This is a genomic window from Demequina phytophila (assembly GCF_000971135.1).
In the GTDB taxonomy this organism is placed as follows: domain Bacteria; phylum Actinomycetota; class Actinomycetes; order Actinomycetales; family Demequinaceae; genus Demequina; species Demequina phytophila.
Genome location: NZ_BBLW01000002.1, coordinates 337,358 through 501,236 on the forward strand (window position 1 = coordinate 337,358; position 163,879 = coordinate 501,236).

149 protein-coding genes (1 of these 149 only partly in view) are annotated in these 163,879 nt (G+C 71.2%); 79 read left to right on the forward strand and 70 right to left on the reverse strand.

All coding sequences use genetic code 11. The annotated features are described in order from the left end of the window. The 3 genes from AOM01_RS04310 to AOM01_RS04320 form a co-directional block, all read left to right on the forward strand. On the forward strand, window positions 1-89 hold the 3' end of the coding sequence (locus tag AOM01_RS04310) for a S1C family serine protease (protein WP_062289453.1). It extends 1,156 nt beyond the left edge of the window; 89 of the gene's 1,245 nt are visible here — the last part of the coding sequence; its start codon lies off the left edge, out of view; the stop codon is at window positions 87-89. 91 nt (window positions 90-180) lie between these two features. After that, complete coding sequence (locus AOM01_RS04315; protein ID WP_062289456.1) at window positions 181-642, forward strand: hypothetical protein; 462 nt, start codon at window positions 181-183, stop codon at window positions 640-642. 116 nt (window positions 643-758) lie between these two features. After that, window positions 759-1,208 carry a hypothetical protein gene (locus tag AOM01_RS04320; protein ID WP_062289459.1) on the forward strand — a complete coding sequence of 150 codons (450 nt, stop codon included), beginning with the start codon at window positions 759-761 and terminating at the stop codon, window positions 1,206-1,208. A gap of 18 nt (window positions 1,209-1,226) precedes the next feature. Here AOM01_RS04320 and AOM01_RS04325 read toward each other — a convergent pair whose 3' ends face one another. After that, window positions 1,227-2,252, reverse strand: a complete 1,026-nt coding sequence (locus AOM01_RS04325; protein WP_062289465.1) for a zinc-dependent alcohol dehydrogenase family protein — start codon at window positions 2,250-2,252, stop codon at window positions 1,227-1,229. 33 nt (window positions 2,253-2,285) lie between these two features. Next, a complete protein-coding gene (locus AOM01_RS04330) occupies window positions 2,286-3,155 on the reverse strand; it encodes a helix-turn-helix transcriptional regulator (RefSeq protein ID WP_062289468.1) in 870 nt (289 codons plus the stop codon). 100 nt (window positions 3,156-3,255) lie between these two features. Between AOM01_RS04330 and AOM01_RS14770 the strand changes: the two genes are divergently transcribed. Beyond that, a complete protein-coding gene (locus AOM01_RS14770) occupies window positions 3,256-3,384 on the forward strand; it encodes a hypothetical protein (RefSeq protein WP_267127723.1) in 129 nt (42 codons plus the stop codon). Then, window positions 3,381-4,619, forward strand: coding sequence for a multidrug effflux MFS transporter (locus tag AOM01_RS04335; RefSeq protein WP_228374208.1), 1,239 nt, complete (start codon window positions 3,381-3,383; stop codon window positions 4,617-4,619). The genes AOM01_RS14770 and AOM01_RS04335 overlap by 4 nt, the downstream gene beginning before the upstream one ends. On the opposite strand, the gene AOM01_RS04340 is transcribed toward AOM01_RS04335, so the two are convergent. Beyond that, a complete protein-coding gene (locus tag AOM01_RS04340; RefSeq protein WP_062289472.1) occupies window positions 4,616-6,865 on the reverse strand; it encodes an alpha-L-rhamnosidase in 2,250 nt (749 codons plus the stop codon). The two genes, AOM01_RS04335 and AOM01_RS04340, sit on opposite strands and share 4 nt — an antisense overlap. Window positions 6,866-7,083: 218 nt before the next feature. Here AOM01_RS04340 and AOM01_RS04345 point away from each other — a divergent pair, with 218 nt between their 5' ends. Both AOM01_RS04345 and AOM01_RS04350 read left to right on the forward strand, forming a co-directional pair. Further along, window positions 7,084-7,836, forward strand: coding sequence for an IclR family transcriptional regulator (locus AOM01_RS04345; protein ID WP_062289475.1), 753 nt, complete (start codon window positions 7,084-7,086; stop codon window positions 7,834-7,836). 91 nt (window positions 7,837-7,927) lie between these two features. After that, complete coding sequence (locus AOM01_RS04350) at window positions 7,928-9,094, forward strand: 4-hydroxybenzoate 3-monooxygenase (RefSeq protein WP_062289479.1); 1,167 nt, start codon at window positions 7,928-7,930, stop codon at window positions 9,092-9,094. Window positions 9,095-9,223: 129 nt separating this feature from the next. Here AOM01_RS04350 and AOM01_RS04355 read toward each other — a convergent pair whose 3' ends face one another. Beyond that, window positions 9,224-9,988, reverse strand: coding sequence for an IclR family transcriptional regulator (locus tag AOM01_RS04355; RefSeq protein ID WP_062289482.1), 765 nt, complete (start codon window positions 9,986-9,988; stop codon window positions 9,224-9,226). A 145-nt stretch (window positions 9,989-10,133) separates the two neighbouring features. Here AOM01_RS04355 and AOM01_RS04360 point away from each other — a divergent pair, with 145 nt between their 5' ends. Genes AOM01_RS04360 through AOM01_RS04375 form a run of 4 tightly spaced genes read left to right on the forward strand, consistent with a single transcriptional unit; the run spans window position 10,134 to window position 15,028 of the window. Next, a complete protein-coding gene (locus tag AOM01_RS04360) occupies window positions 10,134-10,829 on the forward strand; it encodes a CoA transferase subunit A (protein WP_062289485.1) in 696 nt (231 codons plus the stop codon). Window position 10,830: 1 nt separating this feature from the next. Next, window positions 10,831-11,487: a 3-oxoacid CoA-transferase subunit B gene (locus AOM01_RS04365; RefSeq protein WP_062289488.1), complete on the forward strand. Its 657-nt coding sequence runs from the start codon at window positions 10,831-10,833 to the stop codon at window positions 11,485-11,487. Further along, window positions 11,484-12,641 carry an acetyl-CoA C-acyltransferase gene (locus tag AOM01_RS04370; RefSeq protein WP_062289491.1) on the forward strand — a complete coding sequence of 386 codons (1,158 nt, stop codon included), beginning with the start codon at window positions 11,484-11,486 and terminating at the stop codon, window positions 12,639-12,641. The genes AOM01_RS04365 and AOM01_RS04370 overlap by 4 nt, the downstream gene beginning before the upstream one ends. After that, entirely contained in the window at window positions 12,638-15,028 is a 2,391-nt protein-coding gene (locus tag AOM01_RS04375; RefSeq protein ID WP_062289494.1) for an alpha-L-rhamnosidase, read from the forward strand. Before AOM01_RS04370 ends, AOM01_RS04375 begins: the two co-directional genes overlap by 4 nt. 52 nt (window positions 15,029-15,080) lie before the next feature. Here the strand turns inward: AOM01_RS04375 and AOM01_RS04380 are convergent, their stop codons facing one another. The 4 genes from AOM01_RS04380 to AOM01_RS04395 are packed head-to-tail and all read right to left on the reverse strand — an operon-like array spanning window position 15,081 to window position 18,572. Then, window positions 15,081-15,932, reverse strand: coding sequence for a fumarylacetoacetate hydrolase family protein (locus tag AOM01_RS04380; protein WP_062289497.1), 852 nt, complete (start codon window positions 15,930-15,932; stop codon window positions 15,081-15,083). Beyond that, a complete protein-coding gene (locus AOM01_RS04385) occupies window positions 15,929-16,804 on the reverse strand; it encodes a fumarylacetoacetate hydrolase family protein (RefSeq protein ID WP_062289499.1) in 876 nt (291 codons plus the stop codon). The genes AOM01_RS04380 and AOM01_RS04385 overlap by 4 nt, the downstream gene beginning before the upstream one ends. Window positions 16,805-16,850: 46 nt before the next feature. Further along, window positions 16,851-17,630 (reverse strand): SDR family NAD(P)-dependent oxidoreductase, encoded by a 780-nt coding sequence (locus tag AOM01_RS04390; RefSeq protein ID WP_062289501.1) that lies wholly within the window; start codon window positions 17,628-17,630, stop codon window positions 16,851-16,853. Window positions 17,631-17,660: 30 nt separating this feature from the next. Continuing rightward, on the reverse strand, window positions 17,661-18,572 hold the full coding sequence (locus tag AOM01_RS04395) for an alpha/beta hydrolase fold domain-containing protein (RefSeq protein ID WP_062289503.1): 912 nt from the start codon (window positions 18,570-18,572) through the stop codon (window positions 17,661-17,663). Between the two features lie 127 nt (window positions 18,573-18,699). On the opposite strand from AOM01_RS04395, the gene AOM01_RS04400 reads away from it, so the two are divergent. Next, entirely contained in the window at window positions 18,700-19,254 is a 555-nt protein-coding gene (locus AOM01_RS04400) for a carboxymuconolactone decarboxylase family protein (RefSeq protein ID WP_062289917.1), read from the forward strand. Between the two features lie 39 nt (window positions 19,255-19,293). Further along, window positions 19,294-20,085, forward strand: a complete 792-nt coding sequence (locus AOM01_RS04405; RefSeq protein ID WP_062289505.1) for an IclR family transcriptional regulator — start codon at window positions 19,294-19,296, stop codon at window positions 20,083-20,085. Window positions 20,086-20,106: 21 nt separating this feature from the next. On the opposite strand, the gene AOM01_RS04410 is transcribed toward AOM01_RS04405, so the two are convergent. The 4 genes from AOM01_RS04410 to AOM01_RS04425 all read right to left on the reverse strand — a co-directional run bounded on the left by AOM01_RS04410 (window position 20,107) and on the right by AOM01_RS04425 (window position 23,317). Then, on the reverse strand, window positions 20,107-20,919 hold the full coding sequence (locus tag AOM01_RS04410) for an alpha/beta hydrolase (protein ID WP_228374209.1): 813 nt from the start codon (window positions 20,917-20,919) through the stop codon (window positions 20,107-20,109). Beyond that, on the reverse strand, window positions 20,909-21,463 hold the full coding sequence (locus tag AOM01_RS04415; protein WP_062289509.1) for a quercetin 2,3-dioxygenase: 555 nt from the start codon (window positions 21,461-21,463) through the stop codon (window positions 20,909-20,911). Before AOM01_RS04415 ends, AOM01_RS04410 begins: the two co-directional genes overlap by 11 nt. A gap of 118 nt (window positions 21,464-21,581) precedes the next feature. Next, a complete protein-coding gene (locus AOM01_RS04420) occupies window positions 21,582-22,514 on the reverse strand; it encodes a LysR family transcriptional regulator (RefSeq protein ID WP_062289511.1) in 933 nt (310 codons plus the stop codon). Between the two features lie 182 nt (window positions 22,515-22,696). Then, entirely contained in the window at window positions 22,697-23,317 is a 621-nt protein-coding gene (locus AOM01_RS04425) for a TetR/AcrR family transcriptional regulator (protein ID WP_062289514.1), read from the reverse strand. A gap of 109 nt (window positions 23,318-23,426) precedes the next feature. Here AOM01_RS04425 and AOM01_RS04430 point away from each other — a divergent pair, with 109 nt between their 5' ends. The 11 genes from AOM01_RS04430 (at window position 23,427) to AOM01_RS04480 (ending at window position 37,400) form a co-directional block, all read left to right on the forward strand. After that, a complete protein-coding gene (locus AOM01_RS04430; protein WP_062289517.1) occupies window positions 23,427-24,986 on the forward strand; it encodes an ABC transporter substrate-binding protein in 1,560 nt (519 codons plus the stop codon). Window positions 24,987-25,040: 54 nt separating this feature from the next. After that, the gene (locus AOM01_RS04435) at window positions 25,041-25,982 is read left to right on the forward strand and encodes an ABC transporter permease (RefSeq protein WP_062289520.1); all 942 of its coding nucleotides are present in this window, start codon (window positions 25,041-25,043) and stop codon (window positions 25,980-25,982) included. Then, window positions 25,979-27,769 (forward strand): dipeptide/oligopeptide/nickel ABC transporter permease/ATP-binding protein, encoded by a 1,791-nt coding sequence (locus tag AOM01_RS04440; protein WP_062289523.1) that lies wholly within the window; start codon window positions 25,979-25,981, stop codon window positions 27,767-27,769. The genes AOM01_RS04435 and AOM01_RS04440 overlap by 4 nt, the downstream gene beginning before the upstream one ends. A gap of 11 nt (window positions 27,770-27,780) precedes the next feature. Continuing rightward, the gene (locus AOM01_RS04445) at window positions 27,781-28,641 is read left to right on the forward strand and encodes an ATP-binding cassette domain-containing protein (RefSeq protein ID WP_156155821.1); all 861 of its coding nucleotides are present in this window, start codon (window positions 27,781-27,783) and stop codon (window positions 28,639-28,641) included. Window positions 28,642-28,697: 56 nt separating this feature from the next. Further along, complete coding sequence (locus tag AOM01_RS04450) at window positions 28,698-29,930, forward strand: family 1 glycosylhydrolase (RefSeq protein ID WP_062289530.1); 1,233 nt, start codon at window positions 28,698-28,700, stop codon at window positions 29,928-29,930. After that, the gene (pgmB, locus tag AOM01_RS04455) at window positions 29,927-30,622 is read left to right on the forward strand and encodes a beta-phosphoglucomutase (RefSeq protein ID WP_062289532.1); all 696 of its coding nucleotides are present in this window, start codon (window positions 29,927-29,929) and stop codon (window positions 30,620-30,622) included. The genes AOM01_RS04450 and pgmB overlap by 4 nt, the downstream gene beginning before the upstream one ends. Then, complete coding sequence (locus AOM01_RS04460) at window positions 30,619-32,343, forward strand: glycoside hydrolase family 3 protein (RefSeq protein ID WP_062289534.1); 1,725 nt, start codon at window positions 30,619-30,621, stop codon at window positions 32,341-32,343. The genes pgmB and AOM01_RS04460 overlap by 4 nt, the downstream gene beginning before the upstream one ends. A gap of 10 nt (window positions 32,344-32,353) precedes the next feature. Then, window positions 32,354-33,811, forward strand: a complete 1,458-nt coding sequence (locus AOM01_RS04465) for a glycoside hydrolase family 43 protein (protein WP_062289538.1) — start codon at window positions 32,354-32,356, stop codon at window positions 33,809-33,811. A gap of 138 nt (window positions 33,812-33,949) precedes the next feature. Continuing rightward, window positions 33,950-35,233, forward strand: coding sequence for an MFS transporter (locus tag AOM01_RS04470; protein WP_062289540.1), 1,284 nt, complete (start codon window positions 33,950-33,952; stop codon window positions 35,231-35,233). Window positions 35,234-35,308: 75 nt separating this feature from the next. After that, complete coding sequence (locus AOM01_RS04475; protein WP_062289542.1) at window positions 35,309-36,553, forward strand: family 1 glycosylhydrolase; 1,245 nt, start codon at window positions 35,309-35,311, stop codon at window positions 36,551-36,553. Between the two features lie 7 nt (window positions 36,554-36,560). Then, the gene (locus tag AOM01_RS04480; RefSeq protein WP_062289544.1) at window positions 36,561-37,400 is read left to right on the forward strand and encodes a nucleoside hydrolase; all 840 of its coding nucleotides are present in this window, start codon (window positions 36,561-36,563) and stop codon (window positions 37,398-37,400) included. Between the two features lie 20 nt (window positions 37,401-37,420). Here the strand turns inward: AOM01_RS04480 and AOM01_RS04485 are convergent, their stop codons facing one another. From AOM01_RS04485 to AOM01_RS04505, 5 genes are read right to left on the reverse strand one after another with little or no spacing between them, the layout of a single operon-like run. Next, a complete protein-coding gene (locus AOM01_RS04485; RefSeq protein ID WP_062289547.1) occupies window positions 37,421-38,602 on the reverse strand; it encodes a Bcr/CflA family efflux MFS transporter in 1,182 nt (393 codons plus the stop codon). Between the two features lie 35 nt (window positions 38,603-38,637). Further along, complete coding sequence (locus tag AOM01_RS04490) at window positions 38,638-39,060, reverse strand: VOC family protein (protein ID WP_062289550.1); 423 nt, start codon at window positions 39,058-39,060, stop codon at window positions 38,638-38,640. Beyond that, window positions 39,053-40,456: an FAD-binding oxidoreductase gene (locus AOM01_RS04495; RefSeq protein ID WP_082109973.1), complete on the reverse strand. Its 1,404-nt coding sequence runs from the start codon at window positions 40,454-40,456 to the stop codon at window positions 39,053-39,055. Before AOM01_RS04495 ends, AOM01_RS04490 begins: the two co-directional genes overlap by 8 nt. Continuing rightward, complete coding sequence (locus AOM01_RS04500; RefSeq protein WP_062289553.1) at window positions 40,453-41,223, reverse strand: SDR family NAD(P)-dependent oxidoreductase; 771 nt, start codon at window positions 41,221-41,223, stop codon at window positions 40,453-40,455. Before AOM01_RS04500 ends, AOM01_RS04495 begins: the two co-directional genes overlap by 4 nt. Continuing rightward, a complete protein-coding gene (locus AOM01_RS04505) occupies window positions 41,220-42,458 on the reverse strand; it encodes an FAD-dependent oxidoreductase (RefSeq protein ID WP_062289555.1) in 1,239 nt (412 codons plus the stop codon). The genes AOM01_RS04500 and AOM01_RS04505 overlap by 4 nt, the downstream gene beginning before the upstream one ends. Window positions 42,459-42,666: 208 nt before the next feature. Here AOM01_RS04505 and AOM01_RS04510 point away from each other — a divergent pair, with 208 nt between their 5' ends. The 7 genes from AOM01_RS04510 (at window position 42,667) to AOM01_RS04540 (ending at window position 49,354) form a co-directional block, all read left to right on the forward strand. Further along, a complete protein-coding gene (locus tag AOM01_RS04510; protein WP_062289557.1) occupies window positions 42,667-43,425 on the forward strand; it encodes an SDR family NAD(P)-dependent oxidoreductase in 759 nt (252 codons plus the stop codon). After that, entirely contained in the window at window positions 43,422-44,405 is a 984-nt protein-coding gene (locus AOM01_RS04515; protein ID WP_082109974.1) for a GlcG/HbpS family heme-binding protein, read from the forward strand. The genes AOM01_RS04510 and AOM01_RS04515 overlap by 4 nt, the downstream gene beginning before the upstream one ends. Further along, window positions 44,402-45,346 carry a ketopantoate reductase family protein gene (locus tag AOM01_RS04520; RefSeq protein ID WP_062289563.1) on the forward strand — a complete coding sequence of 315 codons (945 nt, stop codon included), beginning with the start codon at window positions 44,402-44,404 and terminating at the stop codon, window positions 45,344-45,346. Before AOM01_RS04515 ends, AOM01_RS04520 begins: the two co-directional genes overlap by 4 nt. 12 nt (window positions 45,347-45,358) lie before the next feature. Further along, window positions 45,359-46,267 (forward strand): NAD(P)H-dependent oxidoreductase, encoded by a 909-nt coding sequence (locus AOM01_RS04525; RefSeq protein WP_062289566.1) that lies wholly within the window; start codon window positions 45,359-45,361, stop codon window positions 46,265-46,267. Window positions 46,268-46,408: 141 nt separating this feature from the next. After that, window positions 46,409-47,431 (forward strand): sugar ABC transporter substrate-binding protein, encoded by a 1,023-nt coding sequence (locus tag AOM01_RS04530; RefSeq protein WP_156155822.1) that lies wholly within the window; start codon window positions 46,409-46,411, stop codon window positions 47,429-47,431. Window positions 47,432-47,456: 25 nt separating this feature from the next. Next, on the forward strand, window positions 47,457-48,557 hold the full coding sequence (locus tag AOM01_RS04535; RefSeq protein WP_169746514.1) for an ABC transporter permease: 1,101 nt from the start codon (window positions 47,457-47,459) through the stop codon (window positions 48,555-48,557). 5 nt (window positions 48,558-48,562) lie between these two features. Further along, window positions 48,563-49,354, forward strand: coding sequence for an ATP-binding cassette domain-containing protein (locus AOM01_RS04540; protein WP_062289576.1), 792 nt, complete (start codon window positions 48,563-48,565; stop codon window positions 49,352-49,354). A 57-nt stretch (window positions 49,355-49,411) separates the two neighbouring features. Here the strand turns inward: AOM01_RS04540 and AOM01_RS04545 are convergent, their stop codons facing one another. After that, window positions 49,412-50,035: an MBL fold metallo-hydrolase gene (locus AOM01_RS04545; protein ID WP_062289580.1), complete on the reverse strand. Its 624-nt coding sequence runs from the start codon at window positions 50,033-50,035 to the stop codon at window positions 49,412-49,414. A 225-nt stretch (window positions 50,036-50,260) separates the two neighbouring features. Here AOM01_RS04545 and fucO point away from each other — a divergent pair, with 225 nt between their 5' ends. Then, entirely contained in the window at window positions 50,261-51,427 is a 1,167-nt protein-coding gene (gene fucO, locus AOM01_RS04550; RefSeq protein ID WP_062289583.1) for a lactaldehyde reductase, read from the forward strand. A 404-nt stretch (window positions 51,428-51,831) separates the two neighbouring features. Here the strand turns inward: fucO and AOM01_RS04555 are convergent, their stop codons facing one another. The 7 genes from AOM01_RS04555 to rhaI form a co-directional block, all read right to left on the reverse strand. Continuing rightward, window positions 51,832-52,662 (reverse strand): class II aldolase/adducin family protein, encoded by an 831-nt coding sequence (locus tag AOM01_RS04555; RefSeq protein ID WP_228374210.1) that lies wholly within the window; start codon window positions 52,660-52,662, stop codon window positions 51,832-51,834. 175 nt (window positions 52,663-52,837) lie between these two features. Next, complete coding sequence (locus tag AOM01_RS04560) at window positions 52,838-53,566, reverse strand: patatin-like phospholipase family protein (protein WP_062289586.1); 729 nt, start codon at window positions 53,564-53,566, stop codon at window positions 52,838-52,840. Window positions 53,567-53,644: 78 nt separating this feature from the next. Beyond that, entirely contained in the window at window positions 53,645-54,979 is a 1,335-nt protein-coding gene (locus AOM01_RS04565; RefSeq protein WP_082110004.1) for an alpha-hydroxy acid oxidase, read from the reverse strand. 7 nt (window positions 54,980-54,986) lie between these two features. Further along, entirely contained in the window at window positions 54,987-56,408 is a 1,422-nt protein-coding gene (locus AOM01_RS04570) for a rhamnulokinase (protein ID WP_062289589.1), read from the reverse strand. Next, entirely contained in the window at window positions 56,405-58,438 is a 2,034-nt protein-coding gene (locus AOM01_RS04575) for a bifunctional rhamnulose-1-phosphate aldolase/short-chain dehydrogenase (protein ID WP_062289592.1), read from the reverse strand. Before AOM01_RS04575 ends, AOM01_RS04570 begins: the two co-directional genes overlap by 4 nt. Window positions 58,439-58,469: 31 nt before the next feature. Then, window positions 58,470-58,820, reverse strand: coding sequence for an L-rhamnose mutarotase (locus AOM01_RS04580; protein WP_062289595.1), 351 nt, complete (start codon window positions 58,818-58,820; stop codon window positions 58,470-58,472). Window positions 58,821-58,825: 5 nt separating this feature from the next. Then, window positions 58,826-59,992 (reverse strand): L-rhamnose isomerase, encoded by a 1,167-nt coding sequence (gene rhaI, locus AOM01_RS04585; RefSeq protein WP_062289598.1) that lies wholly within the window; start codon window positions 59,990-59,992, stop codon window positions 58,826-58,828. A 160-nt stretch (window positions 59,993-60,152) separates the two neighbouring features. Here rhaI and AOM01_RS04590 point away from each other — a divergent pair, with 160 nt between their 5' ends. Further along, window positions 60,153-61,154 (forward strand): LacI family DNA-binding transcriptional regulator, encoded by a 1,002-nt coding sequence (locus tag AOM01_RS04590; protein WP_062289600.1) that lies wholly within the window; start codon window positions 60,153-60,155, stop codon window positions 61,152-61,154. Between the two features lie 3 nt (window positions 61,155-61,157). Here the strand turns inward: AOM01_RS04590 and AOM01_RS04595 are convergent, their stop codons facing one another. Then, complete coding sequence (locus tag AOM01_RS04595) at window positions 61,158-61,829, reverse strand: GTP pyrophosphokinase (protein WP_062289927.1); 672 nt, start codon at window positions 61,827-61,829, stop codon at window positions 61,158-61,160. A 129-nt stretch (window positions 61,830-61,958) separates the two neighbouring features. On the opposite strand from AOM01_RS04595, the gene AOM01_RS04600 reads away from it, so the two are divergent. The 5 genes from AOM01_RS04600 (at window position 61,959) to AOM01_RS04620 (ending at window position 67,179) form a co-directional block, all read left to right on the forward strand. Further along, entirely contained in the window at window positions 61,959-63,116 is a 1,158-nt protein-coding gene (locus tag AOM01_RS04600) for a sensor histidine kinase (protein ID WP_062289603.1), read from the forward strand. After that, entirely contained in the window at window positions 63,113-63,772 is a 660-nt protein-coding gene (locus AOM01_RS04605; RefSeq protein ID WP_062289606.1) for a response regulator transcription factor, read from the forward strand. Before AOM01_RS04600 ends, AOM01_RS04605 begins: the two co-directional genes overlap by 4 nt. 112 nt (window positions 63,773-63,884) lie before the next feature. After that, complete coding sequence (locus AOM01_RS04610; protein ID WP_062289609.1) at window positions 63,885-64,649, forward strand: CPBP family intramembrane glutamic endopeptidase; 765 nt, start codon at window positions 63,885-63,887, stop codon at window positions 64,647-64,649. 79 nt (window positions 64,650-64,728) lie between these two features. Continuing rightward, on the forward strand, window positions 64,729-65,835 hold the full coding sequence (locus tag AOM01_RS04615) for a hypothetical protein (RefSeq protein ID WP_062289613.1): 1,107 nt from the start codon (window positions 64,729-64,731) through the stop codon (window positions 65,833-65,835). Window positions 65,836-65,961: 126 nt separating this feature from the next. Continuing rightward, a complete protein-coding gene (locus AOM01_RS04620; RefSeq protein WP_228374211.1) occupies window positions 65,962-67,179 on the forward strand; it encodes an LCP family protein in 1,218 nt (405 codons plus the stop codon). Window positions 67,180-67,185: 6 nt separating this feature from the next. Here the strand turns inward: AOM01_RS04620 and AOM01_RS04625 are convergent, their stop codons facing one another. Next, window positions 67,186-68,079 (reverse strand): oxygenase MpaB family protein, encoded by an 894-nt coding sequence (locus AOM01_RS04625; RefSeq protein WP_228374212.1) that lies wholly within the window; start codon window positions 68,077-68,079, stop codon window positions 67,186-67,188. Between the two features lie 156 nt (window positions 68,080-68,235). On the opposite strand from AOM01_RS04625, the gene AOM01_RS04630 reads away from it, so the two are divergent. The 3 genes from AOM01_RS04630 to AOM01_RS04640 are packed head-to-tail and all read left to right on the forward strand — an operon-like array spanning window position 68,236 to window position 71,718. Next, window positions 68,236-69,627 carry an O-antigen ligase family protein gene (locus AOM01_RS04630; protein ID WP_062289619.1) on the forward strand — a complete coding sequence of 464 codons (1,392 nt, stop codon included), beginning with the start codon at window positions 68,236-68,238 and terminating at the stop codon, window positions 69,625-69,627. A 46-nt stretch (window positions 69,628-69,673) separates the two neighbouring features. Beyond that, complete coding sequence (locus AOM01_RS04635) at window positions 69,674-70,726, forward strand: zinc-dependent alcohol dehydrogenase family protein (protein WP_062289622.1); 1,053 nt, start codon at window positions 69,674-69,676, stop codon at window positions 70,724-70,726. Further along, a complete protein-coding gene (locus tag AOM01_RS04640; RefSeq protein ID WP_228374213.1) occupies window positions 70,723-71,718 on the forward strand; it encodes a GmrSD restriction endonuclease domain-containing protein in 996 nt (331 codons plus the stop codon). The genes AOM01_RS04635 and AOM01_RS04640 overlap by 4 nt, the downstream gene beginning before the upstream one ends. Here the strand turns inward: AOM01_RS04640 and AOM01_RS04645 are convergent, their stop codons facing one another. Continuing rightward, the gene (locus AOM01_RS04645) at window positions 71,719-73,533 is read right to left on the reverse strand and encodes an AMP-dependent synthetase/ligase (RefSeq protein ID WP_062289625.1); all 1,815 of its coding nucleotides are present in this window, start codon (window positions 73,531-73,533) and stop codon (window positions 71,719-71,721) included. 263 nt (window positions 73,534-73,796) lie between these two features. On the opposite strand from AOM01_RS04645, the gene AOM01_RS04655 reads away from it, so the two are divergent. Beyond that, window positions 73,797-74,492 carry a PadR family transcriptional regulator gene (locus tag AOM01_RS04655; protein ID WP_156155824.1) on the forward strand — a complete coding sequence of 232 codons (696 nt, stop codon included), beginning with the start codon at window positions 73,797-73,799 and terminating at the stop codon, window positions 74,490-74,492. A gap of 22 nt (window positions 74,493-74,514) precedes the next feature. Here the strand turns inward: AOM01_RS04655 and AOM01_RS04660 are convergent, their stop codons facing one another. Genes AOM01_RS04660 through map form a run of 3 tightly spaced genes read right to left on the reverse strand, consistent with a single transcriptional unit; the run spans window position 74,515 to window position 76,840 of the window. Further along, window positions 74,515-75,138 carry a GNAT family N-acetyltransferase gene (locus AOM01_RS04660; protein WP_228374214.1) on the reverse strand — a complete coding sequence of 208 codons (624 nt, stop codon included), beginning with the start codon at window positions 75,136-75,138 and terminating at the stop codon, window positions 74,515-74,517. Beyond that, window positions 75,135-75,962 (reverse strand): polyphosphate--glucose phosphotransferase, encoded by an 828-nt coding sequence (gene ppgK, locus AOM01_RS04665; protein WP_062289633.1) that lies wholly within the window; start codon window positions 75,960-75,962, stop codon window positions 75,135-75,137. Before ppgK ends, AOM01_RS04660 begins: the two co-directional genes overlap by 4 nt. Beyond that, window positions 75,959-76,840, reverse strand: a complete 882-nt coding sequence (gene map, locus AOM01_RS04670) for a type I methionyl aminopeptidase (RefSeq protein WP_062289636.1) — start codon at window positions 76,838-76,840, stop codon at window positions 75,959-75,961. The genes ppgK and map overlap by 4 nt, the downstream gene beginning before the upstream one ends. 31 nt (window positions 76,841-76,871) lie before the next feature. Here map and AOM01_RS04675 point away from each other — a divergent pair, with 31 nt between their 5' ends. Beyond that, window positions 76,872-77,072: an SPOR domain-containing protein gene (locus AOM01_RS04675; RefSeq protein WP_156155825.1), complete on the forward strand. Its 201-nt coding sequence runs from the start codon at window positions 76,872-76,874 to the stop codon at window positions 77,070-77,072. Here AOM01_RS04675 and AOM01_RS04680 read toward each other — a convergent pair. From AOM01_RS04680 to AOM01_RS04695, 4 genes are read right to left on the reverse strand one after another with little or no spacing between them, the layout of a single operon-like run. After that, entirely contained in the window at window positions 77,069-77,530 is a 462-nt protein-coding gene (locus AOM01_RS04680; RefSeq protein WP_062289642.1) for a hypothetical protein, read from the reverse strand. The genes AOM01_RS04675 and AOM01_RS04680 overlap by 4 nt on opposite strands. Window positions 77,531-77,540: 10 nt before the next feature. Continuing rightward, window positions 77,541-78,392, reverse strand: a complete 852-nt coding sequence (locus AOM01_RS04685; RefSeq protein ID WP_062289645.1) for an NAD-dependent epimerase/dehydratase family protein — start codon at window positions 78,390-78,392, stop codon at window positions 77,541-77,543. Between the two features lie 2 nt (window positions 78,393-78,394). Beyond that, window positions 78,395-79,201: a 3-methyl-2-oxobutanoate hydroxymethyltransferase gene (panB, locus tag AOM01_RS04690; RefSeq protein ID WP_062289648.1), complete on the reverse strand. Its 807-nt coding sequence runs from the start codon at window positions 79,199-79,201 to the stop codon at window positions 78,395-78,397. Between the two features lie 27 nt (window positions 79,202-79,228). Then, complete coding sequence (locus AOM01_RS04695; RefSeq protein ID WP_062289651.1) at window positions 79,229-80,869, reverse strand: NAD+ synthase; 1,641 nt, start codon at window positions 80,867-80,869, stop codon at window positions 79,229-79,231. A gap of 74 nt (window positions 80,870-80,943) precedes the next feature. Between AOM01_RS04695 and AOM01_RS04700 the strand changes: the two genes are divergently transcribed. The 6 genes from AOM01_RS04700 (at window position 80,944) to AOM01_RS04725 (ending at window position 89,455) form a co-directional block, all read left to right on the forward strand. Then, entirely contained in the window at window positions 80,944-82,278 is a 1,335-nt protein-coding gene (locus AOM01_RS04700; protein WP_062289943.1) for a glutamine synthetase family protein, read from the forward strand. Between the two features lie 10 nt (window positions 82,279-82,288). Continuing rightward, on the forward strand, window positions 82,289-85,288 hold the full coding sequence (locus tag AOM01_RS04705; protein WP_082109980.1) for a bifunctional [glutamine synthetase] adenylyltransferase/[glutamine synthetase]-adenylyl-L-tyrosine phosphorylase: 3,000 nt from the start codon (window positions 82,289-82,291) through the stop codon (window positions 85,286-85,288). Further along, a complete protein-coding gene (locus AOM01_RS04710; protein ID WP_156155826.1) occupies window positions 85,285-86,163 on the forward strand; it encodes a hypothetical protein in 879 nt (292 codons plus the stop codon). The genes AOM01_RS04705 and AOM01_RS04710 overlap by 4 nt, the downstream gene beginning before the upstream one ends. Before the next feature lie 76 nt (window positions 86,164-86,239). Then, window positions 86,240-86,836: a TetR/AcrR family transcriptional regulator gene (locus AOM01_RS04715; RefSeq protein ID WP_062289656.1), complete on the forward strand. Its 597-nt coding sequence runs from the start codon at window positions 86,240-86,242 to the stop codon at window positions 86,834-86,836. Window positions 86,837-86,940: 104 nt separating this feature from the next. Then, on the forward strand, window positions 86,941-87,858 hold the full coding sequence (locus tag AOM01_RS04720; RefSeq protein ID WP_062289659.1) for an NAD-dependent epimerase/dehydratase family protein: 918 nt from the start codon (window positions 86,941-86,943) through the stop codon (window positions 87,856-87,858). 169 nt (window positions 87,859-88,027) lie between these two features. After that, complete coding sequence (locus AOM01_RS04725; protein WP_156155827.1) at window positions 88,028-89,455, forward strand: HNH endonuclease; 1,428 nt, start codon at window positions 88,028-88,030, stop codon at window positions 89,453-89,455. A gap of 138 nt (window positions 89,456-89,593) precedes the next feature. On the opposite strand, the gene AOM01_RS04730 is transcribed toward AOM01_RS04725, so the two are convergent. The 3 genes from AOM01_RS04730 to AOM01_RS04740 form a co-directional block, all read right to left on the reverse strand. Then, window positions 89,594-90,502 carry a carbohydrate kinase family protein gene (locus AOM01_RS04730; protein WP_062289665.1) on the reverse strand — a complete coding sequence of 303 codons (909 nt, stop codon included), beginning with the start codon at window positions 90,500-90,502 and terminating at the stop codon, window positions 89,594-89,596. Then, on the reverse strand, window positions 90,495-91,526 hold the full coding sequence (locus AOM01_RS04735; protein WP_062289668.1) for a LacI family DNA-binding transcriptional regulator: 1,032 nt from the start codon (window positions 91,524-91,526) through the stop codon (window positions 90,495-90,497). The genes AOM01_RS04730 and AOM01_RS04735 overlap by 8 nt, the downstream gene beginning before the upstream one ends. Before the next feature lie 70 nt (window positions 91,527-91,596). Continuing rightward, window positions 91,597-93,327 carry a glycoside hydrolase family 13 protein gene (locus AOM01_RS04740; protein ID WP_082109982.1) on the reverse strand — a complete coding sequence of 577 codons (1,731 nt, stop codon included), beginning with the start codon at window positions 93,325-93,327 and terminating at the stop codon, window positions 91,597-91,599. A gap of 179 nt (window positions 93,328-93,506) precedes the next feature. Here AOM01_RS04740 and AOM01_RS04745 point away from each other — a divergent pair, with 179 nt between their 5' ends. From AOM01_RS04745 to AOM01_RS04755, 3 genes are all read left to right on the forward strand, one after another. Further along, window positions 93,507-94,241, forward strand: coding sequence for a GTP cyclohydrolase II (locus tag AOM01_RS04745; protein WP_439645096.1), 735 nt, complete (start codon window positions 93,507-93,509; stop codon window positions 94,239-94,241). A gap of 80 nt (window positions 94,242-94,321) precedes the next feature. After that, window positions 94,322-95,392 (forward strand): T6SS phospholipase effector Tle1-like catalytic domain-containing protein, encoded by a 1,071-nt coding sequence (locus AOM01_RS04750; protein ID WP_062289674.1) that lies wholly within the window; start codon window positions 94,322-94,324, stop codon window positions 95,390-95,392. Window positions 95,393-95,441: 49 nt separating this feature from the next. Beyond that, a complete protein-coding gene (locus AOM01_RS04755) occupies window positions 95,442-95,858 on the forward strand; it encodes a hypothetical protein (protein WP_062289677.1) in 417 nt (138 codons plus the stop codon). 21 nt (window positions 95,859-95,879) lie between these two features. Here AOM01_RS04755 and AOM01_RS04760 read toward each other — a convergent pair whose 3' ends face one another. The 4 genes from AOM01_RS04760 to AOM01_RS04775 all read right to left on the reverse strand — a co-directional run bounded on the left by AOM01_RS04760 (window position 95,880) and on the right by AOM01_RS04775 (window position 100,217). Then, a complete protein-coding gene (locus tag AOM01_RS04760) occupies window positions 95,880-97,319 on the reverse strand; it encodes a basic amino acid/polyamine antiporter (RefSeq protein WP_062289680.1) in 1,440 nt (479 codons plus the stop codon). Between the two features lie 94 nt (window positions 97,320-97,413). Beyond that, entirely contained in the window at window positions 97,414-98,097 is a 684-nt protein-coding gene (locus AOM01_RS04765; RefSeq protein WP_228374215.1) for a ZIP family metal transporter, read from the reverse strand. Between the two features lie 49 nt (window positions 98,098-98,146). Then, window positions 98,147-98,620 (reverse strand): acyl-CoA thioesterase, encoded by a 474-nt coding sequence (locus AOM01_RS04770; protein ID WP_062289686.1) that lies wholly within the window; start codon window positions 98,618-98,620, stop codon window positions 98,147-98,149. Window positions 98,621-98,642: 22 nt separating this feature from the next. Then, window positions 98,643-100,217: a long-chain-fatty-acid--CoA ligase gene (locus AOM01_RS04775; RefSeq protein ID WP_062289689.1), complete on the reverse strand. Its 1,575-nt coding sequence runs from the start codon at window positions 100,215-100,217 to the stop codon at window positions 98,643-98,645. A gap of 171 nt (window positions 100,218-100,388) precedes the next feature. Between AOM01_RS04775 and AOM01_RS04780 the strand changes: the two genes are divergently transcribed. After that, window positions 100,389-101,588, forward strand: a complete 1,200-nt coding sequence (locus tag AOM01_RS04780) for a TetR/AcrR family transcriptional regulator (RefSeq protein ID WP_062289692.1) — start codon at window positions 100,389-100,391, stop codon at window positions 101,586-101,588. 10 nt (window positions 101,589-101,598) lie between these two features. Here AOM01_RS04780 and AOM01_RS04785 read toward each other — a convergent pair whose 3' ends face one another. Then, window positions 101,599-103,101, reverse strand: coding sequence for an aldehyde dehydrogenase family protein (locus tag AOM01_RS04785; protein WP_082109985.1), 1,503 nt, complete (start codon window positions 103,099-103,101; stop codon window positions 101,599-101,601). 105 nt (window positions 103,102-103,206) lie between these two features. On the opposite strand from AOM01_RS04785, the gene AOM01_RS04790 reads away from it, so the two are divergent. Further along, window positions 103,207-103,833 carry a TetR/AcrR family transcriptional regulator gene (locus tag AOM01_RS04790; RefSeq protein WP_228374216.1) on the forward strand — a complete coding sequence of 209 codons (627 nt, stop codon included), beginning with the start codon at window positions 103,207-103,209 and terminating at the stop codon, window positions 103,831-103,833. Here AOM01_RS04790 and AOM01_RS04795 read toward each other — a convergent pair. From AOM01_RS04795 to AOM01_RS04810, 4 genes are read right to left on the reverse strand one after another with little or no spacing between them, the layout of a single operon-like run. Further along, window positions 103,808-104,794, reverse strand: coding sequence for an NAD(P)H-dependent flavin oxidoreductase (locus AOM01_RS04795; RefSeq protein ID WP_062289700.1), 987 nt, complete (start codon window positions 104,792-104,794; stop codon window positions 103,808-103,810). The genes AOM01_RS04790 and AOM01_RS04795 overlap by 26 nt on opposite strands. A gap of 9 nt (window positions 104,795-104,803) precedes the next feature. Next, the gene (locus AOM01_RS04800) at window positions 104,804-106,993 is read right to left on the reverse strand and encodes a 3-hydroxyacyl-CoA dehydrogenase NAD-binding domain-containing protein (RefSeq protein WP_062289702.1); all 2,190 of its coding nucleotides are present in this window, start codon (window positions 106,991-106,993) and stop codon (window positions 104,804-104,806) included. A gap of 12 nt (window positions 106,994-107,005) precedes the next feature. Further along, complete coding sequence (locus AOM01_RS04805; RefSeq protein WP_062289704.1) at window positions 107,006-108,214, reverse strand: acetyl-CoA C-acetyltransferase; 1,209 nt, start codon at window positions 108,212-108,214, stop codon at window positions 107,006-107,008. 11 nt (window positions 108,215-108,225) lie between these two features. After that, on the reverse strand, window positions 108,226-109,422 hold the full coding sequence (locus AOM01_RS04810; protein WP_082109986.1) for an acyl-CoA dehydrogenase family protein: 1,197 nt from the start codon (window positions 109,420-109,422) through the stop codon (window positions 108,226-108,228). A gap of 162 nt (window positions 109,423-109,584) precedes the next feature. Here AOM01_RS04810 and AOM01_RS04815 point away from each other — a divergent pair, with 162 nt between their 5' ends. From AOM01_RS04815 to AOM01_RS04860, 10 genes are all read left to right on the forward strand, one after another. Next, complete coding sequence (locus AOM01_RS04815; protein WP_062289707.1) at window positions 109,585-110,361, forward strand: SDR family oxidoreductase; 777 nt, start codon at window positions 109,585-109,587, stop codon at window positions 110,359-110,361. After that, window positions 110,358-111,566 (forward strand): acyl-CoA dehydrogenase family protein, encoded by a 1,209-nt coding sequence (locus tag AOM01_RS04820; protein WP_062289710.1) that lies wholly within the window; start codon window positions 110,358-110,360, stop codon window positions 111,564-111,566. The genes AOM01_RS04815 and AOM01_RS04820 overlap by 4 nt, the downstream gene beginning before the upstream one ends. Then, window positions 111,563-112,585 (forward strand): phosphotransferase family protein, encoded by a 1,023-nt coding sequence (locus AOM01_RS04825; RefSeq protein WP_062289713.1) that lies wholly within the window; start codon window positions 111,563-111,565, stop codon window positions 112,583-112,585. Before AOM01_RS04820 ends, AOM01_RS04825 begins: the two co-directional genes overlap by 4 nt. Next, entirely contained in the window at window positions 112,582-113,358 is a 777-nt protein-coding gene (locus AOM01_RS04830; protein WP_062289716.1) for an electron transfer flavoprotein subunit beta/FixA family protein, read from the forward strand. Before AOM01_RS04825 ends, AOM01_RS04830 begins: the two co-directional genes overlap by 4 nt. A 10-nt stretch (window positions 113,359-113,368) precedes the next feature. Then, window positions 113,369-114,337 carry an electron transfer flavoprotein subunit alpha/FixB family protein gene (locus AOM01_RS04835; RefSeq protein WP_062289958.1) on the forward strand — a complete coding sequence of 323 codons (969 nt, stop codon included), beginning with the start codon at window positions 113,369-113,371 and terminating at the stop codon, window positions 114,335-114,337. Next, the gene (locus tag AOM01_RS04840; protein ID WP_062289719.1) at window positions 114,334-115,764 is read left to right on the forward strand and encodes a cytochrome b/b6 domain-containing protein; all 1,431 of its coding nucleotides are present in this window, start codon (window positions 114,334-114,336) and stop codon (window positions 115,762-115,764) included. Before AOM01_RS04835 ends, AOM01_RS04840 begins: the two co-directional genes overlap by 4 nt. 109 nt (window positions 115,765-115,873) lie before the next feature. Next, a complete protein-coding gene (locus tag AOM01_RS04845; RefSeq protein WP_062289722.1) occupies window positions 115,874-116,536 on the forward strand; it encodes a GntR family transcriptional regulator in 663 nt (220 codons plus the stop codon). Next, a complete protein-coding gene (locus AOM01_RS04850) occupies window positions 116,533-118,065 on the forward strand; it encodes an MmgE/PrpD family protein (protein ID WP_062289725.1) in 1,533 nt (510 codons plus the stop codon). Before AOM01_RS04845 ends, AOM01_RS04850 begins: the two co-directional genes overlap by 4 nt. A gap of 8 nt (window positions 118,066-118,073) precedes the next feature. After that, complete coding sequence (prpB, locus tag AOM01_RS04855) at window positions 118,074-118,976, forward strand: methylisocitrate lyase (RefSeq protein ID WP_062289729.1); 903 nt, start codon at window positions 118,074-118,076, stop codon at window positions 118,974-118,976. Between the two features lie 39 nt (window positions 118,977-119,015). Continuing rightward, window positions 119,016-120,191: a bifunctional 2-methylcitrate synthase/citrate synthase gene (locus AOM01_RS04860; RefSeq protein WP_062289732.1), complete on the forward strand. Its 1,176-nt coding sequence runs from the start codon at window positions 119,016-119,018 to the stop codon at window positions 120,189-120,191. A gap of 13 nt (window positions 120,192-120,204) precedes the next feature. Here the strand turns inward: AOM01_RS04860 and AOM01_RS04865 are convergent, their stop codons facing one another. Continuing rightward, complete coding sequence (locus tag AOM01_RS04865; RefSeq protein WP_062289735.1) at window positions 120,205-121,086, reverse strand: NAD-dependent epimerase/dehydratase family protein; 882 nt, start codon at window positions 121,084-121,086, stop codon at window positions 120,205-120,207. Window positions 121,087-121,173: 87 nt separating this feature from the next. Here AOM01_RS04865 and AOM01_RS04870 point away from each other — a divergent pair, with 87 nt between their 5' ends. Then, on the forward strand, window positions 121,174-121,755 hold the full coding sequence (locus AOM01_RS04870) for a TetR/AcrR family transcriptional regulator (protein WP_062289738.1): 582 nt from the start codon (window positions 121,174-121,176) through the stop codon (window positions 121,753-121,755). Here AOM01_RS04870 and AOM01_RS04875 read toward each other — a convergent pair. Beyond that, entirely contained in the window at window positions 121,752-122,312 is a 561-nt protein-coding gene (locus tag AOM01_RS04875) for a TetR/AcrR family transcriptional regulator (protein ID WP_062289741.1), read from the reverse strand. The genes AOM01_RS04870 and AOM01_RS04875 overlap by 4 nt on opposite strands. 222 nt (window positions 122,313-122,534) lie before the next feature. On the opposite strand from AOM01_RS04875, the gene AOM01_RS04880 reads away from it, so the two are divergent. Beyond that, the gene (locus AOM01_RS04880) at window positions 122,535-124,040 is read left to right on the forward strand and encodes an MFS transporter (RefSeq protein WP_062289744.1); all 1,506 of its coding nucleotides are present in this window, start codon (window positions 122,535-122,537) and stop codon (window positions 124,038-124,040) included. Between the two features lie 23 nt (window positions 124,041-124,063). Here AOM01_RS04880 and AOM01_RS04885 read toward each other — a convergent pair whose 3' ends face one another. Further along, window positions 124,064-126,157, reverse strand: coding sequence for a UvrD-helicase domain-containing protein (locus AOM01_RS04885; RefSeq protein WP_062289747.1), 2,094 nt, complete (start codon window positions 126,155-126,157; stop codon window positions 124,064-124,066). 184 nt (window positions 126,158-126,341) lie between these two features. On the opposite strand from AOM01_RS04885, the gene AOM01_RS04890 reads away from it, so the two are divergent. Then, window positions 126,342-127,670: a serine hydrolase domain-containing protein gene (locus tag AOM01_RS04890; protein WP_062289761.1), complete on the forward strand. Its 1,329-nt coding sequence runs from the start codon at window positions 126,342-126,344 to the stop codon at window positions 127,668-127,670. A gap of 58 nt (window positions 127,671-127,728) precedes the next feature. Then, the gene (locus AOM01_RS04895; RefSeq protein WP_062289764.1) at window positions 127,729-128,280 is read left to right on the forward strand and encodes a hypothetical protein; all 552 of its coding nucleotides are present in this window, start codon (window positions 127,729-127,731) and stop codon (window positions 128,278-128,280) included. 440 nt (window positions 128,281-128,720) lie between these two features. Here AOM01_RS04895 and AOM01_RS04900 read toward each other — a convergent pair whose 3' ends face one another. Then, window positions 128,721-130,946 (reverse strand): hypothetical protein, encoded by a 2,226-nt coding sequence (locus AOM01_RS04900; protein ID WP_062289767.1) that lies wholly within the window; start codon window positions 130,944-130,946, stop codon window positions 128,721-128,723. A gap of 14 nt (window positions 130,947-130,960) precedes the next feature. Between AOM01_RS04900 and AOM01_RS04905 the strand changes: the two genes are divergently transcribed. Then, complete coding sequence (locus AOM01_RS04905) at window positions 130,961-131,707, forward strand: YbjQ family protein (RefSeq protein ID WP_062289770.1); 747 nt, start codon at window positions 130,961-130,963, stop codon at window positions 131,705-131,707. Between the two features lie 184 nt (window positions 131,708-131,891). Here AOM01_RS04905 and AOM01_RS04910 read toward each other — a convergent pair whose 3' ends face one another. From AOM01_RS04910 to AOM01_RS04935, 6 genes are all read right to left on the reverse strand, one after another. Further along, window positions 131,892-132,809, reverse strand: a complete 918-nt coding sequence (locus tag AOM01_RS04910) for a tyrosine-type recombinase/integrase (protein ID WP_156155828.1) — start codon at window positions 132,807-132,809, stop codon at window positions 131,892-131,894. A 31-nt stretch (window positions 132,810-132,840) separates the two neighbouring features. Beyond that, window positions 132,841-133,743 carry a DUF4192 family protein gene (locus AOM01_RS04915; RefSeq protein WP_062289777.1) on the reverse strand — a complete coding sequence of 301 codons (903 nt, stop codon included), beginning with the start codon at window positions 133,741-133,743 and terminating at the stop codon, window positions 132,841-132,843. An 82-nt stretch (window positions 133,744-133,825) separates the two neighbouring features. Further along, complete coding sequence (locus AOM01_RS04920) at window positions 133,826-134,896, reverse strand: DUF932 domain-containing protein (RefSeq protein WP_062289780.1); 1,071 nt, start codon at window positions 134,894-134,896, stop codon at window positions 133,826-133,828. 78 nt (window positions 134,897-134,974) lie between these two features. Then, the gene (locus tag AOM01_RS04925; protein ID WP_156155829.1) at window positions 134,975-135,274 is read right to left on the reverse strand and encodes a hypothetical protein; all 300 of its coding nucleotides are present in this window, start codon (window positions 135,272-135,274) and stop codon (window positions 134,975-134,977) included. 618 nt (window positions 135,275-135,892) lie between these two features. Next, window positions 135,893-136,606, reverse strand: a complete 714-nt coding sequence (locus AOM01_RS04930) for a hypothetical protein (protein WP_156155830.1) — start codon at window positions 136,604-136,606, stop codon at window positions 135,893-135,895. Between the two features lie 162 nt (window positions 136,607-136,768). Then, window positions 136,769-137,317: a hypothetical protein gene (locus AOM01_RS04935; protein ID WP_062289789.1), complete on the reverse strand. Its 549-nt coding sequence runs from the start codon at window positions 137,315-137,317 to the stop codon at window positions 136,769-136,771. A gap of 326 nt (window positions 137,318-137,643) precedes the next feature. Between AOM01_RS04935 and AOM01_RS04940 the strand changes: the two genes are divergently transcribed. From AOM01_RS04940 to AOM01_RS04950, 3 genes are all read left to right on the forward strand, one after another. Continuing rightward, window positions 137,644-138,045 carry a hypothetical protein gene (locus AOM01_RS04940; RefSeq protein ID WP_156155831.1) on the forward strand — a complete coding sequence of 134 codons (402 nt, stop codon included), beginning with the start codon at window positions 137,644-137,646 and terminating at the stop codon, window positions 138,043-138,045. 164 nt (window positions 138,046-138,209) lie between these two features. Further along, a complete protein-coding gene (locus tag AOM01_RS04945) occupies window positions 138,210-138,455 on the forward strand; it encodes a hypothetical protein (RefSeq protein ID WP_062289795.1) in 246 nt (81 codons plus the stop codon). Window positions 138,456-138,613: 158 nt separating this feature from the next. Continuing rightward, on the forward strand, window positions 138,614-139,825 hold the full coding sequence (locus AOM01_RS04950; protein WP_169746515.1) for a phospholipase D family protein: 1,212 nt from the start codon (window positions 138,614-138,616) through the stop codon (window positions 139,823-139,825). Between the two features lie 36 nt (window positions 139,826-139,861). On the opposite strand, the gene AOM01_RS04955 is transcribed toward AOM01_RS04950, so the two are convergent. The 4 genes from AOM01_RS04955 to AOM01_RS04970 form a co-directional block, all read right to left on the reverse strand. Next, window positions 139,862-141,013, reverse strand: coding sequence for a hypothetical protein (locus AOM01_RS04955; RefSeq protein WP_062289800.1), 1,152 nt, complete (start codon window positions 141,011-141,013; stop codon window positions 139,862-139,864). 74 nt (window positions 141,014-141,087) lie between these two features. Further along, on the reverse strand, window positions 141,088-144,132 hold the full coding sequence (locus AOM01_RS04960) for a type I restriction endonuclease subunit R (RefSeq protein WP_062289801.1): 3,045 nt from the start codon (window positions 144,130-144,132) through the stop codon (window positions 141,088-141,090). After that, entirely contained in the window at window positions 144,129-145,385 is a 1,257-nt protein-coding gene (locus tag AOM01_RS14140; RefSeq protein WP_082109990.1) for a restriction endonuclease subunit S, read from the reverse strand. Before AOM01_RS14140 ends, AOM01_RS04960 begins: the two co-directional genes overlap by 4 nt. Continuing rightward, window positions 145,382-146,950 (reverse strand): type I restriction-modification system subunit M, encoded by a 1,569-nt coding sequence (locus tag AOM01_RS04970; protein ID WP_062289805.1) that lies wholly within the window; start codon window positions 146,948-146,950, stop codon window positions 145,382-145,384. The genes AOM01_RS14140 and AOM01_RS04970 overlap by 4 nt, the downstream gene beginning before the upstream one ends. Window positions 146,951-147,108: 158 nt before the next feature. Here AOM01_RS04970 and AOM01_RS04975 point away from each other — a divergent pair, with 158 nt between their 5' ends. Beyond that, window positions 147,109-147,993: a hypothetical protein gene (locus AOM01_RS04975; protein WP_156155833.1), complete on the forward strand. Its 885-nt coding sequence runs from the start codon at window positions 147,109-147,111 to the stop codon at window positions 147,991-147,993. A gap of 518 nt (window positions 147,994-148,511) precedes the next feature. On the opposite strand, the gene AOM01_RS04980 is transcribed toward AOM01_RS04975, so the two are convergent. The 3 genes from AOM01_RS04980 to AOM01_RS14585 all read right to left on the reverse strand — a co-directional run bounded on the left by AOM01_RS04980 (window position 148,512) and on the right by AOM01_RS14585 (window position 151,246). Next, window positions 148,512-149,921, reverse strand: a complete 1,410-nt coding sequence (locus AOM01_RS04980; RefSeq protein ID WP_062289811.1) for a DNA primase family protein — start codon at window positions 149,919-149,921, stop codon at window positions 148,512-148,514. Continuing rightward, the gene (locus AOM01_RS04985) at window positions 149,914-150,771 is read right to left on the reverse strand and encodes a bifunctional DNA primase/polymerase (protein ID WP_062289813.1); all 858 of its coding nucleotides are present in this window, start codon (window positions 150,769-150,771) and stop codon (window positions 149,914-149,916) included. Before AOM01_RS04985 ends, AOM01_RS04980 begins: the two co-directional genes overlap by 8 nt. A gap of 205 nt (window positions 150,772-150,976) precedes the next feature. Next, on the reverse strand, window positions 150,977-151,246 hold the full coding sequence (locus AOM01_RS14585) for a helix-turn-helix transcriptional regulator (RefSeq protein ID WP_228374217.1): 270 nt from the start codon (window positions 151,244-151,246) through the stop codon (window positions 150,977-150,979). 100 nt (window positions 151,247-151,346) lie between these two features. Here AOM01_RS14585 and AOM01_RS04995 point away from each other — a divergent pair, with 100 nt between their 5' ends. Together AOM01_RS04995 and AOM01_RS05000 are read left to right on the forward strand one after the other, a co-directional pair. Next, on the forward strand, window positions 151,347-151,865 hold the full coding sequence (locus AOM01_RS04995) for a helix-turn-helix domain-containing protein (RefSeq protein WP_082109991.1): 519 nt from the start codon (window positions 151,347-151,349) through the stop codon (window positions 151,863-151,865). Then, window positions 151,862-153,007 (forward strand): tyrosine-type recombinase/integrase, encoded by a 1,146-nt coding sequence (locus tag AOM01_RS05000; RefSeq protein ID WP_062289819.1) that lies wholly within the window; start codon window positions 151,862-151,864, stop codon window positions 153,005-153,007. The genes AOM01_RS04995 and AOM01_RS05000 overlap by 4 nt, the downstream gene beginning before the upstream one ends. Before the next feature lie 75 nt (window positions 153,008-153,082). Here the strand turns inward: AOM01_RS05000 and glnA are convergent, their stop codons facing one another. Continuing rightward, window positions 153,083-154,516: a type I glutamate--ammonia ligase gene (glnA, locus tag AOM01_RS05005; RefSeq protein ID WP_062289822.1), complete on the reverse strand. Its 1,434-nt coding sequence runs from the start codon at window positions 154,514-154,516 to the stop codon at window positions 153,083-153,085. 225 nt (window positions 154,517-154,741) lie between these two features. On the opposite strand from glnA, the gene AOM01_RS05010 reads away from it, so the two are divergent. Together AOM01_RS05010 and AOM01_RS05015 are read left to right on the forward strand one after the other, a co-directional pair. After that, window positions 154,742-155,170, forward strand: a complete 429-nt coding sequence (locus AOM01_RS05010; protein WP_062289825.1) for an RDD family protein — start codon at window positions 154,742-154,744, stop codon at window positions 155,168-155,170. Next, window positions 155,167-155,811, forward strand: coding sequence for an HAD-IA family hydrolase (locus AOM01_RS05015; RefSeq protein WP_156155835.1), 645 nt, complete (start codon window positions 155,167-155,169; stop codon window positions 155,809-155,811). The genes AOM01_RS05010 and AOM01_RS05015 overlap by 4 nt, the downstream gene beginning before the upstream one ends. Before the next feature lie 93 nt (window positions 155,812-155,904). Here AOM01_RS05015 and AOM01_RS05020 read toward each other — a convergent pair whose 3' ends face one another. From AOM01_RS05020 to lipB, 3 genes are all read right to left on the reverse strand, one after another. Further along, the gene (locus tag AOM01_RS05020) at window positions 155,905-156,615 is read right to left on the reverse strand and encodes a DUF4191 domain-containing protein (RefSeq protein ID WP_156155836.1); all 711 of its coding nucleotides are present in this window, start codon (window positions 156,613-156,615) and stop codon (window positions 155,905-155,907) included. Window positions 156,616-156,709: 94 nt separating this feature from the next. Beyond that, window positions 156,710-157,726 (reverse strand): lipoyl synthase, encoded by a 1,017-nt coding sequence (lipA, locus tag AOM01_RS05025; protein ID WP_062289830.1) that lies wholly within the window; start codon window positions 157,724-157,726, stop codon window positions 156,710-156,712. Continuing rightward, entirely contained in the window at window positions 157,723-158,415 is a 693-nt protein-coding gene (lipB, locus tag AOM01_RS05030) for a lipoyl(octanoyl) transferase LipB (RefSeq protein ID WP_062289833.1), read from the reverse strand. Before lipB ends, lipA begins: the two co-directional genes overlap by 4 nt. Before the next feature lie 64 nt (window positions 158,416-158,479). Here lipB and AOM01_RS05035 point away from each other — a divergent pair, with 64 nt between their 5' ends. Next, window positions 158,480-160,666 carry an MMPL family transporter gene (locus AOM01_RS05035; protein WP_062289836.1) on the forward strand — a complete coding sequence of 729 codons (2,187 nt, stop codon included), beginning with the start codon at window positions 158,480-158,482 and terminating at the stop codon, window positions 160,664-160,666. Window positions 160,667-160,719: 53 nt separating this feature from the next. Next, on the forward strand, window positions 160,720-161,943 hold the full coding sequence (locus AOM01_RS05040; RefSeq protein ID WP_062289839.1) for a protein kinase family protein: 1,224 nt from the start codon (window positions 160,720-160,722) through the stop codon (window positions 161,941-161,943). Here AOM01_RS05040 and AOM01_RS05045 read toward each other — a convergent pair. Together AOM01_RS05045 and sucB are read right to left on the reverse strand one after the other, a co-directional pair. Continuing rightward, entirely contained in the window at window positions 161,927-162,820 is an 894-nt protein-coding gene (locus tag AOM01_RS05045; protein WP_169746516.1) for a TIGR01777 family oxidoreductase, read from the reverse strand. The two genes, AOM01_RS05040 and AOM01_RS05045, sit on opposite strands and share 17 nt — an antisense overlap. A 28-nt stretch (window positions 162,821-162,848) precedes the next feature. Further along, the coding region (gene sucB / locus AOM01_RS05050; RefSeq protein ID WP_082110008.1) for a 2-oxoglutarate dehydrogenase, E2 component, dihydrolipoamide succinyltransferase at window positions 162,849-163,879 on the reverse strand (1,031 nt) is incomplete at its 5' end.

A 163,879-nucleotide genomic window follows, 5' to 3' on the forward strand; every position in this document is an offset into this window, starting at 1 on the left:
CGGGCGACTCGGTAGCGATCACCTGGACCGACACCGCGGGCCAGACCTGGGAGTCGACGGTCACCCTGGCAGAGGGTCCGGCCGCGTAGCCGGGACGATGCGCGGGCATGGGGTGACATAAAACGCACTAGGATTCTTTGGTCCCCACCACGGACGTCCCCCTTGAGAGAAGGAAGATCCATGCGTTTCTCCACCGGTGCGAAGGCGACCATCCTCGCCGCGACCGCCGCGCTCGCGCTGTCCGCCTGCGCCACCGACTCGGAGGCCGGCGCCAGCGCCAGCGCCTCCGCGACGGCCGAGTCCGCACCCCAGGTCGGCACCATCGTCGCCGACGTCAACACCCTCACCGGCTGCGAGACCTTCGGCGGCGTCTGGTCCGGCGGCAAGGTCGCCGGCGCCGACGTCATCGCGGGCTGGGAGTTCACGTGCGACGTGGACGGTGACGGCGTGGCCGAGACCACCCTGTCGATCTACAACGCGACCGACGACCTCGAGGCGGACCTCGCCAACGTCGAGGCCGCCCACGCCGACGCGGCCGTGCTGCGTGGCGACCACTACCTGGTCGCCACCACCGACACCTCGCACATCGCGAGCCTCGAGAACGAGGGCGTGGAGGTCCTGCGCGAGCTCGCCGCCTCCTGACGCGCGACGCCGGCGGCCGCCTGACCGCCGCATCGTCCCCCTGGGGGCACATACTGGTCGAATCGGGGCGAAAGCGGCCCCGATTCGACCAGTTTCGTCTCAGGCGGGGAGTGCTCATGCGTATCGGCGACGCGGTGACGGTGGCGATGGTGGCGGCGAGCGCGGGGCTGGTGCTCGCCGGATGTACGTCGAGCTCGGACGACGAGGCGAGCCCCAGCCCATCCACGGAGTCGATCTCCGCGGCGGCGGTCGACGTCGCGGGCATCATCGCCAGCTTCAAGGAGGTCGCGACCTGCGAATCCTGGACGGGCGGCAAGGCCGCGGGCGAGGGGGTGCTTGCCGGGTGGCAGTACGTGTGCGACCAGGACGGCGACCTGGTCCCCGAGGCGACTCTCTCGATCTACCTCACCGAGGACTCGCTCGAGCGTGACATCACCGAGATCGAGGCGACGTCCGCGGACACCGGGATCGTCAAGGGCGATCACTTCATCTTCGCGACCACGGACGCCGATCAGTTCGACGCCGCGGTGGAGCTGGGAGGCGAGGTCGTGCGCGAGATGCCGTAGCGCGGGACGCGAACCGGTTCACATGGTGAGCATCGCCTTGATGGCTCGGCGTTCGTCCATGGCACGGTAGGCCTCGGCGGTGTCGTCGAGCGGAAGGACGAGGTCGAAGACCTTGCCGGGGTCGATCTCGCGGCGCATGATCCGGCCGATGAGGTCGGGGAGGTAGTGGCGCACGGGCGCGGGGCCGCCGTGGAGGTGGACCCCGGAGAAGAAGAGTCCGAGGCCGTCGAGGGTGACGTCGTGTGAGACGCCGACGTATCCGACGTGGCCGCCGGCGCGGGTGGCCTTGATCGCCTGGTCCATCGCCTCCTGGGTGCCGACGGCCTCGATGGTCGAGTGTGCGCCGAGCCCGTCGGTGAGCTCCTTGATGCGGGCGACGCCCGCGTCGCCCCGTTCCTCGACGATGTCGGTGGCTCCGAACTCGCGTGCGAGGGACTGGCGGTCGGCGTGCCGGCTCATCGCGATGATGCGCGTCGCGCCGAGCTCGCGTGCAGCGAGGATCGCCAGCAGGCCGACGGCGCCGTCGCCGACGACAGCGACGGTCTTGCCTGGTCCCGCCTGCGCGGCGACGGCGCCGAACCAGCCGGTGCCGAGCACGTCCGATGCGGCGAGCAGCGAGGGGATGAGGTCCGGCTCGGGCGTGGTGGGGGTGGCGACGAGGGTGCCGTCCGCGAGCGGGACCCGAAGCAGTTCTGACTGCGCACCACCTGGCGCGGCGGCTTCACGATGCGGGCAGTGAGTCTGGTAGCCGGAGCGGCAGATCTCGCATGTGTTGTCGGAGGCGAAGAACGAGCCGATGACGAAGTCGCCGACCTTCACGGTGGCGACGGCGTCACCGACGGCGACGACGGTGCCGGCGTACTCGTGGCCCATGGGCGTCGGCACCCGGGGGAGGGGTTCGAGGCCGCGGTAGGCCCACAGGTCCGAGCCGCACACGCATGAGGCGGCCAGCCGGACGATCGCGTCAGTGGGCTTCTCGATGACCGGGTCGTCTCGGTCCTCGACGCGGACGTCGCCGGAACCGTACATGAGCGCGCCACGCATGGCTCTCTCCTCTGTTCGGGGTGGTGGCTCGCGTCAGCGAGCGTGGTCGTGGGTCGAGGCGAGGGTGCCGAGCAGGGCGAGAGACTCGTGGGATGCGGATCCCGGTGCGGCGGTGAATACCGTCATCTGGATGGCGTCCTGGCCCACCAGGTCGAGGCCGTTGAACGCGAGCTCGAGGTCGCCCACCTCGGCGTGGTGGAAGCGCTTCACGCCTGCGTCGTGCCGCCACACGTCGTGGCGGCCCCAGAGCTCGCGGAAGTGGTCGTTCCGGGTCGACAGCTCGCCGACCAGGTCATGCAACGGCTTGCTGTGGGGGTCGCGGCCGGCCTCGGTGCGGAGCTGCGCGACGTTGACGGCGGCGATCGTGTCCCAGTCGGGATAGAAGTAGCGTGCGCTGGGCTCGAGGAAGATGTAGCGCGCGAAGTTCGGCGGTTGGGTCGTGGCCGTGGCGATCATGTCCGACATCAGAGCCCCGCCAAGGGTGTTCCATGCGAGCAGGTCGGTGCGGCCGTTGCCGATGAGCGCGGCCGCGCCGGTCATGGAGTCCAGCAGCCACCGCATGCTCGGCTCGGGGGTCCACGGTCGCTCGCCCGTGCGCCGGGTTCGCGTGCGGCCTGCGGTCTGTGCGCCCTGATGGGCGAGACGGTAGAGGTGCTCGCGTTCGGCAGGCTCGAGCAGGAGCGCCTTCGCGAGTCCGTCGAGGACGGCCTCGGATGCACCCCCGATCGCTCCGCGTTCGAGCCGGGAGTAGTACTCGACGCTGACGCCGGCGAGGGCGGCGACCTCGCCACGGCGTAGCCCGGGCACGCGGCGGTCGCCGCCGCGCGGCAGGCCCACGTCCTCGGGCTCGATGCGTGCGCGGCGCGACATCAGGAACTCGCGCACCTCGCTGTGGTTGTCCATGCCGTCAGGATAGGGAGCCGCATCCGAGCGTGGGATGCCCTGCGAGGGCACGTCAGCAGCGGGACTCCCGCCCACTTCGCGTCCGCGTTTCGATGAGGTCATGAACAGGTACTCGATCGCGGTGCTCGCCTTGATCGCCGTCTGGCCCTTCGGCTCCACGGCATCCCTCGAGCGCATGCCTCTCGCTGTCGACGACAGCACCGGCGAGCCGCTCTGGTGGACCTGGTGAGCGCCGTGCCTCGCATGGCGCGCGCGGAACGGGAGGCCTCGCGTCGGCGCGAGGCGGGCTTGTGGATCGCTGTCATCCTCGGCACGCTGACAGTGTTCGGTCCGCTGTCGATGGACCTGTACCTGCCCGTCCTGCCGTCGCTCGCGCTCGACCTCGATGGAACCGCCTCGTCCGCACAGCTGACGATGACCGCATGCCTGATCGGTCTCGCCGCCGGTCAGGTGATCGCCGGGCCCCTCTCGGACCGGTACGGCCGGCGCGCGCCGCTGCTGGCCGGGCTGGTGGTCTACACGCTCGCCTCGGCCCTGTGTGCCATCAGTCCCACCATCGAGGTGCTCGTCGGCGCCCGAGTCCTCCAGGGCCTCGCCGGCGGCACGGGGCTTGTGATCGCGCAGACCGTCGGCCGCGACATCTACGACGGTGCACGCCTCACCCGTTACTACGCGCGCATCGTCGTGATCTCGGGCCTCGCCGCCATCGTCGCACCTGTGCTTGGCGGCTTCCTCGCCGAGCACCTGTCGTGGCGCGGCTTCTTCGTGATCCTGACCGCCGTCGGCGTGCTCGTGACAGGCGCGGTCGCCGTGGCGTTCCCCGACACGCTGCCGCGCGACCGTCGGACCAGCGGAGGCCTGAGCCGCCTTCGCGAACAGCTCGGCGTGCTCGCGCGCGATCGCCTCTACGTCGGCGCGACGGTGTCGAGCTCCCTCACCGCGGCCGCGTACTTTGCTTACCTCGCCGGCGCACCCTTCATCCTCCAGGGCATCTACGGTCTCGCTCCGTCCACCTTCGCGCTGGTATTCGGACTGAACGCCGCGGCCTTCGCCGTCGCAGGCTTCTCCGCGGGCCGCCTCGCGGAACCCATCGGCGACCGCGCGATCTTCGCGGCGGGCCTGGCGATCATGATCGCCGGCGGAGCGGCACTGCTCGTCGCCGCGCTGTGGCTGCCATCGCTGCCGCTGACCATCACCGCGTTCGTCCTCATCGCCGCCGGGGCAGCGGTGGTGTCGCCCCCGGCGACCACCCTCGCCCTGGTCGACTACCCGCATTTCGCGGGCACCGCATCGTCCATCCTCGGCATGACCCGCTTCGCCGCAGGCGCCGCCGCGGCACCCCTGGCTGGCGTCCTCGGTCCCGAGACTGCGACATCGACCGCCGTCGTCGCCCTCGCCGCCACGGTGGCGGGGACGGCGGTGTACGGCGCGCTGGTGCGCCGTACACCGCTCCCGGGAACCTAGGCGGTGAGCCGCCTCGCGCCACCCTCGTAGGCGACCACGGTGCCGTCGGGCAGCACCGCCTCGACGGGCACCCCGGCGGGCGAGTCGATGTCGAGCACGAAGCCGTCCTCGGACACCGACCATTCGACCGCGACGCGGCCCACGGGGGACTCGTGCGCCACCTTGACCCAGTCGATCCCGGGGCCCGGCTGCGGCTGGACTCGGATCGCCGCGTAGCCGGGCGCCGCGGCGCGGATGCCGCCCACCACCTGGTAGATCCAGTCCGCCACGGCGCCGAGCGCGTAGTGGTTGAAGCTGGTCATCTCGCCGGGGTTGATGGTGCCGTCCGGAAGCATCGAGTCCCAGCGCTCCCAGATGGTGGTCGCGCCCATGGTGACCGCATAGAGCCACGACGGGCACTCGGTCTGCAGCAGCAGGGCGTACGCGTCCTCGAGGTAGCCGTTCTCGGACAGCGCCCAGGTGACGAACGGCGTGCCGGCGAAGCCGGTGGTGATGACGTGGCCGCGCTCGCGGACCAGCTCGGCGAGCCGTGCCGCGCCGACGGTCTGCATCTCCTCGTCCAGCAGCCCGAAGCAGATCGCCAGGGCGTACACGGTGGTGCAGTCCGACAGGATCACGCCGTCGGCCGCGACGTAGTGCTCGTTGAACGCCGCGCGGGTGCGCGCGGCGAGCGCGTCCCAGCGCTGCGCATCGTCCTCGAGCCCGAGCTCGCGCGCGGTGGCCGCCGTGAATGCCGCCGACCGGTACAGGCATGCGGTCGCGACCACGGAGTTGTCCGCCTTCGCCTTGAAGGGCGCCTCCGGCGGGGCGTCGGGGTCGAGCCAGTCGCCGAACTGGAACTGCTCCTCCCACAGCCCGGTGGGGGACAGGCGCTTCTCGACGCCCTCGAGGTGCAGCACCATCCCCGGGTAGTACTGAGCGAGACGCTCGCGGTCGCCGTAGGCGTGCCACAGGGCCTCGGGGACCCACACGGCGGCGTCGCCCCAGATGGCGCTCGGGAACTTGGGGAAGATGTCGAACACGCCGCCCGTCGCGTACTTGAGCGGGTCGGGCACCACGTTGGGCACCGCGCCCTCCTGGGCGTGACGGGTCTCCTCGGCGAGGTCGAGCAGCCACTTGTGGAGCATGTCGGCGGTGTCGAACTGGAACGACGCGGTCGCCGCGAAGGCGGAAAGGTCGCCGGTCCAGCCCAGGCGCTCGTCGCGCTGGGGGCAGTCGGTGGGGACGTCGAGGAAGTTGCCCTTCTGGCCCCAGATCGAGTTGTGGATCAACTGGTTGACCAGGGGGCTCGAGCATTCGAAGCTCGACGTGGGGCGCATGTCGGAGTGCACCACCACGGCCTCGATCGCGTCGGGGTCGATGTCGCCGGGCCAGCCGGTGACCTCGGCGTAGCGGAAGCCGTGGAACGTGAAGGTGGGCTCGAACACGTCGGTGTCGCCGGAGAGGATGAACCGGTCGGTGGCCTCCGCCGCGCGGAGCGGGCGCGTGCCCAGCTCGTCGTGCTCGAGCACCTCGGCGTGGCGCACCGTGATCTCGGTGCCGGCCTCGCCGGCGACGGTGAGGCGCAGCCAGCCCACCAGGTTCTGGCCGAAGTCGATGAGCGTCCGGCCGGCCGGCGAGGTCCAGATCTTCACGGGCGCGAGCACCTCGTGGCGCACGATCAGCGGACCCACCTGGGGCAGCAGGCGCGAGCGGTCGAGCTCCGCCTCGCGCACCGCGAGAGCCTCGCCGGTCTCGATGCGTCCGTCGATGGTCTGCCCGTTGTACAGAGAATTGGTGGTGGTGGACGATGCGCGGGCCGCCCAGGCGGGGGAGGTGGCGATGGTCTGGGTGGTGCCGTCCGCGAAGGTGACCTCGAGCGCGGCGAGCAGCGCGATCTCGTGGCCGTAGTCGATCTTGGCGCCGTCGAAGCCGAGCGCACCGCGGTACCAGCCGTTGCCCAGGAGGATGTCGAGCTCCACCGCGTCGTCACCGGCCGCGACCTGCTCCGTGACGTCGAACTCCTGGTACTGGAGGCGCCACTCGTACGAGGTCCAGCCCGGGTTGAGCACCGACTCCGTCGCGGGGATGCCGTTCACGGTGGCCTCGTAGACGCCGTGCGCCGTCGCGATGAGGCGCGCCGCCGCGACCGCCTCCGCGGGCTGGTCGAGCGCGACGCTCGCAGAGAACAGCGGTGCGATGCCACGGTCGGCGACCGCGGTGATGGCGGCGGCGTGGGCGAGCAGGTCGGCAGCGGTGACGGTCATGAGAGCTCCGGCGGTTGGGCGCGCTCCGAAGCTCGGGGTGCCACGGCGCATCGCGAATCTGTGATGGATTGAATCGTATCAAAACCTGACCGTCGCCCGATTCCCGCGATCCGTGCGGCCATGCCTCGACGCAGGGACCGTGCGATCCGCGCGCGACCCGTCACGAGCATCGTCCCGATGAACGGGAATCCCGCCGGACGTTGTGCCACCCTGGGCCCGTGGCGAACTCGACCTCGGGCGACTCGGTGACCTCGCGGCTCGTGCGCGTGCTCGAGACCTTCACGCCGACGCGCACCGCCCAGACCGCCGCGGAGATCGGGCGCCGCGCCGGACTCCCGTCGTCCACCGCGCATCGGATCGTGGGAGAGCTGGTCGACGCGGGGTTGCTCGAGCGCGACGATGACAGGCGCGTGCGTGTCGGCATGCGCCTGTGGGAGCTCGCGACACGCTCGTCGCACGCGCTCCGGCTGCGGCAGGCGGCACTGCCGGCCATGGAGCGGGTGCAGGCGCGAGTGCGCGAGCACACGCAGCTCGCGATCCTCGAGCAGGGCGAGGCGCTCTTCCTCGAGCGGCTCAGCGACCCCGAAGCGGGGGCGAACATCACCCGCGTCGCGGGCCGGCTGCCGCTCCACGCGTGCTCGTCGGGCCTGGTGCTGCTCGCCTTCGGCGACCGCGCGCTCCAGGAGAGCGTGCTCGCAGGCCCGCTGCGCCCGCTCAGCCGGCGCACCCCCACCGACCCGGCCGTGCTGAGGCGCAAGCTCGACGAGGTGCGCACGCTCGGCCACGCGCTCGCACGGGGCTACGTCGAGGAGGTCTCGACGGGTCTCGCCGTGCCCGTCCGCGACGAGGGCGGCCGAGCGGTCGCGGCGCTCTCCGTGGTGCTCCCGCACGACTCCCCGACGGAGCTCGCGCTCGCGGAGCTCCGCCGTGCGGCTCGATCGACGGAACGCGCCCTGGCGCACGTGCGCTAGCGAGTCGCTTCCTTTCCCGTTCATCGGGAATGTGCGCCCGCGTGGTGTCGGGCGTGGCCAGGATGACGGCATCGACATCAAGGGAGATGCCATGACCACCGTCCGCACGCGCGTCGCGATCGTCGGAGCCGGCCCGGCCGGCCTGGTGCTGTCCCACCTGCTCGCGGGCGCGGGGATCGACTCCGTGATCCTCGACTCCCGCTCGCGGGAGGAGATCGAGAGCACCATCCGAGCGGGGATCCTCGAGCAGGGGACCGTCGAGCTGCTCGACGGCGTGCCGGGGAGCAGGGCGCGCACGGTCGGGAGCCGACACGACGGCATCGAGCTGCGCTTCTCCGGCGAGGGGCACCGCATCGACTTCGCCGCGCTCGTGGGCCGCGCGGTCTGGCTCTACCCTCAGCACGAGGCGCTCCGAGACCTCATCGCGGCCCGGCTCGAAGGGGGCCAGGACATCCGGTTCGGCGCCCGGGTCCACGAGGCCGTCGGCGCGGACTCCGACACGCCGGCCGTGGTCGCCACCACCGCCGATGGCGGGGAGCTCCACGTCGAGGCGGACTTCGTGGTCGGAGCGGACGGGTCCCACAGCGTGGTGAGGCGTGCGGTCTGCGGGTCCCACGGCGGCTACTTCCGCGAGTATCCGTTCGCGTGGTTCGGCATCCTGTGCGAGGCCCCGCCCAGCGCGCACGAGCTCATCTACTCCAACTCGCCCGACGGCTTCGCCCTCATCAGCCAGCGCACCCCGACCGTCCAGCGCATGTACTTCCAGTGCGACCCGGAGGCAGACGCCACCGCGCCCTCCGACGCGGAGATCTGGGACACGCTGCAGCGCCGCGTGCCGGGCCACGCCCTCGCCGAGGGGCCCATCTTCCAGCGCGACGTGCTGCGCTTCCGCAGCTTCGTCGCGAGCAGGCTCACACGCGGGCGCATGGCGATCGTCGGCGACGCCGCCCACACCGTCCCGCCCACGGGCGCCAAGGGAATGAACCTCGCCGTCGCCGACGTGGTGCTGTTGGCCGACGCGCTCGAGTCCCTGCTGCTGCGCGGCGACGCGACGGGGGTCGAGGGATTCGATGTGCGCGCGCTGACCCGCATCTGGAAGGCTCAGCACTTCTCGTGGTGGATGACGAGCATGCTGCACGTCGCGCCCGACGCCTCCGCATTCGATCGCCTGCGCCAGCTCGGCGAGCTCGAGTCCGTGGTCGGCTCGACCGCCGGGTCGACCTACCTCGCTGAGGCGTACACCGGCTGGCCGCTCTGACGAGACTTCACCTCCGACCGCTCCCCACACGCGACGCTCGATGTGAGCGTTCGCGTCATGCAACTCCCGGTGCAAACACGGAGTGGAGCGGTCACAGGTTCAGATTCCGTGTGGAGCGCGGTTGCGGGGTCACGCGCGCTCGCGCATCCGCATCGTCACCGCGTGCGCCTGATCGAGCAGCACCCGTCCGATCACGGGCTGCCGGTCGGGGGAGAAGCGCGCCTCGACGCCGGTCGCGGACAGCGCCCACGCTGGGCGTCCGGCGGCGTCGAAGATGGCGGCGGCCATGCCCCAGCTGCCCTCCACGATGAGCCCGGGATTGACCACATAGCCTGTCGCGCGCGCCGCCGCCAGCCGTGCCCGCAGCGGCGCCTCGGCGTGCGCGGGGCCCCAGGCCGGAGCGAGGTCCGCGCGCGCGAGGTACGCCTCGCGCTCGCCGTCGGGGAGCATGGCGAGGATCGCCAGTCCCGCCGACGCGACGCCGAGCGGGAAGCGGATCCCCTCGTAGAGCACGTGGGACCGGAGCGGGAAGGAGCCCTCCTCGCGCAGCAGGCACACCGACTCGTCGCCGCGCCGCGCGGAGAGGAAGGCGCTCTCGCCGGTGACGCGCGCGACCTCGCGCACCGCGTCGCGGGCCAGGGCGGTGATGTCGTAACGGTCCGCGGCGACCGCCCCGAGGATGTACGCCTCCGGGCCGAGGGTCCAGCCGCCGGCGCCGGCGCGATCGACCAACCCCTCGGCGGCGAGCGCGGACAGGAGACGATGCGCGGTGGGCCGGGTGAGGGACGTCGCCTCCGCGATGGCCGCAGTAGCCGCGGGCTCGCCCGCGAGCGCGCTCAGCGCGCGCAGCACCGCGCCCACTCGCGCCACCACCTGGGCTCCCTGCTCCGCCATCGCAACCCCCGCATCGTCCACTTTGTGGACACCCTACGGTGCGTTGGCCACATTCTGCGAGCACGTTGACCGTGATCTCGCGGGCGGTCTAGCGTCCATGGCATCCACAATGTGGTCATGAACGCTGAGACAAGGGAGTCGACGCATGGGGAAGCTGTATCCGAGCGCCGCGGACGCGGTGCGGGACGTGGTGCGGGACGGGCAGATCATCGCGGTGGGAGGGTTCGGCCTCAGCGGTAATCCGACCGACCTCATCGAGGCGGTGCGGGACAGCGGGGCGCGCGGCCTGACGATCGTCAGCAACAACATGGGCGTCGACGGCAAGGGCCTCGGCATCCTGCTCGAAGCCGGCCAGGTCCGCAAGGTGGTCGCGAGCTACGTCGGGGAGAACCGGCTGTTCGCGGAGCAGTACCTCGCGGGCGCGCTCGAGGTCGAGTTCGCGCCGCAGGGCACGCTCGCCGAGCGCATGCGCGCCGGCGGCGCGGGCATCGCCGGCTTCTACACCCGCACGGGAGTCGGCACGCCGGTCGCGGAGGGGAAGCCGGTTCAGACGTTCGACGGCGTCGACTACGTGCTCGAGCGGGGGATCGTCGCGGACGTCGCCCTCGTGAAGGCGCACCGCGCCGACACGGCGGGCAACCTGCGCTACCGCTTCACCGCGCGGAACTTCAACCCGCTCGCGGCCATGTCGGGCCGCATCACGCTGGTCGAGGCCGAGCATGTCGATCCGCACCCGCTCGACCCGGACACGGTCGAGACGCCCGGCATCTTCGTGCAGCGGCTGGTGCGGTCGGCGCCGCGGGTCAAGGACATCGAGCAGCGCACCACCAGGGAGGCCTGACATGGGATGGGACCGTGAGGAGATGGCCGCGATCGCGGCCGAGGAGCTGCGCGACGGCCAGTACGTGAACCTGGGGATCGGCATCCCCACGCTGGTGGCGAACCACCTGCCGCCCGGCGTGACCGTGACGCTGCAGAGCGAGAACGGGATGCTCGGGATGGGGCCGTTCCCGGTGACGGGCGACGAGGACGCGGACCTCATCAACGCCGGCAAGCAGACCGTCACGGTGCTGCCCGGGGGTAGCTTCTTCGACTCCGCCACCAGCTTCGCGATGATCCGGGGCGGCCACGTGGACGCCGCGATCCTGGGCGCCCTGCAGGTGTCCGCGACGGGCGACCTCGCCAACTGGACCATCCCGGGCAAGCTCGTGAAGGGCATGGGCGGCGCGATGGACCTGGTCGCCGGCACCAAGCGCGTGGTGGTCATCACCGATCACGTCGCCAAGGACGGCACGCCCAAGATCGTCGCGGAGTGCACGCTGCCGCTCACGGGGGTGGGCGTGGTGAACCGGATCGTCACCGACCTCTGCGTGCTCGACATCGAGGAGGGCAGTCTGGTGCTCAGGCGGCTGGCGCCCGGGGTGACGTTCGAGCAGGTCGCGGAGGCCACCGGCGCGCCGGTGCGGGTCGAGGAGCCGGTCGGGGAGGGTGCCGCGTGAGCGTGGTCATCGCGGGCTACGCCCGCACGCCTTTCGTGAAGTACTGCGGCGCGTTCGCCCGCGTCCCCGCGACGGCCCTCGGCGCGCACGCCGCGGCGGCCGCGCTGGAGCGTGCGGCGATCGCGCCGGACCGGGTGGACGCGGTGGTCGCAGGCCAGGTTCTCCAGGGAGGCGCCGGCCAGAACCCCGCCCGCCAGTCCGCCGTGGGCGCCGGCATCCCCATGACCGTGCCCGCGTCGACCCTCAACGTGGTGTGCCTGTCCGGCACGGAGGCCGTCGCCCAGGGCGCCCGGCTCATCGCCGCCGGCGAGGCCGAGGTGGTGCTCGCGATCGGCCAGGAGTCCATGACGCTCGCGCCCCACGCGTACGTCGGGTCGCGGATGGGCGCGCGTTACGGCGCGATCGAGATGCTCGACACGCTCGCGCACGACGGACTCACCGACGCGTTCGAGCACCGCGCCATGGGCGCCTCCACCGAGGAGCACTCCGAGCGGTACAGCCTCACCCGCGAGGAGCAGGACGCGTGGGCGGCCGAGTCCCACCGCCGCCTCGCCGCGTCCCTCGAGTTCCAGGCCGAGGAGATCGCGCCGCTCACCTCGCCGCGAGCGGACGATGCGGTGGTCGCCGACGACGGCCTGCGCGCCGGCACCACGGTCGAGTCGCTCGCGCGGCTGCGTCCCGCGTTCGGCGGCCGGGGCACCATCACCGCGGGCAACGCCTCGCAGATCTCCGACGGCGCGGCCGCGATCGTGCTCGCGCGCGAGGGGCTGGTGGAGAACCCGCTGGCGCGCGTGCTGTCGTGGGCGCTCGTCGCCGGGCCGGACGTCTCGCTCCACACGCAGCCGGCCAATGCGGCGCGCGCCGCGCTCGCGCGGGCCGGACGCGCCGTCGAGGACGTCGCCGCGTTCGAGATCTCCGAGGCGTTCGCCGCGGTATCGCTCGCGTCCACGCGTGCGCTCGCCGTGGACCCGGCGATCGTCAACGTGCATGGCGGCGCGATCGCGCTCGGCCACCCGATCGGCGCGTCGGGGACGCGCATCGTCGGGACGGTGGCACGCACCGCGGCGCTGTCCGGACCCGGCGCGCTCGGCGTGGCCGCGATCTGCGGCGGCGGCGGACAGGGCTCGGCGGTGGTGGTCGAGGCGCTCCGATGACCGCCACCGCACCCGCACCAGTGGAGGCCGGCCCCGTTCGGGAGCTCGCCGCCGCCGCTTGGATCGCCCCGCACGAACCCGTGGTCGCGCCGGCGGGCGAGCGTCCCGCCCACCTGCTGCGCGCATCGTTCACCGTCGCCCCCGGTCGCAGCCCGCTGTCCCTGGTCGCGACCGCGCACGGCGTCTACGAGGCGTTCCTCAACGGCGCACGAGTCGGCGACGACGAGCTCGAACCGGGCTTCACCGCCTACCGCAAGCGCCTCGAGGTGCAGACCTACGACGTCACCCCGCTGGTCCGCGAGGGCGAGAACACCCTGGTGTTCCTGCTGTCCGACGGCTGGTTCCGCGGCCGTCACGGCTTCCAGAGGCGCCCGGATGGCTTCGGCGAGAGGACGGCGATGCTCGCCGCGATCGTGGGGGACGATGCGGTGGTCGCCGCGACCGGCGCCGGCTGGGAGTCGCGCCCGAGCCACGTCACCCGCGCCGACCTCATGGATGGCCAGGCCGTCGACCTGCGCCTGCTCGATGACGCGTGGTTCACGGGTGGCGGCGACGGATGGGCCTTTGTGGACGCGCCGTACGATGCGCTGCTCGCCGACCGCGCGCGCCTGACGCCGGCCGCGGGTCCCCGCGTGCGCCGCAGCGACGAGCTCGCGCCCGTCGCGATCACGCACCCGCGTCCCGGCACGGCGGTGATCGACCTGGGACAGAACATCAACGGCTGGATGCGCCTGACGGAGCTCGGCCCCGCCGGCACCCACCTCACCCTCACGCACGGCGAGGTGCTCGACGCGGACGGGCTCGTCACCCTCGAGCACCTCCGGGCCTTCAACTTCGCGACGCGCGCGCTGCTGCCTGCCGGGCAGGTCGACGAGGTGATCTCCGCGGGGCGGCCGGGCGACGTGTTCGAGCCGCGCCACACCACGCACGGCTTCCGCTACGTCCAGGTCGACGGCGTACCCGACGGGCTGTCCCTCGGCGGCGCGTGCGGCGTGATGGTCGAGAGCGACCTGGCCCGCACCGGAGAGTTCGCGTGTTCCGACCCGAGCCTCGAGCGCCTCCACGAGGTGGTGCGGTGGAGCCTGCGCGGCAACGCCTGCTCCGTCCCGACGGACTGCCCGCAGCGCGAGCGGTCGGGCTTCACCGGCGACTGGCAGATCTTCGTCGCCGCCGGCGCGCTGCTCGCCGACGTCGACGACTTCTCGCGCCGCTGGCTGCGCGACCTCGCCGCGGACCAGTGGGCCGACGGCCGCATCCCCACAGTGGTGCCCAACCCGCCTGGAGACCGGCCCTCGGGCGACGCCTTCGAGGACATGTCCGCGGGCTCGGCCGGCTGGGGCGACGCTGCAGCGATCGTGCCGTGGGAGCTCTGGCGCGCCTACGGCGCCGTCGACGGGCTGCGCGAGTCGCTGCCCGCCGCGCTCGCGTGGGTGAGGTACGCCGCCGGGCGCGCCGCCGCGGGCCGCCACCCCGACCGCGCCGCCGCCCGGCCCGGGGCCGCGCCGCACGAGCGCTACCTGTGGGACATCGGCTTCCACTTCGGCGAATGGCTCGAGCCCGGTGTGCCGCCGAACCCGGACCCGACCGTCGACCACGGCATCGTCGCCACGGCCTTCCTGCACCGCTCCGCTCATCTCACCGCCCTCATCGCGGGGATCGTGGGGGAGGACGATGCGGCGGCCGAGTGCCGCGCCATCGCGGAGGGAGCGCTTGAGGCTTGGCGCGCCGAGTACCTGCGCGCCGACGGGACACTGACCGAGGAGCGTCAGGCGCACTACGTCCGCGCGCTCGTATTCGGGCTGGTGCCCGCGGAGCTGCGCGCGGCGACCGCGGAGCGGCTCGCCGCGCTGATCGAGCAGTCCGGCGGACACCTCGGCACAGGCTTCCTCGCCACGGGTCAGCTGCTGCCCGCGCTCGCCGACCATGGTCAGGCCGCTCTCGCTCATCGGCTGCTCGTGTCGACCGGCCACCCGTCGTGGCTCGGCATGCTCGACGCCGGCGCCACCACGATGTGGGAACGGTGGGACGCGGTGATTCCGGACGGGAGCGTGCAGGGCTCGCTCAACCACTACTCCAAGGGCGCGGTGATCGCGTTCCTCCACACCCACGTGGCGGGCCTGCGCCTGCCCGCGGAGCCGGCGCCGGGGGAGGAGGCGTACCGCCGCGTCGTCATCGAGCCCGTGCCCGGGGCGCTCACGTGGGCGCGCACCCGGCAGGTCACGCGCCGCGGGCCCGTCGAGGTCGCGTGGCGGATCGAGGACGGGACCTTCACGCTCGACGTCGTGCTGCCCGAGCGCACGGTGGCGGAAGTGCGGCTCCCGGGCGGTGCCGTCCACGAGGCGGTCGGCGGGGCGCACCGGTACGTCGCGGAGGACATCCACGGCTGAGGGGTGCGCCCGCCGCGCGCGGTCTCATGCGCGCGCGGCGGGCGCTGCCTGGTCAGGCGAAGCGCGTCACCAGCTCGCCCACCCCCTCCACGCGGCTCGTCAGCACCTCGCCCGCGCGGAGGAAGCGCGGAGGGGTGCGGCGGTTCCCGATGCCCGCTGGCGTGCCGGTGAAGATGAGGTCCCCCGGCAGCAGCGTCACCACCGCCGAGAGCCGCGCGATCAGCTCGGGGATGTCGTAGATCATCCGCGACGTCCGGGAGTCCTGCATGGTCTCCCCGTCGATCGCGCAGGAGATCGCCAGGTCGTCGCGGTCCGGCAGCGCGTCCGGCGTCACGAGCCACGGCCCCGTGGGCGAGAAGCCCGGGTGCGACTTCGCGAGGCTGAACTGCGGCATCGTCCCCGCGAGCTGGGCGATCCGCTCCGAGAGGTCCTGGCCCACGGTCACGCCCGCCACGTGCGCCCAGGCGTCGGAACGCGCGATCCCGTGACCGCCGACACCTATCGCGACGACCAGCTCGACCTCCCAGTCGACGTTCCCGTCGGGCAGGGCCACGGTCGCCTCGTTCCCCGTGAGGCTCGAGGCGAACTTGGTGAAGGTCACTGGCAGGCTGTCGGGCGGGTAGCCCGCCTCGTCCGCGTGCTCGCGGTAGTTCACGCCGATCGCGAAGATCTGCGCGGGGCGCGGCACGGGGGCGCCGAGCCGCGCGGGGTCCAGGGGCAGCGCCCGGGCACCCGGCGCATCGTCCCTCAGGCGCTCGGCTGCCCACGACGCGAAGCCGCGCCAGTCCGCGAACGCTGCCATGGGGTCGGGGCCGAAGCGCCCGCCCGAGGCCTCCGCCACATCGACGGCCCGCCCCTCCTCGGTGACGAGGACGAGGCGGCCGTCGAGGTTGGCGACCCTCACCAGTCGACCCGCACGGGAGCGGGCTCGCCGTACGCGTCCTGCCAGGAGATGATCGGGTTGCGCAGAGTGCCGATGCCTTCGATCTCAGCCTCGACCACGTCGCCGGGCTTGAGGTAGAAGTCGAACGGGTTCTTCTGGACCGCGGCGACGCCCGAGATGGTGCCCGTGGTGATGAGGTCGCCGGGGGAGTAGACCTGCGGCGAGTGGTACGCGACCAGGTGGGGCCATGTGATGCGGGTCTTGCTGGTGTTGCCGCTCTGGCGCACCTCGCCGTTGACGCGCAGCTCCATCGCGAGGTTGTGCATGTCCGGGACCTCGTCCTTGGTGACGATCCACGGGCCGATGGGGCAGAACGTGTCGATGCCCTTGGAGAACGAGAACACGCCGGACTCCATCTCCTTGCGCTGGATGTCGCGCGCGGTGATGTCGTTGAAGACGGTGAAGCCGGCGATGTAGTCCTCGGCCTCGTCGGGGCCGAAGAACTTGCCTCCCTTGCCGATGACGATCGCCAGCTCGAGCTCGTAGTCCAGCTCGCGGGTGAGGCCCTCCGGGTACACGATCGGGTCCTCGGGGCCGATGATCGCGTCGAGGTTCTGGAAGAACACGATGCCCTTGTGGACCGGGTGCGACCAGTCGACGGCGGTGAGCTCGTTGTGGTGGTCGATGAAGTTGCCCGCCGTGTGGAAGAACTTCTTGGGGCGGATCGGGGCGCGCAGCGTGACGTCCTCGTAGCGCAGGCGCTCGCCGGTCTCGCCGACCTTGCCGCCGCGTTCGAAGTACTCGCGCGTCGACGGGACGTCGAGCTCGATGACCACGCCCTCCTCGAGCTCGAGGCGGCCGACGCGGCCCTCGTCGAAGGTGATGAGCTTCATTGCTTCTCCTCTTTGTCTGTCGTGGTGTCCGGGGGGGTCGGCGCGCCTACGCGCCGACCATGTTGAAGCCGCCGTCGGCGAGCATGTAGCCGCCGGTGAGGTGAGCCGACTCGTCGGTCGCGAGCCACAGGCAGGCGCCGGCGACGAACTCGGGCGGCGGGATGTGGCCCATGGGTGTCTGCGAGATCAGCACCTCGCGGCGGCCGCTCTTCCAGTCCTCGCGCTGCAGCAGCCGCTCGGTCTCCATGAAGCCCGGCGCGAAGGTGTTGACACGCACCGCGGGGGCGAAGGCCTTCGCGTAGGACTTGGTGATGCCGAGGATCGCGTACTTGGCGGCGGCGTACTGCGGCGCGCGGGGCGAGCCCTTGACCACCACGGTGGAGCCGACGTTGACGATCGCGCCGTGCCCCTGCTCGAGCATGCGGGCGCCGAACTCGTGGGTCATGAGCAGCGTGCCCTTGACGTCGACATCGACCACGGCGTCGAGCGCCTCCTGAGTGAGCTCCTTCCACGACATCTGCTCGCTCGAGACGTCGCCCACGTTGTTGACGAGCACGTCGAGGCCGCCGAACGCCTCCCACACCTCGTCGGCCATGCGCTTGATCTGGTCCCAGCTGATGATGTCCGCCTGGACCAGGATGCCGTCCGAGCCGGCCTCGCGGATCCGCGCGAGAGTGGCCTCCGCGCCCGCCTTGGACGAACGGTAGTGGACGGCCACGCGCGCGCCCTCCTGGGCGGCGCGCACGGCGATCTCGGCGCCGAATCCGGTGCCGGCTCCTGTCACAAGAACGGTCTTGCCGGCGAAGCGGGGGAAGATCTGGGACATCGCGTCTCTCCTTCGAGGCGTGGGGGTGGGTCAGGCGCGCGCCGTGGCGGCGCGCTCGTGGATGAAGCGGGACATGCGGGCGAGGACGGCGAGCCGATGCGGGTCCTCGAGGCCGTTGAGGAACCCGTGCTCGGAGCCCGCGGCGCGCACCGCCTCGACCTCCACGCCGGCCGCGGCCAGCTCCGCGGCGTAAGCCTGGCCGGAGGCGCGCAGGCGGTCGCTGTCGGCGTTGACGATGAGCGTGGGTGCCACTCCGCGCGGGTCGTGCCCGCCGGGGAAGGCGTACGGGTCCGTCGCGGGCGCCCCGCCGAGATAGTTGGCGTTGATCCCGGCGGTGGCTTCGGGCGACATGTCGAAGCCCGACGTGAGGCGCGCGATCTTGGCCGCGAGCTCCTCGTCCGGCTCGGGGAGCGTGGAGTGGAGCACGGGATAGATGAGGCACGATGCGCTCGGCACGTTCGCGCCGCGGTCCCGCAGGCGCAGGGCCGCGCCCGCGGCGAGGTTGCCTCCCGCGCTCGCGCCGCCGATCGCGACGGCGTGAGCGACCCCGCCGAGGTCCGTCGCGTGCTCCGCGGCCCAGTCGAAGGCGGCGACGGCCTGGAGCGACGCGACCGGGAACGGCGCGCGCGAGCGACCCGAGCCGAGCGACTTGACCAGGTCCTCGGGCGACGGCATGCCGTCCTGCGGCGGGGGAAGCGGGATGGATGCGAGCGCGTCGATGGGCGCGAGCGTGTAGTCCACCGAGACCACGGACGTGCCGTGCTCCGCGAGGTATCGCGAGGTGGCATCCGCCTCGGGCACGTCGAGGTCGCCGAAGATGAACGCGCCACCGTGCAGCCACACCGCGATGGTGCCGTCGGGACGGGCGGCCGGGTACACCCGGATGCCGAAGTCGTGGCCCGCCGCGCGGAGCGCGAGGTCCTCGGTGGCGATCGTGATCATCGTCGATCTCGCTTTCATTGACCAAAAAGCACTTTCAATGGTTGAATTTACGGCGGGACCGATGTGGCGTCAACCGCGACCCGCCGGTCCCGCCGATCGACCCATGGACTCGCACACGGAGGTGCCGATGACGCGGCTCCCAGGGCTTCGCCCCGAGACGCTCGACCCCGATCAGGCCGCGCTGTACGGCACCATCACCGGCGGCCCGCGCGCCGCGGGTCCGCAGCACTTCGCGCTGACGCGCGACGACGGCTCCCTCCGCGGACCCTTCAACGCGATGCTCCTCGCGCCCGGTCTCGGTGCCGCGCTCCAGGACCTGGGCGCCGCGATCCGCTACCGCGGCGCGCTCACCGATCGCTGTCGCGAGATCGCGATCCTGCTGGTCGCGGCGCGCTGGGACAGCGACTTCGAGCGCGAGGCCCACGAGGCGGTGGGGCGCGCGGCCGGGCTCACGGATGGCGAGCTCGAGGGGTTGCGCCGCGAGGACGCCGGAGCGTTCGCGGGCGACGAGGCCGCGGTCGCCCGCGCCACCGTCGCCCTCCTCGACGGCGACCTCGACGACGAGGCGTGGGGCGCATCGTCCACCGCGCTTGGCGCGCCTGCCATCTTCGAGCTCACCACCCTCGTGGGCTACTACGCGACCCTCGCGCTGCAGCTCCGAGTCTTCCGCGTCGGCGCGTGATCGCGACGAACCGCCAGGAAAGGGACTAGGTTTCACACCATGAAAGTCGATGCCGACGCCAAGGCGGGCAACCGCTACCGGATCGAGGCCCTCGCCAAGGGCCTCGACGTGCTCCGCTTGTTCGACGAGACAGTCACCGAGCTCAAGCTGCGCGACATCAGCGATCGCACGGGCATCCCGATGCCCACGGCGTTCCGCGTGGTGGCCACCCTCGAGGAGGGCGGCTTCCTCGAGCGTTCCGATGACGGCGTGATCCGCCCCGGCGTGGCGGTGCTGACGCTCGGATCGGCGGCGCTGCGCGGCTCCAGCCTGGTCCAGGTGAGCGAGCAGCCGCTCCGTCGGCTCGCCGAGACCACCGGCGAGACCGTCAACATGGGCGTCCTCATCGGCGACGAGGTGCTCTACCTGGTGCGCCTGCGCAACTCCGACCTGGTCACCGCGAACGTGCAGGTGGGGTCCACGCTGCCGGCGCCGGTCACCTCGATGGGCAAGCTGCTGCTCGCGTACCTGCCCGAGGACGAGCTCGCCGAGGTCCTGGCCGGCTACGACTTCACGCGTGCCGTGGGCCCGAACGCCGCCCGGTCCGCCGCGGACCTGGCGCCCGCGCTCGAGGGCATCCGGAGCGACGGCTTCGCTCTGCAGGACCAGGAGGTGGCCGCCGGGCTGCGTTCGGTCTCCGTGCCGGTGTTCGGCCGCGGTGGTCTCCCGGCGGCGGCGATCAACATCGCGGTGGCCGCGAACCGGCACACGGTCGAGGAGCTCCGCGGGCCGCTCCTCGACGCGCTCCGGGCCACGGCCGACGACATCTCGGTGCGCCTGCGAGCGCTCTGAAACGGTCGCCGCGCGCATCGCTCAGGCCGTCACGCGCCGCGCGAAGGCGATCGCGGCGTCGAGGATCGCGTCACGGTCGACGTCGCCCTGCCACAGGTGGCCCGCGCCGGGAACGAGCGTGAGCTCGGCGTCCGCTCCCGCCGCGAGGAGAGCCTGGGCGAGCGCGACGCTCTGCGACGGCGGGACCGCGGTGTCCGAGGTGCCGTGCGCGATGTGGAACGGCGGTGCGCACGGCCTCACCTGCCAGACCGGGCTTGCGAGGTGGGCGCGGTCCACATCCGCGCCCACCGCGTGGCCCAGCCATCCGGCCTCGCGCAGGCCCGGGTCGTCGAGACCGTGCTGCTCCTCGGCCAGGGCCACCAGGTCCGCGGGCCCGTACCAGTCCACGACGCCGCGCACCCCGGCCCGCGCCTCGTCCGGCCCGAGCGCCACGAGCGCCGCGAGCGTCGCGCCCGCCGACTCGCCCCAGAGCACCACGCGCGACGCATCCACCCCCAGCCCCGCACCATGGGCACGCAGCCAGTCCAGGGCGATCGCCGCATCGTCCACCTGCGCGGGGAAGCACGCCTCGCCGGATAGCCGGTAGTCGATCGAGGCGACCGCGAGGCCGGCGTCGGTGATGCGCGCGAAGGGCGCGTCGCCGGGCATGGTGGGCGCCATGGTGCGGCGGCTGCCCACGCGCCAGCCGCCGCCATGGAGGAACACCACGACGGGGGCACCCGTGGCTGCGGGCAGGTGCAGGTCCAGGCTGAGCGGCCGGAACCCGACCGGCTCCGCGAACACGAGGTCACGGAGCACGGCCGGGCGCGCGGGCGCTGCGGTCTCAGTCCTCAAGGAAGTTGTAGTCGGGGCGGAACACGGTGCCGTAGAGGTCGCCGGCGGCCTTCATCTGCTCGAACTTCGGGATGTAGAACTCGCTGGGGGCGGGGATGCCCGGCTTGTCCGTGGGCGTGCCCATCGCGTGGAAGAAGCGCGCGAAGCCGGCGGAGCTCACGCCCATGATCTTGGACTGCGCCTCCATGCGGAAGGCGTGGATGGTGCCCTGGGGCACGAACCCGAAGCCGCCCTGCGTGAGGACGCGGTCGTCCTTGAAGCCGTCCTCGTCGTCCATCCACAGGTGCACCGCGCCGTCGACGATGAAGAAGATCTCGTGCGTGAACGGGTGGATGTGGGCCGGGATGATGTCGCCGGCGTTGCCCTCGCAGCTGAAGACGTCGTACTGGCCGTCGGTCTCGTCGCCCGTGAGCAGGATGGTGAACAGCGTGTCGAACACGACGGACTTCTCGCCCTCGCCGTTGTCCAGGTAGAACGGCTTGGGGGAGCCGGGAAGGATCCCTGCGTGCTGGGCCGCGAGAGCGGGTGCCTCATTCGGGGACATCGAGCCAACCTCCTTGTTGGTGCGCGGCCGACCTCGTCGTCGGGCCGCTGGGCACCAGCATTCGGGACCAAGGTCCCGCAGGGGAAGTTCGAGATGCCTACAGTTCGGTAGGTGCCGCCTATGGACGATGCGCGGGCTGGGCGAGCAGGCCGGCCTCGCCCTTCGCGCGGCGCGCCTCGGCCTGCGCGATCTCCTCGAAAGCCGCGACCACGCCCTCGCGGCGCCTGCGCGTGCACAGCAGGATGGTGGCCGGCTCGATGTCGCGGATGGGCACGAATGCGAGGTCGGCGCGGGGGTAGTGGGCGGCGGCAGACGCGGCGGCGATGTTGACGCCCATGCCTGCGGAGACCAGTTCGAGCAGGCCCTCGATGTCGTCCGCGCGCGGGCCCAGGCGCGGGTGCGAGCCGTCGGGCCGCGGGTCGACGGTCCACCACGCGATCGCGTCCGCGTGCTCGCCCGACACGGCGACGAAGGTCTCGTCGCGCACCTCGTCGATGGAGATCGACTCGCGTGTCGCGAGCGGGTGGGTGGCGCGCATGACGAGCACGCGGGGCTCGGTCCACAGCGGCGCCGTGGAAAGAATCGCCTGGTCGTGGGGGAGCGGGGCGGGCGCGAGCACCGCGTCGACCCGGCGCGCGGTCAGCTCCCGCTCGACCTCGAAGAAGCCGACGCGGCGCATCTCGAGGCGAAGGTTCGGGATCTGCGAGACCGCGGTCATGATCGCCGCGGTGAGGGGCCCCGCGCCCGCCGCGACCACTCCGAGGCGCAGGGTGCTCTCCTCGGGCGCGCGTCGTTCCGCGAGCCACGCGGTGAGGTCGTCGTGGGCGTCGACCACCTGACGCGCGCGCGGCAGCAGCGCGCGGCCCAGCTCGGTCAGCGCTACGGAGCGGGACGTGCGCTCGAACAGCTGGCCTCCGACGGTCCTTTCGAGGCCTGCGATCTGCTGGCTCAGCGAGGGGGAGGTGATGGTGAGGCGTGCGGCGGCGCGAGCGAAGTGAAGCTCCTCGGCCAGCACGCAGAAATAGCGCAGCGTGGGCACCGAGACGTCCATGTCTTCCCTTCGCGCCGAGGCGCCGGTGCCTCGGATCGTGTGGGACAGCCTATCCGTGAGGGGCGTCGAGGGCCAGAAGGTGCGATCGCGTCGCGTCGGGGCCGAGCGCCCGCGGGCGCCAGGCGGCTAGGGGGCGGTCCTTGGGAGCCGTGAAAGTCTTACGGTTGAAAGATTGGTGACTTTCAGGCGCCCGCGCTGAGGCTTCCCGCGGATGCGTCGAGCGGCGCGGTCAGGTAGCTGTCGAAGTGGCTGCGGATGATCTGCTCCATGTCGACGTCGAGGCCCTGCAGCCACAGCAGCTGCAGGCCCTCCGCCATCGCGGTGGTCTCGAGGGCCGCGGTCCGGGGGTCGACGCCGTCCCGGAGGAACCCGCGCGCCTGCATCTCCTCGAACGCGCGCGTGGTGCCGCCGACCACGAATCCGAAGCGCCGGGCGATGAACGGGTGCGCGGGGTGGTCCGGGGTCGAGGACTCGGCCGCGAGAATCGAGTAGAGCCGCAAAAGCCCTGGTACAGCCTTATTGCGTCGCGCGATCTCAAGCAGGCCGTGCAGGAACTCGATGTCGTGGCGACCCGAGAGGATGTCGAGGGCGAGCTGGTCGCGGCGCTCCAGCACCGCCTCGAGGAGCGCGAGCTTGCTCCCGAAGTGGTGGAGCAGGCCCGGCTGCGTCATGCCGACGGTCCGGGCGATCTCGTTGACGGATGCCGCCGTGTAGCCCTGGCGCGAGAACACGTCGAAGGCCGCGTCGAGGATCTCCTCGCGCCGCTTCGCCGACTTCTTGTAGGCGCCCCGTTGCGTTGCCATGGCGAGAGGTTACCAGGTCGTGATTTTTAAAATCTTGCACCCTTAAGAATTTGCGTGCTAGCGTCACCGGCACGTCACCGATGACGTGACCCCAAGGAGGAAAGCAACGATGCTTCGACACACCAAGCTCGCCGCCGTGGCGGGCATGGCCACGCTCGCGTTGGCCGCATGCTCGTCGTCCGGTTCCGACGACGCCACCTCGCCCGCCGCCGGCGGGTCGGAGGGCACCGCGATCGAGGGCCGCGCGCCCGAGCTCCGGATCGGCGCCGTCGTCGACATCTCGACCTGGGTGGCCGCCGACGCCGCCTGGGGCAACGAGGCCACCTACTACATGGCGGTCTACGACAGCCTGCTCCGCACGTCGGCCACCAACGAGGTCCAGCCGGGCCTTGCCGAGGCGTGGGAGTACAACGAGGACCTCACCGAGCTCACGCTCGACATCCGCGACGGCGTGACGTTCAGCGATGGCACGGCGCTCGACGCGCAGGTGGTCGTCGACAACCTCAACCGCTTCCGCGAGGGCGCGTCGCCCGACCGCGCCCTGCTCGACGCCGTGACCGACGTGACCGCCGCGGATGACGACACCGTCGTGATCACCCTCTCGGCTCCCGACCCGGCGCTCGAGATCAACCTCAGCATGCAGGCGGGCCTCGTGGCGTCGCCGTCGACCTTCGACGCGCCCGACGCGCAGACCACGCCCGTCGGCACCGGCCCGTATGTGCTCGATGCCGCGTCGTCCACGATCGGCGCCACCTACACGTTCACCGCGAACGAGGACTACTGGGCCCCCGAGGACCAGCACTTCGACTCGATCACCATCAACTACTACGCCGATGCATCGGCACTGCTGAACGCGCTGCGCGACGGTCAGGTCGACATCTCCAACCTCAACTCGCTCACGCAGATCCCCGACGCGGAGGCGGCGGGTTACACCACCAACTCGATCCCGGTGAACTGGAAGGGCCTCATCCTCGCCGACCGCTGGGGTGTCAACAACGAGGCGCTCGCCGATGTCAAGGTGCGGCAGGCGATCAACTACGCGATCGACCGCGAGGGCCTGCTGCAGGGTCTCGAGTCGGGCTACGGCGAGCCGACCACGCAGATCTTCAACGTCGAGGGCGACGCCTACGAGGCCGAGCTCGAGGACGCCTACCCCTACGACCCCGAGAAGGCCAAGTCGCTGCTCGCCGAGGCGGGCTACCCCGACGGCATCCACATCACCATGCCGCAGACCTCGTTCGTGCCGGCCTCCGAGCCCGAGCTGATCAAGGGCGTGCTCGCGGAGTCCAACATCTTCATCGACTACGAGCAGGCGGGCGAGTCGTTCTTCGGCGACCTTCTCGGCGGCAAGTGGTCGGCGTTCGCGTTCGGTCTCAACCAGGAGCCCCTCGCGTGGCAGACCTACAACCAGGCGATCGCGCCCGGGGCGGCCTGGAACGTGTACCACCAGGCCGACGAGACCGTCGAGGCCCTCGCGGCCCGCATCCGCCTCGGCGGAGAGGACGGCGCCGCCGCGGCCAAGGAGCTGAACGAGTACGTGGTCGACCAGGCGTGGTTCGCGCCGTTCTACCGCGTCATCGGCGCCATCGTGACCGCCGACGGCTTCGCGGTCACCATGAAGTCCGGCCAGGCCGTGTCCAACCTCTGGGACATCACCGCCACCGCTTGACCCTCACCGGTGGGGGCGGCGCTGCCGCCCCCACCGGCTGGACCTGGAGACATCATGCTCAGCTTCGTCAGCCGGCGCCTCGCGACCGGCGTCGGCCTCATCGCCACCCTGGCGGTGCTCACGTTCTTCTTCCTTCAATTCGGGGTGAGCGATGTCGCACAGCGGATCGCCGGCCAGCAGGCCGGCCCCGACGCCGTCGCGGTCGTCGAGGAGAGGATCGGCGTCGACCGTCCGGTCCTCGTGCAGTTCGCGGATTGGGCGAGCTCCGCGCTCACGGGCGACCTCGGGCGCTCGTGGTTCTCAGGCCAGGAGGTCACCGAGGCGGTGATGAGCCGCATGGCGGTCACCGTGAGCCTCGCGGTCGGCTCGGTGGTCCTCACCGCGATCATCGGCATCACGCTGGGCGCCCTCGCCGCCACCCGCCGCGGATGGGCCGATCGCGCGGTGCAGTTCCTCGCAGTGCTCGGGCAGGCGATCCCGGGCTTCCTGCTTGCGATGGCGCTCGTGCTCGTGTTCGCGATCAACCTCGACTGGTTCCCGGCCACCGGCTACACGCGGCCGTCCGACGATCTCGGCGCGTGGGCGCTGTCGATCACCCTGCCTGTCGTCGCTCTCACCGTCGGCTCGATCGGCGGCGTCGCGCAGCAGGTGCGCGGCTCGATGATCGACGCGTTCGAGCGTGACTACGTGCGCACGCTCCGCAGCCGCGGCCTCCCGCGCCGTTCGATCGTCTTCCAGCACGTGCTCCGCAACGCCGCCGGGCCGGCGCTGACCGTGCTCGGCCTGCAGTTCGTCATCCTCCTCGGCGGTGCGGTCATCGTCGAGACCCTCTTCTCCATCCCTGGCCTCGGCCCGCTCGCACTCAACGCCACCTCTCAGGGCGACATCCCCGTCGTCATGGGCATCGTGGTGGTGACGGGCGTGATCGTCGTCCTGGTCAACACCCTGGTCGACGTCGTGCAGGCCTGGGTCAATCCGAAGGTGCGTCTGTCATGAGCTCCGTATCGCCCGCGGCCGCACCGGCGCGCCGCTCCGGTCCCGGCCTGTTCCGCCGTCTGGTGCGGCACCCGCTCGGCGGCGTGTCCATGCTGATCCTCGCGGTCGTGGTCCTCATCGGAGCGCTCGCGCCGTGGCTCGCGCCGTTCGACCCGAGCGCCACCGACCTGCGCATGATCCTCGCCGAGCCCGGCCCCGAGTACCTGTTGGGCGGCGACGCCGCGGGACGGGACATCCTGTCACGGCTGCTGGTCGCGACCGCGTTCTCGCTCGCGGGCGGCCTGCTGGTGATGGCGGTCGCCGTCACGGTCGGCCTCACCTCCGGCCTCATCGCGGGCTACTACGGCGGATTCATCGACGCGGCGGGTGCCTGGTTCACCGCGCTCACGATGTCGCTGCCGTCGATCATCGTGCTGATCGCCGCTCGCTCCGTGATGGGCCCGTCGATGTGGTGGACCATGGCGATCTTCGGTCTCTTCATCTCGCCCGTCTACTACCGCGTCGTCTACACCTCCGTGCGGTCGGTCCGGAACGAGCTGTACGTCGACGCGGCCCGCACCTCCGGTCTGGGCGATGCGCGCATCATCGGCCGCCACGTGCTCCTCGCGGTGCGTGCCCCGGTGATCCTGCTGATGTCGGGCGTGATCGCGGCGGGTATCGGGATGCAGGCGGGCTTCGACTTCCTCGGCCTGGGCGATCCCACCACCCCGACGTGGGGTCAGATGCTCAACGAGGGCTTCTACAACATCAACCGTTCCTCGAACCTGGTGCTGTGGCCCGCACTCGTGCTCGGACTCACCACCATCGCGCTCACGCTGCTGGGCACCGCCCTGCGCGATGAGCTCGAGGGCACCGGCGACAAGCGTCACAAGGCCGCGAGCCCGTGGGCGCTCGACGGCGAGGTGGCTCCGCTGCTCGACCACGGCGACGCGCCCGCGGGCGAGGCGCTGCTCACCGTCCGCGACCTCGCCGTCGCCTACCCGGCCGCCGACGGCTATGCGACAGTGGTGAAGGGCGCGCGCCTCACCGTCCGCCGCGGTGAGACCCACGGCCTCATCGGCGAGTCGGGTTCGGGCAAGACTCAGACGGCGTTCGCGATCCTCGGCCTGCTTCCCCAGGGCGGCAAGGTGATGGCCGGCTCGGTCGAGTTCGACGGCGAGGAGCTCGTCGGGCGCAGCGACGCGCAGATGAACCGGCTGCGCGGCTCGCGCATCGCGTACGTGCCGCAGGAGCCCATGTCCAACCTCGACCCGTCCTTCACGGTGGGTCACCAGCTCACCGAGCCGCTCGTCAAGGTGCTCGGCATGAAGAAGGGCGCGGCGAAGGAACGGGCGCTGTCGCTGCTCGCCAAGGTCGGCATCCCGGACCCGCAGCGCGCGTTCGACTCGTATCCGCACCAGCTCTCCGGCGGCATGGCGCAGCGCGTGCTGATCGCGGGCGCCGTCTCCTCCCACCCCGACCTGCTGATCGCCGACGAGCCGACCACCGCGCTCGACGTCACGGTTCAGGCCGAGGTGCTGGACCTGCTGCGCGACCTTCAGGAGGAGCTGGGCATGGCGATCCTCATCGTCACCCACAACTTCGGCGTGGTCGCGGACATCTGCGACCGGGTGACCGTCATGCAGAAGGGCGTGATGGTCGAGACGGGCGCCACACGCGCGGTGTTCGAGGGCCCGCGCCACGAGTACACCCGCGCCCTGTTCGCCGCGATCCCGCAGGGCGCGCCGCGCGCACCGCTGCCGGGCGTGGCGAGCGCCGGCTCCCTCGGGGCGGGCGCGTTGCGATGAAGGAGAACACCGTGAACCAGCCGCTGCTCACCGTCGACGCCCTCGAGGTCGCGTACCCGGGACGTGGGCTCCGTGCCCTGCCGTTCCGCGCCGTCAAGGGAGTGAGCTTCGACATCCGGCCCGGCGAGACCGTCGGCCTGGTGGGGGAGTCCGGCTCGGGCAAGACCACCATCGGGCGCGCCCTGCTGGGTCTCGCGCCGGTCTCGGGCGGGACGCTCACCTTCAAGGGTGAGGACATCTCCCACCCGACCAAGCAGCGTCGCCGCGAGCTCACCCGCGACATCCAGGTGGTCTACCAGGACCCCTACTCGTCGCTCAACCCGGCGCTCACCATCGGCGCCTCGCTCACCGAGCCGATGATCGTACGCAAGACGTCCAAGAAGGAGGCGGGCGCCCGGGTGCGGGAGCTGCTCGACATGGTGGCGCTCCCTGCGGACGCCGCCGACCGCTACCCGCGCGAGTTCTCCGGCGGGCAGCGCCAGCGCGTCGCGATCGCCCGCGCGCTCGCGCTCGACCCGACCCTCATCGTGTGCGACGAGCCCGTCTCCGCCCTCGACCTGTCGACGCAGGCCCGCGTGCTCGAGCTGTTCCTGGAGATCCAGGAGCGCACGGGCGTCGCGTACCTCTTCATCTCGCACGACCTCGCGGTCGTGCGCGAGATGTCGCATCGCGTCGCTGTGCTCTACCACGGCGAGATCGTGGAGTGGGGCGACGGGGACGCGGTCACGTCCGCGCCCGAGCACCCGTACACCCAGCGGCTCCTCCTCGCGTCGCCCGTGCCGGACCCCGCCGCGCAGGAGCAGCGCCGCGCCGACCGGCTCCGGCTCAAGGACATCCAGGCCCAGCAGGACCTCCAGGCCGGCGCCGCCTGAACCCGCCCCACCCGCCAGACCCACCCGCCGCACCGTCGCGGCCCGAAGGAGACCTCATGACTATCCCGACCCCCGCATCGTTCCTCTGGGGCGTCGCCACCGCCGGCCACCAGTCCGACGGCGACGACACCACGTCGGACACCTCGTTCCTCGAGCTCACCGCGCCGAGCGTGTTCGCCGAACCGTCGGGGACCGCCTGCAACAGCTGGGAGCTGTGGGAGCGTGACCTGGACCTCGCGGTCGACATGGGGCTCAACGCGTTCCGCTTCTCCGTGGAGTGGTGCCGCGTCGAGCCCGAGGTGGGTGCGATCGACGAGGCGGCGCTCGCGCACTACGAGGACGTCATCGACGGCTGCGTGGCGCGCGGTCTCGCGCCGATCGTCACGTTCAGCCACTTCACCGCGCCGCACTGGTTCGCGCGGCGGGGATCCTGGCTCGCGCCCGAGGCGGCCGAGGACTTCGCCCGCTTCTGCGGCGTGGTCATGGACCGCATCGGCGACCGCATCGCCGTCGCGGTCACGCTCAACGAGCCCAACCTGCAGCGTCAGCTCGCCGGCGGGTTCCTCCCGCCCGAGGTGTGGGAGGCGCACCGCGCCAACCTTGACGCGGCCTCGGCGGCGGCAGGGGTCGAGCGCTACCGCGCCGGCAACGTCCAGATCCCGGAGGAGTTCGACGCCTTCGAGGAGGGGTTCGAGCGGGCGCACGTCGCCGCGAAGGCCGCGCTCAAGGCGCGACGCCCCGACCTGCCGGTCGGCCTGTCGCTCGCCGTCGCGGACGACGTCGCCGCCCCGGGGGGCGAGGCCGAGCGGGACCGGGTGCGCGAGGAGTGCTACGGCCGCTGGGTCCGGCTGTGCGCGGGCGACGACTTCATCGGTGTGCAGAACTACGAGCGGATCGTCCACGGGCCCGACGGTCGGGTCGCGGCGGGCGGCGGCCACACCCCGCCCGAGCCCGACTCGCTCGGCGGCGCCGTCCGCTACATCCACGAGGCCTCCGGCGTGCCCGTCCTGGTGAGCGAGCACGGCATCAACACGCAGGACGATGCGGAACGGTGCGCCTTCCTGCCCGCCGCGCTGGCGAGCCTCGACGCGGCGATCGCGGACGGCGTGCCGGTGCTCGGCTACTGCCACTGGACGCTGCTCGACAACTTCGAGTGGATCTTCGCGTACGGGCCCAGGTTCGGGCTCCACGCGGTGGACCGGGAGACGTTCGTCCGCACGGCGAAGGAGTCCGCCCGCGTCTACGCGGCCGAGGTCGCCCGCCGCGCCGCCGCGCCGGTGGCGCGATGACCGACGCCCGGGCGGCCCTGTTCGATCTCGACGGCGTGATCGTCGACACCGCCGTCCACCACTTCGCGGCATGGCGTCGCACCGCCGAGGAGCTGGGCTTCACACTGGCGGACGAGGACGACGAACGCCTCAAGGGGGTGGGCCGCATGGATGCGCTGCGGATCGTCCTCGAGATCGGCGGCGTCGAGGTCGACGACGCGACGGCCGCGCGTCTCGCGGAGCAGAAGAACGCCCGCTACGTCGACGCCATCGGCGGGATCTCGCCGGCGGACATGCTCCCCGGCGCACAGGCGCTCCTCGAGGACCTGCGGTCCCGCGGCGTCCCCACCGGTCTCGGATCGGCGAGCCGCAACGCGCCCCTCATCCTCGACCGGCTCGGCATCGCCGACCTGTTCGACGCGGTGATCGACGGCTCGACCGTGACGGAGGCCAAGCCTCACCCGCGGGTGTTCCTCGCGGGCGCCGAGGCGCTCGGCGTGGCGCCCGCCGCCTGCGTCGTCTTCGAGGACGCCATCGCGGGAGTGCAGGCCGCCAACGCGGCCGGCATGACCGCCGTCGGCATCGGCGATCCCGCTGTACTGACCGCGGCTGCCGCCGTCATCCCCGGACTCCACGCCGTCGACGCCCTCGCGGCGCACGGCATCACCTTCGCGGGCGCCGCCCGCACGCGTCTCGAGGAGGAGCACGCATGACCACCAACACCGATGTCGCGGGCGTGCGGCTCGACTCCGCGCCCTTCCACCTCGACGCCGAGGCACAGGCGTGGGTGCGTGCCACCCTCGCGGGCCTCACCCTCGAGCGCAAGGTCGGCCAGCTCTTCTTCCTCATGGCGAACGCCCCCGCACAGGTCGACGCGGAGATCGCCGTCGCGGAGCCCGGCGGCTGGATGCGCCGCCCCGACTCGCCCGAGGGCGCGGTGACGCTCAACCGCCACCTGCACGCCGCATCGTCCCTCCCGCCGCTCATCGCCGGCAACCTCGAGAACGGCGCCGACGGCGCCAGCTTCGCCGCCACCCAGCTCGGCACGCCACTCCAGGCCGCGGCGGCCGGGGACGATGCGTGGGCCTACCGGATGGGCCAGGTCGCCGCGGTCGAGGGTCGGGCCCTGGGGGTCACCTGGGACTTCGCGCCGATCATCGACATCCAGTCCAACGCGCGCAATCCGATCGTCCTCAACCGCGGCTTCGGATCGGACCCCGCCCGCGTGCGCCGCATGGGCGTCGAGTTCGTGCGGGGCCTGCAGGACCACGGAGTCGCCGCATCGGTGAAGCACTGGCCGGGCGACGGCGTCGACGATCGCGACCAGCACCTGCTCACCTCGGTCAACACGCTGAGCGTGGAGGAGTGGGAGGCGACGTTCGGCGAGGCGTACCGCGCGTCGATCGACGCCGGCGCGCTGTCGATCATGGCGGCCCACATCGCGCTGCCCGCGTACTCCCGGGAGCTCCGCCCCGGCATCGCGAACGAGGACATCCTGCCCGCCTCGCTCGCCCCCGAGCTCACCACGGACCTGCTGCGCGAGCGGATGGGCTTCAACGGCGTGGTCATCACCGACGCCTCGCTCATGGGCGGGCTGCTCATGCGCATGCCGAGGCGCGACCTCGTGCCCGCGACCATCGCCGCGGGCTGCGACATGTTCCTGTTCTCGCCCGACTATGCGACCGACGTCGCCCACATGCTCGCGGGCGTGCGCTCCGGGGTCATCAGCGAGGCCCGCCTCGACGAGGCGGTGACCCGCGTGCTCGCCCTCAAGGCCGCGCTCGGGCTGCACCGCGCATCGTCCCCGGAGGCGCTGGTGCCCGGCCTCGACGGCGTGGACACCGCGACCCACCGGGCGTGGGCGCGCGAGCAGGCCGCGGCCGCCATCACCCTGGTCAAGGACAAGGAGGAGGGGCTGCTGCCGCTGTCGCCCGCGCGTCATCGCCGGGTGCTCGTGTACTCGTTGCGCGGCTTCCTCTCGGGCACGGGACCCGCGGAGGGGTTCTGCGCGGCGCTGAACGCCCGCGGGTTCGAGGCGACGCTGTTCGAGGACGGCCCGCCCGGGTCGACCATGTTCAAGCGCGTGGGCGTCGACGGGGGAGTGAACGGCGCGGACCTGCTCGAGGGTTACGACGCCGTGGTCTACCTGGTCGACATCCAGCCGCGCTCGAACGTCACCAGCGCTCGGATCGACTGGGCGCCGTTCACGGCGGGGAACCTGCCGCGCCACATCACCGAGATCCCCACCCTGGTGGCGTCGCTCGGCAGCCCCTTCCACCTGCAGGACGTGCCGTTCATCCGCACGTACGTCAACGCGTACGCGAACAACGCGGAGACGGTCGAGTCGGTCGCGGCCGCCCTCGCCGGCGAGATCCCGTTCCGCGGGGCGAGCCCGGTGGACCCCTTCGCCGGCTACGAGGACGCGCGCTGGTAGGAAGGTGCCCATGACGACGACGCCGATCCTGCCGGGCTTCTACCCGGATCCCTCCGTCTGCCGGGTGGGAGACGCCTACTTCCTGGCGACATCCACCTTCGAGTACGTGCCCGGGGTGCCGATCCACCGGTCGACGGACCTGGTGACGTGGGACCTGGTGGGGCACGCGCTGCCTGACGCCGACGTGATCCGCGCGCCGCGCGGCATGGCCGGGGCGAGCGCGGGCATCTTCGCGCCCACGCTGCGCCATCACGACGGGCTGTTCTGGGTCGCCACCACGTCGATCGGGCGCCTCGGGGAGGGGCAGCTCATCACCCACGCGGAGGGTCCCGCAGGGCCGTGGTCCGAGCCCGTGTTCGTGCCGGGCACACCCGGCATCGATCCCGACCTCGCGTGGCTCGACGACGGCACGTGCCTGCTCACCTGGCGCGGCTTCGGGCCGCCCGGCATCCACCAGGTCGCCATCGACCCGCGGACCGGGGCGAGGGTGGGGGAGGAGACGCTGCTATGGGAGGGCACCGGGCTCGCCGACACCGAGGGCCCGCACCTCATCCGCCGCGGTGACTGGTGGTACCTCATGGTCGCCGAGGGCGGCACCCATACCGGCCATGGCGTGTCGATCGCGCGGTCCCGCGACCCCCGCGGCCCGTTCGAGCCGCACCCGCACAACCCGATCTTCAGCCACCGCAGCACCGACCACCCGGTCCAGGCGGTCGGCCATCCGGACCTGGTGGAGCTCGCGGATGGGAGCTGGGCCATGGTCCACCTGGGCATCCGCCAGCAGGGCTCGTTCCCGCGCTTCCACGTGCTCGGCCGCGAGACCTTCCTCCAGGGGGTCGACTGGGTGGACGGCTGGCCCGCCGTGATCGAGGGCCGATTCGAGGCGCCCGCGCGCGACCGGTCCTGGACGGACCGGTTCACCGACCCGACCCTCGACCCCCGGTGGCTCGCGCCATCGGTGAGCCCCGCATCGTTCGCCCGCGCCGGCGCGGGCCTGGTGCTCGAGACCGGCCGCGACCCCGACGGGAGCGAGCAGGACCGAGCGCTGTGCGCGCGCATCGTCGACCTCGACTGGGATGCCTCCGCCGAGGTCGCGTACGGCGACGCGTGCCTGTCGGTGCGGCTCGATGCGACGCACTGGTACGGCGTCGAGCTGGTCGACGGGGTGGCCCGGGCGCGCGCCGTGAGCGCGCCGTTCGATCAGGTGTTCGGCGCAGAGGGAGTGCGCCCGGGTGATGCGCTCGCGATCCGGGCGCGGCGCATCGAGCCCGCGCTCGGGGAGAGCGCGGGACCCGACGCGATCGCGCTCGGGATCGAGCGCGGCGAGGCCTTCATCGAGCTCGCTTCGCTCGACGGCCGCTACCTGTCGACCGAGCTCGCGGGCGGTTTCACCGGTCGGATGCTGGGCCTCGAGGCGCTCGGTGGTGAGGCGCGCGTCGGTCGGGTGTCCTACCTGCCCCGGGTGTGACGAGGTCGCCCGTGGGGCCCCGGAACGCGAAAACCTTGACACCTTAAGATTTTCGCGGTTATAGTCGTCGCACCCCCGGGACCATCGCGTAGAACACCACGACGGCCGCCCCTCGCGGCCTTCAGGCAAGGAAGCCTCATGACCCTCTCAGATGAAGCGGTTCGCGCGCCGGAGTCGATGGACGACTCCTCGCGCATCGCCGCCGAGTTCGGTTCCCCCCGCAAGACCATCGGACTCGTCCTCGTCGCCGCCCTCGGCATGTACGTGATGGCGATGAGCATGTCGACCGCGCTGTCGCTGCGCATCGCCGCCGTCGCCCCGGAGACCAAGGACATCGTCTACAGCCGGACCGTCGCCATCGGCGCCCTGCTCATGCTCGTCGTCATCCCGCTGGCCGGCGCCCTCTCCGACCGCACCACCAGCCGCTTCGGTCGCCGTCGCCCGTGGATCGTGGGCGGCCTCGCCGTCGCCCTCGTCGCCGGCGTGATCGCGGGCGCGACCAGCAACGTCGCGATCATCGGCGCGGCCTACGTGATCCTCGTGGTCGCGATGCAGTCCGCCTTCAACGCGTACGCGGTCATCCCCGTCGAGGCCGTTCCCGACGCCATGCGCGCCCGCGTCATGGGCATCATGGGCCTGTTCGGAGCCCTCGCGTTCTCCGGCGGTTCGTACCTCGCCGGCGCGCTCGTCGGGCAGCCGCTGCTCATCCTCTCCGTGCCGGTCGCGCTCGCCATCGCCACCACGCTGCCGCTGCTGATGCTGTACCGCGATCCGGTCAAGTCCCGCGCCGAGGTGCCCCCGCTCGACGTCAAGGGCCTGGTCGGCGGGCTGATCGTCAATCCGCGCAAGCACCCGAACTTCGGGTGGACCTGGCTGGCGCGCCTGCTCGCCGGCATGGCGATGGCCGCGCTGTTCACCTACTTCGTCTACTTCATGATCGACGTCCTCGAGGTGCCGCTTCCCGAGGTCGGCGCGAAGGCGGGCCTGCTCACGCTGATCTCCGCGCCCATCTCCGTCATCTTCTTCACCGGCTCCGGCTGGCTGTCGGACAAGATCGGACGCCGCAAGCCCTTCGTCGCCGGGGCTGCCGTGCTCATGGCCTTGGCCCTCGTGATCGCCGCCACGTCGCACACCTTCTCCGGGTTCGTGGTCGCCTGGTGCGTGTTCGCCGTCGGCCAGTCGATGTACCTCACCGTCGACCTGGCGCTGTGCGCCGCGGTGCTGCCCGACGCCAAGGACGCCGGCAAGGACATGGCGGTGTTCGGCCTCGCGCTCAACATCCCGAACATCCTGGTGCCGGCCGTCGGCCCGGCCGTGCTCGCGCTCGGCGGCGGCCACAACTACGCGCTGCTCTGGATCGGGTCCGCCGTCCTGTGCCTCGCGGGTGCCGCGATCATGCCGCTCATCAAGGGCGTCCGCTAGCCCACGTGACCGGCCGGGCCCCAGGCGGGCCCGGCCGTTCGCTCACCACTCCCCGCAGATTCCGAGGTATCCCGCATGACCAGCCCGTTCCCGTCCGACTTCCTCTGGGGCGTCGCCACCGCCGGCCACCAGGGCGAGGGAGACAACGTCCACAGCGACATGTGGACGCTCGAGCACACTGTGCCGACGCTGTTCGCCGAGGTCAGCGGCCCCGCGTGCCGCACGTGGGAGCGGTGGGAGGAGGATCTCGACATCGCGGCGGAGCTGGGCCTCAACGCCTACCGTTTCTCCGTCGAGTGGGCGCGCGTCGAGCCCCAGCGCGGCGTGATCGACGAGGCCGCGCTCGATCACTACGAGCAGCTGGTGGACGGGTGTCTCGCCCGTGGCCTCGCGCCCGTGGTCACCTTCAACCACTTCGCGTCCCCGCACTGGTTCTCCGCCGCGGGCTCGTGGCTCGCGGACGATGCGGCGGACCTGTTCGCGGCACAGTGCGACCGGGTGATGGCCCGGTTCGGCGACCGGATCGCCGTCGCGGTCACGATCAACGAGCCGAACCTCGAGCAACTCCTCCACGCGAGCGGGAAACTCCCCGCGGTCGCCGAGCAGATCAAGCTCGAGATGCTCGAGGCCGCCGCGCGCGACGCGGGCACCGCGCGCTACTACGCCTCGAACGTCATCCCGGCCGCGCTCGAAGCCGAGTTCACTGAGGCCCTCACTGGGGCGCATCGCGCCGCGGTCGCCGCGATCAAGGCGCGCCGCCCCGACCTGCCGACCGGCGTGTCGATCGCGATCATCGACGAGGTCGCGCTCGAGGGCGGCGAGGACCGCCGCGACGCCAAGCGCGCCGCGGTCTACGACCACTGGCTGCGGGTCGCGCGCGACGATGATTTCATCGGAGTCCAGAACTACGAGTCGATCTTCCATGGGCCCGCCGGAGAGGTGGTGCCCGACGGTCCGCGCAACGGCATGGGCACGCTCATCGAGCCCGCGTCGCTCGCCCGCGCGGCGCGCTACGCGCACCAGGTATCCGGGGTCCCGGTGATGGTGACGGAGCACGGCATGCAGACCGCCGATGATGCGGAGCGCGCGGCGTTCATCCCCGCCGCCCTCGCGCTGCTCGGCGAGGAGATCGCCGCCGGCACGCCCGTGCTGGGGTACTGCCACTGGACGCTGCTCGACAACTTCGAGTGGATCTTCGGCTACGGGCCCAAGCTCGGGCTCGTCGCCGTCGACCGCGAGACGTTCGACCGGACCGTCAAGCCATCCGCCCACGTGTACGCGGGCGCTGTGCGCGCCCACCGCGCCGTGAGCGCGAGCTGAGGCCGCCGTGGCGCTCACCATCGCGACGCGCTGCCGCGTGATCATCGACAACGACTTCGCGGGGGACCCGGACGGTCTCGTGGCCCTCGCGCACCACCTGCTGTCGCCCGGGCACCGTGTCGACGCCGTCACGAGCTCGCGGCTGTCACCCGTGTTCGGCCCGCCGGACGGTGGGGCGGCCGCGGGCGCCGTGTACGCCGCCGAGCTCGCCGCGTTGATCGACGGCCCCGTGCCCGAGATCGCAGCCGGACGGGATGTGCCCGTCGACCTCGCCGCCGTGGCGACCGGGTCGGAGGTGTCCGCCGCGGCTCGCACCATCATCGATCAGGCGCGCAGGGAGGACGATCTCCCTCTCACGCTCGTGTGCGGCGGCCCGCTCACCAACGTCGCCGAGGCGTTGGCGGCGGCCCCCGATATCGCCGAGCGCCTGAGCCTCGCGTGGGTCGGAGGCTCGCTGGCCGACGCGGAGGAGTACAACCGCGACACCGATGCGGAGGCGGCGGCGTTCGTGCTGGGTCTCCCCGCGCTCGAGGTGCGACAGTTCCCCCTCGAGACGTACCGGCGCTTCGCGTGGAGCGTCGCGCAGATCCAGGACCTGCTGGAAGAGTGCGGCGAGCTCGGCGCGTGGCTGTGGCGGCGCTTCGACGAGCTGCCGCTGCCTCCCGGATTCGCGGTCGACGCCGTGTGGCCGCTCGGGGACAGCGCGCCCCTGCTCGGCACCGCCCTGTCGGGAGAGTCCAGCGCGTGGGAGGCGGGGGAGCGGACGCTCGTCTGCACCGCGCCCGACGCCGCGCTCGTCCTGGGCGACATGGCCGCCCTCTTCCGCCGCCACGCGGCACGCGGCTGAGCGACTCGTCGCAGGAGGTCTCACTCGGGCTCGGGCGCGGCGCCCGCGAACCGCGCCGCGCCCGGCCGGCGCGCCACGAACGCGACCGCGAGAGGCCCGGCCAGCGCACCCGCGCCCACGACGGCGACGAGCGCCCACGGCGACCCGCCCGCTCCCGCCAGCGGTGACGCGAGCGCGCCCGCGGTGAACTGCACGATCCCGAGAAGCCCCGACGCGGCGCCCGCCCGCGTCCGGGCGGCCCCCATCGCGAGCGTCGTCACGGACGGGATGATGAAGCCGATGCACGCGATCGCGAGGAACAGCCCCGCCATCACGACCGCGAGCGAGTGGAGGCCGACGCCGAGCGCGAGCACGGCCGCGCCCGCCGCGGAGCCCGCGTGGCCGGCGGCGAGGATCCGCGTCGACCCCAGACGCGCCACCAGCTGCCGAGTGGTCATCGAGGCGGTCACGATCCCTATCGCGTTGAGTGCGAACACGTAGCTGTACTGCTGGGGCGTCAGCCCGAACCCGTCCTGCAGGACGAACGACGAGGCGCCGATGTACCCGAACAGCACCACGCCGATCGCGCCGGTCGCCGCGAGGTAGGCGAGGAACGGCCGCACGGCGATCACCGCACCGAGCTCGCGCGCGATCGCGCCGGCCCGCGCGGCGATCCTCCGGTCGGGCGGAAGCGTCTCCGGGAGCGCGCGCGCCGCCACCGCCGTCAGGACCACCGCGGCGCCCGCGAGCACGAGGAACATCCCGCGCCAGCCGGTGACGCGCGCGAGCGCGCCCCCGAGCAGGGGTGCGATCACCGGAGCGAGCGACGCGACCGCGCCGAGCGTCGCGAACGCGCGACCCGCGGCCGCGCCCGGATACGTGTCCGCGACGATCGCGCGGGTCACCACGAGGCACGCGGCCGCGGCGAGGCCCGTCGCGAACCGCAGCGCGAGCAGCGTCCCGATCGACGGTGCGAGGGCGCTGAGGACATGCAGCACGGCGTACGCGGCCCCACCGGCGAGCAACGGCAGCCGCCTGCCGACCGCGTCGCTCACCGGCCCGACCACCAGCTGGCCGCCCGCGATCCCCACGAGCACCGCCGACAGCGTCGCGGCCGCGCCGGCCGCGCTGGTGGCGAAGTCGTCCTGCAGTCGGGGAAGCACCGGCATGTAGACGTCGGTGGTGAAGACCACGAGCGCGGTGAACAGGGCGAGCAGCGGCACCAGGCGTCGTGGCGCCGCGCGGTCCGCTGCGGGGTTCACTCGGCGGCCGGGCGCTCGAGCAGCTCGACCAGGTTGCCCTCGGGATCGGCGACGAAGGCCATCCGGATCCCCGGCTCGGGGGACGGCCGCGCGGACATCACCTCGCGTGCGCCCATCCCGAGCAGTCGCGCGAAGGCGTCGTCGAGCCCGCTCACGTCGAAGGCCATGTGGCCGAAGCCCTCTCGCAACGCCGCCTCGGCCGGGTCCGCGGCCCGCGGGCGGGACGTCGAGCCCTCGCGGTGAAGCAGCTCCAGGCGCCTCCCGTCGGCGTCGATCAGCATGACGAAGTCGAGCGCGATCGGGTCGACACGTCCGGCGAAGTCCACCCGCATGGTGAAGGCGGCCTGGTACCAGGACGATGCGGCGGCCAGGTCGGCGACGTTGAGGCCCACGTGGTCGAGGCGTGCGTGTTCAGGCATGGACGTTCAGCTCCGCGGGGTCGGACGTGAGGTACGAGGCGATGCGCCCGTGCGGGTCGCGGCGCGCCCGGATCTCCTCGAGACGGGCGTGGTGCGCGGGGCTGAGGAAGCGGTCGTTGCGCTGCGTGAAGTCGGTGTCGCCGAGGTAGACGCCCACCCCGCCTTCCCGGGCGATCGCCGCGGTCTGTGCATGCACGCGCGACCGGTACCGCGCATCGTCCCCCTTGTCCTTGTAGATGAGGTACGTCGCGACGTACACGTTGCCCTCGACCGAGAAGGCCATGTCGGGCAGCTCACGGGAGGGTGCCCAGCCGTACCAGATCGAGAACGAGTGCTCCGTGTCGAGCCCGCGCCAGACGTCGAGCAGCAGCGGGGCGAGCGTCGCCGCGTCCGCGTCCGTCCACGCGCAGTCGACCGCGTAACGGTAGCCCTCGGGATTCTGCCCCGCCTGGGCCGCGTTCTCCTCCGCGATCGAGGTGGGCGCGGTGACGTGGCCGAGCTCGCGCCCCGCGACGGGGCACTCGCCCAGTCCCGCGAGCAGGGCGCGCGCCTCCTCGTCGGAGTCCGCCATGCAGGTCGCGTGGAGCAGTAGCACGGTCCCGCCGGGGTGTGCGACGCCCTCGTGGAGCGGGACGTCGGGAAGGCGCGTGGCGGCCATGACGGGCTCGACGCGGCGGTCGAGCGTCGGCAGCACGGCGTGCAGCCAGCGGATCACCTCCTCGGCGTCGTCGAGGTGGAACGTCCACGTGTCGTGCCACATCGACGCCGGCTTGGAATAGGTCTGCAGGTGGAAGCGGGTGACGATGCCGGGGAAGCCCGGACCCGCGCCGCGCGCCGCCCAGTACAGGTCCGGGTTCTGGGTGGCGTCGGCGCGCACGAGCTCGCCGTCCGCGGTGACGACGTCGACCGCGACGATGCTCTCGCACGCCCAGCCCATGAGGCGACCGTTCCATCCCTGGCCTCCTTGGAGCAGGAAGCCGCCGATCCCGACGCTCGGGCAGTGGCCGCCGGGGAACGCGCGGCCGCGCTCGGCGAGGTACGGGGCGAGCTCCTCGCCGCCCTTCGTGGCGGGTCCGGCGGAGACGATCCCGTTCACCTCGTCGTACTCGAGCGTGCGCAGCGCGCCGAGGTCGATGAGCAGCGCGTCGTCGCGCACGCTCCACGCCGCCCACGAGTGGCCCCCGGAGCGCACGCTGATCGCCCAGCCGCGCTCGACCGCGAGGCGCACGCCCGCGACCACGTCCTCGGCATCAGCGGCCTCGAGCACGGCGGCGGGATAGCGGTCGGGCCGGCGGGCGTTGAAGACCCGGCCCACGCGGGCCTCCTCGTACCCGGGCTCGCCGCGCATCGTGAGCCGGCCCCGCACCGCGGGTCGCCCGTTCGTCGCCGCGCTCATCCCACCACCGCCGCGCCGCCGTCGACAGGGATGTTCGCGCCGGACACGTGCCGGGACTCGTCGCTCGCGAGGAACAGGATCGCGTTGGCGACGTCCTCCGGCTGCCCCCAGCGTCCCAGCGGCACCCGCGAGAGAATCTGCTCGGCGGGGCCGTCGGGGTCCTCGAGCATGGGCGTCGTATGCGGCGTCTGCGTCATCGCGGGGGAGACGGCGTTCACGCGGATGCCGTGTGGGCCGCCCTCGACCACCAGCTGGGAGGTGAGCGCGAGCACCCCGCCCTTCGCGGCGCCGTGCGCGTTCTGCGGCATGAACCAGGCCCCACGGGTGGCCGTGATCGACGCGATGTTCACTACCGAGCCGCCGCCGCGGGCGACCAGGTGGGGCCAGGCGGCGCGCGTCACGAGGAACACGATGTCGAGCTCGTTGCGCATGGTGAAGGACCAGTCCTCGTACGAGAGCACGTCGATCGCGCCGAACCGGATCGCGGAGGCGTTGTTGACGAGGATGTCGACGCCGCCGCCTAGCCGTGCCGCCTCATCCACCCAGGCCGCGGCTCCGTCGGGTGTCGCGAGGTCGACCGGGGCGATCGCGTCCATGCGGCCGCCCTCTGCGCGCACGAGCGCCACGGTCTCCTCGGACGGACCGGGATTGAGGTCGCAGCCGACCACGTGTGCGCCCTCGCGGGCGCAGGCGAGGGCCGTCGCGCGGCCGATGCCGCCGCCGGTCCCGGTCACCAGGACCGCCTTGCCGGCGAGCCGGCCGGTCACGCGGGCGACCCGTCGCTCGCGAGGTCGACGAGCGCGCCGCCGCCGAAGTTCTCGTCGTGGTGCGACGCGGCGCGCAGGATCGGATAAGCGGTGGCGCGCATCTGCGCCTCGTACTCGCCGATCGCCGCGGTGAGCTCGACCTCGCCGCGGCCGACGGCCTCGAGCCGGTCCACCAGCAGCGCCGCGTCGTTGAGCGACGTGTTCGCGCCCATGCCGAGCGTGGGAAGCATCGCGTGCGCCGAGTCGCCGATGATCGTGACGCGTGACGGGGTCCAGCTCTCCGCCGGGTCGAGGAAGCCGAACGGCACCGCGAACATCGAGTCGAGGTCCATGCCCGCCACGATCGCGCGTGCGGCCGGGTGCCAGCCCTCGAGGGCGTCGAGCATCGCGTCGCGGATGCGCGCCGCGTCCTCGAGCGTCCACTCGCTGGCGGGCGGCACCGCGGTGCCCGCGGGCACGGTGCAGCTCGCCATCACGTAGGGCGGCACGTCCTCGAGCGCGACGTCGGGGGCGATCTCCGCCGCCGCCTCGGCCGCCGAGCGGCGCGGACGGTACGTCGCGACGAGAAGCCGCGAACCGTGCCGGTCGACGATCATCTGGACGCCCTCGTCGATCAGCTCGGGCAGTTGCGCCTGGAGCTCCTCGGTGATGTCGGCGCGCCCGAAGATCCCGATGCCTGCGATGCCCGTGCGGACCACCTGGACGTCCGGCAGCAGCTGCCGGCGGACCGCGGAGTTGATGCCGTCGGCGCCGACGAGGACGTCGCCGCGCACCGAGGTGCCGTCCGACAGCGTCACGGTGACCCCGGCATCGTCCTGCTCGAACGAGACCACCGCCGTGCCGGCGTGGTAGACGTCGTCGAGCCGCGCGCGGAGGATCTGACGCAGCTGGCGGCGGTGCACGCCCGTGTCGGGGAAGGCGCCGTCCTTGGGAGGGATGAGCGGGGGCTGGGAGCTGAGCTCGTTGAGCTGGGAGTCGCGCACGATGGAGCCCGTGCGGACGTAGTTCACCCGAGACGTCGCCTGGTAGAGCCGGTACAGGTCCTCGGGCAGGCAGCGCCCGAGCGCGTCCCCTCCCATGGGGTTGACGTGCAGGTAGTAGCCCTGCCGGTGCTCGACCGTGTCGTGGCGTTCGAACACGTCGACCGTGTGGCCCGCGCGCAGCAGGCCGTGGGCCGCGGTGAGGCCGGCGAGACCGCCGCCGGCGATGACGACGTGGAGGGGCTGAAAGGCCATCGTGCACTCCCTTGTGCGTGGCGGTGACCGGCGAACCGGACGACTTTCGAGACATGAAAGTCGCTTTCAGTCGGATGCTAGCGCCTTGCGCGTCGCGATTCCAGGGGGCGACACGCGCGGATCGGCCGTCTGGACACCCGGCCGATGCGTGCCCTACTGTGATTGAAAGTGACTTTCACGATGTGAGAACTCAAGGAAGAGTGGACACATGGCGGGTTGGTTGGACCTCGAGGGCAAGGGCGCCCTCGTCATCGGCGCGGGGGGACTTGGCGGCGCGACCGCGCTGAGCCTGGCCGCCGCGGGCATGCGGACGGCGGTCGTCGACCGCGACGCCGCGGCGCTCGACGCGCTGCTCGCCGCCGCGAGCGCGGCCGGTGGGGAGGTGGTCGCCCTCGCGGCCGACATCTCGACCCCCGACGCGTGTCGCGAGGTGGTCGCGCGGGCCGTCGAGGCGGTCGGCACGCCCCGCGCGTTCGTGCACGCGGTGGGCCGCAACGACCGCCGTCCCGTGCTCGAGCTCGGCGACGCCGACTGGGAGGCGATCCTCACCCTCAACCTGTCGACCGCGTGGTGGCTGGGCCAGGAGGTCGGCCGGCGCATGGTCGAGGCGGGGGAGGGGCGCATGGTGTTCGTGTCCTCGGTGTCCGCGTTGCTCGCGCACGCTCACCACGCTCCCTACGCCGCGACCAAGGGCGGCATCAACCAGATGATGCGCGTGATGGCGCGCGAGTGGGCTCCGCATGGTGTCACCGTGAACGCGGTCGGGCCCGGCTACGTCGAGACCGACCTCACGCGTGCCTACCTCGACCGCGACGGCCACCGTGAGGAGCTCGAGTCGCTGGTCCCTGCGCGCCGCCTCGGCGTGCCCGCGGAGGTCGCCGATGCCGTGACCTTCCTGCTCTCCGACCGGGCGCGGTTCATTACCGGTCAGTGCGTGTACGTCGACGGCGGGCGCACCCTCGTATGAGCGTGCACCCTCGCGACCTCCCGCTCGCCGACGCGCGCGCGCTGGTGCAGCGCGCGGTCGACAAGGCCGAGCAGCTCGGTCTGCGTGGGGGTATCGCGGTGGTGGGCGCCAGCGGCGCGCTCGTCACGGCCTCCCGCCTCGACCGCGGCGGCGCGGGGGGCATGGCGCGCGCACGGTCGAAGGCGTGGATCTCCGCGACCCAGCAGATCCCAAGCACCGAGCACCTGCACCGCATGACCACCCTGCCCGCGCCCATCGCCTCCGGCTTCGTCACGGTCTCTCCCGAGGCCGTGTTCCCGGGCGCGGGCGGCATGCCGATCGTCGTCGACGGGGTGGTGGTCGCGGGGATCGCGGCCTCCGGCGCCACGGTGAGCCCGTTCCTGCCCGCCGACGTGGCCCCGGAGGTGGTCAGCGCCGACGGTGAGCCCGCGAACCCGGAGGACCTGCTCATCGCGTACGCGCTCGGCGTGCCCTACGCGGGACAGCACGGCGACGACCGTGCGCGCTGGCGCGAGCGCTTCGGCGATCTGGTCCTGTCACCCGCGGACAGCCTCGGCATGCGAGCCGCGCCTGCTGCCGTCGTGCAGCACGAGCTCGCCTGGGCCACCGGTCTATGCGACGCGGCCATCGCCGCGGCGGCCGCGCGAGGCGTGCGCGTCTCGGTCGCGGTCGCCGATCCCGGCGGCGACACGATCCGCGAGGACCGGATGGACGATGCGGTGGCTGGGGGCGTCGACGTCGCGCGGGCGACCGCGGCGGCTGCGGCGCGGTTCGGGATGCCCTCCGCGGACCTGGTGCCGGCATTCGGGGTTGCCGCCCCGTTACTCGATTCGCTCGCGCCCCCGACCATCCTCGCGGCTCCCGGCGCCGTCCCGCTGGTCGTGGACGGACGCGTGATCGGCGGCCTCGGGGTGGGCGGAGCCGATCCCGGTCTCTGCGCGGAGATCGCCGCGCAGGCTGCCGGAGAGGCCGCGCGATGAGCGGCGAGGTGCGCGTCGCCGTGCTCGGCTGCGGTGCGATCGGCAGCCTGTACGCGGCCCATCTCGCGCGCGTGCCGGGAGTCGAGGTGTGGGCCGTCGACCCGTGGGCGGAGCACGTGGCGGCGATCGAGCGCGGCGGGCTGCGCGTCACGGGGCACGCCGACTTCCTTGCGCCGGTGCGCGCGATCACCGACGCCGCCGCGCTGCCCGACTGCGAGCTCGCGATCGTCGCGACCAAGGCGGGTCATACGCGCGCCGCCGTCGCGGCCGCCGCGCACGCGCTCCGAGGAGCCGCGGTTGCGAGCCTGCAGAACGGCCTCGGCAACGAGGAGGAGATCGCGGCGGTGGTCCCGCGGGTCATCCGCGGCAGCATCGTCACCGCCGGCGCCGTCACCGCGCCGGGCACCGTCCGCTACGACGCTCCCGGCGACTCCTGGCTGGGGCCGTTCGAGCCGAGCCCCGCATCGTCCCCCGACATCGCCCGCCTGGCGAGCCTGCTGACCGCAGGCGGCCTCCCCACGTTCGCGATGGACGATGCCCGCGGCCCCCAGTGGACCAAGGTGGTGTTCAACGCCGCGACCAGCGCGATCGCGGCCCTCACCGGGCTGACGATCGGCCAGGTCTGCACGCACCCGGAGCTGCGTCGACAGGTCGACGCGCTGATCGCCGAGGCGCTCGCCGTCTGCGCGGCATCGGGGATCTCGCTGCTCCGCGCGCCGGACGAGGCGGTCGAGGAGGCGGTCGCCGAGGCCTACTGGCACCGCCCGTCGATGCTGCAGGACGTCGCGGCGCGCCGGCCCACCGAGGTCGATGCGCTCAACGGCGGGATCGCGGCCGAGGGCGAGCGGCTCGGCGTGGCGACGCCGCTGCACGATGCGATGGTCGCGCTGGTGCACGGCCTGGAGTCCGGTTGGACGACCCCCGCGGATGCGGGTCACTGACGGAGGCGAGAGATGGGCAAGAAGGTGCTGGGGCTGTCCTGTGGGAACCCGGGCGGCAGCGTCGAGATCCTGACGGTCGAGGCCCTGCGCGCCGCCGAGGCGGCGGGGGCCGAGGTCGAGCTCGTGCGCCTCGACGACCTGCGGCTGGACCCGGGCGACGGCGGCGACGCGTGGTGGTTCTGGGAGCGGCTCATCGACTGCGACGCGTGGATCATCGCCGCGCCGATCATCAGCAGGACGGTGCCTGGGCGCCTCAAGGTGCTCGGCGACCGGCTGCTCGGGCCGAACGCCGACGCCGCGATCATCGAGGGCCTGCTCGAGGCACGGCGCAGCGGCGAGGACCCCGCGGTGCCGTTCCGCGTCGACGAGCGCGTGCTCCGTCCCCGGGTCGCGGGCTTCATCGCGTGCGGCGGCGCGCTCACGACGCAGTGGAAGACGCTGGCATTGCCGGTCATGCACACGCTCACGTTCTCGATGAGCACCGCCGTGGTCGACCAGATGGTGGTGGAGGGCGCGGGCACACCGCGTTCGGTGCTGCTCGATCCCGACGCGATCGCGCGCGCGGAAGCGCTCGGGGCGAACGTCGCGAGCCAGCTGGGCCGCGGTCTCGACGACGCGGAGTACCTGGGACCTCCCGGGGCGTGCCCGATGTGCCATCTGGACGTGGTGGTGCTGCGCGGCGCGGACGTCGAGTGTGCGACGTGCGGCGCGCGCGGCCGGCTCGCAGGTGAGGGCGGCACGCTCGAGTGGACCGACCTCTCCGTGTCCGTGATCTCGATGGAGGAGCGCCACGCGCACTACCGCGAGATCGTCGACACGGCGCGTGCGCACGCGGATCAGGCGGCTGCCCTCGCGCAGCGCGCCGCGGCCTATGAAGACTTCCCCCTCACGAGGCCGGGGGAGGCGGCGCAGGCACCGTAAGGTCACATCTTCGTCACGGCGGCGCGGATTGTAGACAATCCGCAGGCGCGCCTCTAGCATGATGATCACCGGCGAAAGTCGTTTTCATGATGTGAAAACCAGTAGGACACACCCCGATCGCGGACATCAAAGGAGATCCCCGTGAGCACCATTCGCCTTCACCCCATGCGCACCTCGCTGGCCGTCGGAGCCGCCACCGCGCTGCTCGCGCTCAGCGCGTGCTCGTCGACCGGTGGCGAGACCACCACGTCGGAGTCGCCCGCCTCGAGCGCAACGGCCTCCGCCTCCGCGGCTCCCGCCTCGGACCTGCCCAAGACCCTGGTGTTCGCGCCGCTCGCGCTGTCCATCCCTGCGATGCAGGGACTGTCCGAGGGCGTGACGGGCTACGGCGGAAGCCAGGGCTGGGAGGTGATCGTCCAAGACCCGAAGCTCGACCCCGCCACTCAGGTGCAGCAGGTCACCGAGGTCCTCGAGTCGGGCCGTGCGGGCGCGCTGTGGATCATCGCGATCGCCCCGGCGTCGATGACCGACGTGCTCCACGCCGCGCAGGAGAAGGGCGTCCCGGTGCTGATCAACGGCGTGCCTGCGGACTACGGCTTCGACGGGCCGCAGGCCGGCATCACCTTCGACACGATCGACTACGAGGCGGGCGGCACCGCGCTCGGGGAGCAGACCGGCATGTGCATCAACGAGAAGCTCGGCGGCGAGGGCACGGTCATCTACGGAGCGTCTCCCGCGGGCACCGCGGGCAAGGAGGAGTCCGACGCCGCGTTCCTGGCGGCCCTCGAGGCGACCGCGCCCGGCGTCGAGGTGGTCCAGACCTGGGACATCACGGACCGTGCGGCCTCGCAGACCGATGTCGGCTCGATCCTCCAGGCGCACCCTGACGTCGACGTGGTCGCGGCCGCCAACGACGAGGGCGTGCTCGGCGCCATCGGCGCGTTCAAGGCGGCGGGCAAGGAGCTCACGTGCGCCACGGACTTCGGTGGCAACGACGAGGTGCTCGCGCTGGTCGAGGACGGCACCATGTTCGCGACCGTCGCTCTGCAGTTCGAGCAGGACATGATCCAGTCCTTCGACACGCTCGCGGAGATGCAGATGGACCCGACCGCGGTCGGTCCCGAGCTCACCGTGCCGCTCGAGGTCACCAGCTCGGCCTCCTGATCGGCACCTGGCGAAAGAAATGACGATGACCAGTCCCGCTCAGGCGGGCGGCGCGGCGACTCCCGGGACCCCGGGAGCCGCCGCATCGTCCACCCCGCCCACCACTCCCGGCCCGGCCGTCGCGCCCGCGAAGGACAGCGCCGGCGTGCGCGGGCTCATCTTCCTGCGCGACCGCGGCATCTTCGTGCTGTGGGTCCTCCTCATCGCGGTGTTCGCGGTGTGGGCCAACCCCTACTTCGCGACGCTCAACAACGCGATCCTCATCGCCAACGCCGCGGCGATCAGCGCGATCTTCGCGGCGGGCGTCGCCGTCGGGATCATCTGCGGAGCGCTCGACCTGTCGATCCCCGGCGTCGCCGCGCTGTCGAGCTGCGTCGCCGGCTGGATGATCACCAACGGCCTGCCGGTGTGGCTGGCCCTGGTGGTGGGCATCGTGCTCGGCGCCCTCGTCGGGCTCGTGAACGGGCTGATCTCGCTGCGCGGCTTCAACCCCATCATCGTGACCATCGCGATGCTGTCGATCACGTCGGCCGCGGCGGCGATCGTCGCCGGCGGGTACACCTTCCCGGGGCTCACCCAGCTCGACTTCATGGGCACGCAGCGCTACCTCGGGATCCCCGCGCCCGTGTGGATCACCGCCGGGGTGTTCCTGGTGGGAACCGTGTTCCTCACCAAGACCCGCGACGGCATCCGGCTCATGGCGGTCGGCGGCAGCGCCGAGGCCGTGCGCCGTTCGGGGATCCACAGCGACCGCTACAAGGTGTTCGCGTTCGTGATCTCGAGCACCTGCGCGGGGCTCGGCGGCCTCGTGACCACCGCGACCGTCACCGAGGCCAATCCCAGCGCCAGCCCGGGCCTCATCTTCACCGCGCTCACGGCCGTCGCGCTGGCGGGCGTGTCCCTGGTGGGAGGCCGCGGAAGCCTCCCACGCGTGCTCGTCGGAGCGCTGGTCCTAGCGACCATCTCCAACGGCCTCACCATCGTCGGCGTGCAGCCGTACTGGGCGACCGGCGTGACCGGTGCGCTGCTCATCGGGTCGCTCACGCTCGAGCGATGGGTGACCACGTCGGTGTCCAGGCGACTGATGGCGACCGCGCAGGCGTCCGTCCACACGGGAACGAGGTGACCCCCATGAACGCCACCACCACCACCACCACGCCCGCGCTCGAGCTCACGGGCATCGACATGCACTACGGCTACGTACGCGCGCTCGACTCGATCGACTTCCACGTGGGACAGGGCGAGGTGGTCGGCCTGCTCGGCGACAACGGCGCCGGCAAGTCGACGCTGCTCAAGATCATGTCGGGCGCGCACCGACCGTCCGCGGGCACCGTCAGGGTCCACGGCGACGAGGTCGAGCTGCACTCGCCCAGCGCCGCCACGCATGCGGGCATCCAGATGGTCTACCAGGACCTGGCTCTGGTCGACGCGCTGGACATCGCCACGAACCTCAACATCGGGCGCGAGATCCTGCGTCCAGGCATCTTCGGGCTGCTGGGATTCGTGGATCACAAGGCGCAGCGCAAGCGCTCGGAGGCGGAGCTCGACAAGCTCGGGGTGCGCACCGCCGCGATGACCCGGCCCGTCGAGATGCTGTCCGGCGGTCAACGCCAGGTGGTGGCGCTTGCGCGCAGCGCGACGCGAGTCTCCGGGGAGCAGAACGGCATCCTGCTGCTCGACGAGCCGACCGCCGCGCTCGGCTACGAGCAGACCCAGGTGGTCCAGGCGCTGGTGCGACGGATGGCGGACCAGGGCATCGCGATCGTGCTGGTGACGCACAACCTGGCGCTCGCGAACGCGGTCTGCGACCGCATGGTGGTGCTCAACCGCGGTCGCAAGGTCGCGGACGTCGTCACCGCCGAGACCGACAACGACCACCTGGTGGGGTGGATCACGGGCGCGCGGGCCTCGATGTTCGAGTAGCGCACCGGGTGGTGCGGCGTCGGCGATCGAGGGGTCGCCGACGCCGCGGCGCGTCCATCAGAGGTCGGTCGCCTCGCCGAGCGCGAGGCGACGCACCACGCCCGCGGGGCTGAATGCGGCGAGCATGCCCGCGTACTTCTCGGGGTCCGCGGTCTCACCCTCATGCATCGGCACGGCGACGCGCGGCGCGACCGCGTGCACGTAGTCGACCGCCTCGGCGAGCTTGAGCCAAGGGCCGTCGATGGGTACCGCGAGCACCTCCACCGGACGCCCCGGCATCGTGAACGTGTCCCCAGGGTGAAGGAAACCGTCGATCAGGTATGCGTTGGACGTGCACCCGGGGACGTCGCCGTAGACCGCCGCGTGGATGCCGCCGAGCACCTCGACCTCGACCCCTGCCACGGCGATCCGGTCTCCGGGGCGCGCGACCGTGACCTCGCCTACCCGGGCCGCCACCGACGGCTCGGAATCGGCGTCCACCACGACCGCGGCGTCCGGATGGTGCGCGAGGAGGGCCGCGAGGCCGTCGACGTCCACGTGGTCCGCGTGCTGGTGGGTGACCAGGACCGCGTCGAGGCCGCGGAGGTCCGCGTACGTCGAGAGCACGCCCGGGTCGATGAGCAGGCGAGCGCCCTGGCTCTCGACGAGGAAGCATGCGTGGCCGAGATGCGTGAGCTTCACGGGACTCCTTCGTCACTGCGCCTCACTGAATGAAAGCGACTTCCATCAGTTGATGCTACTCAACCCCGTCCGCGGGGGCGAGGCCTGACGCGCGCCCGACCGCCGCATCGTCCCGTGGGACCAAAGCCCCTCGCACTGCCGTCCCGCGCCTGAAACGATTCAAGGCGTGGGCGCGTGTCACCAGCGGCGAGACGTCGCGCGCGGGCCCGGACTGGGAGGTGCAACGTGGCACATCGGATGATCTGGAACCAGACGGCGTACTTCGGCGCCGGCTCCATCGAGGTGATCCCCGGCGAGCTCGAGGCGCGCGGCTTCACCAGGGCCTTCGTGGTCTCGGACCGCGTGCTGATCGAGACCGGGGTGACGGCGAAGGTGACCGCGCTGCTCGACGCGGCGGGATTCCCGTACGAGGTCTACAGCGACGTGCTGCCCAACCCGCCGATCGCCAACGTCCAGGCGGGCGTCGAGGCGTTCAGGGCCGCGGGGGCCGACGTGCTCATCGCCGTGGGCGGCGGTTCGCCGCAGGACACCTGCAAGGCGATCGGCATCATCGTCGCGAACCCGGAGTTCGCGGACGTGCGCTCGCTCGAGGGCGTGGCGCCCACGAAGAACCCGTCGGTCCCGATCATCGCGGTGCCCACCACCGCGGGCACGGCGTCGGAGACCACCATCAACTACGTCATCACCGACGTCGAGCGGAACCGCAAGTTCGTCTGCGTGGATCCGCATGACATCCCGATCCTCGCCGTCGTGGACGCGGACATGATGGCGACCGCGCCGCGCGCGCTCAAGGTCGCGACCGGTCTCGATGCGCTCACCCACGCGATCGAGGGCTACACCACCAAGGGCGCGTGGGAGCTGTCCGACCTGTTCCACCTCAAGGCCATCCAGGTGATCGCGGCGTCGCTGCGCGCGGCCGCCGACGGCGACGGCGAGGCGATGGAGCGCATGGCTCTCGCGCAGTACATCGCCGGTATGGGCTACTCGAACGTGGGCCTGGGCATCGTGCATGCGATGGCGCACCCGCTGGGCGCGTTCTACTCGGCTCCCCACGGCGTGGCGAACGGCATCCTGCTCGCGCCCGTGATGGCGTTCAACGCTCCGCAGACGGGGGAGAAGTACCGCGACATCGCCTCCGCGTTCGGCGTCGAGGACGCCTACGCGATTCCGCTCGACGAGGCGCGCGAGGCCGCGGTGGCGGCGGTGGCGGCGCTCACCCGCGACCTCGGCAACCCGCTCAGCATCGATGAGATCGGCGCGAAGGCTGAGGACATCCCGGCGCTCGCGCAGGCCGCCTTCGACGACGTCTGCGCCGGCGGCAACCCGCGCGACACTACCGTCGCGCAGTTCGAGACTCTGTACCGCTCGCTGCTGGGCGTGACGGTCGGGTAGCGCGCCTCGCGTCGCGCGTGGAGCGCGGCGTCGCGGGATGATGCGCGGGAGCCCCGGGTCTGGACGGCCCGGGGCTCCTGTGCGTCCGGAGTGGGCGGGGGAGTGCCACGGTGTTGCGGGGGCGATGCGCCCCCGTGACGCGCTGGTGTGCGCACACCGAGCTGTGCGGGCACCCATGTGTCACCAGCGCGCAGCGGGCACCTATGTGTCATCGCGACACGACGAATTGATCGGATGGTGCAGATCCGCCTCCGGAAATCTGCTGGATCCGATCAACGGAGCCGCGCCGCCCACCGCGCCGCCCACCGCGCATCGGAGTCGCCCCCGCTCCGCGCCCGCCCACGCGAAAGGCCCGCGACCCCCTTCACGGGGATCGCGGGCCGTCGGCGCGGTTCAGTCCAGCGTCACGAGAGCCAGGGCGAGTCGATGTTGAACGTCTCGGCCACGTTCCGGATCTCCTCCTTGGTGAGGCCCTCGGCGCGGCCGCCGGCGACCAGGTCCATGTACTCGTACTTGGCGCCGGTCTCCGCGTACTCGACGCGGTCGACGGCGCGGTAGACCGAGATGTCCGAGCGGGACATGGTGCCGTGCTTGGACCACAGCGTGATCTCGAAGTCGCGCAGGCCCTCGACGTTGGCCTTGCCCATCTCCTCGGAGCCGGGGATGAAGAACGGCAGCACCGCGATGCCCTGCGACAGCGACACGATGCTCTCCGGCTCCCATCGCAGGATCGCCGCGTTCATGCGGGCGGTGTCGCGGTACGCGGGGATGTGCGAGAGGTAGGTGAGGTGCGGCGGCTGGGCGTGCACCACGGCCTGGAAGTCGACGCCGCGGCGCTCGACCTGGTCCTGGTGCACCGCGAGGTGCGAGTTGAACTCGGAGGTGAGCTTCGCGAAGCGGCGGGTGTTGGACGTGTAGAGCGTGCCGGTGACGCCGTCCTCGTGGATGCGCACGGCGCCGATCGCCGCGAGCGGCTCCGCCGCGATCTGGCGCAGGCGGCGGCCCGAGCCGGTCGCGAGCACGGTGCCGCCGGCGAGCGCGGGTGCGGGCACCGGAAGCTCGATCTCCTCGGCGTGGGGGAAGTGGCGGCGGACCTCCACCTCCCAGCCCATGTAGACCGAGATATTGCCGGCGCCGGCCTCGGAGGCCTCGATGTCGCAGATGCGCTCGCCTGCGTGGCCCATCTGCGTGATGATCTCGTCGAGCGTCGGCTTGGGCTGGTCGGTGATGGCCACGAGGGTCCTCCTGTGCTCTGCGGCGCGACCCCTGCGGCGCGCCTTGTCCCTGTAGGAATGAAACGATTCAACCACACGTGGCGCGAGGATGCACGCGCCTAAGGTCCCGGGTGCGTCGCGACGATGCGGCGGTGTCCTCAGAGGGGCGGCGGTCAGCGCATCGTTCCTCGGCGGGTCAGCCCGCCAGCGTTGCCTCGGCCGCCGCGCGTCCCGCCTCGACCACGCGGTCGAGGTTCCTTGTCTGCCACCAGGTGCGACCGCGCAGGTCGGGGGAGATCACCACGACGTCGGGCCGGCTCTCGAGGGCGCGGACCGTCCTCGAGCTGGAGTACCCGGGCACGTCCCAGTCGGGCGCGACACGCACGGCGATCACGGGCGACGCGCCGAGGGCGAGAGTCTCCTCGAGCGGCAGGTTGGCCTTGAGCCCGCCGTCGAGAAGGCGTCGCCCCTCGAGCGGGACCGGTCGGAAAAGGCCCGGCACGGAGATCGACGCGCGCAGCGCGTCCACGAGTGATCCGCGCTCGATCACCGCCGCACGCCGCGAGCCCAGGTCCGTCGCGACGGCCGCGAAGCGCACGGGCATGTCCTCGATGAGCACGTCCCCGCCGATCAGGTCGATCACGGACGCGCGCAGGGCCTCCGCGTCGAGCAGTCCGAAGCCGGGGCGCCACGGCACGCTGGCGACGTCCTGCCAGCGCACGTCGAGGAGCAGCTCCTCGAGCCGTTCGGGATCGATGCCCATCGCGTACGCGGCGCCCACGAGCGCGCCCGCGGACGTGCCCACGACCATCGCCGGGGCGATCCCGCGCTCGCGCAGGACCTTCAGCACCCCGATGTGTGCGCCCGCGAGCGTGCCGCCGCCGCCCAGGCACAGTCCCAGCCCCGGCGCATGGAGGTCGATCACGCCCCTCACTCTAGGCGGGCGGACTCGCGAAGGCGGGTCCCCCGGGGTGGTGGGGGGGCCCGCCTTCGTCGGGAGCGGTCAGGAGCTGCGGCTGCGCTTCGCGTTCGCGATGAGCGTGGGGGACGATGCCTCGGCCGCCTTGGGCGCGGGACGTCGCCGGGGTGCCGGCTTGGGGGCGACGGGCGGCGCCACCGGGATCATCCGCTGCAGCTGCGTGACGTGGTCGGGGTTGAGCTCCGCCACGGAGGACACGCCCAGGAGCTTCATGGTGCGCAGCACCTCACGCGACAGGATGTCGATCGCGCGGTCGACGCCCTCGCGGCCGCCGGCCATGAGCCCGTACAGGTACGCGCGGCCCACGAGCGTGAAGTCCGCGCCGCACGCAAGGGCGGCCACGATGTCGGCGCCGGCCATGATGCCCGTGTCGAGGACGATAGTGGTCTTGCCGCCCAGCTCCGCCGCCACCGACGGCAGCAGCCGGAAGGGGATCGGGGCGCGGTCGAGCTGGCGCCCGCCGTGGTTGGACAGCACCACGCCGTCGACGCCCCGGTCGACCACGGCCTTCGCGTCGTCGAGCGTCTGGATGCCCTTGACCGCGACCTTGCCCGGCCACTGGTCGCGGATCCACTCGAGGTCGTCGAAGTCGACCGTCGGGTCGAACAGCGAGTCGAGCAGCTCGCCGATGGTGCCGTTCCACTCGCTGAGCGACGCGAAGGTCAGCGGCTCGGTGGTGAGGAAGTTCCACCACCACTCCGGACGCGGGATCGCGTTCAGGACGGTCTTGGGGGTCAGCTGCGGCGGGATGGTGAAGCCGTTGTAGCTGTCGCGCAGGCGTGCGCCGGCGGCGGGCACGTCCACGGTCACCAGCAGCGTGTCGAAGCCGGCGTCCGCGGCGCGCTGCATCAGCTGCATCGACTTGTCGCGGTCCTTCTGCATGTACAGCTGGAACCAGTTGCGGCCGTCGGGGTTGGCCTCGCGCACGCCCTCGGGCGACGTGGTGCCCAGCGTCGACAGCGAGAAGGGGATCCCGGCGGCGCCCGCGGCGGACGCGCCCGCGCGCTCACCCTCGGCCTGCATCATGCGCGTGAAGCCGGTGGGCGCGATGCCGAACGGCATCGCGGAGCGGCCGCCGAAGATCTCGACGGACGTGTCCACCTGGGACACGTCACGCAGGATCGCCGGGTGGAACTCGATCTCGCGGAACGCGCGGCGTGCGCGGTTGAGCGACAGCTCCTCCTCAGCGGCGCCGTCCGTGTAGTCGAACGCGCCCTTCGGTGTGCGGCGCTTCGCGATCGCGCGCAGATCCGCGATGGTGTGCGCCTTGGCGAGGCGGCGCTTGCGGCCGTCCAGCTCGAGCGGCTTGAAGCGCATGAGCGGAACTAGGTCCGCCGGCCGGGGGATCCGGCGCTCCATCTTCATCTCACAGTCCCTTCGGGGTGAACACTCGCGGTTTGAACGTACGCGCGACCAGGTCGCGCAGCGACTCGAGCGAGCCCGAGACCGCGCCCAGGGCGCGTCCCTGGATGAGCACGTTGCCGATCGCGGTCGCCTCGACCGGGCCCGCCATCACGGGAAGCCCGGCACGGTCCGCGGTGCGCTGGCACAGCAGCTCGTTGAGCGACCCTCCGCCGGTGATGTGGATCCGGGTGACGTCCTGCGCGGACAGGGCCGCCGCATCGTGCACCGCGTCGGCGAAGGCCTGCGCGAGGCTCTCGATGATGCAGCGCGCCGTCTCGGCGCGCGTGGCGGGGATCCGGAACCCTCGCGACCCGAGCCACGCGGCGACCCGCGCGGGCATGTCGCCCGGCGCCATGAACGCCTCGTCGTTCGCGTCGAACACGTCGACCTCGCCCGGAACGGCGGCGGCCTCCGCGAGCAGGCGCTCGAGGTCGACCTTCTCTCCGTCCCGCTCCCACTCGCGGATCGACTCCGACAGGATCCACAGGCCCATGACGTTGTGCAGGAACCGGGTGCGGCCGTCGACGCCGCCCTCGTTGGTGAAGTTCGCCTCGCGTGCGGCGTCGCTGAGCACGGGCGACTCCGTCTCGACGCCCACCAGGCCCCACGTGCCGCACGAGATGTACGCGCCGCCCGGCTCGGTCATCGGGGTCGCCACCACCGCGGACGCGGTGTCGTGCGAGCCGACCGCGACCACCGGCGTGTCGCCGCCGAGTCCCGTGACCTCGGCGACGTGGGGGAGGACCGTTCCCACACGCTCGCCCGGCTGGACGATGCGAGGGAACAGCCCGCGCCGCAGGCGCAGCCGGTCCATGAGCTCGCCGTCCCACTCCTTGGTGCTGACGTCCAGGAGCCCCGTGGTGGAGGCGTTGGTCGCCTCCGCCACGGTCGCGCCGGTGAGGTAGTAGGCCATGAGGTCCGGCACCAGCAGCAGGCGGTCCGCGACCGCCAGCATGCCGGCCTCGCGCTCCACCGCCAGCTGGTAGAGCGTGTTGAAGGGCAGGAACTGCAGCCCGTTGCGCGCATAGAGCAGGGAGAACGGTTCGTCCGCGTGCACCAGCTCGACACCGTGGGCGGTGCGCTCGTCGCGGTAGTGGAACGGCTCGCCGAGCACGCGGCCGCCGCGGAGGAGGGCGTAGTCGACGGCCCACGAGTCGATGCCGATGGATCGGATCGACTCGTCCCAGCGTGTGGCCGAGCGCAGCCCGTCGAGCACGTGCGCGTACAGCTCCTGGAGGTTCCAGTGCAGGCCGTCCGGCGTGCGGACGGGCCCGTTGGAGAACCGTCCGACCTGACGCAGCTCCAGGGTGTCGGGGCCCACCTGACCGACCATGACGCGACCGGACGTCGCGCCGAGGTCGACCGCGGCGACCGCGACCGTCATCGGAGGAAGGCCGCCGCCACGCCTGCGTCCACGGGGATGTGGAGGCCGGTGGTGTGCGACATGTCAGGGCCGGTGATGATGGCCGTGGCGTTCGCGACATGCTCGGGGAGCACCTCGCGCTTCAGGATGGTGCGCTGAGCGTAGAACTTGCCCAACTCGTCCTCCTCGATTCCGTAGGTCTTGGCGCGGTTCGCGCCCCAGCCGCCGGCGAAGATGCCGGAGCCGCGCACCACGCCGTCGGGGTTGATCCCGTTGACCTTGATGCCGTGCTCGCCCAGCTCGACCGCGAGCAGGCGCACCTGGTGGGCCTGGTCCGCCTTGGTGGCGGAGTAGGCGATGTTGTTGGGGCCCGCGAACACGGAGTTCTTGGACGCGATGTAGACGATGTCGCCGCCCATGCGCTGCGCAATCATCACGCGTGCCGCGGCCTGCGAGACCAGGAAGGATCCCTTGGCCATGACGTCGTGCTGCAGGTCCCAGTCCTTCTCGGTGGTCTCGAGCAGCGGCTTGGACAGCGACAGGCCGGCGTTGTTGACCACCAGGTCCACGCCGCCGAACGCGAGCACGGCCTCGCCCATCGCGGCAGCGATGGCCTCGGGGTCCGCGACGTTGGCGGCGACGCCGATGGCGACGTCGGTGGAGCCGAGCTCCGCGGCCGCGGCCTGCGCCTTCTCGAGGTCGAGGTCGGCGATGACGACGCATGCGCCCTCGGCCGCGAGGCGGGTGGCGATGGCCTTGCCGATGCCCGACGCGGCGCCGGTGACGAGCGCGACGCGGGTGGCGTGCGACTTGGGCTTGGGCATGCGCTGGAGCTTGGCCTCCTCGAGCGCCCAGTACTCGATGTTGAACTTCTCGGCGTCGGAGATGGGCGAGTACGTCGAGAGCGACTCGGCTCCGCGCATGACGTTGATGGCGTTGATGTAGAACTCGCCGGCCACGCGCGCGGTCTGCTTGTTGGCGCCGAAGGAGAACATGCCGACGCCGGGTACCAGCACGATCGCCGGGTCCGCGCCGCGGATCGCGGGGGACGATGCGTCGGCGTGGGCGTCGTAGTACGCCTGGTAGTCCTGGCGGTAGGCCTCGTGGAGCTCGTGCAGGCGCGCGACGCAATCCTCGATCGAGGCATCGGCCGGGAGGTCGAGGACCAAGGGCTTGACCTTGGTGCGCAGGAAGTGGTCGGGGCAGGAGGTGCCCAGCGCCGCGAGGCGCGGGTGCTCCGCGGCGGCCAGGAAGTCGAGCACCACGGCGTCGTCGGTGAAGTGGCCCACCATCGGGCGGTCGTACGACGCGATGCCGCGGATCACGGGAGCCAGCGCGACGGCCTTGGCCTTCCGCGCATCGTCCTCCAGCGCGCCGAAGCCCTCGAGCGCGGGGCCGAACGGCTGCGGCTTGCCGTGCTCGGCGATGTAGCGCGCGGCCGTGTCGATGATCTGGAGAGAGCGCGCCTCGCACTCGTCGGAGGTGTCGCCCCACGCGGTGATGCCGTGGCCGCCCAGGATGCAGCCGATCGCCTGCGGGTTGGCCTCCTTGATGGCGGCGATGTCGAGGCCCAACTGGAAGCCGGGGCGGCGCCACGGCACCCACACGACCTGGTCGCCGAAGATGGTCGCGGTGAGCGCCTCGCCGTCCGCGGCGGTCGCGATCGCGATGCCGGCATCGGGGTGGAGGTGGTCCACGTGGGCGGCATCGACGAGGCCGTGCATCGCCGTGTCGATCGAGGGCGCTGCGCCGCCGCGGCCGTGGAGGCAGTAGTCGAACGCGGCGACCATCTCGTCCTCGCGCTCGACGCCGGGGTAGGTGTCGACCAGTCCCTTGAGGCGGTCGAGGCGGAGCACCGCGAGGCCGTTGGTGCCCAGCGTGCCGAGGTCGCCGCCGGAGCCCTTGACCCACACGAGCTCGACGTCCACGCCGGTGGCGGGGTCGAGCGCGAGGCCCTTCGCGGACGTGTTGCCGCCCGCGTAGTTGGTGTTCTTGGGGTCGGAGCCGAGGCGGTTGGAGCGCGCGATGAGCTGCTCGGGGGTGGTGGTCATGGGGAGGTTCCTTTCCGGGGGAGGAATCGGGTCAGGCGTCCGGCACGCTCGCGGCGAGCTGGTCGGCCAGGTTGAAGATCTCGGTGAGCCGCGGCGCGCCCTGGTCGGCGCGGTCGCCCTCGAGCGAGACGAAGAAGGGGGCCATGGTCGCCTCCCACCGCGCGGTGCGCGGATCGGCGGCCAGGGCTGCTGCGGAGGCGCTGTCGTCGTCGGTCTCGTAGTAGCCGACGAGCAGCCCGTCCGGGCGCAGGAACAGCGAGTAGCTCCTGCGCCCGGCGTCGCGGATGGCCGCGAGCATCTCGGGCCACACCGCGCGGTGTGCGTCGACGTACTCCTCCAGGCGGTCGGGATCGACCTGGAGGGTGAAGCACACGCGGGACATGGGTCTCAGGCGCCCCAGCCGGCCTGGACGCCGCCCACGCGGTCGGCGGCGATCTGGGCGAGGTAGCCCGACTCGGCGAACGCCTTCATCGGGTCGGCGGGCAGGCCGCGCTCCTCGCGGTACGTCGCGAGGTCGGCGCGGACGTCCGTGTAGAAGGCGTCCATCATGATGCCGTTGGCCTTGAGCACGTCGCCCTCGGCCTGCGCCGTGTCCAGCGCGTCGCGGTCGAGCAGCAGCGCGCGGGCCGTCATCTCCTGGACGTTGAGCACCGACCGGATCTGGCCCGGGATCTTGTCCTCGATGTTGTGGCACTGGTCGAGCATGAACGCGGTGTCGCCGTCCTTGCCGTAGCCGCCGCCGCGCAGCACCTCGACGATGATGCGGAACAGCTGGAACGGGTCCGCCGCGCCCACGATCAGGTCGTCGTCCGCGTAATTGCGCGAGTTGAAGTCGAACGATCCGAGCTTGCCCAGGCGCAGCAGCTGCATGACGATGAACTCGATGTTCGTGCTGGGGGCGTGGTGGCCGGTGTCGAGGCAGACGGTGGCGCGCTCGCCGAGGGCCGCGCACTGCGCGTAGCTGGTGCCCCAGTCCGGCACGTCCATGTGATAGAACGCCGGCTCGAAGATCTTGTACTCGAGCACCAGGCGCTGCTCCGCGCCGATGCGGTCGTAGATCTCCTGCAGCGACTCCTGGAGGCGGTCCTGGCGGCCGCGCATGTCGTCCTGGCCGGCGTAGTTGGTGCCGTCCGCGAGCCAGATCTTCAGGTCGCGGCTTCCGGTGGCGTCCATGATGTCGATGCACTCGAGGTGGTGGTCGACCGCGGTGCGGCGGATCTTCTCGTCGCGGTGCGTGAGCGAGCCGAGCTTGTAGATGTCCGCCTGGAACGTGTTCGAGTTGATGGTGCCGAGCGCGACGCCCAGGTCCTCGGCGTGCCGGCGGAGCGCCGAGTAGTCGTCGACCTTGTCCCACGGGATGTGGAGCGCGACGGTGGGGGCGAGCCCGGTGAACTTGTGCACCTGCGCGGCGTCCGCGATCTTCTCGAACGGGTCGCGGGGCGTGCCCGGGGTGCCGAACACCTTGAAGCGGGTGCCGGAGTTGCCGAAGGCCCACGAGGGCAGCTCGATGGCCTGCTCCTCGAGGCGGCTGGCGACGTGACTGCTGAAGGCCATCGTGTCTCTCCTTTGAGTGTGCCGGGACGGTGACGCCCCGCTCTGCTGTGAATCGTTTCAAAATCTACGACCCCGGCGGCGCTCGCGTCAAGTCGGGCGGGCCTCCCGGGCGTGTTGGAAGGATTCAGTATCCTGATCCGACCAGGGTGGAGGAGGAGCGATGGCGGTCAGCGTCAAGGAGGTCGCGGCGCTCGCGGGCGTGTCCGTCGGGACGGTGTCGAACGTCCTCAACCGGCCCGAGCACGTCAAGCCCGACACCATCCGTCGGGTCCAGGACGCGATCGACGAGCTCGGCTACGTTCCCAACAGCGCCGCCCGCCAGCTCCGCGAGGGGCGCAGCCGCTCGCTCGCCCTCGTGGTGCTCGACGTCGCCAACCCGTTCTTCACGGACGTCGCGCGCGGCGCCGAGGCTCGTGCGGCGGAGGACGGGCTCACCCTGTTCCTCGCCAACTCCGACGACTCGACCGACCGCGAGGCGCTCCACCTCGACGTCTTCGCACAGCAGCGCGTGGGCGGCGTGCTGGTCTCGCCCGTCGGCGAGGACCTGTCCCGGCTCGAGACGATGCGCGGGCACGGCATCCCCGTCGTGCTGGTCGATCGAGAGGCGGGGGAGTCGGCCTTCTCCTCGGTGTCCGTCGACGACAAGGCGGGGGGCGCGCTCGCCGCGCGCCACCTGCTCGAGACCGGTAGGCGACACCTCGCGTTCGTGGGCGGGCCGCTGCGCATCCGTCAGGTCGCGGACCGCTTCGAGGGTGCGTCCTCGGTGGTCGCGGGCGAGCCGGACGCGACGCTGCGGCTGTTCGGCACCGACGAGATGACCCTCAACGAGGGCCGGCGCGTGGGCGAGGCGCTGGTGCCGCTCATCAAGGACGGCCGCGTCGACGGCATCGTCGCCGCGAACGACCTGCTCGCGATCGGCATCCAGCGCGCCCTCCTGTTCGCTGACGAGCCCGTCCGGATGCCCGAGGACGTCGGTCTCGTGGGCTACGACGACATCGCCTTCGCGGCATCGGCGGTGGTGCCGATCTCCTCGGTCCGCCAGCCCAGCGCGCTCATCGGGTCGACCGCAGTCGAGCTCATCCTCGAGGCCGGTGACGGTGTCGCGCCCCGTCAGGTGGTGTTCGAACCCGACCTGGTGGTGCGCGCCTCGACCGTGGGCTGACCCTCAGTCCATGTGCGGGCCGTCGCCGTGGATCTGACGGTGCAGCCGCGCCATCCTCGAGTCGAGCTCCGCGGCCGTCGCCGCGGCCTCCCGGAGCTCCTCCGTCAGCCGCGACGGCACCGACGCGTCGTACTTGTAGTAGATCCGATGCTCGAGGCTCGCCCAGAAATCCATCGCGATGGTGCGGAACTGCACCTCGACGGTCACCGCGGTGGTGCCGGTCGACAGGAACACGGGGATCTCGATGATCGCGTGCAGGCTCTGGTAGCCGTTGGGCTTCGGGGTCGCGATGTAGTCCTTCACCTCGAGCACGCGGATGTCGTCCTGCCGCGTCAGCAGCTCGAACAGGCGGTAGACGTCCGTCACGAACGCGCACGTCACGCGCACGCCGGCGATGTCCGTGATGTGCGCGCGGATCGCCTCGAGATCCCGCGACAGGCCCTTGCGCGCGACCTTGTCGAGGAGGCTCTCGGGCGACTTCACCCGGCTCGACACGTGCTCGATGGGGTTGTAGTCGTGCAGCTCGAGGAACTCGTCGCGCAGGATCGACAGCTTGGTCTCGACCTCGCGCAGTCCGAACTCGTACTGCAGCAGGAACCGTTGGATGTCCTTGCGCATCACCCGCACCTGATCGGGCGACAGCGGGGCGGGGGTCGCGCGCGCCAGCGCCGTCATGCTCTCGAACGGTGTCGTGTCGGTCATCGTGTCCCTGTCGTCGGCGGCGTGGGTGAGTGCGTCCGTAGGTTCTGACGCGCGCCGGGCGCGCAGGGTTCCCGGGGACGATGCGCGCGCTAGGTTGGCGCCATGACCTCCCTGATCGCCCGGTTGCCGAGGCCCGCGAGCGAGCGCGGACGCGACGCGGTCGGGGCGGCGGTGGTGGCGCTCGTGATCCTCGCGATCACCGTCGCGGACGATGGCGCGGCCGGCCTCGTCACGTTCGAGTTCGCGGGCGCCGTGGTCGCGTGCGCGGCGCTGGCGTGGCGGAGATCGGCTGACCTGTGGGTGCTGGCGGCGGTGGGCGCCGTCTTCGTCGCGGTGAGCCTGGCGACCGGGTCCGTCGCGAACGCTCTGCTCCCTTTGCTGGTCGCCGTCTACACGGTCGCATCCCGGTCTGCGCACATCCCGGTGGCGCTCGCGATCGGCGCGCTGGCGGTGATCGGGGTGGGCGGCACGGTGGCGCTCTCCACTGGCGTCGGGCCCTCGGACTCCGTGGTGGTGTCAGGGGAGATCTGGGTGGCGCTCGCCGTGGTGATCGGCATCGCGATGAACCTCTACCGGCGCTCGCTCGCGCAGGAGCGAGAGCGGGCGCGCCAGGCGGAGGCCACCAGGGACGCGCTCGCACGCACCAAGGTGGCCGAGGAGCGCCTGCGCATCGCGCGCGAGCTTCACGACGCCGTCGGACACCACATCGCGGTGATGAACGTGCAGGCGGGCGTCGCGGAGGCCCTGCTCGAGTCGAGCCCGGACCGCGCCGCCGAGGCGCTCGGCAGGGTGCAGGACGCCGGCGCCCGCGTGCTCGAGGAGCTGCCGGTCATGCTGAGGGTCCTGCGCCAGGGAGAGGACGAGGACAGCCACCCGGTGGCCGGGCTCGCCGCCGTCGGGGAGCTCCTGGAGCAGGCCCGCGACGCCGGTCTCGACGTGACCTACGAGCGGCGCGACCTGCACGTCGACCTGCCCGCCGCGACCGACCACGCCGCGTACCGCATCGTCCAGGAGGCGCTCAGCAACGCGCGCCGCTACGGCACCGGGCATGCGGATGTGACGGTGACGGCGGATGCGTCGAGCCTGGTGATCGAGGTGCGCAATGCGGCGTCCGGCGCCCACGGCGAGGGATCGGGATTCGGTTTGGTGGGCATGCGCGAGCGCGCGAGCGCTGCGGGCGGGACCGTCGACGCGGTGCCCGACGGGGACGAGTTCGTGGTGAGGGCGGAGCTCCCCACCCGAGGAGGAGGTGAGCGATGACGACTCGCGTGGTGGTGGTCGACGATCAGGAGCTGATCCGCGGCGGTTTCGTCGCGATCATCGGCACCGCCGACGACATCGAGGTGGTCGGCGAGGCGTCAGACGGTGAGGAGGCGCTGCGGGTGGTCAGGGAGCAGCGGCCCGACGTCGTGCTCATGGACATCCGGATGCCGGGCGTGGACGGGCTCGAGGCGACCGAGGCGATCGCCGCGGACCCGGAGCTCGCGGACGTGCGGGTCGTGGTGCTCACGACGTTCGAGGAGGAGCAGTACGTGCTGCGCGCGTTGCGGGGCGGCGCGAGCGGATTCCTGGGCAAGGGCGTCCGTCCCGCGGAGCTGCTCGGCGCGATCCGCACCATCGCCGCGGGCGACGAGCTGCTGTCCGCCGCCGCGACCCGCGCCGTGATCGCGCACGTGGCCGAGGATCGGGCCCAGCCGTCCGTCGGCGGCGAGCGGTTCCGGTACCTCACCGAGCGCGAGCGTGAGGTGGTGCTGCTGGTCGCGCAGGGCCTGAGCAACGAGGACATCGCGACGCGGCTGTTCGTCACGCCGCTGACCGCGAAGACGCATGTCAACCGCGCCATGACCAAGGTGGGCGCGCGGGACCGCGCCCAGCTCGTCGTGGCCGCGTACCAGGCGGGACTCGCGGGGGACTGAACCCCCGCATCGTCCCTACTGCGGACGCGGTACGCGCAAGTGTCTGCGTCTGCCAGATTCCGCGCGGGCACGCGCACGGAAGGCTGAAGTCATCACCGATCAAGGAGATGACATGAGCGCCAACCCCGTGGCCACCACCCCCGCCGCCCCCGCGACGAAGCCTGACCTTCCGCTGTACGACGGCCCCTTCGCGGTCGACGGTCGCAGGTGGCTCGTGGTGGTCGCCGCATGCGCGGTCGCCTTCGCCCAGCTGGTCCTGCTCCCCGTGCCGGGCGGACCGGTGATCCAGCAGTGGGTGCACGCGATCCTGCTGCCCGCGATTCCGCTCGCGGCGCTCGCCTGGGCGGCGCCCCGCGGATGGACCGGCATCTTCCGCAAGGTCGGCCCGCGCCAGGTCGTCCAGATGTTCGGCTTCGGTGTCCTCAACCTCACCGTCACCTTCGGTGTCGCGATCCTCCTCAACAACCTGATCGGCGGCAACGCGAACCCCGCCGGAGACATCCTCGGCGATGCGTCCTCCGGCGAGCGCATCCAGTTCTTCCTCGCGAGCATCCCGCAGCTGTGGGGCGAGGAGCTCATCACCATCCTGCCGCTGCTCGCGATCCTCTCGGTGCTCGTCCGCCGGTTCGGCTGGACGCGCCGCTCGGCGCTCGCCACCGCGTGGATCGGGACGGCCGTGATGTTCGGGCTGCTGCACCTGCCCACCTACGACTGGAACATCCTGCAGTGCCTGCTCTACATCGGGCTCGCCCGGGTGTTCCTGACCCTCGCCTACGTGGTCACCCGGAACCTCTGGGTCTCGACCGGGGCGCACATCGTGAACGACTGGACCATGTTCTCCGTCCCGATGCTGCTCAGCGGCGCGGCGCTCATCTGACCCGTCCGCCCCACCCACGCATTCCCCCACACCACCACCGCGGCGCCATCCCTGCCGCACCCATCAAAGGAGAACGGCCATGAGCCGCAGCACCACCCGCCGGGTGATCCCCGGCATCGTCACCCTCGGACTCGCCGCAGGCGCGGTCCTGATCCCCAACGCCGCGTTCGCGGCGGACTGCGCGTCCGTCGCCGGCGGCAAGGCCCCCGCCGCGACCGCGGAGGGCGCGGTCTCCGTGGCCCCCATCGGTGTGGGAGCCGTCAATGTGTCGAACCCGACCGCGGGATCGGTCGACCTGCTCGCCACCGTGGTCGGGTCGAACGGCGGCGTCCACACGCCGCTCATCGCGACCGTGGCGCCCGGCGAGACGACCCTCGTCGAGCTTCCCGACTTCGCCGGCTACCTCGACGACGGACTGTCCGTCGCCGAGGTCACTCTGCGGGCCATGAGCCAGGACGAGCAGGCGCTCGCCACCCTCGTCCTGCCTGCAGGCAACACCGCCACCACGCCCGAGCCGCAGCAGCAGGTGCCGGAGACGCCGCGTCAGCTGCGTCCGGAGCTGCTGAACTTCGTGCCTGGTCAGGAGGAGCAGGTGACCCCGCCGCGTCTGGAGCAGGGCACGCCCGAGCCGCAGCAGCAGGTGCCGGAGGCGCCGCGTCAGCTGCGTCCGGAGCTGCTGAACTTCGTGCCTGGTCAGGAGGAGCAGGTGACCCCGCCGCTGCTTCCGCAGCGCACCCCGGAGGCCTCGCTCGCCGATATCGAGCGCGTGAGCGCCGAGCTCGCGCCCAAGCCCGAGCTGCGCGCTCAGGGCACGCCCGAGCCGCTCGCGGACACCTCCGCCACCGACTCCCTCTCGACCGGTTCCCAGACTCCGTCCGTCGCGGACCAGCAGACCCCCATCCCTGCTGCCGCGACGGACGGTACCCACGTCATCGACAACGGCGTCGATGACACCACCGTGTCGGCTTCGGGGGGCGCCGACACTCCTCGGGTCGAGGCGGTCGCCGCCGACACTCCTCGGGTCGAGGCGGTCGCCGCCGACACGGCGCGCATCGGAGGGGATGCTCCCGCCGCGACCCTGTCGCACACCGGCGTCGATGGTTCCACGCTCGCCCTCGGTGGTGCGGGGCTCGGCGCGGTGATCCTCGGTGGGGCGCTCCTCGCGCTTCGTCGGGTGCGTGGCTGACCGCCACGCGATCGCGCCGCGGTGCGGCACCAGCGGCCCCGGGGGAAACCCCGGGGCCGCTGGCCGTCCGGCCCCGTCACGGCGGCCTTCCACGCCCGACGTTCACTCACGCGTTACCCTCGCACCGTGACAGACGACCGTGACGGCACCCCGGGCGGCGGCGACCAGCCGCGCCGCATGCCGCCCTCGATCCAGCCCCGCAGCGGGCAGGAGCGCCCCGGCGGGGCCCGCCCGGCCCAGCCGGTGCGCCGCGAGAGCGTCCGACCCCAGCCCGCCGCCGAGCCCTCTGCGGTCCGCCGTTCTCAGGCACCGCAGACCCCGGCGCCGCAGGTTCAGCCGCGCCCCGCATCGTCCCCAGGGGACACCCCGGGCCAGGCGCCGGTCGCGACGGCCACGCCTCCCAAGAGGCGCAAGAAGCGCCATCCGATCCGCAACACCATCCTCGCGCTGCTGGGCATCCTCGCGATCGCGCTCACCGTGTTCTACTTCTGGGTCGACTCGAAGATCAACCACGTCGACGCGCTCAGCGGCGCCGCGGGCACGCCGGGATTCACGGTGCTCATCGTCGGGTCGGACTCGCGCGAGGGCTGGGACGACGACGGCACCGAGGGAGCGCGGACCGACACCATCATGGTGCTGCACAAGCCCGAGTCGGGTCCCACAGCGCTCATCTCGATCCCGCGCGACTCCTACGTCGAGATCCCCGGGTACGGCGCGAACAAGATCAACGCGTCGTTCTCGTTCGGCGGGCCGCAGCTGCTGGTCGAGACCGTCGAGGGCGTCACCAACCTCACCATCGACCGGTACCTGGAGGTCGGATTCACCGGCGTCGGGGAGATCGTCGACGCGCTGGGCGGCGTGCGCCTCTGCTACGACCACGACGTCGACGACAAGCTCAGCCGCCTCAAGTGGAAGGCCGGCTGCCACAAGGCCGACGGGCAGAAGGCCCTTGCGTTCTCCCGGATGCGGTACAGCGACCCGCTGGGCGACATCGGGCGCACGCAGCGCCAGCAGCAGGTGGTCGGAGCGGTGGCTGACGAGATCATGAGCCCCGCGACCATCCTGAACCCGTTCACGCTGGTGCCGGTGGTCGACGCGGGCCTCGGGGCGTTCCGCGTGGATGAGGAGGCCGGGCCGTTCGACCTCGCGCAGGTGGCGCTCGCCTTCCGCTCGGCGCTCGGGGGCGAGGCCGTGACCGGCACGCCGCCGATCGCGTCGATGGGCTACTCGGTGGCGGGCGTCGGCTCGACGGTCCTGCTCGATCCCGAGCAGGAGGACAAGTTCTGGAAGAAGATCGCCAACGGCACGTTCAAGCCTGGAGCGGAGGTGGGTGGCGTCGGCTAGGTCCGCTCAGTCGACGTTGCGGGTGGGCCGCGTGGCCTGCGCGCCCCAGCGGATGCCTCGCGTGACCAGCCCGGCGGCGACCGGTCCGAACGTCCGGCTGGCCCACCGATCGCGACCGAGCGCCGCGCGGGCCCAGTCCGGCAGCAGCGCCACGGCGCCGGACGCCAGCATCCCGTAGGGCAGCGCCATCGCGCGCGACACGGGCGGCTCGCGGAGCAGGAACGCCGCGGCGTCGAGCGCGGCCTCCGTCGCCTCGAGCTCGGGCCGGTACTCATCGATCGCGAGGCGCAGGTCCGCGACTGTCTCGGGCAGGGGCGCGGCACCGAGCCGCGCGCCCACGGTCGCCGCCTGTGCCACGTACTCGTCGCAGGCGGCGGGGGACAGGGGCCGCGCGCCGTAGCGCAGGTGCGCCGCGAGGAACGAGTCGACCTCCGCGACATGCACCCAGCGCAGGAGGTGCGGGTCGCTCGCGCGGTACTCGCGCCCGTCCGGCGCGCGACCGCGGACCCGCTCGTGCACCGCGCGGATCCGGTCCACGGTGTCCTGCGCGTCCTCGACGGTCCCGAACGTGGTGAAGGCCAGGAAGGTGGCCGTCCGCGTGAGGCGCCCCCACGGGTCGCCTCGGTAGCCCGAATGCCCCGCCACCCCCGCCATCGCGAGGGGGTGGAGCGACTGCAGCAGCAGCGCACGGATCCCGCCGACGTACATCGACGCGTCGCCGTGCACCACCCTGATCGCGCTGCCCGGCGGGAACCATCGGGGCCCTGGCGTCTCGTGGACGCGCGCCCGCACGGCGGGGCCGTCGGGCCCTCCGACCTTGGCGAACAGCGCGGCGCCCATGCGCGCTCGCACGCGCTCGACGGGGTTCGCGCGATGCGCGGGATTCGCCGGAGCCGACATGCCGCCAGTATCGCCCGCTCCGGCGGGACCGTGCGCCGGCCAGGTTAGGATGGCGCGCCGGTCTCACTCCGTGGTGAGCAGCACGCGTGGGCGGCATTCGACCCCGCCCTGCCGGCCGCCGACGAGTACCGTCCCTGGTAAGGAGGATCCGACCGGATGCCCAAGCGATCAGTCGCGTCCCTGTACGCGCGCACCACCACCCAGCGCGCACGCGCCTACGTGACCGTGTGGACCGTGGTGCTGCTCTTCTCAGGACAGGGGTTCCGGTACCTCCTCGGCGTGCCGCTCTACAGCGCGCTCGTCGCGCTCACGGTCGCCGCGGTGATCGTCAGCTTCCGCCGCTTCCTCAAGAAGCTGCGCGTCCCGCCCCTCATCGGCACGTTCGTCGCGTTGGCCGCGCTCAGCACCCTGTGGTCCGCGACGCGCGGCGTGACGGCTCTCGCGGCCTCCGTGCTCGCCGTCACCACCTTGGTCGCGGTGCTGATCGCGCGGGGCACCTCGCGCGGCCAGTTCATGGCGTTCCTCTATCGGGGCCTCCAGGTGAGCCTGTTCCTGGGCATCGTGTTCGAGCTGATCGTCGCGTTCGTGGTGCGCGCGGATCTGCCGCCGCTCGCGACCGACCTGTCGAGCATCGCGAAGGTGGATGGCGGCGGCGAACCGATCCTGTGGTCGCGCAACAACCTCCTGGTCGGCGGGCCCATCCAGGGCTTCGTCGGCAACCGCAACCCCTTCGCGGCGATCGCGCTGTTCACCGCGATCGTCGCGGTGATCGTGCTGCTCGAGCGTCGCATCCGGCTGGTTGACGGACTGGTCACCTTGGCCGCGGCGATCGCGGTGCACCTGCTCACGCAGTCCGCGACCGTGACCGTGGCGGCGGCCTATCTCACCGGCCTCACGGTCGCGGCGCTGATCATCCGCCGCGTGAGCGAGCCCTTCAAGCGACGCATCTCCTTCGCGGTGCTCGCCTGCACCGCGATCGTCGCGGTGCTCACCCTCAAGTTCCGCGCGGAGATCTTCGCGATGTTCGATCGCGGCCCCGACGCCACCAACCGCACCATGATCTGGGACCAGGTCGTCAACTTCGCGTGGCAGCGACCCGAGGGCTGGGGCTACGTGGGCTATTGGCCCATCTGGGAGGAGCCCTACGCGACCATCGTCGACAAGGCCGGCGTGGTCGCGGCGCACGCGCACAACGCGTTCCTCGACTCGTGGCTCCAGCTGGGGCTCATCGGCGTGACGCTGCTGCTGGTGATGGTGGTGCTCTCGTTCGGCAGCGCGTGGCGTCTGGTCGAGCGCGCGAGCCGTGGCGACACCTACATCCCGCTCGGGTGGGCGCTGCTCACGGCGGCGCTCGCGCTCCAGGCGCTCACCGAGTCGCGCCTGCTCGTCGAGGGCGGCTGGTTCCTGCTGGTGGTCCTCTACTGCTCCGGACCGGGCGTGTTCACGCTCGCGATCCTGGATCGCGACCTGGTCCGCACCGGTGGCCGCAGCGACGACCCGGCGCACGCCGAGGACCCCGTCTCCGTGCTCACCCGTCCGCCGCTCTAGCGGTGCGCCCCTAGACTCCCGTCAGCACCTGTCCGAAGGAGGACCCATGCGCGCGACCCTCATCCACGGCGAGCGGGACATCCGCGTCGAGGACGTTCCCGACCCCGTCCTGAGCAGCGGCCGCGATGCCGTGGTCCGCGTGGTGGCCGCGTGCGTGTGCGGTTCCGACCTGTGGCCCTACCGTGGGGTGACGGAGACGGCCGCCCCGAAGCGGATCGGCCACGAGTTCGTGGGCGTGGTCGAGCAGGTGGGCGAGGCGGTCGAGACGATCCGGCCCGGCGACTTCGTGATCGCGCCGTTCTACCAGTGCGACAACACGTGTGTGAACTGCCGCAACGGTGCGAGCGTCAGCTGCCAGCACGGCGGCTGGTGGGGGTCCGCGACCGACGAGCTCGGCTTCGCCGACGGCGGCCAGGGCGAGCGCGTCCGCGTCCCGATGGCGGACGGCACCCTGGTCGCGGTGCCGGGCGGCATGCCGGACGATGCGCTGGTTCCGGGCCTCCTGACGCTGTCAGACGTCATGGGCACGGGTCACCACGCGGCCGTCTCCGGCGGCGTCACGGAGGGCTCCACCGTCGCGGTCGTCGGCGACGGCGCGGTGGGGCTGTGCGCGATCATCGCCGCCAAGCGCCTGGGCGCGTCGCGGATCGTCGCGATGTCGCGCCACGCCTCGCGGCAGGCACTCGCGCGCGAGTTCGGCGCCACGGACGTGGTGCCCGAGCGTGGCGAGGAGGGCATCGCGCGCCTCAAGAAGATGTTCGACGGCATCGGTCCGGATGTGGTGCTCGAGTGCGTGGGCACCAAGGAGTCGATGGATCAGGCGCTTCGATCCGCGCGTCCCGGCGGTCAGGTGGGCTTCGTGGGGGTGCCCAACGGCGGCCCGGAGCTCCCGGTGCGGCAGATGTTCAACACCAACGTGGGCGTGCGCGGCGGCGTCGCACCCGTGCGCGGGTACATCGAGGAGCTGCTCCCGGAGGTGCTCGACGGGAGCATCGAGCCCGGCCGCGTGTTCGATCTCGAGCTGCCGCTCGAGGAGGCCGCACAGGCGTACCGCGCCATGGACGAGCGCACGGCGATCAAGGTGATGCTGCGTCCGTGACGCGACCCATGCTCGTCCGCTTCACCGAGTCACCGCTCACGCGGCTCGCGGCCCTCGCGGCGGCGACCCTCGCGCTCGCCGCGTGCTCCACGCCCACGGAGACGTTCGCGCCGGGCGCGCCCGCCGCATCGTCCCCCTCCGCGACCCCCGTCGCGATCGAGGCCGCGCCGTCGGCGAGCCCGGCGTCCTCGGTCGAGCGGCTCGCGCACGGCACGGCGTACGCGGCGCTGCTCGGGCTGGAGGTCAAGGGCCGCGCCCCCAAGACCGGGTACGCGCGCGAGGAGTTCGGCGACGCCTGGTTCGACGTCGACGGCAACGGGTGCGACACCAGGAACGACATGCTGCGGCTGCGGCTCACCCGCCAGGAGCTCGACGGCGTGTGCACGGTGATGTCGGGCAACCTCGCTGACCCGTACACCGGCACGTGGATCCGCTTCGAGCGCGGGGGAGCGTCCGAGGTCGACATCGACCACCTGGTCGCGCTGTCGGACGCGTGGCAGAAGGGCGCCGCCGGCTGGGCGTTCGGGAAGCGCGTCGCCTTCGCCAACGACCCCCTCAACCTCGAGCCGGTGGACGCGGGCGCGAACCGTCAGAAGGGCGACGCCGACGCGGCGACGTGGCTGCCGGCGAACAAGGGGTTCCGGTGCCAGTACGTCGCGCGCCAGGTCGCGGTGAAGGACAAGTACGAGCTCTGGGTCACGCAGGCCGAGCTCGACGCGATGATCCTCGTGCTCGACGCCTGTCCGGACGAGGACCTGCCGGAGGGCGACGCGCCGACGATCGCTGTGAACGCGGGCAAGGCCCCTCCGGCGCCCGCCACGCCGAAGCCGAGCGCGACCGCCGAGCCGGCCGGCGCATCGTCCACCGACCCGCGCTTCGACTACTGCACCGATGCGATCGCGGCCGGCTACGGCCCGTACGTCCGCGGCGAGGACGAGGAGTACGGCTGGTACCGCGACGGCGACTCTGACGGCACCGTCTGCGAGCGCTGATCAGACCTTCGCGTAGATCCCGTCGATCACGTCCGCGAAGTGCGCCTCGACCTGCTTGCGGCGGACCTTGAGCGAGGCGGACATCTCCTCGTACTTCTCGGAGAGCTCGCGGGGGAGGACGCGCCACTCGCGGATGGCCTCCGCGCGGGAGACCAGCAGGTTGGCCTGGTCGATGATGTGCTGGATGTGCTCGCGTACCGTCGCGTGCTGCGCGGCCTCGGCGGCGGACATCGATGGCAGGCCCTTGGACTTCAGCCAGCCGGGCAGCATCGTCTCGTCGAGCGACAGCAGCGCGCCGATGAACGGCTTGCCGTCGCCCACCACCACGACCTCCTGGATGAGCGCGTACGGCCGGATGGCGTCCTCGAGGCTCGCGGGCTGGACGTTCTTGCCGCCCGCGGTCACCAGGATCTCCTTCTTGCGGCCGGTGATGGTGAGGAAGCCGTCGGCGTCGATCGAGCCGAGGTCGCCGGTGTGGAACCAGCCGTCGGTGACCACCTCGGCGGTCGCCTCGGGGTTCTTCCAGTAGCCGACGAACATGTTGGGGCCCTGGGCGAGCACCTCGCCGTCCTCCGCGATGCGGACCGAGCCGCCGGGGTACGGGTAGCCGACGGTGCCGACGCGGACGTCGGTGGGCGGGTTGACCGTCATGGGGCCGGCGAGCTCCGTGGAGCCGTAGCCTTCCATCACCGCGATGCCGAGGCCGCCGTAGAAGTGCGAGACGCGGGGCACCAGGCGGGCGCCGCCGCACACGATGTGACGCAGGTTGCCGCCGAGCGCGGCGCGCACCTTGTTGAGCACGAGGGCGTTCGCGATCGCCATCTGCGCGCGCAGGACGATGCCGTGCCGGCCGCGGCGCACCCGGGCCTCGTCGACCTTGCGGGCCACGAAGGCGCTCCAGCGGAACAGCTTCTGCTTGATGCCGCCGCCGGTGCGCTCGTCGACCACGTTGTAGAAGGTCTCGAGCACGCGCGGCACCGCCATGAGCCAGGTGGGCTTGAACGTGGCGAGGTCGGAGGCGAGGGTCTTGTGGGTGGGCGCGAAGCCGATCACGGCCTCGCACGCCAGCGCGAGGATCTCGATGTGGCGCGCGAGCACGTGTGCCAGCGGCAGGAACAGCAGGATCCTCGCGTCGTTGTGCGCGAGCGTGCCGAACTCCGAGTGGGCGGCGCCGTTGAGCGAGTGCTCGACGAACGCACGGTGGCTGAGCGCGACGCCCTTGGGACGGCCGGTGGTGCCGGACGTGTAGACGATGGTCGCGACGTCGTGCGCGCGGACGTCCGCGGAGGCCGCGAGGAGGGTGGCGTCGTCGACGATCGCGCCGGCCTCCGCCAGCACGTCGAGCGCGGGCTCCTCGGAGCCGTCGATCACCAGGATGCGCGGCGCGGGGGTGAGGTCGTGCGCGGCGGCGGCCATCGCATCGTCCTCCACGATCAGCATCGCGAGCTCCGCGTCCTCCCTGATCCACGCGAGCTGGTGCGCCGACGAGCTCGGGTACACCGGCACCGTGATCGCGCCCGCGGCCTGGATGGCGAAGTCGAGCACCACCCACTCGTAGCGGGTGTTGGCCTGGAGCCCGACGGTCTGCGTCGGTGCGATCCCCATCGCGATCAGGCCCTTCGCGGCGCGGCTCACGTCCTCCTGGAACGTGGCGCGGCTCACCGGCACCCACGCGCCGGTGGCGTCCTTGTACTCGGCGAAGATGCGCTCCGGGTCCTCCGAGACGCGATCGCGCAGCAGCGAGGTGAACGTGTAGTCGGCGGGCTTGTGGACCAGCTGGGGCGTCGTCGACTCAGCGAAGGGGGACTGGCTCATGCCTGCAATCCTAGGCTACGCGACCGTAAGTTACGGGGGCGTAAGTCCCGACACGCAGACACCGCGGGCTCGTTCCGGTCCGCCGGGTGGTTCGTTCCGCACGGTCGGCGGGGCGACACCCCGTGCGCGGGGGGACGATGCAGGGGCCGGGTCGGCGTGGCGCGCTCGGGACCGTGCGCAGCGAAGGATGGACGGGGTTGTCATTGCGCATATCGCGATATATCGTGAGTGGCACACGATAAGACTGAAGAGAGGAGCGAGTCATGAGGCACTCGCATCATCACCCCGGGCCGCGCGGATTCCGCGGCATGAACCCCGGCCCCGCATGGGCCGCCACCCCTGAGCCCGGCGAGCTCCCTGAGTACGGCGCGCGCCGCCGTCGAGGCGGCTTCGGGGACCACGAGGGCCCTGCCGGCTTCGACGGGCCACGCGGCCGCGGTCGTGGCGGACGCCACGGCGGACCGGGCGGACCCGGCCACGGGCCCGACGGTCGCGGTCGCGGCGGGCGAGGCGGCCGTCCCCGCGGCGACGTGCGCGTCGCGATCCTGCTGCTGCTCGCGGACCAGCCTCGCCACGGCTACGACCTCATCAAGGAGATCGAGGAGCGCAGCGGGGGAGCGTGGGTGCCGAGCCCCGGCTCGATCTACCCGACCCTGCAGGTGCTCGAGGACGAGGGCCTCGTCACCGTCGAGCTGGTCGACGGGCGCAAGACCGCGTCGCTCACCGAGTCCGGCGAGGAGTGGGCCGCGGAGCACGCCGTCGAGCTCGACGCGCTGTTCCAGGTCGACGACCGCAAGGAGCAGGCGATCGCGCTGCGTCGTGAGCTGCACGAGCTGCACGAGGCGGTCTCGCACATCGTGCGGCGCTACGACCGGCCCGACGTGGCCGCGAAGGCGACCGCGGTGGTCGCGACGGCGCGGCGCGACCTGTACCGGCTGCTTGCGGAGGACGGGGACTGACCCGACCGTCGCATCGGCCCCCTTAGGGGGTGCCGGCCTCGAGCCGCGGAGCGATCCGCGCCTCGAGGCCGCTGCGCACCGCGGGCCATTCGCGGTCGAGGATCGAGAAGACCACCGTGTCGCGCAGCGTGCCGTCGTGCCAGCGCTGATGCTGGCGCAGCACGCCGTCCTGATGGGCGCCCAGGCGCGCGATCGCGGCGCGTGACTGGTGGTTGTGCCAGTGCGTGCGGAACTCGACAGCGACGCACCGCAGGTCCTCGAACGCCCTGCGGAGCAGCAGCAGCTTCGCTGCGGGGTTGATGCCTGTGCCGTGCGAGGCGCGGCTCAGCCACGTGCTGCCGATCTCGACGCGCCCGTTCGCCGGATCGAGGTTGAGGTACGTCGTCATGCCCACGGCGCGCCCGTTCCGCGCGTCCACGATCGCCCACGGCGCCACACGGCCCTCCCGCTGCGCGGCGAGCCGGGCCTCGATCTCGTCGGCCATGCCCTCGGGCGCCGGGATGCGGGTGTACCAGAGGGTGTGCAGGTCGCCCACGGCGTCCACGAGATCGGGACGATGCGCGGAGGACAGCGGTTCGAGCCGCACCAGGGCGTGGGTCAGGGTGGGGGTCGCGTGCAGGTCCGACGCGGGGGCGTCAGCGGTCACGCGTCCGAGTGCTCCTTCGCCGCCTTCTTCTTCGCGGACTTCTCCGCCGCCTTGGCCTCGTCGCGCTCGTGCTTCATCTCGACCGCGGCGGCGGCCGCCGCGCCGACGATCCCGGCGCCGTTGAGCAGCTCCGCGGGGATGATCGGGGCGCGCAGGCGCAGCTTGGGCAGGAACATGTGGTGCGACTTGGACACGCCGCCGCCCACGATGATGAGGTCCGGCCACAGCAACCGCTCCATCTCGGAGTAGTACTTCTGCAGCTGCTCGATCCACTGGTCCCAGTCGTAGCCGTACCGGTCGCGCGCGGACTCGGCGGCGCGATCCTCGGCGTCGTGACCGTCGATCATGATGTGACCCAGCTCGAGGTTGGGCACCAGAGTGCCGTCCACGATCATCGCCGTGCCGATCCCGGTGCCCAGCGTGGTCATGAGGATCGAACCGCGCCGCCCGTGCGCCGCGCCGAACTTGTACTCGCCGAACCCGGCGGCATCGGCGTCGTTGAGCACATGGACGTCGTGGCCCGCGTAGTCGCGGATGATCGCGCGCAGGTCGGTGCCGATCCAGGAGTCGTCCACGTTGGCGGCCGTCTTGACGATGCCGTGCTGGACCACGCCGGGGAACGCCACCCCGATGGGGACCTTCTTCGACGGGTTGAACTTCGCGATCACCTTCGCGACGGTGCGCGCGATCGCGTCCGGCGTCGACGGCTGTGGGGTGGGGATCCGGTAGCGGTCCTCGGTGAACTTTCCGGTCTTGAGGTTGACGGGCGCGGCCTTGATGCCGGTGCCGCCGATATCGACTCCGATGGCGATGTTCTTGCTCATGGCAGCGTGAGGACCTCCGGTCCGGTCTCCGTGATGACGATGGTGTGCTCGAACTGCGCGACCCACGAGCGGTCGTCGGTGACCACGGTCCAGCCGTCGTCCCACTCGTGGTTCTCCTCCGAGCCCATGCACAGCATCGGCTCGACGGTGAAGACCATGCCCACCTCGATGACGTCCGCGTGGTGCGGCGCCGCGTCGTAGTGGGGGATGACCAGGCCCGTGTGGAACGCGGGTCCCACGCCGTGGCCGGTGTAGCTGCGCACGGACTCGAAGCCGTGGCGCGCGGCGTACTTCTCGATCACGCGGCCGATCACGTTGACCTCGCGGCCCGGCTGCGCGGCCTTGATGCCGCGCATCATCGCCTCGTGTGTGGTCGAGACCAGCTTCTGCGCCCCGTCGGAGCCCTCGCCCGCGATGAACGAGCCGCAGTTGTCGCCGTGGACTCCGTCCTTGAAGGCCGTGATGTCGACCTTGACGATGTCGCCCTCCTCGATCACGGTCGAGTCGGGGATGCCGTGGCAGATGACCTCGTTGACGGAGGTGCACAGGGCCTTGGGGAACGCCGGGCGGCCGGCCGCGCCCGGGTATCCGAGGGTCGAAGGATAGGCGCCGTGGTCGAGCACGAACTCGTGGCCGATCCGGTCCAGCTCGTCGGTGGTGACGCCCGGCGCCACGTGCCGACCGACCTCGGCGAGCGCCTGCGCCGCGATGCGCGCGCTGATGCGGATCTTCTCGATGGTCTCGGCGCTGTGGACGTCGCCGCCGGTCCACAGCGACGCGCGCTTCTTGCCCACGTACTCGGGCCGCGCGATCGACGCGGGGACCTGGCGGACGGGGGACACGACGCCCTTGGTGATGCTCTCGCGTACGGGGCTCATGCCTGGCAGTCTATTCACGGAGGCGATGCCGATGTCACCCGAGAGCGACCACCCGGTCGAGTACTTCTACAACACGAAGACCAGGATGGTGGAGAAGGGGCGTCAGAGCTCCTGGGAGCACCTCATGGGACCGTATGCGACGCGCGAGGAGGCGGCGGGCGCGCTCGAGATCGCGAAGCACCGCAACGACGCGTGGGAGGACGACGACCGCTGGGACGACGACCGGGGCTAGTCGGTCGCGCCGTGCGCGACGACGGGACGATGCGCGTCCCAGGCGACCACGAAGCCCACCAGCGACGCCCCGGCGTGGACCAGCACGAGCACCAGCGCGAGCACATAGCCCAGGTGGGCGAGGCCGGCCTCGGGGAAGTCCCGCGCGAGGGCGACGATCGCGCTCACCAGCTCGACGGCAGCCGCCACGAGCCCCGCTCGCGCGCTGCGCACGGTCGCGTGCCGGCCGGCCGCGACGACGGTGAGCACCACCGCCGTCCCGAACGCCGCGAACAGCGCCACGAGCCACGGCATCGCGCCCTCGATGCCCTCCGACGTGCCGAGCCATCCCTGCCCGCGCGCCTCGGAGAAGGCCCGAACACCTTGCGCGGCCAGCACCCACAGTGCCGCTCCGGCGCCCGCCGCGACCCACGCGAAGGCGCGTACTCCACGCCCGGTGACCGCCGCATCGTCCCCCATAGCAGGGACGTTACACGTGGTGCCGCCAGGAGTGCTGGGGCTCGTAGCCGAGGAGGCGGCGTGCCTTGTCGATCCCGAGCAGCGTCTCGTGCTCCGCGAGCTCCTTGACAACGGGAACGCCGGGGAACTCGGCGGCCGCAAGGTCGGCGGAGGAGCGAGACATCACCGTGTCGGCGTTGGCGACGATGAAGCGGTCGAAGCCGCGGGGCTCGTAGTCGAGCGCGCGCACCACCGCCTGGGCGCCGTCGCGCCCGTCGATGTAGCCCCACAGGTTCCAGCGGCGCAGAGTCGGATCCGCGTCGAATGCCGGGAACGCGGCGTAGTCCTCGACGTCCATGACGTTGGAGAAGCGCAGCGCGATGATCTTGAGCGCCGGGTCCCACCGGCACAGCTGGATCGCCATCTGCTCCTCGAGGTGCTTCACGAGGGAGTAGTTCGACTCGGGGCGGGCGTCGTACTCCTCGTCGACGGGGATGTACGGCGGGGGAGTCTCGAACGGCAGGCCCAGCACCGTCTCGGAGGAGGCGTAGACGACGTTCGTGATGCCTGCGCGGCGGGCGCCCTGGAAGACGTTGAACGTCGCGAGCATGTTGTTCTGGAACGTCGCCGTGTCCGTCATCTGGCCCGGCGCGGGGATCGCCGCGAGGTGGACCACCGCGTCGACGTCGCCGTAGCGGTCCTGGACGCCGAACATCGCGTCCATCGCCTGGCCCGCATCGGCGAGGTCGATGCGCGTGTAGTCCATCGCGGGGGCGATCGGCTTGGCGTCGAGCCGGTGGACCTGGTGGCCGTCCTCGCGCAGGCGCGCGACCACGTGGAGGCCCAGCTTGCCCTCGGAGCCGGTGACGATGATGGAGGACATCTTCAGCTCTCGAACGTGTGCTCGGCGGCGGGGAAGGTCACGGCCTTGACCTCGTCGACGTAGGCGGCGGAGGCGTCGATCATCGCCTGGCCCACGGCGCCGAACTGCTTGGAGAAGCGGGGGTGCCACTCGCCCACGCCTGCCATGTCGAGCCAGACGAGCACCTGGCCGTCCGTGTCGGGGCCCGCGCCGATCCCGATGGTGGGGATGTCGAGTGCCTCGGTGACGGCCTTCGCGGCGGGCGCGATCACCATCTCGAGCACCACCGCGAACGCGCCGGCCTCCTGGAGGGCGAGCGCGTCGGCCACGAGCTCCTCGATGCCGTGCTCGCCGCGGCCCTGGATGCGGCGGCCGCCCAGCGCGTTCTCGCTCTGGGGCGTGAAGCCCAGGTGGCCGCAGAACGGGATGCCGGCGTCCGTCACGGCCTTGACCTGGCGGGCGATGCGGCGGCCGCCCTCGAACTTGATGGCCTGCGCGCCCGAGAGCTTCATCATGCGGATCGAGGACTCGACCGCCTGCTCGGGGGAGACCTCGTACGAGCCGAACGGCAGGTCCGCGACCACGAACGCGTGCTCGGCGCCGCGGGCGACGGCGCGGGCGAACGGGATCATCTCGTCGAGGGTGAGCGGGACGGTCGACTCCATGCCGAGCATGTTGTCGCCCAGGGAGTCCCCGACCAGGAGCATGTCCGCGCCGCCGGCGTCGAACGCGCGCGCGGTGGGGAAGTCGTAGGCGGTGAGCATGGCGATCTTCTCGCCGCGCTGCTTCATCTCCTTGAAGTGGTGGATCCGGACCTTCTTGCGAGTCATGGCTTCACCTTCTCACGAGGTACCGGGTCAGACCTCGCGCCAGCGGGACGTGATGGGGAGGCGGCGGTCGCGACCGAATGCCAGGGCCGTCACCTTGGGGCCCGGCGGGTACTGGCGACGCTTCCACTCGGCGCGGTCGACCAGGGACAGCACCTTGTCGACCACGGCCGGGTCGAAGCCGCGTGCCAGCAGCTCCTCGCGGCCCTCGGCGTGCTCGACGTACGCGTCGAGGACCTCGTCGAGCAGCTCGTAGGGAGGCAGGGAGTCCTGGTCCGTCTGGCCGGGTCGCAGCTCCGCGGACGGCGGCTTGGTGATCGAGCTCTCCGGGATGGGCGCGACCTCGCCGCGCGACTCCGCGTACGCGTTGCGCCAGCGCGCGAGCTGCCACACGCGCGTCTTGTCGAGGTCCTTGAGCGGCGCGAAGCCGCCGATCGACCCCGCGTCGTAGATGGTGGCGTATCCCGTCGCGAGCTCCGACTTGTTGCCCGGCGCGATCACCAGGTGGCCCTCGCGGTTGGAGATGCCCATGAGGATGACGCCGCGCAGGCGCGCCTGGAGGTTCTCCTCGGCGACGCCGGTGAGCGCGAGCTGGTCCTGGAACGCGCCGACGAGCCGAGCGATGGGTTCCACCCGGTAGTCCGCGCCGATGCGCTTGGCGAGGTCCGCCGCATCGTCCTTCGAGTGATCCGAGGAGAACTCGGACGGCATGGACACGCCCACGACGTTCTCGCCGCCGATCGCGTCCGCCGCGATCGCGGCGGTGAGCGCGGAGTCGATGCCGCCGGACATGCCGAGGATCACGGAGCGGAAGCCGTTCTTCAGGACGTAGTCGCGCAGGCCGGTGACGCAGGCCCAGTAGGCCTGCTCGTCGGCGGACTCGTGCGGGGCGAGGCCCGCGACCGGCGCATCGTCCCCGACCGGGGGCACGTCCCACACCATCAGGGCGTCGGTGAAGCCCGGCGCGGCCGCCACGATCTCGCCCGTCGCGGACACGATGAACGAGTGACCGTCGAACACGAGGTCGTCCTGCCCACCCCACAGGTTGACGTACGCCACCGGCGCACCCACCTCGGCGGCCCTCCTCGCGGCGAGCTCGACGCGGGTGTGGCCCTTGCCCTCCTCGAACGGCGACCCGTTGAGCACCAGCAGGACGCGCAGGCCCTGGTCCGCGAGCTGGGCGACGGTGCCGCCGTCCTGCCAGATGTCCTCGCAGATCGCTACGCCCACGGGGGACGATGCCACCGTCACCACGCAGGGGTCCTCGCCTGCCGCGAAGATGCGGCGCTCGTCGAACACGCCGTAGTTGGGCAGGTGGTGCTTGTTGTAGCGCGCCTGGACCGCGCCGCCGGAGAGCACCACGGCCTGGTTGAAGGGGCGGCCCGCGCGGGAGACGCCGAGGGTGCCGAGCACCGCCGTGAGGTCGCCCAGGCCCTCCGCGGCGAGCGTCGCGGCGATCTCCTCGACGGAGCGCGCGGCGGCACGCTGGAAGCTCTCCCGCAGCGCGAGGTCCTCGATGGGGTATCCCGTGGTGGTCATCTCGGGGAACACCACGACATGCGCTCCGAGCGCCGCCGCCGCGCGGCAGCGGTCGAGGATCAGCGCGGCGTTACCAGCGATGTCGCCCACGCAGGTGTTGATCTGGGCGAGGGCGATGCGGAGGTCGGACATGGGTCAAGCGTAGGGCGCGCGGCGCGCCCGACCGGGACACACGTTCGTCACACGGATGGGGCAAGATGGGCGCCATGGACAAGCAGCAGGAATTCGTGCTCCGCACCGTCGAGGAGCGTGACATCCGCTTCATCAGGCTCTGGTTCACCGACGTGCTGGGGATCCTCAAGTCGGTGGCGATCGCGCCGGCGGAGCTCGAGAACGCGTTCGCCGAGGGCATCGGCTTCGACGGGTCGGCCGTCGAGGGCCTCACCCGCGTGTACGAGGCGGACATGGTCGCGAAGCCGGACCCGGCGACGTTCCAGATCCTGCCGTGGCGCGGCGAGCGCCAGGGCGCGGCGCGCATGTTCTGCGACATCTTCACGCCGGACGGCGAGCCCGCGCTGTCGGACCCGCGCCAGGTGCTCAAGCGCACGCTCGACAAGGCGTCCGCGCAGGGGTTCAGCTTCTACACCCACCCCGAGATCGAGTTCTACCTGTTCAAGCAGTTCGAGCGCGGCCAGCAGCCCGTGCCCGTGGACCGCGCCGGGTACTTCGACAACGTGCCCCGCGGCACCGCGCACAACTTCCGCCGCGAGGCGATCACCATGCTCGAGAACATGGGCATCTCGGTGGAGTTCAGCCACCACGAGGCCGGCCCGGGTCAGAACGAGATCGACCTGCGGTACGCGGACGCGCTCACCACCGCGGACAACGTCATGACGTTCCGCACGGTCATCAAGGAGGTCGCGCTCGAGCAGGGCGTGTTCGCCTCCTTCATGCCCAAGCCGTTGTTCGAGTCCCCGGGCTCCGGCATGCACACGCACCTCAGCCTGTTCGAGGGGGACCGCAATGCGTTCTTCGAGGCGGGTGCGGACCACGGGCTGTCGCTGGTCGCGCGTCAGTTCATGGCGGGTCTCCTGCGCCACGCGCCGGAGATCACGGCGATCACCAACCAGTACGTCAACTCGTACAAGCGGCTGTGGGGCGGCGCCGAGGCGCCGTCGTACGTGTGCTGGGGCTCGAACAACCGCTCCGCGCTGGTCCGAGTCCCGCTGCACAAGCCGGGCAAGGGCCAGTCGACCCGCGTCGAGTACCGCGCGATGGACTCGGCCGCGAACCCTTACCTCGCGTTCGCGGTGCTGCTCGCGGCCGGCATGAAGGGCATCGAGGAGGGTCTCGAGCTGCCCGAGGGCGCGGAGGACGACGTCTGGGAGCTGTCCAACGCGGAGCGTCGGGCCATGGGCTTCGAGCCGCTGCCGACGTCGCTCGCGGAGGCCATCGCGGAGATGGAGCGCTCGGAGCTGGTCGCGGAGACGCTGGGTGAGCGCGTGTTCGACTTCGTGCTCCGCAACAAGCGTGCCGAGTGGGAGGCGTACCGCGCCCAGGTCACACCGTACGAGCTCGACACCTACCTCTCCGTCCTCTAGGGGAGGCGCGTTGAGCGCACGCGAGGTCTCCTTCACCACGCTGCTGCGGCGCGCGGGTGCGGCCGACCCCGCCCGTGCCGCCGGCCTGGTCGAGGAGATCCAGACCGCGGCGGGTGTCACGCTCGAGGACCCGGCCACGCTGGTCTCCTACCTGGCGGATCCCGACGCGGGCCTGCTGCAGCTGCTGCGCCTGGTCGAGTCCGCGCGCGACGCGGGTCACCTCGAGACGCTGCGCCGGCTCGCGACCATGCGTGCCGGCGCCAAGCTGGGCGTGCTGCTGGGCGGGTCGCTCGCGCTGGGCGACTTCCTCATCCGACATCCCGAGTTCATCGCGGACTTCACCGAGTGGCCCGAGGACGAGCCGTTCTCGGTGGTCGACGTCCGCGCCGTCCTCCTCGAAGCGGTGGGTGCGGATCCGGCGGACGATGCCCCGGTCGCCGCCATCGGCGGCGCCGAGGGCATCGCGGCGATGAGGGTGGCGTACAGGCGCGCGCTGATGAGGGTCGCGGCGGAGGACCTCTACACGGACGCGGCGCCGACACTGATGCCGGCGGTCGGGGCGGCGCTCGCGGACCTCGCGGGGGCCGCGCTCGAGGCCGGCCTCGCGATCGCGCGCCACGACCAGCCCGACCACGCCGCGACCCGCCTCGCGATCATCGCGATGGGCAAGTGCGGCGCGCGCGAGCTCAACTACGTGTCGGACGTCGACGTGATCTATGTCGCCGAGCCCGCCGAGGGCGTCGAGGACGCCCGCTCGCTCCAGGTGGCGACGCGTCTCGCCGTCGCGGCGGCGAAGGCATGCGGCGGGATGGGCGTCGAGCCGGCGCTGTGGGAGGTGGACCCGAACCTGCGTCCCGAGGGGCGGGACGGTCCGCTCGTACGGAACCTGGCCTCGCATCGTGCCTACTACGACCGGTGGGCGGAGACCTGGGAGTTCCAGGCGCTGCTCAAGGCGCGCCCGGTTGCCGGCGATCCCGCGCTCGGGGCGGCTTACGTCGACGCGCTGTGGCCCTTGGTGTGGAGCGCCGTCGAGCGGCCCGGATTCGTCGAGTCCGCGCAGGCGATGCGCCGCCGCGTCGAGCAGCACGTGCCCGCTGCGGAGGCCGACCGTCAGATCAAGCTGGGCCCGGGCGGGCTGCGCGACGTCGAGTTCACCATCCAGCTGCTGCAGCTGGTGCACGGCCGCTCCGACGAGTCGTTGCGGGTGCGCGGCACGCTCGACGCGCTCGCACGGCTGCGCACCGCCGGATACGTGGGCCGGCCGCAGGCGGCCACCATGGACCGTTCGTACCGGCAGTTGCGCGTGTGGGAGCACCGGTTGCAGCTGCGCAAGCTCACACGGACGCACCTCATGCCCGACGACGACCAGGCGCGTCGCGTGCTCGCGCGCGCGTCCGGCTTCGCGACGGTCGGGTACATGGACGAGGTGTGGACGGACATCCGCCGCGACGTGCGCGCGATGCACCTCGAGATGTTCTACCGGCCCATCCTCCCCGTCGTCGCGCGCCTCAGCGCGGACGAGGCGAGCCTCGGCGACGCGGCGGCCAAGGCGCGCCTCGCGGCCGTGGGCTACGTGGACCCGGCCGGTGCGTACCGGCACATCCAGGCGCTGACCGAGGGCGTGTCGCGCTCCGCGGCCATCCAGCGGCAGCTCATGCCCGCGATGATCGGCTGGTTCGCGCAGGGCGCCGACCCGGACGCCGGGCTGCTCGCCTTCCGGCAGCTCTCCGAGCAGCTGTCGCGCACGCAGTGGTATCTCAAGCTGCTGCGCGACTCGGGGACCGCGGCGGAGCGGCTCGCGCGGCTCTTGTCGACGTCGGCATATGTCTCCAAGGCGCTGCTGGCCTCGGGCGAGGCGGTGACCTGGCTCGACCGCGACGAGGACCTGGCGCCCCGCGACTACGCCCGGCTGTGGGGCGAGGCGGACGCCGTGCTGCGCCGCTCCAACGACCCGCCGCAGGCGATCACCGCGCTGCGGGGCCTGCGGCGACGCGAGCTGTCCCGCGTGGCCGCCGCTGACGTGCTGGGCATGATCAACGCGTCCCGGGCCGCCGTGGCCGTGTCTCACAGCGCGGACATGCTCATCGAGGGGGCGCTGCGCATCGCGCGTCACACCGTGTGCGAGGCGCGAGGGTTGTCCGAGCTGCCCATCAGGTTCGCGGTCATCGCGATGGGCCGCTACGGCGGTCTCGAGATGGGCTACCAGTCGGACGCGGACGTGCAGTTCGTGTGGGACGGCGATGCGCCCGACGGGCAGGCGATCGCGGTCGCGCTCGCCCAGGAGCTGCGGTCGCTGCTGCAGAAGGTCGGGCCGCAGCCGCCTCTGGCGATCGACGCCGACCTGCGTCCGGAGGGCCGCAACGGGCCGCTCGCCCGCTCGCTCGCCTCGTGCCGCGAGTACTACGGGCGCTGGTCCGACGCGTGGGAGGCGCAGGCGCTGCTGCGCGCGCGTCCGTGCGCGGGTGATGTCGAGCTCCGCGAGGCTTTCGTGGAGATGATCGACCGGGTCCGCTATCCGGAGGTGCTGCCGGCGGGCGCGCTTAAGCAGATGCGCCTGCTCAAGGCGCGCATGGAGGCCGAGCGGCTGCCGCGCGGGATCGACCCGCGTCGGCACCTCAAGCTGGGGCCCGGCGGGCTGTCGGACGTCGAGTGGGTGGTGCAGCTCACCCAGCTGCGCCACGGCCGCCGGTACCCGGAGCTGCGCACCACCGTCACCCTCGACGCGCTGGCCGCCGCCGCCGAGCTTGACCTCATCGCGCGGCCCGACGCGACCATGTTGCGGTCCGCGTGGGTGCTCGCGACGGACCTGCGTGGGGCTCTCGCGCTGCGCGGCAACGCGAAGGACACGGACGTGCTGCCCGCCGACATCCGCGAGCTCGGGGTGCTTGCCGAGATCCTGGGCACGTCGCTCACGGGTTCCCAGCTCGACGAGAAGTACTCGCGCAACTCGCGCCGCGCCCGCGGCGTGACCGAGCGGCTGTTCTTCGGGTGGGAGGAGGACTCCCGATGAGGGCTCTGCGAACCGTGCTCTCGGCGCTGCTCATCCTGGTGGGCGCGTCCCTGATCGCCGCGTGGGCGGTGAGCGGCGTGGTGGTGCGCGCGGTCGAGGACGGCACCGCGGTCCACGCGATCGCGGAGCGCGCGCTCGAGGACCAGGCGATCGTCGACGCGATCGGTACGGCGATCGCGGACGCCACGCTCGACGCCCTTGCCGAGGCCGGCTACGACCTCGGATTCCTCGGCCTCGACGACGTGGTGCGGGGCGCCATCGAGAATGCGGCCCGCTCGGACGACTTCGCCGACGCCCTGCTCGCGCAGGTGGACGATGCACGGGCGCAGTTCTCCTCCCACGTCACCGAGGAGGAGCGAGCGCCCGCGCCGCTCGTCATCGAGGTCGACCCGTCGCAGTACGTGAACGCGAGGATCGACGACATCCCGGTGGTGGGGGAGCGGGCGCCCGACGTCGCCCTCCAGCCGGTGCCGGTCGAGGTGATGAGCGCGTCGGACTTCGAGGACGTGCGGACCGGGTACCGCGCCGTCGAGACCGCGGCGCAGTGGGCGTTGTGGGCCGGCCTCGCCGCGATCGCGCTCGGGCTGGTGGTCACGCACCGGACCCGATGGTTCATGGTGAAGGCCGGCGCCGCCGTGGCGGTGGTCGCGGGCGGACTGTGGCTGGTGCTGCGGTGGTGGGGGGTCGACGCGATCGTCGCCACGCTCCCCGGTGGCGCGGACGGGAGCGCCGGGACCGCATTTGCGCGCATCGTCACGGAGGACACGGTGGCGGCGCTGTCCGAGAGGCTCGGCGTGATCGCGGCGGTCGGGTTCGCCGTCGCGGCGGTGTTCCTGGTGGTCGCGCTGCTGACGCGGCCGCGCGCAGCCGCGTGAGCAGGTCGCTCACCGCCTCGTGAGCGGGCCCTCGCCACCCCTTGACGGAGTTAACAGTGTTAACTAGCGTGGCGGTATGGCCGTCGGCGTGCGCGAGCAGATCCTGGGGGCTGCGACGCGCCTGTTCGAGGAGCGCGGCGTGGACGGCTTCTCCATGAGGCAGATCGCCGCCGAGATCGGCTATTCCGCGACCACGATCTACCACCACTTCGACGACAAGGACGCGTTGATGCTCGCCGTCTGCGAGGACGGCTTCCGCGGCTTCGAGCGCGAGCTGGGCGCGGCCGTCGCCGGTGCGCCGGATGCCCCCGCCGCGCTCCGGGCGGCATGCGCCGCCTACGTCGACTGGGCGCTCGACCATCCGCTCCACTACGAGGTCATGTTCATCCGGCCGCGCGCGTGGGCGATCGGGTCGAACGTGCCCGACCGCGCCGATGGCGGCCGCGCCGATCCGCCCTCGTTCCAGGGGCTGATCGACCTCGCCGGCTGGGCGGCGCAGGCCGGGGCCGTGCGCGGCGAGGCGCGCGAGGTCGCCGCCCTGCTGTGGTCCGCCATCCACGGGCCCACGTCCCTGTCGATCAGCATGTCCGACCAGATCCAGGGCCTCGACCGTGAGGCCACTCGTCGCCGCGCCGCGGCGCTCATCGAGGCGGTGCTCGCCTCGCTCGCCTGATCCCCGGATCGGGCGTCACCCCTCCCGCCTGCTCAGCCGACGCATCGTCCCGAATTAACACTGTTAACCAAGCCGCTCCGGCGGCATGTTCAGGAGGTATCACCATGACTCGTCACGTCGTCCTCGGTACCGGCGCGGTCGGTGCCGCGCTCGTCCGCCGGCTTGTCTCCGACGGTCACGAGGTGACCGCGGTCAACCGCTCAGGTTCGCGGGGTCGCCTGCCCGATGCCGCGGCCCTGCGCGCGGGAGATGTCACCGACCGCGCGTTCCTCGACTCCGTGGTCGCGGGCGCTGCCGTGGTCCATCAGGTGACCCAGCCCGCGTATCACCGGTGGGAGGCGGAGTTTCCCGCGCTCCAGCGCGCGGTGCTCGGGGCGGCATCCCGGGCGGGCGCTGCGGTGGTGCTCGCCGACAACCTCTACGCCTACGGGCCGCCGGACGGCGTGATCGACGCGGCGACGCCGGAGCGGCCGACCACCCGCAAGGGCCGGGTGCGTGCGGCGATGGCGGCGGAGGCGCTCGCCGCGCATCGTGCCGGGCGGGTGCGGGTCGCGTTATCGCGGCCCTCGAACTACGTCGGGGACGGGTACGCGGTGATGGAGGAGCTGGTGTTCGGTCCGGCGCGGGCCGCGCGGGTGATGCGATTCCTGGGGCGGCTCGACGTGCCTCACTCGTGGTCGGCGCCTGCCGATGCGGCGCGGACCATGGCGGCCATCGCGGAGGCCGGCGCGTGGGGGCGGGCGTGGATCGCGCCCACGCTGGAGCCGGTGACCGCACGGGAGCTCGCGCGCCGCGTCTGGGCGGCCGCGGGGCGTTCCGGCGACCCGAAGGTCCAGGGACTTCGCGGGATGCCGATGCGGGTGCTCGGGGTCGCAGACCGTCGCCTCCGCGAGTCCGCCGAGATGATGTACGAATTCGATGAGCCGTTCGTGGTGGATGCTTCCGCGACCGAAGCCGCGCTCGGTGTCCGTGCGTCCGCCTGGGACGAGGTGATCGCGCGGTCGCTCGTGCGCGCTCACTAGCCCTTCTACTAGGCCATTCGCTGTTCTCCACATCCCTTTTGTCCTGATTGTCAGACCCCGGTGGTGTGATGGTCGTATGGATGCACCGCACCTGTTCGATGACTTGCCTGGTGGCTCTGGCGCCGGGTTCGCGTCGGCGTGTGTGGATGCTCGGGTGGCGGTGGGGACGATGCGGTCGCTGGCTTCCGTGGGCGGCTCGCCGGATGCGGTGGAGCGGTTGGGTGCGGCGGCGCAGGTGGCGCACGAGATGGATCTGGTCCTCGCGCGTACCGCGCGTGACATCGAGGTCCAGTCCGATGTGCCCGGGGGTGGGCTCGCGAAGCATCACGGCTTCCGCTGCGCGGCCGATCTGGTCGCCTCGCGCATGGGTACCCACAAGGCTGAGGCGGTCCGGCTGATCGAGATCGGTCGGGCGCTCGAGGAGCGTGAGAAGGGCGGCAAGCCCAAGCCTGATCCGGATGAGCCGAATCCGGGTGAGCCGGATCCCGACGACCCTGATGAGTCGAATCCTGATGACCCCGAGGACGAGGACGAGGACCGCGGCAAGGACGACCCGCAGCCCGTTCCGCAGGTGCGGTATCGCGCGATCGTGACAGAAGCCTTGGATGCGGGTCTGATCTCGGCGGACTGTGGCTCGCAGATCCTCATCATGCTCGACTCGCTGTCGGAGGACGTGACGGATGAGGCGAAGGAGGAGGCCGCAGCCGACCTCGTCAAGCGTGCCCAAGGGTTGGATTCGGGCAAGTTCGCCTCGATCGTGCGCGGTTTCAAGGCCGCGCTGGACGTGGAGCAGCATGAGCGCACGCTGGCCCAGAAGCGTCGGGAACGGTATCTGAAGATCTGGAACAACCGTGAGGGCATGGTCGAGCTCCACGGCGTGCTCGATCCTGAGACCGCCGCACCCCTGCAAGCAGCGTTGAGCAAGCGTGTCGGTGACGCGATTCACGCCAGCCGCAACACCCCCGGCGAGGATGTCCGCACCACCGAGCAGATGCGTGCCGACGCGCTAGCGGACCTCGCCCGTCACGCCCTGGGCTGTGAGACCACCACCGCCTTGTTCGGCACCACCACCGTCGTCGTCCGCGCCACCGCAGCCGACCTCGAATCCGGCACAGGTTTAGCTGAGGTCGACGGCTGTGCCACCCCGATCGGGATGAGCATCGCGTTGCGCATGGCCGCCACCGCGATCATCGTGCCCGCCCTCATCGGCGACAAGGGCGAGCTGCTCAAGCTCGGACACCGCATCTACCCGTTCTCACGCGCCCAACGCATCGCCCTGGGCGAGCGTGACGGCGGCTGCGCGAAGTGCGGAGCACCCCCGGCATGGGCAGAAGCTCACCACATCATCTTCTGGTCCCGAGGCGGCCCCACGAACCTGTCCAACGGGGCACTTCTTTGCTCCCACTGTCACCACGTCATCCATGATCAAGGCTGGCAGATCAGAGCCACCGACACCGAGATCTGGTTCATACCCCCAGCATCAGTCGACCCGACACGCACCCCCTGGCAAGGCGGACGAGCACGCTTCGGCACCCCCCGACCCTGGAACAAGAAGGCCACCACCCACAGCAATAGTTCCGGCACGCCACCCGAATAGCTCACCCGCCCCGCGGCGCCACCCCTCCCGGGCGGCGCCGCACAGGCACGTCCAGGCGGCCCTGATCCGCACCCGACGCAAGCGCCGCGAGGGCGTGGCACCGGCGCGGCGACGGCCGGCGCGGATGGGCCGGCGCTGCTAGCCCGACGTACGCGCCGCGCGCTCGAGCAGCGGTGAGAGCTGGCTGCTGGTGACCGCGCGCGCCGCTTGAGAGGCACCCACCTCGAGCGCCTCCCACAAGGCGTCGCCCCGGAGCTCGGCCGCGCCGCCCACCTGCAGTGCGTGCGACATCACCCCGGCGGCGAAGGCATCGCCCGCCCCGTTGGGGTCGACCACCGTCACCTGCGGCGCCTCGACGCGCGCGAAGGACCCGTCGGGTCCCACCGCGATCGCGCCGTGCGCGCCCAGCGTGCAGATGGCGAGCGTCTTGCCCTCGGCGATGAGCGCGCGCAGGTACGTCGACGGGTGAGTGATGCGATCCCCGTTCATCAGCACCACGTCGGCCGCCTCGACGAAGGGCCGGTGGAACGCCTGCTCGCCGTCGTAGTCGTGGACGTCCACCCACACCTCGCGCGCGAGCGCGGTGACCTCGGGGATGAGGCTCCGCGACAGGTCGGCGAGGTCCAGGAACACCGCTTGCGCGTGCCCGAGCGCCTCCCGCGCCGTCGCGCGTGCCCGCCGCATCTCCTCGTCGCCGATCGCCCCCGCCTGCTGCAGGTAGATCGAGACGCGCTCGCCGCGCGCCGACATGAGGTTGAGGTGACGCTCGGTGGGCCCCTCGGTCATGACCGCGCGGACGTCCACCCCGCACCCCCGGAGGGTGTCGACGAGGCCCTGGCCCGCGGCATCGTCCCCCTGGGTGGTGAGGAGCGTGGTGGCGACGCCGCGATCGACCAGGTGGAGCGCCTTACCGGCGGAGGTGCCACCCAACGCGGTGGAGGAGGACCGCGCGAACACCGTGTGCGGCTCGCGGCGCGGCAGCTCGTCGAGCTGCACGATCTGGTTCTCGCTCGTGGGTCCCACCACGAGCACGTCGAGCTCAGTCATGCCGTCCGGGCGCGACCGCCGTCGAGCGCCGCACCGTGAGGTCATAGGGGAGGCGCAGCGCGGGGTGCTGCTGCGAGGCCTGCGGGCGCAGCTCGGCGAGAAGGGTCTCGGCGGCGAGGCGGCCCTGCTCGACCGGCCGCTGGTCGACGGTGGTGAGCTCGAAGAACTGCCCGAGCTCGTGACCGTCGATGCCGATCACGCTCACGTCCTCGGGGACGCGCAGGCCCAGCGAGCGGGCGGCGAGGATCGCGCCGATCGCCATCTCGTCGGAGGCGGCGAAGATCGCGGTGGGCCGGCGGCGGGGGTCGCCGAGGATCTGCAGTGCGGCGCGGTGGCCGCCCTCGATGGTGAAGTCGCCCTCGAGTCGCAGCGCCGGGTCCACCGGCGCCCCGACCGCGGTGAGCGCGTCCTCCCAGCCCTGGCGGCGCCGCTTGGGGAGGTGGAAGTCGAGGTCGAAGCCCTCGGTACCACCGATGAACGCGATGCGGCGGTGTCCGAGCGACGTGAGGTGGGACGTGGCGAGCTCGGCGACGGCGCGGTCGTCGAGGCTCAGCGTCGTGACGCCCGCGAGCGGGCCGCCCAGGCCCACCATGGGCTTCCCGAGGTCGTGGATGCGACCCAGCTCCTCCTTGGTGAGCTCGAGCGACACCGCGATGAACGCGTCGACGCGCTTGCGTCCCAGGAACTCGTTGAAGAGGCGGCGGCGTCGCTCGGGATGACGCGTGGTGTCCTCGAGGTGGTAGAGCGTGAGGTCGTACCCGGCGTCCGCGAGCGCGCGGTGCGCCCCCTTCAGGACGTTCGCGTAGTACCAGCTGCCCAGGAACGGCATGACGATGCCGACGTTCCGCGTGCGCCCCGACGCAAGGGACGATGCGGTGGCCGAGGCGACGTACCCGAGCGAACGTGCCGCGTCCTCCACCTTCTGACGGGTGGCGGCGGAGACCGTGGACTTGCCGGACAGCGCGCGGGAGACGGTGGCCGTGGACACGCCGGCCAGCTCAGCGACCCCCTGGATCGTCGCCACCACGGCTCCTTCCGTCCGGTGCGCCGGTCCGGCCCGCTCCGGGGCCGGCCGGCGCCACTCTGCGGGAATCCTACTCGGGCACCCGAACCCAGACCGTCGCGTCGGCCGGCAGCATGCCGCCCTCGAGCTCGTGGGAGGCGACGAGCACCTCTCCCGCGACCGCGACGGGCTCGCCGCTGACGTTCGCGACCACGTGGACGTCCCCCACGCGGTGGGAGAGGACCCCGGCCGGCGCATCGTCCCACGTCACCGTGCCGGTGCCCACCCCGAGGCCCAGCTCGCGGCGCAGCCGCAGCGCGGCGCGGTACATCTCCAGGGTCGAACCCTCGGCGCCGAGCTGACGGTCGCGTGCGAGCACGCCGTATACCTCGGGCTGCGGCAGCCACGTCTCGCCGGCGGGGGAGAACCCGTACGCAGGTGCGTCAGCCTCCCACGGCAGCGGCACGCGGCAGCCGTCGCGGCCGTAGCGCTCGCCCTCGGTGCGGTGCCACGTGGGGTCCTGGCGCGCGTCGCCGGGGATGTCGATGGCCTCGGGAAGGCCCAGCTCCTCGCCCTGGTAGAGGTACGCGCCGCCGGGCAGCGACAGCATGAGCAGCGAGGCCGCCCGGGCGCGTCGGATGCCCTCGTCGATGTCGGGCAGGCCGGGGGAGTCCGGGCCCACGCCGTGGCCCTGCGGGGTGTCCTCGCCGAGCGCGAGGCGCGTGGCGTGGCGGATCATGTCGTGGTTGGACAGCACCCACGTCGACGGGGCGCCCACCGCGCCGAACGTGGCGATCGAGTCGTCGATCACCTTGCGCAGCGCCGCGGCGTCCCACGGCGTCTCCATGTAGCCGAAGTTGAACGTCTGGTGCATCTCGTCGGGGCGCACCCAGTTCGCCATGAACTCGAGCGGGTACACCCAGGCCTCGGCGGCGAGGATGCGGTCGCCCTCGTACTCGTCCACCACGGTGCGCCAGCGGCGCCACACCTCGTGCACGCCGTCCTGCGCCCAGTACGGCGACTTGGTGGCGGCGCCGCCACCCATCGACGCCTCCTCGTCCGACTGGACGAAGTCCGGCAGGCCGTCCGCCTTGATGAGGCCGTGCGCGACGTCGACACGGAAGCCGTCGACGCCGCGGTCGAGCCAGAAGCGCAGAGTGTCGTCGAACTCGGCCCGCACCTCCTCGAGCTCCCAGTTGAAGTCGGGCTGGGAGGTGTCGAAGATGTGCAGGTACCACTGGCCGGGGGTGCCGTCGGGCTCGTTGACGCGGGTCCACATGGGGCCGCCGAACACGGACTCCCAGTTGTTCGGGGGCAGCTCACCGTGGGTGCCCTTGCCGTCGCGGAAGATGTAGCGCTCGCGCTCGGGCGAGCCCGGGCCCGCCTCAAGGGCGGCTTGGAACCAGGGGTGCTGGTCGCTCGAGTGGTTCGGCACGATGTCCGCGATGACCCGCAGCCCGAGCTCGTGAGCGCGCGAAACCATCGCGTCGAAGTCCGCGAGCGTGCCGAACAGCGGGTCCACGTCGCGGAAGTCGGACACGTCGTAGCCGGCGTCCTTCTGGGGGGAGCGGTAGAACGGCGACAGCCAGATCGCGTCCACCCCGAGGTCCGCGAGCGAGTCGAGCCGGGCCGTGATGCCGCGCAGGTCGCCCACGCCGCTGCCATCCGAGTCCGCGAAGGATCGCGGGTAGATCTGATAGATGACGGAGGAGCGCCACCACTCCTGGTCGGGCGTGCGGGGGGCGGCGTCGGTGTGGGCCACGGTGTCCTCTCGGTTCGCGTCGTGCTCGGCTCTCGGGCACGAAGGAACCCGCGTGCGCATCGTCGGACTCGCGGGGTCACGCCCAATGTAAGCGGTTGCAGTTGTGTGGCGCAAACCGGCTCGGCCGGGCCCGTGAGACGTCCGGCACACGGGCGGGAATCCCGGGCCCCGACTGGTTGTTACGTCACCCATTCGCGCCCGCGCGCAACGGCGGGCGGGCGCGCAGACGAGGAGGACCCGTGACCGCGATCTGCCCCAGCCGCCGCCGCGCCGAGCGCGAGGCGACCCGCCCCGCCGAGCTCGCCGCCGCATCGTCCCCGGGCCCTCTCGACCCGCCCAGCGCCACCGTCCGCACCGCGGTGACCGTGCCGCTGAGGTTCCCCGACGGCTACGCGACCACCGGCCGCGTGGTGACCTTCGACGGGCTCGTGGACGGTCGCGAGCACCTCGCGATCGGGCTGGGCGACTGGGAAGGCGCGCTCGAGCGTTTCGCCGCCGGGGGAGAGGCGCCGCTGGTCCGCCCGCATTCGGAGTGCCTCACCGGGGACGTGCTCGGCTCGGAGCGCTGCGACTGCGGCCCACAGCTGCGCGAGGCGGTCGAGCGCATCGCCGAGACCGGCGGGTTCCTGCTGTACCTGCGCCAGGAGGGCCGTGGGATCGGGCTGTACGCCAAGCTCGACGCGTATGCGCTCCAGGACGCGGGGCTCGACACGTACGAGGCGAACCTCGCGCTCGGCCACGGCGAGGACGAGCGCGACTACGCGCCCGCCGCGCAGATGCTGCGCGCCGTGGGAGCGAACCGGATCCGGCTGCTGTCCAACAACCCCGACAAGGCCGCGCAGCTCGAGCTGCTGGGCGTCGACGTTGAGCAGCGCGTGCCCACGGGAGTCCACCTCACCGACGCCAACGCCCGCTACCTGGCCGCGAAGGTCGAGCACACGGACCACACCCTGACGCTGCCCGGCCTCCGCTGACGCCTCGCGCGACCGCCCCGCCTGGCAGACTGGCAGACGCGGGGCCCGCGCGGGTCCGTACGGGGGCCGAGGGAGGCGCGGTGAAGCGGATCGTCGTGTGCTGTGACGGCACGTGGAGCAAGGCCGACCAGGCCCGGCCCACCAACGTGGTCAAGCTGTACCGCGCGGTCCTGCCCACGGCGCCCGACGGCGTCGAGCAGCGTGTCCACTACCTGCCGGGCGTCGGGACGAGGCCCGGTGAGCGGATCCTGGGCGGCGTGTTCGGCTGGGGTCTCTCGCGCGAGGTCCGCGACGGCTACCGCGCGGTCGCCGAGGACTACGAGCCCGGCGACCAGATCTTCCTGCTCGGCTACAGCCGCGGCGCGTACACGGCGCGCTCCATCGCGGGGTTCCTGCGCAACGCCGGCGTGCTCCGACCCGAGCACCTGGGGCGGCTCGACGAGGCCTACGACCTCTACCGCGACCGCTCGCACGACAGCGCCCCCAGCGCGGCGCGCGCGGAGGAGTTCCGTGCCGCCTACTCGCACCCCGACCTCGAGATCGAGTTCGTCGGGGTGTTCGACACGGTCGGATCGCTGGGCATCCCCGGCTCCTCGATCCCCGTGATCAAGTGGTTCAACCGGCGCTGGAGCTTCCACGACACCACGCTGTCGAGCAAGGTCCGTGCCGCCGCGCACGCGCTCGCCATCGACGAGCAGCGCACCGCGTTCGCGCCCACCCTGTGGGACAGGCCCGACCGCGACCCCGCACAGGTGCTCGAGCAGGTGTGGTTCGCCGGTTGCCACTCCAACGTGGGCGGGGGCGGCGGCGCGAACACCGGGCTCTCCGACATCGCGCTCGGGTGGATCGCGCACATGGCCACGCGCAGGGGGCTCGCGTTCGGGGACGATGCGTTCGTCGCGGGCCACCATGTCGCCACCGGGGCCTCGGGGACGGCTCCGTACGCGCCCGACTCGATGGCCGACTTCACGGACTCGCGCAGCGGGCCGTTCAAGCTGTGGGCGCCGTTCGTGCGGCCGCTGCTCGCCGCCAAGGACGGCAACGAGACGCTGTCCTCGACCGCGGTGGCCCGCCACGCCGCGCGCCCCAACACCAAGCCGCAGAACCTCATCGACGCGCTCGCGGGCGCGCACCGCATCACCGAGGTGTGAGCGAGGCGCTCGACTCTGGCAGACTCCCGCCATCGGAGAGGGGTGAACGGTGCTCGGTCAGATCGTGAGCGGTGTTCTCGCCGGCACTGCGATGGACGGCTTGTTCGGCTACTGGACGCGGCGCGGCATGGCGGCGGACGCCTTGAGGCTGCAGCGCAAGGGCATCCTGCGGGGCTCGATCCGAGCCGTCGACGGCCGGCTCGGCAAGTTCGGCGACATGTGGCTCTCCACGGACTGGCAGGTGTCGCCCGGCCGCATCCACGTCGGCTCGACCACCGTGGTCGTGGAGAGCGTCGACCGCGCGATCCGGCGCGCGAGGCTCGGCGAGTTCGAGCACCCGTCCGTTGAAGACATGGTGGTGCTCACCGTGCGCGGTCCCGGCCCGACTGTCGAGGTCGCGATGCACGTCGACCAGGAGGACTGGTTCCGCGCCACGGTGGCGCCGCCCGCCGCCCCTCCCCGCTGAGCACCGCCGAGGCCCCGCGCCTCAGATCGCCAGCCACCCGGTCGCCAGCCCGACCACCCCGACCAGCGCCGCCGCGAGCGAGACCGCGAGGATCACCGCCTCGCGCGCGCTGAACCAGCGGCGCCCCTGCTCGCGCCGCACCATGATGAACAGGATCGACGCGGGCGCGTAGATGATCGAGGACACGAGCACGAAGTCGAGCCCGGCGGCAATCAGCAGGAACACCACGTACGCCGTGGCCAGCACCCCGAGCGCCAGCTCACGACGTCTCTCCCGCGCCTCGACCCCGACGGTGCCGTAACCGTCCCGCTGCGCGGCTATCTTCAGCAGGTAGCCCGCCGCGAACAGGAACGGGATGAGCGACAGCGCGCTCGTGAGGTCCACCACGAAGTTCACCGCGTCCGCGGACACGAGCACCACCAGCAGCATCGCCTGCGACAGCACCGTGGTGGTGAGCAGCGCCGCCACAGGCACGTCCCGGTCGGACTGCCGCGCGAGGAAGCGGGGCATGTCGCGATCCTTGGCGGCCACGAACAGCAGCTCGGCGGCGATCATGGTCCACGCCAGGTACGCCCCGAGCACGGACACGATCAGCCCCACCGAGACGAACACCGAGCCCCACCCGCCGACCGCCGCCTCCAGCACGCCCGCCATCGACGGCTGCCTCAGCTGCGCCATCTCGGAGGCGGGCATGATCCCGTAGCTCACCATGGTCACGGAGGCGAAGATCGCGAACACGCTGAGGTAGCCGAGCACCGTCGCGCGGCCCACGTCCTTGCGCCGGCGCGCGTGCCGCGAGTACACGCTGGCGCCCTCGACACCCAGGAACACGAACACCATCACCAGCATGGTCGCGCGCACCTGCGCGAACAGCGCCACGTCCGACGGCCCCGCCATGTTCTCCGCGAACACCTGCGGGTCCACGTAGAACAGCGCGATCACGATGAACACGAGGATGGGCACCAGCTTCGCGAGCGTGACGATCCGGTTGATCGCGGCCGCCTCGCGCACCCCTTGACGCACCAGCAGGTAGAAGCCCCACAGCCCTGCGCTCGAGAGCAGCACCGCCAGCACCGTGTCGCCCTCGCCGAGCGCCGGGAACAGCCCTCCCAGCGTGGACATGATGAGCACCCAGAAGGACACGTTGCCCACGCACGTGGTCGCCCAGTAGCCGAACGCGGAGAAGAACCCCAGGTACTCCCCGAAGCCGGCTTTCGCGTATGCGTAGATGCCGGCGTCGAGGTGAGGCTTGCGGTTCGACAGCGCCTGGAACATCAGCGCGAGCGTGAGGGTGCCGATCCCCGCGATGGTCCACGCGATGAGCGCGCCCGACACGCCGGTCGCCTCCGCGAAGCGGCCCGGCAGGGTGAACACGCCGGCGCCCACCATGGTGCCCACCACCATCGTGGTCATGGTGAGCAGGGAGAGCTTGACGGGCGCGCGCTCGGCGGTCTCGCTCATGCGCCCTCCTCCCGTCCCCTCGAAACCTAGCAAGTCCAGGGACGATGCGCGGGGTGAGGGGTCGCGCGGACGTCGCCCGCGCATCGTCCCCCCGTCAGGATGCGGCGAGCGTGAGGCCGAAGCCCACCACCGCCCAGATGCCCGCCGCGATCCGTCCCTTCTCGTACGCGAACGGGATCATCGACGTGGTGAGCATGGCGATGAGCGCGCCGGTGGTGAGCGCCGCGAGACGCGCGCCGTTGACGGACCCCACGGCGTCGGCGACGCCGTAGCCGATCGCGGAGGCCGCGCCCGCCGCGACCACCACCGAACCCCACAGCAGCAGCTGCTTGCGGGCGGGCCAGCCGCTCGTCCGCATGTCCGCCGCGGGCGGCAGGGCCTGCGGGATGTTCGACACCCACACCGATACCGCGAGCGCGGGGCTCACCAGCCCGGCGACCATCTGGATGCCGAAGATGAGCGACTCGGGCAGCGCGTCCACGATGTTGCCCACCACGATCCCCATGGCTCCCGAGGACCCGAAGCGGCGCTCCACGAGCGTGTCCGCGATGACGTAGACGAACCCGCCGACCAGCAGCCAGATGCCGATCTCGCGGTTGCCGAGCGACGCCTGCGCCTCGGGGACCAGCTGGAACGCAGCGGCGGCGATCAGGGCGCCGGCACCGAGCCCGGCGAGCTGGCCGACCGCGCGGTCGGCCAGGGTGAACCGGTAGACCACCAGACCGGCGAGCAGCAGGGACGACTGCGCCGCCACGCCCACCAGCAGAGCCTCGATCACGTTCTCACGGTAGGGCATCCGCGCTGGTGGGGCGCGGGATCGCGGAGGGTCACACCCGTGCGGGTGCGCCCCGCATGACCAGCGGCTCGTCGAGCAGGCCCGCGTACGCCGCACGCTCCGCGTCCGTGAGCGAGCGCGGGCGCTGAGTCTCGGGGTCCAGGTACACGAGCGTGGTGACCACGCGCGCGTACTCCTCGCCGGTGGTCGCGCGCAGCACGTGGTGGATCTCGCAGCTCGCCCGGCCCAGGCGTGCCGCCCAGATGTCCACCACGACGGGTGCGGGGGACCACGTGAGCTGGCGCACGTACTCGACCTCGTGGCGGGCCACCACCACGGGCGCGCGGCCTCCGCGCGTCACCACGCCGCCCGCGTCCGTGCCCGAACCCAGGGCCCCCCGGATGAGCGGGTGGAGCGCTCTGATCCGCACCTCCTCGAGCAGAGTGAGGTACGCGACGTTGTTCACGTGGCCGTTGGAGTCGATGTCCGCCCACCGCAGCTCCACCGGGACCGTCAGCCGGGGCATCCGGGCGACCGCCGCATCGTCCCTAGACGGCGACGGACGCGCGGTCCGCCTCGCGCAGGGAGACCTTGTTGACCTTGCCGGCGGCGTTGCGCGGCAGCGCCTCCACCTGGACCAGCGCCTTGGGCTGCTTGAAGCGGGCGAGCCGGTCGCCCAGCCAGGCCTGCAGGTCAGCGATGTCGAGCGTCTCGCCCGGCCGCAGCACCACGGCGGCGACAGGCACCTCGCCCCAGCGGTCGTCGGCGCGGCCGTACACCGCGGCCTCGACGATCGCGGGGTGGGCGAACAGGGCGTTCTCGACCTCGGCGCAGTACACGTTCTCGCCGCCGGAGATGATCATGTCCTTGAGACGGTCGACCACCCACACGAAGCCGTCGGCGTCCTGACGGACCAGGTCGCCCGAGTGGAACCAGCCGCCCTCGAAGGCCTGCGCGGTCTCGGCGGGCTTGCGCCAGTAGCCCTTCATGAGGCTCGGGCCCTGGTACACGATCTCGCCCACGGCGCCCGGCTCGACGTCGCGGAGGTCGGCGTCGACGATCCGGTACTGGACCGTCGCGAGCGGCCTGCCCACGGACCCGAGGTGGTGGATCGCGTCCTCGCCGCGCAGCGCGCACGTGATGGGGGACATCTCGGTCTGACCGAACACGGCGACGTTGAGCGCGTCGGGGAACGTCTCCGCCATGGTGCGCAGCAGCGTGTCCGAGGCGGGTGCGGCGCCCCAGCTGATGACGCGGAGCTTGAGGTCTCGCTCGCGGATGCCGGGGACCGCGCAGATGGCCTGCCACTGCTGCGGCACGTTGAACACGATGGTCGCACCCTCGCGCTCCCACGCGTCGATGATCTCCTCGGGGTTGAACGCGCCCAGCGGGTGAAGCACGGTCGGGATGCCGACGATGAAGTTCGCGCCGATGGATCCGAGGCCCGCGATGTGGAACAGCGGGGCCGTGAGGAAGGAGACGTCGGACTCGTCGAAGATGTTGTTGACGCGCAGCACGGTGAGCGACTGCGCGGCCATGTTGAGGTGGTCGAGCATCGCGCCCTTGGGCTTGCCCGTGGTGCCGGACGTGTACATGATCAGGCACGTCGTGTCCTCGGCCACGTCGGGCGCGGTCCAGTCGCCGACCGGCTCCGCGAGGAGGTCGGCCATCGCCTCCTGGCCCTCGCCGGCCTCGCCGATGACGATCACCCTCGTGAGGCGGCTCGTGACCTGCTGCGCCGCCGCGACGAGCGGGGCGAGGGGTTGGTCGACCACCACGATGTCGCCGTCCGCGTCGTCGATGATGTAGGCGAGTTCGGCGGGGGAGAGCCGGATGTTCATGGGCACCGCGATCGCGCCGAGCCGGTTGATCGCGAACACCGTCTCGATCACCAGCGGGTGGTTGAGGGTGAGCATGAGCACCCGGTCGCCCGCGCGGACGCCTCGGCGCTGCAGCGCCGCGGCGATGATGTCCATGTGGGTCGCCACGTCGCTCCACGTGGTGACGGTGCCGCGGAACTTGAACGCGGTCGCGTCGGGACGCATCGCGGCGTGCGTGAGGACCTGGTTCATCCAGTGGTTGCGGCGGACTGCGGTGGGGATGGCGGACGTGGCCTCGCTCATGACATGCACCTCTTTGTAGACGTCGAGCTGTCCGGGCCGCCGCGCCGTTGCCGCGACCCGCCTTGCGCTGCCGGCCATCGGTGGGGACCAGCTAGCAGCATGTTACTCACGATTCACATTTCTGCGCTACCCGCTTCCTGCGCGCGTGTCGCGGGCGTTAGGGTGACCCACGTGAGCGAGACCACCGCGACGGAGCAGGTGCGCAGGCGCCCGCGCGACCGCCGTCAGGCGATCGAGGCGGCCGCCGCGGTGCTGTTCGCGGAGCGCGGCTACCACCGCGTCGCCATGCAGGACGTGGCCGACCGGGTCGGGATCACCGCCGCCGCCCTGTATCGCCACTTCGAGAACAAGTACGACCTGTTCCGTGAGGTCGCGCTCGGGCTGGTCGCCGGGCTCGACGCCGCCACCGCTGACGTCCCCTCGATGACGGATCCCTCGCCGGTCGCCGCCCGCGAGGCCCTCGACGCGCTGCTCGACGCGATCGCCGGCGCGAGCATCGGCATGCGGGCCACCGGCGGCATCTACCGCTGGGAGAGCCGGTACCTCCATCCCGACGACCGCCGCGCGGTGCGCGACGCCTTCGCGGCGCTGCGTGCGCGCATCGCCGAGCCGGCTCGGGTGCTGCGCCCCGAGCTGGACGGCGCCACGTCGGACCTCGCGGCGCTCGCCGCGCTCAGCGCGATCGCCTCGGTCACCACGCACCGCACGGCGATCCCCGTCGCGCCTTTGCGCACGCTGGTGGACGATGCCGCGGCCAGGGTCCTCGCGCGCGTCGCCCTGGGCGCGCCCGGGCCGGGCGAGGAGCCGGACGCGCCCGCGCTGCCCCGACGGCGCAAGGATCAGCTCACGCAGGCCGGGATCGCGCTGTTCGCCGAGCGTGGCTATCACGAGGTGCGCCTCGAGGACATCGCCTCCGCGGTGGGGCTCACCCCCTCGGGCGTGTACCGCCACTTCGGCGGCAAGGCCGACATCCTGCTGACGGCCTGCGCGCGCGCGTCCGCGGCGCTCGACGCGGCCGCCGAGGAGGCGCTCGGGTGCGACGAGCCGCGTCAGGCGCTCGGGATCCTCGAGGACGCGTACATCCGGTTCGCCGTCGAGGATCGCGACCTCATGGACGTCTACTTCGCGGACGTGGGCGCGCTCGAGGCGGAGGACCAGCGGCGCCTGCGGCGGGTTCAGCGTGCGCACGTCGACGACTGGGTCGAACTGCTCCTGCGCGTGCGCCCCGAGCTCGAGCCGCGCGAGGCGAGATGCCTGGTGCACGCAGGCTTCAACGTGGTCGCGGACCTCGCGGTGGCCCTGCGGCACAGCCCCACGCCGGTGGCACGCGCATGGATCGCTCCCGTGCTCGAGGCGGTGCTGGGGGTCTAGCGGAGCACCCCTACTGCTTCGCGCCCTTCGCCCGTCCGTGCAGCATCGGGATCATCCTCGTCGCCGTGTGCAGGTCCTTCTCGGTGCGGTCCATGGTGAGGAGGTTGAGCGCCGCCTTGCGGGTCTGACGCGCGACCGACTTCACCGCGGAGAACTCGCGCAGGCCATCGGCGCCGTGGATGCGCCCGAACCCGGACTGCTTGACGCCGCCGAAGGGCAGCGCCGCGACGCCCGCGAATCCCAGGACCGAGTTGATCGACACCGCTCCCACCCGCAGCGCGGCCGCCGCACGGTTCGCCGCCGCCTTGTCGCGCGTGAACACTGCGGCCGTGAGGCCGTAGGGCACCGCGTTCGCGCGGCGTACGGCCTCCTCGAGCGACGCAACCGGATTGATGACCACCAGCGGGCCGAACGTCTCCTCGCGCACCGCCACCGACTCCTCCGACACGCCGGTCACCACCACCGGCGCGACCACTCGCCCGCGGATGCTGTCGAGACCGCCCAGCACCGCGGTGCCGCTCTCGAGCGCCGCGGCGACGTGGCGCTGCACCACCTCGACCTGCGACGGCAAGGTCATGGGTCCGTACTGGGCGTCCTCGCCGGAGGAGCGCAGCCGCTCGGCTCGCTCGACCACCTTCGCGACCAGCGCCTCGTGGATCTTCTCCACCGCGTACACACGCTCGACGCCCGCGCACGTCTGGCCGGCATTGCCCATCGCGCCGAACACGATGAAGTCCGCCGCGGCGTCCAGGTCCGCGTCCGCCGCGACCAGCAGCGCGTCGGAGCCGCCGCACTCGGCGACGATCGGGGTGAGGCTCTCCGCCGCCGCGGCCATGACCTTCTTCGCGGTCGCGGTCGAGCCCGTGAACGCGATCTTGTCCACTCCCGATGTCACCAGCGCGGCGCCCGTGGAGCGGTCGCCCGTCGCGGCCACGAGGACGTCGTGACCCACGGCCTCCGCCCAGCGATCCGCGATCCACACCGCGGGCCCCGGGGTGAGCTCCGACGGCTTGAACACCACGGCGTTGCCGGCGGCCAGCGCGTAGGAGATCGAGCCCATCGGCGTATAGAACGGGTAGTTCCACGGGCCGATCACTCCCACCACGCCATACGGCTCGTAGCCGACCGTCGCGTGCTGGTTGTAGTTGACCAGGCCCGCCTTGACCTTGCGTCGCTTGAGCACGTGCTTGGCGTTCTTCGCCGCCCAGTCGAGGTGGCCGAGCGTGAGCATGACCTCGAGCACCGCGTCGCCGTGCGGCTTGCCCGTCTCCGCGGCGATGACGTCCGCGAGCTCTCCGGCGCGCAGTGCGATCGCGGACTTCCAGCGCAGTAGATGCGCGCGGCGCTCCTCGAAGCCCTGTCCGGACCACCATGCGGCGCCGGCGCGGGCGCGGGCGACGATCGCACTCACCGCGGTCGCGCCCGCGACGGGGTAGGAGGCGACGATGCTGCCGTCGACCGGGTTGTGCGTGGTCACCTGGGTGGCGGGCTGGGTCTGGTCCATGAGCGTCATCGCCTGGTCTCCTACTCTCCATTGAGCAGCTAAGTGAATCGCAGTTCACATGCTAGGACGGGGGGGTTGCGTTCCGCAAGGCAGTTTCTAATAGAATTTAGAAACATGGAGCCGAACGCGATGGCCACGGAGGTCCCGCACGCGACGCCGAAGTCCGCGCAGACACGCCAGCGGATCCTCGACGCCGCGGCGGAGGTGCTCTCCCGGAAGGGCTACGCCGGCACACGGCTGGCGGACGTCGCCGCGGTCGCGGGCGTGCAGGCGCCCGCCATCTACTACTACTTCGGCTCGCGCGACGCGCTGGTCGAGGAGGTCATGTGGGTGGGCGCGCACCTGGTGCGACTGCACGTCGAGGAGGTGCTGGCAGCGGTGCCCGAGGGCACGGGCCACATGGACCGTCTCATGGTCGCGGTGGACGCCCACCTGCGTTTCGAGCTCCAGCTGTCGGACTACGCCACCGCGTCGATCCGCAACGCCGGCCACGTGCCCGAACAGCTGCGCGTCCGTCCCGCTGCGGAGGAGGCGCTGTACAGCCGCCTGTGGCGCGAGCTGTTCGTGGCCGCGCAGCAGGCGGGCGAGGTGCGCGCCGACCTCGACACCAGCATGTTCCGCCTCCTTCTCCTGGGGGCGATGAACTGGGTGGTCGAGTGGTGGAACCCCCGCACGCGGTCGCTCGACGAGCTGGTCGCGACCGCGCAGGCGATGGTCAGGCAGGGAGCAGGGGCTCGCTGAAGAGCTCCAGGCGCGCACGCAGGATCCCCTCCGCGTCGGCGACGATACGCCGCACCACGTCCCCCGCGGGAGGAACATCCCGGATGAGCCCCTGGACCATCCCCACGGTCCAGATGCCGGCGTCGAGGTCGCCGTCCTCGAACACCTTCCGGCCCCGCGCGCCCGCCACGAGCGCGCGCACGTCCTCGAACTGGCCGCCCTCGGCGAGGATCTGCACCACCTTGTCGCTCACGGCGTTCTTCGCCACGCGCGCCGTGTTGCGCAGCGAGCGGAAGATCAGGTTGGTGTCGAGCTCGGTCGCCTCGACGATCCGATCCTTCACCACCTGCGACACCGGCGACTCCTCGGTGCACATGAACCGCGATCCCATGTTGATGCCGTCCGCGCCCAGCGCGAGCGCCGCCGCGAGCCCGCGGCCGTCCGCGAAGCCGCCCGACGCGATGAACGGGATGGTGAGCGCGTCCGCGGCGGCGGGGATGAGCACCAGGCCGGGGACGTCGTCCTCGCCCGGGTGGCCGGCGCACTCGAAGCCGTCGATCGACACGGCGGTCACGCCCACCCGCTCGGCCTTGAGGGCGTGCCTCACCGACGTGCACTTGTGGATCACCTTGACGCCGTGCTCGCGGAACATGTCCATGTGCGGCTCCGGGTTGGAGCCCGCGGTCTCGACGATGGTGACGCCCGCGTCGACGATGGCCCGCCGGTACTCGTCGTACGGCGGCGGGTTGATGGACGGCAGGATCGTGAGATTGACGCCGAACGGCTTGTCCGTGAGGGTGCGAGCCCGCTCGATCTCCTTGACCAGGTCCGCGGGCGTGGGCTGCGTGAGCGCGGTGATGATGCCCAGGCCGCCGGCCTCGGACACCGCCGCCGCGAGCTCGGCCCGCCCGACCCACATCATCCCGCCCTGCACCACCGGGTGCTCGATCCCGAGCGCCTCCGTGAACCGCGTGCGCAGCATGGCCGCCTCCTACTCGTAGATCTCGCCCACGGCGGCACGCGCCACCAAAGAGGCGGGCGGACGGAACCGCTCGCCGTACCGGTCCGCGAGCTCGTGCGCGCGGGCCACGAAGCCCGGAAGGCCGCCGGGGAACTGGTTGACGTACTGCAGCACCCCGCCGGTCCACGCGGGGAAGCCGATCCCGAAGATCGACCCGATGTTGGCGTCCGCGACGGACGTCAGCACCCCGTGGTCGAGGCAGTCGATGGTGTCGAGCGCCTCCGCGAACAGCATCCGGTCCTGCAGGTCCTCGAGCGGCATCTCGACCGAGCCCGACGCGTACCTCTCGCGCAGGCCCGGCCAGATTGCCGTACGGCGCCCGTCCTCGTCGTAGTCGTAGAAGCCCTGGCCGGCCTTGCGCCCGGGACGCCCGGCCTCGTCGACCATCCAGTCCTCGACGGCCTCCGCGGGGTGCGCGACCCACGCGCGGCTCTCCGCCACCTGGGCGGTGCGCGTCTCCGTGCGGATCTTCTGAGTGAGGGCGAGCGACAGCTCGTCCACCAGCTGCAGCGGCCCGGCGGGGTAGCCCGCCTGCAGCGCCGCCTGCTCGACCGACGCGGGCTCGACGCCCTCGCCCACGGCCGCGACCGCCTCGTCGATGAAGCGCCCGATCACGCGCGACGTGAAGAAGCCCCGCGCATCGTTCACCACGATCGGCGTCTTGCGGATCTGCAGCACGAAGTCGAACACCTTCGCGAGCACCTCGTCCGACGTGCGGCGCCCGCGCACGATCTCCACGAGCGGCATCTTGTCGACGGGGGAGAAGAAGTGGATGCCGATGAAGTCGTCCTCCCGGTGCACGCCCTCCGCAAGCAGCGAGATCGGCAGCGTCGACGTGTTCGACCCGAGCACCGCGCCCGGCAGCACCACGTCCTGGATCTCCTGGAACACGGCCTGCTTGACAGGCACGGACTCGAACACGGCCTCGATCACGAAGTCGACGCCGCCGAAGTCGCGCGGGTCGCCCGTAGTGGTGATGCGGTCGAGCAGCTGGGCCGAGCGCTCGGGGGTGGTCTGGCCGCGGCTCAGCGCCTTCTCCTCGAGCCGGCGCCCGTAGTCCTTGCCGCGCTCGGCCGCCTCGACCGAGACGTCCTTGAGGACCACCTCGATGCCGGCCTTCGCCGACACGTAGGCGATCGCGGCGCCCATCATGCCCGCGCCGATCACGCCGACGCGCTTCGCCTGGTAGGTCGGGTATCCGAGCGGCCGGCTTGCGCCCTTGTTGATGCTCTCGAGGTCGAAGAAGAACGCCTTGATCATGTTCTTCGCGACCTGGGTGTGGGTGAGGTGCACCAGGTAGCGGGTCTCGATGGACGATGCGGTGGCGAAGTCCACGTAGGCGCCCTCGACCGCGGCGGCCATGGCGGCACGCGGGGCGGGCAGCGGGGCGCCCTTGAGCTGGCGGCGCAGCATCGCGGGCATGGCGGCGAGGACCGGTGCGAGGCCGGGGGAGGTGGGGGCGCCGCCGGGGATCCGGAAGCCCTTCTCGTCCCACGGCTTCACCGGCGCCGGGTTGGCCGCGATCCACGCCTTGGCGCGGTCGCGGATCTCCGCGGCGGGCGCGACGTCGTCGATCAGGCCCGCGGCGAGCGCGCCCTCGGCGGTGAACTTGGTCGCGGGCAGGATCACGTCCGCGAGCGCCTTCTGCAGGCCCAGCATCCGCACCACGCGGGTGACACCGCCGCCGCCGGGCAGCAGGCCCAGCGAGACCTCGGGCAGCCCGAAGCGTGCGCCCTTCGCGTCCGACGCCGCGATGCGGTGGTGGGTCGCGAGCGCGACCTCGAGGCCGCCGCCGAGCGCGGTGCCGGTGAGCGCGGCGACCACGGGGCGCCCGAGCTGCTCGAGGCGGCGCAGCAGCGCTTTGACGTGGTCGATGTGCGCGGTCTCCTCCGCGGCACGCGACGGGTCCGCCGCGCGCAGCAGGTTGAGGTCGCCGCCGGCGAACCAGCTCTTCTTCGCGGACGCCAGGATCACGCCGGTGACCTGATCGCGCTCGGCCTCGAGCCGCTCCACGGTGACCTCGAGCGCGGACACGAAGTGCGCGTTCATGGTGTTGACCGCACTGTCCGGGTCGTCCATGGTGATGGTCACGACGCCGTCGGCGTCCTGCTCCCAGGCGTAGCCGCGTGCCAGCTCCGCCGTCTCCTCGATGACGCTCATGCTCAACCCCTCTCAGACCCGCTCGATGATGGTCGCGACGCCCATGCCCGCGCCCACGCACAGCGTGGCGAGACCACGCTGGAGGTCTCGGCGCTCGAGCTCGTCGAGCAGGGTGCCCAGGATCATGGCGCCCGTGGCGCCGAGCGGATGCCCCATCGCGATGGCGCCGCCGTTGACGTTGACCTTGCTGTGCGGGATGCCCATCTCGCGCTCCCAGCGCATCACCACGGACGCGAACGCCTCGTTGAGCTCGAACAGGTCGATGTCCTCGACCCCGAGGCCCGCCTTCGCGAGCGCCTTGCGGGTCGCGGGCGCCGGGCCCGTGAGCATGATGGTGGGCTCGGAGCCCGTGACCGCGGTGGCGACTATCCGCGCGCGGGCGGTGAGCCCCAGCCTCTCGCCGATCTCGGCGCTGCCGATCACCATGAGCGCCGCCCCGTCCACGATGCCGGACGAGTTCGCCGCGGTGTGCACGTGCGAGATCCGCTCGACCCGGTGGTACTTCTGCAGCGCCACCGCGTCGTAGCCCGCCTCCGCGCCCACGGTCGCGAACGCCGGCGCGAGCGCGCCCAGCGACTCGACGGTGGACCCGGGCCGGCGGTGCTCGTCCGTGTCGAGCAGCGTCACCCCGTTGAGGTCCTTCACCGGGACCACGGAACGATCGAAGCGGCCCTCGCGCCACGCATCGTCCGCCCGCCGCTGCGACTCGACGGCGTACGCGTCGACGTCCTCGCGCGAGAAGCCCTCGAGCGTCGCGATGAGGTCCGCGCTGACGCCCTGGGGGATGAAGTGGAGGTCGTAGTTGGTGGTGGGGTCCTGGACGTACGCGCCGCCGTCGGAGCCGAGCGGGATGCGCGACATCGACTCGACGCCGCCGGCGAGCACCAGGTCCTCGAAGCCGCTCGCGACCTTCTGCGCCGCGGTGTTGACCGCCTCGAGGCCGGAGGCGCAGAAGCGGTTGAGCTGCACGCCGGCGACGGTCTCGGGCAGGCCGGCGACCAGCGCGGCGGTGCGGGCGATGTCGCCTCCCTGCTCGCCCACGGGGGACACCACGCCCAGCACGATGTCGTCGATGAGCGACGGCTCGAGGGTGGGGTTGCGCGCCTCGAGCGCGTGGATGAGGCCCACCACCAGGTCGACGGGCTTGGTGCCGTGGAGCGCGCCGCCCCTGTTCTTGCCGCGCGGGGTGCGGACCGCGTCGTAGATGAATGCGTCTGCCATGGGGTTCTCCTTCACAGTCCCAGGCCCCGACCGACGATCTCCTTCATGATCTCGGTGGTGCCGCCGTAGATGGTGGTGATGCGGGCGTCCTCGAAGTCGCGCGCGATCCGGTACTCGCGGATGTAGCCGTAGCCGCCGTGGAGCTGGAGGCAGCGGCCCACCACGTCGACGTACTGCTCGGTGGCGAGGAACTTCGCCGCCGCGGCGTCCTCGGGGGACAGGCGGCCCTCGTTGTGGCGGGCCAGGCAGGCGTCGATGTACGCGCGGCTCGCTCGCACCGCCGTCACCATCTCCGCGAGCTCGAAGCGCGTGTTCTGGAACGAGCCGATGGGCTTGCCGAACGCCGTGCGCTCCTTCACGTAGGTGAGCGTGCGCTCGAGCACGCCCTCGCTCGACGCGACCGCCGCGGCGGCGATGGAGATGCGCTCCTGCGGGAGGTTGTTCATGAGCCCCGCGAACCCCGAGCCCTCCGGTCCCAGCAGGTTCGCCGCGGGGACGCGCACGGCCTGGAAGTGCAGCTCGCTCGTGTCCTGCGCGTGCAGGCCGATCTTGTCGAGCTTGCGACCCCGCGAGAAGCCGCGGGAGTCGGTGGGGATGACCAGCAGGCTCAGCCCCCGGTGGGGGTCCGGGCCGGTGCGCACCGCGGTGACCACCAGGTCGCAGTTCTGGCCGTTGGAGATGAAGGTCTTGGAGCCGGTGACGAGGTAGTCGTCGCCGTCGCGCACGGCCGCGCAGCGGATCCCCGCGAGGTCGCTGCCCGTGCCCGGCTCCGACATCGCGACCGCGACGATGCTCTCGCCGGCCGCGATGCCCGGCAGCCAGCGCGCCCGCTGCTCGTCGTCGGTGAGGTCCGTGAAGTACGGGATGACGATGTCGTTCGACAGTGCGATGCCCGCCATGCCCGAGGACACGGGGTTACGGGCGAGCTCCTCGCCCATGATCGCGTTGAAGCGGAAGTCCTCGCTGCCGCCGCCTCCGTGCTCGTCGGGGATGGAGAAGCCCAGGATCCCGGCCTCGGCGGCCTTGGTGAAGAGCCAGCGGTCGACCCGGCCCTCCTGGTCCCAGCGGTCGGCGTGCGGCCGGGCGTGCTGCTCGACGAACGCCGCGACCATGCGGCGGAACTGCTCGTGCTCGTCCTCGTACAGGTCGCGTGGTCCCACGACTCCCGTGGTCGCGCTCAGTCCGGGGCGGCCGGCGATGGCGGTCATGCGCTCTCCGATCCTCGTTGATCTCGACGTCAGATTTTTTATATCACATTAGAAAGTTGACTCGCCAGACCTTGTGTCGCGGCGTTTTGTTGCCATACTGGCGGCGTCGGTTTGAATCGCGATTAAGCAGGCGCGCAACGGAGCGCGAGCGAGGGAGCAGCGATGACGCGGGTGGACGATGCGCCGGGCAGGCTGGCAGGCAGGGTCGCCGTGGTGACGGGCGGGAGCCGGGGGATCGGGCTCGCGATCGCGCGGCGGCTGGCGGACGAGGGCGCCTCGCTGGTGCTCACCGCGCGCGGCGAGGAGGGCCTCGCGGAGGCCGCTGCAGTCCTTCCCCCGGATCGTGTGCGCACCGTCGCGGGGCGGGCGCAGGACCCCGACCATCAGGCGGAGTCCGTGGCGACGGCGGTGCGCGAGTTCGGGGGCCTGGACATCCTGGTCGCGAACGCGGGCATCAACCCGGTGTACGGGCCGCTGCTCGGGCTGGAGCACGACGCGGCGCGGAAGGTGCTCGACGTCAACGTGCTGGGCACGCTCGGCTGGGTGCAGGCGGCATGCAGGGCGGGCCTGGGGGAGCGGCTCGGCGCGTCGGTGCTCGCGATGTCCTCCGTCACGGGCGCGGTCCCGTCGCCCGGGATCGGCTGGTACGGCGTGAGCAAGGCCGCGGTCTCGCACCTCACGGTCACGCTCGCCGCCGAGCTCGGCCCGCGCATCCGCGTCAACGCCCTCGCGCCCGCCGTGGTGCGCACCCAGTTCGCGCGCGCCCTGTACGAGGGGCGGGAGGAGGAGGTCGCCGCGCGCTATCCCGCGGGCCGTTTGGGCGAGCCGAGCGACGTCGCGGCCGCCGCGGCCTTCCTGTGCTCCGACGACGCGGGCTGGCTCACCGGCCAGGTGCTCACCCTGGACGGCGGCCTTCGCGCGGCCGGGGGCGTCGCATGAGCGGCGCGGACGTCGCCGACGTCGCGGCCCGCACCCGGAGGTTCGTGCGCGACGTGGTCATCCCGGCGGAGCCGCCCACCGGAACCCCGCTCGATGCGGAGGCTCGCGCCGCGCTCCAGCTGCACGCCCGCGAGGCCGGGGTGTTCGCCCCGCACGTGCCCGTCGAGCTCGGCGGGCTGGGCCTGCCGCTCACCGCCTGGTCGCCCGTGTTCCAGGAGGCGGGGTACTCGCCCATCGGGCCGGCGGCGCTCAACTGCATGGCGCCCGACGAGGGCAACATGCTCCTGCTCGAACGCCTCGCCACCCCAGCGCAGCGCGCGCGCTTCCTGGTGCCCCTCGCCGCGGGCGAGATCCGCTCGAGCTTCGCGATGACGGAGCCCCACCCGGGCGCCGGATCCGACCCCGCCGCACTCGCGACCGTCGCCCACCGGAGAGGCGGCCGCTGGGTGATCGACGGCGAGAAGCGCTTCATCTCCGGAGCGGACGAGGCCGGTTTCGCGATCGTGATGGCGCGCACCCCCGACCTGGGCGAGCGCGCGGCGACCATGTTCCTGATCCCGATGGACGCGCCGGGCGTCGAGATCGGCCACGCGATCCGCACCCTCGAGACCGCCATCACCGGCGGGCACCCGCACGTGCGCTACGAGGGCGTCGAGGTGGGGGAGGAGGCGGTGCTCGGGACCCCCGGCGAGGCCTTCCGGCACGCGCAGCTGCGCCTGGGCCCGGCACGCCTCACCCATTGCATGCGGTGGCTGGGACTCGCGCGCCGCGCCCAGGACACGGCGCTCGACCGCGTGCGCTCCCGCGAGCTCTTCGGTCATCCCCTCGGGGAGCTGGGCCTCGCGCAGGCCCTGCTGGCGGACTCGGAGATCGACCTCGCGAGCAGCGCCGCCCTCGTCGACCGGGCTGCCGCGGCCCTGGTGGCCGACCCGCGCGAGGGGGCCACCGCATCGTCCCTCGCGAAGGTCCACGTGTCCGAGGCCGTGGGCCGCGTGATCGACCGCGCCGTGCAGCTGTGCGGGGGCGACGGCGTCACGCACGAGCTGCCGCTGCTCGGCTTCCTCAACGAGGTGCGACCGTTCCGGGTGTACGACGGCTCCAGCGAGACCCACCGCTGGGCCATCGCGCGGCGGGCGATCGCGCGCCGGCGCGCGGAGGTGGAGGGCGGCGAGTCCGCTCTCGACCGCGCCGAGGGGGCGCGGTGATCCCGCTGCCCGAGGGGCCGCTGGGCCGGTACCTCGATGGGCTCGGCGTGCCGGCGGGAGTGATCACGTGGCGCCGGATCGGGGACGGCCAGGCCAACCTCACCTACGAGGTCACCCGCGGCGGGGACCGGATGGTCCTGCGCCGTGGCCCGCGCCCGCCCTTCCCACCCTCGGCCCACGACATGGTGCGCGAGGCGCGGTTCGTCGCCGCGATGGGGCGCGCGGGCGTGCCGGTGCCGCGGGTGAGGACGGTGTGCGAGAGCCCCGACGTGATCGGCGTGCCGTTCTACCTCATGGATCTCGTCGACGGGCACGTGGTCACGGACGTGCTCCCGCCCGGCTTCGACGCGCCGGGAGCCGGCGCCGCGACCGTCGAGGCCGCGGTCGACGCGCTGGCGGCGCTCCACTCCGTCCCGCTCGAGGGCGAGGTCGCCGCGCTCGGGCGACCCGACGGCTATCTCGAGCGCCAGGTGCGCAGATTCGCGCAGCTGTGGCCGCTCAACACCCGCCGCGACCTGCCGAAGGTCGCACGCGTGGGGGAGCGCCTCGCCGCGACGGTGCCCGTCACGTCGCGACGCGCCGTGGTCCACGGCGACTACCGGCTGGGCAACCTCATGTTCGCCGCCCCCGGCCGCGTCGCGGCGATCCTCGACTGGGAGATGGCGGCGCTGGGCGACCCGCTCGCGGACCTCGGCTACCTGGTGGCCACCTACTCGCAGGACGGGTGGCCCGCGACCCCCATGGATCTCACGCCCGTGACGGCCGCTCCAGGCTTCCCCGCGCGCGCGGATCTGGTTGCCCGGTATGCCGTGCATACCCAGGCGGACCTCGCGGCACTAGCCTGGTACGAGGCGCTCGCGCTGTGGAAGTCTGCGATCTTCTGCGAGGCCATGTACACGCGTTGGCTCGACGGGCAGCGACCCGGAGATGACTTCGCACCGACGCTCGTCACCGGTGTCCCCGCGCTCGCGGACGCCGCGGCCGAGGCGCTGGCACGGTTGGAGAAGGGAAGTACATGAGGATCCTGGTGCTGATGAAGGTGGTCCCGGACACGTACCGGGACCGCTCGTTGTCTCTGGAGACCGGCCTGGTGACGCGCGTGCCGGACGACGCGGTGCTCGACGAGATCGACGAGCGCGCCCTCGAGGTCGCGCTGGCGTACGCCGACGGCAACCCGGACACCGAGGTGGTCGCGCTCACCATGGCGCCCACCTCCGCGATCTCCAGCATCCGCAAGGCGCTCGCGATCGGCGCGACGGACGCGGTGCACGTGGTGGACGAGGCCCTGGTGGGCGCGGACACCATGCTCACCGCCGAGGTCCTCGCCGCCGCCGCCCGTCACGCGGGCTTCGACCTCATCATCGCCGGCAACGCCTCCACCGACGGCTGGAGCGGCGCCGTCCCGGCCGCCATGGCCGAGCTGCTCGGCCTCCCCGCCGCGACCTTCCTGTCCTCGGTGGAGATCACCGCGGACGGAGTCTCGGGCGTGCGCGCCTCCGATGGCGCGGAGGTGAGCATCACCGCGCCGCTGCCCGCGCTCGTGTCCATCACCGAGCAGCTGCCCAGCGCGCGCCTGCCCAACTTCAAGGGCATCATCGCGGCGAAGAAGAAGGAGATCGGCACCCTGTCCCTCGCGGACCTCGGTATCGACGCCGACGACCCGGAGAAGGCGCGGTCCATCATGATCGCCGCCAAGGAGCGCCCGGCCCGCGAGGCCGGCGTCAAGATCGTGGACACGGGAGACGCCGGCGAGCAGCTCGCCGCGTTCCTCCTCGAGAACAAGCTGGTGTGAGGGGATGACCATGACCGACAACGCTCCGATCCTGGTGCTCCTCGACCGCGACGCCGACGGCGCGCTCGCGGGATCCTCCGCCGCGCTCCTGGGCGCCGCCTCGACCGTGGGCACGCCCGTCGCGCTGATCGTGGGCGACGGCGCCGCCGAGCTGGCCGCGACCGCCGGGGAGCTCGGCGCCGCGCGCGTCCTGCTCGCCCCGGCCGGCGAGACCGGCGTGGCCGCCGTCGACGCGCTTGCCGCGGCCGCCGCCCTGGTGCGCCCCGCCGCCGTGCTCGCCTCGCACTCCATCGAGGGCCGCGAGGTGGCCGCGCGCTACGCCGCCCGTTCCCGGAGCGCCCTCGCGGTCGACGCGGTGGACGTCTCGCGCGACGCGGAGGGCGTGGTCGCGCACCACAGCGCGTTCGGCGGCACGTTCCTGGTCGACTCGGCGCCCACGTTCGGGGCGCCGGTCGTCACGGTTCGCCTCGCCGCGATCGACGCCCGCGCCGCCGCCGTGGCCGCACCAGTGGTCGACGAGCTCGAGGTCGAGCCGTCGGGGCTGCCCGGCATCACGGTGACCGCCGTCGAGCCCATCGTCGAGACCTCCTCCCGCCCCGACCTGCGCAGCGCCAAGACCGTCGTGTCCGGCGGCCGCGGCCTCGAGTCGGCGGAGAAGTTCGTGCTGGTCGAGCAGCTGGCGGATCTGCTGGGGGCCGCCGTCGGCGCCTCCCGCGTCGCCGTCGACGAGGGCTTCATCCCCACCTCCCACCAGGTGGGCCAGACCGGCGTGACCGTGTCGCCCGACCTGTACATCGCGCTCGGCATCTCCGGCGCGATCCAGCACCGTTCCGGCATGCAGACCTCCAAGACCATCGTGGTGGTCAACACCGACGGCGACGCCCCGATCTTCGAGATCGCGGACTTCGGCGTGGTGGGCGACGTGTTCGACGTGGTCCCGCAGCTGATCGCCGCGATCGAGGCGAGGCGCGGCGCGTGACCACCTACCAGCGGCGGGGCCTCCCGCGGGTGCCCGGCGGGGAGCCGTGGCCGCCCGAGCGCGAGGTGCCCTTCGCGGCGGACGATGCGCGGGCCGGGTCTCCCGACGCGGTCGCCCCCGTCGCGGCGAGCCCTGCCCTGGCGAGCGCCGCCGTGTCGAGCACGGTCCCGCTGCGCCGGGGCCTGCCGCGCGTCGAGGGCGGCGAGCCCTGGCCCGCGGAGGGCTTCGCGCCCGCGTGGGCCATCGCGGAGCCGTCCGAGGCCGAGCCCTCCGCCGAGGCGGCCGCGGCGCCCGTCGAGGTCACGTCCGCCGCGTCCGAGCCCGGCACCGTCCCGCTGCGCCGCGGGCTGCCGCGCGTCGAGGGCGGCGAGCCCTGGCCCGCGGCCGGCTTCGCGCCGGCCTGGGCCGTGATCGCCGAGCCCGAGCCCGAGCCCGAGGTCGCCGCCGAGGTGCTCCCGGAACCCGCGTCCGTCGCCGCTCCCGAGTCGAGCGGGCCGGAGAGGCCGGCCGCCGCATCGTCCCCCGTGCCCACCCCGACGCCCCGGCGCCTGGGCCGCGGAGGCCGCGCCGCCATCGGGATCGCCGCGCTGGTCGCGGTGCTCGGCGTGGTGGTGCTGCTCGCGCGGTGGCTCATGGGGCTCGACGCGGTCGAGTCGTTCGTCGCGGACTATCCGGGCACGTACGAGCTGCCCGCTGACGCGCCTGTCGGCATCCCCGCGTGGCTGTCGTGGCAGCACTTCTTCAACGTGTTCTTCATCGTGCTGATCGCCCGCACGGGCCTGCTCGTGCGGATGCAGGCGCGCCCCGAGGCGTACTGGACCCCGCGGTCGGGGCCGGGCGAGCGCATGAGCCTCATGGCGTGGACCCACCAGGCCCTCGACATCTTCTGGGTCGTGAACGGCGCCGTGTACATCGTGCTGCTGTTCGTCACGGGGCAGTGGATCCGGATCGTGCCCACGGACTGGGCGGTCATCCCGAACGCGATCAGCGTGGTGCTGCAGTACGCGTCGCTCGACTGGCCGGCCGAGAACAGCTGGGTGTACTACAACTCGCTCCAGCAGCTGGGCTACTTCGTCACGGTGTTCATCGCCTCGCCGCTCGCGATCGCGACCGGCGTGCGCATGAGCGCGGCCTGGCGGGGCAGCGAACGGCTTGACCGGCTCTACCCGAAGAGCGTCGCCCGCGCGCTGCACTTCCCGGTGATGCTGTACTTCGTGGCGTTCGTGATCCTCCACGTCGGGCTGGTGCTCGCGACCGGCGCGCGGCGCAACCTCAATCACATGTACGCCGGCACCGACGAGGTCAGCTGGGTGGGCCTGGGCGTGTTCGCGCTGTCGCTCGTGGTGATCGTCGCGGCGGCGATGGCGCTGCGGCCGCTGTTCATCGCGCCGGTCGCGCAGCGCTTCGGCACGGTGAGCAGCCGGTAGCTCGCCCGGTCGCGAGCACACTCGCGGTCTCTGTATACAAAACTCGCCCAACGGTGCTAGGTTCGCATCGTTGGGCGAGTTTGTGTATGCACTACCGCGAGGAGGCGGCGTGAGGACCAGCGAGCGCGTGTACGGGTTGCTCCGCGAGGAGATCCTCGACGGCACGCTCGCCCCGGGCGCCTCGCTCGCGGAGATCGAGCAGTCCGAACGGCTCGGCGTGTCCCGCACGCCGCTGCGCGAGGCCCTCTCGCGCCTGCAGGGCGATGGCCTGGTCGCCGCGCGCGGCGGACGCGGCCTGGTGGTCGCGGGGCTGTCCCTCGAGGACGTCCGCGAGCTGTTCGAGCTGCGCGAGGCGCTCGAGGTGAAGGCGGCGTCTCTCGCCGCCGCCCGCCGCGATCCCGGGGTGTTCGAGGGCCTGCGCGAGGAGGTGCGCGCCGCGGGGGAGCGGCTCGGGCCGGCCACCGATCTCGAGGACTTCTACGCGCTCACCGGCCGCATGGACGCGGCCATCTCCGAGGCCGCCGCGAACCCCTACCTCGAGGCCGCGCTGCGCAGCGTCCGCGCCCACGTCGCGCGCCTGCGCCGCGTCTCCCGCGACGACGCGTCGCGCCTGCGCGAGGCCACGCAGGAGCATCTGCTGATCCTCGACGCGATCGTCGACGGCTCGCCCACCATGGCCGCCCATGCGACCGAGCTCCACCTCCACCGCAGCCTCGCGAGCATCGTCCGCTCGCTGGGCGCCCACCCCGTCCCCGAGGAGTCCCGTCAGTGAAGACCGTCTCCGTCCGCGCCCACACCTCCGCCGAGGCGCTGCCCCGCGAGCAGCAGCTCGCGTGGAGGATCGCCACCGTCGCCGCCGAGCGAGTCGACGTCACCCCCGCCGTCGAGGACATGGTGATCAACCGGATCATCGACAACGCCGCGGTCGCGGCCGCCTCGTATGCCCGCCCCGCCCCCGCGGCCGCCCGCGCGCAGGCCCTCGCCCACCGCGCATCGTCCGGCGGCGCCGGCGCGACGGTGTTCGGGGAGCCCGGCGCCACCCGCGCGAGCGCCGAGTGGGCCGCCTGGGCCAACGGCGTCGCGGTGCGCGAGCTCGACTTCCATGACACGTTCCTCGCGGAGGAGTACTCGCACCCCGGCGACAACATCCCGCCGCTGGTCGCCGTCGCCCAGCACGCGGCGGCGCGCGGCCTCACGGGCGCGGACCTGCTGCGCGGGATCGTGACCGGTTACGAGATCCAGATCGACCTGGTCAAGGGCATCAGCCTCCACCGCCACAAGATCGACCACGTCGCGCACCTGGGCCCGTCGGCGGCGGCCGGCATCGGGACGATGCTCGGGCTGGCTCCCGAGGTCATCTTCCAGGCCGTCGGGCAGGCCCTGCACACCACCACCGCGACGCGGCAGTCGCGCAAGGGCGAGATCTCCTCGTGGAAGGCGTACGCGCCCGCGCTGGCGGGCAAGCTCGCCGTCGAGGCGGTCGACCGCGCGATGCGCGGCCAGACCTCGCCGACCCCCATCTACGAGGGCGAGGACGGCGTGATCGCGTGGCTGCTGGGCGGCTTCGACGCCTCCTACGAGGTGGCGCTGCCTCAGCCGGGCGAGCCGCGCCGGGCGATCCTGGACTCGTACACCAAGCAGCACTCGGCGGAGTACCAGTCGCAGGCGTGGATCGACCTCGCGCGGCGGCTGCACCGCACGCACCCGGAGGTGGGCGACCCGTCGCGGGTCGAGAGGATCGTGCTCGCGACGTCGCACCACACGCACTACGTCATCGGGTCCGGCTCGGGGGACCCGGAGAAGTACTCGCCGACCGCCTCGCGGGAGACGCTCGACCACTCGCTGCCGTACATCTTCACGGTCGCGCTGCAGGACGGCGCGTTCGACCACGAGCGCTCGTACGACCCGGTCCGCGCCGCCCGCGAGGACACCGTCGCCCTGTGGCGGCGCATCGTCACCACGGAGGACCCGGAGTGGACGCGCCGCTACCACTCGAACGATCCCGCGGAGAAGGCCTTCGGCGGGTCCATCGAGGTGACGTTCACGGACGGGAGGGTGTACCGCGACTCGATCGCGGTCGCGGATGCCCACCCTCTGGGCGCCGCCCCGTTCGCGCGCGCCGACTACGTCGCGAAGTTCCGCGGCCTGGCGTCCGGGGTGGTCCCCGACGCTGAGCAGGAACGCTTCCTCGACGTCGCCCAGCGGCTGCCGTCGCTCACCTCCGAGGAGCTGGGCGACCTCACGTTCACGGTGTCCGACGAGGTGCGAGCGTTCGCGCCTCACCCTGCCGGGCTGCTCTAGGAGGCCGCGTGCTCTATTCGACCGTCCCCGCCGCCGCGAAGCGCGCGGCCTTCCGCGAGCGGCTCGCGTCCGGGGAGCTGCTGCGGCTGCCCGGCGCGTTCAACCCGCTCTCCGCCCGCCTCATCCAAGAGCGTGGCTTCGAGGGCGTCTACGTGTCCGGCGCGGTGCTGTCCGCGGACCTGGGTCTGCCGGACATCGGGCTCACCACGCTGACCGAGGTGGCCGGGCGCACGCGCCAGATCGCGCGGGTCACGGACCTGCCGGTGCTGGTGGACGCGGACACGGGCTTCGGGGAGCCGATGAACGTCGCGCGCACCGTCCAGGAGCTCGAGGATGCGGGCGTCGCGGGCCTTCACATCGAGGACCAGGTCAACCCCAAGCGCTGCGGCCACCTCGACGGCAAGGAGGTGGTGGGGCTCGACCTCGCAGTGCGCCGCATCCGCGCCGCCGCGGACGGGCGCCGCGACCCGAACCTGCTCATCATGGCCCGCACGGACGTACGCGGGGTGTCCGGTCTGGCGGACGTGGTGGACCGGGCGCGCGCGTTGGTCGATGCCGGCGCGGACGCGATCTTCCCCGAGGCGATGGCGACGCTCGCCGAGTTCGAGGCGGTCCGCGCCGCCGTCGACGTGCCGATCCTCGCCAACATGACCGAGTTCGGGAAGTCCGAGCTCTTCACCGTGGACGCGCTGCGCGACGTGGGCGTCAATGTGGTGATCTGGCCGGTGTCGCTGCTGCGGCTCGCGATGGGTGCGGCGCTGCGGGGGCTCGAGACGCTCGAGGCGGACGGTGCGCTCACCTCCCGGCTCGGCGAGATGCAGCACCGCGCCGACCTCTACGACCTGCTCGACTACCAGGCGTACTCGCGCTTCGACGAGGACGTCTTCACCTTCACCGTCACGCGGGACTGACCCGGCCGTTCCCACCGCGACCATCACAAAGGAGTGATCATGAGCGAGACCCCCGAGATCAGGAAGGGCCTGGTCGGCGTGGTCGCCGACCGCACGGCCGTGTCGAAGGTCAACGTCGAGACCAACTCGCTGCTGTACCGCGGCTACCCCGTGCAGGAGCTCGCGGCGATGCGCGACTTCGAGGACGTGGTCTACCTGCTGTGGAACGGCGACCTGCCGTCACCCGAGGAGCGGGAGCGCGTGCGGGCGCTCGAGCACGCGCACCGGGACCTGGGGGACCGGCTCATGGGGGTGATCCAGCGGCTGCCCGACTCGACCCACCCGATGGACGTGGTGCGCACGGCGGTCAGCGTGATCGGCGGCGAGGACCCGACCGCGTGGAGCCACGACCCGGACGAGATCCGCGAGAAGGCGCTGCGGCTCATCGCCAAGGTGCCCGCCGTGGTCGCGTACATCCAGCGCCACCGCCGGGGGCTCGACATCATCCCGCCCCGTGAGGACCTGGGCTACTCGGCGAACTTCCTCTGGATGACCTTCGGCGAGGAGGCTCCCGAGGTGGTGCGCAAGGCGTTCGACGTGTCGATGACGCTGTACTTGGAGCACTCGTTCAACGCCTCGACGTTCACCGCGCGCGTGGTGACGTCGACGCTGTCCGACTACTACTCCGCCGTGGTCGCGGCCATCGGCGCGCTCAAGGGACCCTTGCACGGCGGCGCCAACGAGGCCGTGATGCGGACCTTCGACGAGATCGGATCCGCGGCGGCCGTGCCGGGCTGGCTCGACCAGGCGCTGGGGGAGAAGCGCAAGGTCATGGGCTTCGGCCACCGCGTCTACAAGCGCGGCGACTCACGCGTGCCCACCATGAAGGCGGCGCTCGACACGCTCGTCGCCCACTACGACCGCCCCGACATCGCCGCGCTCTACGACGCGCTCGAGGAGGGCTTCGTGTCGCGCAAGGGCATCTACCCCAACCTCGACTACCCGTCCGGCCCGGCGTACCACCTCATGGGCTTCGACACGGAGCTGTTCACACCCATCTTCGTGATGTCCCGCATCGCCGGATGGACCGCGCACATCCAGGAGCAGCTCGCGGACAACGCGCTCATCCGGCCGCTGTCGGTCTACGACGGGGTGGGGGAGCGTCACATCGCCGGGTACGTGGCGGACGATGCGGCGGTCGCCGCCGCGACCCGTCAGGAGGAGATGGCGGGCTGAGGCACCGCGACGCTCAGGCCTCGATGAGCTCGAGGTCGTCGAGCAGGCTCGGGTGCGTCGGCTCCCAGCCGAGCTCCGTGCGTGTGCGCGCGCTGGACGCCGGTTGGTCCGCTGCGAACACCGGGCCCAGCGGGCCGAACGCCTCGACCGGACGTTGTTCGACGGGCAAGCCGAGGCGGCGCCCGATCACCTCGACGATGTCGCGCACCGTGTCGCCCTCGTCCGCCACGGCATGCCACACACGGCCGCCGGGCGACCGCTCGAGCGCGAGGCGGAACAGCACAGCGGCGTCCGCGGCATGCACCGCGGGCCAGCGCTGCTCGCCGTGGCCCGGGTAGCCCGCGACCCCGGTGCGGCGTGCCATCTGCGTGAGGAGGCCTGCGAAGCCGCCCGAGCCGTCCGCGTGCACCGTGCGGGGCAGGCGCACGGCGGAGCTGCGCACTCCCTGCGACTCGAGCCCGAGCGCGCGCCCGATGGAGAGGCCGCGCCCGCCCACGGGTCCGACGGTGGGGACGGGGTCCTCCTCGGTCGACGCGCGGCCCGGCACGCCGGGCGTGCCGGCGACCGTGACCAGCGGCTTCCCGCTCCCGACAAGCGCGGAGCCCAAGACCTCGAGCGCCGCCGCCTCCTCGGCGACGTTGGCGGCGAGCGCCTCGGGCGAGCTGAAGTCGTTGCCGAATGCGAGGTGGATGACCCCGTCGGCGTCGGCTGCCGCGGCGCGCAGCACGTCGAGGTCGGCGAGCGACCCGCGCACCACCTCCGCGCCCGCGGCGGTCGCGGCCGCCGCCGAGGCGTCGGAGCGGGCGAGGGTGGTGACCACGTGGCCCGCCGCGAGGAGCTCGGCGACGACCGCCGTGCCGATGAGCCCGGTGCCTCCGGTGATGAAGACGCGCATGGGTGGACCTCCACGAAGTGATGCGACAGTTGTTCCATCACGGTAGCACCATGATGCGACACATGTCGCATCGACTAGGATGCCAGCATGGCCCGATGGAAGCCCGACGCCCGCCAGCGCCTCGTCGTAGAGGCGCTCACGCTGTTCGCGGAGCAGGGCTATGACGCGACCACGGTGGCCCAGATCGCGGAACGCGCCGGTCTCACCCGGAGCACCTTCCACCGCCATTTCGCCGACAAGCGCGACATCCTCACCGCCGGTCAGGAGGCGCTGAGCCGCCTGCTCGCGGAGGGCATCGCCGCGGCCCCTGCCGATGCGACGCCCCTCGACGCGGTCGGCGCGGGCCTGGACCGCGCATCGTCCTCGCTGACGGAGTTCAACCGCGAGCTCAGCCCCCTGATGGAGGCTGCCATCGATGCGAACGAGGAGCTCCGCGACCGCAGCGCCATGAAGGCGGTCGGGATGGCCGCCGCGATGAACGATGCATTGGTCGCCAGGGCGGTTCCCGAACCACAGGCTCGGCTCGCCGCGGAGATGGGCGTGCTCGCCTTCGGCAGGGGGTTCCAGCGGTGGGTGGGTCCTGTCGAGGGGGAGGGGCCGGGCGAGCTGCGCGACCGCACCGCCGAGGCCTTCGCCGAGCTGCGCGCTGCGGCCTCCGGGTTGACCTAGGGCACCAGGTCCGCGGCGATCGACTGCGCGGCCGCCTCGCGCTCGGCGGCGGTGCCTCCCAGATCGCTCCCGGGCTTGTTCGCGATCAGCACGGTCATGATCGCCATGCGGATGCGCAGGCGGTCCTCGATCGAGGCCTCGTCTGGCATCGCCGACTCCCACAGCCGCACCTTGATGTCGTGGATGAGGCTGGTGGAGGCGAGGTTCTGGAGGGCGACCTCGTTCTGCTGGACGCAACGCATCACGTCGCCGGGGACGCCGTGCGTGATGTCTCCGAGGCGGCGGATCATCTCGAGCCGGCGCTCGCGCGTCGAGGGCTCGGCGCGCATCCACTCGACCAGCGCGTCGATCGCGGAGGACGCCTCCGCGAGCAGCGACTCGAGGATCTCCTCCTTCGACTTGAAGTGGTAGTACAGCGCGGCCTTGGTGACGCCCAGGTCCTCGGCGATCTCTCGCAGCGAGGTCTGGTCGTAGCCGTTGGCGGTGAAGCGGTCGAGTGCGACGTCCTGGATGCGCTCGCGCGTGTCCCCTCGGCGGCGGGTGGCGGTCTCCGACATCGCTTCCTCTCTGGCGCGTCTGTCGCGAATCTCGGGAATCAACTTGACGGCCGGTCAGTTCCAGCATAGCGTCTCCCTTGTAACTTACCGGGCGGCTAGGAAGTTCCCCAGCCCCCGCATCGTCCCCCTCGCTCATCCAAGCCGCGGGGGAGGACCCCCTCCTGGCGAAGCCGCCCTCCCCGGACCTGCCGCGCCCCCGGCGCGCGCTCACGAAAGGCACCCATGGACACCACACCCGATCCCCGCCGCTGGTGGGGCCTGGCCGCGATCGGCCTGGCACAGCTGATGGTCGTGCTCGACATGACCATCGTCAACATCGCGATGCCCACCGCGCAGGCCGACCTCGGGATCTCCGACGCCGACCGCCAGTGGATCATCACCGCCTACACGCTCGCCTTCGGCGGCCTCCTGCTGCTGGGTGGGCGCCTCGGCGACGTCGTGGGCCGCAAGCGCATGCTCATCATCGGCCTGGTCGGCTTCGCGGCCGCCTCCGCGCTAGGCGGCGTCTCGCAGAACTTCGAGATGCTCATCTCCGCCCGCGCCCTCCAGGGCGTGTTCGCGGCGGCCCTCGCCCCGGCGGCGCTGTCGATGCTCAACGTCACCTTCACGGAGGCGCGGGAGCGGGCCCGCGCGCTCGGCATCTACGGCGCGATCGCCGGCGGAGGCGCGGCGATCGGGCTGATCCTCGGCGGCGCGCTCACCCAGTACCTCGACTGGCGCTGGACCATGATGGTCAACGTGCCCATCGCGGTGGTCGCCGTGATCGGCGCCTCGATGTTCCTGCACGACCGAGGCATCCGCGCCGCGCACGCCCGGCTCGACATCCCCGGCGCGATCCTCGCGACCGCGGGTCTGCTGGCGATCGTCTACGGCCTCAGCGAGGCCGAGCAGGACGGCTGGACCTCGACCCTCGTGCTGTCGATGCTCGCGATCGGTGTCGCGCTGCTCGCCGTGTTCGTCCTCGTGGAGCGTCGGACCCCGCACGCCCTGCTCCCGCTGCACCTGCTGCGCGAGCGCAACCGCGTGGGTGCGCTCGCCGCGGTGGGTCTGAGCCAGGTCGGCATGTTCGGCGTGTTCCTGTTCCTCACGTACTACCTGCAGGGGATCCAGGGCTACTCGCCCATGAAGACCGGCATCGCATTCCTGCCCATGGTGGCCGGCATGATGACCGGCTCCGTGGTGATCTCCGCACGGCTGCTGCCGCGGGTGGGCCCCCGCCGCCTCATGGTGCCCGGCCTGACCCTCGCGGCGCTGGCGCTGGCGTTCCTCACCCAGATGCAGGTGGACTCCGGCTACTGGCTGCACGTGCTGCCCGGCCTGCTGTTCCTAGGCCTCGGCATGGGCATGACCTTCATGCCGTCGATGGCGACCGCGACCGGCGGCGTGCGTGGCACGGACGCCGGCGTGGTCTCCGCGACGCTCAACACCACCCAGCAGGTGGGCGGCTCGATCGGCATCGCGCTGCTCAACACCGTCGCCGCGACCGCCACCACCAACTGGATCACCTCGAACGGGGCGGACACTCCTGCGGCCATGGCGGAGGCCACGGTGCACGGGTTCTCGACCGCGATGTGGGTCTCCGTGGGTGCCGTGGTCCTCGCCGCGATCACCGCCGCGATCCTGGTGAACGCCCGCCCGGGCGTGGGCGGTGCGCACGGTGCGCCCGTCGAGCCCGCCGTGACTGCGGCGACCGACGACCAGGGCGAGACGGTGGACGCGCGCGCCTGACGCATCGTCCGCCGATCGGGCGGTCAACCCCGACGCAGAGTGCCCGTTCCGGCTTCGGAGCGGGCACTTTGCGTCGGGATAGACGGGGACTCGCCCGCCACCTCCGCGACGGCGCGTGGATCCACCTCCCGCACCACGACTCCAGGATCCTCGAGCAGCTCCTCGACGAAGGGCGACTCGCGGCCCGCCACCGTGAACACGGTGACCGACCGGCGGGCACGCGTGAGCGCCACATAGAAGAGGCGCCGCTCCTCGGCGTGCTCGAACGGATCCGCACCCGGCATCGCGAGCGCCAGCAACGGATCCTCCTGGATGCTGCCGGGGAACCCGTAGCGGCCGGTGGTGACGTTCGGGAGGATGACGTGGTCCGCCTCGAGGCCCTTCGAGCGGTGCACGGTGCGGAAATTCACGGTCAGGCCCGACGGACGCCGTGAGGGCAGGAGCTTCTCGTCGAAGCTGTATCGGCCCAGGACATCCACGGTCGCGTCGCCGTCATCCGCGAGCCCCGCGAGGTGCGCCGCGATCGCGGCCGTGAGGTCGCCCTTGCGTGGCACCCGCACCACGGTGACGGGCGTGCCGGAGGCTCCCCGCGCGGCCCGCACCGTCTTCGCGATCTGCGCGTGATTGCGCGACACGAACCGGCCCGCCGCGTCGGCGATCTCCTGAGGCGACCTGAAGGTCGTCTCCAGGCGCCGGGTGAGGGCGGGTCCGAAGACGGCGTCGAAGTCCGTCATCACGCTCAGGTCGGCGCCGGCGAAGCGGTTGATGGCCTGCCAGTCGTCGCCGACGGCGAGCAGGTACGTGCCGCGCGGACGCAGCAGCGCGCGGACCAGGCGGGCGCGGGCGCGGCTGGTGTCCTGGAACTCGTCGACCATGACGAGGTCCCACCGCGCGAGGCCTGGATCGCGCTCCAGGTGCTCGGCGGCCATGGTCAGCATGTCGTCGAAGTCGACGGCGCGTGCCGCGCGCAGGTCCTCCTGCCACAGGTCGTGGACCTGCCAGTACAGGTCGAGGAACGCGCGCGTCCGGGCCACGTCGAGCCCAGGCGTGAGCGACGCCCGCCGCGCGACCTCCTCTCGCGTGAGCCCGTTGGCCTTCACGTGCGACATGAAGCTCCGCACCAGCGGCGCGAGCTCCTTGCGGGCGACGCCCTCGATCTCCGCCCCGCCGGCCCGCGCGATCAGCTCGCGGACCTTGTCGACGTCCCGACCGCCCTCGACGAACGGCGCGATGCGCGGCTTGCGCCCAGCCGCCTCGCCGATCACCGACAGTCCGAACGAGTGGAACGTCGCCGCCTCCACGCCCTCGTGCGGCAGCCCCAACGCTCCCAACCGCGCCTCGAGCCGCTCGCGCAGCTCGGCCGCGGCGTCCGCGTTGAAGGCGAGCATGAGCACGCGGTCGGGGTCCACGAACCCCCGGCGGATCGCGTACGCCGCGCGCGCCACCATGACCGACGTCTTGCCCGAGCCGGCCGCCGCGACCACGCGCACCCGATTGTCGAGCGTCACCACCGCCCGCGCCTGCTCCTTGGTCAGGGGCGACTTCTCGACCGTCGCGAAGAACTGCTTGCCGGCCGCCAGCTCCCGCCGCGCGATCTCCGCGTTCGCAGCGGCCACGTGCCCGCGATGGTCCTCGCCCAGGAACGCGAGCGCGCGGGCCTCGGACTCGGACAGGGTGGCAGGCAGCGCGTCGCGTTCCGCAATGGTGAGGGTCGCGAGCAGGGCGTCGCGCCGGGGGAGCCCGGCGAGGACGGCGCTGACGTCGTCGTACGCGATCCATCGCTGCGTGCGCACGCGGGTCTCGAGGAGCCGTGCGAACACCGGCTCCCGCGCGGCCGCGAGGGCGAGCGCGTCGCGCACCTTCGCACGGGCGACGATGCGCGCGAGAGTCGTGCGGATCGCCTCACCGTCGCGCCGGTTCAGCCCGGGCAGCCGCCTCCGAGCCCCGTGAGCGGGGCCGTCGATCACCAGACAGCGCCGGAACCACCACCAGCCCACGCGTAGCCGCGCGGTGTCCGTCCCGGCGAACGTGTCGACCCGCTCGCCGTCGCGCAGCGTCAGCCGTCCCGCCTCGAGCGTGAGGGTCCACCCGGGGCGACCGGTCCACGTCTGAGGCACCGGACAATCCTGCCGCAGCCCGCCGACAGCCGGTGACCACCGCATCGTCCCTCCGCGATGGTCGGGGGAGCCTCCACGGGTGCCGTACCCTGGTCCGGCTCGACCGGCGCCAGCCGCGTCGCCCGTCCCCACGGCGTGGTGGGACCGCGAGGTCTGCGCGCCGCCCGAACGTGAAGCAGGTCCCATGCCCCGCGCCCGCACCATCGTCCTCGCCGCCGCGGCCACCGTCGCCGTCGGCGTCACCGCCGCCTACTGGTACGAGCGGCCCATGCTCCTCACCGGCACGGGCTACGCCGCGCACAACGCGTGCGCCGTCGCCGAGGTCGCCGGCCGGGACGATGCGGCGGCCGACCTCCCCGCGAACCCCCTGGTGCCCGTCCTGCGCACCTCGGTCGCGGACGGCGAGGCGTCCACCACCATCCTCGGGGTGCTCGCGAAGCAGCGGGCTTGGGCGACACCCGGGTACGGCTGCACCCTCGCGCACGAGCGGCCCGAGGGCCTCCCCGCGCCGACGGCCGTGGACGCGAACCTCTACACCGACCTCCCGCTCACCCCGGGAGACGATGCGGCGGTCACGGAGGCGCTGGCGTACGGCTTCGGCGACGACCTGGGTGAGGAGGAGCGCGACGCGCTCGGCACCCGCGGCGTGGTGGTGCTGAAGGACGGCGAGCTGGTGGCCGAGCGCTACGCCGACGGCTTCGGGCCCGAGACGCCGCAGCTCGGGTGGTCGATGACCAAGAGCGTGACCAACCTGCTGGTGGGGCGCCTGGTGCAGGAGGGGGAGGTGTCGCTCGACGACGACCACCTGGTGGAGACGTGGACCGACGGCCGCGCCGACATCACGGTGCGTCAGCTCATGCAGATGACGTCGGGCCTCGCATGGGACGAGACGTACGATCTCGGCACGCCCATCACCCAGATGCTCTACGGCGAGGGCGACATGGGCGCGTACGTCGCGTCGCAGGAGCTCGCGCACCAGCCCGGGTCCTACCTGCAGTACTCGAGCGGGTCGACCACGCTGCTGTGCGACGTGGTGACGGAGGGTCGCGGGGGAGCGGACGCGCCGCGCGCGCAGGTGTTCGCGCCGCTGGGCCTGTCGAGCGCCGTCATGGAGGTGGATGCGGCCGGGACACCCGTGTGCTCGTCGTACATGTGGGCGACGCCGCGCGACTGGGCGACCGTCGGGCAGTTCGTGCTCCAGGACGGCGTGTGGGACGGCGAGCGGCTGCTGCCCGAGGGCTGGGTCGCGGAGTCGACCGTGCCCGTCGACACCGACGTCGAACCCGGTTCCGACGGCTACGCCTCCGGCTGGTGGGCGAACACCCGGCCCGACCGTTCGGTGGTGGACCCGGAGCTGCCCGCGGACGCGTACTCCGCGTCGGGCCACGACGGCCAGAAGGTGATCGTGGTGCCGTCCGAGGGGCTGGTGATCGCCCGCCTGGGCTTCACTCCCGAGGCCGACGACAACCGCGTGCTGACGATGGCGGAGCAGGTGATCGACGCGCTCGGGTGAGGTGAGTCGCACCCGATAGGCTCGCACGAGGATCAGTGGCATTGGAGGAGCGCGAGCAGTGCACGAGATCAGATATCGGTCGGGATGCTTGCGCCGTGAGCTGCGTTCCGGGTCGCCCCAGTTGATGGTGATCGGTACCCTCCTGGTGCTGGTGGGCGGGGCGGCGGTCGCATTCCGCGATTTGCTTTCGAGTGCATCCTCCCGGATGGCCGCGCCAACGTCGGCGGTGATCGTCGGCGTTCCGCTCTTGGTAGCCGGGGTCCTCGTGCTCATGGTGATGACGGTCAGGCTCCTCCAGGCGGCACGACGCGTCCCTGTGCTTCGCGTCGTCGCCGGCGCAGTGGATGTCTCCGTTGCGGGCGCGACGTCTCCGTGGCCGTGGAGTTCGATTTCCGCAGCGCGCGGCGATGAAGTCCCGCTGTGGGTCGAGCGCCGGGGCGAGAACTCTCCCATGCGCGTGATCCACATCGGTCCGGTGGTGCGCCGCCGGGGCGAACTTCGCGTGGTCGTACCTAGCGAAGAGGTGCACCCCCTCGTCCATGACCTCCGCGTCGCGCTGGATACTGCTGGCATCACCCTGACCTACGAGGCGGCAACGTCGCAGCCATAGTGCCGACGCCACGTAGGTCCCGCCTACACGCGCGGGTCTGCGGGAGATTCGCGTCGTGGTGGGGCATCTCAGGTGTGAGGCGCGCCCGCACACGGTGACGCCGGGCGCCGCCCCGAGCCCGCGCATCGTCCCTGGCAAAGCGGAAGGCCCGCCTCCCCTCGACGGGGAGACGGGCCTTCGCGATGAGCGCTACGGCCTAGCAGTCGTAGTAGAGCTCGAACTCCACGGACCTGACCTGTACCTGGCCTTGCTTGATGTACCTGGGATGTTGATTGGTGGGCATCGATGGTGAGCCACGCGTAGAGGTGATTCAAACATGTCCACTTTCATGTCCACCTCCCGAGGTCCGCGAAGGCGAAGGCACAGGGCGCGTTGCGGGTCATGCAAGGTCGACCGGGTGCGGAGTCGAGTCGTGCGCGCGGGTGACGTGGTGGCTGCGACTACGCTCGCGGCTTGCGAGCGTTCTGCGCTCTCATGTCGAGTCCCAGTTGCTCTCCTGCAAGGGCGATGTCGTTGGTCGCCCAACGTGCCGCGTAGTGTCGCAGCGCTGTCTTCGCCTGCGAAGGCGTCAGGCCCGACTCGTAGCGGCGGCGCACCTCCGCGTAGCGTTCGATCGCCTCGAACGCGTCGTAGCGCCACTCGGCCTCCGCGGCGGCGCGCGCGTGAGCGCTCAGCCAATCTCGGCCGACGTGCCCTGCGATACGCATCGCATCTTCGAGCAAGCCGGATGGGGTGGTGGGAAGTTCGCGACTCGACACCTTCGCAGATGCGCGCTGGGGGAAGGCGGCGGTGAGCGCGTCGCGAGTTGCCAGGTAACGCAGCTCCCTTTCCGCGCCTCCTGAGGTTGAGCGCTTCGCGCGATGCGCTTCATCCCAGTAGTCGTCGCGGATCTTGAGCAGATCCACCGCTGCGGCGGTGAGGTCTGCGAGTCCGCGCGGAAGTGTGACGCCGCGCTCTGCCTGGCGGACGGCGAAGTCTTCGACGTACTTGGGCAGGTCAGACAGCGGTGGGTGCGCGTACGGACCATTGACTGTGAACCACGGCGTCGCGACGTACTGCTGGAAGTAGCAGATGGTCGCTCGCGTCAGCAACGGGAACTGCGTGTCGTTGGACTCTGCGCCCGTGCGGGTTGTGGTCGGCCACAGTTGGTCGATCCGTGCCCTGAGCCAGTCTGGGAGCGCCGCAGCGCGCCACTTTCTCTCGGTCCAGAAGCCGCTTCGCATGAAGTGGAGGTGAGTCAGCAGCGATCCCGTGTCCCCTTGGTCGATGGGTCGGTCGCACAGCGCGGCCAGCCTCTCGCCGGCCCACGCGCCATATGCCTCAAGGGCCGCGAAGTGCTCTTCAAGAGAGGTGTGCGGCGTCGCGGGCACCGCGAAAGTTGGCGGCGGCGCAGGCGGGACGGCGTGAGCGTGGGCCGTTGCGGCGGCGTTGCCACCGACGTAGCGATGGAGCTCAGTGGAGCCGGTCTCGAACAGCAGGGCTGCCAGCGTTTCGGAGGTCTTTGGAACGAGCTTGACGAGGGGTACGGTGCCGTCTTTGCGGGCGTTCTTGCTGTATCGATCGAAAAACGGTTGTGCGGCGAGAGCCAGCGCTCGCTGTCCAAGGTTGTCGGCTGTGTGTGCCCAGGAACGTACCCAGTCGGCTCGTAGCCGTACGAACTCAGCGTCGGGTAGGTCGGGGTCTACGAGAGTGCGGATCGGTTCCCGGTCAATCCCGAGGAAGTCGGCCGCGGTGACCGCCTCCGCGAGCGCACGTGCAGCGCCGGTGGGCGTGGCTGGTCCCATGCCTGCGCGGACCCGAAGGGGTTGGGTGAGGGCGCGCATGGCGGGCGCAACTACTTCGGTGAGTACCAGGTCGGCAGGCTTGCCTGCGAAGGCTCTCTCGCCCGTATCGCGCAGGCCTTCGTGTATCTGGCTTGCGCTCAACGACGTCCAAGCGTGCGCGGTCCACGCGCCGAGCGCCTCGAAGTCGTCGCTTTGGCTGGGGAGCTTGTCCACAGGCATCGAGGCCTGGGCGAGATACCAAGCGAACTCCGCGTGACGCTTGACGATCTGAGGAAGGCGCAGCGGATCTCGCGCGATCCTTCTGGGTGCGCTCTTCGACCACTCGACACGGCCACCGAGGTGTCTGTTCGCGATAGCGACTGCGGGCTTGAGCGCGTCGATGTAGCGGCACGTCGGGTGCGAGCGCGTATAGCCCTCGCCATCGAGTTCGAAGAAGGGCTCGCCGGTCAACGCGCACCCCATGAAGGCGCGGGCAACTTCGGTGAGTGGTTGGTGTGCCGACCACCACTCCAACCGCGCGGGTGCGGGTTCTTCGGTGCCACGCCAGTCCACCTTCGTCGAAGCTGCCCGTAGCAACACATCGAGGTCGCCACCGATCGGCTGCTCGGGACTCGGCCGAAAGGCGAGAAGTTCCGGCACGGGCAAGTTGCGGGCGAGTTCAAGGTGTCCGTCGCGCGCCGCAATGGTCCAACGCGCAGCGTTCAGAGTGCGCGTGTCGATGTCTGCCTGAAGCTCGGCCGTCCAGCGTCTGTCGAACGAGTCCAGCACCTCCCACCCGTCAGCGCCGAGCGCCTGAGCCAGGGCTTGGAGTGCGTCGTCCTGCGCGTCGTCGTCGATGTCCATCGCGCGCTTGTAGCGGCGGTAGGCCTCGTCCGCGTCCATAGATGGGGACTGTAGTGCGTCGCGCTTTTCGCCACGCGACGCTCGCCGAAGCGCGCGCAGGCCCAGGGAGCGCGCTCGACATCGCGAACACGTCGTGCGACGAGTTCTTCCAGAACTCGACACGGCGCGCCTTGGTCTCGCCGTGCAGCAGCCCGGCCATCCTGGTGGATGTGATCATCACCACCACCGCCAACGTCGAAGGTTCCGTGATCGTCGAGTACATGCGACCGATCGCCGTCCACATCGTCGAAGGCACGGACTTCGTCAGCGACGCCATCGCGGGCTTCTCCGATGCGTTCGGCGGGCGGTCGAAGACGTACGAGGCCGCGCTGGCGCGCATGCATGCAACTGCGACAGCCGAGGTTGAGGCCCGAGCCACCGCGGTCGGCGCGACTGGCGTGGTGGGCCTGCGGTACGACCTCGACTCCGTGTCGGGCAAGGGCATGCAGATCTTCGTCCTGAACGTCACCGGAACTCCGGTCGTCCTGCGGACCCCTGACGAGGTGGCTGCGGCGTCCGCTGACGCCAAGCGGCGGGAGCAAGCGCGTGTGGATGCCGAGAAGGAGCGTCGCGAGCGCATCGCCGCGACCGGTGACTCGCTTGCGGACTTCCTTTCCGATCCGGCACTCGCCGCGGAGGCGCGGGAAGTGCTGCGCCTGTACGGGCGGAGCGTGCTCGTGGGCTTCCTTGCACGGCGGCGTGACGAGCTTGGCCTACCGCCGCTGGAGCTCGACGTCGACAGCCTGCCGGCCACGATCTGACCGCTGTCCCTCGGCTTTGGTGCTTGGATCAAGGCCGTCTCGCCTGCCTGGCGCATGGCCGACGTCGGACAGCGCGCGCGCAGGGTCATCGTGTGAGGTCGAGCGAGAACGGCGCACTTGGCCCCGACGCACGAAAAGCCTGCCTGGCCCGGTCTCGCCGAGGGCGAGACCGGGCCGTGAGCGATCAAGCAGCGCCGTCGAGCGCGTGAGCGTAGGTGTCGAGCGTCGTGCTGGCTCTTGCGTGGCCGAGCCGTCGTTGCACCGTGAGGATGTCACAGCCGTCTGCGATCAGCCGGGATGCGTACCAGTGACGCAGGTCGTGCACGCGTAGCCCGTCTGCGAGATCGCACCCGGTTCGCTGGTGGGTCCAGACGCGGTTGATGCTGCCCGGATGGAGGGGATGATCGTCCAAGGTGCCTGCAACGAAACCAGGGCCTTTTCGTGACACGGGTGCGAGCACCGCAGCCAGCTCAGGTGCGATCGGGATGGTGCGGTAGGAGTCGTACTTGGGGGCGACAACCTGCGACCCGCCGCCGGGAGTGAGTTGGATCTGGCGGCGTACCGCGAGCCGTCCGGCGTCGAGGTCTACGTCGTCCCAGGTGAGGGCGCGGGCTTCTCCCAACCTGAGTCCGGCGTAGGCGCACAGCGCGAACAGGCGGTCGTACGGCGGCGGGCTGCTACGCACGAGGCGGTCGACCTGGGTAGCCGTGGGCATGGCCGTGGTGGTGGCTCGGGTAGTCGCCCGAGGCAGGCGCACCCCGACGGCGGGGTTGGCGGGGATGAGGCCGTCGCGCACGGCCGAGTAGAGCACAGCACGGACGTTGGAGACGCGGGTGCGGATGGTGGCGGGGGCGAGGCCCTCGTCGTGCATGGTCCGCACCCAGGTCTCGATGTCGGCGTGCGTGATCGCCGTCAGCGCAGTGTGCCGGTGGGGGAAGGTGCGGGCGGTGAGGTCGATCGCGCGGGTGGACTGCGGAGTCCAGATCTGGCGGGCGGCGTAGACGCTGTAGTAGTCGGCGAAGGTGATGCCGCGGCGTCGCGGGGCTCGGGGGTGTCGTGGCGTACGCATGGTGAGTCCTGTCGTGTTGGTGGCGTCGGCCAAGCGGAAGGTGCCTGGCCGACGCCGGTGGGGTTCAGCGGATGCGGGTGGCCCAGCCGGGCTGGATGGCGTGGTCGAACGTGTAGCCGAGCAGGTGGGCGAGCCGGTAGCCGTCGTCGGACTCGAGGGCGAAGTCGAGGTGGCGGATCGCCCTGGAGGTCTCGCCTCGCCACCAGCTGATGAGGGTCAGCAGCGTCCGCGCCGGGGCGTGCGTCTCCACGGGCAGGGCGGCGACGATCTGGCTCAGCAGCGCCTCGTGGGCGTCGACCCGGGTGCCGGGCCGCTCGCCCGTGACGGGGTCGATGATCAGCCCCAACGCGCGCCCCGCCTGTTCCTCGGTGGGGCCGCCGGTCTCTGCGGGCTTGAGCGTCAGTCCGGTCAGGTGGACGATGACGGCGTCACGCAGGTGCACGTTCGTCAGGCAGGCTGCGGCTGCGCCGATCATGCCGGCGGGGAGGTAGCGACCCGTGCGAGCGCGCTCCAACGCACGCAGGTAGTCCGCCAGATCCGGGGTAGCGCTTTCGAAGGCTCGCTGTGCGCGTGCCTGGAAGGCGGCATGCGCGGGCGTGATGACGGCGAGATCGCTCTGACGGATGCCGGAGGGTGTCTCGTCGATGAGCACCGTGGTGGTGCGGCCGATGTGCGTGGCCAGTAGGGCGTCGGTGAGGGCGTGGTCGACCTCGGTGAGTTCGCTGGCGTCGCGCTCGGTCCAGTACGACACCGTCACGTCGTAGGCGTCGGCGTCGGCGAACGCAGCGGCGGCGCGAACGAGCACCTCGTGGTGGGGTTCGGCGAGGAGGGGTTCGAGGTCGATGCGGGCGATCGGCCCGGCTCGGTGGGTGGGGGTGATGACGAGGCTGTCCTCGGGGCAGTAGCCGAGTGAGCAGATCGTGCTCTCGCGCAGCGTCGTGCTGGCGGTGTGCTGGGTGGTGGACATGAGGGTGTTCCTTTCTGGGCATGCGAGAAGCCCCGCCGCGCCTTCCGTGGAGAAGGAGCGACGGGGCCGGATCTGGGAGCTGTCAGGCGGTGGCGAGCACTCGGGTGAGCGTCGCGTAGGCGGCGTGGTCGACGGTGTCGAAGTCGCCGGTGACGGTGCGCAGCTGGTTGCGCTCGGCGCGGGATGCGCCGCGGACGGGTCGAGCGTGGTGCTCGTAGGTGTTGACGGCCTGGAGGACGCCGTGGGCGGTGCCGCGCCACGGGGTCACCCGCAGGTCGGTCGCCCACAGCTGGGCGAGGGTGTCGCGCTTGGTGGTCGCCAGCGTGAGCGCCCTGCCAGCAAGCGGCGTGCCCTTGCTGTCGATGCGCGGCACCCAGGCGTCCAGGAAGCGCCCGTAGGCGGCTTCGGAGACGGGGGTGGCGCACAGGTGCGCCACCTGCTCTTGGAACGCGTCAGCGGTGCTGTAGACGAGCGCCAGCGCATCGCGGGCGGTCGCGAGCTTCAGCCCCGAGTGGCGGGAGTGGCGCACCCGGAAGGTGGGGCTGTCCTCACCGAGGGCGACGGCCCGCGTGTTGTCGCAGACCGTGTCGGTCACCGTTCGCTTGTAGGTCGTCGCGAGCGATCCGTCGAACGTCGTCGTCGCCAGCAGGTTGGGGAGGAACTTGACTCCTTCGGGCGTCGTGATCGAGTCCGGGACCGACACCTCGACCCACGCGACCGCGCCGTCCCTGAGAAGCCCTGCCGAGCTGATCGACAGGTCGTCATCAAGGATGCTCGCGACGGTCTCGAGCAGCCACCGTCGGTAGGGGTGGGGCTCGTACGCGTCGGTGAAGATCCCCATGACGTGGCCGTCGGTGCGGTCGGAGCGGACGATGGCCTGCAGGCCATCAACGGTGACCCAGCGGACGGGATGTCCGTCAGCGTCCAGATGCGTCATGGTCGCGATGTCGGCTGGCCGTTCCAGCGCGATCGGACGGGACTGGGCATCCCAGTCGAACAGCCGGCGCGCGACGTCGGCGACGGGGATCGCACCCGGGTAGTGGTTCGACTCGGCCCCTTGGAGATCAGCCCGGTAGTGCCAGGCCGTCCCCCGCGCGTCGGTGTGACCGATCAAGGTCTGGGTGTTGAGGGTGGCGAGCGTTTCCTTGCTCATGATCGTGCTCCTTCACTTGGGCATGAGAAAGCCCCCGTGCCTGGGCGGCGACGGGGGCGAGGTTTACGGGGTTGGGGATCAGAAGGTGGGGCCGAGCTCGGGGCCCTCATCGAGCGTCGAGGCGGCGAGCTCCACCAGGCGTGCGAGAGCCGTGATGAGCCACAGCACGGCTGCACGGGGACCGCGCAGCAGCGCGGCGATGAGACCCTCGAGGACCTCACGGATGACATGTGCGCGGAACTGCGGGCTCGTCTTCCATTGCTCACGCGTGGCGCGAACCATGACGCGAGCGTCGTGGCCCAGCCGTCTGAGCTCGGTGCGGGCGGTCGCGAGCCACCGGGCGGCGATCGTGAACAGCTCGTCCTGAGAGATCGACATGAACATCCTCCAGACATGCAAAAAACCCGGCCGCATCAGCGGACCGGGCTTGAAATGGGGAGTCAACCGCCTCGCGAGAGGGACGGCGTGCATCGGGCACACCTCCGGTCAACACCTCCATTTTACCACCTGGTAAGAGAAGTGATACTCCAATGAGTCGAATATGCCTCTTAGATGAGTCGACAAGTTGTATCTCCAATGGCACATCAATGAGTCAACAACGGCTTCGACGCTCGCCGAGGGTGAGCGGAGCGAACGATCGTCGAGACTGACCACGGCGTCGGTGTCAGCCCTCGTCGAGAAGATGCCGCTGTGACGGCAGAGCAACTCGTCTACTACGCGGCGGCTCGAGCGGGAGCGACAGCGGTCATCGAGCGCGAGAGTGGGTCCATCGTGGCGTGGATCGTCCGCGACGGGGACATGGTCCGAGCCCAGCGCGGTACCTGGAGATCTGAACCGGTCGAGACCGTGCCGCAGGCGATCCGTGCGGTGGCGAACCGACCGCGACCAAGAGACTCCAGCTCAGCGACATCGGGTGAGCCGAGGGGCGTGCATGGGTTGTGATGCGGCATGCGGCACGTACACGTCTACGTGACCGCGGCCTCGACCCGCCGGAGATCAGTAGTCGGTCGCGCCGCCAGCGCCGATCCAGTTCGCCGCCTTGCCGGTGACGCGAAAGGCTCCTTCCTTCCACTTGAAGAACACCTGGGCGACGCCCTCCTTTGCGTTGGGCACGGGCCAGTCGACGCGCATGCCTCTCTCGTGCGAGTCCGTCCACTCGTGGGTGATGCGACCGCTGGTGTCGGCGATGCCCCGCACCCGGGTGAGAGTCATGCCCCGGGTGATGGTGCGGAACTCGGTCTTGGTCATCTTGTTCGCGGGCTGCCACGGGGACGTCGCCCATTCGGCGTACTTGTCGGCAGCTCGCCAGACGCCGTTGGCCTTGCTGAAGTTGAGCACAACAACGCCGTTCTTCGTCGTCGTCGCGTGCCACATGCGTTGCTGGTAGGTCTTCCCATCCTCGAGGGTGACGAGTTGGCTCGTTCCCTTGGCGTCGAACTTCTTCTGCACGGAGGCGAGTGAGTCACCCAGGTGGACCGCTGCGTACTCGGCGCGGTCGACTTTGTAGGTGTTGTCCGCTTGCGCGGAGGTCGCGCCGCCGAGCGCGATCACGATCGCAGCGACAGCGGCGGCGAGTGTTGTCCTGTTCATGATTGTTCGCAGCCCCCCTGGGCGGTTGATGTGATCGAGGTGCCCGCCGGGGACGCGGGAGAGCCCGCTTGCGTGCGTCGGTGCGTGCGGCACCGGCGACGAGCGGGTTTTCAGCGTCACGCGCCGCCGAGCACGGCGCGTGCTGCTACTTCGGAACGTACGCGCACGGTTTCGCTTCTGCAACGGCAGAGCTTCGGAGCGAGCGAGCTGGTGGCAGCGAGGTGCGCACGGACGCCACCCCGCCACGCGGCGAGGAGTCGGGCGCGATCCGGTGGAAGTCGCTCAGACGCCGCGCGCCTCGCCGCCGAGCTCGTCGGCGATCTGCGGGGCGATCTCGGCCGAGTTCGCGATGCCGTCGCTGGAGTTCAGCGAAAGCGCGTTGTTGCCCCAGGCCACGTGGATGCCGCCGAACTGGTCGCTGAGGTCCTGCCACTCGGCGAGAGTGTCGGCGTCAGGGAAGACAAGGATGCCGGCGTCGTAGCCGTTGATCGTGATGTCGAAGTTCGCCTTGGCTCCCGACAGGCCCACCTCGGTGCGCACGGGCTCGCTGTGCTTGATGCCGAGCTCATCGAGAGCCGTCACGACATCCTGCACCGCTGCCTGGATCTCCGACACCGGTGCCTCGGTCGTCTCAGACTCCGCAGGACTCGGGCTCTCCACCGGCTCGGAGGTCTCCGAAGTCGCGGACTCGACCGGCGCGGCTGTCGCGGCTGTCGCGGTGTCGCTGGCCGCGGGCGACGCTTCGTCGCCCCCGTCGCTGCTGCAGCCGGCGAGCACTCCGACGCTCACGAGTGCGACGACGGTGCCAGCGGCGATGGTGCGGATGTTCATGCGATGTCCCCTCAGCGGTGTTCCCCCTTCGCGCACGCTACCGGCTCCCGCAGGCGCGGCGCTGTGGCCTTGGTCTCACCTGGCACGGCAGCGGGTCGGATGCGCGGTCGGGGTGCGACGACTTGGGAGGTAATTTGTGGCTGCCCTTGAACACGTGCGTGCGGATGCGCAGTGCATCGAATGGGCGGCCGGTGTACCGACACGCCCGCGCGATCTGCGGGTCTCCTGGCGCATCCCTGGGCATCGTGGGAGTAGAGCGTTTCGAAGGGGGCGGTCGAATGGACTCGCAGGTGCCAGGGCCGAGACGTAGCACCGGGCGCGACTGGGTGAGCATCGTCATCTCGATCGCAGCACTCTGCGTCGCTCTTGGTGTTGGAGCCGCACAAGTGTTCACGGCCTGGGCCATCCCTTCCATCATGACGGGTTCGACGAACGGCGTGGCGATGAGCGGCACTTGTCTTGAGTGGGCGCGCTTCGTTGAGGACGAGCAGGCCTCCGACCGCTGGGGTGACCTTAGTGATGCGGAGATCGACGCGCGCATCGACCGCCTCGGCGAGGTGGCCTACTCGCGCATCAGCGTCATGACAAATGAGTCGCTCAGCTTCGACGAGGAGCCGCTCGTTGACGCTCCTCTCATGTCGATCGGTGTAGTTTGCGGCAGCGCCGGCGAGTACCGAAAGGCGCGGAGCTCTCGGGAGCCATTGGTTTTGCCTCTGCCGGACCGGTAGTCCGCACGCTGCACCACATCGCCCGCCGTGTCGGCGTTGTGCCTCTCGCCAGGGTTCCAGCGGACGCCGGGTCATGCCCCGTGCCTGCCCGCCACCCTCGAGGCACTGTCAGTGGGTGCCCGTACCGTCGGGCCTCCATTCCTGAACAGATCTGGAGGCGTCTCATGTCCACCGTCCGTTACCCGGTCCTCGTGTCCGTTCCGGTGAACCTCTGCTTCGAGCGCGACAGCGACCTCGGCGACATCGTGGCGAAGCTCAAGGAGCAGGACCTGCGTGACTGGCTCGCCGGCACGGCCGAGTCGCTCTTGCGCGAGATCGTCAAGGCCGATGGCAACGGTGGCCTGATGTGGATCGAGCCCCAGGCGCACGTCACGGTGCCGCGGTCTCCGGGCGAAGGCGGGCTGTGCTGACCGCGCAACCCCGCCCAGCGGGAGTCGCCGGTAGTTCACTACTGTCGAGGGTGACCGGGTAGCACACGAACGGCCACGTAGGAGAGGTGAACGCGATGCCGCGCATGCCGGCGGACAGCTTCCTCGCCTCGAGTGTCGCTTCCCTATGGGGCGCGCGCGTGCGCAGTGCCAAGCAGTCGATCGCGGTCTACACGCCGTACTTCGACCACTTCCTCGTGAGACTGCTTCAAGAGGCCGCGATCCCGCCAAGTCAGATCACCGTGGTGACCGACCTGAGCCCCCGCTCTGGCAACCGCGAGTACGGGCCGCAGTTGCGTGCCGCGCTCGACCTGGCGCGGTGGGGTGTGGACCTGCGATCACTCGACCGGCTCCATGCCAAGGTCCTCGTCGTCGATCGCAGCCGTGTCACCGTGGGATCGCAGAACTTCACGTCGTACGCACGACGCAGCCGCGAGACCACCGTTGTGCCGCGTGCGAACCTCGCGGGTTCGGACTTCCTCGCCACTCTCAAGGAGTGGGAGCACGTCTCGGTCCGCATCGAACCTGGCTTCCTCGAGAAACTGATCGGCGACCTCGCTCCGATCATCGAGAAGGCGGAAGGGATCGCCGACGAGCTCGATGCCGCGTTCGACCGCCTTCGCGACGGCGAGCAGGTTGTGCGGGAGGCGCGTGAGCGTGCGGCCTCGACGCAGCCGCGAGGCGCGCAGCTCCGAGTGGCACACGAGGTGGTGCCTGCGCGGGTCGAATGGCTGGAGTACGCGGGTTACAGCACGCTCATGGCGGACCGTCGGTCGCGCCTGGACGAGTGGACTCTCAGCGACACGGGAGCGACGGTCACCCTCGACAAGCTTCGGATGTACCCGCTGATCAGCCGGCCCTCCGGGCGACTCGCGTACGCGCGCGTGGCAAAGACACGGATCACCTACCTACGGTTCGGCCTTGACCGAAGCGCTGATCCCGTAGAGATCGGCGGCGTCAACTACAAGGCGGACATCACGCTGCGTGACGGAAACATGTACAGGGATCGGGCGAACGTCTACATCGCGTTGGTACCTGAACCAGACCTCGAGGACTGGTCCGGCTCGGTGAGCATCCTGTTCGACGGCACCTCTGCGGAGCCCGTCGGGGTGAACGAGTACGGCGCGAAGTCCGCCGCAGGTGATCACGCGGAGCGCCTCCGTGGAGCGCTCGAAACCAGTGCCACCGTGGACCGCCTCATGGATCTCGTCCTCGAGGAGTTCACCTACGCGGAGCTGGGCGTCGACGAGCACAACGCCGAGGAGGTCTTCGGTTCGGGCAAGGTGGAGCTCACGCTCATCATGTACCGCGAGCATCCGATCCTGATTGCAACCCCGGCATCGGCGGAGTGAACACCGCAGACGTGTAACGAAAAGCCTGCAAACTCGTCATGGCGGTGGGGCCGCTGACCCGCTTGCGAGGCTCACGAGTTCCTCGTGCGCGTCGCCAGGGCGACGGTAGAGCGCCGCACCTTTCGGGACCTTGGCGCCAGCGCGATGCAGGTAACTGATGGTCTTCTTCTCTCCCACGACGATGTCGCAGTAGGCCGCGGCGTACGACAGGTACACCATGTCGTTGAGATCGTTGGCCTCCCACTTGTCGTCGGCGTTCGACACTCGCAGATGCACAAGTTCCCGAAGCCGTGAGAGCCCAGGTGCAGCCGCGATCGTCGCTTCAGCGCCTTCGTTGTACCAGTGGTCGAACTGTTCTGGTGTCTGGCCTGCTTCGATAGCCGCCGCCGGAAGGTCGTCGCCGAGGTCGGACAGGAACCGCACCTTGGTGAGCTCGCGCAGATGCCTTCGCGCAATGGGCGTCCTTCGCACGTGTTGGGCGAGCGCCGACAATGACTGGGCCCACGCCTGAGCAAACTCCGTACCCGGGGGCTGCGCTTTGACGTCCGTCAGCACCGCGACCTGAGCTGTCGCCCACGCGAGCCGGCCGATGAGGCCCGCCAGTTCTGGAGGGAAGCCGAATGGCGCTTGCGGCATCTTGACGCGGTCGAGCGAGATGCTGGGGTCGAGTCCCACGACGTCAGTTCGTTCGAGGGGCTCACCGCCGAACATCGCTCGGAGTTCACCCCGACGCAAGGCCTCTGCATCCCGCAGTTGCCACCCGCTTGAGTACGTCAGCATGGTCGACGCGAGGTCGACCCGGCTCCGTCCACCACGGCGGGCGGTCTCGGTGAGGTGGGCGGCCGACAGCGGTGTCACGGCAGCTCCCGTGCCGACTGCGGTCGCGAGGGCGTCGAAGAAGCGTGCCGACTGTGCGTCGATGCTCGTGGGGTCGTTGCGCCATCGTGCGAAGCCGACCCAATGGTTCTGGTCGAGGTATACCACTACGAGCGGCGTCGGCGTGAGTGTCGTCCCAACGTTGACGGAGATCACGGAGCCCGCGGCAGTGATGTCCATCCGCGACTCGTGTACGAGGAAGGCCGCTCGGGTGATGTGACCGTAGGACCTGAGCGGCACGCCTGGGTAGTTGACCGATCGTCCATCGGTCGTCTCGATCGTGAGGCCGCCTGACTCGAAGTTCACAGCCATGCGTGCGATCCCGTGGAGAGGGTGTGACGACGGCAACTGAGGGCCATGGGCGGGCGTAACCATGGTCGTGAGGCCTACGAGTCCCGAGGGTCGCTGGCGAGTCCAAGGAACCGTTCGAAGAACGCCTCGAGCCGCCCGAGCACTCGTTGTTTCTTGTCGCCGTGGTCACCGCCGGGGGAGAAGCGCGACACGGGCGGCAGGATGCGGGTGATCGCGGTGCCGGTCTTGGCGATCGCTCCGTCGCGGAAAGCAGCGGCGATGAAGTCGGCGGTCTCGTCAGGGCGGAGGCCTTCGTCGCCGATGATCGCTTCGAGCTCAGCCTGCCGCCGGGCCGCGATGAAGGCCCGCCATTCGGCGTCGAGTTCGCCGTCGGTGGTGACGGAGTCGACGAAGTCTTCGATGAGGTCCTTCTTGTTGCGAAGCGAGGGGGAGGAGTCGATGGCGCGGGAGATCTCGGCGCGGATCTCCTTGTCCTCGCCATCGCCGTGGGTGTCGCGGAAGCGCCCCACGAGCATGAGGATGTAGTCGACGTTGATCTCGACCTGCTTGATCAACTCGATCTCGAAGACGACGTCGTCGAGGATCGACTCCTTGTCGGCGTCGCGCTCCTTGCGGAACTCAGCGTGCAGGTCCAGGTACAGGCTCTTGTAGTCCTGCTGCTGGCGTGGGGAGAGGATCTCGTGGCCGGAGAAGTCGTCGAACGACGTGAGGATGTTCTGCAACCTCAGGATCACGCCGAATAGCTCGATGAACGTCTTCTGGGCGGTCTCACTGATGATCGCCGTGCCGAGCGGGAACTGGTCGAGGAGTTCGGTGACCTTCTCGGCGTAGTTGGCGTAGTACTCGCGGTAGGGCTTGAGCAGCACGATGCCGCCGGCGTCCTTGTTGCCGAACAGCGAGATCGCGTCGTTGGTGGCGTCCTCAAGGTCGCGGAAAGACACGATGTTGCCGTACGTCTTGACGGAGTTGAGGATGCGGTTGGTGCGCGAGTAGGCCTGGATGAGGCCGTGGGAGCGGAGGTTCTTGTCCACGAACAGGGTGTTCATGGTGGTGGCGTCGAAGCCGGTGAGGAACATGTTGACCACGATGACCAGGTCGATCTCGCGGCTCTTCATCCGCAGCGACAGGTCCTTGTAGTAGCTCTCGAACTGCTTGCCCGAGGTGTCGAACGACATGCCGAACATGTCGTTGTAGTCCTGGATCGCGTCCTCGAGGAAGTCGCGTGAGCTCTTGTCCAGGCCGTCGGTGTCGAAGCCTTCCTCGGACAGCGCGCCGTCCTCGACGGCCTCGTTCGCGCCGTAGGAGAAGATCAGCCCGACCTTGAGCCTTCGGTCTGACGGCAGGCCGTACTGGGCGGTGGTGAAGGCGTTGTAGTAGATCTTCGCGGCCTCGATCGACGCGGTCGCGAACAGCGCGTTGAAGCCCCGCACGCGCTTCTCGCCGAGCGTGTAGGCGCGGTCGCGCTTGGTCTTCTGATCGAAGTGCTCCAGCGTGTACTCGACGACCTTGGACACTCGCTCCTTGGACAGCAGCGCCTTTTCGGTGTCGATGGCGGTGACCTGCTTGTCGGTGACGTTGCCTACGCGGACTGTGTTGACGTAGTCGATGCGGAACGGCAGCACGTTCTTGTCGGTGATCGCGTCGACGATCGTGTACGTGTGCAGCTTCGCCCCGAACGCCTGCTCGGTGGTCTTGAGCTGAACGTTGCCGCCCGACGACGAGTTCTCGGCAAAGATCGGGGTGCCGGTGAAGCCGAACAGGTTGTAGCGCTTGAACGCCTTCGTGATCGCGGTGTGCATGTCACCGAACTGGGAGCGGTGGCACTCGTCGAAGATCAGCACCACGTGGCCGGAGTAGATTGCGTGGCCCTTGTTAGCGGCGATGAAAGTCGACAGCTTCTGGATCGTGGTGATGATGATCTTCGCGCCCGGGTCTTCGAGCTGCTTCTTCAGCACCGCGGTGGACTGGTTGGAGTTCGCCGCACCCTTCTCGAAGCGGTCGTACTCGCGCATCGTCTGGTAGTCGAGATCCTTGCGGTCCACCACGAACAGCACCTTTTCGACCGACGCCATCCGGGAGGCCAGCTGGGCGGTCTTGAAGGAGGTGAGGGTCTTGCCGGAGCCGGTGGTGTGCCACACGTAGCCGCCCGCTTCGACCGTGCCGAGCTGGCGATGGTTGGTGGCGATGTCGATCTTGTTCAAGATCCGCTCGGTCGCGACGATCTGGTACGGCCGCATCACCAGCAGCAGCCGGTCCGCGGTCAGCACGCAGTACTTCGTCAGGACGTTGAGCAGCGTGTGCTTGGCGAAGAACGTCTTCGTGAACGCCGTGAGGTCCTGGATGGGTCGGTTGGTCGCATCGGCCCACCAGGAGGTGAACTCGAACGAGTTCGACGTCTTCCGCGTGCCCTTGGAACCCGAGGCTTCGGACAGGTGCTGGCGGCGGGTCGTGTTCGAGTAGTACTTCGTCAGCGTGCCGTTGGAGATCACGAACAGCTGCACGTACTCGAACAGGCCCGAGCCGGTCCAAAACGAGTCGCGCTGGTAGCGGTCGATCTGGTTGAACGCCTCACGGATGTCCACACCGCGCCGCTTGAGCTCGACATGCACCACCGGCAGCCCGTTAACGAGGATCGTGACGTCGTAGCGGTTGGCGTGCTTCGCGCCGCCCTCGCCTGCGCCGACCTCGTACTGGTTGATCACCTGCAGCCGGTTGTTGTGCACGTGCTGCTTGTCGATCAGCCGGACGTTCTTGCTCGAGCCATCGTCGCGCTTGAGGACCTGGACGTGGTTCTCCTGCAGGCGCACTGTCTTGTCGACGATGCCTTCGTTCGCAGCGGAGATGCTCGTTGTGAAGAACCGCTGCCACTCCGCATCCGTGAAGACGACGTCGTTGAGCGCCTCGAGCTGGGTGCGGACGTTCGCCACCAGATCGGCCTCGGTGGTGATGTGGAGGCGTTCGTACGCCTGTGACTGCAGTAGGCGGAGCAGTTCGTTCTCGAGCTCCGACTCCGACTGGTACGACGATGCCGTCGCCGGGTCCGGCGTGTACTCGGCCACCACCGTTGACTCGCTCGACACCGCGATCGTGTCGAAGTGACGCGCGGGTGCCTCGCTCATTGCCCGAGCTCCTTGAACGTCAACAGCCGATCCCGGTAGTGCTCGTACTGTGTGCGGCGCTGGGCGCGTTCGGTCGCAACGGCTTCATGCAGCCCAATCTGCTTGGCGTCGAAGTCTTCGAGCTTCGATGCAAGCTCCAATTGCCGAGCCAAAGACGGTAGTTGAAACGCGAACGAGCCGATCTGCGCGCCACTGATGTGCGGCACCGTGTTGCCGGTCGCCACGGCCAGTACATGCCGCGTGAAGGCTGGGGAAGAGATGAGCGCGCCGAGAAACTGCTGAGAGAGAGTCGCCGTGCGCGGGCGGAGCCGAGCGACGCGCTGGACCAGCAGAGCCGGACCGACTTGGTCCGTGATCCGCGCCCACTTCAGGCCCGCAGGGACCCACGGGCGGTCCATTGCGAGTACCACGTCGCCTGGCAGGAGCTCGTACCGTTCCAGCCCGTCGTTCGGCGCGCGATGCCATCGCTTGAACGGTCGTTCGTTCAGCTTGCCTTGCCCGATGTTGTCGCCGCGAAGCAGTGCCACGTCGGCGGTGTCGTTGGAAAACTCGTTGCTCTTGAAGGCGAAGCCTGAGATGACTTCGGCGACGTCGGCGAGCCGGACCACTTGGCCCGCCTCGCGCGTGGGCCGGAGGATCGCATCTCGGTAGTAGTCGTGCTGTTGTCGGCGCGCGTCCACCTCCGACTGCAACTCCACCTCCAGGTCCGCCTCCAGTTCCGTGAAGGTGTCGAGGATGCGCACGATCTCCCGCTGCACCTCGAGCGGCGGGACCGGGACCTTGTACGACCTGATCATGGCGAGGTTGAGTCCCCCTCGCGTCCCGTCGCCAGACGACAGATCACGGAGACGCGAGTACTGAGTGCGAAGGAAGTGAAAGAGAAAGTCGCCGTCGAGAGCCTCGTCCGGGACGATCGCCGCGAGCGACTGATTGGTGCAGCACTCAAGTCTTGTACGGGCCACCGTGCCACGTGTCTTGCCCTGTCCCGCAAGCGCCATGACGACCGCCCCAGGCGGGATCATCTTGGTACTGCAGGAGTCGTAGCCAGACTGCGATATCAGCGTGTCCGCCTGGTAGATCGTTTCCTTATTGACCTCGCCGGAGCTCAACCAGGGGATCGTGCCATCGACCCAGTATGCGGTCACAGACTTGGACGGAGTCGCACCCGACGACACGGCGGCGACCTCGCCGATGGACGCGAATCGCACGCCGCTTGGGCACTGCTTCGCGATCAGGTCGTCGATACGGCTCACTGTGCGCCTTCGAGGTCGGCGACGATGGCGTCGATGGCGGTGCGGAGCTCGGCCTGGCGGGCGACGATGCGGGCGATCTCGGCGTTGAGCTCGGCGATGTCGACGACCTCGCGGGTGTCCTCGGCCTCGACGTAGGAGGAGACGGCGATGTTGTAGTCGTTGGCGGCGATCGCATCGTTCGCGACGACCTTGGAGAAGTGGTCGACGTCCTCGCGCGCGGTGAACGCGTCAAGAATGGCCGCGCGGTGTGCCTCGTCGAGCTTGTTCTTGTTGCCCGAGCGGACGAACTGCGCGGACGCGTCGATGAAGAGGACGGCGTTGTCGGTCTTGGACTTCTTGAGCACGATGATGCAGGTCGCGATGCCGGTGCCGAAGAACAGGTCCGGGGGAAGCTGGATGACGGCGTCGACGTAGTTGTTGTCAACGAGGTACTGGCGGATCTTCTTCTCCGCGCCCCCGCGATACAAAACCCCAGGAAACTCGACGATCGCGGCTGTGCCGTCGACGGCGAGCCACGACAGCATGTGCATCGTGAAGGCGAGGTCGGCCTTGGACTTCGGTGCCAGGACGCCGGCGGGGGAGTAGCGCGGATCGTTGATCAGCAGGGGGTTCGCATCCCCGTCCCACTTGATGGAGTAGGGCGGGTTGGACACGATCGCCTCGAACGGTTCGTCGTCCCAGTGAGCCGGGTCGATGAGGGTGTCGCCATGAGCCAAGTTGAACTTCTCGTAGTTCACGTCGTGCAGGAACATGTTGATCCGCGCGAGGTTGTAGGTGGTCAGGTTGATCTCCTGACCGTAGAAGCCCTGGCGGACGTTGTCCTTGCCCAGCACCTTCGCGAACTTCAGCAGCAGCGAGCCCGACCCGCAGGCGGGGTCGTAGACCTTGTTCACGCTCGTCTTGCCGACCACCGTGATGCGGGCCAGCAACTCGGAGACCTCCTGCGGCGTGTAGTACTCGCCGCCGGACTTACCCGCGTTGGCGGCGTACATCTGCATCAAGTACTCGTACGCGTCGCCGAAGAGGTCGATCGCGTTGTCCTGGAAGTCACCCAACGGCAGGTCGCCGATCGCGTCCAACAGCTTGGCGAGCTTCTCGTTGCGCTTCGACACGGTCGGGCCGAGCTTCGAGCTGTTCACGTCGAGATCGTCAAAGAGGCCCTTGAGGTCGTCCTCGCTGTCGGTGCCTGTCGCGGAGCCTTCGATGTGGGCGAACACCCGCTCGAGCGTCTCGTTGAGGTTCTCATCGCCCGCGGCATGCTTGCGGACGTTGACGAACAGCTCCGAGGGCAGGATGTAGAAGCCCTTCTCGGCGACGGTCTCGGCGCGACCGAACTCGGCATGCTCGTCGGGAAGTTCCGCGTAGTCGAAGTCGGGGCTGCCGGCGTCGTGTTCGCCCTTGTTGATATAGGCGGTGAGGTTCTCCGACACGTACCGGAAGAACAGCATGCCGAGCACGTACGTCTTGAAGTCCCATCCGTCCACTGACCCGCGCAGGTCGTTGGCGATGCGCCAGATGGTCTTGTGCAGCTCAGCGCGTTGCGCCTGGCTCGTCGTCGGGGTCACCGTCGTCTCCTGCTCATGCGAAGCCGGACACGTTCGTCCGGGGGTCTGCGACCACCGTAGTCGCGCCCGGTAACACACGGGCGACGCCACGCGCCAACCGGCGATGAACGTTCGTTTGCTCTGGTAATGGGCACACCGTTGCCGTACTCTCGGTCGCCATGGGCGATCGGTTTCCTGGCGAACCCTGCGTGTTGTGCGCAGGCGTAAACCATGGCGTCGGCGAGCACGTGTGGCCTGCGTGGTTCCTTGGGGAGTTCACTCAGGAGGGGCCGTTCACTCCGCACAAGAACGATGTGCCGCTGGTACGACGGGACGGTTCGGCCGCGACGGCGCCGTCGCTGCAGGGACTCCACGTCCCGATGTGCGAAGCGTGCAACAACGCACTCAGCAAGTTCATCGAGTTGCCTGCGAAGGCGGTCGTCAGGCGTCTGTTGTCGGTGACCGGCAACTCGCCATTGCCCGACCTCTCGCCAGCGGAGATCGCCGGAGTCGTCCCCTGGCTCCTGAAGGTCGGACTCCTGATGCGCCATCCGCTCGCTCAACACGATGAGCCTGTCATGCGTCCTCACCAGGACAGCGGCGCGCTCGCGCCGTTCTACCCGGGTTGGACGTCCTGGATGAACCAGGGCATCGCGCCACCAGCCGACTTCTCGGTGTTCGTGTCGCGAAGGTCCCTCGTCCGTGAGGCCGACTTCGATGGTGCGCGGCAAGGCATCGTGGTGCCACATGTCATCGTTGACGGCGTAGACCTCCGTTTCATGACCGCGGGGTTCGGGTTCCGAGGACTCGACGTGACGATCGTCTGGCACCCCGGGTGGGCCATTGAGCACCCACTCGTCACGGCTGGGCGTGCGGCGCGCCTTTGGCCATCGGTTATGGGGCCGCAGCTCTCACAGCTTCCTGTCGTGCACCCTGGCGAGTTCCGGTTCATCGATGCAGGCGGACCTATGTGCGCGAGCTCTGCACAGTTCAAGGCCATGACGGTTTTGCCGTTGAGCGTAGACCGCGACCCCGTCGCGGCGTTCTTCGGGATGGGAACCTGACGCCCAACAAGTCGCGCGCACCCGGCGCGGCCGATGGGCTGTGCCGGCCCGCCGTGATGGTTCGGCGCCCGCGCAATCGGGGACATCCCGGGGACATGACGACAGAAACGGCTGTGATCCAGCGCGATGTCGCTTCGTCGTCGCATCGTTCGAAGTCCCAGGTAAACGATCAGTACTGAGGCTTGCTGTGAGCGCTCGTCGTCAGGCCGAAACGCGCCCGACTCCAACAAGGGGTCGCAGGTTCACGGCCATCGGAAGTCGCCGCGGGAACTGAGAACCCACTTGGAAGAAGGATGCCCGGAGAGCTCCGCCGAGACGACCCCCACGTGCGCGGGGAGACCTCTGGTTTGGCAGCTGCGAGGCGCTCGAACCGGGGAACCGGTCAACTCACGTTCGGCGGGACCGTGTGCGGCCGCCGCCGGGGCATGGCGGGGAACCCCAGACCGGGTTCGTTGGTTGCCGCGCGACGCGAACGGGGAACCCGAAGGTACCGAGTCGGAGGGTCGAGCGCCGCGCACCTACTCGTACTCGTGGTCGTAGGTCATCTCGCGAAGGCGGATGCCGCGTACGCCCTTCGCCTTCCTACCGTCCAGCCCCTGGCCCTGCGCTTCTGCGATGACGCCAGCAGCCATGAGTGACGCGATGGACTCGGTACTCCGCCACCGGGACATGAACGTGCGCACGTTCATTCTCTGGTGGCCCTGGGGTTCGAGCCACTTGTTGAAGCGCTCAGCGAGTCGCGCGCTCGCTACGAAGTTGCCCTCGTCGAGCTCGATCTCTTCTTCGAAGAACTGGCCGATCAGGTCAGCGTCGTCGCGCCACGAAGCGGTTGCGAGGCGGACCTCTTCGGGCACCTCACGAAAGGCCTCGGGGTCGTTGTAGTAGCGAACCGCGCCCTCTATGAGCCAGGCGAGAACCGCGGGGTCTCGGATCTGGAGCGCCGTCTTGAGTGTGTCGTCGCGCGGGCGCTCGTTGGTACCCGCTGTCGGGACGGAAACGTAGCGGAAGGGGAAGGGGATCATCACGAGACGACGCCACGTACCGGCGTCGGTCTCCGCGATCTGGGGCATGTAGTTGGTCGTGACGATGAGCGCATGGGTGGCGTCGAACTGGACGGAGTCGCGCCGGATCAGTCGCGCGCTGATCCGGGACGTGCCAACCGTGGCCTTGAGCCGCTGCACGTTGAGGTAGCGGCCTTCCGGAAGCTCCTCCAAGATCCCGAGCCGCAGGCCCCGCAGTTCCATGAGTTCGGTGGGATGGTCGCCGGGGCTTGCGAGTAGCACGCGATGGGGAAGGGCCTTCGCGTAGTCGCCGAGCGCCGTCTGCAGTCCGGTGACAAAGAGCGACTTGCCGTTCTCGCCGCCTCCTTGCAGGAAAAGGATGCGGTCGTCCGGTGGCGTTTCACCGGTGATCGCCTGCCCCAGCCGAAGTTGCATCCACTGCAGAGTCTGCTCGGTCATCGCAGCAGTGGCGGCCGCCCATGCGGGCGACGTCGCGCCCGGCTCGAATGGAGCCGAGGCGCACAGCAGGAACCGGTCCGACGGTTGATGCTGCCGAAGCTCCCCGGTGCGCAGGTCTACGACTCCGTTGGGGCAGTTGAGATCGGCTGGGTTCTGATCGAAGTCTCCGAGTTCGACGGTGAGCGCGCCCGCGAGCGGGCGCATCACGCTCTCCGCTTTCCTCGTCTGTCGGAGCAGTTTCACGCTTCTTGGCGAAGGCCGTGGTAGCGCGTCGTCCTGCGCAAGTTCGGCGGCGATCTCTTCGAGGCGGCGCATGACGACATGCAGCATCTGTCGGTCGTTGATGGGCTTCCACACCCCGCGTTTGCCGTGGCGTAGCCAACCCAACGCGCCTGTGTACGCGTAGTGGTCGCGCATCTCCGACGCGACGCGCCTGACGAGTTCAGCGTCGTCGGTGGGGTCAGTCACGTGTGCCTCCAAACTTGCGGATGGCACCCTCGATGCCGTCTCGCCACTGAGTTCTTGGGTCGCCCGAACGGTGTTCGGATGAGTGCCATCGCTCGCTGATGACGCTGAGCGCCTCGGGGACCCCGCCGTGACCCTCGGCAGCCAGCTGAACCAGGTGGGCCTGTGCCCTTAGCATCCAGTCGTGGCCCGAGAACGCGGTCGCCGGCACGGCAGACACGTACCGGACAACCTCGGGCGACGGGGTTGACCCCGCGTGCTGTGCCAACCAGTCGCCGATGCCGGCGCCATAAGCTGCGCTGACGCCGGTTGGCGCCGGGCCGTGCAGCGCGGCCGTGAGGCGTGCCTGGACTTCGGCAACAGGTGGCAGTTCGTACATGGCGACGACGTAGCCCCCGCGGCCCTTTCGGTCGACGCCCGGGTAGAGGGCGTTTCTGCTGGAGACGCTCCCACGAAACCAGCAGTGCACGCCCCGCCCGGACAGAGATCTGCGCTGGGGGGCAGAGGCGGGAAGGTGGACCCCTGCGTCGACAAGGGACGCGTAGCCGTTCGGCTTCCCCGGGTGACGATCGATGTCGATGCAGACGCGTTCCACGGGCCCCGGTGCGATAGCGACGACTGCATCGGGGTAGTCGAGCGCCCACCAGGCCGTAATAGTCTCGATGTCGGTGCTGGCCCGCTCTTCCCATTGGGTGAAGCCTCGGTAGGGACGCTTGGCGCTATCGCCCGCGCTCAGAGGCTGCACCGGGAACACGGGCCATCCGCCGCGGGCGTGCCGAAGCGCGTACTCGAGCGCGGATCGCGGCGGCGCGAGCTGCTGTTCGCCGCCCGGCTGCGGCACAGTGGTGCTCACCCCACACCACCCAGTGCTGACCCTGCTGAGCGCGTGCGGAAGGCGCGCGGGTGGTTGCGCGGATCGGGGTTGCCCTGATCGAGATGGTGCCGGGTCGCGCGCCGCGAGGTGTTCTGGGCGCGCGACAACGCGGTCTGACAGTGCATGAGGGGATCTCCTCTTGGTGCGAAGGCCCGGGCGCCTGGCGCTCGGGGTGCGGGGGCGCTCAGCGACCGCTGTGGTCGCGCTCGCCCTCGAGCCAACTGCGAACGTCAGCAAGGTCGTACGCCACGCGTCGACCGATCGTGAACGACCGCGGTCCGCCAGTTCCCTGGCTACGCCACGAGCGCAGTGTGTTCGTGGGGATGCCGGTCTGCGCGGCCAGCTCCTCCAGCCACAGGTAGGTGCGCACCTCGTCAATGACGGGGGACCTCGTGGACCGGGACGACTGCTCTGCCTTCATGTGAACCTCCAGCGCTTGATGCGCATCGCTCATGACAGCGCATCCTCTGCATGCATCACCATAGCGCCCTCCGCCACGATACTCAACAGGACTCATCTGTTGCGATGAGCAGCATGCATGTACGATCCCAACTATGAACAAGATCGAACAGGATCGACGCCGGTCCCGGCGTGTGGCTCTTGGCAGGGCGGTGGCGGAGCTTCGTCAGGCTCAGGGGATGACTCAACGGACGTTGGCGGAAGCGATGTCTGCCGTCATCGGTGAAGAGTTCGCGCAGTCAAAGATCAGCCGGATCGAGTCGGGTGTGCGTCCAGTCGAAGTCGCGGAGCTGCCGACACTCGCGCAAGCCCTCGGCGTGGATGCCGCCGTGCTGTGGCAGGCGGCGACAGGACGTGGTCTGGAAGATGAGGCCTACTTGGCGGCGCTTGAACTTTCGGCGGTGGTGGAGCGCGATCGCGAAGAGTTGTCGACGACCTTGGCGCGCATGGAGGAGAACACGAAGCGCCTCGGTTCTTACCTCGACTATTGCCTGGTGTTGGTCGATAAGTCGGATGACGCTTCCTCAAAGCGGTTCGAACTTCCCGCCGCCGTGCACGAGGCGTTCGCCCGTGCGCAAGCCACTGTCGCGCATGTGAAGAGCGGTGAACCGTGAGCACGCATCCCGGCATCACCGACCTGGGCGACGGCAAGTATCGGGTGCGTGTCTACGACCCACGTACGCGCGGGTACCTCCAGCGGCGCGTGACGGGCGTTCGCGAAGCCCGCCGTGTGCAAGCGGTTCTCAAGGCGGAAGTTCAGCGCAGTGACGTCCTGGTCCGGAGTGGTCGGGCGCCGACGGTCAAGGACTTTGCAGAGGCCTGGCGGGTCGAGCTCCGCCACGCCCCGCTGACTGCCGTCAACGTGGAAGCGACCTTGCGCACGCACATCTACCCGGCGCTCGGTCGGACGCGCGTTACCGATGTCACGCACAACCACGCGCTGAGGTTCGTCAGGGTGCTCTCCGAGTCGGACCTCGCGGTGGCAACACAGGCGAAGGTGGACACCCAAGCGCGCCACCTCTTCGATGCGGTCGTCGCTGAGGGGTGGCGGGAGGCATCACCGTTCGCGAGGGTGCCTCGCATCAGAGCGCCCCGGTCTGCCCTGCGTCGCCAGGGCGAGTACATCCCGTCGCCAACCGAAGCCATGTCGCTCATCGGCGCTGCACGCGCGGTCGGGCGCGATGACGTCGCCCTGTTCATGCTTCTCGCGCTCGGCGCGGGGCTCCGCGGCTCCGAGGTGGTCGGCCTCGACGCAGACGCGTTGGCGGGAGGCACGGTGGTGGTGCGCCAGCAGCTGCTACGTGCAGACGGGCGGTTCTACCTGTCCGCACCCAAGACAAGCGCGGGGGAGCGCACGGTGCCACTCGCCCCGATCGTTCTCGACGCTGTGATGGCGTATCGGGCGACGCACGCGCCGCTCGCCGCCGCCTTGCCGGTCATGGACCGCGGACGGGAGCGGGAGGTTCGAGAGACCTCGCTTGTCTTGAGCGGACCCCACGGCGGGCCCTGGCAGGAGACCGTCGCTGCACGCCAAGTGGCGGCCTTCGCGGGACGTGCGGACTTCCCCGGTCGCGTCACTGCGCACACGTTCCGCAAGACCTTCACGACCATCCTCGGCGACGCCGGCGTCCCACTGCGGGTGATCGACGCCGTGACCGGACACGAGTCGTCTGGACTTACCCTCGGCACCTACACGGCCGTCACGCCCGCTGGCCTCGAACGCGCGCGTGACGCAGTACAAGACGCCCTGGCATGAGAAGAGCCCCCGACCAGACATGTCCAAAACATGTCCGGTCGGGGGCTTGATCGCTGATTTATCAGCGACTACGGCTTAGCAGTCGTAGTAGAGCTCGAACTCGTGCGGGTGCGGACGGAAGCGCAGCGGGTCGATCTCCTGCGTGCGCTTGAGGTCGATCCACATCTCGATGAGGTCCTCGGTGAACACGCCACCCTCGGTGAGGAAGCCGTGGTCCGCCTCGAGGGCGTCGAGCACCGCGGGGAGCGAGGCCGGCACCTGGGCGATCTGGGCGTGCTCCTCGGGGGGCAGCTCGTAGAGGTCCTTGTCGACCGGAGCCGGGGGCTCGATGCGGTTCTTGATGCCGTCGATGCCGGCCATCAGGAGCGCCGCGAACGCGAGGTACGGGTTCGACGACGGGTCCGGCGCGCGGAACTCGATGCGCTTGGCCTTCGGGTTCGAGCCGGTGATCGGGATGCGGACCGCGGCGGAGCGGTTACGCGCCGAGTACACCAGGTTGACCGGGGCCTCGTAGCCCGGCACGAGGCGGTGGTACGAGTTGACGGTCGGGTTCGTGAACGCGAGCAGCGACGGCGCGTGCTTGAGGATGCCGCCGATGTACCAGCGGGCCATGTCCGAGAGGCCGCCGTAGCCGGACTCGTCGTAGAAGAGCGGCTCGCCGTTCTTCCAGATCGACTGGTGGACGTGCATGCCCGAGCCGTTGTCGCCGAAGAGCGGCTTCGGCATGAAGGTCACGGTCTTGCCCGCGCGCCACGCGACGTTCTTGACGACGTACTTGAACTTCTGGATGTCGTCGCCCGCGTGCAGCAGCGTGTTGAAGCGGTAGTTGATCTCCTGCTGGCCGGCGGTGCCCACCTCGTGGTGCGCGCGCTCGAGCTCGAGGCCGACCTCGCCGAGGACCTTGCACATCTCGTCGCGGAGGTCCGCGAACTGGTCGCCGGGGGAGACGGGGAAGTAGCCGCCCTTGTAGCGCGTCTTGTAGCCGCGGTTCGGGGTGCCGTCCTCCTCGTACTCGACGCCGGTGTTCCACCAGGCCTCGGACGAGTCGATGTGGTAGTAGCCCTCGTGCTGGTTCGTGTCGAAGCGAACCGAGTCGAAGATGAAGAACTCCGCCTCGGGGGCGAAGAAGGCGGTGTCACCGATGCCGGTGGACTTCAGGTACTCGACGGCCTTCGCCGCGATGTTGCGGGGGTCGCGCGAGTAGGGCTCGTTCGTGAACGGGTCCACGATCGAGAAGTTGATGACGAGCGTCTTCGCCTTGCGGAACGGGTCGACGAACGCGGTGGCGACATCCGGCAGCAGCTTCATGTCGGACTCGTTGATCGCCTGGAAGCCGCGGATCGACGAACCGTCGAACATCGCGCCCTCGGTGAACACGTCCTCGGTGAACTGCGACGCGGGGATGTTGAAGTGCTGCATCTGACCCGGAAGGTCGCAGAAGCGGATGTCGACGAACTCGACGCCCTCGTTCTTCACATACTCGATCGCCTCGTTGGCGTCTTTGAACATCCGGTACTCCTTGAAGAGGTTGGACAGGCCTTCGGTGGCACCTCACACCCTAGGGGCGGTCCGTTGCCTACGGATACACGGAATGTTTCCAGAGTGTTACATGTGGCACCTTTCGGGCCGTGGTATCGCCCGGGCGCCGCGCGCGAGGGGGCCGCCGGGGGACGATGCGCGGGCTGGGGGCCGCGCGCATCGTCCCGCGTGGTGCCGGTTGACTAGGCTTTCGGGGTGACCGCGCAGACCGCCCCCTCCGCCCTCGTCCCACGCCGGCTGGCCGGCATCGCGATCGACTGGGTGCTGTGCCTGCTCATCTCGTCGGCGTTCTTCCCCGACCCGAGCTACCCGGCGGACACCGTGACCGGGCTCGAGCGGGCGTTCCTCGCCGGCTCGCCGTTCGCGACGCTCGCCGTGTGGGCGGTGCAGCACCTGCTGCTGGTCGCGACGCTCGGCACCACCATCGGGCACCGGCTGCTGGGCCTGCGCGTGGTGCGCGAGGAGGGCGCGCTGCCGGTGGGCTTCACCAAGGCCGCGATCCGCACGGCGCTGCTCGCGCTGGTGATCCCCGCGGTGGTGTGGGGCCCCGACGGGCGGGGGCTCCACGACCGCCTTGCGCACACGCGAGTGGTGCGCGTCGGGGGAACGGAGGGCGTCGCGTGACCGTCATCGAGGCCGCAGGCGTCCTGCTCGACATGGACGGCACGCTGATCGACTCCACCGCCACGGTGGACGTGGTGTGGGGCGACTTCGCGCGCCAGGCCGGCTTCGACGTCGACGAGGTGCTCGCGCACGTCCACGGGGTCCCCGCCCGCGCGACGCTGCGCCGCTTCCTGGGCGAGGAGGCGGACATCGAGCCGTGGTTCCGCCAGATCGAGGAGTGGGAGAACGAGCGCTTCGACGCCGACGTCGAGATCCCCGGCGCCGTCGCGGCGGTGCACGCGATCCCTTCCGGGCGGTGGGCCGTGGTGACCTCGGCGCTGCGCGAGGCCGCGCTGCGCCGGCTCGCGCGGCTCGGATTCCCGGCCGTGGAGGTGCTGGTGGCCGCGGAGGACGTCGAGCGCGGCAAGCCCGACCCGGAGCCGTACCGCCGAGGCGCCGAGGCGCTGGGCGTCGCGGTCGAGGACTGTGTGGTGTTCGAGGACTCCGACGCGGGCGTGCGTGCCGGGCTCGCGGCCGGCGCGACCGTGGTGGTCGTGGGTGGACTGGCGACGCCCACGACCGAGGGGCTCGCCCGGGTCGCGGACATGCACGGCGTGAGCGTCGCGGCAGGGGAGCGCGGCGTGAGGATCACGCTGAGCTGACGGGCGTCGCTCAGCTCCCCATGGGAGGCGCGGAAAGCGAAGAACCGTCCGTGGCTACCCCAGAGGGAGCACGGACGGTTCCTCGACAACGGCTCAGCGGCCGCGCATGCCCTTGCGGTCGGGACGCGCGCGCACCGGGTCGATGCCCTTGGGCATCGGGGGCTTCGCGCCGCCGATCGCCTTGAGGCGCGCCTCGACCGTGGGACGGTCGTTGCGGCCCAGGGCCTTCTTGGTCTTGCGGATCGCCTTGGTGAGGCCGTCGAGCGACACCTCGCCCTCGCCGCGGCCCACGTAGATCACGGTGACGGGGACGCCGGGGACGAGCTTCTCGATGCGCTTCTTGGACGTCTCCGCGGGCTTGCGGATGATCGCGCCGCCCTCGGCGAGCAGGACGATGCCGCCCTTGCCGACGCCCTGGAACACCACGCCCTTGCCGCGCGTGTCCATGTTCACCGGGTTGTCCTCGAACTTCCAGCCGGTGCGGATGGTCTGTGCGACCGCGAGCGACGATCCGGTCTGGCCCTCCATGCGCAGGAACGCGGTGCGCTCGAAGCGGCGCGTGAGGAAGTACATGGCGCCGAGCGCGCCCGTCAGCACGCCGAAGATCGACGCGTAGACGATCGCGGCGGTGTTGCCGATCAGCACGCCGACGAGCACCGCGATCGCGATCACGCCGACGAAGATGCCGATGATGCCGGGCAGCAACGCCTTGTCGTGAGGGGCGGTGACCCGGTACGCCTGGGCGACCAGGTGGTACCAGCGCTGCTTCTTGGGCTTGCTCTCGGTGCTCTTGTCCTTAGCCATGATGCGCACAGTCTAGTCGCAGGCCCGGACCCCTCCGGGACCCCCGCGGCCGGCGCATCGTCCCCCCGCGGTGCCCCGCGGAAGGACGGCCGTGTCAGCCGAGCTCGGGGCGCGCCTTGAGCAGCGCCGAGGCCTCCTGGCGCGACTCGGTGGCCTCGCCCAGGTGGGCGAGCGCCTCCGGGATCTCGCGGCCCTTGCTCTTCATCGCCTGGCCCCACAGGCGGCCGGCGCGGTACGACGAGCGCACCAGCGGACCCGACATGACGCCCAGGAAGCCGATCTCCTCCGCGATGTCGGAGAGCTCGACGAACTCGGCGGGCTTGACCCAGCGGTCCACGGGGTGGTGGCGCGGCGAGGGGCGCAGGTACTGGGTGATGGTGATGAGGTCGCAGCCGGCGGCGTGGAGGTCGCGGAGCGCCTCGACCGCCTCATCGAACGTCTCGCCCATGCCCAGGATGAGGTTGGACTTGGTGACCAGGCCGTCCTCCTGCGCCGCGGTGAGCACGGACAGCGAGCGGTCGTAGCGGAAGCCCGGGCGGATGCGCTTGAACACGCGCGGCACCGTCTCGAGGTTGTGGGCGAGGACCTCGGGGCGCGAGGAGAACACCTCGGCGAGCTGGGCGGGGTCCGCGTTGAAGTCGGGGATGAGAAGCTCGACGCCGGTGCCCGGGTTGAGCGAGTGGATCTGGCGGACCGTCTCCGCGTAGAGCCACGCGCCGCCGTCCTCGAGGTCGTCGCGTGCGACGCCCGTGATGGTCGAGTACTTGAGGCCCATCTGGCGCACGGACTCGGCGACGCGGCGGGGCTCGTCGGCGTCGAAGGCGGCGGGCTTGCCGGTGTCGATCTGACAGAAGTCGCAGCGACGCGTGCACTGGTCGCCGCCGATGAGGAACGTGGCCTCGCGGTCCTCCCAGCACTCGAAGATGTTGGGGCAGCCGGCCTCCTCGCACACCGTGTGCAGGCCGCCGCTCTTCACCAGGCCCTTGAGGTCCTTGTACTCGGGGCCCATGGTCGCCTTGGTGCGGATCCACTCGGGCTTGCGCTCGATCGGGACGGCCGAGTTGCGGGCCTCGACGCGCAACATCTTGCGGCCCTCGGGTGCGATGGTCACACGGGCTCCTTCGTGGGGAGGGGGGAGTCTGCGCCGGTGGGCGCCTGGGCCCACCTTACGTCGGCGAGGGCGGCTTCCAGGAATCGCACGGTCGGGTCGACCGCCTCGGCGAGGGGCACGTCGCGTCCCAGCTCGGCGGCGAGGGACGTGACGTCCGCGTCGGAGATGCCGCACGGGACGATGCGCTGGTACCAGTTCAGGTCGGGCGTGCAGTTGAGCGCGATGCCGTGCATGGTGACGCCCTTGGCCACGCGCACGCCGATCGCGCAGATCTTCCGCTCACGCCGCGTGTCCGTCGCGGGCAGCCACACGCCCGAGCGGCCCTCCACCCGGATCGTGTCGAGCCCGAAGGTCGCGCACACGTCCATGACGGCCTGCTCGAGCTGCCGGACGTACCGCACCACGTCGACGGGCTCCGCGAGCCGGACGATCGGGTAGGCCACCAGCTGGCCCGGGCCGTGCCACGTGATGCGCCCGCCGCGGTCGACGTCGATCACCGGGGAACCATCGACGGGACGGTCCCAGGTCGCGGTGCGCTTGCCCGCGGTGTAGACGGGCTCGTGCTCGACCAGGAGGAGGGTGTCCTCGGCCTCGCCGGCGACCACGGCGGCGTGAACCTCCCGCTGGAGGTCCCACGCCTCCTGGTAGGGCACCAGGCGGGTGCCGAGGTCGAGGGGGACGATGCGCATCACAGGATGGTAACTCTTGACCCGGTCGGGAATAGGCGTGCCTGGTTCCGGCATCATTCTCCACATGAAGCTTCGATCCTGGGCACGTCCCCTGCTCATCATCCTGGTGATCTTCGGTTGGCTCGCCGTCGGCGGCGCCGGCGGACAGACGTTCGGCAAGCTCTCGGAGGTGCAGGAGAACGACTCCGCCGCCTTCCTGCCGTCGAACGCCGAGTCGACCGAGGCCGCCGACCTGCACGCCGAGTTCGCCCCCACCGACTCCGTCCCGGCGCTCCTCGCCGTCGACGGCGGCGCGGCGGACGTCGCGACCGTCCAGGCCTTCGTCGACTCGGTTCTGACGGAGGCGCTCGAGGGCGACCCCGAGGGCCGCACCGTCGGCGACATCACCCTCACCGGCCCGCAGGGCCAGGGCCCCACCGCCATCCCGTCCGAGGATGGCGAGGCGATCCTCGTGTCCTTCGCGGTGGACGCCGAGGTGTTCGACGAGATGGCGGGCGAGGAGTCCGTGGGCCAGCTCTACGTCGACACGCTCCGCACCGCCTGGGAGCAGGCCGACACCGGTCTGACGGGCTATGTCACCGGACCCGCGGGCCTGGTCGCGGACCTCGTCGAGGCGTTCGGCGGCATCGACGGCATCCTGCTCCTGGTCGCGCTGGGCGTGGTGCTGCTCATCCTGCTGATCGTCTACCGCAGCCCCGTGCTGCCGTTCCTGGTGCTCGCGACCTCCATGCTCGCGCTCACCGGCGCGATCATCGCCGTGTACGCCCTCGCGAGCGCGGACGTCATCACGCTCAACGGCCAGAGCCAGGGCATCATGTTCATCCTCGTGGTCGGTGCGACCACCGACTACTCGCTGCTCCTGGTCGCCCGCTACCGCGAGGAGCTGCTGCGGATCCAGTCGCCCTACGCGGCTCTTGGTCACGCGTGGAAGCGCTCGCTCGAGCCCATCGCCGCCTCGGCCGGCACCGTGATCCTGGGCCTCCTGGTGCTTCTGCTGAGCGACCTCAAGTCCAACGCGGCGCTCGGCCCGGCCGGCGCGATCGGCATCGCGGCGTCCTTTCTCGCGGCGCTCACCCTCCTGCCCGCCCTGCTCCTCATCGGCGGCAAGCACGCCCGCGGCGTGTTCTGGCCGGCGATGCCGCGCTACCGCGGCGACGACGCCCACGAAGCGGAGGAGACCATCGAGGCCGTCGAGGCGCGCGCCGGCGTGTGGGGCCGCGTGTCGCGGTTCGTCGACTCGCGTCCGCGCGCGGTGTGGGCCGCGGCGGCGCTCGGACTCGTGATCCTCGCGGCGTTCGTGCCGACCTTCAAGTCCGGAGGCCTGGGCGAGCGCGACATCTTCACCGCCGAGACCGAGTCCGTCACGGGCTTCGAGTTCCTCGAGCAGCACTTCGAGGCCGGCGCGACGTCGCCGATCCGCATCATCACCGCGGAGGGCTCGGCACAGGACGTGCTCGCGGCCGTCGAGGGTGTCGACGGCGTCACGCAGGCGTACCTGCTCACGCCCGCGGTGGCCGCCGGTGCCCCGGCGGGGGCGGTGCCCGAGGACCCGATCGTGGTCGACGGCCTCGTCGAGATCGACGCCATCACGCAGGTCTCGGCGTCCTCGGCCGAGGCCCTCGACATCGTCGCGGACGTCCGCGACGAGGCGCACGCGGTCGACTCCGAGGCACTGGTGGGTGGTCAGGCCGCCGAGTCGCTGGACACCCGCCTCACCAGCGAGCGAGACCTGAAGATCATCCTGCCGACCATCCTCGCGGTGATCCTGGTAGTCCTCATGCTGCTGCTGCGCTCGATCCTGGCGCCGGTGCTCATCATCGTGGCGAACGTTCTGAGCTTCGCGGCGACCATGGGTCTCGCGGCGATCGTGTTCAACCACGTGCTCGACTTCCCCGGAACGGACCCGTCCGTGCCGCTGCTCGGGTTCGTGTTCCTCGTCGCGCTCGGTGTCGACTACTCGATCTTCCTCATGTCGCGCGCGCGGGAGGAGTCACTGCAGCACGGCGCCCGCGAAGGCATCAGGAGGGCGCTGGCGGTGACCGGCGGCGTGATCACGTCCGCGGGCATCGTGCTCGCCGCGACGTTCGCGGCGCTGGGCGTCATCCCGCTGATCTTCCTCGCGCAGATCGCGTTCCTCGTCGCGGCGGGCGTGCTCATCGACACGTTCGTGGTCCGGTCCCTGCTGGTCCCGGGCCTCATCGCGGACATCGGCCGCCGTGCATGGTGGCCGGCCCGTCGCATCGGCGACTGAATCCTCCTGTGGAGAACGCACCCCTCCGCTGTCGCTGATGCGACGGTGGAGGGGTGCGGCACATCACCCCACTCCGTCTCGACCGGGTCTCGCGGACCGTCGGTCGCGGCGACGCGGCCGAGCGCCTTGCACGCGCCCGCGTCGCCGCCCTGAGCGTGGTCGAGCACCCGGGGATCTGCGCGCCGCTTGACATCGTGCGGGAGGACGATGCCGTGCTGGCGTTGTCGCCCCGCGTCGCCGGGGCGACGCTCGCCGCCGCCGGCAGCACGGCGGGCGTGGGCGAGTGGGTGTGGCTCGTCGCGGGCATCGCGGAGGCGCTCGACGCGCTCCACTCTCACGGTCTCGCGCACGGCGACGTGTCGCCCTCCAACGTGCTCGTGGGGGTCCGGCCCGTACTGGTCGACCTCGTGGGTCCGGCGCTGGGCGGCGAGCGCGGCACCCCTGGTTTCGCGGCGCCCGAGCGCGCCGCGGGCGGGCCGCCGACCGCGGCGGGCGACGTGCACGCGCTGGGCGCGGTCGCGCTCGCCGTCGCCTCGCCCGCGTACCGCACGGAGGCGGAGGCGTGGATGGCGCCGCTCCTCGACCCCGACCCGGCCGCCCGGCCGTCCGCCGGGGCGGTGGCGCGCGGGATCCTCGGGTGCGCCACCCCGACGAGGTGGCGGCCGGTCGACGCGGAGGCGCCTGCGCAGCCCGCGGCCCGGTCCATCCGCACCGAGCGTGATCCGCGGGCGTGGCACTGGCGCCTGCGGCGTCGCCCGGCGCGGCTCGTGGCTGTCGCCGCCGTCGGCGCTCTCGCCGCCGGCTGGATGCTCTGGGGGCCCGTGCCGGCTGCCGTCGCGCCCGTCGTGGGGGTGGGCGCGGCCGGGACCGGGGTGGCGGGTGGAGCGGAGGTGCCGGTGGCATCGTCCCTGCCGGCGCCCACGGACGCGGCGCGCGAGCTCACCCTCGAGCGGATCGAGGCCATCGCGGCCGGGGACGGTGACGCGCTGGTGGCGCTCACGGTGCCGGGTTCGCGTGCGTGGGCGACCGCGGCGCGCGAGGCGCGCCAGTTCGCCGCGGTTCGGGTCGAGGGACTCGCCGTGGAGGTGCGCGAGGTCGCCCCGGTCCGTGGTGACGGCTCACGCGCCACCGTCGACGTCGCGTACGTGCTCACGGCGCACACGCTCGTGGACGGCCGCGAGCGGACCGAGGTGCCGGAGCAGCGTCAGGTGGCGCGGCTGGCGCTCGTGTGGTCGGGCGAGCGGTGGCGGGTCGAGCGGGTCAGCGTGCCGCCATGACCCAGCGAGCGGCGTCCTCGACGGTCGGGTGGCGCCACGCGAAGCCCAGGCGCGTCAGCACGGTGGGGGAGCCGTGCTGCGACGTCAGCAGGTCCTCGATCGCGCGCCCCACGGCGATGTCGAGCACTGTCTTGGGGACCCGGAAGCCGGGGCGCCTCCCCGCGGCCTCGGAGAAGGCCCGCATCAGAGCGGCGTCGCGCGCCGGGTGGGGTGAGATGCACAGCGCGACGCCGTGGTGGTCCGAGTCGATGAGGAAGCGCAGCGCGCGGATGTGGTCCTCGAGGGCGATCCACGAGTGCCACGTGTCGGGCCGCCCGAGCGACCCGAGCAGCCCGCGCGAGGTGAGGGGGAGCAGCCGCTCCGCGAAACCCCCATGCGAGGCGAGCACCAGCCCGGTGCGCGCGGTGACCACGCGCACGCCCGCGTCGCGCACGGGCTGCGCCTCGGCCTCCCAGTCGAGCACGATTCCCGACAGGAGGGTGCGGCCGGGGCTGGAGGCCTCGTCGAGCCGCTCCTCGGCACGGTCGCCGTAGAAGCCCATCGCGGAGCCCTGGAGGAGCATGCCGGAGAACCCGGCCCCCGCATCGTCCCCCAGGATCGCCCGCACGATGGTGCGGGTCGAATCCACGCGGGACCGGCGCACCTCGGCGGCGTAGGAGTCGGTGAGGCGCTTGGCGCCGATCGAGGCGCCGGCGAGGTTGACCACGACGTCGGCCGAGCGGATCACGTCCGCGTCGATCGCGCCGGTGGCGGGGTCCCAGCGCGACTCGTGCGGTCCCGCGGGTGAACGCCGCACGAGGGCGACCACGTCGTGGCCGCCCTCGTGCAGGTCCTTCTTGAGCGCCGTGCCGATCAGCCCCGAGGAGCCTGCGATCACGACGCGCATCTTCAGTTGTCCTGGTCCGTCAGAGACCGAGCTCGGACTCGAACTCGCCGGCCTCGATGATCCGCTTCACGGTCTGCAGGAAGCGGGCCGCGTCCGCGCCGTCCACGATCCGGTGGTCGTAGCTGAGCGGGAGGTAGCACATCGGGCGGACCGAGATGACGTCCTCGCCGTCGGGGCCCTTGACCACGACCGGCTTCTTGACGATCGCGCAGGTCGCGAGGATGCCCACCTGCGGCGCGGGGACGATCGGGGTGTCGAACAGCGTGCCGCCCGAGCCCGTGTTGGTCACCGAGAACGTGCCGCCCGAGATCTCGTCGGAGGACAGACCGCCCTCGCGCGCCTTGGTGGCGAGGTCGACGATGCCCTTGGCGTGGTCGACGATTGTCTTCGAGTCCGCGTCCTTGAGCGTCGGGAGCATGAGGCCCTTGGGGGTGTCCACCGCGAGCGACAGGTTGACCGACGGGTGGTAGACGATGCTCCCGTCCTCGACCGACGCGTTGAGGAACGCGTGCTCCTGCAGCGCGATCGCCGTGGCGCGGGTGAAGAACGGCAGGAACGTGAGGTTCACGCCGTGCTTCGCGGAGAACGCCGACTTGTTCTTGGCGCGCAGCGCGAAGATCTTGGTGCAGTCGACCTCGACGACGGAGGTGAGCTGCGCCATGCCGTGCAGCGACTCCATCATCTTGTCGGCGGTGATCTTGCGGATGCGGGTCATCTTGACCGTCTGGCCGCGCAGCTCCGAGACCTCGACCTGGTTGGCCGAGGTGGCGGGAGCGGCGGTCGCCGCGGCCGGAGCGGCGGCGGGGGCCGCCGTGACCTTGGCCGCGGCCTCGAGCACGTCCTCCTTGCGGATGCGGCCGCCCACGCCGGTGCCGGTGAGCGCGGACAGGTCCACACCCTTGTCGGCGGCGAGCTTGCGCACGATCGGGGTGACGTAGCCCGAGCCGGACGATGCGGCGGCCGCGGGGGCCACCGGAGCGGCCGGGGCCGCGGGGGTGGCCGGAGCAGCGGGCGCGGCCCCGACCGGAGCGGCCGGGGGCGCCGCGGGCG

Excerpts from the sequence above, each read along its gene's own strand:
- AOM01_RS04315 (WP_062289456.1), top strand. The coding sequence starts at position 181 with ATGCGTTTCTCCACCGGTGCGAAGGCGACCATCCTCGCCGCGACCGCC.
- AOM01_RS04320 (WP_062289459.1), top strand. The coding sequence starts at position 759 with ATGCGTATCGGCGACGCGGTGACGGTGGCGATGGTGGCGGCGAGCGCG.
- AOM01_RS04325 (WP_062289465.1), bottom strand. The coding sequence starts at position 2,252 with ATGCGTGGCGCGCTCATGTACGGTTCCGGCGACGTCCGCGTCGAGGAC.
- AOM01_RS04330 (WP_062289468.1), bottom strand. The coding sequence starts at position 3,155 with ATGGACAACCACAGCGAGGTGCGCGAGTTCCTGATGTCGCGCCGCGCA.
- AOM01_RS14770 (WP_267127723.1), top strand. The coding sequence starts at position 3,256 with ATGAACAGGTACTCGATCGCGGTGCTCGCCTTGATCGCCGTCTGGCCC.
- AOM01_RS04340 (WP_062289472.1), bottom strand. The coding sequence starts at position 6,865 with ATGACCGTCACCGCTGCCGACCTGCTCGCCCACGCCGCCGCCATCACC.
- AOM01_RS04350 (WP_062289479.1), top strand. The coding sequence starts at position 7,928 with ATGACCACCGTCCGCACGCGCGTCGCGATCGTCGGAGCCGGCCCGGCC.
- AOM01_RS04355 (WP_062289482.1), bottom strand. The coding sequence starts at position 9,988 with ATGGCGGAGCAGGGAGCCCAGGTGGTGGCGCGAGTGGGCGCGGTGCTG.
- AOM01_RS04360 (WP_062289485.1), top strand. The coding sequence starts at position 10,134 with ATGGGGAAGCTGTATCCGAGCGCCGCGGACGCGGTGCGGGACGTGGTG.
- AOM01_RS04365 (WP_062289488.1), top strand. The coding sequence starts at position 10,831 with ATGGGATGGGACCGTGAGGAGATGGCCGCGATCGCGGCCGAGGAGCTG.
- AOM01_RS04375 (WP_062289494.1), top strand. The coding sequence starts at position 12,638 with ATGACCGCCACCGCACCCGCACCAGTGGAGGCCGGCCCCGTTCGGGAG.
- AOM01_RS04385 (WP_062289499.1), bottom strand. The coding sequence starts at position 16,804 with ATGAAGCTCATCACCTTCGACGAGGGCCGCGTCGGCCGCCTCGAGCTC.
- AOM01_RS04390 (WP_062289501.1), bottom strand. The coding sequence starts at position 17,630 with ATGTCCCAGATCTTCCCCCGCTTCGCCGGCAAGACCGTTCTTGTGACA.
- AOM01_RS04395 (WP_062289503.1), bottom strand. The coding sequence starts at position 18,572 with ATGATCACGATCGCCACCGAGGACCTCGCGCTCCGCGCGGCGGGCCAC.
- AOM01_RS04400 (WP_062289917.1), top strand. The coding sequence starts at position 18,700 with ATGACGCGGCTCCCAGGGCTTCGCCCCGAGACGCTCGACCCCGATCAG.
- AOM01_RS04405 (WP_062289505.1), top strand. The coding sequence starts at position 19,294 with ATGAAAGTCGATGCCGACGCCAAGGCGGGCAACCGCTACCGGATCGAG.
- AOM01_RS04415 (WP_062289509.1), bottom strand. The coding sequence starts at position 21,463 with ATGTCCCCGAATGAGGCACCCGCTCTCGCGGCCCAGCACGCAGGGATC.
- AOM01_RS04420 (WP_062289511.1), bottom strand. The coding sequence starts at position 22,514 with ATGGACGTCTCGGTGCCCACGCTGCGCTATTTCTGCGTGCTGGCCGAG.
- AOM01_RS04425 (WP_062289514.1), bottom strand. The coding sequence starts at position 23,317 with ATGGCAACGCAACGGGGCGCCTACAAGAAGTCGGCGAAGCGGCGCGAG.
- AOM01_RS04430 (WP_062289517.1), top strand. The coding sequence starts at position 23,427 with ATGCTTCGACACACCAAGCTCGCCGCCGTGGCGGGCATGGCCACGCTC.
- AOM01_RS04435 (WP_062289520.1), top strand. The coding sequence starts at position 25,041 with ATGCTCAGCTTCGTCAGCCGGCGCCTCGCGACCGGCGTCGGCCTCATC.
- AOM01_RS04440 (WP_062289523.1), top strand. The coding sequence starts at position 25,979 with ATGAGCTCCGTATCGCCCGCGGCCGCACCGGCGCGCCGCTCCGGTCCC.
- AOM01_RS04450 (WP_062289530.1), top strand. The coding sequence starts at position 28,698 with ATGACTATCCCGACCCCCGCATCGTTCCTCTGGGGCGTCGCCACCGCC.
- pgmB (WP_062289532.1), top strand. The coding sequence starts at position 29,927 with ATGACCGACGCCCGGGCGGCCCTGTTCGATCTCGACGGCGTGATCGTC.
- AOM01_RS04460 (WP_062289534.1), top strand. The coding sequence starts at position 30,619 with ATGACCACCAACACCGATGTCGCGGGCGTGCGGCTCGACTCCGCGCCC.
- AOM01_RS04465 (WP_062289538.1), top strand. The coding sequence starts at position 32,354 with ATGACGACGACGCCGATCCTGCCGGGCTTCTACCCGGATCCCTCCGTC.
- AOM01_RS04470 (WP_062289540.1), top strand. The coding sequence starts at position 33,950 with ATGACCCTCTCAGATGAAGCGGTTCGCGCGCCGGAGTCGATGGACGAC.
- AOM01_RS04475 (WP_062289542.1), top strand. The coding sequence starts at position 35,309 with ATGACCAGCCCGTTCCCGTCCGACTTCCTCTGGGGCGTCGCCACCGCC.
- AOM01_RS04490 (WP_062289550.1), bottom strand. The coding sequence starts at position 39,060 with ATGCCTGAACACGCACGCCTCGACCACGTGGGCCTCAACGTCGCCGAC.
- AOM01_RS04495 (WP_082109973.1), bottom strand. The coding sequence starts at position 40,456 with ATGAGCGCGGCGACGAACGGGCGACCCGCGGTGCGGGGCCGGCTCACG.
- AOM01_RS04505 (WP_062289555.1), bottom strand. The coding sequence starts at position 42,458 with ATGGCCTTTCAGCCCCTCCACGTCGTCATCGCCGGCGGCGGTCTCGCC.
- AOM01_RS04510 (WP_062289557.1), top strand. The coding sequence starts at position 42,667 with ATGGCGGGTTGGTTGGACCTCGAGGGCAAGGGCGCCCTCGTCATCGGC.
- AOM01_RS04515 (WP_082109974.1), top strand. The coding sequence starts at position 43,422 with ATGAGCGTGCACCCTCGCGACCTCCCGCTCGCCGACGCGCGCGCGCTG.
- AOM01_RS04520 (WP_062289563.1), top strand. The coding sequence starts at position 44,402 with ATGAGCGGCGAGGTGCGCGTCGCCGTGCTCGGCTGCGGTGCGATCGGC.
- AOM01_RS04525 (WP_062289566.1), top strand. The coding sequence starts at position 45,359 with ATGGGCAAGAAGGTGCTGGGGCTGTCCTGTGGGAACCCGGGCGGCAGC.
- AOM01_RS04535 (WP_169746514.1), top strand. The coding sequence starts at position 47,457 with ATGACCAGTCCCGCTCAGGCGGGCGGCGCGGCGACTCCCGGGACCCCG.
- AOM01_RS04540 (WP_062289576.1), top strand. The coding sequence starts at position 48,563 with ATGAACGCCACCACCACCACCACCACGCCCGCGCTCGAGCTCACGGGC.
- AOM01_RS04565 (WP_082110004.1), bottom strand. The coding sequence starts at position 54,979 with ATGGAGCGCCGGATCCCCCGGCCGGCGGACCTAGTTCCGCTCATGCGC.
- AOM01_RS04570 (WP_062289589.1), bottom strand. The coding sequence starts at position 56,408 with ATGACGGTCGCGGTCGCCGCGGTCGACCTCGGCGCGACGTCCGGTCGC.
- AOM01_RS04575 (WP_062289592.1), bottom strand. The coding sequence starts at position 58,438 with ATGACCACCACCCCCGAGCAGCTCATCGCGCGCTCCAACCGCCTCGGC.
- AOM01_RS04580 (WP_062289595.1), bottom strand. The coding sequence starts at position 58,820 with ATGTCCCGCGTGTGCTTCACCCTCCAGGTCGATCCCGACCGCCTGGAG.
- rhaI (WP_062289598.1), bottom strand. The coding sequence starts at position 59,992 with ATGGCCTTCAGCAGTCACGTCGCCAGCCGCCTCGAGGAGCAGGCCATC.
- AOM01_RS04590 (WP_062289600.1), top strand. The coding sequence starts at position 60,153 with ATGGCGGTCAGCGTCAAGGAGGTCGCGGCGCTCGCGGGCGTGTCCGTC.
- AOM01_RS04595 (WP_062289927.1), bottom strand. The coding sequence starts at position 61,829 with ATGACGGCGCTGGCGCGCGCGACCCCCGCCCCGCTGTCGCCCGATCAG.
- AOM01_RS04600 (WP_062289603.1), top strand. The coding sequence starts at position 61,959 with ATGACCTCCCTGATCGCCCGGTTGCCGAGGCCCGCGAGCGAGCGCGGA.
- AOM01_RS04605 (WP_062289606.1), top strand. The coding sequence starts at position 63,113 with ATGACGACTCGCGTGGTGGTGGTCGACGATCAGGAGCTGATCCGCGGC.
- AOM01_RS04610 (WP_062289609.1), top strand. The coding sequence starts at position 63,885 with ATGAGCGCCAACCCCGTGGCCACCACCCCCGCCGCCCCCGCGACGAAG.
- AOM01_RS04615 (WP_062289613.1), top strand. The coding sequence starts at position 64,729 with ATGAGCCGCAGCACCACCCGCCGGGTGATCCCCGGCATCGTCACCCTC.
- AOM01_RS04625 (WP_228374212.1), bottom strand. The coding sequence starts at position 68,079 with ATGTCGGCTCCGGCGAATCCCGCGCATCGCGCGAACCCCGTCGAGCGC.
- AOM01_RS04630 (WP_062289619.1), top strand. The coding sequence starts at position 68,236 with ATGCCCAAGCGATCAGTCGCGTCCCTGTACGCGCGCACCACCACCCAG.
- AOM01_RS04635 (WP_062289622.1), top strand. The coding sequence starts at position 69,674 with ATGCGCGCGACCCTCATCCACGGCGAGCGGGACATCCGCGTCGAGGAC.
- AOM01_RS04645 (WP_062289625.1), bottom strand. The coding sequence starts at position 73,533 with ATGAGCCAGTCCCCCTTCGCTGAGTCGACGACGCCCCAGCTGGTCCAC.
- AOM01_RS04655 (WP_156155824.1), top strand. The coding sequence starts at position 73,797 with ATGAGGCACTCGCATCATCACCCCGGGCCGCGCGGATTCCGCGGCATG.
- ppgK (WP_062289633.1), bottom strand. The coding sequence starts at position 75,962 with ATGAGCAAGAACATCGCCATCGGAGTCGATATCGGCGGCACCGGCATC.
- map (WP_062289636.1), bottom strand. The coding sequence starts at position 76,840 with ATGAGCCCCGTACGCGAGAGCATCACCAAGGGCGTCGTGTCCCCCGTC.
- AOM01_RS04675 (WP_156155825.1), top strand. The coding sequence starts at position 76,872 with ATGTCACCCGAGAGCGACCACCCGGTCGAGTACTTCTACAACACGAAG.
- AOM01_RS04680 (WP_062289642.1), bottom strand. The coding sequence starts at position 77,530 with ATGGGGGACGATGCGGCGGTCACCGGGCGTGGAGTACGCGCCTTCGCG.
- AOM01_RS04685 (WP_062289645.1), bottom strand. The coding sequence starts at position 78,392 with ATGTCCTCCATCATCGTCACCGGCTCCGAGGGCAAGCTGGGCCTCCAC.
- panB (WP_062289648.1), bottom strand. The coding sequence starts at position 79,201 with ATGACTCGCAAGAAGGTCCGGATCCACCACTTCAAGGAGATGAAGCAG.
- AOM01_RS04695 (WP_062289651.1), bottom strand. The coding sequence starts at position 80,869 with ATGTCCGACCTCCGCATCGCCCTCGCCCAGATCAACACCTGCGTGGGC.
- AOM01_RS04700 (WP_062289943.1), top strand. The coding sequence starts at position 80,944 with ATGGACAAGCAGCAGGAATTCGTGCTCCGCACCGTCGAGGAGCGTGAC.
- AOM01_RS04710 (WP_156155826.1), top strand. The coding sequence starts at position 85,285 with ATGAGGGCTCTGCGAACCGTGCTCTCGGCGCTGCTCATCCTGGTGGGC.
- AOM01_RS04715 (WP_062289656.1), top strand. The coding sequence starts at position 86,240 with ATGGCCGTCGGCGTGCGCGAGCAGATCCTGGGGGCTGCGACGCGCCTG.
- AOM01_RS04720 (WP_062289659.1), top strand. The coding sequence starts at position 86,941 with ATGACTCGTCACGTCGTCCTCGGTACCGGCGCGGTCGGTGCCGCGCTC.
- AOM01_RS04725 (WP_156155827.1), top strand. The coding sequence starts at position 88,028 with ATGCGGTCGCTGGCTTCCGTGGGCGGCTCGCCGGATGCGGTGGAGCGG.
- AOM01_RS04730 (WP_062289665.1), bottom strand. The coding sequence starts at position 90,502 with ATGACTGAGCTCGACGTGCTCGTGGTGGGACCCACGAGCGAGAACCAG.
- AOM01_RS04740 (WP_082109982.1), bottom strand. The coding sequence starts at position 93,327 with ATGCGCACGCGGGTTCCTTCGTGCCCGAGAGCCGAGCACGACGCGAAC.
- AOM01_RS04760 (WP_062289680.1), bottom strand. The coding sequence starts at position 97,319 with ATGAGCGAGACCGCCGAGCGCGCGCCCGTCAAGCTCTCCCTGCTCACC.
- AOM01_RS04770 (WP_062289686.1), bottom strand. The coding sequence starts at position 98,620 with ATGCCCCGGCTGACGGTCCCGGTGGAGCTGCGGTGGGCGGACATCGAC.
- AOM01_RS04775 (WP_062289689.1), bottom strand. The coding sequence starts at position 100,217 with ATGAGCGAGGCCACGTCCGCCATCCCCACCGCAGTCCGCCGCAACCAC.
- AOM01_RS04785 (WP_082109985.1), bottom strand. The coding sequence starts at position 103,101 with ATGACGCTCATGGACCAGACCCAGCCCGCCACCCAGGTGACCACGCAC.
- AOM01_RS04790 (WP_228374216.1), top strand. The coding sequence starts at position 103,207 with ATGGAGCCGAACGCGATGGCCACGGAGGTCCCGCACGCGACGCCGAAG.
- AOM01_RS04795 (WP_062289700.1), bottom strand. The coding sequence starts at position 104,794 with ATGCTGCGCACGCGGTTCACGGAGGCGCTCGGGATCGAGCACCCGGTG.
- AOM01_RS04800 (WP_062289702.1), bottom strand. The coding sequence starts at position 106,993 with ATGAGCGTCATCGAGGAGACGGCGGAGCTGGCACGCGGCTACGCCTGG.
- AOM01_RS04805 (WP_062289704.1), bottom strand. The coding sequence starts at position 108,214 with ATGGCAGACGCATTCATCTACGACGCGGTCCGCACCCCGCGCGGCAAG.
- AOM01_RS04810 (WP_082109986.1), bottom strand. The coding sequence starts at position 109,422 with ATGACCGCCATCGCCGGCCGCCCCGGACTGAGCGCGACCACGGGAGTC.
- AOM01_RS04815 (WP_062289707.1), top strand. The coding sequence starts at position 109,585 with ATGACGCGGGTGGACGATGCGCCGGGCAGGCTGGCAGGCAGGGTCGCC.
- AOM01_RS04820 (WP_062289710.1), top strand. The coding sequence starts at position 110,358 with ATGAGCGGCGCGGACGTCGCCGACGTCGCGGCCCGCACCCGGAGGTTC.
- AOM01_RS04830 (WP_062289716.1), top strand. The coding sequence starts at position 112,582 with ATGAGGATCCTGGTGCTGATGAAGGTGGTCCCGGACACGTACCGGGAC.
- AOM01_RS04835 (WP_062289958.1), top strand. The coding sequence starts at position 113,369 with ATGACCGACAACGCTCCGATCCTGGTGCTCCTCGACCGCGACGCCGAC.
- AOM01_RS04860 (WP_062289732.1), top strand. The coding sequence starts at position 119,016 with ATGAGCGAGACCCCCGAGATCAGGAAGGGCCTGGTCGGCGTGGTCGCC.
- AOM01_RS04865 (WP_062289735.1), bottom strand. The coding sequence starts at position 121,086 with ATGCGCGTCTTCATCACCGGAGGCACCGGGCTCATCGGCACGGCGGTC.
- AOM01_RS04870 (WP_062289738.1), top strand. The coding sequence starts at position 121,174 with ATGGCCCGATGGAAGCCCGACGCCCGCCAGCGCCTCGTCGTAGAGGCG.
- AOM01_RS04875 (WP_062289741.1), bottom strand. The coding sequence starts at position 122,312 with ATGTCGGAGACCGCCACCCGCCGCCGAGGGGACACGCGCGAGCGCATC.
- AOM01_RS04880 (WP_062289744.1), top strand. The coding sequence starts at position 122,535 with ATGGACACCACACCCGATCCCCGCCGCTGGTGGGGCCTGGCCGCGATC.
- AOM01_RS04890 (WP_062289761.1), top strand. The coding sequence starts at position 126,342 with ATGCCCCGCGCCCGCACCATCGTCCTCGCCGCCGCGGCCACCGTCGCC.
- AOM01_RS04900 (WP_062289767.1), bottom strand. The coding sequence starts at position 130,946 with ATGGACGCGGACGAGGCCTACCGCCGCTACAAGCGCGCGATGGACATC.
- AOM01_RS04915 (WP_062289777.1), bottom strand. The coding sequence starts at position 133,743 with ATGTCCACCACCCAGCACACCGCCAGCACGACGCTGCGCGAGAGCACG.
- AOM01_RS04920 (WP_062289780.1), bottom strand. The coding sequence starts at position 134,896 with ATGAGCAAGGAAACGCTCGCCACCCTCAACACCCAGACCTTGATCGGT.
- AOM01_RS04925 (WP_156155829.1), bottom strand. The coding sequence starts at position 135,274 with ATGTCGATCTCTCAGGACGAGCTGTTCACGATCGCCGCCCGGTGGCTC.
- AOM01_RS04935 (WP_062289789.1), bottom strand. The coding sequence starts at position 137,317 with ATGAACATCCGCACCATCGCCGCTGGCACCGTCGTCGCACTCGTGAGC.
- AOM01_RS04945 (WP_062289795.1), top strand. The coding sequence starts at position 138,210 with ATGTCCACCGTCCGTTACCCGGTCCTCGTGTCCGTTCCGGTGAACCTC.
- AOM01_RS04955 (WP_062289800.1), bottom strand. The coding sequence starts at position 141,013 with ATGGCTGTGAACTTCGAGTCAGGCGGCCTCACGATCGAGACGACCGAT.
- AOM01_RS04960 (WP_062289801.1), bottom strand. The coding sequence starts at position 144,132 with ATGAGCGAGGCACCCGCGCGTCACTTCGACACGATCGCGGTGTCGAGC.
- AOM01_RS04975 (WP_156155833.1), top strand. The coding sequence starts at position 147,109 with ATGGGCGATCGGTTTCCTGGCGAACCCTGCGTGTTGTGCGCAGGCGTA.
- AOM01_RS14585 (WP_228374217.1), bottom strand. The coding sequence starts at position 151,246 with ATGAGCGATGCGCATCAAGCGCTGGAGGTTCACATGAAGGCAGAGCAG.
- AOM01_RS04995 (WP_082109991.1), top strand. The coding sequence starts at position 151,347 with ATGAACAAGATCGAACAGGATCGACGCCGGTCCCGGCGTGTGGCTCTT.
- glnA (WP_062289822.1), bottom strand. The coding sequence starts at position 154,516 with ATGTTCAAAGACGCCAACGAGGCGATCGAGTATGTGAAGAACGAGGGC.
- AOM01_RS05020 (WP_156155836.1), bottom strand. The coding sequence starts at position 156,615 with ATGGCTAAGGACAAGAGCACCGAGAGCAAGCCCAAGAAGCAGCGCTGG.
- lipB (WP_062289833.1), bottom strand. The coding sequence starts at position 158,415 with ATGCGCATCGTCCCCCTCGACCTCGGCACCCGCCTGGTGCCCTACCAG.
- AOM01_RS05035 (WP_062289836.1), top strand. The coding sequence starts at position 158,480 with ATGAAGCTTCGATCCTGGGCACGTCCCCTGCTCATCATCCTGGTGATC.